This window comes from Alcaligenes sp. NLF5-7, assembly GCF_024266725.1.
In the GTDB taxonomy this organism is placed as follows: domain Bacteria; phylum Pseudomonadota; class Gammaproteobacteria; order Burkholderiales; family Burkholderiaceae_B; genus Alcaligenes; species Alcaligenes phenolicus.
Genome location: NZ_CP100755.1, coordinates 460,865 through 691,550 on the forward strand (window position 1 = coordinate 460,865; position 230,686 = coordinate 691,550).

The following is a 230,686-nucleotide window of genomic DNA, read 5'->3' on the forward strand; positions in this document are numbered from 1 at the left end:
TTAAAACTTAGGTGATGGTTAAGCGCCTCCAGCAGCGGGGGTGAGGGGCTAAAGCCCCCCAGCTGACTGGAAGGCAATGGATCAGGCACGAACTTCCTGATAACGGCCGTAGGCCAGGAGACGTTCCATACGCTGCGCCAGCAGTTGTTCGGTGCTCAGGCCCGAGACCTGACGCAAGGCATCAGCCAGGGCACGGCCCAATTGGCGCGCCATCATGGTGGGATCGCGATGTGCGCCACCAATGGGCTCGTTGATCACGCGATCGACCAGGCCCAGTTCTTTCAGACGGGGAGCGGTAATGGCCAGGGCCTCAGCCGCCACGGGCGCCTTGTCCGCACTACGCCACAGAATCGAGGCACAACCTTCGGGCGAGATCACGGCGTAGGTGGAATATTGCAGCATGGAGACCACGTCACCCACGGCAATCGCCAACGCACCACCCGAACCGCCTTCACCAATAATGGTGGAGATGATAGGTACACGCAGTTTGGCCATGGCAAACAGGTTATGACCGATTGCCTCGGACTGACCACGCTCTTCAGCGCCAATACCAGGATAAGCGCCGGGAGTATCAATGAAGGTAAAGACGGGGATACCAAATTTTTCCGCCAACCTCATCAAGCGCAGGGCTTTACGGTAGCCTTCGGGGCGCGGCATGCCGAAGTTGCGACGGGCGCGCTCTTTGGTATCACGACCTTTCTGGTGACCAATCACCATGCAAGGCGTACCGTTGAAACGGGCCAGACCACCCACAATGGCCAGGTCGTCCGCATACATGCGATCGCCATGCAGTTCGTGAAAGTCCGAGAAGATCTGGTTTACATAGTCCAGGGTGTATGGACGTTGTGGATGGCGAGCAACCAGGGCCGTTTGCCAAGGCGTGAGCTTGGCGTAAATGTTCTTGGCCAGCGTCTGGCTTTTTTGCTGCAGACGGCTGAGTTCCTCTGAAATATCCACAGCGGAATCAGATTGCACATAGCGGAGCTCTTCGATTTTGCCTTCGAGCTCGGCCAAAGGCTGCTCAAATTCCAGGAATGTATTTCGCATGTCGGTTCTTAAGGTTTAGGCCTAATTTAATATCGTACCGCAACTGTGTTCAGACTGCGCCACAGATGCCAGGTAGCCACCGTGCACCACGGTGCCCACGCTTGGGCAACTTCACGCGCCTCGAACCGGGATACCGGCTCGCCGCTGAAATAGTGCTGAGAGATTGCCTTGAGCAGGCCCGCATCATCCAAGGGGAGAACATCGGGTCTGTGCAAGTTGAAAATCAGAAACATATCTGCCGTCCAGCGACCTACGCCACGAATGGCGCACAGGTCTGCAATAACGGCTTCATCAGACAGGGACTGCCATGCCTGGGGGTCGATTTTACGAGCATCAAAGTGAGTCGCCAAATCAACAATGTATTCGGCCTTGCGTTTGGGCAAGCCCAAACCATGCAGGGCCTCGTAACCCAGTTCCAAAATAAGTTCAGGCGAGAGTGGCTGGCCGCAACCGTCCAGCAGCTTGCGCCACAGCTGGTCCGCCGTACGCGAGGCCAGTTGCTGGCCCACAATGGAACGCACCAAAGTGGTGAAAGCCGGAGCCTGATGTTGTAGCCAGTAGTCGCCATGCTGGGGGATGAGCTTGCGCAAGATACGATCGCGCTTCATCAGCTGGGCGCAGGCGTCGTCCCAGTAATCAGGTTTGCCCACCAAACGAACTTGAGGGCCGGATTGAACGCCGCTTAGGCCCTGCGCCATTGTGTTGCTCCACCTGGCCGATCTTCCAGCTCTACGCCCTGCTCTTTAAGCTGCTCACGGATGGCGTCGGCGCGCGCAAAGTCGCGATTCTGTTTAGCCTGGCCGCGTTCCGCCAGAAGCTCGTCAATCTGGGCGTCGCTCAAGGAATCGGCCCCGGCCACGCTGGCTGCCTGACCAAAGCGTGTGCTGGCGCGCCAGTAGACGGCCGGGTCCACTTGCAACAGACCAATCACGCCACCCAGAGCACGCATCAAACCAGCGGCCTGCGCATCCTTGTCGCGGTTGGCCTGGCCAGCCAGCTCAAACAGAACGGCAATAGCACCGGCCGTATTGAAATCGTCATTCATGGCTTCGGCAAAAGCCAAAGCGGGGCCTTGAGTCCAGTCAATTTGGACGTCGGCGGCAGGAACATGTTGAAGGGTCTGGTACAGACGGTCCAAAGCCTGCTGAGCATCGCGCAGATTATCTGGTGCGTAGTTTTGCAGGCTGCGGTAATGGTTGCGCACAATAAAGAAGCGCAACATTTCAGCTTCACGCGGGTTGGCGATGTAGCTGCTTTCTTCGTCGGCCAGACCTTCGGGCGCCACGGTATCGCGGATGCGACGGAAATTGCCCAGGGACTTGGACATTTTCTCCGAGTCCACCATCAGGGGGCCGCAGTGCATCCAGACATTGGCCAACTGACCGCCAAAGGCGCCTTCCGTTTGAGCAATTTCGTTTTCGTGGTGAGGAAACTTCAAGTCCGGGCCACCGCCGTGAATATCCAGTGGCAGGCCCAGCAGCGCCTTGCTCATGGCCGAACATTCGATGTGCCAGCCCGGACGGCCCAGGCCGTAGGAGGACTCCCATTTGGATTCGGCGGGTTCGTCTTCTTTAGCCGACTTCCACAGCACAAAATCCAGAGGGTCACGCTTGGCCGAGTTCAGGGCAACACGCTCACCGGCGCGCAGATCATCCAAAGAGCGACCCGACAATTTGCCGTAGCCGGGGAACTGACGCACGGCGTAGTTCACATCACCGTCTTCAGACTGATAGGCCAGGCCGTTTTCTTCCAGCTTGGCAATAATGCCCAGCATATCGGGCACGTGCTGCGTGGCGCGTGGTTCCGAGTCAGGGCTTTGCACACCCAGGGCCTTTTCGTCGGCATGCATGGCGGCAATATAGAAGTCCGTTACCTGAGACATCAGTTGCTTGCGCTCGACGGCACGGCGGATGATCTTGTCATCAATATCGGTAATATTGCGCACATAGGAGACGCGATAGCCGCTTGCTCGCAACCAGCGCTGCACGATGTCAAAGCTGACCAGCATACGAGCGTGTCCCAGGTGACAGAAGTCGTACACCGTCATGCCACAGACGTACATACGCACGTGGCCCGGTTCAACCGGAGAAAACACCTCTTTAGAGCGTGACAACGAGTTATAAATGCGCAACATGGCCTGTAATCGTCATAAAATCGGAACCTTGTGCCAGAACAATTGCCCTTGGATCAGGTTCCGTATTTCCCGCCCGGCAAGAGGCAAGGTTAGAATGATGGTCAATAAGTATAGCAAGCAGACCTCGTTAAAGGCAGCAATCTACCAACCTTCCTGGTCTTCAAGCCAGATTTTATAGGCGCCCCCTCTGTGTTCAGTACACCTAGACGGACTCGGTTTCTCGCTCCTTGCACCCTGGCCCTTTTTCTGGCCCTGGGTCAAAACGTGAGCGCCCAATCCCTGCCCGATTTGCCCCCGCCCAGTGCGCGGGTGAACGATCCCTTGCTGGATATCGCTCCCGAACCTGAACGTGGCTGGAAGGGTCTGGCCCGTGCTCTGGACGTGCTGGCCCCCAGCGTCGATACCTCTTTGCCGCTTAGCGCCGCTGAAGTCAGCCAGCGCATCAGCACCTTGATTGCCCAGGGCCGTCATGCCGACGCCTTGCAGGCGATCGAAAAACAGCTGGAGCAACGCAAGGACCGGGGCGAGCCCGGTGCCAATGTGCAGTTGCTGTTTTTGAAGGCACGCGCCCTGTCGGCCAGTGGTGACCACAATGGCGCCATCAGCCTTTACCAGAACATGACCACCTATTACCCGGAGTTGCCCGAGCCCTGGAATAATCTGGCGGCCGAGTACATCGCGCAGGACAAGCTGGACCTGGCCCTGGAAGCCCTGAAAATGGCTTTGACCGCCGATCCGTCCTACGCACTGGCCCGCGCCAATATGGGTGAAGTCCAACTGATGCTGGCCAATGACACCTACCGTCAGGCCGCCGCCAGTGGTGTGCCCAAAGCAGCCCAGCGTGCGCAACAAACTGGCCAAATTCTGCAACAATAAGATTTTTCTTTGACTGGGTTGTCCCTATCTTATGTTTGCAAGCACATTTCAATGGTGTGATCAGGCTCGCAGCTTGCGCACCCTGCTTATTGCTGCCTGTATGGCTATGCCTATGATGAGCAGTCCGGCTATGGCAGCAGATTCTTCCACTTCTTCTGAAGGCACTTCTATGAGCACCTCTCCACGCGTCCAACTGCAGACGAACCAGGGCACCATCCTGATCGAACTGAACGCAGAAAAAGCCCCCAACACCGTAGCCAACTTTGTGGACTACGTGTCCAGCGGTTTTTACGACGGCACCGTGTTTCACCGTGTGATCAACAACTTCATGATCCAGGGCGGCGGCTTTGAGGCCGACATGAAGCAAAAAGCGACCAACGCTCCTGTCAAGAACGAAGCCGACAACGGTTTGAAGAACGACAAGTACACCCTGGCCATGGCTCGCACCTCCGACCCACACTCGGCTACGGCTCAGTTCTTCATCAATGTGGCTGACAACGACTTCCTGAACTTCACCGCTCCTACCGCCAATGGCTGGGGCTACGCCGTATTTGGCCGCGTGATCGAAGGCATGGACGTGGTCGACAAGATCAAGACCGTGCGCACCGGCAACAAGGGCTTCCACCAAGACGTGCCTGTTGAGGACGTCGTTCTGGAAAAAGCCACGCTTGTCGAATAAGCTCACGCTTGCGGGCAACATCTGGATTGCCGCGGACCTGCATCTGGGTCCGGACAATCCAGACACCGTCCAGGATTTCCTGCAGTTTCTGCACTCCGCCCAGCATCAAGCTCATGCCTTGATCCTGGGCGGCGATATTTTCAATGCCTGGATTGGTGACGATCAAATCGCCCACCCTGCTCCCTGGCTTGCTCAAGTCAGTGAGGCGCTGCGCACCTTTGCGCAGCAGCACCCGCTTTATCTGATGCGCGGCAATCGCGACTTCCTGCTGGGCCAAACCTACGCCCGCCATGTGCATGCCACGTTATTGCCCGATCAAGTCGTTCTGGACACTTCTGCCGGTTTGATTCTGATGTCGCACGGCGATGAGTACTGTCTGGACGATCTGGCCTATCAACGCTTTCGCTATTGGGTACGCAAACCCTGGCTCCAGAAACTCTATCTGGCCTGCCCTTTAAGCTTGCGTCAGCGTATTGCTGATTCAGCCCGCGCCGGTAGCCAGCGCGGCAAGCAATACAAGTCCAAAGACATCATGGATGTGCAGCCTGCAGCTATTGTGGCAGCCTGCGAGGCGCATCCTGTGCAGGCCATGGTTCATGGCCATACACATCGCCCTGCAGTACATGACATTCCCGGCTTTGAGCCGGTACGCCGCTGGGTACTCCCGGATTGGGAATCTGACTCCTCGGAAGGAGGACGACGGGGCGGCTATATCAGCATTGAAGGTGTACAGCTCTGCCTGCACCAGTGGGGGCAAGAGGATCAGTGTCAGACACTGGGACCTCAGTAAGAGTGACTTCATCTACAGCCAGCTAGGTTTAAGCTCCACGTCTTTTTATACCTTCTTGCGATAAAACCTGTTTTTCTTCACACGGTGCTGGTGGCAGGAATCAAGGTGGCTGCATAAGCATTTTTGAGGGGGCAGTTGGGCTCGACTTGGCGGGTCTCCGGCCCGTGCTGCGCACGGGTTCCCTGGTCTCTTGCAGTATCCAGGCGCCCTGTGAACTCGCGGGGTGGCTCGTCCCCCGGACGAACCACAAGCGCCCCGCTCAAACAGCACAGGGCTTGCATCCTGGATACTGCAAGAGCCTGCGGCCAGAGCCCTGACTCGCCCGTCGAGCCCAACTGCCCCCTCAAAAACGCAAAAAAGACCGTGGTTTTTGCCAACAAGATACTTTCGCTCGCGGCAACCAAAGCGGACCACCGAAGGCTGGTCTCGTGCCCGACCACCGACTCTTGGCGCCATGAGCAGCAAGGCTGCTTGTCCCTTCCTCACTGTGAGCCTCTCAGTTCGTCTGCCCCGGTATCCGGGCGGTTCAGACTGCTTGCCGCAGGCGGTGTTCGGATACGGGGTGCAAGCGCCCTTCTGTTTGAGCGGGGCGCTTGTGTCTTGTCCGGTGGACAAGACACCCCGCGAGTTAAGGGCGCGCCCGTATCCGAACACCGACCAGGGTACCGGTGCGCAGCACCGGCAAGTAGTCAGCCCGGATACCGGGGCAGACGAACCGAGAGGCGTCTTGCTGAGACCAAGCTCCCTTCAATAAGCAGCAGCGTATCGAAGCCAAGCCAGACCAAATGACGGGCGACAAACCCGCTATTTGCCAACAAACCCTTGAACACAATAATCACCAAAAAAGTGCCTATCAAATTGGTACATCGCTAGATACGCGGACAGACAGACGGATAGACAGCTAGACAGATAAACAGATAGATAGATAGATAGATAGATAGATAGATAGAAATAGATAGATAGATAGATAGGTGGGTAGGTGGGTAGGTGGGTAGGTGGGTAGGTGGGTAGGTGGGTAAAGTATGTGCGTGAAAAGACGACATTTACCGAGCCTCCCTGAAAAGAAAAATCCCCGCTGGCAGGTCAAGCAAGCGGGGATTTCAAAACATCTTAGGCGGCAAAGATCTAAGTCATCAGCCACACAAACAATACTCCGCCCAACGCAATCCGATACCAGGCAAAAGGACGATAGGTGCGACTGGACACAAAGCGCAGCACGGCCTTCACCAGGAACAAGGCGCTAAAGAAGGCAGCAACAAAGCCCACAATAATCGCGGTGCTTTGATCTGCACTCAAGGACGCACCGTTGCGATACAGGTCATAAACCGTAGCAGCCAGCATGGTTGGCATGGCCAGGAAGAAAGAAAACTCCGTGGCGGTCTTGCGCTGAATACCAGCCAACATGCCACCGATAATGGTGGCACCCGAACGTGAAGTACCAGGCACCATGGCAATGCACTGGGCAAAACCAACCACCAAAGCCTGCTTCCAGGTGATCTCTTCCAAGGCAAAGGCGGTGGCCTTTTGCGAGGTGGCGGTTTCACCCTGATCCAGCTCCGACGTGTTCTTCGCGTACTGCGGTTTGCGCTCGACCCACAGCATCAACAAACCACCCAATACCAGCGTGAACACAAACACAATCTGGTGATGGAACAGCGCTTTAACGTACTGAATCGTCAAAGCACCAATAACGGCAGCGGGCAAAAAGGCAATCAGCAGATTGCGAGTGAACATCAGCTCGGTGCGATCTCCGCGCAAGACCCCGGTGATCAGCTGAATCAAACGGGCGCGAAAAATCCAGATCACGGCCAGAATCGAACCAAACTGAATGACAACCTCGAAGACCTTGGCATCGCCCGAGGAAAAATCAATCCAGGAGCCCAGGATCAGCAAGTGCGCCGTACTGGAAACCGGAATGAATTCCGTGATGCCCTCAACAATCCCCAGAAACAGGGCTTTCAACAAATAGAGAGTTTGCTCAGTCATGTTGTCCGAATCAAAGCCAATAAAAATTAAGACGCCAGAAATGGATCGATTTGTTCATCATCGTATGGCACACGTTCCAGGCTGACCTGTGAAATGCGACGCCCTTCCAGCTCTTCCACCTTGAAGCGATACACCGCATCGCTTTGCTCAAGCACACACATATCGCCCACCTTGGGCAATTGTCCGAAACGCGTCAGCAGATAACCGGCCAGGGTGGCATATTCTTCCTCTTCATCCACCAGACCATCCACACCCAGCATCTGTTCCAGATGATGCAAGTCGGTGGAGCCGTCCAGGAGCCAGTGGTCCTGGGACTCCTGGACAATATCGGGGGGTTCGTCCTCGCTGGGGAAGTCGCCTGCAATCGCCTCGAAAATATCCAAAGGCGTCACCAAACCTTCAATAGTGCCGAACTCGTCCGTCACCATGACCAACTGCCCGCGGCTTTGCTTGATGGTTTCCATCAGGTCCAAAATCCCGATGGACTCATACACAAAAACCGGCTGACGCAATTGGTCCAGACGGATATGACCATGAATCAGCAGGTCTGCCAGTAACTCTTTGCTTCGACCAATGCCAATAACCTCATCGAGCGAACCGCGACACACTGGCACCATGCTATGGGGTTCATGTGTCATCTTTTCGCGCAGGACCTCAGGATCGTCCTGCACATTCACCCAGGTAATCGCATTGCGCGGCGTCATCACCGAATGCACGGTACGCTCGGACAAAGTCAGCACACCACTGACCATATTGCGTTCTTCCTGACCGAACACCATTTGCGCCGCTGCACCGGGCAGATCCGGCCCGATGACCGTTTCACCGGAAGCGGGACGCTTGCCCAACATGCGCAGCACAGCCTCGGCCGTACGCTCACGCATGGGACGACCTGCCTGCAGCATACGCAACTTGCGACGCGCCAGCTGATTGAACATTTCGATCAGGATGGAGAAGGAAATGGCCGCATACAGGTAACCCTTGGGTACATGTACGCCAAAGCCTTCCACCAGCAAGGAGAAGCCGATCATCAACAAAAAGCCCAGGCACAGGATCACCACCGTGGGGCGACTATTGATATAAGCCGTCAAGGGTTTGGAAGCAACCAGCATGATGCCAATGGCAATGACCACCGCCGCCATCATGATGGGCAGGTGCTCGACCATACCCACCGCAGTAATGACCGCGTCGATGGAGAACACGGCATCCAGCACCACGATCTGCGCCACGATGACCCAGAAGCTGGCATACATGCGCGAGCCGGAAGCATGAGCGCTGCGGTTCTCAATACGTTCGTGCAGCTCCAGTGTGCCCTTGAACAGCAGGAAAAAACCACCCACGATCATGATCAGATCACGGCCAGAAAAATCCAGACTGAATATGGAGATCAAGGGGTCGGTCAGCTGCACCAGATGGGACATGACCGTGAGCAAGCCAAGGCGCATCAGCAAGGCCAGTGACAGGCCCAGCACACGAGCCCGATCGCGCTGCGCCGGAGGCAGCTTGTCGACCAAAATTGCAATGAACACCAGGTTATCGATGCCCAGCACAATTTCCAGAACTACCAGTGTGAGTAACCCAACCCAGGCGGTCGGGTCCATCAACCACTCCATCTCAGCTCCTTGGCGCTGTGATTAAAAGAACACCCCGGCAATGCCGGGGTCTAGGTTCTTAATCTTGCAGGTGCGACAGCATCTGAATAAAGATCTTCGGACTGGCGGCAATCACATTGCCAGTCTCTTTCCAGGTTTGTTCGCCTTCAAAGTCGCCCACCAGACCGCCGGCTTCGGTCACCAGCAAAGTGCCGGCAGCCAGATCCCAAGGTTGCAGGTTGACGGCGCAGAAGCCATCCAGACGACCTGCAGCCACATAAGCCAGATCCAAAACCGTTGCACCCACGCGACGCACGGCAGCACATTCGGCCAGCATATCGGCAAATGGAGAGGTGGGTTTCACGCCTGCACCCGAATCCGGCACGTGTGCACCGATCAAGGCATCGTGGTAACGAGTCTGGCCCGACACACGAATACGACGGTCGTTCAGGAAGGCACCACCGCCACGGCTGGCCGTGAACATTTCATTGCGGTTGGTGTCGTAAATGACGGCATGGGCAGCCTGGCCACGGTGCATCAAGGCAATCGAAATTGCGTAGCACGGAAAGCCGTGGATAAAGTTGGTGGTGCCATCCAGAGGATCAATGACCCACTGGTATTCGGGAGTACCTTCGCCTGCGGGTTCCAGCGGTGGGCGCTCGCCCGTTTCCTCGCCGATAAAACCGTGGTCGGGGTAAGCTTCGCTCAATACTTCAATGATGGCTTCCTCTGCTGCGCGATCCACTTCCGTGACATAATCTTTAGGGCCTTTACGCGCAACCGACAGGTGCTGGAGGTCCAGACTGGCGCGAGAGATAATGGTGCCGGCACGGCGAGCCGCCTTGATGGCGGTATTGAGCATCGGGTGCATGGAAATTCCGTTTTTTTAACAATAATTGAGCCTGCCTGGCGTGCCCTGTTGCAGGGCAAAATCGCGTGAGCAGACACAGGAAGCGTAGCTTCAAAGTAGCTATTTTAAATGACTCAGACGCAAGCATCGGCATTTGATGATAATTTTCACCGGGTTCGCTTCATTATGGTGCAACCCAGCCACCCTGGAAACGTCGGCGCAGCAGCGCGAGCGATCAAAACCATGGGCTTTGGCGACTTATGCCTGGTCGACCCGCTAGACCCGGACGTTGCACAAAACCCTCAGGCAATCTCGCTGGCCAGCGGTGCCGTAGACGTTTTGGAGCAAGCAACTATTGTTCCCACTCTGGCGCATGCACTGGAACCGGTCACTCTGGCTTTTGCCCTGACGGCCCGCCCCCGCTATTTAGGACCGCCAGCCGCCGATATACGTCAGACTGCCGAACTGAGCCGTGAGCATCTGCGCCAGCACGCCGGAACCGTCGCCATTGTGCTGGGGACCGAACGCGTGGGCCTGACCAACGATCACATCAGCCAGTGCCAATACGTCTGCCATATTCCGGCCAATCCTGAATACAGTTCCCTGAATGTCGCCCAGGCTTTGCAACTGGCTGCCTGGGAATTGCGCTACGCGCTGCTGGCTGAAAGCGGTGCCAGCCTGCTGCCCCATACGGATGGCAAGGCAGACCCTGGCAAGGAGCTGGCTCCCCAAGCCAAAGTGCAAGCCTTGCTACAGCACTGGGAACAGGCCATTGAAAGCGTCAAGTTCCTCGACCCCAAACACCCCAAGAAGCTGGTGCCCCGCATGCAGCACCTGTTCGGGCGCGCCCAGCTTAGTTTGGACGAAGTGGATATGTTGCGCGGCCTGTGTACCGCCATGATCAAGACCGCCAAAACAGCGGGCCACCCCATCCCCGAACAACGTAAAGACGATTCGGCAGGCCCGGAACATCGCTAAAACCTGCGTTCAAACGCGCAACCCCTCTTGCCCGCTGCACCCAGCGGGCATTGTCTTTTATGAGCGATCACACAGTGGACACTTTCTTGGCTGGCGTATATTCTTACTGAGTTACTTTTTCGGTAAGCAATAGCTGTTTTCAAGCATGAACACTCCCGAGACCGTAGAACCGCAGGATCAGGCCGGGCCGCGCACCTTGCAACGCGGCCTGCTGGTGCTCAAGACTTTGCAGAATCATCAAGGCAAAGGGCTGAGCGTCACCGACCTGTCGCGCGCCACGCAATTACAGCGCCCCACCATCTACCGGCTGCTGGCCGCCCTGATCGATCACGGTCTGGTCCAGAACAGCAGCCATAGCCGTCGCTACAGCGCCACGCGCCAGGATCAGGGCCTGTTTGGACTGGACCCGCGTGTCACCATCATGCAGCCCATCATGCAAGAGCTGGCTCAACAGACTGGCGACGCGGTCTTTCTGGTGGGCCGCGATGGCGACGACTCCGTTAGCCTGTGGCGCGAAATTGGCCCCTACCCGGTACAGATTCTGGCCACTTATGTAGGCAAGCGTCAGCCTTTGGGCGTGGGTTCGGGTGGCATGGCCTATCTGGCCACACTTGGGGACGAAGCGATCGAGCAGATTATCGAACGCAATGCCAATCAGCTGGATCAGTACGGTGGCATGACTCAGCGCGAGATGCGCCAGTTGGTCACCAACACCCGTATCCGGGGCTACTCGGTTGTAGGCAACTACGCCGTACGCGGTGCTTTGGGTGTGGGCTGCGCGTTGTGCGATCACAAAGGCCGCCCCATTCTGGCCATGAGTGTCACGGCCATTACCGAGCGCATGCCTGCGCCACGGCAAAAAGAAATTGCCGGTTTGCTGCGCGACGCGCTGGATTCAGTCGCCGACAAGTTTTAAATCTGGGCGGATTTCTCCCCCTGAATGGTGTCGGGATCGTTAACATCCTCATCCGCACACAGCCTGCCCTGTGTGCTTTTTTACGTCTCGAAGTTCATTCTGTCTGCTTTTCCAATCAACGCAGGTGGCTCCTCCAGGCTCAGCCTGTCAAAAAAAGAGAAACTACGCTGGCTATAAGCCCAGTCCCTTCCCACGCCGCACTCCCCCAGGTTGGCGTATGAAAAAAAGCAGTTCCGTTTCAAACAGCGCCCTATCCGCAACTCAAACTGATCCTCTAATCAGTTCGTTTTAGCTAAATATCCCCATCTCCCGTAAAACAAGCGGCTTTATACCCAAAGCCGCGTGTCGCAGCATTCGCACGCCCTTTTCCCCTAGGGTTAACGCGTCATCGTTTCGCCGCGCGTAAATAAAACAACATTTGCTTTATTGATCCACGCACTAGCCTGTCGCTATCTTGTGGGCACAACGATAAGCCCCCTAAGGGGCACACCATAAAAAAGGAAGGCGAGATACAGGCAACAGTCATTACCGAGGAGTACGCGCTAGCGGGACTGTGTATCCAGCATCCACATCCATCAGCCGACCCACTAGCCAGGTCGGGGAGACAAAAACAAGGATAAGTTCATCATGAACACCACTGCTACCCTCTCGGCCAAACCCAGGCCAAACTTGCTGACCCGCTTTACCAATATCTGCGTGCGTTACGTAGAAAAGTGGATGCCGGACCCGTATCTGTTCGCCGTCATCCTGAGCTTGCTGGTTGTAGGACTGATTGCCCTGTTTGTTGATGGCGCCACCCCCGGAGGAATGGTGGATGCCTGGTATCGCGGGGTATGGGGCCCCAAAAGTATTTTCACCTTTGCCCTGCAAATGGTGCTGATTCTGGTGACGGGCTACACCCTGGCCGAAGCACCACCCTTGAAACGCGCCATCATCTGGTTGGCCTCCCGTGCCCGCACACAAGTTGAAGGTGCCCTGCTGTGCTTTGCCGTGGGCGCGATCTTCTGCCTGCTGAACTGGGGCCTGGGTCTGGTGGCCGGTGCCCTGGTTGCACGCCAGGTTGCCCGCCGTCTGCCCAATGTGCACTTTGGTTATCTGATTGCCTCGGGTTATATGGGTTACCTGCTCTGGACTCAAGGTCTGTCCAGCTCGATTGCCCTGGCCAATACCGACCCCAACAGCCCCATTAACGTCATCCATCAACTGACCAGCATGACGGTGCCGTTCAGCCTGACCATTTTCCAGCCCTATAGCTGGATTCCAGTTGTGGCCCTGATCATCCTGCTGTTTCTGACGATCTGGCGCATGGAGCCTGACTACGCCTTGCCGCCTGACCCCGCCGTCTTTGCTGACATTGAAAAAGACCTGCCCAAAACCAAGCCCAGCACCCCGGCTGAAAAGCTGGAAAACCTGTGGATTCTGAATGTGCTGTTCTTTGCCGCGGGTATGTACTACTTCGTGCGCAGCGGTTTTGCGCTGAACATCTCATCCATGATCATGCTGTTTACCGTCACCGGTGCCCTGCTGCACTGGACGCCTATCCGCTTTATCAAATCCTTTGTCGAGTCCGCCAAAACGGCAGGCCCGTTGATTCTGCAGTACCCGCTGTATGGCGGCATCATGGGCTTGCTAGCCTATATCCCCATGGAAGGCGGTCGCGCCCTGGAAGAAATCCTGTCCTCCGCGCTGGTGACTGGGGCCAATGAATACACTCTGCCCTTCCTGACCTTTATCGCCTCCATCATCATCTCGCTGTTTGTTCCTTCCGGTGGCGGACACTGGGGTGTGCAAGGCCCCATCGCTGTGCAATCGGCCCTGGCCATTGGTCAGGACGGCCCTGCCTACCTGGGCCTGATGTCCATGGCCGTGGCCTTTGGCGAGGCGGTGGCCAATATGATCCAGCCCTTCTGGCTTTTGCCTGTGCTGGCCATTGCGCGACTGAATGTACGACAAGTGATGGGCTTTACCGTGGTGGCCTTTCTGATTGGCACCGTCATTTTGACGATTGCTATTCTTATCGCACCTTTCACGATCTAAGGACGCGCCATGTCTGTGAATGATTTCGCTACCCGAAACAGGACATCCAGCCAGGAGGCAGCAGAGGCAGCAATTGCCCGCTACGAGCAAACCGAGGATCTGATTCAGGCCTTTGCCCATCTGGACAAGGAGCAGGTACGGCATGTCGCCCAAGAGCAGGAGAACAACACCGGCCCCTTGAAGGGGCTGGTCATCGGCATCAAGGATTTGATCAATACGGCGGACGCTCCAGCCACCTATGGTTCGCCCATTTATCGCGACAACCGCCCCACCCAGGACGCTGCCATTGTGCAGGCCCTGCGTGCGGCCGGTGCCGTGCCTTTTGGCAAAACCGTCACCACAGAATTTGCGCTGTTTAGTCCACCCAAGACACGCAACCCCTGGAATCTGGAGCACACGCCGGGCGGTTCGTCGTCCGGCTCGGCCGCTGCCGTGGCTGCCAATGTGGTGCCGGTAGCTTTGGGCACCCAGACAGCGGGGTCCGTGGTGCGCCCCGCCACGTTCTGCGGAATTTATGGCTTCAAACCCAGCTTCGGCGCCTTGCCCAGCAGCGGCCTGAAAACCATCAGCCCGTCTCTGGACACCTTGGGAATTTTGGGCCAGCGTCTGGAGGATGTTCGCCTTGTGTTCAACGCACTACGCAGCACGCCGGAAGTATCGCAAGTCCTGCAGCAAGCCCCTTTGCGCCTGAGCTTTTTGCACACACCCTGGTGGGAGGACATTGCCGAGGATTTGCGTGATCGGCTGGAAGCGACCGTGACTCACCTGAAAATGGATGACGGCCAGTTCGAAGTTCAGCTTAGCGACAGGGACAGTCTGTTTGGTGAACTGACCCATGCGCAGCAAGCCGTCATGGGGGCTGAAGTGCTGATCCATTTAAGCCATGAACGCCAGCAACATCTGGAACTGCTCTCGCCTGCTTTGCAGACTTATCTGGATAAATGCGCACAGACTCAACCTGCCGAACTGATTCAGGCTCAAGGCCTGATCAATCAGGTCAAGCGCCAACCCGAGCTGATCTTCGGCGACGCAGACCTGATCCTGAGCGCAGCCGCCTTGGGCGAGGCTCCCACACGCGACACGACGGGCGATCCCGTGCTGTGCCGCGCCTGGACGGCACTGGGCATTCCATGCATCAACTTGCCCATCGGCTTTGGTAGCCACGGGCTTCCTTTAGGACTGCAAGTGGCTGCCCGCCCTGGGCAAGATGACCTGCTACTGGAAGCGGCCACCCGCATTGCCCACCGCCTGGGCACATTAACTATCGCGCTGCCTGAACTCCGATCCTGAAGGGTCGGGCAGCTTACTCAACGGATCACATCGACAGAGGTAGGACAGGGAAACCCAATGACGGACAGCAACTGGAATCTTAAGAATCAAGCCCGCCAGCAAAGACTGCAACGTGCCAGCCGCGCACTGGGAGACTCTTTGCAAGGCAAGATATGCAGCACGGATAAAGCCAGCAGCTTGCTGGAAGCCGTATTACAAGTAGGAGATCGAGTATGTCTGGAAGGCAATAACCAGAAGCAGGCCGACTTTCTGGCCGACGCACTGGTGGGCGTCGACCCAGCGCAGATTCATGACCTGCACATGGTGCAATCCGTGCTGGCCTTGCCCCAGCACCTGGATGTGTTTGAAAAAGGCATTGCGAACCGCCTGGACTTCAGCTTTTCCGGCCCGCAAGGTGCGCGCCTGGCCAGGCTGGCCTCGGCAGGACGACTGAACATCGGTGCCATTCATACCTATCTGGAGTTGTTTGCCCGTTACTTTGTAGATTTGACCCCGAATGTCGCGCTCATCGCGGCCCAGGCCGCCGATGAGCACGGCAATCTGTACACCGGCCCCAATACCGAAGATACCCCGGCTATTGTGGAAGCCACTGCCTTTTCCGGCGGCATTGTCATCGCCCAGGTCAACGAGCTGGTCGACAGCAAGACCACCCGCCTGCCGCGTGTGGACATTCCCGCCGACTGGGTGAACTTTGTCGTGCCCGCTCCCCGCCCGCACTTTATCGAACCGCTGTTTACCCGCGACCCAGCCCAGATCAGCGAAATCCAGGTCTTGATGGCCATGATGGCGATCAAGGGCATCTACGCGGAATACGGTGTGCAACGCCTGAACCACGGCATCGGTTTTGATACCGCCGCCATTGAATTGTTGCTGCCCACTTACGGCGAATCACTGGGCCTGAAAGGCAAGATTTGCCAGCACTGGGCCTTGAATCCGCATCCTGCCCTGATCCCGGCCATCGAAGCCGGTTGGGTGCAATCGGTGCACTCCTTCGGCTCCGAGCTGGGCATGGAAAACTATCTGCGCGCCCGCTCCGATGTGTTCTTCACCGGCCCGGATGGCAGCATGCGCAGCAACCGCGCGTTCTGTCAGGCGGCTGGCCACTACGCCTGTGACCTGTTCATCGGCTCCACCTTGCAGATCGACCTGCATGGCAATAGCTCCACCGCCACGCTGGGCCGTATTGCCGGTTTTGGTGGCGCACCCAATATGGGCGCGGATGCACGTGGTCGTCGCCACGCCAGCCCCGCCTGGTTGAAAGCCGGGCAAGAGGCACGCCAAGGACGCCAAGGTGCAGCCGGTACGCCACGTGGTCAGAAGCTGGTGGTGCAGATTGTGGAAACCTTCCGCGAACACATGACGCCCGCCTTTGTGGACACCCTGGATGCCTGGACCCTGCAGGAGCAGACCGGCATGGATCTGCCGCCCATCATGGTGTACGGCGACGATGTCACTCACATCCTGACAGAAGAAGGCATCGCCAATCTCTTGCTGTGCCGTACCGACGAAGAGCGCGAGCAAGCCATACGGGGCGTTGCCGGCTATACGCAAGTGGGCCTGGGCCGAGATGCCCGCATGGTGGAGAACCTGCGTGATCGCGGCATCATCCGTCGCCCTCAGGATCTGGGCATAGACCCACGCCAGGCCACCCGCAATTTATTGGCCGCACGCAGCATGCGGGATCTGGTTCAAGCCTCCGGCGGGCTGTATCAACCTCCGGCACGCTTCCGTAACTGGTAATGGCCCGCCACGCTATTTGCATTAGGAGATCACGATGACAAACATTCCTCACGGCCTGGAAACCCTGGCCTATAGCTTCAAAGGGCAAGAGCCTATTGGCACCTTCCAGCCTGTGCTGGTGGGCGTGGTAGGTTCGGGCAATCTGGAAGTGCTGGCCGAGCCCAAGGACAGCGCCGAATGCACCATCCATATTCATACCTCGGCACGTGGTTTCTCCACGATCTGGGATGCGGTAGTGCGGGACTTTCACCAGCGCCATCCGCTGGCCGGTATTCACTTTGACATTAACGATATGGGGGCCACCCCTGCCGTGGTCAGCTTGCGTCTGGACCAGGCCGCCAGCGAAGCCCTGGCACGCAGCCAAGCACAAGGAACACAGTCATGAGCAGTTATCTGGAGTGTTCTGCCCGCCAGCGCGTCCAGGCTCTGTTTGACGCCAACAGCTTTCACGAATGGCTGCCCCCTGCACAACGCTTGAGCAGCCCCCATCTGGCCCAGTTGGGAGTGCCTTCTTCCTTTGATGATGGCGTGGCTATCGGCCGTGCCTTGCTGGAGGGGCAGACCGTGTATGTGGCGGCGCAGGAAGGCGAATTCATGGGCGGTGGTGTGGGCGAAGTCCACGGCGCCAAGCTGGTGGGCCTGCTGCGTCGAGCCATGATCGACCGCCCTGCAGGCGTAGTGCTGCTGCTGGAGTCCGGTGGTGTGCGTCTGCACGAAGCTAACGCCGGTTTGATAGCCGTCTCGGAAGTGATGCGCGCCCTGCTGGACACGCGTAATGCCGGAGTGCCTGTGATTGCTTTGGTAGGCGGGCAAAACGGTTGCTTTGGGGGTATGGGCATTGTGGCCCGCTGCACCAACCACCTGATCATGAGCGACGTCGGCCGTCTGGCCATGTCCGGCCCGGAAGTGATTGAAGCCTCCCACGGAGTCGAAGAATACGACTCCAAGGACCGCGCTTTGGTCTGGCAAACCAGTGGCGGAAAACACCGCTGGCTGACCGCCGATTGCGACGACCTTGTACCGGACACCGTGGCCGCTTTCCGCGCCGCTGCCGTACAAGGCTTGAAGAATCCAGCTCGTGGTCCCGTCACCCTGGAAGAGCTGGAACAGGAACATCAGCTGCTGGCACACCGCGCAGCCCTGCTGCCTGTGGAGCAATGGGACCAAACTGAAAATCAGGCCCAAGCCTTGTGGCAAGCACTGGGGCTGGAACAAAGTGATCAAGTCGGGCAGATGGATGCTGCAGCCGTCAAAGCATTACGCAGCCAGGAGGCGCTGTCATGAAATGGGAAACACTGGTGCAATCGCTGTTCGATACGCAGCACAGCATTAGCGAACAGGATTTGTTCTTGCAAGGCAATGCCGAGTTTGATGGTGAAACCTTGGCCGTGATCGGCACGACGGAACACGCCCCCATCGGCGTGTCCCTGGCCTTGACCCAGGCACAGGCCGTGCTGGACACCATCAAGAACCATCCTGGCCGTAGCCTGCTGCTTTTGGTCGATACCCAAGGCCAGCAACTGCGCCGCCGCGATGAGCTGCTGGGCATCAACCGCGCCATGGCTCACTTGGGCATGTGCCTGGATCTGGCCCGACGCAAAGGCCACAAGGTCATTGGGCTGGTGTACGACCAGGCCCTGTCCGGTGGCTTCATCACCTCCGGCCTGATTGCCGATGCCTGCTATGCCGTGCCCGAAGCCGAAATTCGCGTCATGCGCATTCCTGCCATGGCCCGCGTGACCAAGCTGCCCGAAGCCATGCTGGAAGAGCTGGCGCAGTCCAATCCGGTCTTTGCGCCCGGCGTAGGCAACTACGTGGCCATGGGAGGCATTCAGTCTGTCTGGGACAGCAGCTCGCCAGAGCAACTGCGTGCTTCCTTGCGGGCAGCACTGGCTCAATCCAATGATCAGGATCGCCGCGCCAGCGATGGTGCCGAACGTGGTGGCCGCCGCCTGGCTGCCCAGATCATTGAACAGGTCTTGCAGGCATCCTGATGAACGCCCAGCTGCCCGCTCGCCGTCACCACCTGATCACGCTGGACAACACAGCCTGGGATCAGGTGCTGACTGATCTGGATCTGACCAGCCACGTCTGCCAGAGCCTGCGTCAATGGCAGGCTCGAGGCTGGCCGCTGGTCGTCAGCCGTCAGCCAGGCGAACTGCATAGCGGACAGTTGCAAGTGGGCATTCCTTTACCGACCGATTGGGGGCGGCAACGTCTGTCCCTGATCGTTTCCCAAAACCAGAGCCTGTCTTGGGGCAGTTTCCCCCCCGCCCATGAAGCCCAAACCTTATTGCCAGCCTCCTTGGCGCAAGACTGGCTGAGCTTATGCCAGCGTATGCAAGCACATGGCTGCACGGCTCAGGTCTATGGCAGTTATGGCTGGGAACTGATCACAGGACAGGGCTATGTGCGTGAAGGTTCAGACCTGGATTTGCTGCTACCCGTGCAGAGCGCCACGCAAGCAGATCGTCTGGTGGAGCTATTAGGTGCAATCAGCGAATTGTCCGGTTTGCCCCGCCTGGATGGAGAGTTGCTGTTCCCGGATGACGCGGCCATCGCCTGGCGTGAATGGCAGCAATGGCGCAGCGGTGCCAGCAGCAAAGTCATGATCAAACGCACTCATGGTGTACGTATTCAGGCGCACTCGGACTGGCCCGAGCACGCTCCTGCTCCGGAGTCCTCTCATGCTGCTTGATGCAATTGAAACCAGAACGTTGGCGCCTCGCCCCACTGCCGCCGACTTCATGGATCCATCCCGTTCCTGGAGTTGTGCGGCCATAGGCCGTGCGGCGGTTCTGGCGCTGTATGACGAGCTGATTCTGGCTCCCAAACCGGGGCTGGTTTCCTTGCTCGACAGCGGCAGCCATGACGATATGGATGCCAGCACTTTTTATCGCAGTCTGTTTGCCCTGCGCCATTATTTTTCTGACATGGCGGCTCTGGGCCAACAGCGTGTTCCATTCAGCCAGCTGCAAACTCGCGGGATTGCAGCGGAGGCTCGCATGCAGGCGGCAACCGGGGGCATCAATACCCACCGTGGCGCCATCTTCATGCTGGGTCTGTTGTGCGCAGCCGCAGGCTCTTGCCTACCTTTTCGCACCCTGACTCCCGCCACGATTCGGGACCAACTTCAAACATTATGGGGGGCGGCTTTACAGGCCCGCAGCCTGCAAGCTTCGTCCGCACTGCCGGGCGGACGGGCGGTACGCCGCTATGGCTTGCAAGGCGCGAACCAGGAAGCAGCCCAGGGCTTTCCCACCTTGTTTGAAACGGCCTGGCCCGCCTGGCAAGTCGCTGTCAAAACTTTGTCTCCGCACAGCACACCAGTGGCAGAAGAGCAGTTGCAAACCGTGGGTTTGCATACCTTCTTTTCTGTTATGGCGGTCCTTGACGATAGTAATCTGGCCCATCGTGGCGGACTGGAGGGGCTACACTACGCGCGCCACTGCGCCACACAATACTTGCAAGCAGGCAGTGCGTTCAGCCCCGATGCGGTGCAGCGCGCGCAAGCCTTGCATCAAGCCTTCATGAAACGTCGCCTGTCCCCCGGCGGCGCAGCCGACACCTTGTCGGCCTGCTGCTGGCTGGATCGCTTGCAAGCCTATGCACCCGGCAGTGCCAGCCAGCGTCGCCCTACTGGAGCCTGACTATGAAAATCGCCCTGCTGTTTTCCGGGCAAGGCATGCAATACGCAGACATGCTGCCCTGGATGAACCCGGCAAACCCCTCGCTGCTGCAAATGCAGGAACAGTTGCACGTTCCCGATTGGCGCGCTGCCATGCGCGATACCCGTTGGGCCAGCACCAATGCCCATGCCCAAGTTCTGCTGACAGCTTGCGCCTTGGCCGCTTGGCAGGAATTGCAGGAGCACGTCCCTGCTCTGCAAACCTCCAGGCGATCTTTGGTGGCCGTGGCGGGCTACAGCATTGGTGAACTGGCAGCCGCTTGTGTAGCGGGTGTGTTATATGCCAGCAATACCATCCAGCTCGCCGGACTAAGAGCCGCCTTGATGGATAAAGCCGGGGCCGGACAGGACAGCAGCATGCTGGCGATAAGTGGGGTTTCAATCCGGACGATTGAGCAATGGTGCCAAGCGCACGGCGCTGCCCTGGCGATACGCAATGGTCCTGATAGTGCTGTCTGTGCGGGACCACGTGACAAGCTTGCTGCCCTGGAAAAATTCGCTCAAGAACAAGGGGCACGTTGCACACCCCTGGCCGTGAATATTGCCTCCCATACCCATTGGATGAGCAGCGCGGCCCAGGCCTTTCAAGAGCAACTGAATCAAAGCGAACTGACTGCCCCAACCTTGCCTTGGCCCACCAATGCCGGTCTATGGGTGCATAACGCCACTACCGCTGCCCAGGCCTTATCAGCGCAGTTGATGCAAACTGTGCAATGGGACTCCTGCATGGAACAGATTGAAGAGCGACAGCCCAATGTGGTGCTGGAGATTGGTCCGGGCCGCAGTCTAGCGACCATGTGGAATCAACGCTATCCGGAGATTCCTGCGCGCAGTGTGGACGAGTTCCAAACCCTGGATGGCTTGCAGCGCTGGCTATCTCGCTGGGCTGGATAAACGCAAGACAGCGGCTTGCGCAGACCCGTATCAGCCCGACGTCGGCCCTTCTTTTTCCAACTGAGTACGCACGATCCGGCAGGCCCGTAACAAGCTCAACACATTCGGGCTGCGCTCGCGCGACTTCATGCACACCAGGCCGATACGCTGTGAATGTCGATACTTCTGCTCCAGGCTCAGCCACTGAATCTTGTCAGAAAAAACCGCTTTGGCTCGCGCAGGTAAAAGGGAGCATCCCACACCACCACTGACCAGACTCATCAAGGAAAAGATGTCTCCGGTGCGCATCACAATATCGGCATCAAACCCGGCTTTGGCCAACATGCGCTGCATGTCCCGCCCCGTTGCAAAATCATCGGTCAGCGACACAAAACGTTCCTTGGAACAACGCTCCAGATCCACCACGGACGAGTCCGATCCTTGCCAATCCATGGGAGCAGCAAACATCAGCTCATCATCAAAAATGGGCAGCACTTCCAGATCATCCGGTTGCTCCTGTGGCAACTCGATCAAGGCTGCGTCAATATGACCGCCCCGCAACTTTTGCAACAGCTTCTCGTTGGAGTCCAGCACCAGATCAATCTGCAATAAAGGCTTGTGAACCTTCAGCTCTACCAAAAGGCGCGGCACCAAACGTATCGTCAGCGAGTACATGGAACCTATGCGCAACTGATCCGACGAATACCCCCCGGCTTCCCGGGCAGCATCAATGCCGTGCTGCAAGGTGCGTATGGTTTCCTTGGCCGCTTCGGCCAGCTCGCGCGCCGACTCCTGTGGCACCAGATTGCGGCCCTCCTGCAAGAACAGCGGGCAGCGCAACCCTTCCTCCAGGCTTTTCAAGGCCCGATGCACGCTCACCGCACTGGTGCCCAATTGTTCAGCGGCACGGGCAATCGTGCCAGCTTCCAGAAAAGCCAGCAGAACTTCCAAGCGTCGTACCGTGATTTTTTCGTCGATCAGAAACATCGTGAGGGCAGGTGGAAAAACAGCGCCAGAGCAAAGAGTACAGTATGGGAGAAGCCCGCAGTAAGACCAATGCAGGCTAACCCGAAAAAAATGCCCCAAGCCGCTAAAAGCAAGGCTTGGGGCATTCCCATGTCAGGTCAGAACAGCACGGGCTTGAACCCGGCAAAATCGTATTCAGGATCTGGAAATCAGGCCCTGAGCCCAAGGCTTAAGCAGCCTTTTTCTCGCCACCCGTTTGCACGATTTCACGTACTGGAACGGGCGTCTGCAAACCAGCCTGATTCAGCACTTGGACCGCACGGCGGAACAGATCAAAACGGGCATCCCAGAAGTCAGCAGCATTGATCCACGCACGCAGATTGACGGTGATTACGCTGTCCTTGTACTCCATGACCATGACCAAAGGAGCCGGGTCTTTCAGCACCTGAGGATGTTCATTGAGCAGGTCTTGCAGCAGCTTGATGGCCAGGTCCAGATCATCGCCATAACGTACGCCCACCCCGAAGTCCAAACGACGAGTGGTGTTACGGCTGTAGTTGATGATAGGGTTGCCCCAGATCAGGCTGTTGGGCAGCGTAAATTGAATGCCATCCACTTGCTCAAAGCGGGTCAGGAACAAACCCACTTCCTGCACGGTGCCGTCACCTTTACCAACAACCGACACAAACTCGCCCGCACGCAAGGGACGCAGCATCAGCAACATGATGCCGGCGGCGATATTTTGCAGTGTGTTCTGCAAGGCCAAGCCCACCGCCAAACCGGCGGCACCCAGTACCGCGATAATGCTGGCGGTCTGCACACCAAAACGGGCCAACACGGCAATCAGCACAAAGATGCGGATTGTCCAGACCGTTACGGACTGGGCCATAGGCACAATCGTCGGATCCACTCGCGGCGAGCGGGCTGCCATGCGCTTGATGGCACGACCGGCGGCGGCAGACAGCCACCAGCCAATAATCAGAATCAACAAAGCAATCACGACGTTGAGCGCAATCGCGACAACGGCTGGAAACTCTGTCATCCAGGCTTGCAATTTTTCCACGTTTCAATCTCCTCAATTAAAAGGCAAAGCACCGAAGGGACTGGCCGCCAAGGGTAAACATTGCTAGTGCGCATCATAGCCTTGGGACGGGTCTGAACCCAAGTTGAGCAAGCCCACCATCTTATCCCCGAAAACTGTGGATAGCTCATAGGAAAAACTGGGCAAATCAGAAAAACCTTCCGTAGTATCAGCCACTTGAAAACCACGAACAGAAAACATCCAAATCCGGAAACAGACGCCAGCTTATCCCCATAAAATGTGGACAAGTCACAGGATAAACCGTGAATCACTGCACTTATCCCCGTGCAATCAAGCACTTAGAAATGGCGAGCAGAGAATCGACAATTCTTTACCATTTTTTTCCTCGGGCAAGCCTTTGCTTGTTGAAAACCGGCTTATCCACAAAAGATGTGCATAAAAATAGGGAAAACCCCTGTATTAGCAAAAAATAGGCTTATAAAACAATCACCTAAGTAGCCAGGTCAGGGATTCACCATTTTGCACCTGTTCAAGCCGGTACGCGCCACAGGGAAGCCAGCCAATGCTGCTCCTGCGGCGGCCTGTCTGTGGGGCGATAAAAGTGATCGATATACTCAAAGCCCGCTTGCTCCAGACGCTCTGACCACTGCTCCCAACTGTAGTAACAACCATAGCGCTGACCATTCCAGCCTTCTTGCCCCTGACCACGCGGATTGGAGGAGAACAGCACGCCGCCCGGTCGCAGACTGTGTCGCAAAGCAGTCAAAACCGCAGGCAGCTCCGCGCTGGGTATATGGAATAGAACCGCATTGGCAAACACGCCATCAAAAGCCGCAGCGGGCAAATTCAAATCCAGAAAGTCCTGATGCAGCACCGGCAAGCCAGTTTGCTGACGAGCCATCTCCACAAAAACCGCACAGCCATCCAGCCCCACCGGACGATGGCCCATGGCCTGAAACGCGACCAGATCCCGCCCCGGTCCACAGCCCAGATCCAGAATATCCACGGGCCCCGGCAAGCCGATGGCCGCCAGCAAAGCATCACGATTCTGGCTGACATCATGGTCCCACGTGCCGTCCCGATAAGCCTGCGCATGGTCCTGGTAATGATTGACGGTGCGACGACTGGTTTCTTTCATCTGAACATCCTTGCCTATGCTATGGGTTTACTTGACGCTGCCTAACGATGGATCGACTATATCCTGAGTCCAATTTGAATCTGATGCCATGAAGCCAAGCTATCCGCTCTCCGTCCTAGACCTGTCCCCTATTGTTCAGGGCTCCACACCGGCCCAGTCCTTTCGCTGTTCGGCGGACATTGCCCGTCATGCCGAGCAGTGGGGCTATCACCGTTACTGGCTGGCCGAACACCACGGCATGCCCGGTATTGCCAGTGCTGCCACTTCAGTTCTGATCGGGCACATTGCCGGTCAAACCAGCCGCATTCGTGTGGGCGCGGGCGGCATCATGTTGCCCAACCATTCCCCTTTGGTGATTGCCGAGCAGTTTGGAACGCTGGCCTCCCTGTACCCCGGCCGTATTGACTTGGGCCTGGGTCGTGCCCCTGGCTCCGACCCCGAAACCGCCCGCGCCTTGCGCCGCAATCTGAACAGCGACCCCGACCAGTTTCCGCGCGACGTGCTGGAACTGATGGACTATATGTCCGACGAGCCGCGCAACCGCATCATGGCCGTGCCCGGTCGCGGACTGAATGTGCCGGTCTGGATTCTGGGCTCCAGCCTGTTTGGTGCTCAACTGGCCGCCGCCTTGGGCTTGCCCTACGCCTTTGCTTCGCATTTTGCACCTGCTCAATTGATGGATGCTATTGAGGTTTACCGCCGTCAGTTCCAGCCTTCCGTGCATCTGGAAAAACCTTACGTCATGCTGGGCTACAACGTCTTTGCCGCCGACACGGAAGACGAAGCCAAACTACTGGCCTCCTCCTGGCAACAGTCTTTTGTGAACCTGCGCAGTGGTCGTCCCGGCCAGTTGCCACCGCCCGTACGCGACTACTACGAGCAATGCAGCCCATCCGCCCAGCATCTGCTGGACTCCCTGCTCAGCTGTACGGCCATTGGCAATCCGGAACAAGTGCTTGAACAGATGAAAGGCTTCATTCAACTGACCGGCGCCAACGAGCTGATGCTGAACGCCAATATCTTTGACCATAACAAGCGCTTGCGCTCCTACGAGATTGCCGCCGAGCTGCGCGGCAGTCTGGTATGAACCCACGCCATCTTCAGGAGACCGCACTGCGCTACTTCCAGGAAGTAGCGCGTTGTGGCTCTATCTCGCAGGCGGCCAGCAATCTGCATGTGGCCACATCGGCCATCAGCCGCCAGATCAGCGGACTGGAAGAAAACCTGGGTATGGCCTTGTTCGAGCGCCATGCCCGTGGCATGAACCTGACCGCTGCGGGAGAACTGCTGCTGGCCCATGCCCGTCGCAGCGCCATGGATGCCGAGCGCACCTTGCACGATATTGCCGCCTTGCAAGGGCTGCAAACCGGCCTGATACGCATCGCCTCCTCTGAAGGTTTGGCCGCCCAGCTACTGCCGCAATGCATTGCACAGTTTCGTGAAAAGCATCAGGGCATACGTTTTCAACTGGACGTACTGCCGCCACACCGCATCACCATGCTGCTGCTAAGCGGCCAGATTGATATAGGCATCAAATTCACCCAGACGGCTGAAAAAGACATCAAGACCTTGTTCCGCCGCGATGCGCCCGTCATGGCTCTGGCGGTTCCCGGCCACCCGGTAACCCGTACCGAACGCATCAGCCTGAAAAGCCTTCTGGCACACCCCCTGGCCTTGCCCGGCCCCGACACCACCGTGCGGCAAATGATGGATGTGGCCTGCAGCGCACAGAACCTGAGTCTGGACCCGGTATTCAGCAGCAATCACATGCAGTCTCTGCATCAATTTGCCTTGTCCGGCGCAGGCGTGACGGTGTCGGCCTTGCTCTCGGCTCGTCACCTGATTGAGCAAGGTTTGCTGCAAGCCAGTTTCATTCATGAACGCGGCCTGTTGAACCGCCAAATTGAAGTGCAGGCCCTGGCTGGCCGCCGCTTGCCCTCTATTGTTCGCCGCTTTCTGGACGAGTTGCTGCCACAGCTTGAGGTCGACCCTCTAGCCTTGCCAAAATAGCAACACTGACCTGCTTATTTGTTGCTGGTTCGGCATCATCGCCTTTCCTATCATCTCTTGATTGAGGAGATAGCCATGACAAGACCCAGCAACGCCGCAAGCAACGCGCAGCCCCCATCGACCCGTCGCCCCTGGCGGCGTCTTGCCCAAACCTTATTAGGTGCTGTTCTGGCCGTCAGCAGCGTGGCGGCCCATGCCAGCGATTGGCCTGATCGTCCCATTCGCCTGATCGTACCCTTCCCCACTGGCGGTGCCACCGACGTCATCAGCCGCCTGATTGCCGAAAGCGCGGCCAAAGCGATGAACGCCAACATCATTGTGGACAACCGCACGGGCGCGGGCGGCACAATTGGTTCAGGCGAAGTCGCTCGCAGCAAGCCCGATGGCTACACCCTCCTGTTCACCACCAGCAGCACCCACGCGATTGCTCCGCACCTGTACAAGTCCCTGCCCTACGATGCAGAAAAAGACTTCACCCCTATCGCTCACTTGGGCGATGCCGCCAGCGTCCTGCTGGTGAACCCGTCCGTACCCGTACAAACGCTGCCAGAGCTGATTGACTACGCTCGCGCCCATCCTGATGAGTTGAACTACGCCAGCAGTGGCAATGGCACCATCGTGCACCTGGGCACCGAAGCCTTTTTGAATCAGGCCAATATCGTCATGTCCCACGTTCCATACCGCGGAACCGGTCAGGCCATTAACGATATGCTGGGCGGCTCCATTCATGTTTTACTGGACGCCATCCCCACCGGGATGCCCTATGTGAACAGCGGCCAGTTGCGCGCCCTGGCGGTAACCGGCCAGCAGCGCTCGCCGCTGGCACCCGATTTGCCCACCTTTCAGGAGTCCGGCCTGCCGGGCTATGAGTCGGTGACCTGGTTTGGCCTGTACGCCCCCGCAGGCTTGCCCGACGAAATTCGTGACAAGGCTTATGAGGCTTTTTCACATGCCGTTCAGGACCCCAAAGTACGCTCGCGCCTGCAAACATTGGGCGTGGACCAACCCCGCAGCACCAGCCGAGAAGAGTTTATCTCTCTGGTCCGCGAGGACAGCGCACGCTGGCAAGGCCTGATCCAACTGACTGGAATACAGATTCAATGAACAAGACTGACACCTGTCTGGACTGGAACAACCCCTACCCGTCCGCCCGCTCTGCGGTACTTGGCCAGAACATGGTCAGCACCTCCCACCCCTTGGCCGCGCAAGCGGGCCTGCGCATGTTGCAGGCTGGTGGCAATGCCGTCGATGCCGCCCTGGCGGCCGCCATCACACTGACTGTGGTCGAACCCACGGGTTGCGGGATAGGCAGTGATGCCTTTGCCATCGTCTGGGACGGCAAAGAACTGCATGGCTTGAACGCCTCCGGGCGCTCTCCCCGTGGCTGGTCGCCGGATCGTTTCAAAGGTCACGATGCCATCCCCGACAAGGGTTGGGAAAGTGTCTCCGTTCCCGGTGCGGTCTCTGCCTGGGCCGAGCTATCCAGCAAGCTGGGCCGTCTGAGTCTGGAGCAAGTGGCCGCCCCCGCGATTCATTACGCCCGAGAAGGCTTCCCGGTCTCGCCCGTAATCGCGCGCTTGTGGGAGCTAGGCCGTCAGCGTCTGGGCGATCAACCCGGTTTTGCCGAAGCCTTTTTACGTGATGGCAAAGCCCCTGTCGCTGGCCAGTGGTATCAGAACCAGGACCAGGCCAATACGCTGGAACGCATTGCGGCCACCCAGGGTCAGGACTTCTACACCGGCGAGCTGGCCAAACGCATTGCCGACTTCTCCCGCCAGCATGGCGGCGCCATGGACGAGCAGGATCTGGCCGAGCACCGCGCGAACTGGTGCGGCACCATCAGCCATCCTTTTGCCCAGTCCGTGATTCACGAAATCCCGCCCAATGGACAAGGTCTGGCGGCCTTGATGGCCTTGGGCATCATGGAACAAGCTGGTGTGGGCCAGCAGCCGCTGGACCATATCGACACGGTGCATTTGAGCATTGAAGCCATGAAGCTGGCTTTTGCCGATCTGTACGAGCACCACGCAGATCTGGAGCACATGATTCATCATCCCGAGCATTTGCTGGACCCGGCCTATCTGCGCGAGCGCGCCGCCCTGATTCAGATGGACAAGGCAGGCGACCCCAAGCACGGCCTGCCTGGCCCCTCCGGCACGGTCTATGTCACCGCCGCCGACTCCAGCGGCATGATGGTGTCCCTGATCCAGTCCAACTACATGGGTTTTGGTTCCGGCGTGGTCGTTCCCGGCACCGGCATCAGCATGCAGAACCGTGGTCATGGCTTTACCCTGCGCCCCGGTCATGTGAATGAAGTGGCCGGTGGCAAGCGCCCTTCGCACACCATTATTCCGGCCTTTGCCATGAATGCCGATGGCACCCCTCAAATGTCTTTTGGTGTGATGGGTGGCCCATTCCAGTCGCAAGGCCATATGCAAATGGCACTGCGTGTTCTGCTGTACGGTCAGAACCCGCAGGCCGCTGCCGATGCCCCACGCTGGCGCGTGACGGGTGGCCGTGGGGTGGCAGTAGAACCCACTTTCGATCCGGCGCTGGTTCAGGCCTTGCGCGAGCGCGGTCATGAAGTCGTCGTTGAACCCGGCAGCGGTGTGTTCGCCTTTGGCGGTGCACAACTGATTCTGCGTCAGGGCAATCATTACGTGGGCGGCTCCGACCCACGTAAAGATGGTCAGGTGGTGGCTTACTAGTTAGTAACACCCTCCACCCCCTAGGGCTGACTATACGTCAGCCCTATCTAATTAAAGGTTATCAAGTGAACAGATAACAGCTAAAAATCTAATATTTCCCACGCCTTCTCGAATGCAAAAAAAATAATTTTAATTACAATAAGAATTAAAAACCAGTTCCTGAAATCAAATAGGAGGCAATCCATGTCAGCAAAAGAAGATTTACTTAAATCTCTCTCCGATAATGATAAATCTGGTGGTGTCGATAAAATTCATAAAGCTCTAGTCGACTCAGGGCTAAAATTTAAAGGCCCTAGAAACAGCAATACATTGCTCTACTACTATCGCCATGGGAATAGTGAAATTGGTGTTGCAGCAATGCGAGATTCTCCAACAACACTTTTATCACTCCCTAAAAATTTCTGGGAAAATAACAAAAAATTAGAAGTTGCAATTAAAAAAGCCCATACTTTCCATATAAGCCCAACTGGCCCTATATCCTCGAGCCAATACTCAAGCGCACAATTTCAAATAACAGCTACTAGCATCAACACGCTAATCTCGATTATCAATGAGATAATCATCCCTGAAGCTCTTGCTGCAGGAGCAAAACTTCAGAATACAGCGGCTAGTCTCATCCGAGGCTCGACACTCTCAAACAACCTTCGTCCGAAGTAAAAAACCTATTTATCAGTCTATTTGACGCTCCTACAACACAAAGACTGTGTTTTTATCAGGTTTTCTTCAGCCAGACAGAATGACTGCTGTACCATCAAAAATTGCCGCTTCATACCCCGGAAGCGGTTTTCTATTTGTCTAAACGGCCCTGTCATCCAGAGGGCCGTACGCTGGAGCCCATTCGGTGCTGTCATTCTTTGAACGTCGATTAGATCCCTATCCCGAACAACACGTCGCCCCTCCTCCCAAAGGATTTTTCCCCTTCATCTGGGCCTGTACGAAAAATTCACGCGGCTGGATTGGCCTGATGACCGTAACCTCGATTGGCCTGTCGGCCTACGAGGCCATGCTGTTTGCCCTGCTCAGCTATATCGTGGACTGGCTGCCCTCGATTGAACCTGCCCAGTTCTGGAGCCAGCAGGGTGGCACGCTGTTGACCATTGCCGCTGTTCTGCTGGGCAGCGTCGTGCTGATCAGCCTGCATACGCTGGTCATGCACCAGGTGCTGGCCATCAACTTCCCCATGCGCCTGCGTTGGCTGTTTCACAAGCTGATGCTGAATCAGAGCATGTCCTTTTACGCGGACGAGTTTGCTGGTCGCATCACCACCAAGATCATGCAAACCGCTCTGGCGGTGCGTGAAACGCTGTTCATGGCCGTGGAAGTGGTCGTGGGCATGAGCGCCTACCTGATCGGTATTCTGATTCTGGCGGGCAGCTTTGACCGCCTGCTGATCCTGCCCTTCCTGCTCTGGCTGGTAGGCTACGCTTTGGCCTGCGTGTACTTTGTGCCCCGTCTGGGCAAAGTCGGGGCTGAACAGGCCGACGCCCGTGCGCTGATGACGGGCCGTATTACCGACGCCTACACCAATATCAACACGGTCAAGCTGTTTGCCCACACACGCCGTGAAGCAGACCATGCCAAGAACGCGATGCGCCGCTTCCAGGAAACCGGCCATGCCCAGATGCGTCTGATCAGCATGTTTGAAGTGACCAACCATGTGCTGGCTACTGTCTTGCTGATCAGTTCGGCAGGCCTGGCCTTGTACTTGTGGTCGATTGATCAATCCACAGCCGGTGTAGTGGCGGCCGTCATTGCCATGGCACTGCGCCTGTCCGGCCATTCCCATTGGCTGATGTGGGAGCTGACCAATCTATTCGAGAACGTAGGCACGATTCAGGACGGCATCAATACCTTGACGCAAAAACCCACGGTGGTAGATGCTCCCGATGCCAAGCCCCTGCAAATCGAGCAAGGTCGCATCGAATTCCAGGACGTGAGCTTTGCCTACCGCGATAAAAGCCGTCAGGTGATCGACAAGCTCAATCTGGTGATCAAACCGGGCGAGCGCGTTGGTCTGATTGGCCGTTCTGGCGCGGGCAAATCCACGCTGGTCAACTTGCTGCTGCGTTTCCATGATGTGGATAGCGGCACCATTCGCATTGATGGCCAGGACATTGCCCACGTCACGCAAGACAGTTTGCGTGCCGCCATTGGCATGGTGACGCAGGATACCTCCTTGCTGCACCGTTCCATGCGCGACAACATTCTGTATGGCCGCCCGGATGCCAACGACGAGCTGCTGCATATGGCGGTAGAGCGTGCCGCTGCTGCCGACTTCATCCCGCAACTGCATGACCGCCAGGGCCGTGAGGGCCTGGAGGCGCATGTGGGCGAGCGCGGTGTGAAACTGTCTGGCGGCCAGCGTCAGCGTGTGGCAATTGCCCGCGTCATGCTGAAAGACGCCCCCATCCTGTTACTGGATGAAGCCACCAGCGCGCTGGACTCCGAAGTGGAAGCCGCCATCCAGGAAAGCCTCAACACCCTGATGCACGGCAAGACGGTAATTGCCATTGCCCACCGTCTGTCCACCATTGCGGCACTGGACCGCTTGATTGTGCTGGATCAGGGCCGCATCATCGAGCAAGGCAGCCACCAGGAATTGCTGGAACAAGGTGGTTTGTATGCTCGTTTGTGGGCACGTCAAAGTGGTGGCTTCCTGGGAGAGACTGGCAAACAAGATAGTTAAAACGTGTCACTTGCTTGCAAAAAAAAACTGACGTTACATCTTTGTCCCATTAGAATTTCGAAAGATCAAACTTCGCCGTGCTTGCGGCGAAGTTTTTTTTCAACTTATTCAGCCCATACATAGAACAAGATTATGTTTTTAGTCTTCCCCGATTCCGCCGCCATTGCGGCACACCTGAGCGCCCGTCTTCAGGAAATTATTCGTCAGGATCCACAAGCGACTCTGGGTCTGGCAACCGGGGGGACCATGGAACCCGTCTACGCCCGTTTCGTACAGGACGTACGTGCCAATGGGCTGGATGTCTCCAAGATCAACAGCTTCAATCTGGATGAGTATGTGGGTCTGGCGGCAGAGCACGAGCAAAGTTACGCCTACTACATGCGCCAGCACCTGTTCGGCCAACTGCCTTTTGAGGCTGCCCGTTTGCGTCTGCCCAATGGCCTGACCCAAGAGCTGGAGCAGCACTGCCAGGACTACTCCGCCGCGATTGCGGCCAGTGGGGGTGTCGCCTTGCAATTGCTGGGCGTAGGCACCAACGGCCACATCGGCTTTAACGAACCGGGCACCCCTTTTGACAGCCGCACCCATGTGGTGGCCCTGTCCGAGCGCACCCGTATCGACAACAGCCGCTTTTTTGACTCCATGGACGAAGTGCCTGCATCGGCCATCACCATGGGGATTGCCGATATTCTGAGCGCCCGTGAAATTGCCCTGGTGGTCACCGGCGAGCACAAGGCTCGCACCATGCTCAATTATCAGGAAGGCGGTGTCACGCCCGAGCTGCCTTTCACAGCCTTGAAGCAGCACGCCAACACCCACATCCTGCTGGATGAGGCGGCTGCCAGCCTGCTAGACCCCAGCCTCTGCCACCGTCCCCTGATCAGCCAGGCTGCCTGAGCCAGCTTGCCAGCCCCCGCCCAGCGCTCGGAAGAGCGCCGCGCGGGACTGCAAACGCGCCTGCATCAAACTGACGCGCACATCCTGAACGGCGTACAAGGTACGCTGCGCATCCAGTAAAGACAGCAAGGTTTCCGAGCCAGAGCGATAACGTGCTTCGGCCAGTTGAAACGCCAGCCTGGCTTGCTCCCACTCCAGCTCCATAGTCTGCGCCTGGGCATCAAGGCTATGCAGTTGTGCCAGCACGCCTTCCACATCCATATAAGCTTGCACAATGGTCTGCCGATACTGCGCCAGCCATTCCTGCAAACGGGCGTCGCTCAAATCCTTCCCCGCCTCCAGACGACCGGCATTGAAGATAGGCGCCACCAGCCCGCTGATCAGGCTGTAGACCGGATGGCGCAAGCTTTCTTCCCAATGATTGCCCGATGCCCCTGCCCGCGCCCCCAAGGTCAGGCTGGGATACATGGCAGCGCGCGCCACATGCACATCGGCATGAGCCGCTGACAACTGGGCCTCGATGCGCGCAATATCAGGGCGCTGCGACAAGATCTGTGAAGGCAGACCTGCTTCCAGCTCCGGCACCTGCAAGCTGGCAATATCCTCCTGCGGCTCGGGCATGATTTCAGTACGGCCCAACAAGGTCGCCAGCTCCACCCGCGTGCGAATGGCCTGTTCTTCAATCACAAACAATTTGCGCTGTTGCGAAGCCAGCAATTGGCGTTGCTGTGCCAGCTCCAAAGGCGAAGCTGCCCCCGCCTGCAAGCGTGCTTCCAGCAGGCTCAACAAGCGTTGCGCAACGGCCAGGTTTTGACGGGCAATGGCCACGCGCTGTTTGTCGCCCAAGGCTTGCAGGCTTAAATGCACCACCTGCGCCTGCACGCTGACACGCAGCACATCCAGCTCGTAATTTGCCGCCTGGGCCAGGAACACGGCACTGTCGGCCTGAGCACGATTGCGTCCCCACACATCCAGCTCGTAGCTCATGAACACACCGGCCACATATTGCGAGCGAGTGTCTCCATGCGAGGAAGAAAACGGCGCATCTCTTTGCGCAGACAGATTGCCCTGCAATTCCGGCAGCAAACTGGCTCCGGCCATGCGTGCCTGAGCCTGCGCCTGCAAGATCCGGGCCTGTGCCTGACGCAGCACCGCCACGTCCTTCAAGGCTTCCTGCATCAGGCTGTTCAAGGCGGGGCTGTTATAAGCACGCCACCACTCCGGCTCTACCTGGGCCAGTACAGGACTGGGTGTCGCCTTGGCTTGCTGTTGATACGCCTGGGGCAGCGTCGGCGGGGTCTTGTCCAGATCAGAGGACAAGGAGCCGCACGCTTGCAGCACAAGCGTGCTCATGGCCCCTGCTATCCATCGGTAATGAGCCATGCTTACTCCCCTGCCAAAGCCTGAACGGGGTCCAGCGCGGCCGCCGTTCGTGCTGGCATATAGCCAAAAACCATGCCCGTCACCACGGCGCAGCCAAAGGCGCCCAAGGCCGCCCGCAAGGAAAACACCACATCCACCCCACCAAAAATCAGGCCGATACCCACCACAGCACCAGCCAGCACGCCCAGGCAGCCGCCTGTAATCGTCAACAAAACCGCCTCGGTCAGAAACTGGCGCATGATGTCACTTTGCCGCGCACCGGTTGCCATGCGTATGCCAATTTCCCGTGTACGTTCACGCACCGTCATCAACATCACATTCATGACACCAATGCCGCCTACCACCAAAGACACGGCGGCAATCAGGCCCAGCATCATGCTCATGGCCTGACGCGTGGACGCTTCAGCCTGCAAGCGAGCCGCCGCATTCCCGATTGAAAAGTCTTCTCGCCCGCCATGACGCTGTGTCAGCAACTGGCGCATGTCTTGTTCCGCCTCCAGAACAGTGGAGCTGTCCTGTGCATCAATCACCACATAGTCGGGCTGCGTCTGGGCCTGATACACACGAGCACGTGCCGCGTGATAAGGCACAAACACCATATCGTCATAGTCCTGTGCGCCCGAATCGGCACCGCGCTCCTGCATCACCCCGATCACCTCAAAAGGTGAATTGCCGATCAGGAGCTGCTGCCCCAACGGCACGTCCATATCGGGGAAGAATTGCTTGGCGGCACGATGTCCCAGCACAACCAGGGGAGCCAGATCCCGGTCCTCGGCATCGGTGTAGTAGCGACCTTGTGCCAGCTGCCAGCGATGAATATCCGGCATGGTTTCATTGGCGGCAAACACATACACCTGGCGGTCCACGCTGCCACGCCGCACGGTAATCGGATCTCCAATCACCGGCATGACACGCCGTATCAATGGCAGCTCGCCAATCGCCTCCAGATCCTCTTCTGTCAGCTGTCCCTTGGCGACCCCATTGGGCGGTGATGAACTGCTCAAGTAAATGATCGTGGTCCCCATCGTGCCCATCTGATCCATGACACGTTGGCGGGCACCTTCACCCACCGCCAGCATCACGATGACCGAGGCCACCCCGATGATCACGCCTAACAAGGTCAAGGCCGTGCGATGACGGTTAATGAACATGCTGCGCAAGGCGCTGCGGGTAGCATCCTTGATCTCCGAAACCCAGGGCGAGCGGCGGTGCTCGGGCGGTGGTAAAGACTGCTCAAGCTTGGGCTCGGTGGCCGTTTCTGGGCGGCTATCCGAGAGGATGCAGCCGTCACGAATTTCAATAATCCGGTCTGCCATCGCCGCGACCTCATGATCGTGCGTAATCAGGATAATGGTGTGACCAGAGTTCGAGAGCTTGCGCAGCAAGGCCATCACTTCTGCACCACTGCGCGAGTCCAGCGCACCCGTGGGTTCGTCGGCCAGAATGACACGGCCACCGTTCATCAAGGCACGAGCAATCGACACCCGCTGCTGCTGGCCGCCGGACAACTGATTGGGCCGGTTATCCAGCTTGTCCGCCAGACCTAGGCTACTGAGTAATTCTGCGGCACGTGCCGCACGCGCGCCCTCATCCATTCCCGCGTAAATGGCAGGCATCTGGACATTTTCACTGGCGCTTTCAGTCGGAATCAGGTGATAGCCCTGAAAGACAAAACCAAAGGTCTCACGGCGCAACTGGGCCAGTTCATCAGGACTGAGCTGCGCGACATCCCGACCTTGAAAAAGATAGGTGCCGCTGCTGGGTTTATCCAGACAACCCAGCAGATTCATCAGCGTCGATTTACCGGACCCCGAGGCCCCCACAATCGCCACAAACTCACCCGGCTCAATACTCAAGCTGACATCGAACAGAACCTGCACAGGAGGCTTAGTGCTGGGCGGGCCGCCATAGATACGGTTAATGTCCCGCAGCTCAATCAAAGGAGGTGCAGCCCCTACCATTGCAGCCACCGCCAGCCACGCTCAGGAGTGAGCACCGCCAGAACAACGTGCTCCCCTTTAGCCAGCCCGTTCACGACTTGTACCTGGTGACGATTGCGCACTCCCAGGTCGACCGGCTTTTCCTGCACCTTGCCCCGCTCCAGCACCGGCACCGTAAAAGCATCAGGACCACTATCGGGGTCTGGGCGTAAAGCCACCAGGGGTATCAGTAAGGCCTGGTCGGCACGATCAATCTCAAACAGCACCTGCGCCGTCATCTGCGGCATCAATTCGCCGTCTTCATTGGCCACATCACACAGCACCGTATACATGATGGCCTGTGTGGCAGTCGGTGCCGCCGCCGTGCTTTCATCCTGAGTGCTGCCCTCTGGCGCAGGCATGATTTGGCGAACCTTGGCCTGCCATTGACGCGCCCGCGTTTCGCCCTGCTCTCCCAGAGTCGTGAAGGTGACGGTCATACCGGGCTTGATACGACGAATATCGGCCTCGGACACGCTGGTCCACACTGTCATGGTGCTCAGGTCTGCAATGCGCAGAATGTTGGGAGTTTGATACGTGGCATTCAGCGTCTGGCCTTCACGCGCCTGCACGCCAATGACCGTGCCACTCATGGGCGCGTAAATGCGCGTATAGCCCAAGCGTGCCTCATCGGCTTTCAGCGTGGCCTGAGTCTGCTCCATCTGCGCTTGCACATGCGCTACCCGAGCCTGCGCAGTCGCCAGATTGGCTTGGGCAATCTGAATATCTTCCTGACGGCTGGCCTGCTGGCGCTCCAGTTGACGCTGGCGAGCCAATTGCTGACGCGCCAATAAAAGCTGAGCCTGCTGCTCGGCCAACTGGGCCCGGAACGCGGCCAAGGAAGCGCGGCCTGCATCGACGGTGGCTTGCTGCACACTGGGATCGATTTCCACCAGCAACTGGCCCTGCTCAAGCTGATCGCCCGGCGCAACCGGCAAAGCCGTAATCTGCCCGGACACCTGCGCACCCACGTCCACATAGCGGCTGGGCTTCAAAGTTCCCACCGCAGCAACGGTAGCGCGTATATCACTTTGCTCCACGGCCACCGTTTCAAACTGCTCTGAAGAACGCCCGGCCTGTGCGGCAAGCGCCCCCAGCACCAGCACCGCCACCAGGGCCAACGCCCAGCGGCGCTTTACTGCATTGGACTTCATAACTAATCCCAAAAAACCGTAGATCTGCACCCGCCGTATCATGCGCGGCAGGTGATCAAAAAAACAAAAGTGGTCAAGAAGGCAGGTACTTGCTTAGACCAAAACCGGCTCCACGCTACTTAGCAGACAAGGAGGTTCCCACCTAAACGGTGCATTCAAGCGGACAGGGCAAGAGGTCCTTTTTCAGGCCTTCCTTATAAAGACGTTTGAGAGCCCACTTTCCGGACATTTATTTTGTAAAAGTTATAGCGATGGGCTTGAGATAAGGGCGTCAAACATTTGCTGGACGCCCTATGTGGTGGAGAACAGGCAGGACTGTGCCCCCTGCCCGGTCCTTTCCTTAAAACTCCGCCGAGACACTCAGCATGAACGTGCGTGGCTGCGACAAGACCAGATAGCCATTATTGGGATAGCCACCGACCGAAGCCCAATACGCCGTATCGGCCACATTCTCGACACTGGCCCTGAACGTCATGGGCACACCGGAAATCTTGCGCTGATAGCTGGCCCCCAGATCCCAACGCACCCAACCTGGCACACGGATCGCATTGGCCGAATCCGCGTAACGGGCACCGGTTGCCAGCAACTGCGTATCCAGCGACAAGCCTGTCACCTGCGGCACATCCCAGGTTAGGCCCAGACTGCCTTGCCAACGCGGCACGCCAATCACGCGCTGACCTTCGCTCAGCGGGTCACCCGTGTTTTTCTGCTTGGTGTCCAAGGCGGTCACCCCACCCAGAATGCGCAGGGAGTCCGTCAACTGGCCGTAGAAGCTCAGCTCCAACCCGTTATGGCGATCCTTGCCCGCTTCCACAAAGCGTAGATCGTCGTTCACCACACCACGCGGTTTGGTCGTGGTAAAGAAGGTCAGCCCGCCCCCCAAGGAACCGTTGTCGTACTTGATTCCCAGCTCTTTTTGCTGGGCCACAAAGGCCGACAAGCGCTGCCCGGCGTTTTGAACCGGCTGATTGTTAAAGCGAGTCGGTGCCAGATCGCCTTGCGCCAGGCTTTCCGTGTAGTTGCCGTACAAAGCCCATTCATCAGTCAGCTTGAACACCACACCCGCAGCAGGGCTGGTGTGCTGCTGACGATCTTTACGCTGCAAGGCCTGGGTGCCATAGTCATAGCTGCGCGTTTCCATGATTTGATGGCGCAGCCCCAACATGACTTCCAGCCTGTCGTCCCAGAGATACATCAGATCGCCCAGGGTATAACTGGTCAGTTTGGTGCGTCCCACCAAAGCGGGTGAACCCAAATCTCCCCCGGTATAAGCGAAGGGTGACAAGGCGTGATTCACAGGATCATAAAGATTACTTTCCTGCACGCTACCCATAGCCCAGGCATTTTTCTCTTTGTGGTCATACAAAGAAGCAGCAGCGACCAGCTCATGCAACACAGGCCCGGTCTCAAAACTGGCTCGCAAACCCAACTCGCCTGTTTTCACGTCATCACGTCGGGAATTGTTGAAACGCGAGAAGGTGGTTTTTCCAGAAACGGCATCCGTTACCGTCTGAGTCGCAAGCTGATTTTTTTCCTTGCCATCTTTCATACCGAAAGCAGCCCACAGGGTCATGGAATCATTCAGATCATATTCCCCGCGTACCGTCCCAAAAATGGTTTTCTCATTAGAGTAGGTCCAGGGCTGGGCGAAATTGCGCGTGTGCGAAGGCAAGCCCGGCAAAGCGGACAAGCCCGCCTTTAAAGCCACATTAGGCCGGACTTCACGCAGCTTATGTTCTTGATAGCCCAAGTCCGCCGACAAACGTACACGCTCACCACGCCAATCCACCCCTACTGTGTACAGGTCCAGACTGGTGTGCTCATTGTCGACCGCCGTATCACCACTGCGTTTGATGGCATTGATGCGAATGCCTGCCGCATCATCGGCAAAACGACGCGCAATATCCGCCTTGATCTGGCTTTGCCCGCCACTACCATAACCTGCACCGACCTTGGTCAGCGGGCTCTCGCCAGCCCGTTTGGGCAGCACATTGATCGTGCCCCCAATACCACCGCCGGAAGGCGCGGCACCGTACAGAAAGCCACCTGCGCCATGCAGCACTTCAATACGCTCGGCCAGTTCGGCAGCCGTCGCTTGCCGGGGCAGCAAACCAAACAAACCGTTGTAGGCAATATCATCGGACGCCGTCAAAAAGCCCCGAATGAAAAAACTTTCCTGAAAATTGCCAAAACCACGGGCCACGCGCACGGAAGGATCATGGCGCACCACATCGGCTACGGTCGACGCCTGCAATTGCTCGATATAGCGGCTGGTGTAGCTATTGACGCTGAAAGGCGAGTCCATGTTTTCAAGAGAACCCAATATCCCCACTCGCCCGCCGCTGGCGACCTGACCGCCCGCATACTCCGGCAACAAGCCCTGACGCGACGCATCCGCACTGGCATTAACGGTAATGGTGGACAACTCCTGCGGCTGGGCAACATCCCTCTGGTCTTGCGCCTGAGCCTGACAATGAAGAGCAAACAGAGACAGGACGAGAGAGCGTCCCAGGCAAGGCTTGAATAAGCTGGTCATCACGATTACCTATCAAGCCTTGATGTTCTTCAGGTCAATACGCACCACACTTTCGCGCTTGCTGGCTTTGTACTGCGGAGTGGAAGGAGCTTTAACGGTGACGTACAACTGGCTATCCGGGCCCAGCTCCAGGCTGTTGGGGTTATCAGGCAAGTTGTATTGCGCCTTGATCGCATAGCTGCCGCCATCCAGCACAGACACTTTGCCTTGCTCGCGGTGAGTCAAATACAGCTCGTCGCGATCAGCGTTATACAAGACATCCATGGCATCCCCCACCGGCAGTTCCTGCAGCAATTTGCCGTTGCGGGCATCCAGCACATACACGGTTTTCTGGTCTTTGGTCTCGGTCACGTACAGACGATTGCGCCTGGAATCCAGCGCAAAATTCAAGAGCAAGGCGGGTTTGGCGCCAGCCGGTTTCCAGCGCTGTTCGATCTTGTTGGTTTGGGTATTGATCACCATCACTTCGCCGTCGCCATTGGCGGCATACAGACGATGCGATCCCGAATCTATCAGCAGACCGGTCACCCATTTTCCTGCGTTTTCAATGGTGTCGATCAGTTCCAGATTACGATCATCCAGCACCCAGATCACGGCCGGCGCACCTACGGCCCCCACATACACACGGCCTTGCTGGGAGTCGTGACGAATCGTGCGCGGCCCCATTTTGGTGTCATCAAAACTGGTATTGCTAAAGCGGACTCGCTCCAGGCTCCCGTCCTCTTTCAGCTCAACTTTGGAGACGGCAGCAGCCAGACTATTGGTGACGTACAGGGTGTCGCCCGACGCGTTCATCGCCAGGCCGAAGTTACTTTCATCGGTATAAATCGTCCCCTTCACATCCAGGGTGATCGGGTCCAATTTATAGATCACACCTCCCCGAACCGAAGGCGCACGCTCTGCCGAGGCCACATACAAGGACTTATCAAACGGGCTGTAAACCGTTTGATAAACCCCGTAAGCCAGATCCTTGCGTAAAGCCCCTTCTGCCGTAATTGACGTCTTTTGCGCCAGCTCCGGCGTCAAGGGCAGCGAGACTGACTCGGACGGCTGGGCATGGGCAAAAGATCCGGCACTTAGCAAAGCGGCAGACAAGACAGACAAAGCAAGGCGACGTGTGAACATTTCAATATCCCGTGTTAGAAATAGAATTGATTATCATTTGTATTATTGCATTAAGCACTTCCATGCTCAAAATCGGGATATCCCTGCACCTTAAGGAGAAACACGCGGGACTAAATCAGCCGCTTCTCTATCCCCCACTTGACTGCCCTCGCTACAATATCGACTCAGCCGCCTTCTGGGCGGCCTTGTTGTTGAATTCCCTGACCTGTACTGCGCTATGACTTCTGCTGCCGATCTGTCCGCCCACACGCCCATGGTGGAGGAGGAGCAGTTGCTGTCGGGGACAGAAAGGCGAAATTATCTTTTATAATCAATTAGTTAATAAAACTACGCCTTACTTGTCTCTGGCTTGATATGGGCATCGATTGGCATGATTTAGCGACTGAATTGTCCCAAATTTGTCCCAAGAATTTGGTCATCAACGTGGAGCATATTCAAGGGTATGCAGGCATACTTTGCAGCGCTTCGCTGAGGTACGCTGTATTGCCCTGCCGTATGGAATGCCTGCTTCTCATATCCGTCGCATAGTGGAGAATTATTGAACGGAAAAATCCGATGCTAATTACAGCCAGCCTGGTCGATTTCCCCAATCTATCGGGAAGCCTATTTCTGCCAAATGCACCTCTGGGTATTTGGCAAACAGGGCTTTCAACTGTTCTGACCATTCCAGCGGTAGGCCTATTTGTCGCAATAGGTAATTGATAACCGTTGCCACGGCATAGAACGATTTTGAATCGGAAAACCGAATGTCTGCCTTACGATAATCTCTGGGAGCAACGCCAAGCGTCACGCGAAGCAGTTGCCCGCTATGAGCCACCATGTTCCGTACAACTGTCAGAGTATGAATCCACGATTCAAATACTTCAGTCGCATCGACATTGAAGCGCCGACTGATTGCTTTGCGATCATCGGGATTCTTCAGCAACTGATAGGTTCTGGACCAAAGCCCAAAGGTTACGCACTCGCATACTGACCAACTGGGCGGAAGATGCGGTTCGCTGTACCGCGAGAAATAATGCTTCACAAATGTCTTGTCGCGGGCTCGATCTACCTCGGCCTCGATCTTCGCCACAAGCTCAGCTGCGCCCTGCCGCCGCCCTTGCCTGAACAAGTTACCATCCAGGAACCAATGCGGAGAATGCTTCAGACTCAGATGGTTTGCCATCACGACCCGCACCGCAATTTCCAGGCGCTCGACGGCAGCCATGGTCAGGGCTCGCAGCTCTCTATCAAACTCGCAGCGGCTGACAATCTGTTCGAACCGATATCCAGCGGGAAAGTTTTTCGTGACTGGATCGACCAGATGATGCCAGTACCCTTTGAGACGATATCCGCCCACGAAACGCATGTAATTACGCGCTTGCCCACGCTTAAAATCATCCACGACCAACCCCTGCCGCTCCAGCTTCTGGAGAAGCTGCTCCGGCGAGGACGCTGGTTTGCTAAATGGAATGCGATTTATTGCCATGGGCGTAATATGGGCGCAAAAAACCCGCCTTTTGCACGTCTGCGTTAGCAGAACCCTACCCGAAGATAGGACGTGTGGCGGGTGTGTTGAGACTATTCTAACCCAACCAGCCCTCCTCACGCAAACGCCGGAAAGGCCGACAGAAACTGGGGCCAAGCCGTTCGCGGCAATGCCTCTGATGCAAACACAACACGACGTCCTCCGCCCTTCGTGAACCCCCGGTCCCCGCCATGAACGCTTCCAGCATGTGTGGAATCAGTGTCACGGCATCGACCGATTCCCCATAGGTTTGTGCGTGCAGCTCTGCGTAGCGGTCTAGATCGGCCTTCAGGCCAGTCAGACACGGGAAGGTTAACTTAACAGTTTCGGTCTTCGGCAGCGGCCCAAGCCGCTGTTTTTTTAGTCGCGCTCATTGTGAACACCCCCTTGTTGAAGAAAAGCGGTTGGTAAGGCCTCAGCACCAGATCACGGTTGACGATGATGTGCACTGGCAACCCTGAGCGGGTGGTCAACGTAGGTTGGATGTTCATGTTGCGAGCCGCTGCTATCGCTCTAGTTTCTGTGGGCGATGTCTGCCTTGCAGCGAGCTCAGTCATGGACGGGCTGACCGCATTTGGACTTAAAACGGTCACCCAAGCAGTTGCGAAGGACTACATCACTGGCACCTCCACGCATTGGAGCTTAACGTCAAGGTCGAGCTTGCTCCGTTGGCGAAGTCAGGTCTGCAATAGCAGTGCCGCTGACTTATGCTACATGTGCCCGCACACGCTCGTCACTTTTCTACCTCACTCGATCACATCCGATGCAGCAAACCGGCCTATGCCTCGGCCAAACTGACGGGGATCTTGAGGTAGCGCACGCCGTTGGATTCAGACTCCGGCAAGCGGCCCGCACGGATGTTGACCTGAATGGAAGGCAGCAGCAGCGTGGGAGCCGGAAGTGTGGCATCGCGAGACTGGCGCATCTCGGTGAATGCCTCGGCGCCCACGCCATCGCGCACATGCACATTGCTCTGGCACTGCTCGGCAACGGTCGATTCCCACGCATACTCGGTGCGCCCCGGAGCCTTGTAGTCGTGGCACATGAACAGACGCGTTTTTGGCGGCAACGCCAGAAGCCGACGAATCGACAGGTACAGCATATATGCGCTACCGCCTGGAAAGTCAGCGCGAGCCGTGCCGTAATCAGGCATGAACAAGGTGTCCCCCACGAACACAGCGTCACCGATACGGTACGACACGCAGGCGGGCGTATGGCCTGGCGTATGCATAACCTCTACGGTCAGCGCACCGATGTGGAAGGTTTCGCCATCGCGAAACAGCCGGTCGAACTCGCTGCCGTCGCAGAAAACATCGTCCAGGTTAAACACTGGACGGAAAATCCGCTGTACGTCGCGAATATGCTCACCGATAGCGACAGGCGCACCTGTACGAGTTTTGAGGTAAGGCGCTGCGCTCAGGTGATCCGCATGCGCATGGGTTTCAAGAATCCATGCAATCTGCAGTTCACGCGCATGGACGGCGGCCAGCATGCGATCAGCAGAGGTGGTGGAAGCCTTGCCGCTGCGGTGGTCGTAATCCAGCACCGGATCAATGATGGCGGCTTGGCGGGTGGATGGGTCAGAAACTAGATAGCTCACCGTATTGGTGGCTTCATCGAAGAAGGACTGAATGTCAGCGGCAGGAAACATAACTTGTCCATCCAGGGGTACGGAGTCTTGAATATATATTAGTTTATGCTAAATTAGAAAAATACGAAATAAATTGTGATTGTGACTATGAAAGACAAGCAGTTCCTACAAGACGGAGCGAAGCAGGCGGCTGCCATGTTACGAACCGTCGGCAATGAGCACCGCCTGTTGACCCTCTGTTTACTGATCGAGCATGGGGAAATGACGGTAGGTGCGCTGCATGAATACGTACCCTTGAGCCAATCCGCGCTGTCCCAGCATCTGGCCAAGATGCGCGAAGAGGGCCTAGTGACGTTCCGCCGAGAGGCACAAACGCTGCATTATCGGATCGACAACCCAAACGTGGCCACCCTCATTGCCACACTCAAGGCTATTTTCTGCCCCTGAACCCGACTGTCCGGAGTCAATTTTCATGTCTTTAAAGCCTATTTCCCCCCAAGCAGCCCGAGACCTTATGAATCACGGCGCAATCCTGATCGACATCCGTGCAGCGAACGAATATGCTCGCGAGCACATCGCCGCCGCACGCCACGTCCCCATGGAAGATCTGAAAAGCTCAGCACCGCTCGACGCCACGGCGGGCCTCATCTTTCACTGCCGTTCCGGCAATCGCACACGTATCAATGCTCAGACACTCAGCGCATGTGCGGCCTGCGAGGCTTATGTACTGGACGGGGGACTCGATGCCTGGAAGAAGGCCGGGCTGCCCGTGGTGACAGATACTTCCCAGCCGATGGAGTTGCAGCGCCAGGTGCAGATTACGGCAGGCTCGCTGGTCCTGTTGGGCGCTGTGCTGGGCGCCACAGTCTCGCCCTGGTTTCATGCGCTGTCGGCAACCATCGGCGCTGGCCTGGTGTTTGCTGGTGTATCTGGATTCTGCGGGATGGCCCGCCTGTTGATGCGTATGCCATGGAATCGTAAGGCTGTGGCCGGCTAGGCTAGATACGTCTGCCTCCAGGCATCTTATCACCACGCTCCTGGCTTTCCGACGTTTCTATGTGACTGGCGCACTGCACTCGCAAAAGGCATCAAATCAGCCATTTTTCTCCCTGCTGCTCCATTCGCCACCTCTTCTAAACCCACGATCTCCCGCTATGAACGCCTCCAGCATGTGCGGGATCAACGTCACTGTACTCACGGTTTTCCCGTAAGTCTGCGTGTGTAACGCTGCATAGCGGTCGAGATCGGCTTTCAGGCTGGCCGGACATACGAAGGTTACCTTGACAGTTTCAGTCTTGGGAAGCGGTCCCAGCCGCAGTTTTCGGGTGGTGGTCATTGTGTGACGCTCCCTTGTTGAAGAAAAGCGGCTGGTACGGTCGCAGCACCAGGTCGCGGTTGACGATGATGCGCACCGGCATTCCTGCACGGATAGTCAGTGTCGGCTGGATGTTCATGTTGCGCCGGGTCATCTCTTGGCCGACCTGATTGATGTTGTCCTGGGCGCTGTCGCGTCCGGCGATGATGACGCGGTTGCCGTCCTGCCGGTTTTCCGGCGCGGCCAACTCGGCTCCGACGCCCAAGAGCGTCGTCAGCACGGCACCGCCTATGATGCGATTCCAATGCCAGTCCACATCGTCTTCCAGGCCGGCGAACCCGGTCGGGTCGGCACCAACTAGGTTATCCAGCGTCAATGAGGCCGTATCAGGCAGGATGACCCGATGCCATACGACCTGCACCCGGCTTTGCCCATAGCTGACTTGGCTGTTGTAGCGCCCCAGGATGCGCGAACCTTGGGGAATCAACAGGTGCTTGCCGGTCGCGGAATCATAGACGGGTTCAGTCACGGTGCCGATCACATCCCCCGGAAGGTCAGACTTGATGCCCGTAACCAGCGCAGCGGCGATTACAGTCCCCGCCATAACCTGATACGGCGAGGCCGGCATTTGCAAATCCCCAGAATTACGGGTTTGCGTAGAACCGGATTGCAGGAAGGCTTCTTTCTGGTCTTGCCGGTTCTGTGCCGCAGTGGGATCGGTAGGTTGCGCCTCCGTCGAGGCTGGCCCTGCGGCCAACGGGTCGAACGCAGCTAAGGAATCATCCATTCCGGGCGCGACAGGCATCGCCTGCGCAGCCGTTACCGTGGGCTGGCCGGTGCGGAAGAATACAGGTGAAGCGGCTGCTGCTTCTGCTTCCTTACGCCGCGCTTCGCGTTCGGCAGCTTGCGCGTCAACCCCCGGCGGCGCATAGGTGGCAACCGCCGGCTGCTGACTATTCACGATGGCCGGCCCCAGATCGCCCGGCAGGGGCGGCCCGAGCTCCGGCACATCGGACGGCACGTCCGGGGCCGACAGCATGGAATAGTCAGCGGGCAAGATGTCCAACCCTTCCGACTTGGACACCCGGTCGACGTTGTACAGCTCGGTGTGCTCGCCCGCGCCGCGCCGCTGCGGTTGCAGTGACCAGATGGTGGCACCCAAGACCGCCGCCGACAGCCCTGCCACCAGGAGGGCGAGCATGCGACGGTTTAGTCGCGTGACGGGCCGTGGCCGTGCGCGCAGCGCCACGGTTTCGGGGGCCACCTTATCCGTCGCCTGTGGCGTGGCTTGTTCGGATCTGTGTTCCTCGCTCATACTCAGTTCCTCCGCGCCACGCCATCGGTACGCTCTATGCGCACCACGTCGCCTCGATCACCACCCAGGCGCAGTTCGGCTGCGCCAAAGAGTCGATCCACGATGTAGTACGGCGAACGGAAGCGATAGTTGACCAGTTGACCGTCGCCCTCAGCACCGATCACAAAGAGCGGTGGCAGCTCCCCTTGAGCAATCCCTGCAGGAAACTGGATATAGACCTTCTGTCCGTCATCAAAGGCGCGCAGCGGCTTCCAGGGCGGATTGCTGCCGCTGACTGCATACCGAAAGCGCAGGCTCTCCAGCGCCAGCCCGGTATCGACGGACGCGCCAGCCTGCGCGGCCCGGTTCTGGCGGTGCAAGGCTAGCATCCGATCCTTCGGGTACTCCCAAGACACCGACGCCATCCATGTCTTTTCGGTGGACGTCAGTTCCAGCAGATAGGTTCGGCGATTGGTGGTAATGACGAGGTTCGTTTTCAGGCCTGAGCGGATAGGCTTGACCAGCACATTCACGCGCAAGTCCGCGCCGCTGCCGCTGGACGTGTCGCCCACGATCCAGCGCACGGTGTCGCCGGCTGCCACCGTCACCAGCTCCTCGCCGGGCTGCAGCGCAATCACCGTTACGCGGCCCACGCCGGTATAGACCTGATAAAGCGCCCCATCGCTATAGGGCCAGACCTGAATGGCATTGACATAACCTTCGCGTGTGGGCGCAATCCGCGCTTCGGCATTGGCGCGGGACACCCGGACGGTTTCATCGGTGGGTTCGGGCGTGGACTTGCCCGCATCCGTGTCCGGCAAGGGTTTCAGTTGCGCCGGCAGCGCCAGCGGTTCGGGCACGGCAATCACTTCGACCGGGCTGGGTGGTTCGGGCAGCAGCTCGGCGGCTACCGGCTCATCGAGCGAAATGGCTGGTGGTGGCTTGCCGTGCGTAGCGCACCCAGCGAGGATGATCAGGGTTAAGGGGGCAACCCACATGCGGACAACATTAATCATGGCTGTGCTCCTTCCGACACGTTCAAATCTCGACTCCAGGACAATCCATGGACATACAGGCCCAAGGAATTCTTTCTCAGTTCGTCCTCTGTTTTCGGCGCCTTATGGACAAGCGTGATGACGGCAGACCAGCGCTGCGTGGACGCAAGAGCGCCGTTGGCGTAGTGCCGTTCAATCCAGCGAATGTTGAAGGTCATGTCGCTGGCTCGAACCACGCTATAGACCTCCACAGTTGTGGACTCCTTACCCACTTTTGCGAAAGGACTGTTCTGCCGTGCATATTCGTTCAGCACGGCGGCACCGCGATCCGTCGTGTAGCGGTAGGCCTCAAGCCAGCTTTCCCTCACGACCACGGGGTCAATAGAAAGCGAGCGAACAAGCTTGATGAAGCGTTCAAGATGCGTAACGATCTCAGCCTCCTTCGGGCTGTAGGGTTCTGTAGCTTTGCCGACCGCCCGCGTATTCCCCAGGCTATCGACCTCCACTACATAGGGAACGATCGTGGACTGCATCGAGCGCCACACCAGGCCACCGGCCATGAATAGCGCGAGCAGCAGGCAGCCGAAGGCCATAAGCCGCCAGTTTTTGGCCTGTACGCGAGCCGAACCGATCCGGTCATCCCAGACCTGGGCGGCGGATTGATATGGGGTTGCAGGTTGCGGTGTCTCGGCATAGCGCACCTGCGGTCGTTTGAAACGCATGGTTGTTCTCCTTATGAATCGGCATCACGAAGGCTCGGACCTTGGCCCGTGCCGCCTCCATCCCCACCGCGTAGAGCATGGGCGGCAGTCGTGGCGGCTTGCGTCAGTTGTTGTCTGCGGTGCAGGCGCTTGGCCCAGGCCGGTTGTGCGGTGCCGGCTGGTTCAGATGACGCAACACCGGACGCACCTATCCCGGCGCCAGAAGCGGAAGTCACCCCCGCCGCTCCTTTAAGGCCGCTACCCGCTGTAGGACCTGTCTGAGAGGCCGACCGGATGCTGCCCACACTTGAACCGATGGAGCGCGCTGCGCCGGATGTCATGCGGACGGCACCCGGGACCATGCGCGCGCCTGCCGCCACCGCACCACCCACCCCTGTGGCGGCCGCACCGATGGCAACCGCAGTCCCGACAGCACCCACGGCGGCACCGGCCATGGAGCCCGCGCCCAACTGCGGCCCGCCGGAGACAAGCCCCGTAGCGATGCCCGGCCCGAATATTCCTAGCGCCAGCAAAGAGAGCGAGGCCAGCATGATGACCAGCGCATAGTCGATGGACGGCTCATCGGGATGCACCTGGAACTCGGCAAACAAGCCGCTGCCAATGCCGACGATCACGGCCAGCACCAGCACCTTTACCCCTGAAGACACCACATTGCCCAGTACCTTCTCAGCAAGGAACGAGGTTTTGTTCCAGAGGGCAAACGGCACCAGCACAAAGCCGGCAAGCGTGGTCAGCTTAAACTCGATCAACGTCACAAAAAGCTGGATGGCGAGCACGAAGAAGCTCAGCACCACCACCATCCAGGCCAGGAACAGCACCACGATGGGGTCGATGTTGGCGAATACTTGGGGAAAGCCCGCCATGTCGCCGATTTGCTCCAGAATCGGCGCGGCGGCATCAATGCCGGTCTTGGCCAGCCGCCCTGGCTGCAGAAAGTTACCCATGCTCAACGACGAGCCCGAGGCCATCAGCCCCAATCCCGCGAACGAGCGGAACAGGATCCCAGCCAGCGCGTTGAAATTGCCGATAATGTAGGCAAAGGCGCCGACGTAAAGCACCTTGCGCAGCAGCTTGGCGATCACGTCATCGCCCTGGCCGCTGGCGTGACCCATTGCCCAATACAGGCCGGCCAGCGTCATGTCGATGACAACTAGGGTGGCGGTGAGAAACGCCACGTCGCCTTGCAGCAGCCCGAACCCCGAGTCGATGTACTGCGCAAAGGTAGCGAGAAAACGGTCGATCACCGCCACGTCGTTCATGGCTCAAGCGCTCCGGTCAGTTGCCGTAGAAGGTCACGGCCTGTGGCGTGTATGGCGTGCCGCTGCCCTGGAAGCGCCGCCGTACTTCACGGGCGCGCTCGGTCACGGCGGCTTGCTGGGCCAGCTCCAAGGCGGCAGCCCGATCCTGGGTAATCTGAAGCTGCTGCGCCTGAATGCTCTGTTTGGCCTGTAAAGCCAGAAGCTGGTTGGTCGCCTGCATGGCCTGCAACGCGCCTTGCGCCGACTGGCTTTGGTTCACCAGATCTGCCAGCGCGCTTTCATCGTCGCGCAGGTTCTGCGAGGCTTGCGCCTGCACCCGCATGGCCGTGTACAAGCCATTAAGCGTGTTCTGCCAGCGCGCCCGCGCATCCTGAGCCATACTGTCGCCGCTGACAGTTGCGGCGTACTGGTCGGGATACAGGCGGGCGAATTCCTGATCCATGTGCGCCACCTCGTAACTGAGCCCCTGCGCCTGGCCGATCAAACGGTCGGTGGCGGCCAGCGCGGTACGCAGACGGTTCACGACGTTGAAATCCAGGCTCGCCAGATTACGTGCCTGATTCATCAACATCTGCGCCTCGTTCTGAAGCTGGCTAATCTGGTTATTGATCTGCTCCAACGTGCGGACGGCAGTCAGCGTATTTTGCGTATAGTTGGACGGATCAAAGACCGTTTTCCAGGCCCAGGCGGGCGAAACAGCGAGTAACGACATCGAAAGCACGACGGCAAGCGATACGGATAGCGCGCGGGTTTTCATGGCAGGTTCTCCAGGGATGAAGGGGAAAGCTCGGGAACGGGCGAGAGACCGGGAAAATCGGGCAGCAGATCGGCAGCCCAGCCCAGACCGCGATGGCGCAGCCAAGCGCCCGCAAAGCCGGGGACCCCAGCGTCTAGCAGGATTCGGTCGATGTCGCGCTGGTCTTGCGGGGTGGACACCCCCGCAAAGGCCAGCGTCGCCGGTCCCAGGTCAAGGTCGAACAGACGATTGCCCAGACGCGATTGGTAGTAGTAGTCGCGCTTGGGTTGGGCGGTGGCGACAATCTCGATCTGTCGGCTATTCAGGCCAAAGCCTTCGTAGATCGTGCGAATCTGCGGTTCGGTCGCCTGTGGATTGGGCAGGAAGATGCGGCTGGAGCAGCTTTCGATGATGGCTGGCGCGATGCTCGAATCCTTGATATCAGCCAAGCTTTGCGTGGCAAAGATGACGCTGACATTCTTTTTGCGCAGGGTCTTCAACCACTGCCGGATACGAGCGGCAAAGGACGGTTCATCGAGAAACAACCATGCTTCATCTAGAATCAGGAGGGTGGGAGCACCATCGAAGCGTTCATCAAACCTGGCAAACAGATAGCGCAGCACCGCCTGCACGGCGGCCGGACTGTGCATCAATTCTTCCATCTCGAAGCCCTGCACGTCGGCCATGCCCAGCCGGTCATGGTCGGCATCCAGCAGCTTGCCGTGTGAGCCGCCCAGGACATAGGGCGCAAGCGCTTGGCGCAATGTGTTCGATTGCAGCAGCACGGAAAAACCCGTCAACGTGCGCTGCTCCACCGGCGCACCTGCGAGGCTCCCCAGCGCCGACCAGATGGCGACTTTATCGTCGGGGCTGACGGCCATGCCTTCGTGCAGCAAGCGACCTTCGATCCATTCTGCGGCCCAAGTGCGGTAGCCGTCGTGGTCAATGCGCGCCAACGGCTGAAAGGCAATCTCACCATCATTGCCAAGGTCATAGTGCTCCCCGCCCAGGCCCAAGATGGTGGCGCGCATTGAACGGCCCATGTCGAAGGCGAAAATACGTGAACCGCGATAGCGGCGAAACTGCTTGGCCAGGACGGCCAGCAGCACCGACTTGCCCATGCCGGTCGGTCCTGCGACCAGGGTGTGGCCCACGTCGCCGATATGCGTCACCAGCCGGAATGGTGTGGCGCCTTCGGTGCGCGTGATAATCAGCGGGGGGCCGTCCAGATGGTTGTTTTTCTCCGGTCCAGCCCACACTGCTGATACCGGCATCATGTGCGCCAGATTCAATGTAGACACAATCGGTTGCCGTACATTTGCGTAGGCGTTGCCGGGGATGGACGAGAGCCAGGCATCCACAGCATTCAGCGTCTCAGGAATCGTCACAAAACCCCGGCCCTGGATGACGCGTTCAATCATGCGCAGCTTTTCATCGGCCGCAGCGGGTTCGGCATCCAGCATCGTCACGGTAGTGGTGACGTAGCCAAAGGCGACTTGATCACTGCCCAACTCCTGCAAGGCAGCATCTGCATCGGCGGCCTTGTTGCTGGCATCGGTATCGACCAGAGGCGACTCCTGCTGGAAAATCGTTTCCCGCAGCAGCGCCACGACATTTTTGCGCTTGGCGAACCACTGACGACGTAGGCGGCGCAGCTCCTTTTCCGCCTCGGCTTTGTCCATACAGATGAAGCGCGTACTCCAGCGATAGGCAAAACCAAGCCGGTTAAGGTCATCCAAAATGCCCGGCCAGGTGGACGTCGGGAAGCCCCGCACCGATACCACGCGCAGATGTGCGTCGCCCAGTGTCGGTGCCAGCCCACCCACCAGTGCGCAATCGCTCAGCAGCGCATCCAGATGGAACGGCACTTCCGGCACACCGATGCCGTAACGCCGTGTCGAGATGGTGGAATGCAGGTACGCGAGCGTCTGGCTGTCATCCAGCCAGCCGATTTCTGGCATCACGCTATCAAGTAGATCAAAGACGCGATCCGTTTCCGCTACGAATGCGGCCAGCCGCTCACGCCAGTCCACGCCTTCGGCGGGACGGTTCTCATAGAGCAGCCCCGCTGCGCGGGCGCGAGACTCCTCGGGTGGGAGGAACACGAACGTCAAGTAATAGGCACTCTCGAAGTGATTCCCAGCCTCTTCGAAGGCGGCGCGGCGCTCCTGATCGACCAGCCAGGACAGGGCTTCAGGAAAGTCCGAATGGGGGTAGCCCGCCGCCGGGCGGCGCTCGGCCTCAATGAAAAGCGCCCAGCCCGACCCCAGGCGCCGTAGTGCATTGTTCAAGCGCGCCGTCGTGGCGATCAGCTCGCTTTGGGTCGCGCTATCCAGATCAGGTCCGCGAAAACGAGTCGTGCGCTGAAAGGAACCATCCTTATTCAGCACGATGCCCGGCGCAACCAATCCGGCCCAGGGCAGCCAGTCTGCCAGCAAGGCGGGACGCTGGCGATATTCGGCAAGGTTCAGCATGACGGTATCCTCTTATACGTCCAGCAACGATTTGTGCTTAATGTGGCGCGCGAACACCTGCATGAACTGCGGGTCCAGCCGCGCGCCCCAGACCGCCAGAGAGTGGCCGACGATCCACAGCACGACGCCCGGTATCCACAATTGCAGACCCAGCCCCACGGCAGCCGCCAGCGTGCCGTTGGCAATGGCCACGGTGCGCGGTGCGCCGCCCAGCAGGATGGGTTCGGTCAGCGAGCGATGCAGCGGAATTTCAAAGCCGGACGCGAAGCTCGATGCGCCTTTGGTGTCGACACTCATACGACGGCCCCGCCCGAGAACGAAAAGAACGACAGGAAGAACGAAGATGCGGCGAACGCGATGGACAGACCAAAGACAATTTGAATCAGTTTGCGAAAGCCTCCGCTGGTGTCACCAAAGGCGAGCGCCAGCCCCGTGGCGATAATGATGATGACCGCCACAATGCGCGCCACCGGCCCTTGAATGGACTCCAGAATGGATTGCAGCGGCCCTTCCCAGGGCATGGAGGAACCAGCGGCGTGTGCTGCGCCGGCCAGGAGCATCAACATCATGGCCAGCAGCAACCCTTGCGCGGCAGGCCGGACAAGCAGACGCAGGCGGTTCATAGTAGAAAGCGGAATCACGGAAATACGAAATACATCAGCAGGCGTCATGGCAGTTCTCCAACGGAATCAGGGGATGGGAAGATCGCCGCAGCGGGTGCGGCATCGGAAATAGGTGACGGTGCAGAAAGCGGCGTCTCCAGCGCATCCCCCAGGCGATAGCCCGCCGCATCGAAACCGATGACGCGGGCAATACTGTCCACGCGGCGCTTGCGGCCCCGTCCGGCGATGTGAATCACGACGTTGACCGCCTCGGCAATCAGCGCCCGAGGCGGGTTCACCGCGACTTCGAGAATCAGTTGCTCCAGGCGCAGCAGCGCGCCCAAGGCGGAGCCCGCGTGAATGGTGGCGATGCCACCGGGGTGGCCGGTGCCCCAGACCTTGATGAGATCCAGGGCTTCGCCGCCGCGCACCTCGCCGACCACCACGCGGTCGGGGCGCAGGCGCATGGTGGCGCGCACCAGCTCCTGCATCGACACGACCCCGGCACGGGTACGCAGCGGCACGTGGTCACGGGCGGCACATTGCAGTTCGATGGTGTCTTCCAGCACCAGTACGCGGTCACCTGTGGCGGCGATCTCGGCCAGCAAGGCATTGGCCAGCGTCGTCTTGCCGGTACTGGTGCCGCCGGCAATCAGGATGTTCTGGCGCTCACGTACCGCACGCCGCAGAAACTCGGCTTGTTCGGCAGTGAGGATGCCGTCGGCCACATAGCGATCCAGGCTAAGGATGCTCACTGCCCGCTTGCGTAGCGCAAAAGCCGGGCCAGGTGCGGCGGGCGGCAAGATGCCCTCGAAGCGCTCGCCTGTTTCGGGCAGTTCAGCGCTCAAGAGCGGCTGGCCGCGATGCACTTCCGCACCGACGTGGGCGGCAACCAGACGAATGATGCGTTCACCATCGGCTTCGGACAGTTCGACGCCCAAGGGGGTACGCCCCGACGAGAGCCGATCCACCCACAGGCTGCGGTCGGGGTTGAGCATGATTTCCACAACGTCCGGGTCTTCCAGTGCGGCGGCGATCACCGGCCCCATCGCCGTGCGCAGCATCTGGATACGGCGATCCAGCGAAGTGGACAAAGAAGACTGCGGGACAGCACTCATGAGACACGCTCCTGTGCTTCGAAATGCACTGGCGCGTCGTCCATCCGTATCGGCTCGGGATGCAGTTCCTCCACCACGTCGCGCACCAGGCTGCGACCGCGCAGCAGGTGGCGGCCAAGCTGTTCGATGAATTGCTCAAAGCGCGCCTTGCCCTGGGCGCGGGCGGCATCCTGATGGGCTTCAGGTACCGGCGTACTCACCGTCAGGTAATAGCGCACGAACAGCGCCAGCGTCTCGATCTGGATATTCTGGTCACGCTCCAAGCGCTCGAACTGGCGTGACAGGCGATCCAGGCGCTTGGCCATCGCCGCTTCGCGCTGGTCGCCGGCATCGGGCGAGAGCCACGAAGCCAAGGCGGCGGCGACGATGGACGATTTGGACACCCCTTTCTTGGCGGCCAGCTCGTCCAGGCGCTTGGCGTGTTCAGGGTGGATGAAGAGATTCAGGCGATATCGGCTCATAACTGGATTCCGTCATCAGGGTCGAGGACAGCCAGCCGCGCCACGCGCTGCATGGCCGGATCAAGCTGGCTGGGAAGAACAGGCGCCAGATCGTCGTCATCGAGCAGCGCCAGGTCGCTGGCGGGGTACTCTGGCTGCGGGCTGTAGGTGGCGGCTTCGTCTAGCTCGGGCCGATGGCGCGGGCCGCCGTCATCGGCCACGCCCGCCATGCCATCGCCACCCGCCGAGGCGGGCGCAACGGGAACAGCCGGAATCGACAGACCACTCCAATCATCGGAACGGGCTGGCGGCGCGTCCGCATAGCGACCGGCGGCGAGCACGGGCGGCGGCAACAGGCGGTGTTTGAAGTTGGCATCCCGGTAGTAGCGCAGCTTCTTGGCTTTGATCGGCGCCACGCTGGAGACCATCACCACGGCCTCGTCCGGCGGAAGCTGCATGACTTCGCCAGGAGTCAAGAGTGGCCGCGCTGTTTCCTGGCGCGACACCATAAGGTGTCCCAGCCAGGGCGCAAGCCGATGTCCCGCATAGTTGCGCTGGGCGCGTAGTTCGGTAGCGGTGCCCAGGGTTTCGGAAATCCGCTTGGCGGTGCGTTCGTCGTTGGTGGCAAACGTCACGCGCACATGGCAGTTATCCAGAATCGAATGGTTCTGGCCGTAGGCTTTGTCGATTTGATTCAACGACTGCGAGATCAAAAAACTGCGAATGCCGTAGCCCGCCATGAAGGCCAGCGCCGTCTCGAAGAAGTCCAGGCGGCCCAGCGCCGGAAACTCATCGAGCATCAGCAGTAGCTTGTGGCGACGTTCGATGCCGTCGGAGCCGTCGAGCGACTCCGTCAACCGGCGTCCGATCTGATTGAGAATCAGGCGGATCAACGGCTTGGTTCGTGAAATGTCCGAGGGCGGCACCACCAGATACAGTGATACCGGATGGGCAGAGGCAATCAGGTCGGCGATGCGCCAATCGCAGCGCGAGGTGACTTCGGCTACCGTCGGGTCGCGGTACAGGCCAAGGAACGACATGGCGGTGGACAGCACACCCGAACGCTCGTTATCCGATTTGTTGAGCACCTCACGGGCGGCGGAGGCCACCACAGGATGCGGTCTGCCTTCCCCCCCCTCCGGGCCCAGGTGCGGGGTCGTCATCATCCGGTGCAAGGTCAGCTCGAACGGACACGCTGGGTCACTGAGAAAATTGGCAACGCCGCGCAGCGTCTTGTCTTCACCGGCATAGAGCACATGCAGGATGGCGCCCACCAACAACGCGTGACTGGTCTTTTCCCAATGGTTGCGACGCTCCAATGCACCTTCGGGGTCAACCAGAATGTCGGCGATGTTCTGCACATCGCGCACTTCATGCGCGCCGCGCCGGACTTCCAGCAGCGGGTTGTAGCCTGCGGATTGGCTATCTGTGGGGTTGAACAGCAAGCAGTGCGAGAAGCGCGCACGCCAGCCGGCGGTGATCTGCCAGTTCTCGCCCTTGATGTCGTGAATGACGGTCGACGCCGGCCAGGACAGTAAGGTAGGCACTACCAGGCCCACGCCTTTGCCCGAACGCGTGGGTGCAAAGGCCAGCACATGCTCCGGCCCTTCGTGACGCAGATACTGCCCCTCATGCTGACCCAGGAAGACGCCGACAGGTTGGGTCAATCTGGCTTCGCGGATGTCGCGAGTCTCGGCCCAGCGTGCCGAACCGTAGGTGGTGACCAGCCGCGCCTGGCGCGAACGCCAGATCGACATGCCGATGGCGACCACCACGGCAACCAGGCCGCTGCCGCCTGCGATCACACCGCCGGTATTGAAGACCTCCGACGCGTAGGCGTCGAAGAAGAACCACCACTCGAACAGGCGCCAGGGGTGATAGATCGGCGTACCGTAGAAATCAAACCACGGCGAGCCCAGGCGTAGCTGATAACCCAGGGCGGCAGCTGTCCATTGTGTGGCGCTCCACACTCCGGCGATCACGATGCCGAATACGACGGCGATCTGCCCGAACAGTACGTTCGTCCCTTGCATGACCCAGCCTCCGACTTTCTTGCCTGACTTTCTCGCTCAACAGCGGCACACGAATGTGCCTGCCTATGAGGATCGGTGCCAGATCAGTGCTGGTCAAAGACTGTTATCGGGACAATGCTGATAAAAAAAGCATCAATTCATGGAGGGGCGAATACAAAGAAAACGCCGCAGGCGCGGGCGCGTTACGGCGTGTTGATAAAGAAAAATGGGGTTCGTAGGGAAATGCCGACGACTCAGAACTTAGGTGGCGTATCCGGTGGGGAGTAAGGTACGGTGCCGTCCCCGTAAAAGCGCTGGCGCGTTGCTTGGGCCACCCGGTCACACAGTAGATCTTCCATATTGGTACGATCCGTCTTGCACTGCCCGCGTAGCTCTTTTAACATCGTAGGATCGGCAGCCAACTCTTCTACGGTCGGGACATCCGGCTTCTGTTCAGTCGTTTCTGACTGGCCGCAACCGCTCAGTATGATTACCAGAAAAATAAAGATGACTCGTTTCATGGCTCTATTTGCTCCTTAGAGTCGACCTCAGATTACATCGGCTTGAGCTGACGGAGTATGTCAATAGCCTGCACGCGCTTGATAAAGCGGGCCAACTCATCAGAAACTTCGTCATCCCGACGCAGCAGATACGTCATTAACACCGGCGAGCGGCCCGCAAGCGGCCGTGCCACTATACCTGGCTCCCGACTTGCTGCAATATGTGGGGCGCTAGCTAGGCTGAGTGCAAAACCCGCCGACACCAATGCCATCATCAGGTCGTAAGATGCAACTCGCTCTGCGATTAGAGGCTCTACTTCGGCCTGCCGCAACACCCGGTCTATTTGACGAGAGAACCCTTCACACGCCAAAGGATCACACAGCACAAGTGGATACCGTAAGACTTCACTCAGAGGAATTCGCTTATAACTCAGCAACGGATGTCTCGCCGGCACGGCTACCATCAGCGGGTCGCTCCATACCGGCTCGGCAACTATGCCGTCCCCAACCTCATTGGATTGTGCAAGCCCCACATCGTACAAGTCTTCTTGCAGCCCTTTGAGCTGCTGCGACACAGGCACCTCGAATAGGCGGATCTCAATCTGAGGTTCCTCCTGGCGGCAGAGCGCTAACAAGGCCGGTAAGCGTGATGGAGTAATGCTATCGGACAACGCGAAGCGCAATTGACCGTAGAAGCCATTGGCCGCCGCTTTGACACTGTCTCTGGCTTGCTCTAAGGAGACGAAGACTCGTTGTGCATGCTCCAAGAACAGTAGCCCCGCTCGGGTTAGCCGAGTGCTTCGTGTAGTTCGAGCGAATAACACCACACCCAACTCATCTTCTAGCTCTTTGATAGCACGCGACAGGGGTGACTGCTCGATGTGGAGCCGCTCCGCGGCGCGGGCAAAATGGAGCTCTTCAGCAACCGCTAGAAAGCAACGCAGATGACGCAGTTCCACCGTACTCTCCATTAATTAGCTTGACCAGATCCCACGAGCACTTAGCAAGTGTCGTAGTCCGTTAAAGGCGTTTTCCCCAATATCGATGTCCCGACTCTCAAATGCCTCCATTACTTCTGTAGCAGGACTCCGGCGCGTTCGAGTGCCTCCTGTTCGACAAGCGACGGCTATAACGACATCGGGCAGCAATCGTCAGAAAGACCGCCACCAATATCAGCGCGGGGATATCGCCGAAGCGGGTATACGGAGTCAGGCCCGTCATACCTTGCACAGTGACCGGCAGCACACCAGAGCGGTGCGGGGGCAATGCGGCTAGAACACGGCCATGCGGATCAATAGCTGCCGTAATGCCGGTGTTGGTGGAAGTAACCATAGGTCGAGCAGTCTCAATGCTGCGCAACCGGCCAATTTGTAGATGCTGGCGAAGTGCCCACGTATCACCGAACCAGCCGAGATTGCTTATGTTGACGATAACGCTCGCGCCTTCGTCGCTGCCGGAGCTTGTGAGTAACGCCGGTAGAATTTCCGGCCCGAACACGTCCTCATAGCAAATGTTGAAAGCCAGTTGCTGCTCGCCTACCGTGAACGGAGTCTGTCGGATGGGACCACGGTCGAACTCGCCCATGGGCATGTCGAGCATCTGCACGAACCACTCAAAGCCCGGTGGCACATATTCGCCCCATGGCACTAAGTGGCGCTTATCATAACGCTGCGGCATCGTGCCTTCTATCAACTGCTGCACCGGCGTACTAGCGTCAAAACCGATTGCACTATTGGTATACCGAAACTCTCCGCTCGGTTGTGCGATTCGAAGAGGCGCCCCCATAGCAATCGTACTGTGCTGGCGCTCGGCAACGTCGCGCCACGCTTTCCAGACATGGGCTTCGAGCTGGTCCTGGAATACTGGTAGTACGGTCTCAGGCAGCACGATTAGATCGGGAACTGGTTCGTCAGGAAGAGGCGGTTTCGTCGCAAGCTGCAAGTGCCTGGCAATGCCCAGTTCAAGCAATGCCGGATCAAACTTCTGAGACTGCTTAATATTTCCTTGAACTAGCCGAATATTCAATGGCTTACCTTCGGCCGAAGCCCATTCGACATGAGTCAAAAGCTCGCCCACGCCGACGACGACTACCAGCGCAGACAGCGTGAAAATGGCAGGCCGGCGCAAAGAAGTAGGAGACGAACAAAGAGCGGCCAGTGCAGCCGCTACGAACGCAGCTGACAGCGCGGTACCATGCACGCCCAGGACTGTCGCCCATCCTGCCAGCGGGCTATCAACATGAGCGTAGCCGATATTCAGCCATGGGAACCCGGAAAAGGCCACAGCGCGCAGCCACTCCATACTTGCCCATGCTCCCGACCAAGCCAAAGCACCCATTAGGGGCGCTGTGCGTAAAGACGGTGGCCGCAGCCAAGAAAAAATTGCACATGCTATACCGGTAAATAAAGCCAGAAAGGCCGATAACGCAATTACACCAGCAGCAGCCAGCGTAGCGGAAAGACCTCCATAGTGATTCATGCTAATAAAGAGCCAGTACAAACCGACTCCGAAGCTCACCGCGCCGAACCACCAACCTCGTATGGCAGCTTGTTTAAGCGACTTGGCATCGCCAACGACACGCACAAGCACCGCCAAAGATGCGATCTGTACAATCGCCAACGACCAGGAAGGCAGCGGGCCTGTCGCGAACGTCATTGCGTGTACGCCACCAGACAGGGTCAACACCGTAGCGGAACGCAAATACCCGACCGGGAAAGAGGCTGACTTTATGCTTGGGAACACGCTATGCCAGATGGACAAGCTATTACGACCGAATGTATGCCCAACCGCTTTGTTGTAGGCGAACAAGCTCAAGGACTGCGGCTCTATCCAGTAAGCGAAGCGGCTGTCGATTCTCCCTATTGATTCGAGCAAGAGTATTCGGACACACCCATGTGAACTCATCCGCATCTGGATGCGCCTCATCCAAGGCTCCGGCAACCGCCTCAGCATTAATGACGATACACACATCTGCTCCAGGGTCCTCCCGTCTCAAGTTCATCGCGTTGTTACGCGCCCGCTGAAGCGCCTCGGGCGTCGGTGCGTGAAACACAACTTTCAGTTCATTATCTTGTTGCATACTGGTCATCGTAATTAGGAAGGTAAATCAAGCAAGTGGAGGCTCGAAGGCCACGCTATATATGGAATGCAAAAGCTAAAGCATCGTGTTACTCGTAATGAGAATCCAAGTTTGCTATCCAAGCTGATAGCCATAGCCACCCATGCGAGCACGTTTCTTCTATTTCTTTTGCGTGGCACTTATTGCAATCCCCGAAAAGAGAAGATCAAGCTCCTTTGACTTTTCACGAAGCTTCTCTGCGCTGTTTACGTTGTCAGCAGAATCAATATATGGAGCGTATATATGACTAGGCTGAATCCATGAAAGCGTAGCTTGGCCATGTTCGCTTTCGGTCACATAGAACCGAATTGGCGCTTCGATCATCGCCGACACGCTCAAGTTCAGAATATCAACGGCAAATTCGTTATTGAACACACCAATCACTCGGTTTCCTGGAATGTCGATACCTCGCTTTGCTGCAGCCTCTGTGGGGCCGACGTCAAATACCACTTGCAGGTCACTCTCGGAAACAGCCTCTTTTAGATGGCTTAGTAACTCCGAATAGCTTTGGCTGGTATCTATCACTTTCCATCCCTCAGTGGGAGTAGCTGCCGGGGCCTGCACCGCAACCATTAAGCTCGACAACCCAAGAACAAAGATAAGAATTGAACGGACATGGAAAGTCATAGTCGGCTCCTATAGAGAGATGACTTCAAGCACTGATTTGCTGGGACGCCGACTTCAATGCACTCTGCAACATCTCCTCGATGGAGGGATGGTAGTACGGCATGGTCAATAGATCATTGATGGTTTGCTTCGCCTGAATCGCCCATGCGAGCAGGTGCGCTATATGCTCACCTCGAGTCAGCAGCATGCTGGCGCCAAGCAAAATGCCCGTATCCGGCTCGGCATAAACTCGCAGCAGGTTATCTTGTGCACCCAGTATCTTGGAGCGACCATTGCCACTGCCTTCGGCCAACCCTATGATCGCGCCCTGCTGCATCGCGGCATCGTAGGACACCCCTACAGTGCAAACATCCGGGTCCGTAAACAAGATCGACATCGGCACTCGGCGTGAAGTACTTGGCCGCTGCTCATCGCGCAAGTAGGACAATGCGGCCTGCGCCGCCATTAGTCCTTCATCCGCTGCCTCGTGCATCAAAGCTCGGTCGGGTTGCACGTCGCCGGCAAAGAAAATCGGCACATCTGAGGCCTGCATGGTAACGGGGTCAATAGATGGCCTACCTTGATCATCCAGCGAAATTCCCGCAACCGACAGATTCAGTGCAGCAGTATTGGGAGCCCGTCCTGTGACGACCAGAAGGCGGTCCACAACGGCACTATGCTCACTCGTACGCATGAGTACCCCTTCGCCCGCCAGGTGGATTTCCACCGAGTCTCCCAGCCACATCGGCAGCTCGCTTATGAATGCTGAAATGGCCCGCTCCTGGACCATGGGATCTTGAATGCCACCGATAGTATGGCGCTGATCGGCTCCTATTACTTCTACGTCTAGACGAGCGAGCGCCAAACCCAGCTCAAGTCCAACCGCTCCCATGCCAAGAATTCCCAATCGTTTCGGCAGTGAATCCTGGTCGAAAAGCGTATCGGTTGTCAGGATTCTAGTCGCTACACCTTCAAGTGCTTTCGGCACAACGGGGCTAGAACCGGTAGCGACAATAAAGGCATCGGCTTCGAGACGCTCCGATCCTACCTGCAAAACGCCGGGTTCAATGAAGCTTGCTTCGGCCAAAATCAAGCTATCCTTTGCCGCATTGCGCGTACGCTCTGCTGCTCCGTTCGCCAACATGTCCCGTGTCTCGCGAGCATGTTTCCACAAAGCCTGTCGTCCCCGCGGGAAGAGGACAGCTCCATCTGGCAATTGCTTTACGGTCTTCCAGCGCATACCCGCATGCAACGCAGCTTTCGACGGCATACATCCGACGCGGGCACACGTCGTGCCCAGTGGCCCTCGATCAATGAGAGCCACTTGCTTGCCTGCAGCTTTTATCGCATGGAATGCTGTGATTCCCGCAGTGCCTGCGCCAATAATGGCGACATCAATTTTCCGGTTGGGCATTGAACTCCCTTTATCCATAATTAAAGAAATGGGCGCTGAAGCACGTTCGCAACAGCACACCAGTCTACGAACGGCTATCCGATATTGCGCATGAGCATCATGGCCGCCACCACAACGCAGGCGATCGCAAAAACTCGTTGCAATACCGTTGAGGAAATCTTCGGCACCAGCAAACGAGCGCTCGCCATGCCTGCGAGTGTGGCGGCCGAGAATGCCCAGGTCCCAGCAGTAAGTAAAAGACCTTGTTCCGACGCAATGAAGACGGTGACTACAGATAGCAGTGCAATCACCAGCAGAGATGTTGCGACGATACTGTGCATGCGAAGTTCGCTGAAGTACCCCAGCGCGGGGACGATGATGAATCCACCGCCGACGCCCAACATGCCGGTAAAAAGACCCGAGACCACTCCGATACCACCCAGCGTTGTGACGGTGCGTGGGTTCCAGATGAAGCGTCCGGTCTCCTTGGATACTTTGCAAACCCCAGATTGCACCATGGGCAACTCGCCATCGTTTTGAGCACCGCGTGAAGACATGAACATGCGGTAGGCGACCACAAGCATGACGGCGACAAAGATCAAGCTCAGCCACCGGGAAGGAAGCCAGTGAGCCAGCCTGATGCCGAGTGGCGCAGTAATGGCACCCGCTGTCGCCAAGACGATCGCGGCTTTGTATCGGACAAGGCCTTGGCGCAGCCCTTGCAATGCGCCAAGCATTGCTGCGGAGCCAACGGCCATGAGTGCCATAGGAGCAGCCGCACGCATATCCATACCCAGGCCAAACACCAGTGCCGGGACGGCAAAAATACCGCCTCCAGCCCCAGTGAGTCCTAAGACAGCGCCGATTACAAGCCCAAGCAGCCCGCCACTAAGCATCATGCCCTCTGCCTGACACATAATTCCGTACGTCTGTACTCAGATGATCCATCAGCGCGGACCTAACACTTCGGTCAACGCGCCCTGTTGCGGCATGCCGTTGTACTTCTGGATCAACCCCTTGTCGTCCTGAACGATGATGCCAGGTGTGCCTCGAAATCCCATCGAAAGCATGAGCATTTGATTATCTTCGAGCGTCCGCTGTACATCGTCCGGTACGCTCTTGGCGGGCGTAATGCCGCCCTGATCGAACTTGACTTCATTCTCGCGCAACGCAGCCGAAGGGTCGGCTGCGCCAAGAATCGCCGCCGCTTTGGCCGGGCTGTCCTCTTTGATGACGCCGACTAACAGGTGGCGCAACTGGACCTTTCCGGCATCAACCCACGGACGCGCGGCCTCCCAGAACAAATGGCAATAGGGACAATTTGCATCGGTGAAGGCATAGACGATACGCGGCGCGTCTGCCTTGCCATCCAGCACCCACGTGGCCGACTCCAGCTGCGCCCACGCCTGGTCGCTGATTGGCTTGGCAACCAAGCTCTGCAGTGTCGCTTGGTCAATCGGCTCGCCCTTGGCATTCAGGCGCGTGCCCGCAACGGCATTGCCATCGGCCAGAACGTAGACCGCGATGGGGCTGTCGCCCAGGACACCGGCGAAGGCGCGTACGCCTTTACCGGCCTCGAACTCCTGCTTGAAGATGACACCTTGGTCTTCCAACGCGTCGATAACCGGCGGTTTATCCGTGACCTGGGCCTGGCCTCCGCTGGGCATCAGAATGAGAGGCGCCGCAGTCATGAAAGCGAAAAGCACACGCTGTGCAAACATAGTCGTTCCTTATCCGTACTGGGTTCGATGAATGGTCAAAAATGGCGTGATATCTTGTCTTTGAGATCGCTCATCGTGATCTCGCCTAAATGCAAGTCCACCATGCGCCCTTGTGCATCGAAAAAGAAGGTAGTAGGCAAGCCTCCCGTTCGCATTTCCTGCATCGCCTTGGACGGTGGATCGAGCAGAACATCCTTCAAATTCAGACCTTCGCTATGAAGAAACGCTTTAGCCTGTTGCGCGCTTTCCCCCTGATTGATCAAGACGAAGGCAATGTCGGGAAATGCCGTCTGGGCCTGCTCGAGCACCGGCATCTCGCGCCGGCATGGTGGGCACCAAGTCGCCCAAAGATTGAGCACGACCGGCACCCCCACATACGAACTCAAGTGGGCGGGACGCTCCTCCAGCGTCATTAGCTGCAAGTCCGGCAAACGCAGCGCGGCCTGCTGCGCCAGCTTGTCGGCTTCCAATCCCCGTGCTGTTGAGGAGTTTTCTGCGTTGTCTGTCTGATTGCAGCCCGCCATCAGCACGAGGGTGACGACAATAAGAATGGGTAGGCGTAAAGCCGGTGTAAGCTTGGTTATCATTTTTCGGCCCCCGAGCCGGAAGATAGGTCGAAACGACGCAGCATCTTGTCCTTGAGACTGGGCATGGTGATCTCGCCCAAATGCATGTCCACTTGGCGCCCTTGCGCATCGAAAAACAAGGTGGTGGGCAAGCCGCGCGAGTTCATTGTGCGCATGGCTTCGGAAGCGGGGTCAAGTAAAACATCCGTCAAACTCAAACCCTCGCTTTCAAGAAAAGCCTGCGCCTGCTGCGCGCTTTCCCCTTGGTTAACCAACACGAAGGCCACATCCGGAAAATCGGTCTGAGCCTGCTCAAACACCGGCATCTCGCGTCGGCATGGCGGGCACCAACTCGCCCAAAGATTGAGTACGATGGGGCGCCCCGCATACTCGCTCAGTGAAACCGGGTGTTCGTCCAGCGTCGCCAGCTGCAGGTCCGGCAAAGGCGGCGCGGAGCGCAGCAATAAAGCGAGCACCCCGCCCGCGAGGGCCCATGCGACGACGCCGACCATGACGCCCGCCAGCACGGGGACGCGCAAGATCTGAGCGGACCGGGTTCGCTGCCAGATGTAAGCAACGACCACCAACACGCCGACCCACCAGACAAATCCACCATCGCCGATGGCGATCATGGATCTGGGTGCGGCCGAGTACTCCTCCCACCACTGCGCAATGTATGCCAAGCGTGCAGTCAAGAGCCCCCAAACCACGGCGTCAAGAATCATTGATCCGGCGGCTTTGTAAGGCGCGTCGGGCACCCGTCGACCGACGATTCGCGCTGTCAGCCAGGCCAGCAGCACAGCGGCGATAACAGTGACGACGTGTATAGGAAATGGACCAATGCCGCTCATGACACCCCCGCCGCGTCCAGTCGGTCCTGGAACTCGCGCGCACCGATCTCACCCACCACGCGCAGATCCCGCCGCTCCGTACCATCCGGTCCCACGAGTATGAGCGTGGGCGGTCCCATGACGCCCCAGTGTTTGAGCAGCTCCTTATCCGTGGCATCGTTACGCGTCACGTCGGGTCGTACGACCTGCATACGGGCCAGCTGCGCCGCGACCGCGGGATCGCCGAATACATTGCGCTCGATTACATGGCAGCTGACGCACCAGTCGGCGTAGAAATCAATCAAGGTCCACTGACCGCGCGCGGCGCCTTCCGAAAGGCGAGCATCTACATCGGCCACTGATTTCGCCTGGACATAGCTGACCTGGGCGGATGCCTCAACCGCAGCGGGCGCGCCACGCAAATGCGCCAGAGGCTGCAAGATGGCGTCGCCCCCTGAAGCGGCACCCACGAGCATCAAGACGGACCACAGGCCTGTGAATGCCGCCGCCGAACGCAAGGCCCACGCCAGCCGCTGCCTGGCCGCCACGGCTTGCGCCCAGGCGACGAGCCCTACCGCCACCAATAATATCCAGCCGCCCCAGAGTAACAGGCTCATCGTGCCGGTCAGGAAACGCGTCAGCATCATCACCGCCATTGCAACCATGATGTAGCCAAAGGCGACGCGTACCCGATCCATCCACGCACCAGGCTTAGGCAGTACACGGGCTCCAAACACCGCAATGGCCAATAGCGGCAGGCCCATGCCCAGGCCGAGCGCAAACAGAGCCAGCCCGCCTTGGACCGCACTGCCTGTCTGACCTATGTACAGCAGTGCGCCCGCCAAGGGTGCGGTCATGCACGGACCGACCAAAAGGGCCGACAGCAAGCCCAGCACAGCCGCCCCGGTGACACTACCGCCTGAGCGTGCCGGCCCTGCTGCCTGGATGCGATTCATCAGGGCGGACGGCAAGCGCAGCTCGAACAGGCCGAATAACGAGCTAGCCAGAATGAGAAACAGCGCGGCGAAGGCGCCGAGCAGCCACGGCGATTGCAGTGTGGCTTGCAAGTTGGCGCCCGCCAGTCCGGCTGCCACTCCCACGGCGGCGTATGTGCCGGCCATCGCCAGGACGTATGATGATGACAGGATGAAAGCTCGCCGCGGCTTGGCCTGGCTGCCAACCACCATGGTAGAGACGATGGGAATCATCGGTAAAGTGCAAGGCGTAAAAGCCAGCAGCAGGCCGAATCCAAAAAACAGCAGCGTACCCGCGACAGGCCCCAGCGTCGCAAGCCGCTGAGCCGCCGCCTGATCCTCGCCGACACGGGCGCTCGAAGGTATGCTGGCCGAACCAGGCCTGCTCTCCAGGGCCAGCTCAGTTGAAGCGGGCTCAGGCGGTTGTTCGATTGCCTGTCCGTCAACCGCCGCGGTTAATGCTGCCGCGCTGATCTGTATGGTTTGCGGTGGATAGCAGATACCGTCTTCTGCACAGCCTTGCCAATGCAGTGTCAGTGGGCCGGTTACAGCCGCCGGGAAGCGCAGACGGGCCGTATCGCCGGTGTAGATGACGGTATCGCCAAAAAACTCGTCATGCCGGGGCGTTCCAGAGGGAAGAGCCAGATCAACAGCATTCTCGTTGTCGTCGACCAGCTTCAACGAGTGGCGGTAGACATAATAGCCGTCGGCAATCTGCCCTTCGACTATATACTCTCCGCCTTGCTGCCTCACCTCCTCTACCTTGAATACGTCTGAGGCTTCAAGAAATTCGGGCTCCGTGGCCGACGAAAACAGACCATTGCCTGCCCAGGCACTTCCAACGGCAAAACAAAACAGTACGAGAGCCGCACGGGCAATCCGATAGACAGACAAGCTGAACTCCTGCAGGTAAACTTAGGTGAATCATGCACCTGCAGGATTAAGGGAAGCTTAAGGCTTCGCAGAAAACTCAAGAAAGCGTAGTATCGCCCGCTACTGGAAGCGTAAGTCGTGCTTCCAGCCCGCCGCCATCCCGTTCCAGAAGCTCAAATGCGCCCGCATGTCGACGTGCAATCGCGTTCACAATAGATAGGCCTAGTCCGTAGCCGGGTATTTTTGGGTCTCCACGCCAAAACCGATTAACTGCTTGAGCCCGCTCTTGCGCATTCAGGCCAGCGCCTTCGTCCAGCACACTAATGTGCATGGTGCCATTGCTTTGCGGCTCCAAGCGAATCGTAATGGGAGTGTCGGTGGGCGCGTAGCGTATTGCATTATCAATTAGGTTTTGAATTGCCCCAACTAGAAGTGGTCGGGCGGCGCGTACCGGTCGCGAGTTGTCAGCCCCTTGCACCGATATCCTACCTATAGAATCACCGTACATTGGCTTCAATGCCTCAATTGCAATGGATGCAGCCTCAATCGGATCGCTAACCTCCTTCGCGACAGAATGGCCTTCTAACCGCGCCAGATCAAGCAAACGCTGAAGGATATTCTGCAGCTGCTGTACCCCTTGGTCTGCGCTGGTGAGGGCTGCTTCCATGGTGGCTTTTTCATCTCGCCGTTGCAACGCAAGCTTCGCCACTTGAATGTGTGTTTTCACACCGGTAAGGGGAGTACGCAATTCGTGCGCCGCGCTATCGGTGAATCGGCGCTCTCGCACGATTGCGTCCTGCAGTCTCTCCAAAAGTTGCTCGATCGTATGCAGGAGCGGCTGTAACTCTACAGGGGCCTTCACCTCAGGCAATGGACTATCGTCGCCGGGCCGGCGCCGTGCCAGAAGGCTACGAATACGCTCCACGGGCGCCAGTCCACGGGTAATGCCCAACCACAGCACGATCAGGGTGCCAAACAAAGCGACAACGAACGGCACCCCTGCCGAAAGGATCAACTCTTTGACCAATGCCTCTCTGACGTCGATGCTGTCGGCGGTAGCGATCTGAACGTCGCCCTGCCGCAGTACATAGGTACGCCATCGCTTATTACCGTATATATAGGTACTGAAGCCTGGATCAGCATGCATCAGTTCCGGGCTGCCTGCCGTACGTGCCACGGTTTCAATCACGACTTCACCGCGCACGAGGCTTACTTCGCACGCCACCCCATCTCGGGCGACGACGTCCAATGGCTTATCACCCATTGCGGCAATATCTTGAGGTTCGGGAAATTGGGAAACCAGCCCGGCAACCATTCGTGCGGACGCCGCCAGACGGTTGTCCAATGCCTGGCCTAACGACTGACGGGCGTCAATGAACATCCAGGTCGCCACCAAAGTCCAAAGCGCAGTCAGCGAAATACCGATATACAGCAAAAGGCGCAAGCGCAGACTCATGTTCCCACTACCTTCTCGGCTGAACCAAGCCTATAACCGAGTCCACGCACTGTTTCGACAATATTGTTTCCAAGCTTGCGGCGCAAATGATAAATATGGACGTTGATCGCATTGCTTTCCACGTTCTGCTCGTAACCATAGACGCTATCACAAAGCTGTTCTGTGCTAAAGATGGCCTGAGGATTCTGCAACAACGCGCGCAGCAATGACAGCTCACGGCGTGCCAGCGTAACCGGCTTATCGGCTAGCCATACTCGGCCTGTTGACGAACAGAACTTCAGTTCCCCGTGATTCATGCAGTCGGTGACACGACCTGCGACCCGGCGCGTCAGTACGTGCAATCGAGCCTGCAACTCATCCAAATCGAAAGGTTTAACCAGGTAATCGTCGGCCCCTCCAAGTAACCCCTCCACACGGTGACTGAGTGCGTCACGTGCCGTCAACACGAGAACGGGAAGATCACGACCTTCTTCGCGCCAGCGGCGCAGTAACACCATTCCGTCTTCGTCCGGCAACCCAAGGTCAAGGATGCATACATCAAAGTATGACGTCGCCAATGCAGCATCCGCCAAGTTAGCCGTGCTCACATGGTCGATCGTCAGACCATGCAATCTCAATCCCGCCACGATACCGCTCGCGACGAGGAGATCGTCTTCGACGAGCAAAATATGCATTTCATTCTCCTTGCGTACCGGCGCTAAACATTCTCTGAACTCTCTATCAAGCAAAAATCTTAACAGTCTTTCGGGCTTTGCTCACCCGTTCCTCACCTCTTAATACTGCCTTAATTCTGGCAACTTATTGTGTCGTCAATTTCGCTGCTTTTAATCTGGATTGCCGCGTACCTCCTGTGGCGGCATCGGATTACGAATCTACCAAACGCAGCTGCCACTGGAAGCGGACACGTATGCTATGACACCTATACTGGGAACTTTGTTAGCGACAAGCTTTGTCGCTTCATTGGTGGCGCTGGGCATTCTCGTCTGGGCTGTTGCCAATAAGTTGATATTCGTGGGTAAAGCCGAAGCCTCCACGATTTTCATGGAAGGAGAGCTCGGCCATCCCGATGACAGCGCCTCTTTTGGTAAAAAGAACGAGGCCGAATCACATCGGTTCGACGTATTGCGAGCTGGCATCGATCACGCCGGGAAGGGCCCAGTTCTGGTTCTAATCACGGCTGGCATTCTCTGGCTACTGATAGGCTCGACGTTCGGCGTCATTGCATCTTTGAAACTGCACTGGCCAGATTGGCTCTCAGATGTTGCACAGATCACTTTTGGCCGTGCACGCACACTACATCTGAATATCGTTGCCTATGGCTGGCTTTCGGTCACAGGCATCGGCGTGGCTTTATGGCTGTTGCCACGAATCTTCCACACGCCCCTTCGACGGCCCAATATGGCCTATCTTGGGGCCTTTCTTTGGACGCTGGGTGTTCTGGGTGGGACCATCGCCGTCGCTAACGGCTGGTCCGATGGCATTGAGTGGCTGGAATTCCCATGGCAAATCGACTTGGTGCTTGCATTGGGCGGTTTCTTCCTTGCCTGGCCTGCGATTGAGACTGCTGCACGGCGGAAATCACGTCACATCTATGTGTCTGGCTGGTATTTCTTAGCCGGCATGGTGTGGTTTCCCTTCTTGTTCCTGGTGGCGAACATACCCGGCCTGCACGTGGGCGCTCAGCAGGCGACAGTGAATTGGTGGTTCGCCCATAACGTGCTGGGATTGTGGCTGACGCCCATGGGCGTTGGCATGGCCTACTACATTATTCCCAAGATCATCGGCAAACCGGTGTATTCATACAACGTCTCGCTCCTCGGTTTTTGGAGCCTGGCGTTGTTCTACAGCCAGGTCGGCATCCACCACCTGATGGGCGGACCGATCCCGACCTGGGCGGTGACGCTGTCTGTTGTCCATAGCATCATGATGTTTGTCCCGGTAATCGCCGTTGCGATCAACCAGCACGTCACTGTCGCCACCAACATGTGGGCGTTCAAGCAGTCAATGTCGCTCCGGTTCGTATGGATCGGCGCGCTGATGTACACCCTCTCTTCCTTTCAGGGCTCAATCGAGGCAATACGTTCGGTCAACTCGATCACTCACTTCACCCATTACACCGTCGGGCACGCACACCTGGGCGCCTATGGCTTCGTTTCGCTTGTGCTGTTTGGCACTCTCTATTACATGATGCCGCACATCGTTGGCCGGCGCTGGCCCTACCCGAAACTGGTGCAAACGCATTTTTGGCTGGTGGTGGTCGGATTCACGATCTACTTCGTCTCCCTGACCATCGCTGGCGTCCTGCAAGGCATGGGGTTGATGGATCCGGGATCGAGCTTTGCCGAAATCACCCGATCGATGATTCCTTATCTTGAAGGCCGATCCATCGGCGGCACGTTGATGACCTTGGGCCACTTCGTCTTTGCCGCACATTTCGCCTTGCTGCTGCTGAAAAAAGAATCGAGCACCAATTCCGTCGATACGTTCGCTCCTGTGAAAGCGTCATGAACAAACTTTTGCCACTTCTCATTGGCGCAATTGGCGTCTTGCTGCTCGCCACACTGATGCTGGTGATTCTGCCCGCCTGGCAGCTTCGCACATCGCAGCCGCCGGCGCAGCTCCAGCCCTACACCGAGCAGCAGTTGTTCGGACGCCAGCAGTACGTCGCCAACGGTTGTATCTACTGCCACAGCCAGCAGCCCCGCTCCACAGGCCAAACGCTATTCGACGGCGCCCGCGGCTGGGGCCGCGCCTCGACGCCGGGAGACTATTTCTACGACACGCCCCACCTGCTGGGCACCATGCGTACCGGCCCCGACCTGCTCAACGTCGGCGCCCGCCTGAAAAGCCGCGATTGGCATCTGACGCACCTGTACCAGCCGCGCGCCATCTTCGATTGGAGCATCATGCCTTCATATCCCTATATGTTCGACGTGAAGGATGAAGCTGCGCAGGACGACGTCGTGGTGCGCCTGCCCGCCCAGTTCCAGCCGCCGGGCGGCCGGGTGGTCGTGGCTCGCAAAGAAGCGCTGGATCTCGTCGAATACCTGCTCAGCCTGGATCGCACCTATCCGGCCAGCCACGAGGAATTGCAGAAGAGGGACCGCGGATATGACCACCGTCCGGAAACAGCGGCAGACGGGCATGCGGGTTAGGAACGCCATGAAAACTAATCACCACTCGACAACGCCCCGTGTCGACGACATCGATCCCACATTCGAACCTTGGGAGCCGCCCCGCCCGATTCCCATTTTCCTGCTGGCGGTGCTCATCGCCTTGGCGCTGGCCGGCGTCGGCATCTATCTAAGCGACCTGGCTCCATGGACGGACTCCGGCTCGCCCGATACGGTCGCCAGTGGCCCGGTCGCGCCGGTGACGCCCGCAGTGCCTACTCCCATCGCGACGCAGGATGCACCCGAGCTGGTCCATGCCGGCCGAGGTAGCGTGTGGAGCTGCGCATCCTGCCATGGCGATCAGGGCGAGGGTGCCGGCAACACCCCCCGTCTTGCCGGCCTTTCAAAGGAATACCTGGCCAAGCAGCTGCGCGACTTCGCTTCCGACGAGCGCATTAACGAATCCATGCACTACGTGGCGCGCGAACTATCGGCTCACGATATTGCGGAAGTGACGGCCTACTATGCGAACCTGCCCGTCCCCCAGTTGATGCTGCCGCACTCCGATGCCGACATGGAGAGAGGCCGCCTGCTGTTCGAAAAAGGTGACTGGAAACTGGACGTGCCTGCATGCGTCAGTTGCCACGGAGACCAGGGACAAGGCGTGGGTGTCTCCTTCCCGCCCCTGGCTGCGCAACAGCCCGAATACTTGTTCGGCCAGTTGGCCGCCTGGAAAGGTGGTCACCGGCACAACTCACCGCAATCCTTAATGGACGACATCGCGAGCCGACTGTCCTACCAGGATCTGTATGCGGTATCCAATTATGCGGCGTCCTTGCCGGGAGACCGCGACGACACTGTCAAGTAAGCATAGAGAGCCAAGATGACACAAAACCATTCCTCTAACCGGCCGGAGCCGGGCATACGCAAGCGGATGTCAGGCGCCCGGCGGTTAGCCTGGAGCGCGGGACTGGGCATCCTGTTGTTCGGCGCCGGCTACCTGATTCATGACAGCGGCCTGATGTCGTTCTCTTTCACTTCCGAGAAAGGCGGCATTACCCAGATCGGCAGCCAGGTCTACACACGTGAAGCCATGGAGTCCGACCGCAAGACACACCAAGCAGACAGGGCTGCGCCCACAGCCGGCATGCCAGTCGGTGCCGATGGCTATTACTCACCTCCATCGGAAAACAGTATTCCTGACAGTCCCTACGGCGATGCCGTCAAGCGAGGCCGCGCCATCTTCATGGAAACGTCGACCATGGTGTCCGAGCACGTCGGCAATACGCTCGCTTGCGTCAATTGCCACCTTGATGCCGGACGCCGAGAAAATTCAGCTCCCATGTGGGGCGCCTATGTGCGTTATCCAGCGTACCGAAGCAAGACAAAGTCAATCAGTACCATCGAGGACCGCATCAAGGGCTGTTTCACGTACTCAATGAATGCACAGGGCTCACCATCGGGCCAGCCTCCACCAGCCGGGAGCGATATCTACCGCGACTTGACAACCTACTTCTATTGGATGGCCGATGGTGCGTCCACGGGAGAAAAGTTACCTGGCTCAGGCTATCCCAAGCTCAAGAAACCCGAAGAAGACTACGACGTGATGCGCGGACAGACAGTCTACGCGCAGAACTGCGCCCTGTGCCATGGCGCGGATGGCCAGGGCCAGCGAGATCCCGACAGCGGTGTGGTGTTTCCCCCGCTCTGGGGCCCGAACTCCTACAACTGGGGCGCGGGCATGGCGCGTATCGATACGGCCGCCGGCTTCATCAAGGCCAACATGCCGCTGGGCAAGCCATTCTCGCTGACCGACCAGGAAGCTTGGGACGTTGCAGCTTTCGTCGACAGCCATGAACGCCCCAAGGATCCCCGTCAGACCGGCACCCTCGAAGAGGCGCGCGTCGAATTCCATGATGGGGAGGAAAGCTTCTACGGCAAGGCAGTCAACGGGAAGGTCGTCGGCGGGGGTACGGAACAAGAGGACTGATCACGCCATGCAGTCGACGACAACGGCCGCCGCAGCCAACACATTGGACCTAGAGTCGCTGCGCCCCGCCGGACGCATGATTTTTTCCGTGCGCGGCATGTTCTGCGCCAGTTGCGCCATGGCGGTGCAGCGCGTCATCGATAAAGCGCCGGGAGTGCTGGAGAGCAACGTAAATTTCACCTCCGGCTCCGCCTTAGTTCGGTGGGAACCGGCGCGCTTCGATTTTCAAAAGCTTTTTGATCGGGTGCAGGGCCTAGGCTACGAAATGTCGCCGCTGCTGGACGACAACGAGGTGAACCTATCCCTGGAAAAACAAGCATCGCGGATACGGCTGCAGTTGATCGTTGCCGCCTTCTTCGGCATGTGGAGCATGCTGGGATCCTGGATGCTTTACTTTGGCATCGAGGCCGTGGCCGGTATCGATGCCTTGCTGGTAGGCTGGACCGCAACCATTTTCAGCCTGCCGGTGGTTCTATACAGTGGCCTCGATTTTTATCGGGCGGGCTGGAAAACAGTGCGAGCCGGAGTTCCCGGCATGGATGCCCTCATATCGCTGGGCGTCTGGGGCTCCTTATTGCTGTCGCTATGGAACCTCACTCGAAATTCGCCCGCCGTATACGTCGATGCCGCCACGATGCTTATCACATTCCTGTTGGTGGGGCGGCTGATCGAGATCCAGGCACGCAAGCACAGCATGGTAGCGATCGACGCCCTGCGCCAGCTCATGCCGGAAACGGCACGCATCATCCAGCCTGACGGAAATAAAAAAATCGTTGCGCTGGAGTCGGTCCAGACGGGCTCACTAGTTTACGTGCTCGCTGGCGAACGCATACCTGTCGACGGGCTCATAGAAAAGGGCGCGTCGCAGGTAGACACGTCTTTGCTGACGGGAGAATCTCTGCCGCTGGAGCGCAGCGCCGGCGAGTACCTGCATGCCGGCATGGTGAATCTGCAGGCCCCGTTAGTGCTGCGGGTGGAAAAATCTCAAGGCGAAAGATATGCCGATAAACTGGGTCTGCGCATGCATGAGCTGTTCGGCGCGAAGTCCTCGATGTCGAAACTCGCCGAACAATTTGCCCGATGGCTACTTCCAGTGGCTGGCGCGATATCGCTGCTTGCGCTCATGCGCCACCTATGGATGGGTATGGCCGTCGACCACGCATTACTAGCCTCGCTCTCGGTACTCGTCGCGGCTTGCCCCTGCGCCGTCGGGCTTGCCCTGCCGCTGGCATTCTCGACAGGCAGTGCTCGCGCTTCGCGCGCCGGCATCCTGTTCAGGGATCCCGCCAGTGTCGAAGCCCTGGCGCGAGGCCGCACATTTGCGTTTGACAAGACGGGAACGCTCACGACGGGGCAATTGACAGTGGCGCGCATGACAAGCGAGCACCTGGCGCCCGACGATCTCCTACGAGTCGTCGCGAACGCGGAAACAGGCGTTGCCCATCCTGTGGCCAACGCCATCGTCCAGCATGCTCGTTCTCGTGGAATCGAAGATCTGCCGCTGACGCCCCTTGTGGAGCGGCATCCGGCCGGCGTACGTTATATCGCGCCCGATGGGGCGACATGGCTGATCGGAGCCGTCAAGTGGCTGGAGCGGCAGGGCGTGCGCTGCACCGAGAAGGAGGAAGCAGCCGCTGATCCCGCAACAGGCCCAGCACCAAGCGCCACAGCGCACATTTCTCGTAACGGACGATGGGAAGGCAAAATCGAACTGCAAGACAATATCCGGGCCGATTCGCTGAAGTCCTTGAACTTCCTGCGTAAAGAAGGCTGTCGAACTCTGCTGGTAACGGGCGATCACGCCATGGCGGCAAACTGGGTGGGTGAAAAACTTGGCTTTGCGCCGAAGCACGTTCACGCAGCCAGCAAGCCGGACGACAAAGTCGCAATCCTTCAGAAACATGGGCATGACACTGTTTTTGTCGGCGACGGCATCAACGACACGCTGGTCCTTGCTGCGGCCGGCTGCGGTGTGGCCGTCACTGGTGCAAATGCCATCGCCGTCACGGCCTCAGGCGTGGTGATCACGCGAGGCGGCATGAGCCAAGTGGTCCTGGCACGTCAAATGGCCCGCCACATCATGCGGCGAATCCGTCAAAACCTCTTTTTCTCGATCATCTACAACGTTGCAATCGTTGCGTTGTTCTTGCATATCGGCGTTACCCCCGGTGCGGCCGCCGTCGCCATGCTTCTAAGCAGCATGACGGTCCTCGGTAATTCTGCTCGTCCATTTCAGTCCAACGGTCTGGCTTAGCCGCTCATTGAGCAGCACCGCCAAACCTTTCATCCCTCTTGCCTGGAAACTTATCCATGATCAAAGAACTCACCTCCGAAAATTTTGATACCGCCATTGGCCTACCCGGCGTACACGTTGTGCGCTTCTGGGCTGAATGGTGTGGACCATGCCGGGCCATGTCGCCCACATTCAAGCAAACTGCCAGTGACATGGCCGACAACGCCCAATTCGGCGAGATCAACGTTGATCATGCGCCGGAATTGGCGCATCGCTTCGAGGTTCAGAGCATACCCGCAGTGCTGGTATTCAAGAATGGTTCACTCGTGAACCGAGCGGTAGGAGCGATTGGAAAGGCCCAATTGAACAAATTCGTCAAGCAACACTTGGAGTGATCGAATGAGCACGCACCGTTCTCTCATTATCCTTGGTTCAGGCCCTGCGGGATGGACCGCCGCCGTCTATGCAGCAAGAGCCAATCTTAGGCCCATGGTCATTACTGGCTTACAGCAAGGTGGTCAGTTGATGACTACTACAGAGGTCGATAATTGGCCTGGCGACGCACACGGCTTGGTGGGGCCGGAGTTGATGAGCCGCATGCAGGCACATGCCGAGCGCTTCGATACGGAAGTGGTGTTCGATCACATCCACACCAGCGACTTGTCGCGACGTCCCTTTAAACTTGTCGGCGACAGTGGCGAGTACACTTGTGACGCTCTCATCATCGCGACCGGCGCAACAGCTAAATATCTGGGGCTTGAGTCAGAAAAAAAATTTATGGGACGCGGCGTGTCGGCCTGTGCCACCTGCGACGGCTTCTTCTACAAGGAGCAGGACGTGGTAGTGGTCGGCGGCGGCAACACAGCAGTCGAGGAAGCACTATATCTGTCCAACATTGCCCGCAAGGTCTATCTGATCCATCGCCGCGATACGTTACGCGCCGAGAAGATCATTCAGGATAAGCTGTTCGAGAAAGCTGCTACGGGAAAGATTGAACCCGTCTGGCATCACACCATTGATGAAGTGCTGGGCAACGATACGGGCGTTACCGGCGTGCGTATCAAGTCGGTATCCGACGACAGCACTCGCGACATCGATGCACAGGGTTTCTTTGTAGCTATCGGTCATCATCCTAATACCGCGCTATTCGAGGGGCAGTTGGCCATGAACAACGGCTACCTAGAAATCAATTCGGGACTTAGCGGAAATGTGACACAGACGTCAGTGGAAGGCGTGTTCGCCGCTGGCGATGTGACCGATCAACATTACCGTCAAGCCATCACGTCCGCCGGATTCGGCTGCATGGCGGCGCTGGACGCAGAACGGTTTTTGGATCAGCCGCCTTTCGTGTGACTCTGCGAATAGAAGCAAACCTGACAGCCTCCGCCAGTTCAAACCGGCCCAAAGGCTGAAACCGGAGTTACATACGGCCACTGCGCCTTTAATATTGACTTAATCGGGTTGGCGTATCGTGTGTAATGATTGGCCCAATCGAACGGGTCATTACCCATACGAATGCGCTGAGCAGTGTGAGTGAATCAACACATGCAACCTGCGCTTTTACCGATTGGGAGTAATCCCATAAATTGAGGTGAAGTTGTTCAAAGCTCTCAACCTAGAATGTGTACGCGGTGATCGCAGCTTGTTCAACGGCCTGAGTTTTCATCTCAAGGCCGGAGAGTGTCTGGTGATTCATGGCGACAACGGTAGTGGAAAAACGAGTCTGCTACGCACACTTGTGGGGCTGGCAGCCCCCGCTGCTGGCGCACTGTACTGGCACGGGCGCAAGATCGACTCTCTGGATGAAGAATACCGATGTCAGCTCATTTACGCAGGCCACCTCCCAGGACTGAAGGAAGAGCTAGATGCAGAGGAAAACCTGCAGTTTGCCTTGACCCTGGCGAATGAACCGTCCAGCGTAAGTGCGATACACACGGCATTGCATCAGGTCGGATTGCAAGGCAAGGAAAATCTGCCGACGCGGCTCTTGTCTGAAGGACAGAAGCGTCGAGTGAGCTTGGCTAGATTAGTACTGCAAAAACGCCCTTTGTGGGTATTGGACGAACCTCTGGCCGCCTTGGACAGCAAAGCCGCCCAATGGGTGACGGAAACGATAGACCGGCACCTGTGCCGTGGCGGAATAGCCGCTGTCACGACGCATCATGAGATGAAACTGAAGCATGCGACGTATCACATCACATGCGGATAAGCACATGAGTGCGCCCCTGGGGCTGGCTTCTTTCCATGGAGTGATCAAACATGATTTAAAAGTCGCCATGCGTTGCAAGTCCGAAGTCCTGACTTCGCTTTCGTTCTTTGTCATCGTGGTCAGCTTGATTCCATTGGGCGTTGGCGCTGAACGAGACATACTCAGACAGATTGCACCCGGCATTCTCTGGATTGCCGCATTGCTGGCCACCTTGATCTCGTTGAATCGCCTGTTTGAACGGGATTATCTGGACGGGACCCTGGAGCAACTGCTCCTGTCCCCCGCTCCGTTGGGCGTACTGATATTGGGCAAAGTCGTCGCGTACTGGCTATTGACCGGCCTGCCGCTGACATTGCTGGCGCCATTTTTGGCACTGCAATTCGACTTGCCGCCTTCATCTCTATACGCGCTGACAGCCTCGTTATTGCTCGGCACCCCGGTGCTGAGCCTGCTTGGAGCGATTGGAGCCAGCCTGACATTGGGCTTGCGCAGCAACAGCGTGCTGCTGACACTGCTGATTTTGCCGCTTTACGTACCGGTGTTGATTTTTGGCACGGCCGCTGTTGACGTCGCCACCGGCGGGGCACGCACAGGCGCGAATATTTCGCTGCTGGGAGCGATGTTGGTGCTGGCCGCGTTTTTTGCTCCTTGGGCGACGGCTGCCGCGCTGAAGATTGCGCTGGAGTAATGAAAAACAGATGATCAACTGGTTCAAATACGCATCGCCAAGAACGTTTTATCCGCTTGCTGGGCGCCTGATCCCGTGGTTTGGCGCAGCCTCCGTCCTGTTGACTGCGGCGGGGTTATACGCAGGTTTCTTCATGGCGCCCACCGACGCCCAGCAAGGCGAGGGATACCGCATTATCTTCGTGCATGTGCCCGCCTCATGGATGTCGATGTTCATCTATTTGGTGATGGCTTTCTGGGCCGCAGTGGGGCTGGTTCTCAACAGCCGCCTGTCGGCCATGATGGCATCGGCCCTGGCCCCCACCGGCGCCATGTTCACCTTTCTCTCCCTATGGACCGGCGCCTTGTGGGGCAAGCCCATGTGGGGAGCCTGGTGGGTGTGGGATGCGCGCCTGACCTCAGAACTGATTCTGTTCTTCTTGTACATGGCCTTCATTGCGCTCCAGTCGGCCGTGGACGACCCTCGACGCGGCGACAAGGCCGCTGCCGTGCTGGCTCTTGTCGGCGTGGTGAACATTCCGATTATCTATTTCTCGGTCCAGTGGTGGAGCACCCTGCATCAGGGGGCCTCGGTCTCGCTGACACGCGCTCCGTCCATGGCAACGATCATGCTGGCCGGCATGCTGCTCATGGCCCTGGCCGCCTGGGCGTACACCATCGCCACCGCACTAAGACGTATGCGCTGCATCATTCTGGAGCGCGAGCGCCATGCCGGGTGGCTGAACGAATTGAAGGAGATGCAAGAATGACATGGTCAAGTCCAACTGAATTCCTGGCCATGGGCGGCTATGGTGCATACGTATGGGGCGCCATGGGAATGTCCATCATCGCTGTGTGCGCCGAACAGATGCTTCTTGGACGGCGCCGTAGATCAGCGCTGCTGCAAGCAGTTCGCGAGCAGCGCATGCAAAAAAAGGCAGTCCAATGAAGAAGCGCCATCAACGCAGCTTGCTCATTGGAGGCGGGCTGGCCGCCATCGCCATTGCGACGGCGCTCGTCCTCAATGCATTCCAGAATAATCTTGTGTTCTTCTTTACGCCTACGCAGGTCAATGCGGGCGAAGCTCCCCAGGAACGCCTCTTCCGCGTCGGGGGGATCGTGCAAGCGGGCAGCGTACGGCGTGACGGCCTAACCGTGCAGTTCGTCGTGACCGACAACGCCAAGACGGTACCCGTCAGCTACACGGGCATACTCCCTGACCTCTTCAGCGAAGGCAAGGGCGTAGTGGTGCAAGGCAGGCTTGAGCTTGGCGGCCGGTTCCTGGCCCAGGAGGTACTGGCAAAGCATGATGAAAACTACATGCCTCCCGAAGCTCAGCACGCCTTGAACGAAGCCGAGAAAGCCACCAATGCAGGGAGGCCATGATCGCCATGCTTCCCGAGATCGGACATTTCTCCCTAATACTCGCGCTGTTCGTGGCGCTAGCGCAGGCCAGCCTGGCCCTTGCGGGCGCCGCGCGTGGCAATGCCGCCTGGATCGCCCTCGCGCGTCCCGCCGCACGCGCTCAGTTTCTTTTGGTTTCCATCAGCTTTATCGCGCTTGGCGGGTCGTTCTTCGCCAACGACTTTTCAGTTCTCTACGTGGCGCAGAACTCCAACTCTCAACTTCCCTGGTTCTATCGAATCGCCGCGACGTGGGGTGGACACGAAGGGTCGCTGCTGTTGTGGCTGCTGATGCAAACCGGATGGGCGTTTGCCGTAAGCTTTTTTTCAAGACAACTGCCGGAGGCTATGGTGGCGCGCGTACTGGGCGTGCTGGGCTTGGTCACCGTCGGATTTCTGCTGTTTGTACTGGCAACTTCCAATCCGTTCGAGCGGCTGATGCCTCCCGTCATGGAGGGGATGGACTTGAATCCGCTACTGCAGGATATCGGCCTGATACTTCATCCACCTTTACTGTATATGGGGTATGTCGGGTTCTCGGTGGCTTTCGCATTTGCCGTGGCCGCCTTACTGGCCGGAAAATTGGATTCTGCCTGGGCGCGATGGTCCCGGCCCTGGGCTACGGCTGCCTGGTTGTTTCTGACACTGGGCATCGCCCTGGGTAGCTGGTGGGCCTATTACGAACTCGGATGGGGCGGATGGTGGTTCTGGGATCCCGTGGAAAACTCGTCCTTCATCCCCTGGCTTGTCGGCACTGCCCTGATTCACTCCTTGGCCGTGACGGAAAAACGCGGCAGCTTCAAGAACTGGACAGTGCTCCTTGCCATCTGTACGTTCTCATTTTCCCTGCTGGGGGCCTTTCTGGTGCGTTCGGGTGTGCTGACGTCCGTGCACGCCTTTGCCACCGATCCCCGAAGAGGCGTGTTCCTGCTCATTCTTTTTGCTGTTGTGGTGGGAGCATCATTAGTGCTCTTTGCTCTGCGCGCCCCCAAAGTAAGCACAGGCGGCCAATTCTCATTGGTGTCGCGCGAGACTCTCTTGCTGGTGAACAATGTGCTGCTGGCTGCAGCGGCCGGCGCCGTAACCCTCGGAACCCTGTATCCGCTGCTGCTCGACGGCTTCGACCTAGGCAAGATTTCGGTCGGTCCCCCGTACTTCAATGCCATCTTCGTGCCGCTGATGATTCCCGCCCTGCTGCTCATGGCCATAGGGCCCGCAGCCAACTGGAAATCGGCGAAAATCGCGGCCTTGACAAAGCAGCTTCTGCATCCCGCATGGATAGCGCTGATCGTCGGCATCGGTGCCCCGCTCTTGCTGGGGCGATGGTCTGTGCTGATAGCGCTGGGACTGGGCCTAGCGGCCTGGATCGCGGCGTCGGTGGCCATCGGCGTGATGCAACGTGTGCGCGCCACCCGCAGTGGCCCGCTGAAACAGCCGCGCAGCTGGCTGGGAATGCATCTGGCTCATTTTGGCATTGCCGTGTTTGTCACGGGCGTCACGCTAGTCATGGGGTATGAAACCGAACAAGACCTACGCATGGAACCCGGCGCTACGGTGCAGGCGGGAAGCTATGACTTGACGTTCCGCGGGGTCACCAAGGCAACAGGCCCCAACTACGAGGCGGAAATCGGTGACGTGCTGCTTTCAAAGAACGGCAAAACCCTGCGCACACTCCACCCCGAGAAACGCGATTACTTTTCGTCGGACATGCCGATGACAGAAGCGGCCATTGACGCCAACGGCCTGCGGCACGTGTACGTGTCCCTGGGCGAACCTCTGGGCGATGGGTCATGGAGCGTGCGGGTCTACTACAAGCCGTTTGTCGACTGGATCTGGATCGGCTGTATCTTGATGGCGCTTGGCGGGCTGCTGGCCATCAGTGATCGCCGCTACCGGCTTAAACGCCGCCGGCGCCAAACAGACACGGCGGCCCATGGAGCCGGCGCATGAATCGTTTTTTATGGCCTTTGACCGGACTACTGTTGCTGATAGGCTTATTGGCCATCGGCTTGACGTTGAAGCCCAGCGAAGTGCCTTCTCCGCTTATCGGCAAACCGGCGCCCGTCTTTAGTTTGCCCAAGTTGGCAGCCCCGGACGAAACATTCTCGCCGCAATCCATGGACGGCAAGGTGTGGCTGCTGAATGTCTGGGCATCGTGGTGCCCGCCCTGCCTTGAAGAGCACCCCGTCATTACCGATTTGTCCACCACCCACGGATTGTCGATTGTCGGCCTGAACTACAAGGATATAGCCGATGATGCAATCGCCTGGCTACAGCGCCATGGCAATGCCTATGAAGCAGTGATCACAGATTCCGAAGGCGTCGTCGGTATCGACTATGGCGTTTATGGCGTGCCGGAAACGTATGTCATCGATAAACAGGGTGTCATCCGCTACAAGCATATCGGGGCGGTCAGCTTCGGCGATGCACGCGACACCATCCTGCCCCTGGTTCGGGAGCTGCAGAAATGAGGCGTATATGGCTGTTGCTGCTTTGCGCACTGGTTTGCCAGCCCGTCTGGAGCAACGGCAGCGCGATTGAGGCGCGAATGCTGGATATCGCCACCGAGTTGCGCTGCCTAGTGTGCCAGAACGAATCAATTGCCGCCTCGCGCGCTGACTTTGCGAGGGACATACGGGAGCTGATTCGTAATCAGATCAAGGCGGGACGGTCAGAAGCTCAGATTCAGGATTTCCTGGTGGCGCGGTATGGCGACTTCATACTCTATCGGCCGCCATTGAAAGCTACCACGCTCTTTCTGTGGCTCGGACCCATGCTGCTGATGGTGGGCGGGCTCCTGGTGCTCGCCATGACACTGCGGCGCCGAAATAGAAACGCCGCGCCTGACCCGCTTGACGATGACGAACAACGCATGGCTGACGCCCTTTTACAGCGCAGCACCAGCGAAACTCATTCAAAAGGTAATTCATCATGAGCTTGCTCTTCGCTGGCATTGTGTCGTTGCTTTGCGCAACGGTGGCATTGTGGCTCGGCCGCGCCCTTTGGCGCGGCCCAGGCCAAGGTGATGAGATCGGGCATCACTCGGTCAACGCAACAGTTTTGCGCGATCAATTGGCTGAATTGGAAGGAGACGTCGCAAACCGTACACTATCCGAGCACGATTTTTCCGTGGCCAAGCAAGAGTTGCAGCGCCGCGCGCTGGATGAGGCGATACCTGGCTCGGCTCCCGCTACCGGTGCGCATAACAGCCGACGAGCAGCCGCGGTAGTGGGCATCGTCTTGCCTGTGGCCGCCCTGCTGGTGTACGCATACCTTGGCAGCCCGGCCGCAACGCGGCCCGCCCCAGCTCCCAGTGCTGCCACAATGACTCAGGCTGATGTGCAGAAGATGGTGGAATCTCTAGAGGCGCGCCTGAAAGAAAATCCGGACGATCCCGAGGGCTGGCTGATGTTGGGCCGCTCTTATCGATACTTTGGAAGATATGCAGATGCAGCCCAAGCTTTTTCCAAAGCTGCTCCCATCATCGAGGCGGACCCGCTTTCCCTGGCGGAATATGCCGAAGTGATCGCACGCAGCAGCGCAAGCGGATTTACCCAGGAAGCCACGCGACTACTTGACCGCGCCCTTACCCTCGACCCGGACGAACCATTCGCCCTCACCTTGGCGGGAAGGGCTGCATTCGAGCGCGGCGAATATCAGGCGGCTATTGGCTATTGGCAACAATTACTAGAACAGTTCCCGGCCGGTTCGGAAGCGGCCCAGGCGGTACTAAATGGCATTGATATGGCTCGACGAAGTGCTGGTGCCGCCTCTCCATAACCCATCAGCATACTTCGAACTCGCTTGGAAATCGCCTTCAAACCAGCTAATCGGTTTCTCGCATATAAGCCCGGGGACTGCACTTCATCTCGGTAGATCGATTCCAGACAGCTTGTCCGGACATCGATGTACGCTTGGACACCAACCACAAATCGGTAGACTTCGCAGCCCAGCGCATCGATATCGGTGTGCGCTACGGCATGGGGGACTGGCCAGGCCTGAAGGCCGACAAGCTCATGGATGAAGAAGCTTTTCCCGTATGCTCCCCTGAGCTGCTGCATCAGTTCAGGCAACTACGCAAGCCAAGTAATCTAATTCGCGAAACGCTGATCCATGACTTGACGATGGCCGGCCATGCGGGCTTCCCGACCTGGGAGGAATGGATGAAGAAAGCCGGCGTTAGCGACACAGCGACGATCCATCGCGGCATGCCCCTCAATAACTCTGCAGCCGTGCTGCAGACAGCTATTGAGGGGCATGGCATCGCGCTCGCACGCAGCATCATGGCCCGCGACGATCTGTCGAGCGGGCGCCTCGTGAGGCTATTCCCAGACATCAGCTTAGCGTTGAATGCCTCTTATTACATCGTTTACCGACCCGAGTGCGCCAATCTACCCACACTAGCGGCATTCAGGGAGTGGTTAATCACTGAGGCGGATGACTAATCACAAAGTAAAATTTCAAACGGAAGGGCTGCGCTGTCGCCCAATCTCCCACGACACCCCACCGCCATGCACTGTTGCGGCGATCTGCTGGCCCAGCCGCTGCTCGATCACCGGTCGCCACGGCACCAGACTGAACCCCATGCCGTCATCAAGCATCGCGTAACGCCCGCTGACGAGCATGATTGAGCGTCGGTAGATACCGGCCACGCGCTGCCCATCAGCCACGGGCCGATGCTCCAGACCGGTTTCGGCGGCAATGTCCTTGGCAGCCCGCGCCAGTTCCCGATTGCGCAGCGTGCTCAGCAGATTGCCCGCCAGGATCACGCGCTGCCCGCGCCGCTGGGCCAGTCCTTGCTCTTCGAGGAAGTCGGCGCGCTGCTGCATGGCTTGTTTGGCCTCGCCACCAAAACCCATATCCTCCAGCCCCTTGCCGCGGCCAATCAACTGGTGATCAAGCCAGGTGGCCCCAATCACGCGAGTTTGCCGCTCGATGGGAAGGGGTGATTTCAGTTCCACCGCCACACCTCCCTGCCGCTGCGCGTCATACTGGCGGCCACGTTCGGGGAGGTCACGCGGTACTTTCCATAGTCCATCAGCCACGCGCTCCACAATTCCGGCGCGGCGCAGGGCTTCCAGCCGGCGAACATGCGCCGCGACGACTTCCTGCGGGTCGCGACCAGCTTTGGCGCGACCTTGCTCAATAGCAAGGTGGTGATCGATACGATACAAACCGTCGCTTGCCAGTTCCACGATGTTGCGGTCAGCCGCTCGAATGTCGGCGGAACCCTTCACTTCCACCACCGCGCCGGTTGGATAGTTGGCCGGTTCGTCGCGAGCATTGAGTGCAACGTAATGGGCCTTGCCGTCCACGCCGTCGATCACCAGATAGCCCCGGTCGCGCAGCTCATCATCCAGCCCCTTGGCCGCCACGCGCCCAACGATGACGCGTCCACCTCCATCATCATCTTGGCCCGGCTCGAATACGGCAAGTTCGCGTTGTTTTCCGCTCATGGCCCGCTGCATGGTGCGGATAATGTCGCCCCGCTCGCTCAGGGCGCGCAAGATTTTTTCAGCGTCGGTGTGCATGGCCCAGGTGCCGGGCTGTATTTCATCGGCCAGCCCTAGGCGCTGCAAGCGTTGCAGGCGACCGATCAGCAACAGGCGCTGGCGTTGCAATGTCGGCTCATTGAAGCGTTGGATCTGCACCCGTCCATCCTCTCCGATCTCACGTTGCAGGGTGCGATCCAGGCTCGTCCACCGTTCCTGCTCCACTTCGCGCTGCATGGCCTGCTGGATTTCCAGCTCGGTGCGCGGCCCCAGCCATTCGGTCGCCAGCTCAGAAGCGCGATGACGCAAGCCCTGGGCGATATAGTCGCCCGCAATGATGAGGTCTTGACCGGTCTCGTCGCGCCCGCGCACGATCAGGTGGGTGTGCGGGTTGTCGGTATTCCAGTGATCCACCGCCACCCAATCCAGGCGCGTGCCCAGGTCGGCTTCCATGCGGTTCACCAGATGCCGGGTGTAGGTGCGCAGGTCACCCAGCTCCGCGCCATCTTCGGGCGAGACAATGAAGCGGAAATGATGCCGGTCGTCTGCGCAGCGTTCCTTGAAGGCATCCAGATCGGCGACGTCCGTCTGTGGCCCATAGGCTTGGCCTGGCTCGCCATTGCGGCCCGCGCCGTCACGCTCGATGTAGCGCAGGTGCTTGGCAAGCGACTGTGGGCTGGCACGTTGCTGATTGACCAGCAGCGTCTTAATGGTCACGCGCCGCGAGAATGGCGTGAGATTGGCGCCTGCGAAGCGCGCCGCCGTATGGCCGCGACCCAGGCGTGCGCCGGGACGCTGACCGGTGCGTGCGCCACGGCTACCGGCTGCGGAATGACGCATCGAGGACTTGCCCCCGCTGGCCTTGCCGGTCTGCTTGAGCACCTTGGAAATAAAACCTTGGCCTTGACCCTTGCCCCGGTTCTTCGGGGCGCTGGGGCGCACCCGGAAATCATCATCGCGGCGGTCGCTCATGGCTACGCTTTCTGTAAGTTCTGACTGAAGCTGCGGCGTAGCCGGTCGTGTGAAGCACGCGGCAAGCCCTCTCTTGGCGCGAGCCTTGCGCCCCCAGCGGCACGACGGCAACGCCGCGTCGTGCCGCGCCACCCCCACGTGCAGACTGGCTTTGCGGGCGGCTGTGTGCCGCCCCCTTTTGTCTTGCCTTCCGCCTTTGCCTGTCGCTTTCGCTCCGGGCGTCGGCGGTCCGGCAGCGCTGTGCTGCCGACAGCCAGCCCGCCGGCGAACGCGCCAATGGCCGCAGGCCGGGCGCGTTCGAGGCAAGACGCCTGCTCGTTGGACGGCTGCGCCGGATGTTGCGCGAGGCGCGGCGCGAATGCGCCCGTGCTGCACGCGCGACGACACGGCGGCAGCAGCCGGAACAGCATGCCCGATGGCACGATGAGATGCACGGCAACGTGCAGCGAATCGGCGGCCATCATGGATGTGTCTCCAGCCAGATCGGATGCGCGACGCCAATCACGCCGGATGCGCTGACCGGGCCGAAATAACGGCTGTCGAACGACGCCGGATGTGTGGCGCTCAGCAGGAACAGTTCGCTCTCAAGGAGTGGTCGGCAATGCGGCCAGAAGGGCAGCGGCCGGCCTAGCCGGTCGGCAGGCAGTGCGGCGGCCACCGGCACGCCGTCGATACGCACCTGACCGTCGATAATGCAGACGTGCTGCGGCGCGACGGCGCCCACACGTTTGAGCAGCGGGATATGTGCGGGCAGGTAGCCGCGCTGCGCGGCCAGTACGGCGGCGTCAGCAGGCAATCGAGTCAGAACAATACTGCCCACTTCCAGCCGACGGGGCAGCGAACCGGACTGATGTTGGAATGGTTTGACGCGATACCAGCCGGCCGGAACGCTGCTGGACGGGTTGTAGATCAGGCGCGGTAGCGGCTGCACGAACGTCGCCCAGGCGAGCGCCGCGAGGCCAACGGCGGCGAAGCCCGCCAGGACGATGCGAGCGCGCACGCGTGAGCGAGGAAACGGCGCGACTTCGGGTGTGCGGGCGGTGGTGGAATCGGGGGTCATGACAGCGCCCTCCCAGCCAGCCAGGCAGTGTGCCGCTCAATGGTGTATTCGGGCAACGCCAGGCGGGCCGCCAAACGGTTGCCCAGCGTGCGCCAGTACGCTGGCGATGTAGCGGCGGGCACGATGCCCAGCGCCTCGATGGCGTCAATGCGCTCCAGCACAGAACGAACTGGATGATTACCTTCGACGTTCAGCAGCAAACGCGCACCGGGCTGCACGCCGGGAATGCGCTGCGCCGCGTCCAACGGTGTGCAAGCCTGCATTACCATGAGCTGCCAGCGTACCGTGCCGTAATCGTTGGCCTGCCAGCGGACGCGGCAGAACATCACGCCCGGCATAAACACCGCCCAGCGCCGCCAGCGATCCAGCCGGATCATGTGTGCCGGTTCGCCAAAACGCAGATAGAGATTGAAATGCGGTTCGATCGTGGCGAGCGCCACCCGCGTCAGCGGCACGCTGTTGGCTTGGTTGGCAAGCGTGGCGGATAGCGGCAGCGATGCCGCCGTCGCCGCGCCAAAAGCAGGCGAAGCGGATGTATTCATGGCGTGTCCTCTTTGCGATGTTCTGGAAACTCGCGCTCCAGCAGACCGCGCAGCAGGTCGGCCACGGTCAGGCCTTGCGTGAAGGCCGACACCTTGATGCGCGCCCGCATGGCGGGGGTGATGTCCAGCGTCAGGCGGGCGGTGTAGCAGTCGCCCTTGTTCAGTGCGCTGGCCTCACCCTGACGAATCCAGGCCTCGGCGTGCGGATTCGCGGGCGGACGCGCGCCGATTCCGACGCGTTTGGCCGGACGTTTGCTGTTCGGTGGCGGCTTCGCTGTCATGTCGGCCACCGCAGCAGTTCATCGACCAGCGCGGTGATTTCACGCGCCGCCGCACCATCAGGCGCCGTTTCGCGTGCCAGCCGCCCAGCGGCCACGCTGTCGGCAAAGACAATTCTTTGCCGAACCTCGGCGCGCAGCGTCGGCAGCGGCTGGTCGGCGAGCGCCTGGCGCGCTTCGCGCCCGATCACCGTGGTGCTGACCCGTCGATTGATGACAAAGGCCGCTTGCAAGGCGGGCCGGAACACCTGGGCCTCGCGGATCAGCGCCACCATCTCGGCGCTGGCCCACAAGTCGTAAGGGCTGGGCTGAACGGGAATCAGCACGTAGTCGGCCGCCAGCAGCGCGGAGCGCGCCAGGGCGGCGATGCGTGGCGGCCCGTCGATCACGACATGATCGGCCCGTCTGGCCAGCTCCGGCGCTTCCTGATGCAGTGTTTCGCGAGCAAGGCCCACGGCGCTGAACAGCCTTGGCAAACCTTGCTGACTTCTGCGCTGCGTCCAGTCCAGTGAGGAACCCTGCGGGTCGGCGTCCAGCAGGATGACCTGCTGACCGCGCAGCGCGAGTTCTCCAGCGATGTGGGTGGCGAGTGTGGTCTTGCCGGCGCCCCCTTTCTGGTTGAGCAAGGCAATAATCATGGCGCAGCCCTCCCACCTGGAATGCCTGTCTGTTTTTGCCTTGCCAGACGGGCATGGTGCTTCGGCTGATTTTGCTGTTCAGACCGTCCCGATTGTTGGTTTTTGGAAGCTGCCCACCGATATGGCGCTTCTCTATTAAAAGTTAGAGTAGTTAAGTTAGGTAAGTTAAGGGGCGCGCAAAGCCAGCAATGGCGCCGGGTTGCGGCCATTTTTGTTGCCTGATAGCACGAGGATGTGTTGCCTGATAGCACGAGTGTTCCGTTGCCTGATAGCACGACACTATCCACAGGATATTCACAACTTACCCACAGATTTATCCCCGTGCCGTGGGCGGCACGGGCCGGAACGTGAGCAGTTCGGTTTTGTCCTCCGGTACGAGTTCGATGCCCAGGACGTAGCCCGGCAGCGATTGGCGCGCAACCAAGGCGCGCAAGTCGGCGGCAAAGTCGTAGAAGCGCGCTACGCTGCCCGATTTGCGGTACAGGTGCCGGAAGTCGAATTGCCAGCCGTCCGGCTGCTTGCCGCCGTGCTTGCGCACCAGGCGGTACAGCCAGCGTTCGATGCCGCCCGTCAGGCGGAAGTATGCCGGGTCGATGGTCAGCACCAGGGCCGCATCCATCACCCCGGCATAGAACCAGTCCGGCAAAATCAGTTCGATGCCCAGCGGCTTGCCATCGGCATCGGCCAGCTCCTTCCATTCGTTGATCCACGAGAAGCGGTGCAGCCGCCGCCCCGTGGTTTCGCGGATGGATGTGGCCACGCTGGTCGATTGCAGCCGGTCGAGGGCGGCTTTCAGGCGCTGGTAGTCGCGCAAGGACGTACCGCGCCCAATGAAGCGCAGGATCTCGTAGGGACGCACCTGCATCAACCGTGAGCTGCGGATGCCCGCATCGCGGGCTTGCACGATCTGACTGGCGGCCCAGATCAGAATGTCGGCATCCCAGATCGTGGCAATACCGTGTTCCTGTGTACCCTCCACGCGGATGGTGACGTTCCCGCTGTGAAAGTCGATGGGCGCAACGCGCCGCGACTTCGCCAACGAGAAGAAGGGATAGGCCATCAAATCCTGAGCATCGCGCGGCGCCATGTCCTCGCCCGGTAGTGCGCGGAACAACGCCAGTTGTTCGCGCTGCGGCGGGGGTCGCAGCCGTGATGACTGCGAAGGACTGGACATGGCGATGGCCGCCCGCACCCGAACGCTCAGCGACCGTCACGATAATCACCCTCATGGCGCTCGGCGTATTCCGGGTCGGATGTCGCCTCGTAGCTGCGCGCATCGGCCCAGGCGTCCAGATCGGCCACCGCATACATGACGCGCCGGCCGAATTTACGAAACGTCGGCCCGCCGCCGATCACGCGCTGCTTTTCCAGCGTGCGCGGCGACAGGCGCAGGTACTGGGCGGCTTCGTCGTTGGTCAAGTAGCGTTGGGGCTGCGCGGGCGTGGCAATGGGTGCGGCGGCGGGCCGTAAGGGAGCGGGTCGCATGAGATGAACCTCCATCGGTCGGTAGAGCCGGCGGCGCCAGTGCTGCCGGATGGAGACAGTCTCAACAAAGCCGGGCGACTTGCTCAGGGACGTTTTGCAGGGGATGAAGATCGTCCCTGTACAGGCTCGGGCAACTGTGCCAGGCGGCGGTAGCCGCCGCGCATCAGCGCATCGCCTCGCCGAACCAGGCGGCGCATGCGAGCGCGCATAGCGCCATCGGCATGCCAGTCGCGGGCCACCGCCTTGGAGCCAAACAGCCCTTCGGCGATGTCGCGCAAGGACGCACCCGCCAGGGTCGCGTCGAGCGCTTGCAAGGTGTGCAGTTCCTGCAAGGCCGACAAGGCGGGCCGGGGCCGCACCACGGCAATGGGAACGGCGTCGTTGACCAGAGCCAGATTGTTCATTTCCAGCGTGAGCGCTTGCGCGTGCGCAAGAAGATCGGCGCCGGCGCGCACGGCATAGACGTAGGCCATGCCGTCTGCCAGGCCAGGGGCCACCGCCAGCCGCAGGCAGCTACCCGGCCAACGCACCCGCAGCACCAGGCGTACACCGTCGTGAATCAGGGATTTGTCACCGAGGATGCGCCAGAGCGTGAATAGCGTGGCACCCGGCATGGGGTCGGCGTCCGGGTAAAGATGAACGCCATGAGAATTAGGGAACCAGATCGGATGTGCGTCACGCGCATCCAGGGCGGGGTCTTCCAGCAGGCGCAAGCCCCAGCGCTGCGCCGTGGGCTGCGCGGCTTCCGGCTGCTGGGAATGGCGCAGCCAATCTTGCCGGTAATCAGGATGGCGGCGCAGATATTCCCAGGCCAGCGCCGGGCCATCCAAGTGCAGGATGTAGAGATACGCGGCAACCGGATGCCAGTGCTTGGCGAGCGAATCGGCCATGACGCAACCCCCTTTGACTCAGCGGGGCAGCACCATCGGAAAATAAACACGAGCCAATAAACACAAGCCAGTTTCAATACGTTAAGATTTAACTACCAATCGCATAAAATGAAACTAAAAACATCAAGTCCGATTGCGTCTTAACCATTGCACCAGTGATCAGAATGCGATGATGGCACCGCTGAAGAATCAGCAAGCAGCATCCATGACCCTGCCGCATTTCGCGCAGAAGATCATGACTATTTAAGTCTGGGCCGTCGCGTATTCATGCAAGACTCATGATTCAGACCGTCACGGTCTTGAACATGACTGAAATAGTCACAATGCGCCTGGATGAGATGGGCTGCGCGGCTCGTATTGCGACTGCCTGTTAATCCGTGATCGAACCGTTTTCTTGCGCCAGGCGCACGTATTCCGAGAGCGGGCGCACCGCCTGGAAATAGCGGTCGCGCATCACGGGCTGCTTGCGTGGGCCGACGATGGAGGCCAAGGCGGAAAGCTGCACAGTGCCCAGCGCCGGCATGCCTATCCCCAGGTCGATCAGCCCATACGCCGTGTCGCCATCAGCCGGATCGAGTGCGGTCAGCAGCCAGGTCGCATGCGCGTCCGGCGTGAAAAGCCGCACGACCGGCGGCGGGTCGATACGCTGGCCCGCAGCGCGGGCCTGCCCGTGAGCGAGCAGTTGTGCGCGTTCGTCGTCGGTGATGAGTGAAAGGTTCACGTGTGCTCTGCCAAAACGTAAAACCGCTGATCTGCCTTTGTGCATTTGTGCGAAGACCCGAAAGCGGTTTGTCTCGAATCCGTAAAAGCGGGCAATCGTAATGCCGATTGTGCGCAAGCCCTGAAAAGCACGCTTGCGCATCTGCGCTTTAAAAGGAATCCACCTTGACGGGTTTGCGTCATTACACAAGAAAAAGCTGAAATCTGGATGAATGAGTTAAAGATAACGTGGTTTTAATTGTGCCGCCAAACGACGCTTGTGTCTATGCAAAAGCGTCCCATACAGCGCGGTCGGCCACCCGGCGCCACCACCTATGATGCCGAACTGGCGCAAGCCTTCGGCACAGCGGTGCGTGCGCTGCGCACCGAGCGCGGCATCGCCCAGGAAATGCTGGCGAACCTCGCCAATGTTGAACGCTCCCACCTGGGCAAGATCGAGCGCGGCGAACACGCGCCCACCCTGGCCATTATCTTCAAGATCGCCGGCGCGCTCGAATGCAGCACGGCCGTGCTCATGACCCGCACGGAAGCCCAGCTTGCCGAAGGCAAGGTCTCAGAATAAGGTCTGGGGCGGCCGCGCCGCCATAGGCCTTTGAGTGGATGCGCCCCACCAAAAAGGCGGGGCGTAGTGATTTAAGCCGCCTGCGGCTTGCTGCGCGACCACAGCAGATCATGCGTGCCGTCCTCGCCTTCGATCAGGCGGGCGTAGACAGTGGACGGGAACGTGGGGTCGTCCAGGGTGACGGACAGGTATTCCCGCCCGGCCTCGCTGGTTTTCTTCCACGCCGCGCCGATGTCATGACTCGCCGCCTGCAAGCGGAAGTCGGGGGCTTTGTCGTTTTCGCCCTTGTCGTTGGCAACCAGCTTGACCTTGACGTTGAGCGTCAGGGTGCGCAGGGTGCCGGTGTAGCCGTCTTTGTCTGCGGTGAAGGTGCCGATGTTGGCCATGATGATTCTCCTTTCAGGAAATCAAGGTCGCGCCAGTGCGTCCTTGTTGTGATCCGGTCGGCGGGGGTGGGCGGGCCGCACCGCGCCAGCGGCCGTAACAACGTGAAGGGCCGGGAAGCACAAAGAATTTGTCCCGCGAGGAAGCCGCCCGCGGCGGCGGGGAAATTGTTTGTGCTGGACGGTTGCGACCAATAAGCCCGAAGGCTTGCCGTCCCCCGCCAGGATTCACGACAAGACAAGGACGTACAGGCCGACCGTCCTGCAAAGAGAGGTGGCGAACTCGGTTTCTCCGCATACAGGCTTGACCGGCAAGCGCCCTGATGCGGGCAAGAACCAGGCTCCCAATGTGGGGTGAAAACGCACCCGCCGCAAGTGGCGGCGCTGTCGTCGAAAACGCGGTGTGGAAGCTCCATAAGCCAGACCGGGCAGCGTGTCGGTGAACCGCCCCTCCTGATGTCCAGACAAACAACCGCCAGCATCGAGGACGGCACGCTTGCGTGCAACCTGCGCCAGCAAGCCCAGGCGTAGCGTGACCCGCGCCGCCGTTTGGCGGGGCGCCATATAAAAACCGAAAGCACTTGAGGCTGCCTATCTGACAACAGCACAGGGTATAACGCGCCCTGTGCTGTTGTCGGAGCTTTACAGTTGCCCCCGCTCTGCCAGTGAGGTTGTGCTTGCCGCCGTCACGAGGACATGATCGAGAAGCCGTACGTCTACCATCGCCAGCGCGTTTTTCAGATGTTTGGTCAGGTTCAGATCCGCCATGCTTGGCTCGGTTGAACCCGACGGATGGTTATGCGCCATGATGAGCGCGGCTGCGTTCAGACGCAGCGCCGTCTTAACGATCTCGCGGGGATAGACGCTGGCCTGACTCAACGTGCCCGACCCCTGCTCGATATAGCGAATCGGCTTGAAACGTGAGTCTAGATACAGGAAGGCGGCGCATTCGTGTCCCAGCCCGGCCAGCTTGGCCTGAAAAAACTGCTTCACCTTGGTCGGCTGATCGACCGGCGACGATTGGGAAACCAGGCTTTCCGCAGCCGTGCGGCCCGCCGCCAGAATCTGCTCGTCGCTGGCCAGCTTGTAGCGGCCGCTGGGACTGCGTACATACAGAGCGTATGTCTCGTCCATGTTGTCATAGCTCAGTGCGGCGATGGTGTTGTTCATGATGCTCTCCAGTGTTCAGGGCGGGATTGCCCGGAACCCGAAGGCATGGCGCAGCGCAGGTTTCAAGGGTCAAAGACGGCCAGCGGCCGCAAGCGGCGCCCACGGCGACGCGCCGCCCTTGAAAATAAGAACGACATGACACAATGACCGGGAGTAAAACAGCCCCCACCGTGTCACTGGGTTTTGCGTTGGAATCCTCTGCGTGCAACGCAGCCAGACTTTAATCGTTGCGGGTCGCGCAACGTGCACGCGCAGTGCGCAGCGCCCCCCGACGCGAAGGCGTGAGGGATGGAAGCCGAATGGCCGTGACGGCAAAGCCGGCATGGGGCGCTGCCCGACAGCCCGGCGGCGCGTGCGCCGACACGCACGGATTTATCCACAGATTCTGTGAGCAAGCCTGTGCATAAGAGATGAAGACTTTATGACAGCCCTTGTCATTCCGTGCCTTGCGCCTGGATGGGCTGCTATTTGTCCAGCGCAGCGATGGCCGCCCGCCCCCAGGCGCGCTTGTGTCATAGGCTCCGGTCGCCGCTGGCCCGGTGGGCGGCGAACGGCTGATTTGGCTTTTCGCTTTGGCTGTTATCACCGGGCGCGGCGATGCCGCGTCCGGATTTTGCCCACCGTCCACAATGACGGGGAGACATTGTGGACGGTGCGAAATAAACCCATGAACCGCCAGCGCCCCGGCTGAAACCGGGGCGCTGGTTGCTCGTCAGGGTTATGCGGCGACGGCATTCACCGCATCATTCAGCGTATCGGCATCCTCGACGGTTTCACCATCTTCGTCTGCCGCCATGTCCTGCGAGGCTGCCACCCGGAAGATGGCGGGCATCCATCCCATACCGGCCACCAGCCGTTCGGCTTCGCTGGCAATATCGGCCTTTTTCAGCTTCGCCAGCCGCGACACCTGATCAGGCGCGAACTCGCCCACGGCATCCAGAATCACGGCCTTGGAAATGTGCTTGAAGTAGCCTTCGGCGGTCGGCTGCCACCATGCCGCCATGTCCAGCCCCACGGCCTGCGCGAGCTCCGCACCCGGTTGCTGTGCGGTAGCGCGGGGGGTGATGATGTCCACCGTTGCCGCCGCGCATACTGCCAGCAGCCGCACCAGTGCATCTTGCGGCGTTGCCAGCAAGACGGTGAACAGGTCGGCGCTGTCCTGCGGCAAGCCTTCGCTCAAGACCTTTTGCAATTCTGCCAGCGCCACGGCGGCGGGAGATTCCGGCCAGTCCGGGGCCATGCTTTCCAGCCGGTCTTGCACGGTCAAGCGTATTTCCAGTGGCAAGCCGTCGCGATGATAGCGATCACGCTGCAAAACCGTCTGCACCATGCCATGCACCACAGCGGCCAGGGCAGCTTGTGGATTCCGGGCCAGTTCGATTTGCAGCGCAGCGGTGCGGTGGGCGCTCAAGCGCTGCGCCAGCCGGTCGGTCATGGAAGCGGCCTTGGGCTGTTCGTCATCCTCGCCTTCGCCGTTAACGTCATCCTCACCGCCGAAGCCTTGGCGCAGCCGCTCCAAAGTGCGCAGCGCCTTCGCTTCGGCTTCACGCATCAGACCGCGATACACCACAATTTCCCCTTGCCGATCAAGGGTAACAATGGCCCCTGCGGCGGCTTTCACGTTCGGGGCGTAATCCAGCAAGCGATCTTCCAGCGCCTGCAATTGTTCGCCCAAGCTGTCGCCCTGCTCCTGCAAGGCATCGGCTTTTTCCTCGTCATCATCGCTCAATGCCGCATCAATCGCTGCACCAGTGGCCTGCATCTTGGTTTCCAACCGCTCCATGCGCTCGGCCTCCCGCTTGGTGGGATTGCGCCGCTCACGTGGGGCTCGCTGGAAGGCTTGCAGGTCGGCATAGGTGGCAAAGGGCGTGGCATCCACCCAAGCCCACCCCTCCGCCTTCACTGTGGCCGCGTGGTCGTCCAGCTTTTGGCGCACCAGCGTTTCCAACAGTGCCGCGTCGGTGACATACACGCCACTATCGTCCTGCGCGAACAAATCACGACGAATGCCGCCGCCTGCGGCTTCGTAGGCGTCCAGTCCGACGAAGCGCACCAGCGCATGGCCTGCGTCAATTTCTCGCTCGGTCAACCGATCACGCAAGGCATGGGGGCTGCGCTGCCATTCGGGCGCGTCATAAAACGCGGCGTCTTGTGCCGCATGATCGTCTGTGATGGCAAGGGCCATCAACTGATCAAGGTTCACGGCATCGGCGCGGTAATCGGCCAGCAGGCGCGGCGAGACGTTCGCCAGTTTCAAGCGGCGCTGCACCACCAGCGGGGTGACGCTGAAATCCGCCGCAATGTCTTCAATGGGTCGGCCTTCCTTGACCAGTGCCGCAAACGCTTCAAACTGGTCTGCCGGGTGCATGGCCTCACGCTGCACGTTTTCGGTCAGGCTCACGGTGCGGGCGCTGGCGTCCGGCACCAGCAGGCATGGAACCTCCCAATCCTTGGCGATGCGGCGCTTTTTCGCCAGCAGCTTGAGCGCCGCCAGCCTGCGGCCACCGGCCACGACCTCGTAATGCTCGCCATTGACGGCGGCGATGACGGTGAGGTTTTGCAGCAGCCCCACGCGGGCGATGCTTTCCGCCAGCGCATCAATCGACTGGCCTGCGGTCTTGGACTTGCGCACGTTGCGCTTTGAAACGCGAAGCTGCGACAGCGGTACGAGAATCAGGTTTTGCGCCGGGGCGGCGGCTTCGGGCGTAGCGGTGTCGATAGCTTGGGCTTCGGTGTGGTTGATCGCGTTCATGGTGAACACTCCTTGAGGTTTTGCATTGCAGCCATGAAAAGCGCGGCAAGGGTGGCTGCCTGCCCCTGCCGCGTAGGGGAATCAGGCTTTCAACTGGCGCATACCCTCGGCCAACAGCCACAGGGAACGGTTCAGGCGAATGTCGGAATCAATGCCCTGCACCGCTCGGGTGCTTTGGCGGCGACCGTTGGCGCTGCGGCCACGCAAACCGCCTTTGGTGAGGTTTTCTTGCAGGCGGTTGAAGGTCATCCACAGATCGGGGCGGCGGTCGTCATACCGGCGCGGCATCAGAATCTGGCTTTCGGTGATAGGTGCAGGTTTGTCGGGGTCGTCGTACTTCAGGGCCAGTGCTGCGCGTGCGAGAACCTCGGCTTCTCCCGCGTCCAGCGTGATCGCCTGCATGGCTTCGCGGGATTCCTGTACCCGCTCGAAACCGTCTAGCACTTCATAAGCACCTTCGATGACCTGCCCGGTAATGTCGCCTTTATGCGGGATGCGAACATCGGCGACGGTGTCGCCGCACACCAGCCCATTGGCGCAAACAAATCTGAACGCGCCCGCCAGCATCTGATAGCTGCTCGTGCCATCGTGCGAGTTCAAAAGAATGATTTCATTGGCAATGCTGTCATTCACCTGATTGGCATGGCGCAGGCGAATCATGTGTTTGGTGTGTTCGCGCCGGTCTTCGTTACGTACCCGGGTCTGCGTCACCATGAAGGGTTCAAAACCTTCTTTCCGTAGCTCCGTCAGCACTGCCGCCGTGGGGATGTAGCTGTAGCGTTCTGAACGGCTTTCGTGTGGAGCATCGGCATAGATGGACGGCACCACCGCCCTGATCTGATCGTCCGATAGTGGGCGGTCGCTGCGAAGCACGGGGGAATGGGGAGCGAAGCGGGATGCAAGCATGGGATTTCTCCTGACAAAGAAAGGGTTTGCTGTTCACCGCACACCGGATTCCAAGATTCGGAAGCCCAACGCTTTTGAGCTGTTGTTGTGCGGTCGGCACGAAGAACCCGGTTGGCCTCGTTGCCACCGTCTTTCCTGAGTTCGTCGCCCGCGACGGTCAGGAGCCCACGAACGGGGGCCGTCAAGGAAAGAAGCGTCAGGAGGGTGCGGCCCGCAGGCGCAGCCGAGGACACGGCCTGGCGCGCCTTGACGGCACGCGGCCACGGGCTACAGTCGCGGACAAGGTGATGAAGTCAGGAAAGATGGTTGAGCAGGCAACGGCCAGGTCTTTGGTGTCGCCCGCAGGCAAGCGAAGCGCGCAGGCCCGAAGCGGGGAAGCCGGGCCGTAGGCGTCAGGGATGTGGAAGGCTGGCGATAGGCAGTCCCGTCAGGGATGAGCGGGAGCGAACCTGGAGCAGCGTGGTGCGCGAAGCGCAGACGCTATGGTTTGATTAGGTGATGAACTTCAACAGCGACAACACCGCCCTGTTCATTTTTGATACATTCTTGAGGGGCGCCACTGCCTTTCGTGGCAAGAGACGACAAGAAGTGGCAATGCTGGTCGGGCACATATTGCCATCCAGTCATTCGTTCGGCTGTAGCCTACACCATGTTCCCCAGATAGCTGCCGTAAAAACCACCTTTCTCACACCAAAGGAATATCTAGAATGGATTTCATTACTACCGGAGTCATCGCAAGCACGATTTACGACGTATTGAAACGCGGCGCTCAATTAAGCGGCGATATTCTAAAGAGTCGTTTAGGTAGCTGGATTAAAGACGAGGTGGTTGCTGATGCTTTGGCCACCGAACTTGCGAAACTCAATATCAACGACGAGTTAAGTGAGCTAGCCATTAATCGCCGCCTAGAAAATTCCTCGCAATTACTCACCCTACTTCAAGAAATCAACGCAAAGGCTGCCATAGCTACGCCATCCACAATCAATACCGTCACTCAAACTCACAACAGCAGTGGCGACAATGTAGCAGGCAACAAAATCACCCAGTGATCAATAATCAGGAACCGCATACGTGAGCACAATTGAGCAGAGCCACACCGGTGTTGGTGATAACGTGGCTGGCGATAAGATCATGGTCCAGATCAAATCGCTGGCTCCGGCTGATCTGATTCCTCCAATGGATTTGGTGCTCGAAAGCCTTCGAAAAAAGGATAATGCTACGGCCAAAACCCAGATGGTCATGCTCAAAGCCATGGCCCAGCGAGACCCTGAAGCTGCCGCCTTGGTAGAGGTCATTTCAATCTATAGCGGACTGGTTGAAGCTCAAGATCACGATGACGCCTGGAAAACCGTTGCGAAGATCATCTCGACCGCAAGCAATCATGTGGTTAAGGACATGTGCTTAGCGGCGCTCCTGAAGTTGTCAAGTGGTACTGATCGCGAACAGGCGGCGAGAGACCTTTTTGAAGGAAAATCGCCTCCCGGACCGTACTCCCAAGAGACGTATCTACGTTTGTACGCAGACAAGGAGTACCTGGAGGCAGCGGGAAAAGGAAACCCCACAGAGGCAGAACTGACTGGGATCGTTGAGGGTGCCGCCCGACTGCAACTAACAGATCTGATGCTGCGAATGGCCAAGCACTTGGATACGTGGTTTCCCTCCTACAACTCCAAGGTGCTTCTTACCATCGCAACAGGCATGAAGTTCAACCCTGATCTTGCTAAATGTCACTTTTGGTTGAACCGGCCTGCAGTGAAGGAAGGGCTGGACGATCTGGCTGACCACACTGCTCAGCTATTCGAGCAATCGGAAGGCACCGATATACGCGTCCAGGAACTGGCCTGCTCCATTTTCAACGCTTATCAGGGCTACGCACCACTCAGCTTATTCAAAACGCTGAAAAAGCACCTTCCGAATCTTGATCCCACTCGATCTGCTTCTATTGCGATGTGCAAGGCTGCTTTAGGTGACGAGACCGCGCTGAACGAATCACAGAGGGAGCTGAAAGCGGCAACTGAAAATCCTCAAAAGCGCACTGCCTGGTGCAACCAGTTCCTTGCAGCGAATAGTCACCCAATCAGCGACATAATGCCCTTCCTTCGACTGGCAACACCACCCGAGCTCGAAGAATGGGTGGGTCGTGAGCATATACTAAATGACGCCTCTGAAATGGAGGAAGCTTACGTTCGACTGTTAGTCCACGCCCTTAAGCACGATGAAGATAACCATAGTGCACGGCAGAGACAGGAATTGGCCCAGCACGCGGATCGTTTCATTTCGCGATGGGGGAACGACATAACGACCTTGATGCCGGAAGTGGTATTTGAATTGGCAGAAAAGCTATCCGCCAGCAAACTACCTAATAAGGCAATCGAGTTCACCTCCCGTCTCATACCCGATGACACGTTATGGCCGTCTCAGTTCGTCGTAGCCTATCTGAGATGCTTACTTGAAGCGGAGCAGTACGAAACATTCGAGAAGGTGATCGACAAAATCAAAGATGCAGAAAAGTCTGTAATGATCTTAAACCTCAGTGCGATGAAAGCCGAGCGAATGGGGGATATCACATCTGCACTGAAATTTAGTGATCTCATGGTCGAGTATGCACCTGATATGGCATATGCATGGTATCAGGGCTGCCACCTTCGAGCGCGCCATCAGAGTTTAGCCGAGCAACAGCTTTTTCATCAGAGGATACCTGATGCTGTGCTGCAATCTCCGATTCCCGAGGTCATGGCCATTCTTGGGTTTCTTACCCGAGCCGGGAACTTCAAACGCGTAGAGCCGCTGTGGGTGGATTGGTTCATCCAATCCCCCAGAGACCGAGCCGTCGACTTGGTAAATTTCCACTTTGGCACAGGCCTCATGACCGACTTAGACTTAGATGTCTCGGCTACATTAGAGCAGTGCGCAGTTGCCATTGAGTATGAGCAGGAAGGAAATATTCAGACTCGGCTGATCGTTGAGGACGACCAAAACTCCGGTGAATACACATTGAGGTCCTCCAGCCACTTGGGGAGGCTGCTGCAAGATCTGCCGAAAGGCGAAAGCGCCAATTTGGGAATGGCTACTTACAGGGTGATAGACCGCCTGCCCCCTTACGTGGGGTGTTTACGTCTTGCATTAAGACTGCGACATATCCACAACGATGGCAGCGATTGCTTCGTCATGATGCAGATGCCATCTGACCCTGCTGAGTTAGTACCCTATTTAGAGAAAAAACTCGGCCAAAATTCAGATGCTGAGCGTCGCAAGCAACTGGAAGAGGTTGATGCCTTACCGTTATATATTCGTGGTCATGCGCTCTATCCAAACGATGCTTTTAAAAGCGCTTTGAATTGCTGGCCTGACGTCCGGATTCCCAAATCACCCCTATGGAATCAAGGTGAGGCTAGCCCTAATGCCATTGTGCTTGACGCTTACGGCATTGGCTACTTAGCAACTACAAACCTAGTCCGCGCAGTACTAGATGCTGGCATTTCATTTATTTTACCCGCAGCCACCAAAGAGAAGCTGACACAGTTCATCAATGAGATCTCCGATGAAAAGTTCATGCTCTTAGGTGTGACGGATAGTGGAAGACTTGTTCGAACCACGGCATCGGATATTCGCGAAAATAGCGCACACATAGTAGAGACGCTGCAATTAGTGCTGGACAATTCATCTGTAGCCTATCCGATGGCTCATGATGCAAATCTTGAGGTTTTTTCAATCAAGGAAGGGATAGACGCTACCGTCTACGATGCCATTCAGCTTTCCATGGCCAATAACATTCCTTGGTTTTGTATGGATGGGGCTTTTTCTGCTTTACACCACGCCAACAAGAGTCCTACGGCAAATGTAGCCGCTATAGTTCTTCGGGCTGTGTCAAAAGAAGAGTTCGACTTTGAGAGTCTGCGACACGGCTTTTTACTTTACTCTGTTGGCGCCCTTCCACTGGCATTCACTGCCCAAAATCTCCATTCGCTAGCACAAACACCAAATCCGTTGGCTAGTTTCATTCTGTTCCAACTGATAAAAAATCACGGTCGCCAAATTTTTTCAGATGAAGGGGAATCCGAGCTGTTGCTCCATTTGATTTTTGTTCATCTGTCCAGTCGCTATACCTTTGGCGGAGATCTCAGAACTCTATGGCCACGCTACACACCTTGGCAGATTTTCACCGATCATGTATTTAATCACGGACTCAGCCTATATCTCTCATTTGGCAAGGGCTACACGGAACTTCGACTAGCAAAGGTTATGAAGTACATGCTCTTCAGAACAGGGACGCACCACGCCCTTTGGGAGCATATTTGTCGAAAATTTTTAAGCTTTGCTGAAGGGCATTTCATGTCTTTAAAAATTATTGCTGAATATTTTCAATCATTTGAATCCGAACCATGAAAAAATCTGCACACACTGTTTGTTTTTAGCAAACGTAACGCGCAGACCCGACTCAACCAGACGGACCGAAGGTGTCATGCCGGATAACCATGACTTGAAGCACGGGCGGGCGCATCCCCGCGAACGCGACTGCTCCTGGCTCCAGGCCTATCGGTGAGACGACATACCCCGAGGCCACCCCACACACCCGCCTACGCTCAACTACGCCCACACAAGTTTCCCCAATAACAAACCCCGGCAACAATTTCCCCATGCTGGTTCGGTTGCATTGTGGCACCGACAACACAGGGAGAACGCCGTGAGCAATCCAAGCCGATGGGTACTCGTCAAGCGGTTTGCCGAAGTCACTGGCTACAGCGAGAACGCGGTGCGCCACAAGGTTAAAGGCGGAATTTGGCTGGAAGGTCGCATCTGGCGCAAAGCGCCGGATGGCCGTATCTTTTTGAACCTTGCAGAGTTCGAACGATGGGTGGAAAGCACAGCGCACGCCAGATCCTTCTGAGTGACGTTTAGAAGGCATAAGCATCCGTCACCTGTTGGGAATGGCAATTCTTGCAATACGACCAATGGTCGTATATAATTCGGGGATTAGCTGCAAACGCGCAGGTTTCCACCATTCTTGTCTATGTCTGAATCGACGAAGCAGCAAAGCCCGCCGGTCGCCACCATTCGTGATGCCCGCATCGTAGCTGGCCTTACTCAAACGGAAGCCGCGCAAATTGTGCGGGTATCGCTGCGCGCATGGCAGCGTTGGGAGGCGGGCGACCGTTCCATGCCTCCCGGTCTTTTCGAGCTTTTCATGCTCAAGACCGGCCAATGGCCCTTGAACGAGCAAACGAAGGCGGAGTAAGCATAAGCAGCAGGAGCATCGTGATGGCAGTCGAAGCAGTAGCGAAGACCGGCTTCCCCGGCATCTGGATACACGGCAAATCGATCCGCGTGGACTTCATGCACCAGGGCGTGCGCCATCGGCATACGCTTGGACTTGACCCCACCAAAGCAAACCTCAAGCACGCCGCGCGTCTGCGCAGTGCGGCTCTGTATGCGTTGCGCACCGGCACCTACAACGAAGCAGAAATGTTTCCGCACACGCGCCCAGCGGAAAGCACTGCCCAAACCAGCAAGCGCCTGGTCGACCTGTGCGACCGCTACAAGCCGCTCAAGGCGGTCGACATCACACCGGAAACACAGTCACGCTACGAGAACGCGCTAAACGTCTGCCTGGAGACGATCGGCCGCGACCGCCAAGTCGACGCGCTCAAGCCCGCCGACATCCAGCAGTTGCGAGTCGATCTGATCGCCACCCGCGCGGTCTCTACCGTCAACCACTACCTCGCAACCTTCTCCGGCTTCCTGTACTGGTGCGAAGACAACGGATACTGCAAGGATCTGGCCAAGCATTGCACCCGCTTCACCAAAAGCCACAAAGACCCCGACCCGTTGAGCTTCGAGGAGTATCAGTTGCTCATTGATAAAGGCTGCATACACCCGATTGACCGGGCGGCAGTCACGTTGGCGGTCTATACCGGACTACGCCCCGGCGAACTGCTGGCATTGGCTTTGGAGGACGTGGCCACCGACCTGAGCAAGATTACGGTACGCCGGTCAGTGACCCAATCCATGACGTTCAAGGTTCCCAAGACAAACAAGGAACGCACCGTCTTGCTGTTCCCGCCCGCCCGTGAGGCACTGCGGGTGCTTATCGAGGACGCCAAACATCGCAAGCCCGCTGATCTGCAAGTCTGGCTAAACCGCCATGAATCGCGTACCGACCGCGTGCGCGTTCTCCTGTCGCCCAAAACTCAAGCACGCAGGAAGGAAGTCAACGAATTCTTTGTGCCCAGCGCCTGGAATACCAAATGGAGCAACCTGGTCCGACGGGCGGAGATTCGCCCACGCCCACCCTATCAGACGCGGCACACCTACGCATGCTGGAATCTGACGGCTCGCGGAAACTTGGCCTTTATCGCCAATCAGATGGGCCACAATGATTACTCCATGCTCGTGCAAGTGTACGCGCGCTGGATAGATTCAGAGTCTCCCAGCGAGCTGGAACGTATCTGGGAGAGCATGCAAAACATGCGTCAAATTGTCCCAAATTTGTCCCAAGAAAACCGCGAAGAAACAGTAACTATTTGATTTGTATGAATAAAACCGATTTATCTTCGCACACGCCCATGATGCGTCAATACCTTCAGCTCAAAGCGGAGGCTGGCTCGCATCTGCTGTTCTATCGGATGGGGGACTTCTATGAGATGTTCTACGCCGATGCCGAACGCGGCGCACGCCTGCTGAACCTGACGCTGACCAAGCGCGGTTCCTCCAACGGCGAGCCTATCCCCATGGCTGGTGTGCCTTTTCATGCCATGGAAGGTTATCTGGCGCGTTTGGTGGCCTTGGGCGAATCCGTCGCCATCTGTGAGCAGGTCGGTGACCCGGCTGCCAGCAAAGGTCCGGTCGAGCGCAAGATCATGCGTGTAGTTACTCCCGGTACGCTAACTGATGACGCCTTGCTGCCTCCCAAGGCAGACCGCCTGATCGCCGCCTGCACACTGATCAAGGTGCAACGTCAGGAAATGGTGGGGCTGGCCTGGATGAACCTGGCCAGTGGCGAGTTTCTGGTCAGCCAGTGCGAACCGGACATGCTGGATACGGAACTGAATCGTATCGGCCCTGTAGAACTGGTCTATCCCGAATCGCTGCGCCCTGCCCCGGAACTGCCGCAAGCCAGTTGCCACACCCTGCCGGATTGGCACTTTGCACAGGACGGTTCACGCGAAACCTTGCTGGACCATTTTGACCTGGATTCCTTGGCCAGCTTTGGTCTGGACGATCTGCCTGCGGCGACGGCGGCAGCCGGAGCCTTGCTGCGTTATGTCGGCAGCACACAATCTCAGTCCCTGGTCCACATCACCGCTATCCGCGTTCAACACAGCTCGGACTTTCTGGTGCTGGATGCCGTCACGCGCAAGAATCTGGAAATTACCGAAACCATTAGCGGTGAAACCAGCCCAACCCTGTTCTCCACGCTGGATCATTGCCAGACTCCCATGGGCAGCCGTTTGCTGCGCCGCTGGCTACATCACCCCTTACGCTTGAACCACGCCGTTCAGCAGCGCCAGGATGTGGTATCCCTGTTTTTCCAAACCCAGCAAAGCGCCAGCTTGAATGCAGGCGATCCTTTGGGTGTGCTGCGCCATGCCCTGCGCCGCTTCCCGGACCTGGAGCGTATTGCCACGCGTATTTCGCTACGCAGCGTGCGTCCTCGGGAGCTGGCCAGCTTGCGCGATGCGCTGGTGACACTGCCTGAACTACGTCGGGAGCTGGAACAGAACTTTGCTCAGTCTGAACACTTGCATGGGCATTTGTTAAGTCTGGCTCTGGACCCGGAGCTGGCTTCCTTGCTGCAGTCTGCCATCGCCTCCGAGCCCGCCTTGCTGATACGCGATGGTGGTGTCATTGCCGATGGCTACGATGCGGATCTGGACGAGCTACGCAGCCTGGCCAGCGATAGCGGCGATGTGCTGGTGAAGATCGAAGCCCGCGAACGCGAGCGCACCGGCATTGCTACCTTGCGCGTTGAATACAACCGTGTGCATGGTTTCTTTATTGAAGTCAGTCGCGGTCAGGCCGACAAGGTCCCCGACGACTACCGCCGCCGCCAGACACTGAAAAATGCCGAGCGCTTCATCACGCCTGAATTGAAAGAGTGGGAGGACAAGGTCCTGTCCGCCAAGGACCGCAGTCTGAGCCGCGAGAAGTTCCTGTTCGATGAATTGCTGGACAAGCTGCAAAGCTATGCAGGCCCCTTGGCCTTGTGCTCCAGCGCGCTGGCCGAACTGGATACCCTGTCCTCCCTGGCCTTGCACGCACTGGACAATAATTGGGTCGCCCCCGAGCTGACCGAGCAGGCTGGTATCTGGATTGAAGCAGGCCGTCACCCTGTGGTGGAGCACAGCATCGAGCGCTTCACGCCCAACCATTGTAAAATGCACGCACAACGTCGCATGTTGCTGATTACCGGCCCGAATATGGGCGGTAAATCCACCTATATGCGTCAGGTTGCCCTGATTGCCTTGCTGGCCCGCATCGGTAGCTTTGTACCGGCAAGCACAGCCCGTATTGGTCAGATCGACCGCATCTTTACCCGTATCGGTGCAGCGGATGATCTGGCTGGTGGCCGCTCTACCTTCATGATGGAAATGACCGAAGCAGCAGCCATTCTGGCCGGTGCCACCCCCTACAGTCTGGTGCTGATGGATGAAATTGGTCGCGGCACCTCCACCTATGATGGTCTGGCCCTGGCCTGGTCCATCGCGCATCGCTTGCTCAGCCACAATCAGGCACTGACCCTGTTTGCCACGCACTATTTCGAGATCACGCGCCTGCCCAACGAGCTACCTGCCGCTGCCAACGTGCACTTGGCCGCCGCAGAATCGGCCTCCGGCATTGTGTTCCTGCACGAAGTTCAGGAAGGCCCCGCCAGCCGCAGCTACGGGATTCAAGTTGCACAACGTGCCGGCATTCCCTCTGCGGTCATCCGTCAGGCCAGTCGCGAGCTAAGCCGTCTGGAAGCACAAAACGATCCTAGCGCACAGTTGGATTTGTTCAATGCAGGCAGCGCTCCGGAAGCCACGGTCGCCGAGCCTGACCCAACCACAGAAAAAGCACTGGACCTGCTGGATCAGTTCAAGCAACTGGATGTGGATGACCTGAGCGCACGCGACGCCCTGGATTTGCTGTACCGCTGGAAAAAAGAGATGAAGGCGGCGGGTTAAACAGTCCTGAAGGGAGCCCAAGAGGCTCCTTTTTTTATGTGGTTTTCCGAGGACCGTTGGCGAGCAGATCGACAATCAATCATTCTTAGACTCCTACCGTGAGTCAATCACTCTATATCGCGAGTATTTCTCTGGATTCTTTGCGCTAGATACGCCTGATACGCAGGCTAGCCATACACCGGGACAGGCCGGATCAGTTAAGCTACGGGCTAATTTAATTCTTGTTCGGGCAGTCCATGACTATCGACCAGCCATTGACCCTTTTGGGCGGCATCAGCGCGCATGAGTTCATGCAAACCTACTGGCAACGCAAACCTTTATTGATACGCGGCGCCATCCCTAATTTCAAGCACTCGCTGAGCATAGACAATATCCGCGAGCTGGTAACGCGTGAAGAAGTCGAGTCGCGCCTGATCATCCATGATGGCGAAGACTGGGAAATGGAAACCGGGCCTTTTGACGAGCTGCCGCCCGCCTCGCAGCCCAACTGGACCGCCCTGGCACAAAGCGTGGATCTGCACGACGACAACACCGCCGCCCTGATGCGTCAGTTCCGCTTCATTGGCGATGCCCGTCTGGACGACGCCATGATCAGCATTGCTTCTGACGGCGGTGGCGTAGGCCCACACTTCGACAGCTACGATGTGTTCCTGCTGCAAGCCCACGGCAAGCGTCACTGGCGTATCAGCCAGCAAAAAGACCTGAGCCTGGTGCCCGACCTGCCCTTGAAGATTCTGCGCAATTTCCAGGTAGAAGAAGAGTTCACGCTGGAACCCGGCGACATGCTGTATCTGCCCCCGCACGTGGCACATGACGGGATTGCAATGGGCGACTGCATGACGATTTCCATCGGCTTTCGCTCGCCTACCCAGGCAACGCTGGCCCGTGGTTTGATGGATGCCGCCTCGGATCAGTTGGCCGCCGCCAGTGGCGAAGGCTTTGGCTTGTATGCCGACCCACCGATGCCCATGCCCGAGAGCCTGCAGCAGCGCTACACCGACCCGGATGCCCAGGCCAGCACCACACCTGCCGCCTTGCCGGAGAAGCTTGTTCAGAAGTCGCTGGATGCCTTGAACGCCATTCGTTTTGACGAAGCATTGGCCTCACGGTTCCTGGGCGTCTGGCTGACCGAATTGCCCAGTAATAGCTGGTTCGACATTGCCGAAGACCCGGTTGATCTGCATGACCCCGAGCGGCCTGCAGGCCGCTTGGCTTTGGATCGCTGCTCGCGCATGATGTATCGCGGCGATGAGCTGTATATCAACGGTGAGGTCGCCTCCTGCCCCGCCAGCCCGGCCCTGAAACAACTGGCTGACCAACGTGAACTCTTGATCCCCGGCGACAGTTTCGAAGCCCTGGATGAAGATGAGCGCGAAATGCTGAATGCCTGGCTGGATGACGGCTGGCTACAGTTCAAGGAAAACTGAGCACTGAGCCACTAACTCTGGCAAGTTCAGAAAAGAAGCGGGGCAGCTTGCAGGCTGCTTCGCTTTTTTATTGCTAACACCTCAGGAATCGAAAAACCGATACATTTGCTGGTTGCAGTTGCAGTTGCAGTTGCAGTTGCAGTTGCAGTTGCAGTTGCAGTTGCAGTTGCAGTTGCCACAGTATTTTATTCACGCCATCCAGCAAAAAAAAGCACTATCATGAACAACGCGATTCACAAGACGAGCAATTCGTCATAAAGCCACCATTAGTGGCTTTGCAGCCGAGCTTCAATCCAGCTCGGGCCACATTCAAAATCACGTAGCCACCCCACTCAATCTAGTCAGGCACCTACCCAACTCAAAAGTGGTCTGCCATATACCCACAAAGCGTCCTATCTGGCCAGTCCATTTAATCGCTATAAATAGTGCTCGTTTGTCATCTCTCCTTTTGGAAAGCGCAGAGCACTATGTCTACCTCCCGATCGACCTCATCCTCTCTAGTCAGCGACCTGATCCCGCCTATCGTGGCCGGTCTGATCTCGGTCATCGTCAACTACGGCGGCACCTTTATTCTGGTTTTCCAGGCCGCCAAAGTAGCCGGCCTCAGCCCTGAGCTGACCGCCTCCTGGGTCTGGTCAATTTCCATTGGTGTGGGTGTTACCGGTTTGCTCTTGAGCTGGGTTTCGCGCGAACCCATCATCACCGCCTGGTCCACGCCCGCCGCTGCATTTCTGGTTACGGCTCTGGCCACCACGCCATATGAAGAAGCCGTCGGCGCCTACCTGATCTCGGCAGCGGCCTTTGTGGTCCTGGGCCTGTCCTCCTACTTCGAGCGCCTGATCCGTCTGATCCCCAACGGCATCGCTGCCGGTCTGCTGGCTGGCATTCTGCTGCAATTTGGCATTGGCGCATTTGGCAGCATGACACTGGACCCGAAACTGGCAGGTCTGCTGATTCTGGCCTACCTGATCATCAAACGCTTTTCCGCACGCTACGCAGTGGTAGGCATTCTGATCCTGGGCCTGAGCTTCCTGCTGCTGGAGCATCGCGTAGACCTGAGTGGCCTGAAACTGGAACTGGCTGCGCCGGTATTCACCATGCCAGTATTCACCCTGAATGCCTTGCTAAGCGTCGCCTTGCCCTTATTCCTGATCACGCTGACCGGCCAATACATGCCCGGCATGCTGGTCCTGCGTAACGACGGTTTTCGTACCAGTGCCAACCCAATTGTCTGGGTGACAGGACTGGGTTCGTTGATCATGGCTCCCTTTGGCTCCCATGCCATGAACGTAGCCGCCATTACCGCCGCTATCTGCACCGGGCCAGAGGCGCACCAGGATCCTTCCAAACGCTGGGTTGCCGGGATTGCCGCCGGTGTGTTCTACATTCTGGTTGGCGTTTTCGGAGTAACCCTGGCCGCTGTGTTCATGGCCTTCCCTGCAAGCTTTATTACCACGCTGGCGGGCTTGGCTTTGTTGGGCACCATTGGCGGCAGCCTGGCGGGAGCCATGGCAGACGTCAAATCGCGTGAAGCAGCCTTGATTACCTTTTTGGCATCAGCCGCCAATATCACCCTGTTCGGGATTGGCGGGGCTTTCTGGGGCCTGGTGATCGGTCTGCTGGCGTACTTTATTTTGAATGGGAAGTTGCCGCAGCGAAAAACGGAAAAGCTGGGTACTGAGGGGCTTCCGGCGGCGTCTGATGCTCGGTAACTCATAAAAACCTATTCAGGCCAGAACAGAGTTTCTGGCCTGAATGGCAAAAACATTCCCCTTGCCCATGCAGGATTACTGCCTTGAATACCACTGATTTTATTGTAAAAACTAGTCACAAAAAACCCATCAATAAGCACTATAAACCTGCAACTTAGCCCTACTGCAGGCAAAAAACCCTGTAAGAATTAATAGACACAATCTATTGACTGCCTCTTCCACGCTCAAGTGCTAGCCTGCGCTGGCTTTGATCTTCAGGAAACGGTGTCATGTTTGGCGATTTCGATCTTGCGTCACCCTATGCGGCTTATGCCCGTCTTCGTCAGGGGCCGCCTTTGGTTTGGGATGCGGATTTCTGCGGTGGGGCGTGGTTAGTTCATAGGCACAGCGATGTACAAGCTGCCCTGCGCAATCCCGATTTAAGCGTGCGGCGTGTTGGCGGGTGGGTGGCCCAGGCTGGCGCTGATCCTTCCCCTCGTTTGCAAGCCTTCAAGGGCTTGATGGCCAGGACACTGGTCTTTCTGGACCGCCCCCGTCACACACGCGTCAGACGAGTAGTGAATGCCGCTTTTAGTGCGAAGGCTTTGGAAACCCTGCACAGCACGATTGATAAGCGCGTTGCGCACATCCACCTTGAGTTAAAAGCCAAGCTGCGGCACGGTTCAGTGGATCTGGTTGATGAGGTCTGTCGCCCACTCCCCGCCTTGGTCATGATGGACGTGCTCGGCTTGGAGCAGCTGCCTTTGTCTGTTTTTCAGGCCTGGTCAGAGCAACTGGCAGGCTTTATCGGACAAGCCACGCCGGATCTGCCTTTGCTGAGAAGCACCCAGGACGCCTTGCTGGATATGGCTGACTTTCTAGGCAACAGTGCCAATCTGCAAGAAGGCGGGTTGGCCTGGCGGCTTTTGCATGATGAGCAGCTTTCCCTTCAAGGCAGGCGCGAGCGCTTGGCACAGTCCTGTATGTTGCTCTTTGCAGGCTATGAAACCTCCCGGCATCTGCTTAGCTCCCTGTTTCAAACACTGCTGGCTGACTCCACAACGCTGCAGGACTTGCTATCGAATCCGCAGAAAATTCCTGCCGCGATCAAAGAGGTGCTGCGTCACGACAGCCCGATTCAGTACACAGCCAGACGTTTAATGCATGACCAGCACTGGCATGGTCAGCATTTGCGCAAGGGGCAGTTGCTGCTTTTGCTCTTGGGCGCTGCCAACCGCGATCCGGCGGTGTTTGCCAATCCCGACGATCTGGACTTCAGCCGCAACAATCAGGCCGAGCTATCCATGGGACACGGAATTCATCATTGCCTGGGAGCCGGTTTGGTGCAGCTGGAAGCCAAGCTCGTACTTGAGCAATTCCTGCCTTTGCTCCCTCGCCTGCAAGGGACGCAAGGTGAGCGTATTCGACTCCCCGCCTATCGGGGCTGGAACCGCTTGCCGGTTCAATACCGGGCGGCACAGTCATGAGTGCCTTTCTCGCTCATCTGGATCAACAACTGGAGACTTTGAAGACCAGGAAACTGTGGCGCCAAAGAGCAATCAGCCGCCCCTTGCCAAACGCCCATATCGAACGCAATGGCCAGGTCTTGCTGAATTTCGCCGGCAATGACTATCTGGGCCTTAGTCAGCATCCACAACTCAAACGGCTAGAAGCACAAGACGTCGCCGGAGCGACGGCATCCCCGCTGATTTGTGGGCATCATGCGCTGGCTCAAGCACTGGAGCAGGAGCTGGCAGAATGGAGTGGCTTCGAGGCCAGCCGTCTTTTTGTCAGCGGTTATCAAGCCAGCCTGGGCGTGATTCCCGCGCTGGTCGGAACGGGTGACACGATCTTTTGTGACAGGCTTAACCACGCCAGCCTGATTGATGCCAGCCGCCTATCCGGCGCTCGTTTACGTGTCTATCCCCATAGGGATATGGCACGGCTGGATGATTTGCTCGGCAGGCCAGCGCCAGGCTTCAAACTGGTGATCTCGGACAGCCTGTTCAGCATGGACGGGACAATAGCCCCGGTCGATGAGCTGATCGCCTTATGCGAACGCCACGATGCGTTGCTGTATCTGGACGATGCACATGGTCTGGGAATTTTGGGTGAGAACGGACGCGGAGCGCCTGAGCATTTCCAGCTCACGACCACGCAGCGGCGGCGTCTGATTTACCTGGGGACGTTTGGCAAGGCGGCCGGTCAGGGTGGTGCATTTATTGCCTGCTCCCACAAGCTGGCCGACTGGTTCACGCAATCCGCCCGCAGCTATGTGTACAGCACCGGCTTGGCCCCGGCGCATTGTGCGTCCTTGCTGGCCTGTCTGCAGCTGATCAAACAAGCCCAGCCCCAGCGGACCCTGTTGAAAGAGCATATCCAGACGCTGCAAACCTTGAGCCAGTATCTGCCCTGGCGTCTAGCTCCCTCCGATACGCCCGTGCAAAGCCTGTTGATTGGCGAGGTAGAACCTGCTTTGCAACTGGCCGAAACCCTCCTGCAAAAAGGTATTTGGGCACCGGCCATACGCCCACCTACCGTTCCTCGCCATCAAGCCCGATTACGCATATCCCTGTCTGCCGCCCACCGGCAACAGGACATTGAAAAACTGGTCCAGGCACTACATGAAGCCGCCCACTCTTTACGGTGATTTGCCATGAACTCAAACTCCTTTCCCCCTTTGGCCCAACGCAGCCTGCAAGCGGTCTGGCACCCTTGCACTCAAATGCAGCATCACGATCAAGGCGTGCCGCTACTGGCAATCAAACGCGCCCAAGGCGCCTGGCTTCATGATGCCGACGGCAACGCCTATCTGGACGCCATCAGTTCCTGGTGGGTGAATCTGTTTGGCCATAGCCACCCGCATCTGGTGCAAGCCATTAGCGATCAGGTTCAGCAACTGGATCACATCATGCTCTGCGGCCTGACCCATGAGCCGGTTGTGCAGCTTTCCGAACGATTGGCCGCCTTGAGCAGCCATCGTTTAGGCCATGCTTTTTATGCCAGCGACGGTGCTTCCGCGGTAGAGATTGCCCTGAAGCTGAGCGTGCACTACTGGCGCAACCAAGGCCAGGAACACAAGCACCGCTTTGTAGGCATCGCGCAGGGATACCACGGCGAAACACTGGGTGCTCTGGCCGTGACCGATGTGCCCTTGTTTCGGGAAAACTACGGCACACAGCTGGGCCAGCAATACACCGCAGCCAGCCCCGATCTGCGTCAAGCCACTAGCCCGGACGAACACACGCAGGTCACCGAAAACGCACTGCACTCGCTGGAGCAGATTCTGGATGGTCATCAGGACATTGCCGCCGTCATTCTGGAGCCGCTAGTGCAATGTGCGGCTGGCATGCACATGCACTCCCCCGACTATCTACGCGGCGTGCGCGAGCTGTGTGACCGCTATCAGGTGCATTTGATTCTGGACGAGATTGCCGTGGGTTGCGGCCGTACCGGCACGTTCTTTGCCTGCGAGCAGGCCGGTATCTGGCCTGACCTGCTGTGCTTGTCCAAGGGAATTACCGGCGGCACGCTGCCCTTGTCCGTAGTGCTATCCAGCCCCTCGATTTATCAAGGGTTTTATGACCAGGACTTGCGCAGGGGCTTTCTGCATTCCCATTCTTATACTGGCAATCCCCTGGCCTGCCGAGCCGCGCTGGCCACGCTGGACTTGTTCCAGCAATACCCCGTCTACGAGCTGCAAAAAACGCTGGGACAAGCACTTGATGAAGGTTTGCATAGACTGAACCGGCACTATCCCAAGATGCAGCATCTGCGCCGCTGCGGGGTAATCTGGGCCTTTGATCTGGACACGGGCCCAGCTCGCTACGATCACCAGGGCTTTGCCCGGCGCTTTTACCGCTCTGCCTTGCAACAGGAACTGATGCTACGCCCTATCGGCAATACGGTGTACCTGATGCCCGGCTATCTCTGGGGCACAAAAGAGGTGGAGCATTGCCTGCATGGGCTGGGTCGTCTGCTGAAGGAATACGCATGAGGGCCTGCTTTGTGACGGGCACCGATACGGAAATTGGCAAAACGCTGGTCAGCTCGGCTTTACTTCATTTACTAAGCCAAAGCGGCGCACGCACGCTCGGCATCAAACCCATTGCTTCGGGGGCCGTAGAGGTAGAAGGACGTTTACAGAACGAAGATGTGGATGCACTGGCGCGGCATTCCAGCCTGAAGCTCGCTCCCGAAACCCTGACACCGTACTTGTTCAAGCCCGCTGCGGCACCCCATATTCTGGCTGAACAAGCAGGAATCGAAATAGACCCGGCTCTGATCAAAACAACGGTTCAAACGGTGGCGGAGCAGGCCGACTATGCAATCGTTGAAGGAGCAGGAGGCTTCATGCTGCCCTTGGGGCAAGGGCGGACAGGCGTAGATTTAGCACAAGCCTTGCAACTACCTGTGGTGCTGGTTATCGGTCTACGTTTGGGTGCCTTGAATCACGCTTTGCTGACGGCTCAAGCCATACGCGCCAGCGGCTTGAACTTGCTGGGCTGGGTCGCCAACCACGTAGCGCCGGAGATGAGTTATGCCCAGGAGAACCTGCAAACGCTGCATGACTATCTGCCGAGCCCTTGCCTGGGTGCCATTCCCAGATTGGAAGCCACAACACTGGATGAGCGTATCCAGCAAGCAGCGCAATATCTACGCTCGCCATGGGGAGATAAGAACTAGGCGCTTTGCACAAGGCTTATAGAAAGTAGCTACCTACGCTACCCAAAAATGCCACTCCCAACAGCAGACACACTGCGCCACCCAAGGCAAAGCGCAAGGCCGGGTTAGTGGACCAGGCGTCCAAACAGCTATTTAGCAAACGTTGACGCCATGTCCCCGACCCTGCCGCGCCTGCGGCTTGCCGGGAGTTTGCACGCAAACGACTCAGATGCTCCTCGCTGATTCCATCCATGGCTTCCCACTCCAGCTTCCAGCGCAAGAAGGCGGCCTGATGCTCGGGATCAATGGACAACCAGGCCCGGAACGCAGACTGGCTGCGGGCATCGTTCTGATGTTTGGGGTCGTGCTGTTTGAGCAGCCAGCTCAAGGCCTGCTCATCAATGTGCAGCATGTGTTCGTCCTTAGACATACGAACCAGCCGGACGCGGCACTGCCCCGTCCACCCGATTGAGCGGTGCCGGATTATGGCGGCACGCCAACATGGCCATGCGGATATAGTGCTCAACGACTCGGGGGCTGGTGCCCATACGAGTCGCGATTTCTCTGTAGTTCAGGCCCTCGAAGCGATGCAGCACAAAGGCCTCACGACGACGGCGGGGCAAGGCCTCGATCATGGCCAGCATACGAGCACCCGGTTCTGAAGGAGCGTGAGCAGAGGCTTGTGTGCCACGCAGCATACGCAGGCAAAAACTTAAACCGTTACGGCAAAACGATTTCAGCATGGGCCACTCCCTAAAACGCATTAAATGATAATGGTTCCTATTATCTTTATAGTTTTAGAGAAAGTCCAGCCCTGCTCAAGAAAGATTAACTCTGCTCACAAAATAAAAGATGGCCCCTCTCAAGTCTCTGCCAAAGAAAGGCTTTGCACCATTTCAGGGAGCACCGCAATCCAGGCGCTACAAACAGAGCGCAGCGCAGCCTGGAAAAGAGACTGTGTCCTTTCAGGAAATGCCCCCAATGACCTCTTCTTCCGTAAAGGGAAAGCCAGCGCTAATCGCGCTGACCTCGCCAGATTCCTGGCCTCTGTTTGGCTCCTCTTCGACAAGAGAAAGAGAGCCAAAGTAACTCAGAACGGAGCTAGTGCATAAAAAAAGCCCTGGCATGAAACCAGGGCTTTTTCCAGACGGCCCGCAGGCCGACTCAAAACAATCAGTTGCCGGGGCGCAGATTGGTAGACAGCACATTGATGATGCGCTTGGCTGTCGGCGTGGTCTGCTCCTGACCTTGCTGATCCAGCACCGTTACGCGAGTGCCAGCACCTTGGGCGCTCAACTTGATGCGGAAGGGTGTGGCTTCGGCGGTGTTGCGGCTGCCGAAGATGCGGCCAATGATGTTTTGCTGCTCGATCTTCTCGCCGGTATCCGAATCCAGATAGCGGATGAAGAACTCGCCAGCGGAACGGTCACGATCCTCAACCGAGAAACCGGCGGAGTCGATGGCTACGCCAACACGACGCCATGCACGATCAAAGGACTCGTTCAGCATCAACTCAGCCTGATCGCCCTTGTCCGACGCCTGGACCTGAACGCTGGAAGGATCCTTGGAGGCGTTGGCCACTTGTTCACGTGCTGTTTCAATATCCGAGCCCAGGAAGACCATCATGCGAGCCAGCATGGCCGCATTCAGACCTGGATCTTCTTTGGCGAACACCCATTTAAAGGCGGAACCGTCTGCCGTTGGTGTTTCTTCCATGTGCTGGTGGGACACATAGATTTCGGTCTTGTTGCCGACGCGCTCAAAGCGGGTACGGAAGCGGTCACGTTCGCCGCTATCAAAGACCTGGTCAATGATGGAACCCAAGGCACTGCGTATCCAGCTTTCTGGAATCTTGGCACGGTTTTCAGCCCAGTCGGTCTGAATCAAGCCGGCACGGGGGTCCTGGGACTGAATGGTAAAACCATGCTCACCCCAGAAATCGACGATGCGGGGAAACAGGTCTTCCACGGGGCGGTCTACGACCAGCCAGCGCAGATCGCCATCGCGCATCACCTTGATGGCATCAGACTGAGGCAGGATCGTATCGGCACCGCCCTTGGCCTGCTGCGCGGTTTGACCTTGCGAGTAGACCGAGTAAGACGTGGCACCTTCTGGCGCACGGTAATGTGCGTCACGGTTGGCCTGGGTCAGATCCGGCGGAATGCTCAAGGGATCGCCTGCTACCGTACTCTTGTAATTCACCGACTCGCCCTGGCCCATAATCTGGTCCATCGTCGAGCAGCCCGACAGCACCAACAGGCTCAAAGACAGCCCGATCAGGCTTTTATTAACTGGCTTTGCAATCATGGAAGAAGATCCGCAAGTTTCAAAGATTGACGCAGCAACTCGTGATGCTGTGCATTTAACGGCGTCAATGGTAAACGATATCCCAGCTGAGTAAGGCCCATTTCTGCAACTGCCCATTTCACGGGGATGGGGTTAGCCTCAACAAACAGGTTCTTGTTCAGACCTGCCAGATAGGCATTCAAACGGCGTACCGTCGGTACGTCCATATCCAAAGCGGCCTGGCACAACTGGCTCATCAGGCGTGGGGCCACGTTGGCCGTCACGGAGATATTGCCTTTGGCGCCCAGCAAGATATACGAAGCAGCGGTAGGATCATCGCCGCTGACCACTATGAAATCTTCGGGGGCATCACGCAGCAGCAAGCCGCCACGAGCCAGATCGCCCGTTGCGTCCTTGATACCGATGATGTTGGGGATTTGAGCCAGACGCAGCACGGTGTCGTTCTGCAGATCGGCTACGGTACGACCCGGCACGTTGTACAGGAACTGCGGCAGATCCACCGCTTCTGCAATGGCGCGGAAGTGCTGGTACATGCCTTCCTGAGTAGGACGGTTGTAGTAAGGCACCACTGACAAACCGGCGTCTGCACCCACTTCCTGGGCGTGACGCGACAGTTCGATGGCCTCGCGAGTGGAGTTGCCACCCACACCGGCAATCACGGGCACACGGCCAGCCGCGTGTTCAACGGCTACCTTGATCAGTTCAGCGTGCTCATCAACCGACACCGTGGGCGATTCGCCCGAGGTTCCAACGACCACCAGCACACGCGTTCCTTCCTGAATGTGCCAGTCGATCAGCTTTCGGTAAGCGGCAAAATCCAGACCCCCATTGGGATCCATGGGTGTAACAAGGGCAACCATGCTGCCCTGAAAATTGGAAATAGCAGAGTCCGAACTTGCCATGATGAGATGAATCTCCGGGTTTAAGGCCCTATAGCCGAAAAAAAATATGACTCACAAGTTTAACGGATAAGCCGTTAAATCATAAGAACCATTTCAATATGCCTTCGCCCAGCGCAATCAAGGGACTCATCAGGGTCCACAGTACGCCGGTAAACATCAGCAGGATCAAAATGACCATGCCATAAGGCTCGATACGAGAATAATGATAGGCCAAACGATTAGGCAATAGACTAAATACAATGCGCCCGCCATCCAAAGGCGGCAAAGGCAGCAGATTCAGTGCCATCAGAACCAGGTTGACCTGCACACCGGCCACCGCCATGCCCATCCAGAAGCGGCTGTCACCCTGCCCGATCTTGACCATCAAATGGGCATACAGAACCCACAAGATAGCCATCAGCATATTGGAGGCTGGTCCGGCCAGAGCAACCCAGAGCATGTCGCGCTTGGGATTGCGCAGGCGCCCCCAATCCACAGGGACGGGTTTGGCCCAGCCAAACAGAATGCCGCCCATGCCCATCATGGCGCTGGACAGCAACAGCACCGCCGGCACCACAATCGTGCCGATAGGGTCGATATGACGCAGTGGGTTCAGGCTGATGCGACCGGCCAGCATGGCCGTCGGGTCGCCAAACATGCGGGCGACGTAGCCGTGGGCAGCTTCATGCAGCGTAATACCGAAAATGACTGGCAAAGCATAGACCGTCAAGGTCTGTATAAAAGAGTCCATGGTGATCCTTGGTCCAGGCCGGGGACTTATCCCCTACTTTTTCAAGACGATAAGTCGCCTGTCATCAGCCTGTCTGATTGGGACAGCGAGTGCTGCCCCAAGGTTCAGAATTGAAACACGGATAGGCACCTGGACGCGAGTTTTGTGCAAGCCCGCAGATCAGGACAGGCCCAAAGTGGCAGGATCACCCGAGCCACGACGCAACACCTCCGGCGTAGGGCCGGTCAGATCGATCACGGTAGTGGCCTGCAAGGGGCAAGGTCCACCATCGACAACCGCCGCCAACTGATGGGCATAACGGTCCAGAATTTCCTGGGCGTCGTTCAAGGGTTCGTCTTCGCCTTCAGGAATCAGCGTGGTGGAAATCAAGGGGCTGCCGACTTCTTCCATCAGGGCCAGGGCCACTTTCTGGTCGGGCACCCGAATACCAATGGTTTTGCGCGAAGGGTGCGACACGCGGCGCGGCACTTCCTTGGTTGCTTCCAAAATGAACGTCCACGGGCCAGGGGTGGCCATCTTCAACAAGCGATACTGCGGGTTATCCACTTTGGCAAAGTGGCTGATCTCGGCCAGATCACGACACAGCAAGGTCAGATGATGACGATCATCCAAGCCACGCAAACGACGCAGGTTGTCAGCGGCGGACTTGTCATCCAGGCGAGCGACAACGGCATAACTGGAATCGGTAGGAATGGCGAGCAGCCCTCCTTTAGCCAATAGTTCGGCTGCTTGAGCCAATGCGCGGGGTTGAGGATTTTCGGGATGAACGACGAATAATTGAGACATTTCGCGCTTCCTTGCTATTACGAGGGGAAATCATTAAACCTGAGTCACGCTCTAACCGGCAAGACCGGAGCGAGACTCAGGGTCGAAGTATTCTTGCACGAGTGTTGCATTCTTTAAAAAAAGCATGCTAGAATACATTTTTTACTTCACAGCCCACCTTGATGTAGGCCAGAAGCAAAAAAAGCAGTAAACAGTGGTGACCGTAGCTCAGTTGGTAGAGTCCCGGATTGTGATTCCGGTTGTCGTGGGTTCGAGCCCCATCGGTCACCCCAGAAATTTACCGCTTCCAAGGTTTTGAAGATCTCCTTAAATGGTGACAAGACCAGGAACTGGAAAAAACATACTTGAAAGCCCGCCACGCAGCGGGCTTTTTTGCGTTTGTTCATCGTAACAAGTTTGCCGCCTTCGCACACCCCACGCAAGTTCAGGCTGGACAATAAACTGTGTTTGATTGTGAACCCCAGACCAGTCCTGGCTTTCGCCTGCGACCCAGCCCTTCGAGTTGGCAGGCCCGCACAGCAAAAGCCCCTCCCCATCAAACACCCGACAATTCAGCCCGCCTCCTCTGTAATAGAAACTGGCACAAAACCACGCTTTCTTATACTCTAATCTGTCCCATTTTCTGGAAGTTTGCTGATGACACTCGGTTTCCCCTGCTGGGATCAGGCACCCGTCAATTGGGACTGGCTTGCACAGGATGAAGATGGCCAATGGTTCTGGTATGGCGTCCAGCCCTCGCCTGGCATAGGCGGTGGCGTATGGCGCTCTCCCTCCCGCCTGCAGCAGTTTGCCGCCCGCGGCGAACCGAACCCGTCCTGGATGCACAGCCTCTACCAACGCCCGGACCTGCCTGACAAGAAACGTAGCACCTGAACCCATGCAAGAGCATCTGATACACCTGCGCTCCCTGCTGCACGATTACTGGCCGCATCTGGCTTTGGCGCTCAGCGTGATACTGGGCGCTTCAGCGGCCATTCATGCCGCCATGACAAAAAATGATGTCCGCGCCGCCATCAGCTGGGTGGGCGTCATCATCATGTCGCCCCTATTGGGACCGTTTCTGTATTTGATCGCGGGGATCAACCGCGTACGCAGACAAAGCCTTCTGGAGCAAAGTGCAGACGTGTTCTATGAACAGGTCACCTATCTGCACCCTCCCGTCTCGGACATTGGTGCCCTGGTCGGCGCCCCATTTCGCTCTTTGCAAATTCTGGGGGACCGCGTCAGCCGCAGCCAACTACGCAATGGCAATAATGTGCGCGTTCTGGTCGGCGGCGATCAGGCTTATCCCGCCATGCTGGAAGCCATTGATCAGGCCCACAGCACCATTGCCTTGCAAAGCTACATCTTCGATAGCGACCGCCTGGGGCGCGAATTTGTCAGCGCCCTGTCGCGCGCCCATCAACGTGGCGTGCAGATTCGCGTACTGGTCGACGCTATTGGCGCTAAATATTCGCGTACGCCCATTGTGCGATTGCTGCGCCGCGAAGGCATACGCTGCGCCCTGTTCATGACCAACCCCCTGGGCTTTCTGCGCATGCCCTACGCCAATCTGCGCAGTCACCGCAAATTACTGATTGTGGATGGCACGGTAGGTTTTACCGGCGGCATGAATCTGCGTGAGTCCTTTATGGCGCAGTACAGCGACGGCAAGCCCTCTCAAGATACCCATTTCCGCCTGGAAGGCCCGGCAGTCATGCAATTGCTGGCTTCTTTTCGCCACGACTGGCAGTTCACGACTCGCGAAGACCTATCGCCCATCTATTGGCATGCCAGCTCCTCGCCCGCCCCCAGACCTCATGTTCCGGCTCGCTGCATTGCTTCGGGCCCGGATCGTTTCATGGCCAGTACCCACCATATGCTGCAAGGGGCGTTTGCCATTGCCCAGCGCCATATCCGTATTCAGTCTCCCTACTTTCTGCCCGATCAGATCCTGTTGGGTGCCTTGAACACCGCCGCCCGACGCGGCATTCAAGTGGATATCGTCATCCCCGGGCAAAACAATCTGCGCCTGGTCAATTACGCCATGACAGCCCAACTGGATCAGGTGCTGCGCGCAGGCTGCCGGGTCTGGCGCGCCAGCGGCCCCTTCAACCACTCCAAGCTCATGACGATTGACGGAGTCTGGTCTTATATTGGTTCGTCCAATCTGGACCCGCGCAGCTTGCGGTTGAACTTCGAGCTGGACGTAGAAATCTACAGCCGCGACACGGCCCGCCAAATCCAGAACCTGATTGATCTGGAAATTGAGGACGCCCAAGCCGTCAGCCTGGAGTCCTTAAGTTCAATCGGCTTTGGCAAGCGCTTGCGCAACCGCCTGATCTGGCTGGCCAGCCCCTATCTGTAATATGTGCACACCTGAAACTGCTGCAAGCTTCAAGAAAGCCCCTGGCTTGCACAATCTTTCAATCCGCTTGCGCACCCACCCTTTATAATCAAGCGCTTAAACGGTCTACACAGACAGGCGTGCCGTTCCAAAACAGACTTGAGCGCCATTAAAAAAACAATGTCCGAGCTTTCTTATTCCGACCTGGCCCAATGGGCCGCCCACCATCTGGAAAACCGCCCTCCCCGAGCCAAGTCCCTGGTCATGACCTTGTTTGGCGACGTGATTCGCCCACATGGCGGCAAACTTTGGCTAGGCAGTTTGATTCAGTTGCTGGCCCCCTTCGGGATCAGCGACCGACTGGTGCGCACCAGCGTGTACAGGCTGGCCGAGGAGGGCTGGCTGAGCGCGCAGCGCGAAGGGCGACGCAGCCAGTACACCTTGCGTCCCGAAGCCAGCCAGCGCTTCGAACACGCGTATCAACGCATCTACACCCCAACCTATCTGGCCTGGGACGGGCAATGGACGCTGATCTTCAGCATGCCCAGCTTGATGATGAACTCCAAGCAACGGGCAGACCTGCGCAAGGAACTGCTGTGGGAGGGCTTTTGCGCCTTGTCACCCACCGCTTTCCTGCACCCCAACCCGGATCACACGATTCTGGATTACATCCTGCAGGCGACACAGGCGCAGTCGCAGGTGTATGTGGGCAAGCTGGAACCTTCCCAACTGCCGCAAACCCGCCCTCTGTCCCAACTGATTCAGGACAGTTGGGATCTGGCTCAGGTGGCCAGCGGCTACGGTCAGTTCATCCAGCGCTTTGCGCCCGCTCTGGCCATGCTGGATGCAGGCCACGACTATAACGACGAGCTGGCCTTTGTGATTCGCACCCTGCTGATTCACGAGTTCCGCCGTATTCAGCTGCATGACCCGCAACTGCCCATTGAGCTACTGCCAGCAGGCTGGGCAGGGAAACAGGCTTATGAGCTGTGCCGGGATGTATACCGTCAGGTCTGCGGCAAAGCCGAGCGCTATATTCTGTCCACCTTGCGGGCCGAGGATGAACAGGCACCGGAGGCCGCCGCGTACTTCTATGAGCGTTTTGACGGCCTGCCCGTCCCGTCCGAGACTCAGGCCTGAAGCTGAATCCCTGAATAGAGAGACTGACTGCTGTGTGCTTGATATCCGCAGCACACGACCAGCAGTACTGACAGCAATAGCGGCATGAGCAAATGAAAAACCCGGTGTGATCTGAATCACACCGGGTTTTTCTGCACCCTTAACAATCTGGCTCAGGCACGGGCAAACAAGCCCGGCCTGTCAGAGCAGATTAGTGCGCAGACGCTGCCTCTGCACCCACACCTGTCTCGGAGCGTACCGACTGAGCCTCGAAACCAGCACGGTCGATCTCGGCACGTGGGCTACGGTCAGTGATCGAGAAGAACCAGATCGCCACGAAAGCCAAAGGCATGGAGAACAGCGCTGCCGACGCATAAGGGAATGGCGAAGAACCGGCTGGATTGCCCAGCGTAGCTTCCCACACCGAAGGCGAGAGCAAGGTCAGCAGCAAAGCAACGATCAAGCCCAGGAAACCACCAATCGTGGCACCACGTGTCGTGCAGCCTTTCCACAGAATGGACAGGAACAGGACCGGGAAGTTAGCCGAGGCAGCAATCGCGAAGGCCAGAGACACCATGAAGGCGATGTTCTGCTTCTCGAAAATAATACCCAGCAACACGGCAACCACACCCAGAATCAAGGTGGTAGTGCGCGAGACACGCATGACTTCCTCGTTCGTGGCTTCGCCCTTCTTGATCAGCGTGGAGTACAGGTCGTGCGACACGGCTGATGTACCGGAGAGCGTCAAACCAGCCACCACAGCCAGAATCGTGGCAAACGCCACTGCCGACATGAAGCCCAGGAACACGTCGCCACCAACAGCATCAGCCAAGTGCACAGCGGCCATATTGGAACCGCCAATCAGATCGCCGCCAACTTCCAGGAAGCGGGGATTGGTGGACACCAGCACGATAGCGCCGAAACCGATAATGAAGGTCAGGATGTAGAAGTAACCGATCCAGGTGGTTGCCCAGAACACGGATTTACGTGCTTCTTTTGCATCAGGCACGGTAAAGAAACGCATCAGGATGTGTGGCAGACCAGCAGTACCAAACATCAGAGCCATACCGAAGGAAATCGCGCTGATAGGGTCCTTGATGAAGTTGCCGGGGCCCATGATGGCTTGACCAATTGTGGAGGCCTGGACAGCATCTTTACCGGCTGCAATAGCGGCATCTGTCTTGACCTGCACTGCCGCAGCGAACAGTTTTTCTGGCGAAAAACCATACTGTGCCAGCACCATGATGGCCATGAAGGAAGCACCGAACAGCAGCAGACCAGCCTTGATGATCTGCACCCAGGTGGTGGCTGTCATGCCGCCAAACAGCACGTAGACCATCATCAACACGCCCACCAGCACCACAGCCACCCAGTACTCCAGACCAAACAGCAGCTTGATCAACTGACCGGCGCCTACCATCTGTGCGATCAGATAGAACAGAACCACAACCAGCGTGCCCGAGGCGGCGAAGGCGCGGATAGGACCTTGGCGGAAGCGGTAAGCGGCTACGTCAGCAAAGGTGAATTTGCCCAGGTTACGCAGCTTTTCTGCCAGCAGGAATGTAATGATGGGCCAGCCGACCAGAAAGCCAATGGAGTAGATCAGGCCATCGTAGCCGTTGATCATCACCGCCGCCGAAATACCCAAAAAGGAAGCCGCAGACATATAGTCACCGGCAATGGCCAGGCCGTTTTGAAAGCCCGTAATACCGCCACCTGCCGTGTAAAAGTCAGAGACCGACTTGGTGCGGGCAGCCGCCCATTTGGTAATCCACAAGGTCGCCACCACAAAGACCGCAAACATGCCGATGGCGGTCCAGTTGGTCGGCTGCTTTTGCAGCTCGCCCAGGTCGCCGCCAGCCGCCAGCAAGGCGGGGCTGGCCAGCATCAGGCCCAGAGCCAGGCCGGAACGAAGATAGGAATGCTTCATTTACGCACCTCCTCAAGGACTTCCTTGGCCATCTGGTCAAACTTGGTATTGGCGCGCCAGACATAAATGCCCGTAATGACAACAGCTAACACAATGACTCCAAAACCAATAGGAATACCCAGGGTCATGACGCCATCACCCAAGCGCTCTGCAAACAATTCCTTGTCGAAAGCAATAATGCCGATGTAACTGTAGTAAGCCACCAGCATGACGATGGTGAGTATCCAGCCCAGCCGCAACCGGGTCTTGACCAGATTCTGATAGCGAGGATTGGCCGTAATCCGACCTACAAGGGGGTCTTGCATAGTTTGTCTCCGCATTGTTCTGAACGCCTTATTTTGCTGGCGTATCTTATTGAACCGGCCCAGCCCGAAAAGGCTGAAAACGGCGCTATGAAGACGCCTGCCGACGTCTATGCGGTGAACATTAGAGCCCGACACTTACACCATACTTACTAAATGCATCGGCTCAGGGTAATGCCTAGGAGCAGAAAAGCACGCAAGAAAAAGGGGAGTAAGGTTGGCGCGGGTGGAGGGGTTCGAACCCCCGGCCCCAGGCTTAGAAGGCCTGTGCTCTATCCAACTGAGCTACACCCGCCAGGTGATGGTGGCATCGTCAAAACTGTCAGGCGATGCAAGGTCCGAGATAACGGTCCGTAAGGAATAAGGACCGAATTCAAGGCCCATTTTTTGTAAAAAAACAGACCTGAAAAGGACAATCGAATATTCTAGCCTGAAAATCTGTTTTAGATAAGCAGCACTCTGGTCAGAGTGTCAATACTGTAAGAAAAATAATTATAGGTAGTATTTTTAGTCGCAAATGGTACAGTCGTGTACGGATTAACCCGTTTTCCTGGACTTTTCTCCATGCCGACCAAAAAGAAACTAAGCAAGCACTCTTTAATACTATCGGCCCCCTTTCTTATCTTGAGCGCAGTCCTGAATACCGCACAGGCAGGTATCAGCTATCAATTGCGCCAAGTACAGGCCAGTTCTGGTGAAACCGTCGATATTGACGCTATCGTCTACAACGACACAGGCAGCTTGATGAGCTGGACCGCCCCGCAAAACCTGGTTTTGCAGTGGCGCGACAATAACGGCAACGTCATCCGTAGCCTGGCCGAGCTAGTCAGCCCGCGGCCCCGAGCATCCATCCCCATCAACAACTTCACCGCCTACAGTTGGCGAGCTGTGGTCCCCAATGGTTTGACCGGCTTGCAAGCCGTCAATATTGAAGGCGAGCGTGTGATGTTGGCGCTGGACACCAATCCGGAAGGTCAAAGCCCGATTACCTCGCAACCGGCAAACGCCGCCGTGGTGAACGCAGGTGCTGGCCATGACCCACGTGTCATTGACCCTGCCCTGCCCTATGCCCAGGCCGTCGCGGCCGGCGCACAACGCGAAGGGCCAGCCATCAATAACGGACAAGGCCTGAAACCCGCGAACTCCAGTTTCGAGAACTTCAGCAACGCGATTTCGGCTCACGACCCGACCTACTTTATTGTCGGCAATAAAGGCGGCACCAATGCCCGCTTCCAGCTGAGCTTCAAGTACCGCCTGCATTCGCCGGATGATCCTAGCAATCCGAAGCTCTACGATCACTTCTACATTGGCTATACGCAAACAGCCCTGTGGGATCTGCATGCCGAATCCAAGCCTTTTGTAGACACCACCTACCGCCCCAGCTTCTTCTGGCGTAAGGACTCCATCTGGGAATCCGAGCAGAAACGTCTGTTCATGGGCCTGGCAACCGGCTACGAACACGCTTCCAACGGCAAAGCAGGAGATGACTCCCGCTCCATGAACGAGGTCTTCATCCAGCCCGAGTTCAATTACCGCTTTGATCACGGCGCCACACTGACGTTCGCCCCACGCATAAAACACTATGTATTTATGGGCGAAAACGACGATTGGGCACATTACCGTGGTCGAGTGGACTGGAAGCTGCGCTACGCCCAGGACAACGGGCTGGTACTGTCCGGCATGTACAACAAGGGCGCCGGCAGCCGCAATACACATGAACTGTCTATTGCCTGGCCGCTGAACCGCACGCCTTTGAACATGAATGGCTATCTCTACGCCCAGTACTTCTCGGGTTACGCGGAAACCATGTTGAGCTACCGCGAGCGCAGCTCTTCGCAGTTCCGTATCGGTCTGGCGCTGGTGCCGTAAGCGCTGCTACAACAGTCCCCCACCGCGTCGGCTTCCCATGCCGGCGCGGGCCATATCATGGTCACAGGCCTGAATCAGAAAGCGCTGAAACAAGGCCACCAATCCTTCCGGCTCACGTCCTTTAGGCCACAACAAGCCCACCTCTACCGACTCCACCGGGTCATGAATCCCGATGGCATGGATACGCTTGCCTTCCAGAGACCAGGGCCGGTAAACCATATCTGACAAGATCGTCACCCCAAAGCCATAAGCTACCAAACCGCGCACCGCCTCCAGGGAGCGGGTCCGCATAGCGACACGCTCCGGAAAGCCGGGGCTGCCCCAATGTCGCATGGCCGCCGTATCGGCATCGTCCACCGTCAGAAAGATGTAAGGATAGTTGTTGACCTGCTCCAGGGACACACTGGACTCATTGGCCAGAGCATGTTGATCCGACACCCATAAGCGCCGGCGGGAACTGCTCAGGCGATGGTGCCCGAACATGGCCAAATCGGTGATATTCGACAAAATAGCAACACCCAGATCGATACGCTCGCCCTCCAGGGCGGCCTCCATTTCGGGGCGCTCCATATCCACCAGCTCGATGTCGATATTCGGATAGCTGTGCTTGAAACGACTGATCAGATCAGGCAAGAAGTAGCCTAGAACCGTATAGCCCGCGGCTACCCGAATCTGCCCTTCGATATTTTGTCGCCGCAAATCTGCATGGTTCAGCGCATCGCTGACGGCATCAATCACGTGATGGGCGTGGTGAAAGAACGCCTGTCCCTGTGGCGTTAACTCCACACCATGGGGCAAACGCTCAAACAAGGCCACATTCAGCTGGCGCTCCAGACTTTGCACCGCATTACTGATGGCCGACTGGGAGACGTTCTCCGCCTGGGCCGCCGCCGAGAACTGCCCGCTGACCGCCGCAGCAATGAAATATCGAAACTGCCTCAGAGTCACTTCGTGCTTCATAGCCATCCGTTTTTCAGATATCAGGTACACGTAAATTTGATTTTACGATAACAAAAAGCTGCCCTAGACTAAAGAACAAACGACAACAACTTGCACGAAAACCATCCTTCTTGCAGGAGACAAACTCATGAATGCCCCACTCAACAAACCTTACAAGGCCATGTTGGAGTCCGTGTCCCTGGATGACAAATACACTGTCACCAAGGGCCGCGCCTATATGAGCGGCACCCAGGCCCTGGTGCGCTTGCCCATGCTGCAGAAAGAACGGGACCGGCGCGCCGGTCTGAATACAGCAGGCTTCATCTCTGGCTACCGGGGCTCCCCATTAGGGAGCGTAGACCAGGCTCTGTGGCAAGCCAGCAAACATCTGAAAGAACACGACATCGTGTTCAAACCCGGTCTGAACGAAGATCTGGCCGCTACCGCCGTCTGGGGTAGCCAGCAAACCAATCTGTACCCCAGTGCACGTTTCGACGGCACCTTTGCCATGTGGTACGGCAAGGGCCCTGGCGTGGACCGTTCCATGGACGTGTTCAAGCATGCCAACTCGGCTGGTAGCGCCCGACACGGCGGTGTGCTGGTACTGGCAGGCGATGACCACGGTGCCAAATCCTCCACTGTTGCCCACCAGTCCGATCACGTTTTCGCCGCCGCCGGTATTCCCGTGCTCTACCCGGCCAACGTGCAGGAATACCTGGACTTTGGCCAGCACGGCTGGGCCATGAGCCGTTTCTCCGGCCTGTGGGTAGCCTTGAAATGCGTCACCGAAGTAGTGGAGTCAAACGCCTCAGTTGATCTGGACCCGGACAGCCTGAACATTGTCCTGCCCGAGATCGAGGACATGCCCGCCGATGGTCTGAACATCCGCTGGCCAGACCCGCCACTGGCGCAAGAAACCCGCATGATGAACCACAAGTGGTACGCCGCTCTGGCTTATGTGCGCGCCAACAAATTGAACCGCGTCGAGATTGATTCGCCCGAAGCCCGCTTTGGCATCATGACGGCGGGTAAAGCCTATCTGGATACCCGTCAGGCACTGGCCGATCTGGGCCTGTCCGACGAGCTATGCGCCGAGCTAGGTATCCGACTATTTAAAGTGGGCTGTATTTGGCCCCTGGACGGGCAAGACGCCCGCCAGTTCGCAACCGGCCTGTCCGAAATTCTGGTGGTGGAAGAAAAACGCCAGATTCTGGAATATGCACTTAAAGAAGAGCTGTACAACTGGCGCGATGACGTACGTCCCAAGGTCTACGGCAAGTTTGACGAGACCGAACACGGTGGCGGCGAATGGTCCAGCTTGCGCTCGCCCTGGCTACTCCCTCCTCAAGGTGAACTGTCTCCTGCGATTATTGCGCGCGCCATTGCCCGCCGTCTGTGCACCATGGACATTTCCGAGGAGCTGCAAGCCCGCATCCAGGCCCGTCTGGCCATTCTGGATGCCAAGGACCGCGAAGCCCGTATGCCGCGCGTCAGCGTAGAGCGCAAGCCCTGGTTCTGTTCGGGCTGTCCGCACAATACCTCCACTCGCGTGCCCGAAGGCTCGCGCGCCATGGCCGGGATTGGCTGCCACTACATGACGGTCTGGATGGATCGCAGCACCTCCACTTTCAGTCATATGGGCGGCGAAGGCGTCGCCTGGATTGGCCAACAACCCTTTACCGATGAAAAACACGTCTTCGCCAACCTGGGCGATGGCACGTATTTCCATTCGGGAATTTTGGCAATCCGAGCCTCGATCGCAGCCAACTCCAATATCACCTACAAGATTCTGTATAACGATGCCGTTGCCATGACAGGCGGCCAGCCCGTAGACGGGATCTTGAAAGTCACCGACGTCATTGCCCAAGTCCATGCCGAGGGCGCTCGCAAGATTGTGGTGGTCACCGACGAGCCCGAGAAATTCAAGGGCGTGACCCTGGCTGGCAACCCGCCTGTGTATCACCGTGATGAGCTGGACCGCGTACAGCGCGAGCTGCGCGAAGTGCCCGGCACCACCATCCTGGTCTACGACCAGACCTGCGCCACGGAAAAACGCCGTCGCCGCAAGAAAGGGACTTACCCGGACCCTGCCCTGCGCGCCTTCATCAACGACACGGTCTGTGAAGGCTGCGGTGACTGCTCGGTCAAATCCAACTGCTTATCCGTTGAGCCTCTGGACACCCCTATGGGCTCCAAGCGCCGCATCAACCAGTCCTCCTGTAATAAGGACTTCTCCTGCGTTAACGGTTTCTGCCCCAGCTTTGTCACGCTGAAAGGGGCGCAGGTACGCAAGCCGGAAGCTCAGGGCCGTTCGCTGAAGTCCTTCAATCTGGCCGATCTGCCTTTGCCCAAACTGCCGGATCTGGACAAGACCTACGGTATTTTGATCGCCGGTATTGGCGGCACAGGTGTCGTGACGGTAGGCGGCCTGCTGGGTATGGCTGCTCATATCGAGCAAAAAGGGGTCAGCGTCCTGGATATGGCCGGTCTGGCCCAGAAAGGGGGTGCGGTGCTAAGCCACGTGCAAATCGCACGCCAGCCCGATCTGCTCCATGCCACCCGCGTTCCAACGGGCGAGGCCTCCTTGCTCATTGGCAGTGATGCTCTGGTCAGCGCCTCCACGGATGTCCTGAGCCGTGTCAGCCGCGATCGCACACACACCATTATCAACACCGCAGCCAGCCCGACTTCGGATCTGATCGGCAATGCGCACTGGAAATTCCCGCTGCAAACTGCCTGCACGGATATTGAAAATGCCGTGGGTAAGGAAATCCGCTATCTGGACGCCAATGCCCTGGCCGTACACGTTATGGGCGATGCGCTCTATGCCAACCCCATCTTGCTGGGCTATGCCTTCCAGCGCGGCTGGATTCCGCTGCATATGGACAGCTTGCTGCGCGCTATCGAACTGAACGGCGTCGCTGTCAAAGCCAACCGTGAAGCCTTCCAGTGGGGGCGTCTGGCGGCTGAAAAGGGTATCGAAGCCTTGATGGAAGGTGCGACACCCAAAGCCCGCGAAGTCACTTTTCCTGAAAGCGTGCAATCCCTGATCAAGCGCATGGAAGAACACCTGACTGCGTATCAGAATCCGGCCTGGGCCAAGCGCTACCGCGACGCCATCAACAAGGTCATGGAACGCGAATCGCGCCTGAATCAGGACAAGGCTCTACCCCTGACTCGTATCGCCGCCACGCAACTGGCCAAGCTGATGAGCTACAAGGACGAGTACGAAGTGGCCCGCCTTTACACCGACCCGGCCTTCCTGGACAAGCTGCGTGCCCAGTTTGCGGGTGAGCCTGGCAAGGACTACCAGATTGAATACCATCTGGCCCCGCCCTTGCTCGGTCGCAAGAACAGCCAGGGTCAGCCAGTCAAGAGCAAGTTTGGCCCTTCGACCCGCAGCTTGTTCAAGATTCTGGCCCGTCTGCGTGGTTTGCGCGGTGGTGCGCTGGATATCTTTGGCTACACCCAGGAACGCCGTCAGGAACGTCAGAACATTGAAGACTATCTGGCCGACCTGAATGAAGTCAGTGCCCACCTGGATGCGGACAATATGGAAGTGGCCCAGCGCTGGTTGAACTACCCGGATCTGATCCGTGGCTATGGCCATGTCAAAGATGCGGGCCACGTCAAAGCCTACGCCCAGCGTGAACAACAACGCAGCCAGTTCCGTTCTCGTACCGAGCCCAGCCAACGCGTTGCCTGAACCTATCGCCAGCCCTGGGAACACAGGGCTGGCTCCCCTTAACTCCTCCTTAGCGGCAGGCTGTCTTTCAAAGCGGCCTGCTTTTTTTCGTCTTTAAACCCCGAACCGGCATGCGGCCACACTTCCCCGACAAGCCCAAGCGTTCAGCAAGATAGTTTGCTCATTAAACTGACATACAATCGTGCAATTCGATGCCAGTGCCACCGTCCGTGGCAATTAGGTCGACCAGGACCACATTTTATGCGCCATCTTGTTTACGTTTTTGTTCCTTCAGCCCTGATTTTGCTGACCGCTTTCAGGCTGGCTTTTGCCTTGTGGCAATGGCCGCGTGTACGTCAGGCCGGAGGTCTGCTGCCCATCCTGATTGGCGGCTTGCGTATCGACGCCCTGATGATCGCCGCGCTCAGCGCCCCCGTGGTCTTGCTGGCCCCCTGGCTAGGACACTATCCCGTCATGACGACGATAGCCGCCATCTGGTTTACCTTCGCCTGGTTCCTGCTGACCTTGCTGGAAGTTTCCACGCCCCAATTCATCATTGAATACGACACTCGCCCCAATCGGCTGTATGTGGACTATCTCAAGCACCCTCAAGAAGTAGTGGGCATGCTCTGGAAAGGCTACAAGCTGATGATAGGCATCGCCCTGATTGGTCTGGGGCTGATTGTGTATTCGGGCTGGTCTATTTTTGGTCATGTGTCTGCCGACCCCGTGATGAGCTGGTGGCTGCGTCCTATCTGGATGCTGATTGCTGCGGCCCTGTGCGTCCTGGCAATTCGGGGCACCTTGGCCCACCGCCCCATCAATCCTTCTTCGGTCGCCTGGAGCAGCGACAGCATGCTCAACACGCTGCCCTTGAACTCGCTGTATAACGTGGCCTACGCCATCTACAGCATGAAAAACGAGCGCTCGGCCGAGGATATTTACGGTGGCCTGGACGTCGCAGAAATGAACCAGATCGTGCGCGATGCGGCTGCCTTGCCGGCTGGCCCTGACACACTCCCCACCCTGCATCGTCAGACGCCCGTGCAAAAACGTGAGCGCAAACCCAATCTGGTCCTGATCGTGGAAGAGAGCCTGGGGGCGCAATATGTCAGCAATCTGGGCGGGGCCAATCTAACCCCCGAACTGGACAAACTGGCCCAAACGGGCTGGAACTTTCGCCGCGCCTACGCTACCGGCACGCGTTCGGTACGGGGTCTGGAAGCGGTTTCTGCCGGTTTCCCCCCAACCGTGGCAGACGCTGTACTGCGCCTGCCCGGCTCGCAAACCCGCTTTTTCACCCTGGCCCAATTGCTCAAGGAACAAGGCTACCGCTCACGCTTTATCTATGGCGGCGAAGCCCACTTTGACAATATGAAGAGCTTTTTCCTGGGCAATGGCTTTGATGAGCTGCATGAGCAATCCAGCTTTGAGTCCCCCGAGTTCGTCGGCACCTGGGGCGCCAGCGACGAGGACATGTTCAACAAGCTGCACCAGTTGCTAAGCCAGGACAAGGAACAACCCACCCTGACGCTGGCCTTCTCCGTCAGCAACCACTCGCCTTGGGAATACCCGGCTGGCCGTATCCAGGTGGAAGGCGATCCCGCCACGGTAGAGAACACGGTACGTTACGCCGACTGGGCCATTGGGGACTTCTTCAAGAAAGCGCGTGAATCCGACTATTGGGACAACACAGTATTCTTGATCGTGGCCGACCATGACTCGCGCGTGGGCGGTGCCAATCTGGTGCCTGTGCGTCACTTCCATATTCCTGCCCTGATTCTGGGCGCAGGCGTTCCCAACCGTCAGGACGAACGCATCATGAGCCAGATTGACCTGGCTCCCACCCTGCTATCTCTGATGGGCATTGAAAGCGAGCACCCCATGATCGGGCGCGACCTGACCCAGCAGGACAGCGACCGGGCAATGATGCAGTACTTCGAGAACTATGGCTATTTGAAAGGCGACATCCTGACCGTGCTGATGCCACACCTGCCGCCTTGTCAGTATCGCTATACCGCGCCGGACAAGTACGAGCCGCTGGACCAGATGGACGAAGGGCTGGCCAAGGAAGCCCTTGCCCACGTGCTCTGGCCTAGCTGGGCGTATCACGAACAGGCTTACACCCTGCCCCACCTGCAAAAACGCTAAAACCGAGGGCTCAGAGCTTGACGAAGTCCTGAATTTGTTCTACTATACTTGTCTTTAGTCGGGGCGTAGCGCAGCCTGGTAGCGCATCTGGTTTGGGACCAGAGGGTCGCGAGTTCGAATCCCGCCGCCCCGACCATTAAAGAATTAAAGGCTTAGTTCATTGCACAGTGAACTAAGCCTTTTTCTTTGCCTGCTCCCAGGGCATCGCCTTATTTGCGTTATGCTCTGACGACCGCCTTCAGCCCTGCTTGTTCCTGACCCGTTCAAACTACACGGATGTGTCCTTCAAAAAGCTGAGTTTGCCATTAGGCTCGATATAAGCCGCCGCTACCTCTTCCAGCGACTGGATTCCGGCCAAACGCATTTCACTCAGAATTTCATCGCGAGTCACAAACTCCCGACGCATATTGCGCCACTGCAATTGCCCGTCCCTGACCACACACACTTTGCGCGGAGTGGCCAGTGCATTGAGCGCCGGGAATCGGTACATCAGCCAATCGACTATGTACCCCCAAGCCACAATGGTTGCGGCCACCAGCAGACCATCCGTCAAGGAATTACTACCGCCTGACATCGCATTACCACTGGCATCGGCAATCAGCAAAAGAATCAACAGGTCCGCAACGCCCAGCGATCCCAGTTCACGTCGTCCTGCCAGCCGCAGCAGGACGAACAGAACAAAGTACACCACTGTGCCTCGCAGCACGGACTCCAACACAGGTATTTCCAGTGCGAAGACCGTGCTCCAATCAGGTGTCAGCATGACGACAAGCAGCCTTTGATCAGTTCAGATCAAAGTACTGGTGGTCTTTGGGACGCTGACCTGCCACGTCCTTGGCCGTAATCTTGTCACTGAACTCATTGCCCAAGTGGGAACGCACATAGTTGACGACTTCGGCTATTTGCTCGTCATTTAGAACGCCACCAAAACCGGGCATGCCCTTATTGCCCTGGTTCACCATGAACACCACATAAGCAGGCGCCCCCAGTTTCGGATTCTTGGACAGGGACGGATACATGCCCGCCCCTTGAGCGCCCTTGCCATCGATCATGTGGCAAGACGCACAGACCTGCTCATAAATTTCCTGGCCGGTTTTCTGGGTAAAGACCACCGTATCACCCCCTACCACCGCCGTATCCGCATGGCTGATGGTCAACAGTCCCGAGGCCAGAAAAACCGCTAGAGATCGCATCATCATGACTAGGCTCCTTTGGAATCGGCTTGTTGATTACCCACAATATGGCTATGCAAGCGGGAAATCGCGTTCAGGGACGACAGGATCGCACCTTCCTGCCAGGCGTTGACGTAAGAAGCGTGCTCACCCGCCAAAACCAGTCGACCATCAATCTGGCACAGGTTCTCGTAGTGCGCGGCCCGTGTCTGGTCCGTCCACATGCCATAGCAGCCCAATGTCCAGGGAACGCGGTGCCAGGCGACCGCCACCCCACTCTCGAACTCATCCTTATATTGAGGGTGGATTTGCGCACCATATTCCAGGGCCTTCTTGACCCGGTCCTCAGGACTGAGCGACGACCATTCCACGGCGCTGGGACCGAACATATACCCCCCCAGCAATACGCCTTTGCCACCGGCCATCATGCCGCCACTGGGGTAAGAGATTTGTGTGATGGGCAGGTCGGTATAACTGATGCCGCCATAGATCGCGTCATCATCTTCCCAGAAGCGCCGTTTGAACTGCAGCCCGATCTTGACCGAGGGAGCGTAGGGCACAGCGTCAATGGCAGCGTGCATTTCCTTGCTGGCATCCAGATCTATCTGGCTCAGAATCGACAAGGGAATGGTGCATACGCACCAGTCTGCTGTTTCAGTGTGCTCGCTACCCTTGCTTTGATCCTTGTAGCTAACCGTCACCTTGCCATCACTCTGCTTGATTGCAGTGACCTTGGCATTAAAGGTAAACAGGCCCTCCAGCTCCTTGCCAAAAGCAGCGCCGATCTGGTCCATCCCGCCAACCGGCTGAAACATGGTCTGCTGGAACTCGTACAGATCATGAATGCCCATATTGTGCCAAACACTGGAGCGCACAATATCGGCCAGTTTCAAAGGCTCGGAAAACTCAGGTTGAGCATTCAGACCGCCTCCCGGATCACGCTCAAAACCGCGCACCTCGGAACTGGCATGGCCTTTCACATAAGCCATGTTCTTGTCCAAGGCCCCCCAACTGCGCAAGGCTTCCAGCAGCTTTTCCTGATCTTCCTTGGACAAGGGTGCATCCAGCGACTGAGTATTAATGGCTTTGGACAAGAGCTCGGAGACCTGCCCCTGAAAATCCGCGTGGATATGGCGAAACCGCTGAGGCTTGCCACCAAAATGCTCTTTGCTATGCAAATAGGCGTTGTAGTTGTACTGGATAAACGGTTCCAGCCTGACTTTCAGCCGCTTGCAATAATCCAGCAAGGCCCGGTGATGGAAAGGAATCCGCCACGGGCCGGGGTTGATGTATTGATCCTTGTCGAACTTGACATCCTGCTTGGCACCCCCCAGCTCGGTATAGCTGTCCCCGCCGTGCAAGGACCAGTTGCGCCCCCCCACTTTTTCCCGAAACTCCAGGATTTTGACTTTGTACCCTGCATTGCGCAGCTCCAAAGCGGCCACCATGCCAGCCAGACCCGCCCCCAGGATCACCACAGAGGTCCCTGGCTTGGGCTTGCCTTCCAGACGAATCGGGCCATCGTAACTGCCCTCCGCCGCATGGCCCAGACGCATCATGGCCTGATACATGGCCGCGCCACCTGCGGCATACCCGACCATCGTCAGGAAATGTCGCCGTGTCAGTATTCCACCCTGTGAAACTTGGCTCATCGTCCTTTCTCCTTTTGGAAAAATGATGAGCAGCATTCGCCCCCAACTTCTTTGCCTGCCCCCGGTGCATGAATGCTACTCGTGTGGAAAAAAACAAAGAACACAATGCCTTATGATCAGCTTGTCACTTAACTATAAGCACCTAAAATGTTTAAGCCCAACATAAGAAACACATCTTTACAGGGCTGAAAATTAGCTGACTCCCGATAAATGCGTGCAAACCCCTTTTTGATGTGGGCCTATGCTTGCCAAGTTCACCACGACGGGATATAATTTTTTTCTTAGTCGGGGCGTAGCGCAGCCTGGTAGCGCATCTGGTTTGGGACCAGAGGGTCGCGAGTTCGAATCCCGCCGCCCCGACCAAAAAATTCAAAGGCCTTGCAGAGCAATCTGCAAGGCCTTTTAGTTTTGCCGGTTCGGTTCACTGCGTCATTTAACTTTGGCTGGCGCTCACACCCACCGAGTCGGGCAAACCAAAAATAGAATCAAATGCCCAGTTGTAGATAAAGGCGAAGATGGGAAAGAAAGCCAGCAACACCGCTTCCATCAAAAAAGCTTTCCACAAGCTGACATTTAGCCACCACGCAATCAGCGGGATTAGCAAAGACACCAGCACAATCTGAAAACCGGCCACGTGCAGCACCCGGTGCCAGAACGTACGCGCCTGAATCTGACGACGACGCTCCCAGGCTTCAAACAGCATGTTGTAGAACAGGTTTACCGATACCGCGCAGGTGCTGATCATGAAAGACAGCATCCCGCTTTCCATGGCCCCTGCCCCACTCAAGTGCCCCAATACGGTTGCCGCTACCATCATGCCCAGCAACTCGAACATCCCTATGTAGACAACTCTTCTTTTCCATCCCTGCACGATAAATATCCTTGATCAAAAGCTCAGAAAGCATGATTATCCGCAGTACAGCTTCTAGAAAAAGTCAGATTCCATCAGTTTTACTTATGGTTTAGCCATGCTTACCAGTGATCATCTTGAGCTCTTGCTTGCCGTGGTTGAACACGGCTCCTTCTCCGCCGCCGCGCGGGCGTTGCGCCGCACACAATCGGCCGTCAGCATGGCCGTGGCCAATCTGGAGGCCGAGCTGGATCTGTCGCTTTTTGACCGCAGCCGACGTGAACCCGTACCCACGGCCGAACTACTGGCCATGCTGCCCGACGCCAAGCTGATCGCCAGCCGCTTGCAGAGTTTGCGGCTGCATTTGCAGGAGTTATCGGGGGGATTGGAAAGCCATTTACGGCTGGGTATCGTGTGCGACGTCGATCCCGAACCGGCGTTGATTGCCTTGCAGGCTCTGGAGCAACGCTATCCCGGTCTGGACATAGAACTGCGAACCGCGCCCCAAGACGCACTGGTCGAAGCGTTGCAAAAGCGCGAGCTGGATCTGTGCATTGCCTATGGCGGGCGGGAACTGGAAAGCGTGGGGATTGTGCAATCGCTGTGGACCGAAACCATTAGCGCTGTCGCTGCACCCGGCCATCCCTTGCTACAGGAAAGCCCCAGGCCCCTGGAAGATTTGAAAGCCTACCGGCAGATTGTGATTACCAGCCCCGACAAGGATATACGCAAGGACCGTTCCATGCTCAGCCTGCGTCAATGGAAAACGGACAGTCTGCCCATGACACTGGAACTGGTGGAACGCGGATTGGGCTGGGCGAATCTGCCCCTGTCTTGCCTGCGGCCCTCACTGGAGTCTGGCCGTTTGCACCGTATCCAGTTCTCTACCGGCAGCAATGGTCTGGACTTGCCCATTTATCTTCTGCAATCCAAGGGACAGGATGTGGGCAAGGCGCGGGCCCTGTTCAGACAGGCCCTGCAAGACGAATTGAATACGCGCCTTGCGCCTATTCCGGTACGGTGACATTCGCCTGGCCGCTATCAGCCAGGAACTGCGCCACCATCCCTTCCTTTTTCTGCCGAGCAATAAAAGCCTCAACCCAGGCATGGGCCAGCGTACGCTCCGACGGCACCGCCATGGCCTGACGAATTACAGTGAAACTGTCGGGCAGCACACGCAAGCCGCTGCGGGAGCGGGCATAGCGCTCCAAAGGCTGTCGTACGCCCGCAGCGGCATCCAGCTCTTCTTCCACAAACAGATCAATCGCATCGGCAGAGGTCGTTGCTCGTACCAGATCGGCATGTTTTAAATGACGGCTCAGGAACAAATCGTAGGCCGCCCCTTTGCCAACGGCAATGCACACGCCTTGCTGATCCAGCTGATCCACGTTCTGAAAGGCGGACTTGTCACGCACCAGATAGGTGCCTTCGATATGCACATAGGCTTCACTGAAGCGAATCTTCTCCGCACGCTTGGGATCAATCGCCAAAAAAGCCAGATCCCACTCGTCCCTGTAGACCGCCTCTACGACAGCCTGGGCCGCATCGTAGCCATGAAATTGCACGCTCAGGCCCAGCTCTTGCGCCACGCTGCGCGCCAGGTCCGCCGAGACCCCTTTGGGCGACTGCTCATTGGCACCGCGTTGGGCCAGGACGGGATTGCCATAATTCATGGCAACACGCAAAACCCCGCTGGGGGCCAGTTCTGCTGCGACAGCCTGCTTTTGTGTCATGTAAATGCTCCGTCATACTTTTAAGAACCCGGTCTTCTACAATAACGCACCTTCCTGTCCCACTACATAATGGAGCGCCTGTATGTCTCGTGATGATCTTGGAAAACTCTTGCTGCGTGTCACGGTCGGTGTGTTGATCCTGCTGCACGGCATCGCCAAGATACGTTATGGCATCGGAGGAATCGAAAGAATGCTGATCGCCAATAATATGCCCGGCTTTCTGGCCTGGGGCGTGTACATAGGCGAAGTGATTGCTCCCGTCCTGATGATTCTGGGTTTTTACGCCCGTGCCGGCGGTTTGATTGTAGCCATGAACATGGTCATTGCCTTGCTGCTGGCCCATAGCAACCAGATCGGCAGTTTCAATGCCCAAGGTATTTGGGCATTGGAGTTGCAAGGCATGTTCCTGATTGGTGCGCTCACAGTCGGCTTGATTGGCGCCGGACGCTACAGCCTGGGTGGCGATGGCGGCCCCTGGAACTAAGGCTGGCCCGATTCATGTGCTGAAAAACGCCCGCTTCGCCGGGCGTTTTTCATGGATGATCAAGCTTAACCCCCACCTGCCCCCCCTTGTTCGCCCTAGCCACTCAGTCCGCTGGCCTCAGGTAGCTCTACACTCGACAATACTGCACTTGCACGGGAGTTAAAGTTGGCGTTGGCGTTGGCGTTGGCGTTGGCGTTGGCGTTGGCGTTGGCGTTGGCGTTGGCACCCAGCTTCCGGCCTTAACTTGCCAAGGTCAAATCCAGTCGCAAACCACCTTTTTCCGACGCACTGGCTTGCACCTTCCCCTGATAGCTGCGCGCGAGCTCACGCACAATATCCAATCCCAATCCAAAGCCTGGATGTCGCTCATCCGCACGCTGACCACGACCAAACACACGCTCCAACTGCTCCGGCTCCAGGCCAGGACCATCATCTTCCACCACCAGATGCAGCACATTGTCCTGCTGCCACACCTGACACCACACATTCTGCGTCGCCCATTTGCAGGCGTTATCCAACAGGTTTCCAGCCATCTCCTGCAAGTCCTGCTCTTCGCCTTTAAAGATCAACTCCTGATCGGGTAAATCCAGATGAATCTGTTTGTCGCTATGCAAACGCCCCATCACCCGACACAAGGATTGCAGACAACTAGACACATCCGTACGCACACCTATGGCGCGTACCGCCATGGCCCGTGCACGAGACAAGTGGTGGTCAACCTGACGCTGGGCCAAGGCCACCTGCTCGCTAACCAAAGCCGCCAAATGCGGATCTTCGGATTGCGCAGCATTGCCCATAATCGTTAGCGGGGTTTTGACCGCATGGGCCAGATTTCCTGCCTGCGCCCGTGCGCGATCCACCATACCCGCATTAGCACTGAGTACAGCATTGAAATCATCCACCAAGGGTTGAATTTCACTGGGGAAATTGCCACTGACTTGTGGCTCCCGCCCCTCCTGCACATCCAGCAAACGACGTCGCAAAAGATGCAGAGGGTACAAGGCCAGCACCACTTGCAAGATTGCCGCCAGGATCAAACCCACGGCCAAACCACCCAGCGACAGGAACAGAATCCGCTCAAAACGGGCTAATGGTTCGGCCAGCAGCTCCCGATTGCCGGCCACCATGATCTGCAAGCTTTGTCCCTTGTCATTCACCTCGTCCAGCTCCTGACGCAACACAACCAGGCGCTGCTTTTCCGGCCCCGTCAGTGACAAGACGCCATTGGGCGAATCGGGAGCATTCACATCCAGAGCCTCGTCCCACAAGGACGTCGAGCGCAAAACCACCGTCCACTGCTCACTGCCCGCTTCCTGGCGTGCAATCTGCCAGTACATACCCGAATAAGGCTGCTCAAATAAAGGATCGCTCAGGCGCGATTGCAAAGTCACCCCATCCGCATTGTCCAGATTCACGTCCGCCATAATCTGGTCCAGATGAGTTTGCAAACGCTGCTCGAACTGACGGTAAACGTGGTCTTGAAACAAGCGGTTCAGGCCCAAACCGGCCAGAACAATACTGATCAGAATCCAGGCCAAAGTCCCCAGCAGCAGGCGGCCACGCAGAGAGCCCAGAATGGTATGACCCCGCAAGGCGATCATGCTTCAGGGTCCACCAGACGGTAGCCCATACCTCGCACCGTTTCGATATAACCGGCGGGCAATTTCTTGCGCAGACGGCCGATAAAAACCTCGATGGTATTGGAGTCGCGCTCGAAGTCCTGAGAGTAAATATGCTCGGTCAATTGAGTACGCGACAGCACTTGGCCAGGGTGATGCATCATGAACGCCAGCAAACGGTATTCATGGCTGGTCAGCGACAAGACCATGCCCGCACAACTGATCGAGGACGAGCGCGCGTCCAGCTCCAATTTGCCCAGCTGCAAACGTGGGTTCGCCTGACCGGCCGCACGGCGCAGCAAAGCGCGCATACGAGCCAGCAGCTCTTCCATGTGAAAGGGTTTGGCCACGTAATCGTCTGCACCCGCATCCATACCTTCGACCTTATCGTGCCAATCATTGCGTGCGGTCAGAATCAGCACCGGCATATTGATGTCCGAAGCACGCCAGCGACGCAAGACCGATACCCCGTCCATGCCCGGCAAACCCAGATCCAGAACTACCGCATCAAAGGCCTCTACCTCGCCCTGATAATGGCCTTGCTCACCATCATGAGCCACCTGAACGGCATAGCCGGCCCGTTCCAGCGCCTGCTGCAATTGCGCTGCCAGGGTAGGTTCGTCTTCAACAACCAGTATCCGCATCTTAATGTCCTCGGGAATGCGAGCGTTTCACGCCGCGCACAAGCAGCACTTTGGCGGTCAAGGCATCCACTTTCAGACGCAACAGGCGGTTGTCATCAACCAGCATGCGCAAGTCATACACCCAAAGCTCAAAGCGCTCGTCATATTCAAACTGCACACGCAGCACTCGTCCGGGATAGGTCTCGCGCACCCGCTTCAAGACTTCCCGCAACGGCAAGGCTTCCCCACGGCGCACGGCTTCGCGGGCCTGATCGTGGCCCCGATAGGCCGGGCCCGGAGGCCAGTACGGGCTGGGGCCGAAACGCTCGTTAGGAGGGGGAGGCGGGGGTGGAGGCGGGGGAGGGGGCAAACGACGAAAACAGTCGTCGTCCCCGAGGTAATCATGTCCTGACCAATCCGAACGCTGATTCCTGTCCCACGACGAATCCCCCTTCTGCTTTTTGCTGCCGCAGTCAGGGTAATCGTGAGAATGGGCCAATGCCAATGGCATCACCGCCGTCAAAACGGCGGCCAAACTCATCAGCAAGGCGGATTGTTTAATGGACGTCATAAGAATCGGTACGTGCAGAAAAATAGAGGGATCAAACGATCACTCCCCCTTATATAGCAAGCTGCGGATGAACATAACATGAACAGCAGCTTCAGTTTAGATTCAGAGCCACCTGTCCATAATGGGCACCAGGCTGACAGGACAAACAAACCTTCCCACCTCAAAAGGAAGCTACCCAGGAATCTGACAGCACCACTTTTTGATTACATGAAGGAGCTATACATGAAACGCACTTCCCTCTTTTCTGCCCTGGTATTGAGCGCAAGTCTGTTGGGTGGCACCGCTGCCATTGCACAGGAAGCCACAAGCGCAGCCCAAACACAGAGCACGCAGCAACAAGCCCGTCAGGCCCGCGACCACAAACCGCTGACCGCTGATCAAGTCACCGATATCGGTCCCGCCTACCAGCGCCTGAAAGATGCCGGCTACACCAAAGTGGGCAGCCTGCATCAGCGAGGCGACAACATCATGGCCATGGTGGTCGATAAGGACGGCAAGGTTGTACGTGTCCGTTCCGAAGGTGCCAATGGCGAGTTCACGGTTGTAGAGCGCAAGAACGACGGTCAGCATCGTCGCGGCCACCGCTCCGGTCACGATCAACAACGTGACAGCGCCACGAAAGAGGCCACCAAGTCCTGATCATCACATCACTTTCCCCTAAGCAGTTGATGTTCGCAAGCAGTAGAAGTGACAACACGCAGTTGTTTTAGCAGTAGAAGTCGGTAGCAGGACGAAAAACGGCGCCCCCCCCAGCGCCGTTTTTCTTTTCTACTGATTAGCCCGGATAGGGTCATCCCGCTCAAGGCGTTAGGATGGGAGTCTGTTTCAACTTTGGGAAAAGTGTCTCTCATGCTGTCTGCTGATTCGGTTTACTCACAAAGCTACTCGGAATTTCACTGGTCCATCCCCGAGCACTACAACATCGCTCACGACACCTGCGACAAATGGGCTGACGGGTCCGGGCGTCTGGCCCTGATCCAGCAATTGCCCGATGGTCAGATCAAACGCTACACCTTCGATCAGCTCAAAGCCTGGTCCGATTCTTTAGCGGCTGCCTGGCAAGCCCAGGGTATTCAGGCTGGCGACCGTATCGCCATCTTTCTGGCTCAAGGACTGGAAACGGCGCTGGCGCATTTGGCGACCTACAAGATTGGCGCCATTGCCATGCCCTTGTTCACCCTGTTTGGCACGGACGCGCTGCGCTACAGGCTGAATGATTCCGGCGCCAGCACCTTGATTACCGATCAACAAGGCCTGGAGACGGTGTTGCCCTTGCGCGAGCACCTGCCACAGCTCAAACATCTTTACCAAAGTGACAGCCAGCAGGATCAGGGCGATGCACTTTCCTTATGGCAAGCCATTGCCGCCCACCCCGAACCGGCACCGCGCACATTGAATACCCGCGCAGACGACCCTGCCGTGCTGATCTATACCTCCGGCACCACAGGTTCGGCCAAAGGTGCTCTACATGCCCACCGCGTGCTGCTGGGGCATCTGCCGGGCGTAGAGATGTCGCACAACTTCCTGCCCACAGGCGAAGGCCTGATGTGGACACCCGCCGACTGGGCCTGGATTGGCGGCCTGCTGGATGTGCTGCTACCGGCCTGGCATCACGGCATACCCGTGCTGGCCTACCGCTTCCCCAAATTCGATGCCGAGGCTACCTGGAAACTGATGTCCGAGCACGGTGTCACGCATACTTTCCTGCCCCCTACTGCCCTGAAAATGCTGCGTCGCAGCCAATGGTCACGCGAGCAATGGCCTTTGAAGCTGCAATCCATTGCCAGTGGCGGGGAGTCACTAGGCGTACAGTTGCTGGATTGGGCGAAGCAGGAACTGGGCATCACCATCAACGAGTTCTACGGACAAACCGAGTGCAATATGATCGTGTCCTCTTGCTCGGCCTGGTTTCCAGGACAGGCGGGCAAGATCGGCAAGGCCGTGCCTGGTCACAAGGTCGCGATTGTGGATGATCAGGGGCAAATTCAGAAACCCGGCATCGAAGGCCATATTGCCGTGCAGTCCCCCGATCCGGTTATGTTCCTGGGTTACTGGCAACGGCCTGAAGCCACTCGCGAGAAATTTGTGGGTGACTGGCTGCTGACCGGCGACAAAGGCATGCAGGACGAGGATGGCTATATCCAGTTCGTAGGCCGCGATGATGATGTCATCACCAGCTCCGGCTACCGCATTGGGCCCGGCCCGATTGAGGATGGCCTGATGGGGCATCCCGCTGTCGCCATGGCGGCAGTGATCGGTGTCCCCGACCCCGAACGCACCGAAGTCGTGAAAGCTTTTGTGGTGCTGAAGGAGGATATCGAACCGTCCCAGGAACTGGTCAAGGAGATTCAGGAGCACATCAAACGCCGGGTGGCTGCACATGAGTACCCACGGCTGATTGAGTTTGTCGATGCCCTGCCCATGACAACCACCGGCAAAGTCATACGTCATGCTTTACGCAAATTGAGCCAGTAAAGGCACAAGCTGCAGGCGGCACCCGCACAACACAAGGCCGTCGCTACTCCCTTTACTGGAGCCAACGCCGCCCCAATGGATAAAAAAACACCCCAATCCTTGGACGTAAATCCAGCGATTGGGGTGGTTGCCACACAGGAACAACTGTCCCGATGTGGGGGTATGGCTTTATTCAAACTCCAGGCAAAGCGCCGCAAGGCCGCTCTGCCCGCATCCGTCTGATTAACCGAAACGACCCGTGATGTAGTCTTCGGTTTCCTTGCGAGCGGGCTTCACGAAGATCTGGTCAGTTTCACCAAATTCCATCAACTCGCCCAGATACATATAGGCAGTGTAATCCGAGCAACGAGCCGCTTGCTGCATGTTGTGGGTCACGATAACCACGGTGTAATCCGCTTTCAGTTCAGCAATCAGCTCTTCAATCTTGGCCGTGGAAATCGGGTCCAGTGCCGAGCAAGGCTCGTCCAGCAGCAGAACTTCGGGTTTGATCGCCACACCACGGGCAATACACAGACGCTGCTGCTGACCACCGGACAGGCCGTTACCGCTTTGGTGCAGCTTATCTTTCACTTCGTTCCACAGCGCAGCTTTGGACAAGGCCCATTCCACACGCTCGTCCATTTCGCCTTTGCTCAGGCGCTCGAACAAACGCACGCCAAAGGCCACGTTGTCGTAAATGCTCATGGGAAATGGTGTCGGCTTCTGGAACACCATGCCCACTTTGGCGCGGATCAGGGAGATGTCCTGCTTGGACGTCAGCAGGTTTTCATTGTCCAGCAGGATTTCACCTTCAGCGCGCTGGCCGGGGTACAGCTCGTACATGCGGTTCAGCGTGCGCAGCAAGGTGGATTTACCGCAACCGGATGGTCCGATAAAGGCCGTGACCTTCTTTTCCTTGATAGACATGTTCACATTGCGCAGGGCATGGAATTTGCCATAGAAGAAATTCAGGTTGCGGATTTCAATCTTGGTCGATTCGTCGGAGGTAATAATTTGACTCATAGCGTTGGCCGACTAGGGCGCTCCGTGAAAACGTTATTTTTGGCGGAAAAGGCTGCGAGCCAGGATATTGATACCCAAGACCAGCAAGGTAATCAGCACCGCACCTGCCCAGGCCAGACGGTTCCAGTCCTCAAAGGGGCTGGCAGCATATTGGAAAATCACCACCGGCAAGTTGGCCAGCGGTGCGTTCATGTTCAGGGACATGAACTGGTTGTTCAAGGCGGTGAACAACAAGGGAGCCGTTTCACCCGCAATACGAGCCACAGCCAGCAGAACGCCCGTCACGATACCGGGCAAGGCAGCACGGTAGGAGATGGACATCACAATCTTCCACTTGGGGCAGCCCAGAGCCGCCGCGGCTTCGCGCAGACCGTTGGGAACCAGCATCAACATATTGTCTGTGGAACGTACCACCACGGGGATCACCAGAATGGCCAAAGCCAAGGAACCGGCCCAACCCGAATAGTGCCCCACCTGTGCCACGTATACGGCATAGATGAACAGACCAATAATGATGGACGGTGCCGACAACAGCACGTCGTTCAAAAAGCGGGTGGCCGGAGCCAGCCAGCCGCGCTGACCGTATTCGGCCAGATAGGTGCCGGCCAGAATGCCGATAGGTGTGCCGATCAGAGTACCGACGCCAGCCATCATGACACTGCCGACAATGGCGTTCAGCAAACCACCCTCACCACCAGGAGGCGGGGTGCTTTCAAACAACAGGGACCAGGCCATGGCACTGCTGCCCTTTTCAATCAGGGTCCAGATGATCCAGAACAGCCAGAACAGGCCGAAGATCAAGGCAGTAAAAGACACACCCAGCATCAGGCGGTTAAACACCTGCCTGCGTTTGTAAATCGGGTTGCTCAGACTAATTGCGGATTTTTTATCAAACATGGTAGGTGATCCTTAGCGCGACGTGCCTTCGTTCTTGGCCAGACGCAACAAGAGCAACTTGGAGATCGCCAATACAACCGTGGTGATCAGGAACAGGATCAGACCCAGCTCCAGCAAGGCGGATTTCTGCATGCCACCGGCTTCGTTAAACTCGTTGGCCAGTGCAGACGCAATCGAGTTCGAGGGCGAAAACAGCGAGCTTGGCAAGTTAAAGGAGTTACCAATCACAAAGGTGACAGCCATGGTTTCACCCAGCGCACGTCCCAGACCCAACATGATCCCGCCAATCACCCCGTTCTTGGTGAAAGGCAGCACCACACGCCACATCACTTCCCAGGTCGTGCTGCCCAGACCGTATGCGGACTCCTTGAGCATGGGAGGCACCAGCTCGAACACGTCGCGCATCACGGCGGTAATGAAGGGGATCACCATAATGGACAGAATCAGACCGGCGGTAAAGACACCAATCCCGAAGGGGGGGCCCGCAAAGATCTGACCCAGCACTGGCACCCCGTCAAAAAAGGAGATCAGGCCAGGCTGTACATAGCGCTGGAACAGGGGCACAAAGACAAACAGGCCCCACATACCGTAAATAATGGAGGGAATCGCAGCCAGCATTTCAATGGCCGTACCCAGAGGGCGACGCAACCAGGCTGGCGAGAGCTCTGTCAGGAACATCGCAATGCCAAACGAGACCGGCACGGCAATACAGAGTGCGATGAAAGAAGTCAGCAAGGTACCGGCAATGGGCACCAATGCACCATATTCGTTATTGACCGGATCCCAGTTATTCGTCCAGAGAAAAGAGAAACCGTATTCGGCAATGGATTCCCGGCTTCCATAGATCAGGGAAATAGAGATGGCAGCCAGCAATATGAACACGAGAAACGCAAACGAGCGTGTCATGTTCTTGAAAATGCCGTCCATAAAGGCGTTCTGATTTGATTTCATGTAGACAGATGAAGGGACAGGCCGGAATAGGACGAACGCACTGCAACCGATTCACAGATTCTGTAACAGCCAAGGCTGCTCCAGCCCAACAAACCGGATAACGCTACGCGCTGTGCGTTCAAGACAAAACCGTAATTTTTACATAATAAAGACGGCACCACCTAGAGGTGGGCCGTCTCGCAGGATCAATTTACAACTGACCTGTATTTGAACACGAATCTTACTTCCAGACCGCAGCGCCGTCTTTGGTCTTGATCTCCGATGCCCAGGCCGCCTTGATCTGGTCGGTTACGTCCTTAGGCAACGCAACGTAATCCAGCTCTTCAGCAGATTTGGCACCGTTCTCGAAGGCCCAGTTAAAGAAGTTCAGCACCTCTTTACCGTTCTCGGGCTTGTCCTGCACCTTGTGCATCAGGATGAAGGTAGCCGAAGTGATAGGCCAGGATTTTGCGCCAGGCTCTTCGGTCAGAATCACACCCATGCCAGGCGTACCGGCCCAGTCTGCATTGGCAGCGGCGGCTGCAAAGCTTTCCTGACCAGGCTGGACAAATTGGCCGTCCTTGTTCTGCAACTGGGTCCAGGACAGTTTGTTTTGCTTGGCGTAAGCGTATTCAACGTAGCCGATCGAGTTCTGCAGCTGGCGTACGTAAGCAGCCACGCCTTCGTTACCCTTACCACCTTGACCGGTAGGCCACTTCACAGCCTTGCCTTCACCAACCTGGGACTTCCAGTCCGGGGACACTTTGGACAGGTAGTTGGTCCAACCGAAAGTGGTGCCCGAACCGTCGGAGCGGTGAACCACCACGATGTCCTTGTTAGGCAAGGTCAAATCGGGATTCAGTTCCTTGATGGCTGCATCGTCCCACTTGGTGATCTTGGCCAGGTAGATGTCGCCCAGTACTTTACCGGACAGTTTCAGCTTGCCAGGCTCAATGCCTTCGACGTTGATCACAGGCACCACACCACCGATCACGGCGGGGAACTGCAACAGGTTTTCTTTTTCCAGTGTTTCGACCTTCATTGGGTCGTCCGAAGCACCGAAATCCACGGTCTTGGCAATAATCTGCTGCTGACCACCACCCGAACCAATCGACTGGTAGTTGACGCGGTTATTCGTTTGTTTGGCGTATTCAGCCGCCCATTTGGCATAGATTGGGTAAGGGAACGACGCACCAGCACCGGTTACGTCTGCAGCTGTGGCAGTAGCCGCAAAAGCGCTGAACGCCAGAGCAATACTTACCTTGTTGAATACACGTTTTAACATCGAGAAATCCTCTTGATGATAGTCAGATCACAGGCCCACCCTGTATGTGTCGTCATAGTAAACAGACTATATGACACGTTCATGACAGTCTGTATTTCACACACCGCCCAAGCGCTGCATCATGCTCAGATGCAGATTGAACGGGGCACCGCGACTGCGGATGCGGTTATAAGTGCCATCCGGATTGGCCTTCCAGGACAACTGGTTGTCACGCAAGGCATAAGTGAAGGCTTCGGCAATAACCCGCTTTTTCAGGCTGCGGTCCAGCACCGGCACACCCAGCTCCACACGACGGAAGAAGTTGCGGTCCATCCAGTCGGCCGAGGAAATAAAGACCTCTTCCTGGCCGCCATTGTAGAAATAGAAAACACGCGAGTGCTCCAGAAAGCGTCCGATGATTGAACGCACCTGGATGTTCTCCGACAAACCCTTGACCCCCGGACGCAAGGCGCAAGCACCACGCACGATCAGGTCTACCCTGACTCCGGCCTGGCTGGCATCGTAAAGCGCCTGAATGATCTTGGGCTCCAGCAGGGAGTTCATCTTGGCCATGATGCGGGCTTTCTTGCCTGCCAGTGCGCGCTCGGTTTCCGCCTGGATGCGATCCATCATGCTGTCATGCAAGGTGAACGGCGACTGCAGCAAGCGCTTCAGGGGCCGCCAGGCACCCAGCCCGGTCAGCATGGAAAACACCTTGTCCATGTCCTCGCAAATTTCCTGATTAGCGGTAATCAGGCCAAAGTCCGTGTACAGGCGAGCAGTGCGCGGGTGATAGTTACCCGTACCCAAATGGCCATAACGCCGGATCGCCCCCCCTTCACGACGCAGCACCAGGGCCATCTTGGCGTGGGTCTTGTGCCCCACCACCCCGTAACTGACGTGTGCTCCCACCTCTTCCAGCTTGGCGGCCCAATTGATATTGGTCTGCTCATCAAAACGAGCCATCAGCTCCACCACCACCGTTACCTCTTTGCCAGCACGCGCCGCCGACAGGAGGATATTCATCAACTCCGAATCTTCACCAGTACGGTAAATCGTCTGCTTGATACCGACGACGGCCGGGTCCGCCGCTGCGGCACGCAAGAAGCTCAAGACGGGCTGGAAGGACTGATACGGATGGTGCAGCAGTTGGTCTTTGCGGGAAATCGCCTCAAAAAACTGTGCGGGGGATTCAAATGAAGAATCAAACGGCGCCGGAATAGGCGCACGGTAATCCGGGAACAGAAGATCCGGACGGTCTGGCACATTACACAGCTGCATCAGGCGCGTCAGATTGACCGGGCCGCTGACGCGATAAGTATCTGGCACATCCAGCGAAAACTCGCTTTGCAAAAAGCGCTCCAGGCGCTCGGGCATGGAACGGTCAATTTCCAGACGTACGGCCGCACCAAAGTTACGTTGCGACAGCTCACCCTGCAAGGCGGCGCGCAAGTTGGTAACTTCTTCCTCGTCCACAAACAGATCGCTGTTACGGGTAACGCGCCACTGATAGCAGCCCTTTACGTCCATGCCGGGAAAAAGCTCGCCCACAAAAACGCTGATCAGGGAAGTCAGCAGCATATAGCCCTGGGGAATGCCGGCGATATCGTCTGGCACACGAATCACACGTGGCAAGGCACGGGGTGCCTGCACAATGGCAATCGTGCCGGTGCGGGCAAAGGCGTCTTCACCGCTCAGCTCAACAATGTAGTTCAGGCTTTTGTTGTAGACGCGCGGAAAGGGATGCGCCGGGTCCAGACCAATAGGCGTGAGCAAAGGCATAACGTCACGCAAAAAGGTTTGATACGCCCACTCACGCTGAGCAGGTGTCCATAGCGCGGTCAGCAGCAGCCCTATGCCTTCATCCATCAAGGTCGGCAAGACCTCGTCCATCAGCAAGTCGTTTTGCTTCTCGACCAATTGGTGAGCCGCAGCCTGCACCTTGTCAAACGCTTGTTGAGGCAAAAACCCGTCATCCCCCACTTGATGAGGATTTTGCAAGATCTGTTCTTTCAGACTGGAAATACGAATTTCAAAGAATTCATCCAGGTTAGAACTCACGATACAGATGTAGCGCAAGCGCTCCAGCAAAGGCGTGGTCGAATTTTCGGCCATGGCCAGCACTCGCTCATTGAACTTGAGCAAGGACAACTCACGGTTTAGCAAGGTTGAATCTGGAGAAGGCAGCATGGTGAGGTCGTTAAAAAGCCAAAGAAAATGGGATCGTGAGACTTTTACTACATGAATGTTACAGCTCTATGACCCGTAGCAATTCAAGTCTAAAACAGCTCTGCCTGGCAGGAGCGCAAATATCCCGTAGCCGTTCCCAAGATGCTTTCGTCTAACTTTTCTTAATTTTCCGGTTTATGTAACAAAACCCATGATTAATGTCCTTATAATCGCACAGTAATCATCCCGAGCGATGCCTCATGGAACAACTTCTTGCCGCTGTGGACCTGGGCTCCAACAGCTTTCGTTTATCCATTGGACGAGTGGTTCAGCACAACGGTCATGCCCAGATCTACACCATTGACCGCCTGAATGAATCCGTCCGACTCGCCGCTGGCATGGGTCCCGACAAATACATCAGTCCCGATGCCATTGAACGCGCCGTAGTCATTCTGAAACGCTTCAACGAACGTCTGGCCGGTTTTCACCCCAATCGCGTTCGCGCTGTAGCCACCAATACCTTTCGGGTGGCACGCAATTTAAGCGAGGTTCTGCCGGCTGCCGAGGCAGCCTTTGGCTTTCCTATCGAGGTCATCTCCGGCCACGAGGAAGCCCGCCTGATTTTCTCCGGAATCAGCAACGAGCTGCCCCCCTCCCCCAATCGCCGTCTGATGATCGACATCGGCGGCGGTTCGACCGAAGTCATTATTGGCAAGGGCCTCAAACCTCTGCTGCTGTCCTCGCTCTACATGGGCTGTGTCAGCTATACCGACAAATTCTTCTCCGATGGCGTGATCACCGAAGAGCGCATGAGCAATGCGATCCTGACGGCTCGTCGCGAACTGGAAGGAATTACGCGCCAATACCGCAAAACGGGCTGGCAGGAAGCGTATGGCTCCTCCGGAACCGCCAAGGGCCTGATCGCCATCCTGCAAGAGAACGGCATGTCCAAAAAGGGGATTACCCTGGAAGGCATGGAGTTGCTGCGCAAACGCCTGGTACACGATGGCAAGGTGGACACACGCAATCTGAGCGGCATCAAGCCTCACCGCGCGCCCGTGCTGGCGGCAGGTCTGGCCATTATGATGGCCGCCTTCCAGGAGCTGAAGATTCGCCAGATGCTGCCTGGTGAAGGCGCACTGCGTGTGGGTGTGCTCTACGACATGCTGGGGCGCGAATCGGAACACGATCAGCGTGACCAGACCGTTCAGCAAATGATGAAGCGCTATCAGGTCGACACACGCCAGGCCCATCGTGTGCACGAGGCGGCGATGAAGTTCTTCGCACAACTGAAGCTGCCCGACACCCCTGAAGTGCAGGAACTGCAGCGTCAATTGGGCTGGGCCGCCGATCTTCATGAAGTGGGCCTGAGCATTGCACACGCGGATTACCACAAGCACACGGCCTACGTGCTGGAGCATGCCGATATGCCCGGCTTTTCCAACGACGACCAAGCCTTGTTGAGCTTCCTGAGCCTGGGCCACCAGGGCAAGCTGGGTAAACTCAAGCGCTTTGAGTCCAATAACGCCTGGTGGCTGACATTGCTGAGCCTGCGTCTGGCCGTCATGCTGATGCGCCGTCGCGAGGACAGGGAAACCCTGCCGCTGAGCCTGCAAGCGCGTGGCAAGACCGTCATGATTCATCTGGATCACGAATGGATGGCCAGCCATCCCCTGTCCCAGGCCTCCTTGCTGGCTGAAGTACAGGCTTGGCAAAGCGATATCAATGATCTGAGCCTGGAGCTGGTCTGACAAGGCCTGCTGGACCTGTAGCGGCTAGGTGGGCCAAGCCAAGCAGATAATCAGAACCTAAAAAACCCCCGAAAGTTGGATTGCCATCCAACTTTCGGGGGTTCTTTTTATTCGCAGGCCCTATTCAGGCCCGACTTGTTCAGGCCTGAGCAGTACGGAATCAGACCAGGCCAAAGTGACGTTTATAGCGCTCGTCCATGGCTTCCAGATCCAGCAGGACAGGAAAGTCTGCCGTATTGAAGTCCGGATCCCAGGCAGGCTCCCCACAAATCGTGGCCCCCAGCTTCAGGTAGCCTTTGATCAGCGGTGGAATGCGCGCTGGCAAATCGCTGTTCAGTCGTTCAACCGGATAGCGATTCAAGGGCTGCACATGCGGAATGTGCTTGTTGTCCTGCATGGATTTTTGGGCCACACGCCAGACTTCGGCGGCGGTGACGCCATCATCACGCAAACTGACACTGGCACAACCCAGAAGGTAACGGTAACCACCTACACGCGTCAGGGCAGCAATACCACCCCACAGCATCATGATGGCCGAGCCATTACGGTAGTCGGGATGGATGCAGGAGCGCCCAACCTCAACCAGGCTGGGGCGCAGCGCATCCAGGGCACTGATATCGAATTCGGACTCTGAATAATAGCCGCCCGCTTTATTGGCATTTTCAGGGGTCAGCAAGCGGTAGGTTCCTACAACCCGGTTTTCTTCGGGTTCGGTAACCATGAAATGCTCGCACCAGGGGTCGAAGCGGTCTATATCCAGACCATTGTGCTGGTCTGGAAAGACGGCGTTCATTTCCTGGGTGAAAACCTGAAAACGCAAGCGCTGAAGACATTCAAGCTCAGCCTGGGTACGAGCCAGGCGCAAGGCCAGGCCTCCAACGGTATGACCTGCCCAAGTATTCGCCCAATCCACTTCAGTACGTTCGCGCTCAAGATTTAGCATCGTGATGACTCCAAACACTTTCGTGCATCATGCACAAACAATGTTTCAGGTATTTGATAGCCACATTACTATTTCATTAAATCCACTGCAAGCAAGGTATCGATGCCTGCTTGAGCCAGATCGGCTTGTTCTGCTTCCACCATCAAGCGCAGCTTGGGTTCTGTGCCTGATGCGCGAATAAGCACTCGCCCACGGTCACCCAACATTTGCTCCACTTCACGGGTTGCCTGTTGCAAACCTGCATGGTTTTTCCAGTCCTGGCCCGCTTGCAATGGCACGTTAACCATAATTTGCGGGTACATCTTCAGACCTTCCATCAGTTCTGACAGGCTCTTGCCGCTATGGCACAGGGCGGTCAGCACTTGCAGGGCGGCAATAATACCATCGCCTGTGGTGTGCCAGTCCAGGCACAGCAGGTGACCGGAGCTTTCGCCACCGAACACCCAGCCGTTTTGCTGCATCAATTCCAGCACGTAACGGTCGCCCACTTTGGCTCGAGCAAACTCCACGCCCAATTCCTGCATTTTCTTCTCGAAACCCAGGTTGGTCATCAGCGTGCCGACCACACCTTTTACAGGCTGGGTCTGCAGATGATCAGCAACAATTAGATACAATAGTTCGTCGCCATTGTAAATGCGTCCCTGGGAATCGACCATTTGCAGACGGTCTGCGTCACCATCCAACGCAATCCCCAAATCTGCGCCGTGCTTGCGTACTTCTTCGGCCAGCTTCTCGGGATAAGTCGCGCCCACTTCCTGATTGATGTTGAACCCATCAGGTTGAACACCCACGGCAACCACTTCGGCACCCAATTCGCGGAACACGTGCGGAGCGATGTTGTAAGCCGCGCCATGAGCGGCATCCACAACAATCTTGAGCCCGTTCAGGTTCAAGTCGTTCGGGAAGGCACTCTTGCAAAATTCAATATAACGGCCAGCCGAGTCAGCCAGACGACGGGCGCGGCCCAGGGACTCGGACTTCACCCAGTGCATGGGCTGATCAATGGCTTGTTCGATTTTCAGCTCGATCTCGTCAGGCAGCTTGGTGCCCTGTGCGGAAAAGAACTTGATACCGTTGTCGTAATACGGGTTGTGCGAGGCAGAGATCACGATACCGGCCGTCAGGCGCAGCGTACGCGTCAAATAGGCCACAGCGGGCGTAGGCACAGGGCCAGCCAGCAATACATCGATCCCGGCGGCCGACAAACCGGCTTCCAGCGCCGATTCCAGCATGTAGCCAGAAATTCGGGTGTCCTTGCCAATCACCACGGTGGGGCGGCCTGTACCTTCATACTGGGCAGCCAGAACCTGCCCGGCAGCGTAACCCAGGCGCAAAGCGAACTCGGGGTTAATCGTTGGGCCACCTACTTCACCGCGGACACCATCGGTGCCGAAATACTTACGATCGCTCATTCAGAGACTCCACATTCAACCGCGTTCCACACATCCAGCGCTTCGCGCGTGGCGGCTACATCATGGACACGGACAATTTTTGCGCCCCGTGCCACGCAGGCAAGGGCTGCCGATAGACTACCAATCAAACGCTCACTGGCGGGTTTCCCCGTGACATGGCCAATCATGGATTTGCGCGACAAGCCGATCAACCAGGGGTAACCGGGCACTGCCGCCTGCTGCAAATCCCGTAGCAACTGATAATTATGTGCCGCTGTTTTACCGAAGCCAAAGCCGGGATCCAGCATGATACGCTCGGATTGAATGCCTGCGCTCACTATGGCGTCACATCGTTGTTGCAAAAAATGACGTACATCAACGACCACATCATCGTAGTGAACCTGCTCTTGCATGGTCCTGGGCTCACCTTGCATGTGCATGATGCACAGTCCGCAATTGGAGTCCTTGACGGCCTCGAGGGCACCGGGCATGCGCAAGGCATAGATGTCATTGATCATGTCTGCACCGGCCGCCAGGCTGGCGCGCATGACCTCAGGCTTGAACGTATCCACCGACAAGGCCACACCGCTGTCGCGCAAGCCCTCGATCAGGGGAATGACACGCTCAAGCTCTTGTTCCAGGGAAACGGGTTCGGCACCGGGACGAGTCGACTCGCCACCAATATCCAGAATGTCTGCGCCTTCGGCGATTAATTGACGGGCGTGGTCCAGCGCCCGAGGCAAATCATTGTGTGCATTGCCGTCATAAAAGGAGTCTGGGGTGACATTCACAATCCCCATAACCAAAGGGCGCTCCAGCCCAAACTGGAAGCGCCCACAAGACCACTCAGGGTAATTCATGAAATAGGCATGGCCTATGTTGTAAGTTAAGCAACCGGCGTTGTCGCCGCGGCACCCTTGTCATCAGCTGGGCGAGGACCAGCGGCTGGTGGCGTGGAGCCATCGGAGGGTGTGTTGTCATTGCTGTTGGGCACGTGTGGAGCCCGTGGTGGCAAACCTTTCATGATGTCGTCGATCTGGTCGGCATCAATGGTTTCCCACTCCAGCAAGGCCTTGGCCATGGCATGCATCTTGTCCATATTGTCTTCGATCAGCTTGCGGGCAACCGCGTACTGTTCGTCGATAATCTTGCGGATTTCGAAGTCCACTTTCTGCATGGTGGCTTCGGACACATGGGTGGTTTTGGTGACGCTGCGACCCAGGAACACTTCGCCTTCGTTCTCGGCGTACACAACAGGCCCCAGAGAGTCTGTCATGCCGTAGCGAGTCACGATGTCACGCGCAATTTGCGTGGCACGTTCAAAGTCGTTCGATGCGCCCGTGGTCATTTGATTCATGAACACTTCTTCAGCGATACGACCACCGAACAGCACGGCGATCATGTTCAACAGGCGCTCTTTGTCCATGCTGTAGCGATCGCCTTCCGGCAACTGCATGGTGACACCCAACGCACGACCACGAGGAATGATGGTGACTTTGTGAACCGGGTCCGTCTTGGGCAGCATGCAAGCTACCAAGGCGTGACCGGCTTCGTGGTAAGCGGTGTTGCGACGCTCTTCCTCGGGCATGATCATGGTGCGACGTTCTGCACCCATGATGATCTTGTCCTTGGCGCGCTCGAAGTCCTGCATATCCACGGTGCGACCATTACGGCGCGCAGCGAACAAAGCGGCTTCGTTGACCAGGTTGGCCAGATCAGCACCGGAGAAACCGGGAGTACCACGAGCCAGCACCACAGCGTCCACGTTGGGAGCCAAAGGCACTTTGCGCATGTGCACTTTCAGAATCTGCTCACGACCACGGATGTCAGGCAGGCCAACAACCACTTGACGGTCAAAACGGCCAGGACGCAGCAAAGCGGGGTCCAGTACGTCAGGACGGTTGGTTGCAGCAATGACCAGTACGCCTTGGCCGGTTTCAAAACCGTCCATCTCGACCAGCAACTGGTTCAGTGTCTGTTCACGTTCGTCGTTACCACCGCCAAGGCCTGCGCCACGCTGGCGGCCCACGGCGTCGATTTCGTCGATAAAGATGATGCAAGGCGATTGCTTCTTGGCGGTCTCGAACATGTCGCGAACGCGGGAAGCACCCACACCCACAAACATTTCGACGAAGTCGGAACCGGAAATGCTGAAGAAAGGCACTTTGGCTTCGCCAGCAATGGCACGAGCCAACAGGGTCTTACCTGTACCCGGCGAGCCAACCATCAGGATACCGCGTGGAATGCGGCCACCCAGACGCTGGAAGCGGCTTGGGTCGCGCAGAAAGTCCACCAGTTCCTGTACGTCTTCCTTGGCTTCGTCGCAACCGGCCACGTCCGCAAAGGTAACAGGGTTGGAGTTCTCGTCCAGCAAACGTGCACGGGATTTACCGAAGCTGAATGCCCCGCCCTTGCCGCCACCTTGCATCTGACGCATGAAGAACACCCACACGCCAATCAGGAGCAACATGGGGAACCAGGAGATGAACAGGCTGGTCAGGAAGGAAGGCTCTTCACGGGCTTTACCCGATACCTGCACACCGGATTTCACCAGTTCAGGCACCATCCACAGGTCACCGGGGGACGTCAGCGAGTAGCTGCGGCCAGAATCCGGCGTGACATGCAGGGTATCGCCCTGAATATCCACCTTGCTGATGCGGCCGGAGCGGGCATCATTCATGAATTGTGTGTAAGTGACGCCATCAGTGGCTGGTGGCCGGCCGTCAAACTGCTTGAAAACAGTAAACAGCACCAGCGCAATAACCATCCAGATCGCGACTTTGGAAAACGAATTGTTCAAAGCCAATCTCCTGCGATTGCGATAACTTGCTCCATATGCTTACACATACCTGAACAAGCGCCATACATAGTTCATTCTACCCGATTCAAAGCCCGGCAAGTCATAAATTACCTGCGCTTCAAGCCACGGGCAACGAGAAAGGTTTCGGAGGATTTATCACGCGAAGCCTTGGGTTTACGCTCGACGACTCTGACAAAATTCTGCTTGAAAGACTCCACGATCTGGGAAAACCCGCTGCCGTGGAAGGCTTTGACGATCAGTACCCCTTCATCGGTCAGATGCTGCAGGGCAAATTCCTGTGCCAGCTCGCATAAATGCTGGATGCGGGCGGAATCGGCCGATGCCACACCAGACAAGTTGGGGGCCATATCCGAAATCACAAGGTCTACCGCCGCACCTCTTAAGGAATCTTGCAATTGCTCCAGTACAGAGTCCTCGCGAAAGTCGCCTTGCATGAACTCTACCCCGGCAATTGGTTCCATTTCCAATATATCCAGTGCGATAATGCGACCATTGAGCACACCGCCAGGGCCGACCATGCGTTCCCGTATCAATTGCGACCAGCTGCCCGGCGTAGACCCCAGGTCCACCACCACCTTGCCCTGAACCTGAATCTTCTCCAGATCCAATATTTCACTGAGCTTGAAGGCCGCACGCGCGCGATACCCTTTTTGTTGCGCCAATTTGACGTAGGGGTCATTTATATGCTGCTGAACCCACTCTTTAGAGAATTTTTTCTTGGCCATTCCCGTACAATCTCTTTATGCCAAAACTCAACCTTACACCTCATGAGCGCAGCGAACTTCGTGCTGCTGCTCACGCTCTGCGCCCAGTTGTCCTGATTGGAGACAATGGCCTGACCGACGCCGTGATCAAGGAAATCACCGTCCACCTGCAGGCTCACCAGCTCATCAAGATCCGTGTGGCCGGTGATGACCGTCAGGCTCGTCTGACCATGTTAGAACAAATCTGCGATGCGCTCGATGCTGCCCCTATTCATCATCTGGGCAAAATCCTGACTATCTACAGACCCAATATCGAACGCCCCCCTGTTTTGGGAGCGCCTGTTGAAAAACCTACCCGTGCGGTGCGCAAGCCTTCGGAGCCTTACACGCCCAAAAAGCTGGCCGCTTCCGGTGTTCAGCGTACGCGCAAGACGGAACGTGCTCGCCGTGCTGAAATGCAAGCTGAACGCAGCAGCACCCAGGAGAAGAAAGCCTCGGCCGCACCACGCAGTGTTCAAAAGTTCTCGGCAGTCAAACCTGCTGCCGCGCCCCGTAGCAATACCAACCGTCCTGGCAGTGCCATGTCCTTGCGGGCAGGTGCTCGTCGCGGACTGGGCGGTTCGGGCAAACGCTAAACTGCCGTAAATTATAAGGCCCCCGCACAATGTGCAGGGGCCTTTCTTTTGCGTGCTCGAATCAACAGCAGGGCAAGCCTGCTGTCAGAAGCAAGGTCAAACGTAACTGATCGACAGGATTTCGTATTCACGAATACCGGCGGGCGCCTTGACCTCGACCACATCACCTTCGCTCTTGCCGATCAGGGCACGAGCCACAGGGCTGGAGATGGAGATCTTGTTGGCACGGATATCGGCCTCGACGTCACCCACAATCTGGTAAGTCACGGTGTTGCCGGACTCCAGGTCCTCGATTTCAACCGTAGCACCAAATACGATGCGGCCATCCGCCTGCAGCGCGGCCGGTTCGATAATCTGGGCATTGGACAAAGTGCCTTCCAATTCGGCAATCCGACCCTCGATAAAGCCTTGGCGCTCGCGCGCGGCATCATACTCGGCGTTCTCGGACAAATCGCCTTGTGCTCGCGCTTCGGCGATGGCGTTAATTACATCCGGGCGTTCCACCGTCTTGAGGCGGTGTAATTCGACTTGCAAACGTTGTGCGCCCTGCGCAGTCAATGGGATCGCAGACATAGTATTCCTGCTCAACAAGTAAAAGACGCTCCGTAGCAGGAGCGCCTGGAAGATAGGGGGATAACGATGATGGGGCAAACAATCAAACAGGTTGAATCGGCCGACTTGAAAGTCCTGCTGACCCTACAGCGTACATTCAAACACACTGCTCAAGCCAAACCTGCCGGCTGCCCCAATATGGCTTTTCCGACACAGAGAAATTCTGCGGCAGAAAAAAACCCCGCGAAGAACCGGGGTGTGAGATCTATTGTCGGCAAACTGCCTGAAAATAGCAAGCCCCTGAAACCCCTGTGTAAAAAAACAGAAGCTCAAGGGCCACGGGTTTAGAGCAGGCTATGTCAAGACAGGCGACAGGCTGAGGGCCAAACTAGTCAGAGCCAGGCCAGTCTTGATTCGCCTTGGGCCGACTACACCATATTCTGGCGACGGCCTCGCAACAAAGCGTGCAGCAAAATAGCACCAAAGGTGGCGCAGCCAATGCCGTCCAGACGAATCACGCCAAACTGCAAGGAGAAGTTACCAGCCCCCAGAATCAGGGTGACGGCTGCCACCAGCAAATTGCGGTTATCGCTGAAATCCACCTGGTTCACCACCCAGATACGGGCGCCCGCAATAGCGATCAAACCAAACACCACGATAGACATGCCACCGAGTACAGGACCAGGAATCGACTGAATCACGGCACCAAACTTGGGCGAAAAGCCCAGGAAAATCGCGATCACGGCAGCAAAGGCAAACACCAGCGTCGAGTAGATACGGGTAGCGGCCATCACGCCGATATTCTCAGCGTAAGTCGTCACACCAGTGCCGCCTACGGAGCCGGACAGCATGGTCGCCACGCCATCACCCACGAAAGCACGCCCCAGATAACCGTCCAGATCCTGGCCGGTCATGGCGCTAACCGCCTTGATGTGACCCAGATTCTCGGCCACCAGAATAATGGCCACCGGCACAATCACGGTCATGGCATGAGCCTGGAACACAGGCGCAGAAAAGCTGGGCAGACCCAGCCAGGCGGCTTCAGCAACCGGCGCAAAGTTGATTGGGGTGCCGTAGCCCATCACATTGGTGAAAACCCAGTACAACACGCAAGCCAGAGCCAAACCCACCAGAATCAGCAAGCGTTGAGCCACCCCACGGGTGTAGACCGCAATACCACCCACGCACAACACGGTCATCAAGGCCATCATGGAATCGAAGGTGCCGCTACCCATCGCGCCCTTGGCCGCAATAGGAGCCAGGTTCAGGCCAATCACCGCCACAATCGAGCCGGTAACAACCGGAGGCATCCAATGGTTGATCAAACGCGCTGCCCCACCCTGGGTACGGGCATTGAACACCCAGACCAGAACACCGATCAGCGTATAGACCAGACCACAGATAATAATGGCCCCCAAGGCCACGCCAATATTGGGATTCGGGCCGCTGCCGGCATAGCCGGTAACCGCAATCACACCGCCAATAAATGCAAAACTGGAACCCAGGTAGCTGGGAACCCGGCCACCGACAAACACAAAGAAAATCAGCGTACCAATACCGGACATCAAGATGGCCAGATTGGGATCAAAGCCCATCAACAAGGGAGCCAGAATGGTGGAGCCGAACATGGCCACCACGTGCTGCGCACCCATGGCAATGTTTTGCGGCGTGGCCAGACATTCGTCGGGCTGCACAACCGCACCGGGTTCGCTGCCGGACACTCGGCGCCAACGCGGGAAGTAAGACTGAGACATAAAGGGTTCCAGAAAAGGAATAAAGAAATACAGCGCAATTGGTCAGACGGTCGCGCAGTGCTCCCTGAGGCACTGGCTGATTCGTTGAGGCATGATTTTAAACGTGAAAGACTCAACAAGGCACCTGAAAATAAGGCAGTACGCGGTAAACCCCAACATGGATCCAGCCAATACAGGTTTCAAACTGCCTTTTGACGTCGATGCTCGCGCTATATGCGGTATATACCCCCTCTATCTACCTGTGCTTGACTGGCCCATTACAATAGACAATCAGCCTGCCTTTGGCAGTCCGATTCCCTAGCAGAGTGATTACGCCAGCATGAGTACGTCTATTTGTCTGATCCGCCATGGTGAAACCGCCTGGAACGCCGTACGCCGTTTACAGGGCTGGCAGGATATAGAGCTGAACGAGACCGGCCGCGAACAGGCCCGTGCCCTGCAAAGTTACCTGAGCTCCCCGGCGTTTCACATGCCTGTGGATGCCGTCATCAGCAGCGATCTGCAACGCGCCTCGGAAACAGCGGCAATTGCCTGTCAGCATTGGGATATTGAAATCCAGCAAATCCAGGGACTGCGCGAGCGTGGCTTTGGCAAGCTGGAAGGCCAGGCCTGGGATGCGGCAGGTCGCCATGGGCCGGATCAGCCCGACGACACCGTCGATATCGATTACGCCGTAGAGGGCGGCGAATCACTGCGTCAGTTTCAAACACGGGTTCTGAGCTGCTTTGAGGCGCTGGCGCAGGACAATACGGGCAAGAACTTGCTGGTCTTTGCCCATGGCGGTGTCATTGATATGGTTTGGCGCAAGCTGAACCAGCAGGCGCTGAATGCCAAGCGCACTCATGCCATTTTGAATACCAGTTTGAATTTCTTCAGTATCGATGAAGACTTGAACTGGACCTGTACACAGTGGGGGCAGTTGCCACATCTGAATACGGCACTGGACGAGCAAGTCTAAGCCATACATAGCCATGATCAGGCAGGTACCCGCAGATCGGATTAGCTGCAGCGTTCGATAAACCAGCCTGAGACTTGTGCGGAGTCCTGTCCGCCTGACTCACCTCATCAGATCCTGACAGTGTCTCCAGCGCCACACCCGCAACCTTCATCCTTACGATAGCGACGGCCCTATACCAGGAAGAGCCACAGGCACTATTGCGGTTGCGGTTGCGGTTGCGGCCATAAGCATAGCCCCCCTTCCAACCACGATGAGGCCAACAAGGGCCTCAAAAATCAGCGACAGGGGCAATGATCAGCTTTTTTTGTTCAGTCGTGGCTTGCGCGGCGCCTGACGAGCCAGACGGTCATACAGCCAATTAGGGAAAAGACGCATCAGGCGCGAGACAACTCCCATCTGCCACGGAATGACTCGATAGGACACGCCCTGCTCGATAGTCTTGCGAGCTTTGCGGGCAAAGTCCTCAGCAGGCATCAGAAACGGCATGGAGTAAGGATTCTGCGCCGTCATGGCTGTGCGAATATAGCCGGGCGTAATGGTGACAACAGAAACACCGTATAGCGACAGCTCCAGCCGCAAGCTTTCGCAGTAGGCAATGACAGCCGCCTTGGAGCTGCTATAAGCTCCTGCACCAGGCAGACCACGAATACCCGCCACGCTGGCAATACCCACCAAGGTTCCCTTCCCCGCCGCTTTCATGGTGCCGATAAAAGGCTCGAAGGTCGCCACCATGGCCAGAAGGTTTGTATCCACAATGGCTTTGAAGACGGCAAAATCCTCGGTTTCTTCCGTCAAGGTGCCAGCGCTGATCCCCGCACTGGCAATGACCACATCAATTTTTTGCCCTGTGAACTGCAAAAAGTCCTGGGCCGCTTGATGCAAGGCGTCTCTGTCACGTACATCCGCCACATAGATACGGTGCACACCGGGCAAGCTCTCAGCCAGCGCCTGGAGTTCTTCCTGACGCCGGCCCAGCAAACCCAGGCAAGCACCTTGAGCGGCGTACTCCTGGGCCAGCGCTTTGCCCAGACCGCTGCTGGCACCCGTGATAAAGACGGTTTGCATCTTTGCCTGCTTTTTACAGGAAGATCAGGGCAGCAATGCCCAGCACCAGCAACCACTTGAGGATGTAGTACAGGGTTTCGTTCTTTTTCTTGATCGCCTTGCCGAAACGACGCACTGCATAAACCGTACCGAAAATACGGTTGATACCACCGGTGCGGTCGCCTTCCTGGTTAGGAGCGGCAGCGGCGCGCAGCAAGAAACCACCCACTGCGTGATTGATCGCCTGTGCCCAACGGTAACGCATGGGGCGCTCTACGTCCGCAAACAAGATAATGCGGTTCTGATCCGTTTTGTTCTCGGCGTAGTGAATATAGGTTTCATCAAACACCACGGCCTCGCCATCACGCCAGTGATAACGCTGGCCGTCCACTTCGATATAGCAATCCGGACTATTAGGCGTCATCAGCCCCATGTGAAAGCGCAGCGAACCCGCATAAGGGTCGCGGTGACGCGGTAAACGGGCACCGGGTGGCAAAGAGGTGAACATGGCCGCCTTGATCGAAGGAATGTCCTTGAGCAGATTGGTCGTCACCGGGCACAGTTCGCGTGCTGACGGATGATCCGCGTCATACCACTTCAGGTAAAAACGCGTCCAGCCGGTTTTAAAGAAGGAGTTGAAACCCGCATCGTTGTACTTGTCCGAGGCCTTGATATGGCCTTCGCCAAATAGCTGCTCGGCCTCGGCACGGATTTCATCGCAGTGCTCCAGCAGCTTGTTCAGCTCGGGAAAGTGTTTCAAATCCAGATACGGCTCGTTCGGTACTGCCGAAAAGCCGTACATGAAGACGTTCAAAGGAGCCGTGAAGGTGGAATGATCCAGCAACTGGCGAGAAAACCGGTGCCTGACTCTACCCCTGAAGTGCACAACAATCGTGCACACGATGAACAAGGCAAGAATGAACCATTTCACGACATGATCTCCAAAGAAGAAAACTTCTGCACTGTGCAGGCAGTGGCCTGCGTGCTGCCCCAATACGACGGCTTGGTCTTGTCTGATGCAAGAACAAAAAAAGGCGCACCACTAAGGTGCGCCTTTCCAGCCGGGTAAGACTTAGTGTTTCGCGAGCAGAGCGTGCAGCTCTTGAAGCGCGTAAACTTTCAAGCCCTCACCTTGGCTCAGATACTGCAAGCCTTGAACCGCCGCCACAGCACCGGCAATGGTGGTGTAGTAGGCCAGGTTGGCAGCCAGCGCATGTGTACGGATTGTACGCGAATCAACGATGGCGTTGCGACGCTCTTCAACCGTATTGATGACCAAGGAAACTTCACCATTCTTGATCATGTCCACAATGTGCGGACGGCCTTCGGTAACCTTGTTCACCACTTGAACAGCCAGACCAGCCTGTTCGATGGCGCTGGCGGTACCGCGAGTAGCCACAACCTTGAAGCCCAGCGAAATCAGGCCACGAGCCACTTCAACCGCTTGTGATTTATCCTGAGCACGCACGCTGATGAAGGCCTGGCCGCCCTTGGGCAGGTTCACACTGGCAGCCATCTGCGACTTCACGAAGGCTTCGGCAAACGAGGTGCCCACACCCATGACTTCGCCGGTGGACTTCATTTCAGGTCCCAGAATGGTATCCACACCAGGGAACTTCACGAAGGGGAACACGGCTTCTTTCACGCTGTAGTAAGACGGCGTGACTTCTTCAGTAATGCCTTGCTGGGACAGAGTCTGACCAGCCATGGCGCGAGCGGCGATCTTGGCCAGCTGCAAACCGGTAGCCTTGGACACGAACGGCACGGTACGCGAAGCACGTGGGTTCACTTCCAGCACGTACACATCGCCATCCTGAATGGCGAACTGCACGTTCATCAAGCCCTTCACGTTCAAGGCCTTGGCCATAAGTGCGGTCTGGCGCTTGATTTCAGCCACGGTTTCGTCGCTGAGCGAGTAAGGAGGCAAGCTGCAAGCGGAGTCACCGGAGTGAACACCAGCTTGTTCAATGTGTTGCATCACACCGCCCACAAACACGCGCTCGCCATCGGCCAGGCAGTCCACGTCCACTTCGGTGGCGTTATTCAGGAAGTGATCCAGCAGCACGGGCGAGTCATTGCTGACCTTGACCGCTTCGCGCATATAGCGCTCCAGGTCTTGCTGCTCGTGCACAATTTCCATGGCGCGGCCACCCAGCACATAGCTTGGGCGCACCACCAGGGGGTATCCAATTTCAGCAGCCAGAGCAATGGCTTCGCCTTCGGTACGAGCTGTACGGTTTGGCGGCTGACGCAGACCCAGCTTGGTCAGCAGCTTCTGGAAGCGCTCACGGTCTTCAGCCACGTCAATGGATTCAGGGCTGGTACCGATGATAGGTACACCGTTGGCTTCCAGAGCACGTGCCAATTTCAGCGGAGTCTGGCCACCGTACTGAACGATGGTGCCCACGGGTTTTTCGATATGAACGATTTCCAGCACGTCTTCCAGAGTCAGAGGCTCGAAGTACAGACGGTCGGAGGTGTCGTAGTCGGTAGAAACGGTTTCGGGGTTGCAGTTGACCATGATGGTTTCGTAACCATCTTCGCGCAATGCCAAAGCAGCGTGCACGCAGCAGTAGTCAAACTCGATACCCTGACCAATACGGTTAGGACCACCACCCAGAACAATGATCTTCTTCTTGTCCGTAGGATGGGATTCGCACTCTTCCTCGTAGGTCGAGTACATATAGGCCGTATCGGTGGAGAATTCGGCCGCGCAGGTGTCCACACGCTTGTAGACAGGACGCACGTTCAACTGGTGACGCAGTTTGCGCACTTCCGATTCCACGGTGTCCAGCAGGAAGGCCAGACGGCGGTCGGAGAAACCACGACGTTTCAGACCGAACAAGGTGTCGCGGTCCAGATCGGCCAGCGTCTTTTGCTCCAGAGCCAGTTCAATGTCCACGATCTCTTTGATCTGGGCCAGGAACCAGGGGTCGATCTTGGTCAGGTTGTGAACTTCGTCCAGGGTCAGGCCTTGAGCGAAAGCATCGCCCACGTACCAGATACGCTCTGGGCCGGGTTCGCCCAGCTCGACCTGCAGTTTTTCGCGGTCGGTGGTTTTCTGGTTCAGACCATCCACACCCACTTCCAGGCCACGCAGGGCTTTCTGGAAGGATTCCTGGAAAGTGCGGCCAATAGCCATCACTTCACCTACGGACTTCATCTGGGTGGTCAGGCGCGAATCGGCCTGAGGGAATTTTTCGAAAGCGAAACGTGGCACCTTGGTAACCACGTAGTCGATGGTGGGCTCGAACGAAGCGGGAGTCGCACCGCCGGTAATTTCGTTCAGCAGCTCGTCCAGGGTGTAACCCACGGCCAGGCGCGCAGCGATCTTGGCAATAGGGAAGCCCGTGGCTTTGGAAGCCAGAGCCGAGGAACGGGACACGCGCGGGTTCATTTCGATAACGATCATGCGGCCGTTATCGGGGTTCACCGCGAACTGTACGTTCGAACCACCGGTATCCACACCGATTTCGCGCAATACGGCGATCGATGCATTACGCATGATCTGGTATTCGCGGTCGGTCAGGGTTTGGGCAGGAGCCACGGTGATGGAGTCACCGGTGTGCACACCCATGGGGTCCAGGTTTTCAATGGAGCACACAATAATGCAGTTGTCGGCGCGGTCACGCACGACTTCCATTTCAAACTCTTTCCAGCCCAGCAGGGATTCTTCAATCAGCAGTTCGTTGGTTGGCGATGCTTCCAGACCACGACGGCAGATGGTTTCGAATTCTTCAGGGTTGTAGGCAATACCGCCGCCCGTACCGCCCAGCGTGAAGCTGGGGCGAATCACGACGGGGAAACCGGCAGTACCGATTTCTTCAGCGATACGCTTTTGAACCGCCCAGGCTTCGTCCATGCTGTGAGCCACGCCGGACTTGGCGGACTCCAGACCGATGGAGGTCATGGCGTCCTTGAATTTCAGGCGGTCTTCGGCTTTTTCGATAGCGGCGGCGTTGGCACCGATCAGCTCGACACCGAATTTTTCCAGCACGCCATGCTTGGCCAGATCCAGGGCGCAGTTCAGCGCGGTTTGGCCGCCCATGGTGGGCAAGAGCGCATCGGGACGCTCTTTTTCAATAATTTTCTCGACAGCTTGCCAGGTGATGGGCTCGATGTAGGTGACGTCGGCCGTATCCGGGTCCGTCATGATGGTGGCCGGGTTGCTGTTGACCAGCACAGTCCGGTAACCCTCGGCCTTCAGGGCCTTACATGCCTGGGCTCCCGAGTAGTCGAATTCACAAGCCTGACCAATGATGATCGGGCCTGCGCCAATGATAAGAATGCTTTTTAAGTCTGAACGCTTTGGCATAGTGCGATTTATTTATTGGCCTGGTGGGCAGCCATCAGGCTGATGAATTTGTCGAACAGCGAGGCAATATCGCGCGGGCCGGGGGTGGCTTCGGGGTGACCCTGGAAGCAAAACGCGGGGCGATCTGTCAACTCGAAGCCTTGCAGGCTCTGGTCGAACAAAGAAATGTGCGTGACCTTGGCATTGGCTGGCAAGGTTGTGGCATCCACCGCAAAGCCGTGATTCTGGCTGGTGATGAACACGCGGCCGCTGGCCAGTTCCTGCACAGGGTGGTTGGCACCGTGGTGGCCATTTTTCATCTTCAAGGTCCGAGCACCTACGGCCAGACCCAGGATCTGATGACCCAGGCAAATACCAAACACAGGCAACTTGCGCTCCAGCAAGCCCTTGCAAGCTTCGATTGCGTAATCGCAAGGCTCCGGATCGCCAGGGCCGTTGGACAGGAACACGCCATCGGGTTCGTAAGCCAGCACATCGGCCAATGGAGTTTGCGCAGGCACGACGGTGACCTTACAGCCACGGTCCGCCAACAGGCGCAGGATGTTGGCCTTGACGCCAAAGTCGTAAGCCACCACGTGGAAGCGGTCGCCTTCGGGCTTGGAGAAACCTTGGCCCAGTTCCCACGAACCTTCGGTCCAGTTGTAGGACTTGTCGGTGGTAACCACCTTGGCCAGGTCCTGACCTTTCAGGCCAGGGAAAGAGCGAGCCAGTTCCAGTGCACGTTCGGCGTCATCACCCACCAGGATGCAGGCACCCATGGAGCCTTTCTCGCGCAAAATGCGAGTCAGCTTGCGGGTGTCGATACCGGAGATGGCCACAACACCCTGAGCTTTCAGGTAGTCGGGCAAAGACTGGGTGGAGCGGAAGTTGGACAGGCGGGCGGGACAATCGCGAATGACAAGCCCGGCAGCGTGGGCTTTGGTGGATTCGGAGTCCTCTGGATTGACACCGGTATTACCGATGTGCGGATAGGTAAGCGTAACAATTTGACCGCTGTAGCTTGGGTCTGTCAGGATTTCCTGATAGCCCGTCATGGCTGTATTGAAAACGATCTCAGCAACACAGTGCCCCTCGGCACCGATTGATACCCCTTTGAATAGGGTTCCATCCGCCAGGGCTAGGACGGCACTAGTGATAGTGCGGGACTCCTCAGGAAATAAAGACGGCAGCACGTTAAAAACCCCGGATTCTGAAATTAATATTAAACCTTCTAATTATATGCTCAAACGGGGTTTCTCCGGTAGTTTATCGGTAATAACACCGAAACCAGGCACGAAAACCTGGAAAATCGACTACAGTAATTGATTGGTTTGATGGCTTTGCGATGGACTAGTAACAGACATGACTACTCAGCTTGACTCCCTGCGCCAGTGCACAACCGTAGTGGCCGACACAGGCGATTTTGAAGCGATGCGTGCGTATCGCCCTACCGATGCAACAACCAATCCTTCCCTGATCTTGAAGGCTGTCCAGCAGGCGGCCTATCGCCCCTTGCTGGACCGTGTCATCGCCGACCACCCTCACGCCAGCCTGGCAGAAACCAGCGACCTGTTGCTGGTTGCCTTTGGCCAACAAATTCTGGACATTGTTCCCGGCCGCGTCTCCACCGAAGTGGATGCTCGCCTGTCCTTTGATACCCTGGCCAGTGTCGAGCGCGCCCGCCATATCATTCAGCATTACGAAAAGGCCGGTGTGCCGCGCGAACGGGTACTGATCAAGCTGGCCAGCACCTGGGAAGGCATTCAGGCCGCCCGTACGCTGCAAGCCGAAGGCATCAACTGCAACCTGACCCTTTTGTTCTGCCTGCCGCAAGCCATCGCCTGCGCCCAGGCCAAAGTCACCCTGATCTCGCCCTTTGTGGGTCGCATCTACGACTGGTTCAAGAAAACCGCTGGCCAGGACTGGGACGAAAGCGCCAACCAGGGCGAGAACGATCCCGGCGTGCGCTCGGTCCGCAGCATTTACGAATACTACAAAACCTATGACATCCCCACGGAGATCATGGGTGCCAGCTTCCGCAATGTCGGCCAGATCAAGGCGCTGGCCGGTTGCGATCTGCTGACCATCAGCCCGGATCTGCTGGGCCAGCTGGATGCAGCCCAGGGTGAAGTCCCTGCCATGCTGGATGTGGCGCGCGCCAAGGCCGTCGCCCCCGAATGGCGTGCCAGCAATGAAATCACTTTCCGCACGGATTTGAACCAGGACGCGATGGCTACTGAAAAGCTGGCCGAAGGCATCCGTCAGTTCACCGCGGATGGCATCAAGCTGGACTCCTTGATTCAGCAAGCGCGTCAGCAGGCTTGATCACTGGCACAACACTTTAGAAGGCTTTGCACCCAGCAAAGCCCGAAAAGAAGCTCCCATGTTTGATCAACAATTTGATCAGCAAAAAGGATCAGCCCGGCATTGCGCCGGGCTGATTTGCTTTGAGCCCTATCTGGACTGCAGCCAGATCTTGCTCAGGTCAATACGCACCACACTTTTCTAATCCAGCACACTTTCTTTCAACGTTCGCAAAGCAAGCTGATTTGTGGACAATTCTTCTTGTAGTCTTCCCAAAAGCCTGGCGGATAGGCATCCAAAGCCTGCTGAGTCAATAACGGCATCTGCCAGCGAAAGGACCGAAAACCCGCCTTTGCCAGGGCTGCTTCGTAATGCTCTTTACTCCAGCGGTGATAGGTAAAACGAATCGGCGGCCCCACATTAAAGTGTGCAGTATGCCGAAAGCCCTCTTGGTACGGCTCCTCCGTCAGCACTTTCAAACCGTACTTGGCCACATCCTCCTTTCCCAACTGAAAGTCCGGGTTCACGGTATAGGCCACCAAGCGACCATCCGGTTTCAGATTATCTGCCACGGCCTGGAACATCTGCTCCAACTCCTGCACTGACCGGGAGTAATTGAACAGAAAGGCCGCAATTGCCCGGTCGAACTGCCCGATTACCCCCATCTGCAGCACGTCTCCCACCCGGAACTCAATATCCTCCTTCTGCTGCCTGGAAATGTCTTTAGCCTGATTAACCATGCTCTCCGAAATATCCACCCCCACGACCTTGGCTGCCCCCTGCTCGTAGGCCCGGCGCCCGAAAAAACCATAACCACAGGCCAGATCCAGCACAGACTTGCCCTTCACGTCTCCCAGCAACTGCTCCACAGTAGCGACCTCTGCCAGCCGAGCGGGCGAGGTCCGGTTGAACTCTTCGTAAATCGTGCCGATTGCGTTGTAGTCATGCTGTTTTTCCATGTACGTCTCCATCTGCTTGGTTTGACAACAAACACGTCAAGGTACTAAGACTGCTGGCACACACCGATCACGCGGTGCGGCCTTGATCTATAACACTTTGGGGCCTGGGCGATAGGAGTGAAAACCACATATCGATCCTGTCATGTTTGTTCTTTTATGTATTTAAGCGCCTAACTGTCTCCTCCCTGTCCCCACTCTCGAAAACAAGCAGGCATAAAAAAACCGACTCCTGAAACGGGAGCCGGTTCTCTCGACATTTGGGCCAGACAGCGGTCAGAGCTTTTCTGTGCCGCCACCTTGCGGCCGCCAGGCCAGCAAGCGATCCTCAAAGACACTGACCAGCCCATCCAGGATCAGCGCAAACACCGTCAGGACAACAATACCGGCGAACACTGTATTCACGTCCAATGTGCCCTCTGCCTGCAAGATCAGATAACCGACCCCACTGGCTGAACCCAGGTATTCACCCACCACAGCACCCACAAAGGCCAGACCGACCGAGGTGTGCAGGCTGGAGAACACCCAGCTGGTTGCCGAAGGAATATAGACGTGGCGCAGCAACTGGCGACGGCTGGCACCCAGCATGCGGGCGTTGTCCAGCAAGGTGGAGCTGACTTCACGCACACCCTGGTACACGTTGAAAAACACGATGAAGAACACCAGTGTCACGGCCAGAGCCACTTTGGACCAGATGCCAAGACCAAACCACATGCCGAAAATAGGCGCCAGAATCACGCGTGGCATGGAGTTGGCCGCCGTCAGATACGGGTCCAGCAAGGCCGCCGCACGGGGCGAGAGCCCCAGCCACAGACCGCAAGCCAGACCGGCAATCGTACCGATGGCAAAGGCCAGCAGGGTTTCGCTCAAGGTCACGCCCAAGTGCAGGTAAATATCACCATTGGTGACGAACCAGGCCCAGATCACCTTGACCACTTCCAGTGGCTGGCCAAAGAAGAAGGCTACTTTGGGGTCCAGCGTAAAAAAGTGCCAGGCAGCCAGAATGACGATGAGCAGCGAAATTTGCCAGCCGCGCAGGGCCAGCTTGGATTGAGTAATAGATTTAGACATATCAGGCACGCTTTTGCTGGGCATAACCCTTCAGAACTTCATCACGCAAGACGGCCCAGATTGCCGCATGCAATTCGACAAAGCGAGGATCATTGCGTACTTCGGCCACGTCACGAGGGCGTGGAAGATCGACATGAAATTCGCCGATGGGATGAGTGCCCGGCCCGGCCGACAGGACCACCACCCGGTCGCTCATGGCAATGGCTTCATCCAGGTCGTGAGTGATGAACAGCACGGCTTTACGCTGCGCCATCCAGATCTCCAGCACTTCGTTTTCCATCAATTGACGGGTCTGAATGTCCAGCGCCGAGAACGGCTCATCCATCAGAATGATGTCGGGATCACGAATCAGGGTCTGGGCCAGCATGACGCGTTTGCGCATACCGCCAGACATCTGATGCGGATAACGATCTCCAAAGCCACCCAGGCCGACTCGCTTGAGCCACTCCTGGGCACGGGCGCGGGCCTCGTCCTGCGGGACACCGGCAAACTCCAGACCGGCCATCACGTTGGATTCGGCACTGCGCCAGGGCATCAGCGCTTCGCCCTGGAACATGTAGCCAGCGCGCTCGTTCACCCCTTCCAGGGGTTTACCGAACACACGCACTTCGCCCGACGAAGGGCTCAGCAAACCCGCCCCTACGTTCAGGAGCGTGGATTTGCCGCAGCCCGTTGGGCCTACAACCGACACAAATTCGCCTGGAGCAATGCTCAGGCTGGCGTCACGGACCGCTGTGTACGTACCTTTGCCATCGCGGGATGCAAAAACACAGCTGATGTTATCTAAAGAAAGTGCTGCCTCAGACATTGGGATACTTCTTGTTGGCTTTTTCAGCAAACTCGTTGGTGAAGATCTTGCTGGTATCAATCTTGGATGCGTCCAGATTCGGCACAAAAGCGGCCAGCGCATTCAAGGCGGTAGCGGGGCCATCAGCATCGACCAGACCATCTGGCGAGAGTGCTTCTTTATTGGCGTCCAGACATTGCTTGTACAGCTCTACATCACCCAGCAGGTAGGTGGCAGGCACGGTTTTGGCAATGGTTTCAGCGTCGTTGGCCTGAATCCATTTATCGGCGCGTACGATGGCGTTGGCCAGGGCCTGAGCGGTGTTCGGATTCTTGATGATGAAGTCTTCAGAAGCGTACAAGCAGGCCGAAGGCATATTGCCGCCAAAAATGGTCTTGGTGTCGGCAACGGTACGGGTGTCAGCAATGACACGTACTTCGTTCTCCTTGAGCAAGGTGCCGATAACCGGGTCCAGGTTAGCCATGGCATCGATCTGACCCGTACGCATGGCAGTAACCGCACCCGCGCCAGCGCCTACACCGATAAAGGCCACGTCCGAGGGTTTCAGACCATTCTGCTCCAGATAGAAGTTGACCATCATATTGGTCGAGGAACCCGGTGCGGTCACACCGATTTTCTTGCCCTTCAAATCCGCAGGCGACTTATAGTCAGCCATCGTCTTGTTGGACACGGCCAAAACGATGGCCGGTGCGCGTCCTTGCTGCACAAAGGCACGGTACATCTGCCCTTTGGCCTGCAAGTTGATGGTGTGCTCAAAAGCGCCCGAGACGACATCGGCACTGCCACCGACAACCGCTTGCAGGGCCTTGGAGCCACCGGCAAAGTCGGCCACTTTGACCTTGAGGCCTTCATCATCAAAATAGCCGTTAATCTCGGCAATGGACAAAGGCAGGTAATAGATCAGCGCTTTGCCACCGACGGCAATCGTGATGCTTTTTTTCTCGATTTCCTGTGCACGGGCCAATGTTGGCAGCGACAGTGCCAATCCCGATGCTCCAACCAGCTTGAGTGCATGACGACGAGTCAGTTTCATGGCAATCCCCTTCTTGTTGTTGGTCATTAATTATTTAGGTCTGATACTTATACTAAAAAACAAAGGGGGGTGTCCCCCCCTTGTCCGCCAAGCGGTCAAACCCGATTAGGTGGCGCGACGCTCCATCAAGGCCCAGGCAATGGTGCTGGGGTCTACGTACTCCAGCTCGCTCCCGGCTGGCACACCGCGTGCCAGTCGAGTTACTTTCAAACCTTGGCTAGTGAGCATTTCCGCCAGATGATGGGCGGTGGTTTCGCCCTCTGCGGTGAAATTGGTCGCTAGAATCACTTCCTGCACTTGGCCATCACCGGCTCGCTCTAGCAAGCGGTCAAATTGCAAGGCATCCGGGCCTATGCCTTCCAGCGGCGTCAAACGCCCCATCAGCACATAGTAAAGGCCTCGATAGCCATGCGTAGCCTCGATCATGTTTTGATCGGCAGGCGTCTCCACCACACACAACAACGCCGGATCACGGCGGGGATTGGCACAGGTCTCACAGATAGGTTGAACAGTGAAACCATTGCAGCGCTGACAGTGCTGCAGTGCCGTCGTGGCATGTTCAAGAGCGCGGCTCAATTGGTCGGCACCTACCAGGTCGTGTTGCAACAAGTGGTAGGCCATGCGGCGAGCGCTACGCTCGCCCACACCGGGTAGCCGACGCAGAGCCTGGATCAGAGCCCGAAGCGGTTCGGGCTCTGCGATCTGCGGTTCGTTCATTAGAACGGGAACTTCATACCGGGTGGCAGTGGCAGGCCAGCGGTAACACCCGCCATTTTTTCCTGCGACGTTGCCTCGGCTTTGCGCTGTGCATCGTTAAAGGCAGCAGCAATCAAATCTTCCAGCATCTCTTTTTCGTCTTCCAGCAGGCTGGGGTCGATAGAGACACGGCGCACATCGTGGCGGCAGTTCATGATGACCTTGACCAGACCACCACCGGAAACGCCCTCGACCTCGATATCGGCCAAGGCTTCCTGGGCCTTTTTCATGTTTTCCTGCATTTGCTGCGCCTGGCGCATCAAGCCGGCAATCTGACCTTTCATCATGGTTTGGTTTTCCTGATTGATATAAATTGACAAGGGGCCATTCAGGCGGCCCGAACCAAAGGAGTGGCCTTGATCGACCCGGCTTTGACGCTGCCGTCAAAGTCCTGGATCAGGCTCAAGACAAAGGGATCCTGGGCAACCTGCTCTTCGGCCTGCCGCTGGCGCTCGGCCAGCTTGGCCTGCTCCACGGCATGCGCGGTGGCATCGCCCGTATCCCCGTATTCGATCACCAACTGAATGGACTGGGCAAAGTATTCCGACAAAACGGTGCGCAAGCGCGCTTTGCCCTGGCTGCCTTCAGTAGCCTTGATTTTGGCACGCAGGTGGATTTCCTGGCCTTTCACGCCCAGCCATTCGCTCTGGCGGGCCAATTCAGCGGCCCAGCCACTTAAGGGCAGGCTGGTTGCCACTTCAGGCCAGGTTTCCGGTTTCATGCCGCCCAGACGGACGGTACGCGGGCTGTCCGAACCGCTTTGCGGTACAGGCAGGCCCAGTTCAGTGTCGGGCATGAAGCGATCAGACAGGGACACAGACGGTACATCGCCGTCTTCTTCGGCACGAGCCGCGTCCATATCCAGAGGTTGGTAATTCTCGAACTCTTCGTCCATGCCCTCGGACAGCCAGGCGGGCTCTTCCGGGCCGTCCTGGGCGGAGACGGCTGGCGGCGCTTCTTCTGCCACCGGGCCTACTCGGGCAGCGGCCTGGGCCTGAGACGACATCAGGGGCTGAGCACTGTTCTTGCCCTGGGCTTTGGAGGATTCCGCTACAGGGTCGGCAGAGGAATCAGCCTGGGATGCGGAGGTGGGCTCTGCGGCTGGCTGGGCTGACGGGGCGGATGGAGTCGATGCCGCTTGGACGGCTTCAACAGCGCTGCTGCCAGCAACTGCAGTCGCAGCTTCTTGAGGCTGACTGGTCGCGGAACGGGCGTCAAAGTTTGCATCCGCTGGGGCAGACTCTGAAGAGTCATAGCTGGCCCCTGCACCGGCAGGCTCGGGAGCATCTTCCCAGGCCGGGACAAAATCGTCGTCAGCAGGGATGGATTCTGCGACTGGCGCTGCTTGGGCTGCATGTGCACGGGCAACATCAGCGACCGGGGCGGCTGCAGGGACAGAAGCCTGTGCCTGCTGAGACGCGGCCTGTGGGCTAACCGCAGGCTGAGTGGTTTGCGCGGCTTGTACTGCTTGTGCGGTTTGCGTGCTCGGCTCTGTTTGCGCACCCTGCGCAGCTTGCTGTAGAGGCGCGGCAGAGGCGGCGGCATCAACAGAGGCAGCGGGGGCTGCCGCAGGAGCGGGAGCAGCCTGAGCCGCGCCAGCACCAGCACCAGCACCAGCACCAGCACCAGCAGTATCAGACCCCGAAGGCCCTGCTGGCGGTGGCACATACGCCGAGACGGGCTCGGGCAGCAAGGCCAGCATGCGCAAGCACGCCATCACAAAACCGGCGTACTCATCCGGAGCCAAAGACAGCTCCTGACGGCTATGCACCGCTACCGAATAAAACAACTGCACATGATCGGGCGAGAGCATGGGCGCTAGTTGCCGCACCGCCTCTGCCAGAGGATCATCATCAGAAATCGTGCCGGGAATGCGCTGCTCGATGGCGATACGGGACAACAAGGTTGCCAGATCAGCCAGAGCGCCCGAATAAGACAGGCCGCGCAAGGCCAGATCATCGGCCACACCCATAATGGCCTGTGCATCGTAAGCGACCAGCGCTTGCAGCAATTGCGCCAGGTGGCGTTGATCAATGGTGCCCAGCATGGCTTGCACAGCCTGGGCGCTAAGATCGCCCGCGCTATAGGCAATAGCCTGGTCGCTCAGCGACAAGGCATCGCGCATGGAGCCATCAGCTGCCTGTGCCAGCAAACGCAAGGCAGGCAGCTCGAACTGCATTTCTTCCTGAGTCAGAATGTCTTGCAGATGGCCCACAATCGCGGGCACTGTCATCTGCTTCAAATTGAATTGCAGACAGCGCGACAAGACCGTGACCGGAATCTTTTGCGGATCGGTCGTGGCCAGAATGAATTTGACGTGCGCTGGCGGCTCTTCCAGCGTCTTGAGCATGGCGTTGAAGGCGTGCCCGGTCAGCATGTGAACTTCGTCAATCATGTAGACCTTGTAACGGCCCGAGCTGGGTGCGTAGACCGCCTGCTCCAGCAGCTGGGTCATCTCTTCCACACCACGGTTGGAAGCGGCGTCCAGCTCTACATAATCAATAAAGCGGCCAGCATCAATCTCGGTACAAGCGCGGCAAACGCCACAGGGCTTGGAAGTGATGCCAGTTTCGCAGTTCAGCGACTTGGCCAGAATACGCGACAAGGTGGTCTTGCCCACGCCGCGTGTGCCCGTAAACAGCCAGGCATGGTGCAGGCGCTGGGTATCCAGGGCGTGCGTCAGAGCGCGCACCACGTGGTCCTGACCAACCAAGGTGTCAAAGGAACGGGGGCGCCACTTGCGGGCCAGAACGAGATAGGTCATGCGAATTCCGGACGGCGTGAACCATCAATACAAATAAGCGAAAGGAAAAGTGTACCGGATTCGGTGCTGAAGGGAAGCAGATAGACCGGGCGCGCATAACCCGATAAGCAAATGAAGTGGCGAGCCTGACTCCGGCACTGATTCTGCACGGCTGTGGCTGCTTCGTTCCCGACCTGACCAGATTCACCGCCGAACCATGCGGAGGGGCCCGCCGACCAATAGTGTAGCATCAATACGGCAGCCAAAGATCGGCTCTCGGGAAATAAAGCGCAGCCTGCGCGGGCCGGCCATCCAGAGCCTGCACCTGCTCACAATACCGCTGCAATTGCGGCGCATAACGCTCCAGCATCCGGGCCTTGAAATCGTCCAGACTTTCATGCTCGGCAGGTCGTCCGGTCTTGTAATCCACCACCAGCCAGTGATCTTCCTGGGAAATGGCCAGGTCAATAATCGACACCCGGCCACTGACGTCCAGCAAGGACCATTCCCGGTAAGCTCGGCTGACGCCCAGCAGCCAGCGGCCCCGTTCCGTCTGTACGGTCGCAGTAATCGCTTCAAACAGGGATTGGGCGGCTTCATCCAGATAGGTCGCTGGCACACCAGCACGCAACAGTTGACGACGCATCACGGCGCGGCCTTGCTGCAAGCGTTCTACCGGCCATTGCTCCAGCCCTTCACGGCCCAGCTTTTCCAGCCAGTCGTGGGCAACCGTACCAATGGCTTTTTCATGAGTCGTGTCCAGGGACCACTGCCAGCTTTGATACTGCGGGCTGTCGGCCTGCAACTGCTCGGGCGGCGCGGCCGGCAAGCTCACCACACGCTGCAACAATGCTGCGGAACCTTGCCCTGCTTCCTCTTGCTGTCCGCCCTGCTCGGCTTGCCAAACAGGAGCCTGTGGCTGCTCCAGGACCGGCCAGACACGGCTCAGCAAGGAGCGGCCATCCGGCTCGCGCAGGCCCTTATCCTGGGTGATGCTCAATTCCGCAAACAGATGCAGCTCCTGACGGGCACGCGTCAGGGCCACATATAACAAGCGGTGGCTTTCCTGCTCGGCCCGGATACGCTCCCGCGCCGCCAGAAACTGCGACACCGGATCGCGCTGCTCGCTGCCCTTGTGACTGATCGGCCCCAGAATCAAGCGCTCGGCGCTGTGCTCCAGACGAATCAACGGCTCGGAGTCGGCTGCTGACTGCTTGTGCAAACCAAACAAAATGACAGTTTCAAACTCCAGGCCCTTGGACTTGTGAATCGTCATCACCTCCACGGCCTTGCCCGTACCTTGCGGGGTGGCATACAGCGACTCCACACGGGCCTGCAATTGTTGCTGGTCGGGCGGTCCGTAAGGGCATAACTCCTCCAGCAGACGCAAGACTTGTTCTGCATCCGCCTGATCAGCCAGGCTTGGATAGACTTGCGGCCCGCCCAAGCGCGTCCAGCATTCCTGCACCCAGGCAGCAAAAGGCATCAAGCCACTACGATTGCCTTTGTCCAGCAAGATCTGGCAAGCAAAGAGCAGACGAGAACGCTCGTTGGCATCCCAGTCTTCAAAATCCTGATTGTGTGTAAGCTCGGCCAAGGTCTGTGTAGGATGCAAGGCGCACAGGCGGTGCAGACTCTCCAAACGCAGGCCGATCAATGGCGAGCGCAACACAGACAGCCAAGCCAGTCGATCAGCCGGGTGCGCCAAGGCACGGACCAACTGCACCAGATCAGCCACCACAGGACGCTGTTGCAAGGGTTCCAGTTCTACGGCTCGACACGGTATGCCCTGCTCGCCCAGCTTGCGCACCAGACCATGCAAGTGCGAACGTGCTCGCACCAGAATCGCCACCGGATGTTCGCTGTCCTGATAACGTTCCAGAGCTTGGGCCGCACACTGAACCGCCTCCTGCACTGCACGCTCTTGAGCCGCTTGTTGCGACGGCACAGCGTCCTCTCCCCTAGCCACTCGAAAATGCCAGGACGGGTGAAAATGCACCGCCCAATCGGGGATATCGGGCTTGAAGGCGGTCGAGTGTTCGTAGGTGACCATGCCCAGATCCGGATCGGGTCGAGCCGGAAACAGTTGCGCCCCCACCTTGTTCACCCATTCCACCAAGCGCGGATGCGAACGGAAGTTATTGCTGAGATTCAGCGGCTCCAACTCTACTTCGCCCAAGCGTCGAGCTTGCCAGACTTGCAGAAACAAACCCACTTCCGCCTTGCGGAAACGGTAAATGGACTGCATGGGGTCGCCCACCAAAAACAGACTGCGCCCGTCGCCCGGCTCCCAGCCGCTGGTCAGGCGTTCCAGCAACTGCACCTGGGATTGGCTGGTGTCCTGGAACTCGTCTACCAGCAAATGGCGTATGGACCTGTCCATGCGCAAGAGCAGCTCGCCCGGCTCGTCGGCATCACCCAAGGCTTGCAAGGCACGTTGGGCAATCTCGGTGAAATCGACCTCGGCTTTCTCGGCAAAGCGCAGTTTCAATTGCGCCGCAGCCAGCCACAAGACCTGAATCAGATTGGACAGGACTTCTTGCTGCTGGGGGGAGTATTGCTCGGGCAAAAGGCGTGCACTGGCCAGGCGAGCAATCCAGGGCTCTGCACCCAGACAATTGCTCAACCACTCGGTCAGCATTTCTTTTTGTGCCGTTTTAGGGGGAAATCCATTACGCACCGTCAGGCTTTTGCGCAGATCGCCTTTATCCGTCAGCAACAAGGCTGCCAGACCACGCCAGCGCGGCAAATCGTCCATGACCGGGGCCAGGTTATCGCCTTGCCAATCCGCCAAGGCCAGCACATCGCCGCTTTCCAGATTCGAGGCCGCAAAGCAGGCCAGGGGGGCCAAGGTTCGCGCCCAACCGGGTGGCAGTGAATCGCTTAGCTGCTGCAGTTGCTGCTCCACCACCTCACGCAAACTGTCTTGTAAAAAGGCTACATCACCGCCCTGCCCCACCGCTGGCAACCACTGATCGCGGCTGGCCAACATACCGGCCAACAGAGCTTGCGCCTGCAGCAAGTTCACATCCATGTGCTCCAGAAAACGCGCCACGCTGGGCACGCTTTCCGCCATCTCCAGCGTGGCCCAAGCCGCCGCTTCGTAATGCTCCTGGGCCTTATCGGTAATGGCCGGAACCCCGCCCAGCCCCGTAATCCAGGGCATGGCGCGTACCAGGTGGGCACACAAGGAGTCGATGGTCCGGATGCTTAAACGGGCCGGGTAAGCCAGCAAATCCCACTGCTGCTCCTGATTGCGCTGCATGGCGGCACGCGCCAGTTCCCAGCTGCGTACCCGGTAGGGCTCGGCAGGCCGTTCCTGATTGGCAGCGGCCAACTTCTCCAGTACACGCGCATGCATTTCAGCCGCAGCTTTACGGGTGAAGGTAATGGCCACTATTTCTTCTGGCCGCTGCACGCGAGCCAGCAAGGCCAGAATCCGATCGGTCAGCAGCTCTGTCTTGCCGGAACCGGCTGGGGCCTGGACCAGAAAGGAGGACTCGGGGTCCAGTGCCCGTGCACGGGCGGGGCTATCGCTAGGGACTGTCACCATTACACCTCTCCTCCATTGTCTTGGAGGTCTTCCTGGAACAAACGTAAAAAGGGCAAAACATCGCAATACAGCAAATCGTTGCGGTTCCAGATCTGGTTGGCGGCCTGCCCTTGCAGGAACTCATCTGCCAAGCTTTCCACCGCCTGTTTCCACTGCGCGATTTGGGCGGTCCACTGCTGGGCGCTCTCCAATTCGGTCAGACCCTCAATATCCATGCCGGGCGCGGCCAAACCGCTTAAACCGACCTGTCGGGCATGCAAGCGTACAAAGGCCAAACCACTGACGGTGCGGCCCTCATCCTGCAAGGCGGCGGCATAAAACGGCAATTGCAGATTCACGGGTCTGGGCCGCAGCCAGTCTTTATCGGGCCGCAGCTCGCCTATGCCGGTTTTGTAATCCAACAGTAATTGCTCGCCATCAGCCAGATCATCCAAGCGGTCCAGACGCAGGTTCAGACGTAACAAGCCACGGCTCCAACTCAACTCATGCTCCGTCGCCCCCAGGGCGAACGGTGGGCGCTGGGCTTCCTGATGAGCGTACTCGTTCAAGACGGCCAGACCCCGCTCCATTTCCAGGCTGCGCAGCACTGGACCGTAATCGGCCAGCTCTTCTTGCGCCGCTTGATCGATGCACGTTTGCACCACATCCAGCAGTGAGCCCTCACCAATCAGCTCATGCAGGCTGTCCTGATCCTTCACACGCAGCCAGAACAATTCGACGGCGCGGTGCAGGAACATCCCGCGTGTATTCATATCGCCCACACGGGCGTAGTCGGGCAAGGCCTGACCATGTAGCCGAAACTTCACAAAAGCCCACAAGGGATTGCGAGCCTGGGTATCCAGCACACTGATCCCGCCACGTATGCGCTCTTCCAGCTTCAGACTGGGGCCTTGCTCGTCCAGCAAGGCTTCCTGTGCAACGGCCTGCTCTGCCTGCACCGCCCAAGGCATTTCCAGCACGGGCCAGTGGGCAATCAAGGGGCTGGGCCTCAGCTCCTGTTCGCCCTGATGCAAAGGCGCACTTAGCAAAACCTGATTCCCACAGCGTAGCAAGGCACTCAGCATCCAGCGCGCCCATTCCAGCTCCCGCTCTGGCGTACTGCGAGGTGCCGAGACTCGACGCAACACCTGGGCAGGAATCAAAGGATTGGGTTTGACCGCAGCAGGCAAAATATCATCGGTCAGGCCCAGCACCCATACGGCATCCCAGCGCCCGCCTTCCGCTTCCAGAAAACCCAGCACGTCCAGCCGGGAACGTGGGTCTCGTTGTGGCTGGAACAAATTTTCACGGGCCATGCGGGCCAAAGCGCTTTGTGCCTTCAAGGCACTGATGCGACCCAAGACCGGCGCTTGCTGCGCCAATTGCAGCAGCAAGGCTTCCAAAGCCTCCAGAGTTTGAAACTGGGCACTATCCAGACGGTTAGTGCCCGGAAAGCCCAAAGCCTCCAGGCATTGGCGCATGACCGACGCCCAGGTATCCACTCCTTGAGCGCCTGCCGATACGGACTCGAAGCGTTCCACCGCCTTGCCCCAGGCCAGAGCCAGTTCGGGTGTGTGGAAGCTGAGCATGTCGGCAAATTCTTTACGGCTAACTTGTGTAATGCGGTTGTCGCGCCAGGCCTTGTCAATGCGGGCACGGCCACCTGCTTCAGACTGTTCTGCCTGACACGCTCCCAAACGCAAGGCTTCGCCCAGCATGGCGGGCTCGGCCTGCCCCTTGGTCGCCAGCGTAAACAAGGCCTTCAACCAGGCCATGGCCGCTTCAACCACTGGCCACTCAGCCAAGGATCGGGCTGCCGCCACGTTATAGGGCAAAGCACCTTGATCCGTGTGCATGGCCTGTCGCAAAAGACGATGCACCAACGGCAATTGCGTTTCCAGCTGCGCGGCCACAATGGCTACTGTGCGATCCGGGTACTCGTCCAATTGACGACGCGCCCACTGCACCGCCAGGCGCCATTCCGTATCCGCATCCTGCGCCTGCACCCGATACACCTCTGTCGCCGGAGCCTCTTCGTGCTGCAGCTGGAGAATCTCTACCCCCATGTCCTGCAAACCACTCAACAAACTTTGCAGGCGCGGCGAATATTCATGAAAACCATGCAGCACCATATGGCGATGACGCATGTGCAAGGCGCCTGCCTGCACCGCTTTAAGCACACGCTCCGCAGCCAGGTTTGCATCATCCAGATCTGCCTGCTCCAGGCTTTGCCGGTAGTGAGAGCGCCATTGCATGAAGCGTTCAAAATCCACGCTGGCCTCGCCGGGTTTCAGCTCGATATTCCACTCATCCAGCAAGGTATCGGCTTCACAAGCCAGACGCGCCGCCTGACCGACATCCAGAAAATAGCCCTCTTCCTCGCATTGCTCGATGCTGTGTTCCCAACGCTGCAAGGCGGCAAAGCGATCCATCTGGTGCGCGGCTGGTTGCCACTGTTCGGAAAAGCAGAGCTGATCACTGGCCTGCGCCAGCCACGCGCCCAAAGGCACAATTTCCGGTACGGCAACTGTCCCGCCAGCACCCGCCAGACGGGCCGACAAATGTCCCAGCAGGCGGCGCGCATAGCGCTTGTTCACGGTCAAGACAACCGTCTCGGCACTATTGAGCTCCTGCAATTGAGCCATGGAAACAGCAGGGGTGTCGTACATAGAAAAAACCAGTTAAGGTTGCAAGAAAACAGAACGGCCAGCAGCGCTGATCCGGCCATTGTACCGGCGCTCTATCCCTAGTTTGTTCCCGCCCTTACACTTATCACCATGTCTAGTTCAAACACCCCCAATACCGAATTAACCGGCAGCCTGTCGCTGCGCACTGGCGACCATACCTGGGGTAGCGCCCGCCGTATGGCCTTGCTGGCCGCCATTGCCGAGCAGGGCTCAATCTCTGCCGCTGCCCGTCATATTGGCATCAGCTACAAGGCGGCCTGGGACGCCATCGACATCATGAACAATATGGCGGGCGAACCTCTGGTGCTGCGCAGTACGGGCGGTCATCGTGGTGGCGGTGCCACCCTGACGCCCAAAGCCGTCGAACTGCTGGAGCTGTATCAAACCTACGACCGGCTGCATCAACGCTTCATGAGCCGTATTGGTCGTTTAATGCCTTCCGTGGCGACTCAAATGGAGTTACTCCAAACCATGATCATGCAAACTTCGGCTCGCAACCAACTGCCCGGTATCGTTACCACGATTAAAACGGGAGCCGTCAACGACGAAATTCATGTGGATATTGGCCAGGGCCAAATCGTGGTCGCGTCCATCACACGAGAAAGCACGGAAAACCTGGGCCTGCGTGAGGGGCAGAAAGTTCTGGCCTTTCTGAAAGCGTCCTCGATCATGATTGGCACGGGCGACACCCGTAACTCCCTGTCCGCACGCAATCAACTGCCCGGCACGATTACCGATGTCATTACCGGTGCCGTCAATGCAGAAGTACGTCTGGAACTGCCACAGGGCCTGACAGTCACCGCCAGCATCACCCTGGACAGCACACAGCGCTTGCACCTGGAAGCAGGCCAGTCCGCCTATGCACTGTTCAAGGCATCCAGCGTGATGATCGCTACGCTGTAAGAGCTTCCAGATCCGCGCTGGTACAGCATTCGATAATGCGTCCATCGCGAATACGATAGACCTCTTGGGCCAGGGCCCTGGCATCCTCAGGATCGTGGGTGATCAGGATAGTGGGAATATCGATCTGGCTTTGCAACTGAGCCAGTTCAGCCCGCAAACGCGCACGCAAGTCCTGATCCAGGGCCGCCAAAGGCTCATCCAGCAAAAGCAGCTGAGGTTCAATAGCCAAGGCTCGCGCCAAGGCACAACGCTGCTTTTGCCCGCCAGACAACTGGGCGGGATAGCTGCTTAATACCGACTCCAGCTGAAACGCTTCTACCCAACGCTGGGCAGCCGCAGGCATGTCTCGCACGGAGCGGTTGAACAAGCCCGTGTTCAGACCAAAGCAAATATTCTGTGCTGCGGTCAGATGCGGGAACAGGCCGTAGTCCTGAAACAGGTACGCCACCCGACGCTCGCGTGGTTTCAGGTTGATGCCTTTTTCAGAATCAAAATAGACCTGATCGCCAATTTGAATGCGGCCATGGTCGGGCCGCAACAAGCCCGCCACGCTTTGCACCGTCAAGGACTTGCCCGAACCCGAAGGCCCGTACAAGGCAATATGACGGGCTTCGGTTTGAATCTGAATGTTCAAGTCAAAATGACGGGCCTCGCTGACCACGGTGCGTTGAATCTGTACAGTCAGGCTCATTGCATCCCTCTTTTACGGCGTACGTGACGGGGTGACAAGGCACTGGTACTCCACAGGACCAGCACACAAGTAATCGAAATAATAGCGACCAGCACCAATGCCTGCTGATCCTCCCCTGCCTGGACTGCCTCGTAAATGGCGATGGACATGGTTTGGGTGCGCCCCGGTATGCTGCCCGCGATCATCAACGTAGCGCCGAACTCGCCCAAAGCGCGGGCAAAGGCCAGCAAAACGCCTGCCATGATGCCACGCGCTGCCAAAGGCAGGCTGACACGAAAGAAGATGGCCAAGGGCTTCAGACCCAGCACGCTGGCCGCATTTTCCAGGCGGGGGTCCACATCCTCAAAAGCCGCACGCGCGGCCTTCAAAATCATGGGAAAAGCTACGACAGTCGCGGCAATCACCGCGCCCTGCCAGGTAAAGACCAGTTCAATCCCCATACTGGAGAGCCATTGCCCAAAGGCACTGCGCCGACCCAGCAAGACCAGCAGGTAATAGCCGATGACGGTAGGCGGCAAAACCATGGGCAAGGTCAAGATGGAATCAAGCAGATCACACCAGCGCGACTGCCAGCGCGACAAGGCATAGGCCACTCCTATACCCAGCACACAGGCAAACAAGGTCGCCCAACCGGCGACCTTGAGCGATAAGCACAGAGGAATCCAAAGTGAAGTCATCCGACGATCAAAATCCTGTCAAGGCTTGGCAAAACCGTATTTTGCCAGCACTTGCTGTCCGGATTCAGACATGACGAAATCCTGGAAAGCCTGAGCCTTGTCATTACGGCCTTCGCGCTGCACCAAGGCAATCGGGTAAGTGACAGGTTCCGTGGTCTTGAGCACTTCCAGCACTTCCACCTTGTCTTTCATGATGGCCGCGTCGGTCGCGAACACGAAACCGGCTTCCACTTCACCACGAGCGACATAATCCAGCACCTGACGCACGTTCTGGCCCAGAATTTCACGCTGTTTCACCGCATCCCACTGACCGGCCTTCTCCAGAGCGGCCTGAGTATAACGACCCACAGGGACGACAGTCGGATTACCCAAAGCAACGCGTTTAACTTCCGCCTTGCCTAGATCGCCAGCGTTCGTAACCCTGGCAGGGTTGTCGCTAGGCACAATCAGCACAACCTGATTCTGCACAAAATTCTTGCGGGTGGCAGGATCCACAGCCTTGGCCTCTTCGGCCTTGTTCATGGCTTTCTGATCTGCCGAAGCAAACACATCCACAGGAGCGCCATTGACGATCTGCTGCAACAGCACGTCCGATGCTGCAAAACTGGTCAGCACTTTGGTGCCCGGATGCTCTGCCTCAAACTGGCCAGCCAGTTCCTTGAAGGCGTTGGTCAGACTGGCGGCGGCGGCCACAACCAATTCATCGGCTTGCGCGGCGCCTTGCAAGAACAGGGATAAGGCAGCGACCGATACGACACGTTTGAACATTGTTTTCTCCTCCAAGGGCAGGTGTAACGAATTAGTATAATCAGGAAATATATATAGGTATATAGCGTAAATCTACCCGTCTGCTGAATGAAGCTCATCATCCCGGAGTGATAGCATGATGGCTTTCCAGCTTCATTCCGGCTGCCAAAAGCACGCTTTACGACTCTTCCATCCTCATGACGCAAGCCAGTCTGATTTCCGATTTCATCACCATGCTCTGGTTGCAGGACGGCCTGTCTGCCAACACCCAACAAGCGTATCGGCAGGATCTGGAACGCCTGGAGGAATGGGCTCAACAAGAGCGCGAAGGCAAAGCGCTGGAGCAGTTGGAAGCCAAGGATTTGCGGGAATGGATGGCCAGCCAGGCAGATCAGAGCAAGGCCAGCACAGCCAATCGCAGGCTGGCCACCTTACGTCGCTTTTACAACTGGACAGTGCAGGAAGGCATGCGGCAGGACGATCCCTGCCTGGAATTGAGCAGCGCCCGACAGGCCCCACGCGTCCCGCACACCTTGTCCGAAGAACAGGTAGAACGCCTGCTGGCTGCCCCGGACATACATAATCCCTTGGGGCTGCGCGATCGCTGCATGCTGGAAACCTTGTATGCCAGCGGTTTGCGCGTCACGGAACTGACTGAACTGCCCTTGCAGAACCTGAGCCTGAGCGATGGCGTGCTGCGCATCGACCAGGGCAAGGGGGGCAAGGACAGGCTGGTGCCCTTGGGGCAGGAGGCCCTGCACTGGATCGAACGCTATATGCAGGAATCCCGCCCTGCCTTGCTGGGCCAGCGCCGCAGCGATTTTGTTTTTATTACCGGGCGCGGCACCTGCATGAGCCGCCAATCCTTTTGGTTGATCGTCAAGAAATATGCGGTTCAGGCCGGTATTCTGGCCCCCTTGTCGCCGCACGTTTTACGTCATGCTTTCGCGACCCATTTGCTCAACCACGGCGCCGACCTGCGCGTGGTGCAAATGCTCTTGGGACACGCCGACATTTCCACGACCCAGATTTATACTCATGTGGCACGTGAGCGCTTGAAAGCCTTGCACGCAGCCCATCATCCACGCGCCTGAGCGCACTACCAAGATATGGCTAAAGAAAAACACGTTAGCGAAACACCGGCCACGCAGTGGCTACGTAAAAATGGCATTTCCTTTACCGAGCATAGCTACAACTATGTCGATCATGGCGGAGCCATGGAAGCGGCAGCCCAGCTGGGTCTGGATCTGCACCGGGTGGCCAAGACCCTGATAATGGAAGATGAAAGCGCCAAGCCCCTGATCATCGTGATGCACGGCGACCGTGAAGTCTCCACCAAGAATCTGGCCCGTCAGACCGGCGCGAAAAAGATCGCCCCCTGTAAACCGGATGTGGCTCAACGCCATTCGGGCTATATGGTTGGCGGCACCTCGCCCTTTGCCACCCGCAAGGCCATGCCGGTGTGGCTGGAAGAAGAACTGCTGGAATTCGACACCATTTACATCAATGGTGGCCGACGAGGCTATTTGCTGGGCATCAATCCCCAGGTTCTGATCGACAAGCTGGGGGCACGCCCAGTACAGGCTGGCCTGGAAAAAGGCTGATTTTACTTGGCAGCAGGTATAAAAAGACGGCGCAGTCAGCCCGTCTTTTTTTGTCCCGCACTTGCTTGAGCCATCAAACGCCGCAATAGACAGCCTGGTTCTGCTCCCTGCACTTCCTGCTACGCGCAGCCACCACCTCCTCCTCCTCCCTCTCCCGCAACTGGACCTGGATAGCAGCGGACTACAACACTGTCCGCTCCATCGCTCTTCACAAACGCAGGTGATTGCACCTCTTTGGCATTTCGCCAGATAATTCAAACCTGAATAATAAGAGGGGACCCCATGTTTCAATCCTTGCGCCAGCCCGCCATCATGACGGTGACTTTGGCGGCTGCTGGCATCCTGATGGTTACCATGGGGATACGCCAATCCTTTGGCCTGTTCGTCGGCCCCGTTGATAAGGCAACCGGCATGGGCATCATGTCCATCAGCTTTGCCATGGCCGTGGGCCAGCTTGCCTGGGGGGCCATCCAGCCTATTGCCGGTGCCTGCTCCGACCGCTGGGGCCCGGACCGGGTTCTGATCGCGGGCCTTCTGATTCTGGCACTGGGCTGTGCCGTAACACCATTTATTGGTACCGGGCTAGGGCTGACCCTGACGCTGGGCCTGCTGGCCAGTATTGGCTCGGGCGCGGCCAGTTTCTCCACCTTGATTGGCGCTGCCGCCCAACGTATTCCGGATCACGCCCGCGGTCAGGCCTCGGGCCTGATCAATGCCGGCGGCTCCTTCGGGCAGTTCGTCTTTGCCCCCGTGGTGCAAAAGCTGATCGGCTGGGTCGGCTGGATGTCGACCTTTTGGGTTCTGGCCCTGATCGCCCTGCTGACCCTGCCTCTGATTCGCAAGCTAAGTCCGGGCAGCAAGCCCGAAAAAGCCGCAGTCACCCCAGCCCCTGTTGTCAGCGGTCCCGGTCTGGCCGAGACACTGAAAAGCGCCATGAAGGATCGCAGTTACTTGCTGCTGAGTCTGGGCTTTTTCACCTGCGGTTTTCACATTGCTTTTCTGGTCACCCACTTACCGGGGGAAATTGACTTGTGCGGGCTGCCACCTTCGGTAGCAAGCTGGTCGCTGGCCTTGATCGGCCTGGCCAATATCTTTGGCAGTATTGCCGCCGGTTCCTGCATTGCCCGCTGGCGCAGCAAATACGTGCTGGCCCTGATGTATGCCTCGCGCGCCGTGCTGATCCTGTGGTACTTGATGATGCCTAAAACCGATCTGGTGTTTTACATCTTTGCCATCGGCCTGGGGCTGACCTGGCTGGCTACCGTGCCCCCTACCGCCAATATCGTCGCCAAGCTGTTTGGCACGCGCTATCTGGCAACCCTGTTTGGTCTGGCCTTGTTCTCGCACCAGATCGGCGGCTTTCTGGGCGCATGGCTGGGGGGTATCGCCTTGACCCGCTTTGGTGACTACAGCTGGATGTGGTGGGCTGATATTGTCTTGGCCGTACTGGCGGCCATCGTCAACCTGCCGATTCGCGAAGCCAGGATCAAGATGCAAACAGCTTAGACAACTCGCAATCGAAACTTCGCCAAGCAACAGCACAAACGGTTGCCCAAAGAAGAACTCCGTTTACCCCTCATCAAAAAGACCCGCCATGGCTGGCGGGTCTTTTATTTGGCGTAAGCATAAGTCCTCGTTATAACGGGGCAAAGTCTCGCCCCCCTTTCGGCGCCGCGCAAGGCTGCTGCCGTATCGGTGGTAAAGAACGGGTTGCCCGAATAGTGAGCTTAGAACATGGTATTGCTATTGGCCGCCTGCTCCGGCACGGCCTGAATCACATCCCAGTGCTCCACAATCTTGCCGTCTTGCACCCGGAAAACATCCATCACAGCCTGCCCGCGATCGGCCTTGCCATTGGTCGAATGCACATGCAGATAAACCAGATCGCCGTCTGCGGCACTGCGCACAATCCGTGCGCGAGACTGCGGGTTCTCTTTGAAATAGCCATCAAAATACCCCACGAAAGGCGCTTTTCCGTCCGGCACCTCCGGGTTGTGCTGGATATAGTCCTCAGCTACGACCGACGCCGCTTCCTGCACCTGATGCTTGTTAAAGAAGCTGTCGTAAAAATCGACCACCAGCTTGCGATTGCTCTCTTCCTGAGCCACATCACGAGTCGGCGAATTGGCAGCCAACGCTGCATTTGTGCTCAACAAGAAAGAGCCCACTAATAAAACTGGAGATACCCATCGGATTAAACCTTTCATCAGTCCCACTCCCTGTTCAATAACCTACGGTGAAGCGCTGGCGTGAATGGGCAGGACGTTCAATCTCGTCCACCAAAGCGATGGCGTAATCCTCATAAGAAATCTTGCTGCCTTGGTCGGAGACCAAAAGGCTGTCTTTGTCGATACGGAATTTGCCTGTGCGCTGGCCGGGGCCAAACTCTGCCGAGGGCGACAGGAAAGTCCAATCCAGCTCTTTTTCCTGACGCAACTGATCCAGAAAGGCAATGCCACCCAAGGCCTCGGTCCGGTAAGCGTCCGGGAAAGCAGGCTGATCAATCAATCGCAGACCGGGGGCCACTTCAAGGCTGGCGGCACCGCCTACCACTAGATAACGCGGCACACCGGCCGCACGAACCGCCGTAATCAGCTTGGAAGGATCTGACGACGCAAAGCGAACCGCGCTAATTGCAATATCGTGCCCTTTCAATAGCGCAATCAAACCATCCAGATCATTCACATCGCCCTGAACTGCGGTGACATTGGGCAGGCTGGCAATTTTTTCAGTATGGCGAGCAATCGCTGTCACCGTATGACCGCGATCCGAGAGTTCTTTCAAAAGGCGCGAACCGACTTCGCCAGAAGCACCTATCAATGCAATACGAGACATAACAGCTCCTTGTGTGCTCAAATAAAGACTTGGTCTAAAAAATAGACCATTAAGCGTGATGCTAGACAGTTTTTTGACAGTCCACAAGAAGTCACGCAGGCCATACCAGGTCACACGGAAGTGACTATTGAACACAGGAAAGCAAGCCGCCATGTCCTCATCAAGCGCAGCCACACTGGCTTCCAGCCCCATACAGGAAGAATTTGAGCAACCCTGTCCCATCCGGGATGTACTGGATCGGATTGGCGACCAATGGAGCCTGCTGATCCTGGAATCGCTGGCACCGGGCACCCTGCGCTTTAATGAGCTGGGCCGGGAAATCGGCGATATTTCCCGTCAAATGCTCTCACGCACACTCAAGCGGCTGGAAACTGATGGATTTGTACAACGAACCTTGTACGCCGAAGTACCGCCACGCGTGGAATACACACTGACCGAATTGGGGCAATCTTTTCTGGTGCCCATGCGGGAACTGGTGAAATGGGCAGATGTGCACCATGCCCGTATCTGTCAGGCCCGTCGGGAAGCTCAGGTGGGGTGATAGAGCCAATCCAGCAGAAACAAAAAAAGCCGCATTACGCGGCTTTTTTTATTGAACGCTGGGGTTCAGGCTGCGCTGGCAGGCAAACCAAACACCCGGTCAAAGGTCCAGCTGAAGATAAAGGAATAAATCAGGAAGAACACCAGAATGGCCACTTCCATACGCAAGGCTTCCAGCAAGCCGACCTGATACCACCACATATACAAAGGCACGATAGCAATTACCAGGCCAGCCTCAAAACTGATGGCATGCACACTGCGGCGCAACAGACTGCGGCCTTTGACAGCTTGGCGGGATTCCCAATGCTCGAACGCCGTGTTGAACACGTAGTTCCAGACAATCGCAATCACCGAGATCGCCACAGCAATGGGCGCAGACTCTGAAGCCTCCCCACCGGCAAAGTACGCCAGCAAGAAAGAAGAAAAAACAATGGCAAAAAACTCGAACAAACCCACGTAAAAAACGCGGCGTTTCCAACCCTGGAGTGTCATGACTACCCTGCTGCGGTGCATCAGCCTGGCACTGAAAGAGATTCAGCCGGACGAGACGATGCGTTCAAAAATGGAGTGGCAAATCCGATGCACAGGCCCTCAGCCCGCATCGAAGCTGCGATAAAGCGCACAATCCTACCACAGGCAAGCAGACGGTTTGCAGGGCAGCTCCAATAACCCTTTTCAAACCCGATCGGGCAATATTGTTACCCAAGCCTTACGCCATTCACAGCCCGTATCACTCCTCATCAAATCGCATAATCTGTACGCCCCGCAGCATTTATGGTGTCAGTTCCAACCCTCAACCTCTGGACTGGAGCGAACAATGACATTACATAAAGCCAACACCGAACAGCTGCATGAACTCTTGTATCAAGCCCTGGAAACTGAATTGGGTGGGGAGCAAGTCTATAAAGCAGCCATTTCCTGTGCCAATAACGCGGACCTGAAAAAAGAATGGGAAGGCTACCTGGAAGAAACACTGACACACCAACAGGTGCTGAAAAGTATCTTTGAGGAGCTGGCACTGGACCCCGCCAAACAAACACCCGGCCGACAAGTACTGAAACAGATCGCCTCTGCACTGGTCAAGGCCATGGAGTTGGCCAAACAGGCAGGGGATCCGAATGCGGCAGAGCTGGTCGCATCCGAATGTGTCATTCTGGCCGAAACCAAAGACCATCTGAATTGGCAGTTGATTGGCCTGGTTGGCGAGCAGAGCAAAGACAAGAAACTGGCGACTTTACTCAAACAGGCTCATTACGCCGTCGCTGCCGATGAGGGCCATCACCTCTACCATACCCAGGGTTGGTCTCGCGAGCTGTGGATTCAATCCTTGGGATTTCCTGCCGTACTGCCCCCGCCAGAAGAGCAAAAGCAAGTCGAAACGCCGATCGGGGCCTCGCGGGCCGAGCAGCAACGCAACAAGATGCTGTAAAAAAAGGGCCGCAAGGCCCTTTTATCTTTATGTATCGCCGTCCAGACGTCGGCGCGCTTTCAACGCGATGGAGGAATAATAGGCCTCCAATTTCTTGAGCTGCTTTTCATCCAGTTCCTCAACATCAATCAAGCGCTCATTGGCATCGGTCAGTGAAATAATCAGCTCATCAAGTTTTATATGCAGTGCCTTGCTATCTTTATTCTGATTTTGCTGAATTAAAAACACCATCAAGAAAGTAATAATCGTGGTTCCGGTATTGATAATTAACTGCCAGGTCTCCGAATAATTAAAATAAGGCCCGGACAAGGCCCAGACCAGCACGGCTAAAACAGCAACAGAAAACATGATGGGCGAGCCGGCAAAGCGGGTCACGGTCTTGGCAAAGCAGTCAAACAAACTGTCTACAGAATCTGGCTTGCAAGGTTTGACCACGGGTGGCTCCTCCTGTCTGCACGCAGAGGAGGAAAACGGGTCTTTTTCCAAGGAACGCTTGTCGTTTTTCATGGCAAATTCCTTATAAATAAAAGCAGTTTAGTCGGGAGCCCGCCTCATATATTTCAAATAAAAACGAAACTGGGCAAAATTCAAACACAGCTCGATCAAGGACACACCAGATTTTCCTGCCATCGACTTGAGTCACACCGACGACAAGCCAGCCAAACGATTTGCCCAAGCCTTATCCCCTTGCCTGATGCAAGGATAGACAAGAACTCCTCTGTTTTTTTTACGGGTATTTGCGAACGAAATATCCTTTTACAGCTGACACTACCCAAGCCCCGACAAGATTTGTAAGATGCGGGCTGACTATCTTGCTTTCAGTTTGATAGTTTTTGTAGAAAGTACATTGCTGTCTTTTTTAAACACGCTATTTCCCATAGCTTTTATTTAAAAAGGAGCAAGAAGTGGGCAAGATCGACCATAAAACCATGTGTATTTTGTGCCAGACTCTGCCGCTTTCCAAAGCGCACACACCTAAGCATGCTTATATGGAACGCGTCACCAAAACAGAGGACTATGGAGACCAGGGAGCACAGAGCCTGTTTCGCTGCTCCGTTTGCCAAACTCACTGGCTTTATCAACAAGACAAATGGAAAAGTTGTCTGGGATTCAAGCTCTGGACCGGGAGTGTGGATGACTATCTGTCCTCAACAAGAAATCCCGTCAAAGCCTGGGGCCACCAACAGACCTCCAGAAGCTCATCTCCGGGTTTTGACAATCGACCGTTCCATTAGCGCCTCCTGCATTCCATAGCACGCATGACTCTTGAATTGTCATCACGAGCGATTAGTCAGGTGCTCAAGCCAGCCTTGTTGCTCAAGACAGGGCTGGCTCGAAAAAAGAAAACGAGCAGGCACGAACAGGCCTGCGCAAAAAGCACAGGATGCTAATCATCAAGTGGGATATCAAAGCTCGGCCTATCAGAACGAGCCTTCAGGACCATGAAGCCGGGCAGGCGTCATGCATAAGAATGGCGGGCCCAGCAGGAATCGAACCTGCAATCTTCCCTTAGGAGGGGAAAGTTATATCCATTTAACTATGGGCCCGGTGGCTTGTCTGCGCAGTGGGCCCAGGCGGGCCAGACACTACATGCACCGCAGGAATCCAGGCTTTACAACACGCAAGAGTAGATTCGACGCCCTCTCTTGTTCGTAAAAAACCAGCTATTTTCCTGCCTGCTGCTACCGAAAGTGCTACAGCAAAAGAACGGTCCAAAGACCCTGTCCTGCCGCCGTGCGCTTCTAAAAAAGCAGTCGCAAAGTGTACCAGCTAGACCGCGGGGACGAAAGGATTGAAACAGCTCAACAAGGCTGCCCCGCAGTGCTTCAAACAAGCATGAAAAAATCCGCATCACGAATGATTTCACCGCTGAAAATCCGCGCCAAAACCAGGTCTGGAACGCCCTTATCCTGTCCTTCCACCATCCAAAAAGAACACCGAAACCCAATCAGCAAGCCACCTCCGGCGCTTTCTAGGACAAACCCCAATCTAAATATGTTGTTAATATATTTAGAAAATATTAAGATCCATCCCATGCTTTGACGCTGGCCGCCAGCCTGCGACGGAGCTGGACTATAAAAAAACCACCGGAGACAAACATGAAATCCAAACTTGTTGCATCCACCCTGGCCGGCCTGTTTCTGCTGGGCAGCATGGCCTCAGCGCAAGCGGCCGAAATCAGTTGGCGCGTACCAACTTCCGTACCCGAAGGCTCCCCGTTTTATCAGAATTTTCTGGAGCGTTTTGCAAAGAACGTGAAGCTCATGACGGGGGATCGTGTCGAGATTCAGCCCTTTGGAGCAGGTGTTATTGTTCCCGCCCTTAAAGTTTTTGAAGCGGTAGAGACCGGCGTAGTAGAGGCGGGGCACTCCACCTCCAGCTACCTGGTCAACCAAGACCCGGCCAATGCCATTTTTGCTGGCTACCCCGGTGGCATGGGACCTGATGCTTATCGCGTCTGGCTGTATGAAGGCGGCGGCAAGGAAAAACTGCAGGAGCTGCGTTCCAAAAACGGTCTCAAAACCATGATTGTCGGTTTGGGTTCGACGGAAGTGCTGGCCCACTCCAACACCCCCATCCGAACTGCAGAGGACTTGAAAGGCCTGAAATATCGCACTTCCGGTGCCTGGGCGGACGTAATGAAAGACTATTTCGGTGCCGTTCCCACCGTGGTGCCACCCGGCGACACGTACACCCTGTTGCAGCGCAAAGGGGTCGATGCGGTGGAATGGGCTACCCCCTCCTCCAATACCCCCGAAGGTTTTCATCAGGCCGCCAAATACATTGTGGTCCCTGGCGTGCATCAGCCCACCTTTATGTGGGAAGTCGTCCTGAAGCAGGAAACCTGGGATAAAGTGCCGGCCGATTTGCAGCAACTGATTGAGGCCGCTGCCGAACTGACCACCCACCAATCCCTGGACTACTTCTACAACGCCGACATCAAAGCCATGGAGAAGTACCGCCAGGGTCGCAATGAAGTCATCACTCTGGACCCGGCCTTCATCAAGCAATTGGCGGATGCCGGCAATGATTGGGTACACAAGAAAGCCGAAGCGCAAGCGCAATCGGGCAACGACTACATGAAGAATTTGCTGACTGATTACGACGGATTCCTGAACCGTTGGCGCAGTGAAAGCAATTACCTGATCCGAGACTAAGTCCCACTTTCTGAAGGAGAGCTGCCATGCTGCAGCCTATTTCAAAACTGATCGACTTTATCGCTCTTGCAAGCGCTCGGCTGGCGGAAATGGCGGCGGCAATCCTGGTCACCGCCATGGTATGGGAAGTCTTTGCCCGTTATGTTCTGCATGCCCCCACCGTCTGGGCCTTTGATGTGGCGTACATGATGAATGGGGCTATTTTTCTGCTGGGCATGGCCTGGGTGATGCGTCAGAACGAACACATCAGCATTGATGTGGTTCGCAAGCACTTGCCCAAGTCCCTGGCCCGTATGTCTGACGTGCTCCTGTACCTGCTGGTGCTGTTTCCGCTGTTTGCCATCTTGAGCAAAGTCGGGATACAGAAAGCCTGGATGGCCTGGAAGCTGAACGAGGTCGAAATGGTCAGCCCCTGGGCCCCGGTGATGTGGCCCTTCTACGCCTGCATTGCCATTGGCCTGATCGCCTTTACCTTGCAACTGCTGGCCCATGGCTTGCGCTGTGCGGTCAAAGAACAGAACACTGCTGACGTCGAGGTGAGCCCATGAATTTATGGATCGCCGGACTCATGTTCCCTGCTCTGTTCCTGCTGATTTTTCAGGGCATGCCCGTGGCTTTTGCGCTGATCCTGCCCGCTTTTCTGGCCGGTTGGTACGCCTTTGGCCCCATGGTCTTTGACCAGATGTATGGTGCTTTGTATGGAGCGGCCACCAACCATATCCTGTCAGCGATTCCCATGTTTGTGCTGATGGGAGCCCTGCTGGAGCGCTCGGGCATTGCGGCACGCCTGTTTCGCACCATGCAGTTATGGCTGGGCGGCCTGCCAGGCGGGCTGGCCATTGCCACCATCGCCATGGCGGCGACCTTTGCCGCTGCAGCAGGCGTGGTTGGCGCGGTAGAAATCATGGTGGGGCTGATGGCCATCCCGGCCATGAAGCGCTTTCGCTACAACAACTCACTGATCGCGGGCACGATCTGCGCCGGGGGCTCCCTGGGCACCATGATTCCTCCCTCGGTGGTCGCGGTCGTCTATGCCTCCCTGGCACAGGTTCCGGTTGGCGAGCTGTTTGCTGCCATGCTCTTTCCGGGCCTGTTGATGACCACGCTCTTTGTGGCCTACATCCTGATCGCCACCACGCTCAAGCCGGAGCTGGGCCCACGGGCAGATGACGAGGATATGCGCCGACCTTTGGGGGAAAAAATCAGTATCACAATGCGTGGTCTGGTTCCCATGATGCTGCTGATCATCGCTGTTCTGGGCTCCCTGATGAAAGGGATCGCATCACCCACCGAGGCCGCCGCCTTGGGCGCTGCCGCCGCCGCTGTTCTTTGTATCTTCTACCGTCAGTTCAACTGGGAAGTTTTCAGTGGAGCCTTGCGAATCACGGTACGCATTACGGCAATGATCATGCTGATCGTGGCGGGAGGCACCATGTTTACCGGCGCCTTCGCGGCCAATGGAGGTGCCAAGCTGGTACAGATGCTGACCAGCGACTTGGGACTGGGCAGTACAGGTACGATCATTCTGTTCCTGGGCATCGTCTTTGTGCTGGGCTTTGTACTGGACTGGACAGCGAACGTGCTGATTTGCGTTCCGCTTTTCCTGCCCTTTATTGTGGCAAGCGGGCTGGACCCCTTATGGTTTGGCGTGATGGTGATCGTTGTCATTCAGACCAGCTATCTGACACCGCCTCTGGCCTCTTCCATTTTCTACCTGCTGTCCATTGCCCCGAAAGACATGACCTACGGACAAGTTTGTCGAGGTGTAGTGCCGTTTATTCTTGCTCAATTGCTGACCTTGCTGATCGTCGCCCTGTTTCCGGCGATTGCAACCTGGCTACCCCAGCAAGTGTCCGGCTTTTAACGCAATTTTTATATTGGAGTCTCCGTGAGTAGCGCCCCCACCCCCTCTTCTCGTGCCGCTGAAATCGCCTATCAAGCGATTGAGCAGTTAATTGCCACTCTCAAACTGGAGCCTGGTCAGGCCATTGTAGAAAGTGATCTGGTGGAAATGACAGGTTTGGGACGCACCCCCTTGCGTGAAGCCCTGATGCGCATGGTGGCTTTGGGATTGATCGAGCAACAGCCCCGCCGCGGCCTGCGTGTCAGTGAAATCCGTGTGGCTGAACATCTGACTCTGATTGAAACGCGCCGGGTTCTGGAACGCCTGATTGTGCAGGGAGCCGCCCGCTGGGCGACCCCAGCCCAGCGCAGCGCCTTGCTCGGTCACGCCCAGGCCATGGTGGATGCTGCTGACGCCAAGGATATCGACGCCTACATGCTGGCCGACCAGCATCTGGACGAAGTCATCCACCAGGCCTGTCGCAACACCTTTGCTGTGCAAGCGGTCACTCCCATGATCGTTCAGTGCCGACGGTTCTGGTACGCCTATCAATATGAAGGGGACCTGGAGGCCGGAGCCCAGGCTCATCTGACCCTGGCCGAAGGCATCCAGGATGGAAACCCCGAACAGGCCTTGCAGGGCTCCGAGACGCTGATGGCCTACCTCAGCGCCTTCACCCGCAAAGTCATTGAATAAACCGATAGATCAACTATTAATAATCTGGAGACATCATGAATCTGAACGGAATCCTCGTTCCCATCGTTACCCCGTTTGACGCCAACAACCAGTTAAACGAAGCTGCGCTGGAGCGTCTGGTTGAGTGCTTTATTGAAGCCGGAGTAGGCGGTATCGTGGCTTGTGGAACCACGGGCGAATACTACGCGCTCAGTGCACAGGAGCGTCGCCGCGTGCTGGAGATTGTTGCCAGAACTGGCCGTGGCCGTACAACACTGATTGCCGGCGTGAACTCCATGTCGCCTGCCGAAGCCATCAGCCGAATCCGTGAAGCGGAAGAGCTAGGGTATGAGGCACTGATGCTCTCTCCCACCCCTTACAGCCTGCCCGGCCAGAATGAAGTGGTGGCGTATTTCAAGGAGGTCGCCGCGGCCACTGAACTGCCCATCGTCATGTACAACTTCCCGGCACGCATTGGCATCCAGATCGAGCTTGAATCCGTTTACGAACTGGCCAAGGTCAAGAACATTGTGGGCATCAAGGAGAGCAGCGGCAACTTCAGCCGGGTGGTTGCCATGGTCAATGCCAATCTGCCCGATTTTCAGGTTGTTTGTGGTTGCGATGACCAGGCAGCCGATTTCCTGTTCTGGGGAGTTCGTAGCTGGATCAGTGGCGGGGCCAATGTGTTTCCTGCCGAGCAGGTCCAAATGCTGAAAGCCGCCGAGCAAGAAGACTGGGACACGGTACGTCGCATGATGGCTGCCATGTTGCCCGCCATTGCCGCCATGGAGTCGGGCAACTACAACCAGAAAGCCAAACTGGGCTGCGTGCGTCACGGCATTGATGTCGGTTCGGTACGCTTGCCTCTGCTGCCAGTCGACGCGCAGGAACGAGATGACTTCCTGGCCCAGATCAACGCTTATCAAGTAGAACAGGAGGCTTGAATGCCCACGCAACAAGAGACTGTCTTTGAGTTGGCCCGCGCCGGAAAGCTGCACGCTTCCCATTTGATTCCTGGCTATCAAACCACGGCTTCGGCCCTGCTCGATAACGTCAGCCCTATCGACCTGACCGTAATTGGCAAAATCGCTGCCGGCCAAGCCTCGGATGTACAAGCAGCGGTCGCTGCCGCGCGCACAAGCTTTGAGTCCGGCGAGTGGTCTGAACTGTCTCCGGCAGAACGCAAAAAGATCATGCTCAAATGGGTAGCCTTGCTGGAGCAACACGCCGAGGAACTGGCCGCACTCGATTGCGTGGATGCAGGCAAGCCCATCACCGAATGTCTGAATACCGACATGCCCGCCACCATCGATACCTTCAGCTGGTATGCGGAAACGGCTGATAAATGCTTTGGTCGAATTTCCCCAACCGGCTCCGACGCACTGGGTTTGATCACCAAGGAGCCCATTGGTGTGGTGGCGGCCGTCCTGCCCTGGAATTTCCCGGCTCAAATGTACGCCTGGAAAGTTGCCCCTGCGCTGGTGTGCGGCAATTCAGTCATTGTGAAACCGTCCGAGCTAACCAGTCTCAGTGCCTACCGCATGACCCAGCTGGCGCATCAGGCCGGTATCCCCGAAGGAGCACTGATCCTTGTTACCGGCACCGGCGAGGCCGTGGGAGAGCCCTTGGGACGACACCAGGACGTGGATATCGTATCTTTCACCGGGTCCACCGAAGTTGGACGGCTATTTCTGAAATACTCCGCAGAAAGCAACTTGAAGGAAGTTGTTCTGGAGTGTGGTGGCAAAAGCCCTCAGGTCGTTTTTGAAGACGCCTTGCTGGACGAAGCAGTTCCGTCCATCCTGGCGGCCGCATTCTGGAACATGAGCGAAAACTGCAGCTGCGGCTCCCGCCTGATCGTACACAGCAGCCTGAAAGATACGCTACTGCAAAAACTCAAACAGGGGCTAAGCTCCTGGAAAGTAGGTCTGCCTACGGACCCGGATGTGTCTATCGGGCCGATGGTAGAACAAGCACACTTTGAAAAAGTGGCCAGCTTTCTGCAGAACCCCGGCAAAAACGCCAAGTTGGTTCATGGGGGGCGCATTCACAGTGACCTGGGCAGTGGTTGGTATATCGAGCCCACCATCTTCGATCACATCACCCCGGAAGACCGCCTGTTCCAGGAGGAAGTGTTCGGCCCCGTTCTGGCCATCACGACCTTCGAGACAGAAGAGCAAGCCATCGCCTTGGCAAACGATACCCAATATGGCCTGGCCGCCTCCCTCTACACGCTTGATGTACGGCGGGCGCAGCGTGTCTCGCGCAAAATCAAGGCAGGCACCGTTTCGATAAATGGCTTTTCCGAAGGCGACATCACCGCGCCCTTTGGCGGCTTCAAACTGTCCGGTTTTGGCGGCAAGGACAAGGGAATGGAGGCCCTGGATCAGTACCAGCAAACCAAGGCCATCTGGTATGTGAACCAGTAAGCCACTGCTTGCATAGCCCCGGCATCAATAAACCGGGCGCTGCACACCACCCCCCTTCCAGACTCCTGGGCATACAAGCGGGGGGTGGTTCTTACCACTGAGCTGCTCCGGTTTTTTGAGCAGGTATGACATCCTGCTTCCAGCTCTTGCCCGGCCCGCTCAGCATAGTGCGCTCACGGTGTAACACTAGCAATCAGCCCGCAGCAGACAGAACGACATTAGTAGAAAAAAGCCCCCCGCTCCAAAGGTACCGTCTTATCAGTACACACCCGTTTCAGCTCCTGCGCGAACAGCTTGTCTACCGGACGCTGCTGACCGGCCACCCGAGTAAAAAGCGCGATAGGCGACAAGCCCCACTCAAAGGAGTACGGCACAATCGCCACGCCGGACACGCGTACCAATTCTTCAGCAATTTCGGTCGGGACCACAGACACAGCACGGGAGTGATTCACGATCAGTTCACCGATCAGCTTGGGTGAAGAGGTTTCCACACTGGGCACCGGCTCCAACAAGCCTGCCCGTAAAAACAGGTTCGCCACCTGCCGCCGCATCGGGGTATTGCGCGGTCCCAGAATCCAGTCCAGATCCTGCAATTGCGCCCAGTCCAGCTTGCGTCGGCCCAATCGCCCCGCCAGTTCCCGGCTGGCAATCAGGCGTGGTTGCTGCGCGTACAAGGCGTCATGGCGCAGCCCTTTCATATTCAGGTCCGGAGAGCTGCGCGCCACCACTGCATCCAAGGCGTGATCACGCAGTTGTTCCAGCAGCGTTTCCGTTAGCCCCTCGGTGATGCTGACGGACACTACCTGCCCTTGAGGGCGAGTTGCCCGCAAGGCCGTGGAAACCAGCTTGCCGGACACCAGGGGAATCACCCCCAGCCGCAAATGTGCTTGCCGCCCCATGCTGTGCGCCTGCAAGTCCAGACTCAACAACTCCATGTCCTGCACCATGGCCCGAGCACGTGAAATCACGATCTGCCCTTGCGCTGTTGCCTCCATACCACGCGATGAACGCAGGAATAGCGGTGTGCCAAAGACTTGCTCCACCTCGGCCAAGGCTTGAGTGACCGCAGGCTGAGTCATCGCCATTAAATCCGCCACTTTGGTCAGCGAGCCCAAGCGGTCGATCTCGATCAGCAGAGCCAGGTGACGCAACCTGAGTCGTTGTACCAGGCGATGGGCGATATCGTTTGTTTCCAAGCCTTTACCCTTATCTATAAGTATTTACTAATAGGGCAATAATAAGCCCTAATAGTGCGGACTGTTTAATTATCTACACTTGTTGAAAGCCGGCGCTGGCGCACTATTCGCCACGCCTTCCCTGGATTTCACCAAACACCTGTTTGGCGCCTGAGCAAGAGGACACGATGAGTTCACCTGTAGATCGACAAGCCGCCCTGGATTACCACGAGTTCCCCATTCCCGGCAAAGTCACCATTGCCGCGACCAAACCCCTGGTCAGCCAACGTGACCTGGGCCTGGCCTATTCCCCTGGTGTTGCTGCCGCCTGCGAAGAGATCGTGGTCGACCCGAAAAACGCCTTCCGCTACACCGGCCGGGGCAATCTGGTGGGCGTGATCTCCAACGGTACCGCTGTGCTGGGTCTGGGCAATATTGGTGCCCTGGCCTCCAAGCCCGTGATGGAAGGCAAGGCCGTTCTGTTCAAGAAATTTGCTGGCCTGGACGTGTTTGACATCGAGATCAACGAAACCGATCCCGACAAGCTGGTGGATATCATCGCCGGTCTGGAGCCCACCTTCGGTGGCATCAACCTGGAAGACATCAAGGCACCCGAGTGTTTTGAAGTGGAGCGCAAGCTGCGCGAACGCATGAACATCCCCGTCTTTCACGACGACCAGCACGGTACCGCCATTTGCGTGACGGCGGCTTTCCTGAACGGCCTGAAAGTGGTCGGCAAAGATATCAAGAAGATCAAGGTTGTGACCTCCGGTGCCGGTGCGGCCGCGCTAGCTTGCCTGGACTTGATGGTGGACATGGGCCTGCCCGAAGAAAATGTCTGGGTCACCGACATTGACGGCGTGGTCTACAAAGGCCGCCCTGGTCACCAGGTTCCTGAACTGGCCCGTTTCGCCAAAGAAACCGAAGCACGCAAGCTGGCTGATGTGATCGACAACGCTGACGTGTTCGTGGGCCTGTCCGCCGGTGGCGTACTGAAAGCTGAAATGCTGCAAAAAATGGCAGACCGTCCCTTCGTGATGGCGCTGGCCAACCCTACCCCCGAAATTTTGCCTGAAGTCGCCAAAGCCGCTCGCGATGACGTCATCATGGCAACCGGCCGTTCGGACTTCCCGAATCAGGTCAACAACGTGCTGTGCTTCCCCTACATCTTCCGCGGTGCGCTGGATGTGGGCGCCACCACGATTACCCGTGGCATGGAAAAAGCTGCTGCCCGCGCGATTGCGGCTCTGGCTGAAGAAGAGCAGGACGAAGCGGTGGCCGCAGCCTACGGTGGTTACGGCCTGAGCTTTGGCCCCGACTACCTGATTCCCAAGCCATTCGACCCACGTCTGATCGTGCGCATCGCCCCCGCCGTGGCTCAAGCCGCCATGGAAGAAGGCGTGGCAACCCGCCCTATCGCTGACCTGGAAGGCTACATCGCCAAGCTGCAACAGTTTGTCTACCACTCTGGCGCGTTCATGAAGCCCGTGTTTGCCGTAGCCAAGCAATTGGTGCGCGAAGGCGGCAAGGCTCGCATCGTCTTTACCGAAGGTGAAGAAGAACGCGTGCTGCGCGCCGTGCAAGTGATTGTGGACGAGAAGCTGGCCCACCCGATTCTGGTTGGCCGTCCTGCCGTGCTGCTGTCTCGCATCAAGAAATTTGGTCTGCGCCTGCGCTTGGGCGTGGATGTGGAAGTGACCAACCCCGAGTCTGACGACCGTTTCCACCAGTACTGGACCACGTACTGGGAAAAAATGTGCCGTCGCGGTATCAGCAAGGAAATGGCTCGCGTGGAAATGCGTCGCCGCCTGACCCTGATTGGCTCGACCATGGTGCACCTGGGTGATGCCGACGGCATGATCTGCGGCACGATCGGTTCCTACCACAACCACCTGCGCTATATCGACGAGATGATCGGCCGCAAGCCCGGCTCCAGCGTCTACGCTGCCATGAACATTCTGCTCCTGGGCGAGCGTACGGTTGCCTTGACCGACACACACGTCAACGACGATCCGAACGCACAGGAAATTGCGGAATACACGATTGAAGCCGCCCGCATGTTGAGTACGCTGAGCCTGGAACCCAAGGTGGCCCTGCTGTCGCGCTCCAACTTTGGTACCGACTCGGCCACTTCCGGACCCAAAATGCGTGAAGCCCTGCGTTTGATTCAGGAGCAAGCCCCTGACCTGGAAGTAGACGGTGAAATGCATGCCGACTGCGCTCTGGACGAAAGCTTGCGCAATCGTACCTTGCCCAACTCCTCGCTGAAAGACTCGGCCAACCTGCTGGTCTGCCCGAACGTGGACGCTGGCAATATCAGCTACAACCTGCTGAAAACCGCTGCTGGCAGCAACGTGGCCATCGGTCCTTTCCTGATGGGCGCCAATGCTCCTGTACACATCCTGACTTACAGCTCCACCGTACGCCGCATCATTAATATGACGGCCTTGACCGTGCTGCAAGCCAATCGTGGCTAGGCCTTGGGGCTGAAATAAAAAACCGGCCTGCACAGGCCGGTTTTTTTATGGCTGACATTTAAAGTCCAAGGCTTATTCCAGCTTGATGTTGCCTTTCTTGACCACGTCGTGGGCCCAGTCGTACTGCTCCTTGATTTCCTTGGCGAACTCTTCAGGCGAGTTACCCGACGGAGTCGCACCCTGCTTTTCCAGAGCCGAAATAATTTCGGGTTTCTTCAAGGCTTCCGCAGCAGCGGCATGCAGCTTGGCAACGATTTCAGGCGGCGTACCCTTGGGAGCCAGCAGACCATACCAGGCCGGGCTGTTCAGCTGCGGGTAACCTTCTTCGGCCAAGGTCGGCACATCTTTCAGAGCAGGCAGGCGCTCGGGCCAGGCAATAGCCAATGCGCGCAAGTTGCCAGCCTGGATCTGGGCCATGGACGAAGGCAGGTTATCAAACATGGCATTGATCTGGCCACCGACCGCATCCGTTACAGCCGGGCCGGCACCACGGTAAGGAACGTGCACGATGTCGGTGCCAGTTTCCAGCTTGAAGGCTTCGCCAAACAAGTGCAGCACCGAGCAAGTACCCGAGCTGCCGTAAGAATACTTACCGGGATTGTCTTTCAGTTGCTGCACGAACTCCTTGAAGTTCTGTGCCGGGAATTTGGGGTTGACCTCGATCACGTTGGGCAGGTTGGCAAAGTTGCTGACCGGCACAAAGTCTTTCAAGGGGTCGTAAGGCAAATCATTGGGGCGGCAAGCGGGATTCACTGCCAGAGTCGAGATGGTGGCAATTGACAAGGTATAGCCGTCAGGTTTGGCGCGAGCAGCTTCTGCCGCTCCAATAGCGCCCCCGGCACCACCCTTGTTTTCTACCACCATGGACTGGCCCAGCACTTCGCTCATGCCCTTGGTCACAATGCGCGCCACAATATCGGTGGAACCGCCTGGCGCAAAAGGAACAATGACGCGAATCGCTTGATTAGGATAATCCGCTTGAGCATGAGCGACATTAACCGTGCCGATCATGGACAAACTTGCACAAAGGGATAGCAGCGCAAATTTCTTGGGAAACTTCTCTATCATGGGAACATCTCCTCTTTAGTCTTTTTGTAGATCCATCCCCTGTGTAAGGGGAACTAACCAATAATAGCGCAGCTAATCCCCATCAATTGTTAATTCTGAAAGCAGATACCCACAGGGGATATACCTATATCTGCTTCTATTTACCCTCATCATGGCCACAATATTCCCGCTGATTCTGCCCGATTTCCTGTTAATTGCACTGGGGGCTTTACTGCTGCATCGCTTTCATTTCAGCCGGGATTTTTTCCAGGGTGCGGAGAAGCTAGTCTATTACGTCCTGTTTCCAGCCCTGCTGTTTGATTCCATTACTCGTATTCCGCTCAATCTGGGCGATACCTGGCCTTTATTGGTCGCTGCGGCTGTTTTAATTGCCGTAGGCACGGTTCTGGCCTGGCTGGCCCTGCCCATTCTGAAACCCGAACATTTGCAGCACGCGGCCCTGACTCAATGCGCCTTTCGCTTCAATACCTATTTGGGGATGTCTCTGGCCAGTGCGATTGCCGGGCCATCGGGTGTCGCCGTTATGGCTTTGCTGGTGGGCTTTTCTGTTCCCATGGCCAATATGGTGGCAGTGACCGTGCTAGCGCGGGGGCAGCAAGGCCGTATCGCCATCGAGCTGCTTAAAAATCCCCTGATTCTGTCTACTGTTGCTGCACTGGCCTGGAATCTGGCTGGTTTGTCCGTACCAGGCCCGGTTCAATTGGCCTTTAGCCGCTTGGGGGCTTGTGCCCTGGGGATTGGTTTGTTGTGTGTAGGCGCCACCTTGTCCCTGCAAGGCTCGCGGCGTGCGGGGGCCTTGATCGGCTGGATTACGGCCATCAAGCTGCTGGCTTTGCCCTTGGCGGCCCTGGCAATTGCCTGGGTGTTGGATATGAGCACATTGGAGCGCCAGATGTTACTGGTATTTGCTGCCCTGCCTACGGCCTCTTCTGCCCACGTACTGGCTGCCCGCATGGGAGCCGATAGCCGTCTGGTCGCGCTGACCATGTCGATCGGCACTATACTAGCGGGCTTGACCATTCCATTGTGGTTATCCCTCGCTACCTGATCCAAGCCTATGAATCCGCAAGCTTTAACCCTGTCCTTGCCTGACGAGGACGCCACCACCGCCTTGGCCGAGCGCCTTGCCCCGCTGCTAAGCGGTCAGGTTCCCGGTGTGCCTGTGGGTGGCCGAATTCATCTTCATGGTGACCTGGGTGCCGGTAAAACCCACTTTGTTCGGGCCCTGTTACGGGCTTGTGGCGTTACCGGTCGTATCAAAAGTCCTAGCTACGCTTTGCTTGAAAGTTATAAAGTTTCTAGCTTATACTTCTATCATCTTGATTTTTATAGATTTAGCGATCCACGAGAATGGGTCGACGCAGGTTTTCGCGATATTTTGCAAGACAATGCTGTTGTGCTGATCGAATGGCCCGAAAAAGCAGGGGATTTATTGCCCGAGCCCGATCTGGATTTACACCTGGATTATTGCGGTGACGGTCGTTTGGCCACCCTGGATGCACGCAGCGCCAAAGGAACGCTATGGATTACGACACTCGCCCCCAGCCTGCAGAAGTAGCCCCAGCCGGCAAGGCCCGTCGCCGATTCGTCGCCACGGCCACCACCCTGTTCCTGCTTCCCGTCATACCGCGGCTGGCGAACGCCAGCACCATCGTGGCCGTCCGTACCTGGCCGGCAGACGAATACACCCGCGTCACCCTGGAAATGGATAGCGAGCTCAAGGCCGAGCACTTCACACTGGAAAACCCCCATCGCATGGTGGTGGACATTCAGGGCCTGACCATGAACCGCACCATCGAGGAGCTGGTTTCCAAGGTCCGCCCCAATGACCCCTACATTCGCTCCGTGCGCGTGGGCCAGAACCGCCCCGACGTCGTGCGTCTGGTGCTGGATCTGAAACAGGCCGTCGCTCCCCAGATTTTTACGCTCAAGCCCGTTGGCGAATACAAGTACCGTCTGGTGCTGGACTTGTACCCGCGTGTGGCGCAAGACCCGCTGCTGGCCTTGCAAATTCAGGACGATAACGACCCCCTGGCTTCCGTCCTGGAAAGCCTGGCTCAAAACTCGCCTGACGCGCCTGTCCCTACGGTACAAGGGCAAACCTTGCCGCCCGTCGCTCGTACGCCGCCTCCTGTCACGACTCCACCGCGCTCCCCTTCGCCTGCAGCCACGCCGGGTACTCCCAATCGTCCTTTGCTGATTGCGCTGGACCCCGGCCACGGTGGAGAGGACCCCGGTGCCATCGGCCCCGGTGGGACCCGTGAAAAAGATGTGGTGCTGAACATAGCCCGACGCTTGAAACGTCTGATTGATGCGCAGCCCAATATGCGTACTTATTTGACGCGTGACTCGGACTTCTTCGTGCCGCTGCAAGTGCGTGTACAGAAAGCGCGTCGGGTGAAAGCGGACCTGTTCATCAGTATTCATGCTGATGCCTGGATCAAGCCCAGTGCGCGTGGCTCGTCCATCTACGCCCTGTCCCAGAACGGTGCAACCAGCTCGGCGGCCCGTTGGCTGGCCAAGAAAGAGAACGATGCTGACTTGATCGGTGGTCTGAACCTGGGTTCCCACAACCGTCAGGTCGCACAGATTCTGCTGGACCTGTCCACAGCCGCACAGATTAACGACTCGGTGAAAGTGGGCTCGCGCCTGCTGGGCGAGATCGGCAAGATCAACCGCCTGCACAAGCGCAATGTTGAACGCGCTGGTTTTGCTGTGTTGAAAGCACCCGATATTCCATCGATTCTGATCGAAACGGCATTTATCAGTAATCCGGAAGAAGAGCGTCTGCTACGTAGTTCTTCGCATCAGGACAAAATTGCCCAAGCCATTCTGACCGGCATCCGGGGATATTTTGCCGAGTTTCCGGCACTGGCCAGCCGTAGCTAACTATCTGCTTGGTTCGATGAAAAAAGCGCAGCAAAAATGCTGCGCTTTTTTTGTTTCCGTAGGGTCTGAGGCCGTTCGAAAAAGAGAGCGTCTTTGAGCAAGGACCTGTTTGAACCTGAATCGGTGTGGCCTTTTCTTGAGGGGGAGCAGCTAGCCTGCAGGCGAGTCAGGGTTCTGGCCGCAGGCTCTTGAGCTATCCAGGATACAAGCCCCGTGCTGTTTGAGCGCGACGCTTATAGCTCGTCCGGGGGACGAGCTATCGCGCGAGTTCACGGGGCGCCTGGATAGCTCAAGAGACAAGGGTACCCGTGCGCAGCACGGGCCAGGGCCCCGCCTGCCGACTAGCGGCTCCCCCTCAAGAAAACTGAGGCATTCTTTACTAAAGGCTGAAACAGAGGCGGTTTTTTAAAAATACGGAGAGTGCCAATAGTTACCTTGAACACTTGAGCCCAGATGTTGCGACAGCTTTTACCCCCTCGCCCACAACAGCGATATCTGACAGGTTCCCGAAATAAAAAAGGACGCCTACTGGCGTCCTTTCCTTAACCTTTAACAAGCAAACAATCCAATCTCAAATCCTACAAAGTCGCATTACCCTTGCTCTTGCGCTTGAAAATCTTCCACAAGGCCCCAGCCACGACAGGCACCGCGGCAGCCGCAATACCAATCAGCACGATGGTATTCAAATGCGCCTTGATGAAAGGCACATTGCCAAAGAAGTAGCCCAAGGTAATCAAGCTGCAAATCCACAGCACCGCGCCGGTAATGTTGTACATCTGAAAGCGCATGGCATTCATATGGCCCACACCCGCTACAAAAGGCGCAAAAGTACGGAACAATGGCAGGAAGCGGGAAATGACGATGGTCTTGCCACCATGCTTTTCATAAAAAGCATGGGTTTTGACCAGAGCACGACGATCCAGGAATCGGGATTCCTGGGTAAAGACTTTCGGGCCTATATACCGCCCCACGTGATAGTTCACGGTATTACCCAGCACGGCTGCCACGATCAGCAGGCCACCCAGCATGACCGGGTCCAACATGCCCGAAGCGCCAAAGGCCCCGGCAATAAACAGCAGAGAATCGCCCGGCAGGAAGGGCAAAACCACAAGCCCGGTCTCGCCAAATATAATCAAGAACAGAACAAGATAAATCCAGGCTCCATACTGCTCGACCCACACACCCAGGTACTGGTCAATATGAAGGATCATGCTGAGTAAATCGGGCATAGTTCCACACCAAAATAACAATCCAGCCAGTCCGATACTGGCCAGACCGACACCATAGAGCAAGCGGTTAAAATAAGCCGCTACCGTTTGAAACCCGTTGAACGTGTAATGTTCAACCCTGAATACACACAAGGCCAGCCGCCCTATGTCATCAAGACGCCGTATTATCCCACTCCCGGACCTGCTTGTAAGCCAAATTGCGGCCGGTGAAGTTATCGAGCGCCCGGCATCTGTCCTGAAGGAATTGCTGGAAAACGCGATTGACGCCGGAGCCAGTGCCATCGAGATTCGCCTGGACGGCGGCGGCATACGCCGCATCTCTGTCAGCGACGATGGCCACGGCATCACCCAGGAAGAATTGCCCCTGGCGCTGCTGCAACATGCCACCAGCAAGATTCGCTCGCTGGAAGAGCTGGAGTCCGTGGCCTCCATGGGCTTTCGGGGGGAAGCCCTGCCCTCAATTGCCTCGGTAGCCCGCCTGACGATCAACTCGCGCACTCAGGACGACCCGCACGCCTGGGAGTACTCACTGGGTCAAAGCGAACCCCAGCCCGCCTCCGGGCAGATTGGCACGCATGTGGATGTACGCCAGCTGTTTGACGAGATCCCCGCCCGTCGCAAGTTTTTGCGCACGGAAGGCACGGAGTACGGCCACTGCGTGACCGCGCTGGAGCGCATCGCCCTGGCACAGCCGCAAATCGCTTTCCGCCTGTTTCACAATGACAAGCCCCAACGCCACTGGCGCAGCGGCACACTGGAGCAACGCCTGCTGGATATCTTGGGCAAAGAGTTTATTGAGCAAAGCCTACCTGTCGCCCAGGAGCAAGGTCTGATCAGCTTGCGTGGTCTGGTAATTCACCCCGCCCATGCTCGCCCCAGTGCAGACAAACAGTTCCTGTTCGTGAATGGCCGTTTTGTGCGTGATCGTACTGTGTCACATGCTATACGCAGTGCTTATGCCGATGTACTGCATGGAGATCGCCAGCCTGCCTATGCCTTGTTTCTGGACATTGCCCCATCCACGCTGGATGTGAACGTACACCCCGCCAAGCACGAGGTTCGCTTCCGTGACAGCGGTGCCGTCTACCGCTTTGTGCTGCAGTCTGTTGGACAAACCCTGGCGCAAGGTAGCATGGCCGGGGAAACGCCAGTTGCCGCCATGCCTTTGCCTGAAGGCGCTACCCAGCCTCCCATAAGTGGCACACCCTATCCATCTTCGGCTCCAGGCGCACCGAGCGGTTCCTATACCAGCAGCGAGCCCGCCATGCCGTATAGCCATCCGGCCCGTCAAGGTTGGCAATCCAGTTTCAGCCTGCGCGAGCCATCTGGAGGCGGCAATGTCGACTGGAAAAGCATGTATCGCCCGATTGAACCTGCTCCCAGCAACACGCCTATCACCAGCTATCAAAGCGAGGCAGACAGCACAACGGACGAGTTTCCCTTGGGCATGGCCCTGGGCCAGTTGCACGGCATCTATATTCTGTCCGAAACCCGTCAGGGCATGATTCTGGTGGACATGCACGCCGCACATGAACGCGTGGTCTACGAACAATTGAAGCAGGCTCTGGATGGCCGCGAACTGCCTCGTCAGGATCTGCTGGTGCCGGTCGTATTCAGTTGCTCGGAAAGTGATATCGCCTTGCTGGATGAGCATCAGGAAACCCTGGCCGATCTGGGCCTGAGCATGAACCCGGCAGGCCCCACCACCATGGCCGTGCGTGCCGTCCCCGCCCTCCTGGCCCAAGGCGATATCGAATCGCTGGCCCGTGCCGTACTGCGCGATCTGGCTCAGGTAGGCTCGTCACGCCACCTGGATGAGCAACGCAACGAACTGCTCTCCACCATGGCCTGCCACGGCGCCGTACGCGCCAATCGTCGCCTGAGCATCCCCGAGATGAACGCTCTGCTTCGCAAGATGGAACAAACTGACCGGGCCGACCTGTGTAATCACGGCCGCCCCACCTGGTTCCAATGGAAGCTCAGCGAGCTGGACAAACTTTTTATGCGTGGACAATGAACGATTTACCCATTCTGTGCCTGGCTGGCCCGACGGCCAGTGGCAAAAGCGCAAGCACGCATATCCTGGCGCAACACTGGCCGATTGAAGTGATTGTGATGGATTCGGCCACGATTTACCGTGACATGGACATTGGCACCGCCAAACCCAGCGCCGAAGAACAAGCCGCTATCCCCCACCACTTGCTGGATATACGCGACCCGGTAGAGAGTTACTCAGCCGCAGAGTTCGCCACCGACGCGACCCGTCTTATTCAAGAAATCCGGACGCGCGGGCATTACCCTGTGCTGTGTGGCGGCACCATGCTGTATTACAAAGCCTTGCGCGAAGGCTTGAACGATTTACCGCAGGCAGACCCTGCCATTCGCCAGCAACTGGATGAGCGTGCCCAGGAGATTGGCTGGCCCGGCATGCACGAGGAACTGACCCTCATCGACCCGGTGACAGCTGCCCGACTGGCTCCCCGCGACAGCCAGCGCATTCAACGTGCGCTGGAGATTTTCCATATCAGTGGCAAGACCATGAGTGACTGGCTCAAGGACAAAGCCCAGCCGCAAGAAGAGAGCCACCAGTACGTCACCATGAGCCTGGAGCCAGAAGATAGATCCTGGCTGCATAAGCGCATTGCGGCTCGCTATCACGACATGATCGAGCAAGGACTGCTGCAGGAAGTGGAGAAGCTGTACCAGCGCCCTGATTTACATCCCGGTCTGCCCTCCATTCGCTGTGTGGGCTATCGGCAACTGTGGTCGTATCTGGACGGCGAAGTCAGCCTGGACGTGGCGATCGAACAGGCGATTGCCGCGACTCGCCAGCTAGCCAAACGTCAATTGACCTGGCTACGCTCCGAACCCGAGCGTCTGCAATTCAACTGCCAGAGCCCGCAAGCCGCCGAGCAGATTGTGCAAGCGGCACGCCAGATCTGGCCAGCCTGATACACCAGGCTCGCTCGTAGGAACGGCCCCTTGACGGCCGGATAGTATCCGACTGCCAAGGGGCCGTTCAAAGAGACCGTTTTTTTACCCGAAACGCCTCTTACACCGAAGCGCTGCTCAGCTTGGGCAAAACTTTGGTGCGCATGGCCAGGTATTGGAACGCACCACCCAACAAAGCGCCGATCAGCCAGCCGTAACCCGCCATATTCGCCAGCGCAGGCACCCACACGGTCGCTACCGAGAACACGGCCGCCAGGAAGAAAGCGGCCATTGCACGCTTGTTCCAGCCGTTCTGGAAGTAGTAGGTACCGCTTTCTGCCAGGCTGAACAGATCCGACACCACGACATGCTGTTTGCGGATCAAGTAGAAGTCCACAATCATGATGCCGTACAAGGGAGCCAGCAAGGCGCCCAAGGTATCCACAAAACCCGTAATCCCGATAGCGCTGATCAAGGGCAGCCACAAGGCACCGATAAAGAAAGCAATTACGGCTGTCAGAATGCCGCCCATCTTGGCAGAGATCAGCTCGGGCTTGAGGTTGGCCAAATCAAAGGCCGGTGGAATAAAGTTCGCCACCAGGTTGATACCCACGGTTGCGGCAAAGAAGGTCAAAGCCGCGATCACGGTCAAAGCCAAACTATCGACGCGATCCACAATATCGGTAGGGTTGGTCAAGGTTTCGCCAAACAACACAGCTGTACCGGCGGTAATGAACAAGGCCAGGAAGGAGAATACGGCCAGGCTGACAGGCAAGCCCATGAAGTTACCGATACGCATGCTGCGCTCGTCTTTCACAAAGCGCGAGAAGTCGCCGTAGTTGATCACAACGGCAGCAAAGTACGCCACCATAGTGCCCACCACCGCACCAAAGGCCATCAAGGGTCCGCCTTCGTAAGAGCCTTTACCGGCAAAGATCTCACCCACTTTATCGAGCAAACCACCGCCAGCCTTGTACCAGATCACGGCCAGCAAGGCGAACATCACCAGATACACCAACGGGCCCGCCCAGTTCAGGAAGCGCGTAATCCACTTCATGCCCATCAGGAAAATACCCAGCTGCAGGATGCAAACCACCACGTAAGACACCCAGCCCACCCAATCCAGCCCCAGGAACAAGGCTCCGCCGGGATGATCCAGCAAGGCATTGAACAACAGCGCCAAGGCCGTGGAGGCAAAGTAGGTCTGCACGCCATACCAGAAAATGGCCACAATCCCGCGCACCAGAGCAGGAAACTTGGCGCCCTTCACCCCCATGCTGATACGGGCAATCACAGGATAGGGAACGCCATACAGCACGCTGGGTTTACCGCTCAGGTTCACCAGTCCCATCACAATAAAACCGGCCAGCAAGATGCCAGCAAATACGGCCCAACCATTCAGACCATAAGAAATGAACAAGGTGGCGGCCAAGGTGTAGCCAAACAGACTTTGAATATCGTTAGACCAGACGTTGAAAATCTCGAACCAGCCCCACAAGCGTTTTTGTCGTGGCAAAGGCGCCAAGTCTTCGTTGTGCAAAGCAGGATGCGGGTCTTTCAAGGATAAATCACTGTGCTCCATTTTCTTCCCCCTAAGAAATTGCTTCTAACATTTCAGCTGAAATTTCTATGTGCTTGCCGCTACTGTAGGAGCCTTGCTGATCGGGGAACATTATGGAATGTACGAGTAATACCTAAATTCGGATTAGCTCGAAAAACGACATAATCAAATCCATATAATATTTATTTGAAAATCAAATACATCAGATTCGATGCGGTAATACAGGGCAATTCAAAGCAGGATGCAGGAATAAAAAAAGCCAGCTTGATGAGCTGGCTTTTTTACTGACGGAAAGATCAGAGGTTTTTAGACCACTTCGGTCTGTGCCTGACCTTCCTGACGCTCCAGGATTTCGCCCAATTGGTAGACGGTTTCGCCTTGCTCGGACAAAGTGGCGCTGATGGTGTCTGCCTTGTCTGCAGGAACAATGATGATCATGCCGATACCGCAGTTAAACACACGGTACATTTCTTCGTCGGCCACGTTACCGTTGCTTTGCAACCACTGGAACAAGGCAGGCATGGTCCAGGAATCGCGCTTCAGACGGGCAGTCAGGTGCTTTTGCAGAATGCGTGGCACGTTTTCCAGCAAGCCGCCGCCCGTGATGTGAGCCAGGCCCTTGATGTCCGCACCGTGGGCAGCCAAGGCAGCCAGCACGGATTTCACGTAGATGCGGGTGGGTTCCATGACCACGTCAGCCAAAGGACGGCCATCAAGCTCGTCGGTAGGCTTGGCGTTGGCGTGCTTGAGAATCTTGCGAATCAGGGAGTAACCGTTGGAGTGGGCACCGCTGGAAGCCAGACCCAGAACCACGTCACCAGGAACAATGGACTTGCCATCGATAATGCGCGATTTTTCTACCGCTCCCACTGCAAAACCGGCCAGGTCGTACTCGCCTTCGGGGTACATGCCGGGCATCTCTGCCGTTTCACCACCGATCAGGGCACAAGCGGACAGTTCACAACCCTTGGCAATGCCGCCAACTACTTGAGCAGCCGTGTCGACCGACAGCTTGCCGCAGGCAAAGTAATCCAGAAAGTACAAGGGTTCTGCGCCCTGGACTAGAATGTCGTTGACACTCATGGCCACCAGGTCTATACCCACAGTGTCGTGGCGCTGCCAGTCAAATGCCAGGCGTAGTTTGGTACCAACACCGTCGGTGCCGGACACCAGAACGGGCTCTTTAAGGTGGGTAGGCACTTCAAACAAAGCGCCAAAGCCTCCGATTCCAGCCATGACGCCTGCACGCATGGTTTTGGCAGCCAGTGGTTTAATACGATCGACCAGGGCATCGCCCGCGTCGATATCCACGCCTGCATCGCGGTAGGTCAAGGAAACAGAAGTAGTGTTTTTCATGGGAAAAGCCGTGGGATATGTGAAAATTGCGAGTTGGACGAAATTGTACGACACATGACCGAGCAACTGATTCTGGATATATCTCCAGCACCGCCTGCCTCTTTGGACAACTTTGTTGCCGGAGCGAATCAGGCTGCGTTGCAGGCTCTGCGTCAATGCAGTCCAGGACGCGCGGTTTACCTGTGGGGACCGCCCGGCGCAGGTCGAACACATCTGCTGCGGGCGATGGCCAGTCAAGACGACAGCCGCTATTTTAGTTCAGATACACCCTCCCAGCCCATCTTTGACATCGCCACGGATGACAAAGCTCCTCCAAGCCTGCTGGCCATCGACGATATCGAATGTTTTGACGAGCACGGACAGGCTGCCGTATTTGCACTGTACAATCGCTGGCGCGAGTCGGCCACCCGGCCTGACGCCTTCACGCTGCTAGTCTCCGGCGACCGGGCCCCCAAAACCATGTCCGTGCGCGAGGACTTGCGCACTCGCCTGGGCTGGGACCTGGTATTCAGGCTGGAATACCTGTCGGACGCCCACCGGGCCGAAGCCATGCAACAGCGAGCCGCTGCCCGCGGTCTGCAGCTGCAAGCGGAAGTGCTCAGCTGGATACTGACTCACTACGATCGCGATATGAACCGCTTGAGCGCACTGATCGATGCGCTGGACAATTATTCACTGGTAAAGAAACGCCCCATCACTTTACCCCTGCTCAAAGAACTTCTGGCCAACAGCCAGACCCAATCTTCTAGTTGAGTCATGACTGCTTCTTCTTTTATTGCCCTGTTTGATCTGGACCACACTCTGCTTCCTTTAGATAGCGATTACCAGTGGGCTGACTTCCTGGCCCGTACCGGCCGCGTCGGTGACCCCGCTGAAGCCATTCGTCTGAATGAAGACCTGATGGAACGCTATAACCAGGGATTGCTGACGGCCGAGGAATCGGCCGAATTCATGTTGGGCCTGCTCACCAATGCCAGCCAGGAAGAGTTGCTGGCCTGGCAGGACGAGTTCATGCAGGCCATAATCCTGCCCTCGATCAGCCCCGCTGCACGCGAACTGTTGGCCCAGCATCAGGACCAGGGCCATCTGGTGGCAATCGTGACCGCTACCAACGAATTCGTGACGCGTCCCATAGCGGCTGCATTGGGCGTAGACCACCTGATCGCCACCACCCCCGAAATGAAAGACGGCCGCTACACCGGCAAGATCAGCGGCGTGCCCAGCTTTCAGGCTGGCAAGATCACCCGTGTAGAACAGTGGCTGCAAACCATGGGCAAAACTTTGGCCGACTTCGAGCGCAGCTGGTTTTACAGCGATTCGCCCAACGATCTGCCCCTGATGGAAGTGGTGACCGACCCCGTGGCAACCAACCCCAGCGACAAGCTGCGTGCAGTGGCCACCGAACGCAATTGGGTCGTCATCGATTTGTTCGCTGACATGATGGACAGCAAATCGTAAAATCAGACGCATGCTCAAGCGAACAATAAAAACATTTGTCGACCGGCTGCTCAAACCAGCCAAAAGCGCGCGTCCCAAAGGGCCGCGCCGCTACACACGAGAAGAACATGGCATAGACCGGCGTCTGGTCTCGCGTCATGCCATCAAAGTGTGCGAGGTCCTGAACCACGAAGGCTATCAAGCCTATGTCGTGGGCGGCGCAGTGCGCGATTTGCTGGTGGGCCTGGAGCCCAAGGACTTTGACGTGGCGACCAACGCCACGCCCGAGCAAATCCGCCCCCTGTTCCGTCGTGCCCGCATCATTGGCCGCCGCTTCCGCCTGGTACACGTGGTGTTTGGCCAGGAAATCATCGAAACCTCGACCTTCCGGGCCGACGATAGCGGCAAGCAAACGGACGAACATGGCCGCATCCTGCGCGATAACGAGTACGGCACCATCGAAGACGATGCCGCACGCCGCGATTTCACACTGAACGCGCTGTACTACGATCCCCTGACTGAAACCGTCATCGACTACCACAACGGGGTAGCCGATCTGAAAGAGCGTCAGGTACGCATTATTGGTGATGCGGAAACCCGCTATCGCGAAGACCCGGTGCGCATGCTGCGTGCCGTGCGCTTTGCCTCCAAGCTGGATGCCACCATTGAACCGGCAACGGATGCGCCCATTCGTTCCTTGTCGCGTCTGATCGAGAACGTACCCGAGTCCCGTCTGGCTGACGAAACACTCAAGCTGCTGAACTGCGGCCACGCCATGGACTGCATCCAGCGCCTGCAGGCGCTGGGTCTGCACAGCAAGCTCTTGCCTATGGTGGAGCCGGTTCAACGCCTGCCCGGTGGCTCTGAATTCCTGGATATGGCCCTGGCCCGCACCGACACCCGCGTTCGTGCTGGCAAATCGGTCAGCCCCAGCTTTATCTATGCCTGCCTGCTCTGGAAGCTGGTCAAGCAAGAGTGGGAACGACGCAGTGCCCAGGACATGCATCCCCAGCAGGCCTTGCTGGAAGCCGCCGACCTGATCCTGGAAAAACAAAGCCGCATCATGCCGATTCAAAAGCGCTTCCAGTCGGATATGCGCGAAATCTGGTTCATGCAGCCCCGTTTTGAGCGCATCGCCAATCGCGCCATCTGGCGCATGACGGAACAACCTCGTTTCCGTGCCGCTGTGGATTTTTTACAACTACGCGCCGAAGCCAAAGAGGTGGATAGCGTGCAGGCGCAGTGGTGGATGGATCTGGCCGATGCTGGTGACGAAGAACGCAGCAATATGATTGCCGTGCGCAAACCTGCTGGCACCGCCGCTACCGGCTCGCGCAGCGGTCAGCGCCGTACCCGCCGCCGTCGCTCCAACGCCAAGCGCAGCAACGCAACGGGTGGAAGCGAATCGTGATTCCAGGCAGCACCACCGTTTTCGTCGCCATGGGCGCGAATCTGGGCGAAGCACGACAAACCCTGGAAACAGCAGCGGCTGAACTGGCCGCTACTGCTGGCATCCAGGATCTGACGCTGGCCCATTTCTACAGCACGGCTCCCGTCGATTCCAGTGGCCCGGATTACGTCAATACAGTCGTTCGCTTCACCTGCACCCTGGCTCCCGAGACCTTGCTGGACCGTCTGCAACACATCGAGCAAGAGCACGGCCGCACGCGCCTGTACCGTAATGCCCCCCGTACCCTGGATCTGGACTTGCTGCTTTACGGGCAAGAGCAGATCAACACGGAGCGGCTAATCGTACCCCACCCCCGCATGCATGAACGTGCTTTTGTGCTGGTACCGCTGGCTGATCTGGCTCCTGAACTTGAACTGGCCCAAGGCCACATCAGGGAGTTACTGATCAACGTGCAAGATCAGGAAATCAAGCAGCTCAGTTGATACCTGCGGCCAGGCCTGCGTCCGTAGCGGAGCCTGTTGCCAGCCGCCATCCCATTTGCAAGACCTGGGTAATACTGCTGACAATTTCCTCGCGGCGGGCCGCAGAGTCCACACGCAGCGCATACGAAGGATGCCAAGCTGCAATTACCCACGTCTGCCCTAAAAGAAACGGCTTGGCCAAATACTGAGCAAGCGGCACTTGGGTTCCCAGCAAAGCAGATAAGGCCGTCGCTCCCAAGGTGACGATGACAGCAGGTTCAAGACGCGCCAGCTCTTCTTGTAACCAGTGCCCACATGCCTGCACTTCGGCTTGAGAGGGGCTGACATGCAAACGCTGCTTGCCTCGCCCTTTCCATTTGAAATGCTTGACGGCATTGCTCAGATACAGCGCATTGCGTTCAATACCGGCACGCTGCAAAGCCTGATCCAGAACCCGCCCTGCAGGACCGACAAAGACACGCCCTGCCAAATCCTCGTAATCACCGGGTTGCTCGCCCAGCAACATCATGCGCGCTGTTGCCGGGCCTTCTCCCGGCACTGCTTGCGTAGCATGCTCCCAAAGGCCGCAGCGACGACAGGCTTCCAGTACAGACGGTTCACTGCGGTAAGGCTGTGCGCTGTGGGCCTCCACCGCGACTGACTTGCCCGGCATCCGGGCTACCGCACTAAACTGCCCCACTCGCCGGGCGCCATTACGGGCCTCGCTAATCATGGCGGGAATCAAGCTGGCTTCGGGCAGGCCTTTCCAGAATCGCACTGGCATGCTCTGCTGCAGAGCGGTTTCATTCAGCCGAGCGGGATTGAAAATGCTTTGGTAATAGCGCAGCCACAAGGCCTCCACCTGATCATCGGCCGGGCCAGCCCGTAACGCCTCTATATTGTCGGGGGCATCCTGCAGCTGCAGATTCTGACCATCCCACAGTGCAAGCCCTTGCGGCGTCGCGATACACCACGACGTGCCCCCCATGCGTTTGGAGAAATAGTCTGCAATCCACTCCAGCACATCATGCTCGGGTTCAAACCAGGCCCAGTACTCGGGCTGCATGCCCTTGCCACAATGGCGGAACCGTACATAAGCCATCATGTCGTGTTTTTCCTTGCGTACCGCTTTGGCCATCTCGTACAGACGGGCACCATCTTCGTCTGCTACAGACTCCACACTGCGATCACCCTGATGCCAGCGCCACAGGACACGGTAAAGCAAAGCCCAACGCACCGGCGCACGACACAGGGCCGCATCCTGCAGCAAGGCAGCCAGCCCTTTGGAAATACGCACAGACACACTGGAAACGGGCTGCTGCGCATGGGGCTCTTGCAAGGAAACAGGCGGGGAAAGCGGGGTATGGGATGCTTCATACTCCAACCCGATTTGCTGCCCTTGCCGCCCCGAAGCCGGGCTTGCTTCTGCCCAACAAAGCTCCTCCGGCGACCAGCCCTCGGCCAACGCGCGTAATGCCTGCTCGCGCCAGGCCAGATAACCGCCGTTCACCGTTAGAGTCATCATGACTGTTGGCTCCTGCTGCCAGAAAGAAGCAAGGTCGTCACACAAGGGGGATTCATAGCAAGCTCAGTTGCTGCGGATTGCTCGAGAGCATGCGTCGCAGCTTGTCTGACGCAGCCTCAGCAAGGCCGGGACGGTAATCCTGGACCACTACAAACGGCTGCAATGTTTTGATGGAACAACGCAAACGGATCAAGTCCTGATATCGGATCGCCCGCATCTGACGAAGCTCGACCAGGCGCTTGGCATTGCGTATGCCTATACCCGGAACACGCGCAATCAGACGCTCGGGCGCCCTATTCAGATCTACCGGAAAAACCGCTCGATTGGACAAGGCCCACGACAGCTTGGGATCAATATCCAAGGGTAAATCGCCCTTATCCTGAAACAGCTCCTCGGCCCGGAAACCGTAGCTACGCAGCAGGAAATCGGCCTGATAAAGACGATGCTCCCGCAAGAGCGGCGGCGGCTGGGCTGGCAGCGCTGACGAACTGTCCGGGATGGGGCTGAATGCCGAGTAATACACCCGCTTGAGCTTGTAGGCTCCGTACAAGGTCTGCGCCGTTTGCAAGATATTGCGGTCATCCGCTGCATCCGCACCGACAATCATTTGTGTACTTTGCCCGGCAGGCACTTTAGGCCGCTTCTCCTCCTGAGCCTGTTCCTGGGACAGACGAATGACGCCCATGGCGCGCTTGATCGTATGCCCACTTTTCTCGGGCGCAAGACGGCTCAGGCCAGCGTCTGTGGGAAGCTCGATGTTGACGCTGAGGCGGTCTGCATAAAGACCAGCCAACGTAATCAGCTGGGGATCTGCATCAGGAATGGTTTTAAGGTGGATATAGCCGCGAAAATGGTGATCTTCGCGCAAGGAGCGCGCCACCTCGACCAGGCTCTCCATGGTGTAGTCCGAACTTCGTATGATGCCCGAGCTCAGAAACAGACCATCTATATAGTTACGCCGATAAAAATCCAGCGTCAGATCAACCACTTCGGCAGGCCGAAAACGCGCGCGTGGCACGTTGCTGGAGCGCCGGTTCACGCAATACAGGCAGTCATACTGACAAAAATTGGTCAGCAGTATTTTGAGCAGCGATACGCAGCGCCCGTCAGGCGTAAAGCTATGACAGATGCCGGCCCCCGTACTGGCCCCAAGACCCGTACGCCCACGGGAATCCCGTTTGGGCGCGGCACTGCTGGCGCAAGAGGCATCGTACTTTGCCGCGTCGGCCAGAATTTCGAGTTTGCGCGATAGCTCCATGATCGAAATACTGTATATAAAAACAGCATTATACAGTTTTCGCTCAAGGCGTCACTTATCCAGAAAACGTTCAAAGAGGGCAAGCGGCCTGGCCTGTCCGGCAAAGGACAAGCCAGGCAAACCAGCTCAAGCTAAAGGATCACGCGTCCAAAAGCTTGATCAAGGCCTCTTGATGATTGGATCGAGCTTCCAGCAATTGCCGCCCTTCTTCGGTCAACATGGCTATCAGGGGAGCGGGGAAAGGGGAAGGAGTCTGCGTCGTTTGCGGGATGGCTTGGACTAATCCCAGCGACTGTAATTGTTCAAAAACTGCTTGTTTCTTGTGCCAGGGGGTTTGGCGTAAGCGCACGAGCTCAAGAGTGTTCCAGATTGTGGGGTTGAGCTGCGGAATAGTGATGGAGCGCTGAAGTTGCGTCATACAAGGCCCTTAATTAAGACCACCCATACCGACGTTGTGTGCCCATAAGGGAGGTCAGCCAGAAAGCATCCCTATACCGTACAACATAACGATGTACAGAATATTTCAAGGAGTTCTGACAGACATCGTCGCAGCGCTCCTCCAAGACTCCAATAAGCAATAACCCGCGCTTGCGCCCTGGCAAACCCGGAAAAATCAGTCCGGGCCCGTTTTTTCTGCTCATTTTTTTTGATGCAAAATTGTTCCGAAAAGCAGCAAAAACACAACAAACGATCCGGCTCCAGCCAACCCCAGATTCGCGCTTAAACCGTAGGCATCCACAGTCTGCCCGCCCAGCCAGGAGCCAAGCGCTATGCCGATATTGAACACAGCCACGTACAACGACGTAGCCACCTCAACAGCATTGGCAGCGGCCTTCATCATCCAGCTCATCAGCCCTACCGACACCCCGCCATACGCCAGGCCCCAAAGTAGCAAAATCGCACCTCCACTCAGCGGTGATCTACCCACTGTCAAGAAAAGCAAAGCAGTGATGCTTAGACCCAACGCTATCGCCATCAAGCTGGCTTCAGTGCGTTTGGCTGCCGACATCCCGATCAGGAAATTGCCCACAATCCCGGCCACTCCATAAGCAAACAACAAGGCTCCTATCCATTGAGCACCTATGCCGGAAACAGACAGCAAAAGAGGACGTACAAAGGTAAATGCGCTGAAATGCCCCGCGACCAGAATCAGGGTCAAGAGCAAACCAAACCATAACTGCCGATTGCCAAACTGCTCGGCGAACTGACGCCATGTGGTCGAGCGCGACACGGACAGGGGCGGAATCACGGCCAGATGGAAGATCAACACCAAAGCGCTCAGCAGCGCCATGCCGCCAAACGCCCAGCGCCATCCAGCCAGCTCGCCCATCAAGGCGCCCAGTGGCACGCCCAACACAGAAGCGGCGGCAACCCCACCGAAGATGATCGAGGTTGCCAAACCTACAGACTGAGCCGGAACCAGACGGGATGCCAAGCCACCTGCAATGGCCCAGATGCCTCCCATACAAAAACCAACCAGAACACGGGCGGCCAGCATCCAGGCGATGCTGGGAGCCAGGGCGGAGGCTATATTGGCCATCACCAGCAAGGCCAGCAAACCGCACAGAATGCGGCGTCTGTCCACGCCACCAGAGGCCAGCACCACCAGAGGCGCAAACAGGGCTGCCAACAAGGCAGGCAGGGAAATCAGCAAAGCAGCCGTCCCCGTGGAAGTCTGCAAACTGTCTGCAATGGGAGTCAGTAAACCTACGGGCAGCATTTCCGTCGTGACCACGGAAAAAGTGGCTAGGCCAACGGCGATAACGGCCAGCCAGGACTGCCGCTTGCTGGGCTGCCCGGTCATGGATAGAGAAGAGGTATTCATCGCTACATGCTCAAAGAAAGAAGTCTAGACAGCGCAGGAGCGGGCTACTACGGGTGCGCGCAAACTTTGATAGCTGCACAAGGCAAGCAAGACGATCAGGGCAGCGGCATAGAGCGCAACCATAAAGCCGGAACTGGCTCCGCCCTGATCCACCATCCGCCCCGAAACGGCAGCCCCCATAGCCACACCAATATTCAGACCAGCCAGCAGCCAGGTCATGCCCTCGGTTAATTGCTGCTCCGGCACCACACGCTCGACCAGCGACATGGCCACAATCATAGTGGGGGCGAAAAACAGACCAGCCAGCAAAACCGCCCCTGCCAGCTGTGCCACGCTGGCCACCAGCAATAAAGGCAAGGTCGTGGCGGCGGTAGCCAAACCGCCCAACAGAAGCAGGCGATGCAAAGGGATGTTCAGCTTCAAACCACCAAACACCAGACCTGCTGCGCAAGAACCCAAGGCGTAAGCCGACAGCACCAGGCTGGCCGCCCCCGGCTGCCTCATCTGCTGGGCAAAGGCCACGCTGACAATATCCACGGTGCCCACAATCACGCCCATGGCGACCATCAGCAATGCCAGCAAACGCACACTATTCAGACGCAGGACCGAAGGGCGGCTGCCCTGCTCCTGCGCTTGGATCGGCGGCTCAGTCCCCCTTTGCAACAACAGAGCCGATACACCGGCAATCAGCAGTAGCGCGGCAGCCAGCACACCGGCTTGTGGAAACACCAGGACCGCCAAACCCACCGACAAAGGCGGCCCGGCAATAAAGGTGACTTCATCCAGCACGGTTTCCAGCGAATACGCTGTTTGCAAGCGATCCTGCCCACGATAAATTGCCGTCCAGCGAGCACGCACCATGGCCGACATGCTAGGTATGAAACCGGCCAGCACCGCGCCTGCAAACAAGGTCCAGTCAGGCGCTTGCCACCATGTCGCCCCCAACAAGAGCAATAAGCCCAGAACACTAATGGCTGTTGCTAGCGGCAGAACACGGCTTTGCCCACGCCGGTCCACCCAACGGGACACTTGTGGCGATAGCAGCGCATAGCTCAATACAAAGGAGGCGGAAACCGCCCCCGCCAAGGCATAGCTGCCCCGCAGTTGCGACAGCATGGTGATGATTCCTATCCCTATCATGGGCAGTGGAATCCGGGCCAGCAGCCCGGCCAGGGCGAATCCCCGGGTGCCAGACGCAGCAAAAAGTTCTCGATAAGGCTGAGCCATTACATTCTCCGTGAGCGCCCGCTTGCCACGACACGGTGATGCGTCGACAATACATACAAGGCGTATGTTTAAAATGATATATACATACGCCACGCATGTAAATATACATTCAGCTCGTATGTAAGGAGAAACTATGGCACGCCGTACCCGCGCCGAGATGGAAGAAACCCGCGCCACGCTGCTGGCCACCGCTCGCACGTTCTTTACGGAACGTGGCTATGCCGACACATCCATGGACGAGTTGACGGCGCAAGCGGGCCTGACACGTGGTGCGCTCTACCATCATTTCGGTGACAAAAAGGGTTTGCTGGCGGCGGTGGTCGACCAGATCGATGCAGAAATGGACGAGCGCCTGCAGGCTATTTCAAACAATGCCGAGGACGCCTGGGACGGGTTTGTACGCCGCTGCCATACCTATCTGGAAATGGCGCTGGAACCGGAAATGCAGCGCATTGTCTTGTGTGATGCCAAGGCCGTACTGGGGGGCGCATCACCCGAATCGCATCAGTATTGCGTGGGTTCCATGGAAGGCTTGATTCAGGCACTGATGGATCAAGGTCGGATTGAACAGGCAGATCCCCACGCCCTGGCTTCCCTGATTTACGGCAGTCTGGCCGAAGCCGCCTTCTGGATTGCGCAGGGAGAGGATGGGGATGCCCGCTTGGTAAAAGGGCTGGCTGCACTGGATTTATTACTGCGCGGCTTGCTGATCAAGTCCTGAACGGGCGATGCTGAAAAAGCCAGTACCCAGGCAAAGAGCGGGTCTGGGATCATCTGCTTCTAACGGCAGGCAGATCAACAGATCGAATTCTTTTTTACGCGACCTCTTGAGCCACCAGAAATATACGGCCCTGGCATCTATAGCGGTAATGAACCTCTCCTAAAACCAGAACATTCAGGCAGCCAAGCAAAGCTCATACAAACGACAGACATAAAAAAACCCGCATTGAATGTTGTGCTGACGCTGTTATTACAAGCAGACCAGAAACACTCAGGCGGGTTTTGTATCGATAGCGCCGGGAAGCCCAAGCTTCCCGTTTCACGTCTTACACAGCGACCAAAGAGATCTCTGCGATACGCTTGCGCCACTCGGCAGGGCCAGTGTTGTGCACGGACACGCCTTGCGAGTCCACAGCCACGGTCACGGGCATGTCCTGAACTTCGAACTCGTAAATGGCTTCCATACCCAGGTCCTCGAAAGCCACCACTTTCGCATTGCGAATGGCCTTGGAAACCAGGTACGCGGAACCGCCCACAGCCATCAGGTAAGCCGATTTGTGAGCACGAATCGCTTCAATCGCGGTTGGGCCTCGCTCGGCCTTGCCGATCATGGAGATCAGGCCAGTTTTGGCCAGCATCATCTCGGTGAACTTGTCCATGCGAGTGGCGGTGGTCGGGCCTGCTGGACCAACGGCTTCGTCACGCACAGGATCAACCGGGCCCACGTAGTAAATCACGCGGTTGGTGAAGTCCACAGGCAAGGATTCGCCTTTTTCCAGCATGTCCTGAATACGCTTGTGGGCGGCGTCACGGCCAGTCAACATCTTGCCCGACAGCAGCAAGGTCTGACCTGGCGTCCAGGAAGCCACTTCTTCAGGAGTCAGCTCGTCCAGGTTCACCTGGCGGGACTTGTTGTAGTCCGGTGCCCAGTGAATGTCAGGCCAGGCCGACAGCGGCGGAGGTGCCAGCTCGGCGGGGCCGTTGCCGTCCAGCGAGAAATGTACGTGACGGGTTGCCGCACAGTTGGGGATCATGGCCACAGGCTTGGACGCCGCGTGGGTCGGGAAGGTGTTGATCTTCACGTCCAGCACAGTCGTCAAACCGCCCAGGCCTTGAGCGCCAATACCCAGAGCATTGACCTTCTCGTACAGCTCGATACGCAGCTCTTCCAGCTTGCTTTGCGGGCCGCGTTGCAGCAGCTCGTACATATCGATGTCTTCCATCAGGGCTTCCTTGGCCATCAGCATGGCTTTTTCAGCCGTACCGCCCACGCCAATACCCAGCATGCCCGGAGGACACCAGCCAGCGCCCATCGTAGGAACCGTCTTGAGCACCCAGTCCACCAGAGAGTCGCTGGGGTTGAGCATCACGAACTTGCTCTTGTTTTCCGAACCACCGCCCTTGGCGGCCACTTGAATGTGAACCTGATCCCCAGCGACCAGTTCCACATTCACAATACAGGGTGTGTTATCGCGCGTGTTTTTACGGGTGAACAAGGGGTCGTTCAGGATGGAGGCACGCAGTGGATTATCCGGATTCAGATAACCGCGACGCACCCCCTCGTCACAGAGCTCCTGCAAGGAGCGCTTGGTATCAAAGCGCACACCCATGCCCACTTTCAGGAATACGTTCACCACCCCGGTGTCCTGACAGATGGGGCGATGGCCCTCGGCACACATGCGCGAGTTGGTCAGGATCTGGGCGATGGCATCTTTGGCCGCCGGGTTCTGTTCGCGCTCATAAGCGCGGGCCAGATGTTCCAGATAGTCGGTGGGATGGTAGTAACTGATGAACTGCACCGCATCAGCGATGGACTGAATCAGATCGTCTTCTTTGATCGTGGTCATGGTGGCGTCTATATAAAAAACGGGATGAACAAGGGGAAACTATTTGCCCTGCCAGACAGGTTCGCGCTTCTCGGCAAAAGCCGTCGCGCCTTCCTTGGCATCTGCAGAGGTAAAAATGCCGGCGATACGGGGGCGCTGCAGATCGAACAGATCCGACTGACGCCAGTCGCGCGACTGGGAAATAATGCTCTTGGCGGTTTGCACGGCCAAAGGACCGTTGGCGGCGATCTGCTCGGCCAGTGCCAGCGCCTGCTCGGTAGTTTTGCCGGGTTCGGCCAGACGGCTGACCAGACCCAGCTCGGCCATGCGGGCAGCAGGGTACATACCCCCGGTCAGCACCATTTCCATGGCCATGTGGTAAGGAATACGGCTAGGCAAGCGCACCATGCCGCCCGATCCGGGGACAATGCCGCGTTTCACTTCAGGCAGGCCGAAGTTGGCGCTGTCGGCCGCAACAATCAGGTCGCAGGACAAGGCAATTTCAAAACCACCGGCCAGGCAGTAGCCTTCCACGGCGGCAATCAATGGCTTGGCAGGCGGGCGCTCGCAAATACCAGCGAAACCGCGGTCGCCTACATAGGGGCGCTGGCCAGTCTTGGCAAAGGCTTTCAAATCCATACCGGCGCAGAAGGTATTGTTGGCCCCTGTCAGCACGCCTACGGCAATGCTGGGGTCGGCATCGAACTCATCCAGAGCCTGGGCCAGCGCCTGCGCGGTTTCCAGGTTGATGGCATTGCGTGCCTCGGGACGGTTCAAAGTAATCAACAACACCTTGCCGATACGTTCAAGCGTGACAAGTTCACTCATGGACCTAGCCTCCTTTAGACTGCCGCCCGAGATTCTGTTTCAAGATCAGGTCAGCAAATAAGCAGTATTTGAACAAACGCATATGATACGTCTAAAAACAACCTGACCGCCCGGTACACAGCGGCCTTGCCCATGGCCCGGACGGCCAAAATAGCCCATTGCGGGCGCTTTTCTGCTGCAAGGGCGCAGTTCACGCTAAAATAGAAAAATTTTGCAGATTCTCGCTTTACTGGCCATTGCTCATGCTCACCTTTCAGCAAATCATACTTACGCTCCAGCAATACTGGGACAAGCACGGATGCGCTCTGCTTCAGCCCTACGATATGGAAGTCGGTGCCGGAACCTCTCATACGGCAACCTTTTTGCGGGCCATCGGCCCTGAACCGTGGCGCGCTGCCTATGTGCAGCCTTCGCGCCGCCCCAAAGACGGGCGTTACGGGGACAACCCCAACCGTCTGCAACACTACTACCAGTTTCAGGTCGTGCTCAAGCCCGCACCTGAAAACATTCTGGACTTGTATATCGGCTCGCTGGAAGCCTTGGGCATCAACCCCAAAGCGCACGACATCCGTTTTGTTGAAGACGACTGGGAAAACCCGACACTGGGCGCCTGGGGTCTGGGCTGGGAAGTCTGGCTCAATGGTATGGAAGTCACCCAGTTCACCTACTTCCAGCAAGTAGGCGGTCTGGACTGCACGCCAACCACGGGCGAGATCACCTACGGTCTGGAGCGTCTGGCCATGTACTTGCAAGGCGTGGAAAGCGTCTACGATCTGGTCTGGACCGAAGGTCACAACGGCCAGCGTATTTACTACCGCGACGTGTTCCACCAGAACGAAGTGGAGCAATCCACCTACAACTTCGAGCACGCCAGCACCGATGTACTGTTTGCGCATTTCAACGACTACGAAGCCGAAGCCAAACGCATCATTGACGTGCCGCTGGCCCTGCCCGCTTACGAGCAAACGCTGAAAGCTGCCCACACCTTCAATATGCTGGATGCCCGCGGCGCCATCAGTGTGACCGAGCGCGCTGCCTATATTGGCCGTATCCGCAATCTGTCCCGCGCTGTCGCACAGGCTTACTACGACTCCCGCGAACGCCTAGGTTTCCCCAT

208 protein-coding genes, 5 tRNA genes, 1 other RNA gene and 4 pseudogenes (2 of these 218 cut by a window edge) are annotated in these 230,686 nt (G+C 57.4%); 96 read left to right on the plus strand and 122 right to left on the minus strand.

All coding sequences use genetic code 11. The features are described 5' to 3' along the window. The 4 genes in view from tilS to cysS are tightly spaced (at most 26 nt apart) and all read right to left on the minus strand, a layout consistent with a single transcriptional unit that may run on beyond the window. Positions 1–89, minus strand: partial view of a tRNA lysidine(34) synthetase TilS gene (gene tilS, locus MID00_RS02215; RefSeq protein WP_254499613.1) — the 5' portion only. It extends 997 nt beyond the left edge of the window; the window shows 89 of its 1,086 coding nt (coding positions 1–89); its start codon is at positions 87–89; its stop codon lies off the left edge, out of view. After that, positions 82–1,047 (minus strand): acetyl-CoA carboxylase carboxyltransferase subunit alpha, encoded by a 966-nt coding sequence (locus tag MID00_RS02220; protein WP_022983527.1) that lies wholly within the window; start codon positions 1,045–1,047, stop codon positions 82–84. The genes tilS and MID00_RS02220 overlap by 8 nt, the downstream gene beginning before the upstream one ends. Before the next feature lie 26 nt (positions 1,048–1,073). Then, positions 1,074–1,745 carry a DNA-3-methyladenine glycosylase gene (locus tag MID00_RS02225; RefSeq protein WP_250756833.1) on the minus strand — a complete coding sequence of 224 codons (672 nt, stop codon included), beginning with the start codon at positions 1,743–1,745 and terminating at the stop codon, positions 1,074–1,076. After that, positions 1,730–3,181: a cysteine--tRNA ligase gene (cysS, locus tag MID00_RS02230; protein ID WP_035270889.1), complete on the minus strand. Its 1,452-nt coding sequence runs from the start codon at positions 3,179–3,181 to the stop codon at positions 1,730–1,732. The genes MID00_RS02225 and cysS overlap by 16 nt, the downstream gene beginning before the upstream one ends. A 264-nt stretch (positions 3,182–3,445) precedes the next feature. On the opposite strand from cysS, the gene MID00_RS02235 reads away from it, so the two are divergent. The 3 genes from MID00_RS02235 (at position 3,446) to MID00_RS02245 (ending at position 5,526) form a co-directional block, all read left to right on the plus strand. After that, the gene (locus MID00_RS02235) at positions 3,446–4,057 is read left to right on the plus strand and encodes a tetratricopeptide repeat protein (RefSeq protein ID WP_226348582.1); all 612 of its coding nucleotides are present in this window, start codon (positions 3,446–3,448) and stop codon (positions 4,055–4,057) included. Positions 4,058–4,226: 169 nt separating this feature from the next. Continuing rightward, the gene (locus MID00_RS02240) at positions 4,227–4,736 is read left to right on the plus strand and encodes a peptidylprolyl isomerase (RefSeq protein WP_045931048.1); all 510 of its coding nucleotides are present in this window, start codon (positions 4,227–4,229) and stop codon (positions 4,734–4,736) included. Beyond that, positions 4,726–5,526: a UDP-2,3-diacylglucosamine diphosphatase gene (locus MID00_RS02245; protein ID WP_035270891.1), complete on the plus strand. Its 801-nt coding sequence runs from the start codon at positions 4,726–4,728 to the stop codon at positions 5,524–5,526. The genes MID00_RS02240 and MID00_RS02245 overlap by 11 nt, the downstream gene beginning before the upstream one ends. A gap of 1,125 nt (positions 5,527–6,651) precedes the next feature. On the opposite strand, the gene MID00_RS02250 is transcribed toward MID00_RS02245, so the two are convergent. The 3 genes from MID00_RS02250 to MID00_RS02260 are packed head-to-tail and all read right to left on the minus strand — an operon-like array spanning position 6,652 to position 9,972. Beyond that, positions 6,652–7,512: an undecaprenyl-diphosphate phosphatase gene (locus tag MID00_RS02250; RefSeq protein WP_022983525.1), complete on the minus strand. Its 861-nt coding sequence runs from the start codon at positions 7,510–7,512 to the stop codon at positions 6,652–6,654. Positions 7,513–7,538: 26 nt separating this feature from the next. Further along, positions 7,539–9,122, minus strand: a complete 1,584-nt coding sequence (locus MID00_RS02255; protein ID WP_254499614.1) for a TerC family protein — start codon at positions 9,120–9,122, stop codon at positions 7,539–7,541. 58 nt (positions 9,123–9,180) lie between these two features. Beyond that, a complete protein-coding gene (locus tag MID00_RS02260) occupies positions 9,181–9,972 on the minus strand; it encodes an inositol monophosphatase family protein (protein ID WP_009457824.1) in 792 nt (263 codons plus the stop codon). A 108-nt stretch (positions 9,973–10,080) separates the two neighbouring features. On the opposite strand from MID00_RS02260, the gene MID00_RS02265 reads away from it, so the two are divergent. The 11 genes from MID00_RS02265 to MID00_RS02315 all read left to right on the plus strand — a co-directional run bounded on the left by MID00_RS02265 (position 10,081) and on the right by MID00_RS02315 (position 21,494). Next, the gene (locus tag MID00_RS02265) at positions 10,081–10,929 is read left to right on the plus strand and encodes an RNA methyltransferase (RefSeq protein WP_250756830.1); all 849 of its coding nucleotides are present in this window, start codon (positions 10,081–10,083) and stop codon (positions 10,927–10,929) included. 145 nt (positions 10,930–11,074) lie between these two features. Further along, a complete protein-coding gene (locus tag MID00_RS02270; RefSeq protein ID WP_022983524.1) occupies positions 11,075–11,845 on the plus strand; it encodes an IclR family transcriptional regulator in 771 nt (256 codons plus the stop codon). Positions 11,846–12,472: 627 nt separating this feature from the next. Next, a complete protein-coding gene (locus MID00_RS02275) occupies positions 12,473–13,882 on the plus strand; it encodes a short-chain fatty acid transporter (protein WP_035270901.1) in 1,410 nt (469 codons plus the stop codon). A 9-nt stretch (positions 13,883–13,891) separates the two neighbouring features. After that, positions 13,892–15,172 carry an amidase gene (locus tag MID00_RS02280; RefSeq protein WP_250756829.1) on the plus strand — a complete coding sequence of 427 codons (1,281 nt, stop codon included), beginning with the start codon at positions 13,892–13,894 and terminating at the stop codon, positions 15,170–15,172. A 57-nt stretch (positions 15,173–15,229) separates the two neighbouring features. Next, entirely contained in the window at positions 15,230–16,912 is a 1,683-nt protein-coding gene (gene mdcA / locus MID00_RS02285; protein ID WP_009457830.1) for a malonate decarboxylase subunit alpha, read from the plus strand. Positions 16,913–16,946: 34 nt separating this feature from the next. Further along, positions 16,947–17,297 carry a malonate decarboxylase acyl carrier protein gene (gene mdcC, locus MID00_RS02290; RefSeq protein ID WP_009457832.1) on the plus strand — a complete coding sequence of 117 codons (351 nt, stop codon included), beginning with the start codon at positions 16,947–16,949 and terminating at the stop codon, positions 17,295–17,297. Further along, a complete protein-coding gene (locus tag MID00_RS02295; protein WP_060185684.1) occupies positions 17,294–18,196 on the plus strand; it encodes a biotin-independent malonate decarboxylase subunit beta in 903 nt (300 codons plus the stop codon). Before mdcC ends, MID00_RS02295 begins: the two co-directional genes overlap by 4 nt. After that, positions 18,193–18,906 carry a biotin-independent malonate decarboxylase subunit gamma gene (gene mdcE, locus MID00_RS02300; RefSeq protein WP_226348580.1) on the plus strand — a complete coding sequence of 238 codons (714 nt, stop codon included), beginning with the start codon at positions 18,193–18,195 and terminating at the stop codon, positions 18,904–18,906. Before MID00_RS02295 ends, mdcE begins: the two co-directional genes overlap by 4 nt. Beyond that, on the plus strand, positions 18,906–19,610 hold the full coding sequence (gene mdcG, locus MID00_RS02305) for a malonate decarboxylase holo-[acyl-carrier-protein] synthase (protein WP_254499615.1): 705 nt from the start codon (positions 18,906–18,908) through the stop codon (positions 19,608–19,610). Before mdcE ends, mdcG begins: the two co-directional genes overlap by 1 nt. Continuing rightward, entirely contained in the window at positions 19,600–20,562 is a 963-nt protein-coding gene (locus MID00_RS02310; RefSeq protein ID WP_254499616.1) for a triphosphoribosyl-dephospho-CoA synthase, read from the plus strand. Before mdcG ends, MID00_RS02310 begins: the two co-directional genes overlap by 11 nt. A gap of 2 nt (positions 20,563–20,564) precedes the next feature. After that, a complete protein-coding gene (locus tag MID00_RS02315) occupies positions 20,565–21,494 on the plus strand; it encodes an acyltransferase domain-containing protein (protein ID WP_009457837.1) in 930 nt (309 codons plus the stop codon). Between the two features lie 30 nt (positions 21,495–21,524). Here MID00_RS02315 and MID00_RS02320 read toward each other — a convergent pair whose 3' ends face one another. From MID00_RS02320 to MID00_RS02330, 3 genes are all read right to left on the minus strand, one after another. Beyond that, a complete protein-coding gene (locus MID00_RS02320) occupies positions 21,525–22,460 on the minus strand; it encodes a LysR substrate-binding domain-containing protein (RefSeq protein ID WP_250756825.1) in 936 nt (311 codons plus the stop codon). A gap of 208 nt (positions 22,461–22,668) precedes the next feature. After that, positions 22,669–23,481, minus strand: coding sequence for a mechanosensitive ion channel family protein (locus MID00_RS02325; RefSeq protein ID WP_254500286.1), 813 nt, complete (start codon positions 23,479–23,481; stop codon positions 22,669–22,671). Positions 23,482–24,010: 529 nt separating this feature from the next. Beyond that, complete coding sequence (locus MID00_RS02330) at positions 24,011–24,619, minus strand: class I SAM-dependent methyltransferase (RefSeq protein WP_250756824.1); 609 nt, start codon at positions 24,617–24,619, stop codon at positions 24,011–24,013. Positions 24,620–24,707: 88 nt separating this feature from the next. On the opposite strand from MID00_RS02330, the gene MID00_RS02335 reads away from it, so the two are divergent. From MID00_RS02335 to MID00_RS02365, 7 genes are all read left to right on the plus strand, one after another. Then, positions 24,708–25,706: an LLM class flavin-dependent oxidoreductase gene (locus MID00_RS02335; RefSeq protein WP_022983518.1), complete on the plus strand. Its 999-nt coding sequence runs from the start codon at positions 24,708–24,710 to the stop codon at positions 25,704–25,706. Further along, on the plus strand, positions 25,703–26,629 hold the full coding sequence (locus MID00_RS02340) for a LysR substrate-binding domain-containing protein (protein WP_009457852.1): 927 nt from the start codon (positions 25,703–25,705) through the stop codon (positions 26,627–26,629). Before MID00_RS02335 ends, MID00_RS02340 begins: the two co-directional genes overlap by 4 nt. Before the next feature lie 75 nt (positions 26,630–26,704). Continuing rightward, positions 26,705–27,733: a tripartite tricarboxylate transporter substrate binding protein gene (locus tag MID00_RS02345; RefSeq protein ID WP_250756822.1), complete on the plus strand. Its 1,029-nt coding sequence runs from the start codon at positions 26,705–26,707 to the stop codon at positions 27,731–27,733. Next, the gene (locus MID00_RS02350) at positions 27,730–29,337 is read left to right on the plus strand and encodes a gamma-glutamyltransferase family protein (protein WP_009457854.1); all 1,608 of its coding nucleotides are present in this window, start codon (positions 27,730–27,732) and stop codon (positions 29,335–29,337) included. Before MID00_RS02345 ends, MID00_RS02350 begins: the two co-directional genes overlap by 4 nt. Positions 29,338–29,520: 183 nt before the next feature. Next, positions 29,521–29,994 (plus strand): hypothetical protein, encoded by a 474-nt coding sequence (locus MID00_RS02355; RefSeq protein WP_250756821.1) that lies wholly within the window; start codon positions 29,521–29,523, stop codon positions 29,992–29,994. A gap of 184 nt (positions 29,995–30,178) precedes the next feature. Beyond that, on the plus strand, positions 30,179–32,023 hold the full coding sequence (locus MID00_RS02360) for an ABC transporter ATP-binding protein (protein ID WP_254499617.1): 1,845 nt from the start codon (positions 30,179–30,181) through the stop codon (positions 32,021–32,023). Between the two features lie 132 nt (positions 32,024–32,155). Further along, positions 32,156–32,920, plus strand: coding sequence for a glucosamine-6-phosphate deaminase (locus MID00_RS02365; RefSeq protein ID WP_254499618.1), 765 nt, complete (start codon positions 32,156–32,158; stop codon positions 32,918–32,920). On the opposite strand, the gene MID00_RS02370 is transcribed toward MID00_RS02365, so the two are convergent. The 9 genes and pseudogenes from MID00_RS02370 to MID00_RS02405 form a co-directional block, all read right to left on the minus strand. Further along, positions 32,873–34,273: an efflux transporter outer membrane subunit gene (locus MID00_RS02370; protein ID WP_254499619.1), complete on the minus strand. Its 1,401-nt coding sequence runs from the start codon at positions 34,271–34,273 to the stop codon at positions 32,873–32,875. The genes MID00_RS02365 and MID00_RS02370 overlap by 48 nt on opposite strands. A gap of 32 nt (positions 34,274–34,305) precedes the next feature. Beyond that, positions 34,306–36,264 (minus strand): ABC transporter permease, encoded by a 1,959-nt coding sequence (locus tag MID00_RS02375; protein ID WP_254499620.1) that lies wholly within the window; start codon positions 36,262–36,264, stop codon positions 34,306–34,308. Next, complete coding sequence (locus MID00_RS02380) at positions 36,258–37,436, minus strand: efflux RND transporter periplasmic adaptor subunit (RefSeq protein ID WP_254499621.1); 1,179 nt, start codon at positions 37,434–37,436, stop codon at positions 36,258–36,260. Before MID00_RS02380 ends, MID00_RS02375 begins: the two co-directional genes overlap by 7 nt. A 340-nt stretch (positions 37,437–37,776) precedes the next feature. Next, complete coding sequence (locus MID00_RS02385; protein ID WP_250756816.1) at positions 37,777–39,972, minus strand: TonB-dependent siderophore receptor; 2,196 nt, start codon at positions 39,970–39,972, stop codon at positions 37,777–37,779. Between the two features lie 12 nt (positions 39,973–39,984). After that, positions 39,985–41,097: a YncE family protein gene (locus MID00_RS02390; protein ID WP_115634125.1), complete on the minus strand. Its 1,113-nt coding sequence runs from the start codon at positions 41,095–41,097 to the stop codon at positions 39,985–39,987. A gap of 562 nt (positions 41,098–41,659) precedes the next feature. Continuing rightward, positions 41,660–42,481 carry an Abi family protein gene (locus MID00_RS02395; RefSeq protein ID WP_164878368.1) on the minus strand — a complete coding sequence of 274 codons (822 nt, stop codon included), beginning with the start codon at positions 42,479–42,481 and terminating at the stop codon, positions 41,660–41,662. Positions 42,482–42,788: 307 nt separating this feature from the next. Beyond that, positions 42,789–42,944 (minus strand): annotated as a pseudogene (locus MID00_RS02400) (DUF2274 domain-containing protein); the annotation flags it as partial. After that, positions 42,922–43,101 (minus strand): annotated as a pseudogene (locus tag MID00_RS20645) (hypothetical protein); the annotation flags it as partial. The pseudogenes MID00_RS02400 and MID00_RS20645, both read right to left, overlap by 23 nt. 281 nt (positions 43,102–43,382) lie before the next feature. Further along, positions 43,383–44,255, minus strand: a complete 873-nt coding sequence (locus tag MID00_RS02405; protein ID WP_118994249.1) for an MBL fold metallo-hydrolase — start codon at positions 44,253–44,255, stop codon at positions 43,383–43,385. Between the two features lie 75 nt (positions 44,256–44,330). On the opposite strand from MID00_RS02405, the gene MID00_RS02410 reads away from it, so the two are divergent. Next, complete coding sequence (locus tag MID00_RS02410; protein WP_118994248.1) at positions 44,331–44,642, plus strand: helix-turn-helix transcriptional regulator; 312 nt, start codon at positions 44,331–44,333, stop codon at positions 44,640–44,642. A gap of 25 nt (positions 44,643–44,667) precedes the next feature. Further along, on the plus strand, positions 44,668–45,192 hold the full coding sequence (locus MID00_RS02415) for a rhodanese family protein (RefSeq protein WP_118994247.1): 525 nt from the start codon (positions 44,668–44,670) through the stop codon (positions 45,190–45,192). Between the two features lie 96 nt (positions 45,193–45,288). Here the strand turns inward: MID00_RS02415 and MID00_RS02420 are convergent, their stop codons facing one another. The 24 genes and pseudogenes from MID00_RS02420 to MID00_RS02540 form a co-directional block, all read right to left on the minus strand. Further along, complete coding sequence (locus MID00_RS02420) at positions 45,289–45,531, minus strand: DUF2274 domain-containing protein (protein WP_118994246.1); 243 nt, start codon at positions 45,529–45,531, stop codon at positions 45,289–45,291. Next, a complete protein-coding gene (locus MID00_RS02425) occupies positions 45,485–46,825 on the minus strand; it encodes a TrbI/VirB10 family protein (RefSeq protein WP_254499622.1) in 1,341 nt (446 codons plus the stop codon). The genes MID00_RS02420 and MID00_RS02425 overlap by 47 nt, the downstream gene beginning before the upstream one ends. A gap of 2 nt (positions 46,826–46,827) precedes the next feature. Continuing rightward, positions 46,828–47,820 carry a P-type conjugative transfer protein TrbG gene (trbG, locus tag MID00_RS02430; RefSeq protein ID WP_118994244.1) on the minus strand — a complete coding sequence of 331 codons (993 nt, stop codon included), beginning with the start codon at positions 47,818–47,820 and terminating at the stop codon, positions 46,828–46,830. Continuing rightward, entirely contained in the window at positions 47,817–48,521 is a 705-nt protein-coding gene (gene trbF, locus MID00_RS02435; RefSeq protein ID WP_118994243.1) for a conjugal transfer protein TrbF, read from the minus strand. Before trbF ends, trbG begins: the two co-directional genes overlap by 4 nt. 11 nt (positions 48,522–48,532) lie before the next feature. Continuing rightward, positions 48,533–49,780 carry a P-type conjugative transfer protein TrbL gene (gene trbL, locus MID00_RS02440; protein WP_118994242.1) on the minus strand — a complete coding sequence of 416 codons (1,248 nt, stop codon included), beginning with the start codon at positions 49,778–49,780 and terminating at the stop codon, positions 48,533–48,535. Between the two features lie 16 nt (positions 49,781–49,796). Beyond that, entirely contained in the window at positions 49,797–50,537 is a 741-nt protein-coding gene (gene trbJ, locus MID00_RS02445) for a P-type conjugative transfer protein TrbJ (protein WP_118994241.1), read from the minus strand. Then, positions 50,534–52,990, minus strand: coding sequence for a conjugal transfer protein TrbE (trbE, locus tag MID00_RS02450; protein WP_118994240.1), 2,457 nt, complete (start codon positions 52,988–52,990; stop codon positions 50,534–50,536). Before trbE ends, trbJ begins: the two co-directional genes overlap by 4 nt. Before the next feature lie 12 nt (positions 52,991–53,002). Then, entirely contained in the window at positions 53,003–53,287 is a 285-nt protein-coding gene (locus tag MID00_RS02455; protein ID WP_118994239.1) for a VirB3 family type IV secretion system protein, read from the minus strand. Continuing rightward, complete coding sequence (locus tag MID00_RS02460) at positions 53,284–53,661, minus strand: TrbC/VirB2 family protein (RefSeq protein ID WP_118994238.1); 378 nt, start codon at positions 53,659–53,661, stop codon at positions 53,284–53,286. Before MID00_RS02460 ends, MID00_RS02455 begins: the two co-directional genes overlap by 4 nt. Next, positions 53,658–54,710: a P-type conjugative transfer ATPase TrbB gene (trbB, locus tag MID00_RS02465; protein ID WP_254499623.1), complete on the minus strand. Its 1,053-nt coding sequence runs from the start codon at positions 54,708–54,710 to the stop codon at positions 53,658–53,660. The genes MID00_RS02460 and trbB overlap by 4 nt, the downstream gene beginning before the upstream one ends. After that, the gene (locus tag MID00_RS02470) at positions 54,707–55,171 is read right to left on the minus strand and encodes a CopG family transcriptional regulator (RefSeq protein ID WP_254499624.1); all 465 of its coding nucleotides are present in this window, start codon (positions 55,169–55,171) and stop codon (positions 54,707–54,709) included. The genes trbB and MID00_RS02470 overlap by 4 nt, the downstream gene beginning before the upstream one ends. Then, positions 55,168–57,183 (minus strand): conjugal transfer protein TraG, encoded by a 2,016-nt coding sequence (locus MID00_RS02475; RefSeq protein ID WP_254499625.1) that lies wholly within the window; start codon positions 57,181–57,183, stop codon positions 55,168–55,170. The genes MID00_RS02470 and MID00_RS02475 overlap by 4 nt, the downstream gene beginning before the upstream one ends. A gap of 233 nt (positions 57,184–57,416) precedes the next feature. Beyond that, positions 57,417–57,683, minus strand: a complete 267-nt coding sequence (locus MID00_RS02480) for an EexN family lipoprotein (protein WP_254499626.1) — start codon at positions 57,681–57,683, stop codon at positions 57,417–57,419. Between the two features lie 32 nt (positions 57,684–57,715). After that, positions 57,716–58,621 (minus strand): LysR family transcriptional regulator, encoded by a 906-nt coding sequence (locus tag MID00_RS02485; protein WP_254499627.1) that lies wholly within the window; start codon positions 58,619–58,621, stop codon positions 57,716–57,718. 97 nt (positions 58,622–58,718) lie between these two features. After that, entirely contained in the window at positions 58,719–60,317 is a 1,599-nt protein-coding gene (gene lnt, locus MID00_RS02490; protein ID WP_254499628.1) for an apolipoprotein N-acyltransferase, read from the minus strand. 583 nt (positions 60,318–60,900) lie between these two features. After that, a complete protein-coding gene (locus MID00_RS02500) occupies positions 60,901–61,407 on the minus strand; it encodes a DUF302 domain-containing protein (RefSeq protein ID WP_254499630.1) in 507 nt (168 codons plus the stop codon). 25 nt (positions 61,408–61,432) lie between these two features. After that, entirely contained in the window at positions 61,433–62,800 is a 1,368-nt protein-coding gene (locus MID00_RS02505) for a dihydrolipoyl dehydrogenase (RefSeq protein WP_254499631.1), read from the minus strand. 74 nt (positions 62,801–62,874) lie between these two features. After that, entirely contained in the window at positions 62,875–63,678 is an 804-nt protein-coding gene (locus MID00_RS02510; RefSeq protein WP_254499632.1) for a sulfite exporter TauE/SafE family protein, read from the minus strand. 48 nt (positions 63,679–63,726) lie between these two features. Then, positions 63,727–64,500 (minus strand): thiol:disulfide interchange protein DsbG, encoded by a 774-nt coding sequence (gene dsbG, locus MID00_RS02515; RefSeq protein WP_254499633.1) that lies wholly within the window; start codon positions 64,498–64,500, stop codon positions 63,727–63,729. Positions 64,501–64,535: 35 nt separating this feature from the next. Next, a pseudogene (locus MID00_RS02520) lies at positions 64,536–64,955 on the minus strand (TlpA family protein disulfide reductase); the annotation flags it as partial. A gap of 128 nt (positions 64,956–65,083) precedes the next feature. Then, a complete protein-coding gene (locus MID00_RS02525; RefSeq protein WP_254499634.1) occupies positions 65,084–65,917 on the minus strand; it encodes a TlpA disulfide reductase family protein in 834 nt (277 codons plus the stop codon). Further along, positions 65,914–67,764: a protein-disulfide reductase DsbD gene (dsbD, locus tag MID00_RS02530; protein ID WP_254499635.1), complete on the minus strand. Its 1,851-nt coding sequence runs from the start codon at positions 67,762–67,764 to the stop codon at positions 65,914–65,916. The genes MID00_RS02525 and dsbD overlap by 4 nt, the downstream gene beginning before the upstream one ends. A gap of 76 nt (positions 67,765–67,840) precedes the next feature. After that, complete coding sequence (locus MID00_RS02535; RefSeq protein WP_118994225.1) at positions 67,841–69,199, minus strand: sensor histidine kinase; 1,359 nt, start codon at positions 69,197–69,199, stop codon at positions 67,841–67,843. After that, entirely contained in the window at positions 69,196–69,873 is a 678-nt protein-coding gene (locus tag MID00_RS02540) for a response regulator (RefSeq protein ID WP_254499636.1), read from the minus strand. The genes MID00_RS02535 and MID00_RS02540 overlap by 4 nt, the downstream gene beginning before the upstream one ends. Before the next feature lie 238 nt (positions 69,874–70,111). On the opposite strand from MID00_RS02540, the gene MID00_RS02545 reads away from it, so the two are divergent. From MID00_RS02545 to MID00_RS02625, 17 genes and pseudogenes are all read left to right on the plus strand, one after another. Beyond that, the gene (locus tag MID00_RS02545) at positions 70,112–71,707 is read left to right on the plus strand and encodes a cbb3-type cytochrome c oxidase subunit I (RefSeq protein WP_254499637.1); all 1,596 of its coding nucleotides are present in this window, start codon (positions 70,112–70,114) and stop codon (positions 71,705–71,707) included. Next, positions 71,704–72,354: a cbb3-type cytochrome c oxidase subunit II gene (locus MID00_RS02550; RefSeq protein ID WP_118994223.1), complete on the plus strand. Its 651-nt coding sequence runs from the start codon at positions 71,704–71,706 to the stop codon at positions 72,352–72,354. The genes MID00_RS02545 and MID00_RS02550 overlap by 4 nt, the downstream gene beginning before the upstream one ends. Positions 72,355–72,361: 7 nt before the next feature. Next, entirely contained in the window at positions 72,362–73,180 is an 819-nt protein-coding gene (locus MID00_RS02555; RefSeq protein ID WP_118994222.1) for a cytochrome c, read from the plus strand. A gap of 15 nt (positions 73,181–73,195) precedes the next feature. Next, positions 73,196–74,302: a c-type cytochrome gene (locus MID00_RS02560; RefSeq protein WP_228255686.1), complete on the plus strand. Its 1,107-nt coding sequence runs from the start codon at positions 73,196–73,198 to the stop codon at positions 74,300–74,302. A gap of 7 nt (positions 74,303–74,309) precedes the next feature. Next, complete coding sequence (locus MID00_RS02565; RefSeq protein ID WP_254499638.1) at positions 74,310–76,556, plus strand: cation-translocating P-type ATPase; 2,247 nt, start codon at positions 74,310–74,312, stop codon at positions 76,554–76,556. Positions 76,557–76,612: 56 nt separating this feature from the next. Then, the gene (gene trxA / locus MID00_RS02570; RefSeq protein WP_254499639.1) at positions 76,613–76,930 is read left to right on the plus strand and encodes a thioredoxin; all 318 of its coding nucleotides are present in this window, start codon (positions 76,613–76,615) and stop codon (positions 76,928–76,930) included. A gap of 4 nt (positions 76,931–76,934) precedes the next feature. Beyond that, positions 76,935–77,888 carry a thioredoxin-disulfide reductase gene (gene trxB, locus MID00_RS02575; protein WP_254499640.1) on the plus strand — a complete coding sequence of 318 codons (954 nt, stop codon included), beginning with the start codon at positions 76,935–76,937 and terminating at the stop codon, positions 77,886–77,888. Positions 77,889–78,177: 289 nt separating this feature from the next. Next, entirely contained in the window at positions 78,178–78,744 is a 567-nt protein-coding gene (ccmA, locus tag MID00_RS02580) for a cytochrome c biogenesis heme-transporting ATPase CcmA (RefSeq protein ID WP_237183383.1), read from the plus strand. Between the two features lie 4 nt (positions 78,745–78,748). Then, positions 78,749–79,432 carry a heme exporter protein CcmB gene (gene ccmB / locus MID00_RS02585; RefSeq protein ID WP_118994218.1) on the plus strand — a complete coding sequence of 228 codons (684 nt, stop codon included), beginning with the start codon at positions 78,749–78,751 and terminating at the stop codon, positions 79,430–79,432. Between the two features lie 10 nt (positions 79,433–79,442). Continuing rightward, a complete protein-coding gene (gene ccmC, locus MID00_RS02590; RefSeq protein WP_118994217.1) occupies positions 79,443–80,180 on the plus strand; it encodes a heme ABC transporter permease CcmC in 738 nt (245 codons plus the stop codon). Continuing rightward, positions 80,177–80,359, plus strand: coding sequence for a heme exporter protein CcmD (locus tag MID00_RS02595; RefSeq protein ID WP_118994216.1), 183 nt, complete (start codon positions 80,177–80,179; stop codon positions 80,357–80,359). Before ccmC ends, MID00_RS02595 begins: the two co-directional genes overlap by 4 nt. Then, complete coding sequence (gene ccmE, locus MID00_RS02600) at positions 80,356–80,796, plus strand: cytochrome c maturation protein CcmE (protein ID WP_118994215.1); 441 nt, start codon at positions 80,356–80,358, stop codon at positions 80,794–80,796. Before MID00_RS02595 ends, ccmE begins: the two co-directional genes overlap by 4 nt. 5 nt (positions 80,797–80,801) lie before the next feature. After that, positions 80,802–82,763 (plus strand): heme lyase CcmF/NrfE family subunit, encoded by a 1,962-nt coding sequence (locus tag MID00_RS02605; protein ID WP_254500287.1) that lies wholly within the window; start codon positions 80,802–80,804, stop codon positions 82,761–82,763. Next, positions 82,760–83,284: a DsbE family thiol:disulfide interchange protein gene (locus MID00_RS02610; RefSeq protein ID WP_254499641.1), complete on the plus strand. Its 525-nt coding sequence runs from the start codon at positions 82,760–82,762 to the stop codon at positions 83,282–83,284. The genes MID00_RS02605 and MID00_RS02610 overlap by 4 nt, the downstream gene beginning before the upstream one ends. 77 nt (positions 83,285–83,361) lie before the next feature. After that, the gene (locus tag MID00_RS02615; protein WP_254499642.1) at positions 83,362–83,748 is read left to right on the plus strand and encodes a cytochrome c-type biogenesis protein; all 387 of its coding nucleotides are present in this window, start codon (positions 83,362–83,364) and stop codon (positions 83,746–83,748) included. After that, entirely contained in the window at positions 83,745–84,593 is an 849-nt protein-coding gene (gene ccmI, locus MID00_RS02620; RefSeq protein ID WP_118994212.1) for a c-type cytochrome biogenesis protein CcmI, read from the plus strand. The genes MID00_RS02615 and ccmI overlap by 4 nt, the downstream gene beginning before the upstream one ends. A gap of 92 nt (positions 84,594–84,685) precedes the next feature. After that, positions 84,686–85,258: pseudogene (locus MID00_RS02625) on the plus strand (LysR substrate-binding domain-containing protein); the annotation flags it as partial. Positions 85,259–85,273: 15 nt separating this feature from the next. Here the strand turns inward: MID00_RS02625 and MID00_RS02630 are convergent. The 5 genes from MID00_RS02630 to parA form a co-directional block, all read right to left on the minus strand. Continuing rightward, positions 85,274–87,277: a relaxase/mobilization nuclease and DUF3363 domain-containing protein gene (locus MID00_RS02630; RefSeq protein WP_254499643.1), complete on the minus strand. Its 2,004-nt coding sequence runs from the start codon at positions 87,275–87,277 to the stop codon at positions 85,274–85,276. A gap of 460 nt (positions 87,278–87,737) precedes the next feature. Continuing rightward, positions 87,738–88,337: a S26 family signal peptidase gene (locus tag MID00_RS02635; RefSeq protein WP_118994208.1), complete on the minus strand. Its 600-nt coding sequence runs from the start codon at positions 88,335–88,337 to the stop codon at positions 87,738–87,740. Next, positions 88,334–88,879 carry a DUF2840 domain-containing protein gene (locus MID00_RS02640; RefSeq protein WP_118994207.1) on the minus strand — a complete coding sequence of 182 codons (546 nt, stop codon included), beginning with the start codon at positions 88,877–88,879 and terminating at the stop codon, positions 88,334–88,336. Before MID00_RS02640 ends, MID00_RS02635 begins: the two co-directional genes overlap by 4 nt. Next, the gene (locus MID00_RS02645; RefSeq protein WP_254499644.1) at positions 88,876–89,160 is read right to left on the minus strand and encodes a chromosome partitioning protein ParB; all 285 of its coding nucleotides are present in this window, start codon (positions 89,158–89,160) and stop codon (positions 88,876–88,878) included. The genes MID00_RS02640 and MID00_RS02645 overlap by 4 nt, the downstream gene beginning before the upstream one ends. Further along, a complete protein-coding gene (parA, locus tag MID00_RS02650) occupies positions 89,157–89,795 on the minus strand; it encodes a ParA family partition ATPase (RefSeq protein ID WP_254499645.1) in 639 nt (212 codons plus the stop codon). Before parA ends, MID00_RS02645 begins: the two co-directional genes overlap by 4 nt. Between parA and MID00_RS02655 the strand changes: the two genes are divergently transcribed. Then, on the plus strand, positions 89,794–89,934 hold the full coding sequence (locus MID00_RS02655) for a hypothetical protein (RefSeq protein WP_164878370.1): 141 nt from the start codon (positions 89,794–89,796) through the stop codon (positions 89,932–89,934). The genes parA and MID00_RS02655 overlap by 2 nt on opposite strands. A gap of 174 nt (positions 89,935–90,108) precedes the next feature. Here MID00_RS02655 and MID00_RS02660 read toward each other — a convergent pair whose 3' ends face one another. The 4 genes from MID00_RS02660 to MID00_RS02675 form a co-directional block, all read right to left on the minus strand. Continuing rightward, complete coding sequence (locus tag MID00_RS02660; RefSeq protein WP_118994356.1) at positions 90,109–90,969, minus strand: replication initiator protein A; 861 nt, start codon at positions 90,967–90,969, stop codon at positions 90,109–90,111. 26 nt (positions 90,970–90,995) lie between these two features. Next, positions 90,996–91,280 (minus strand): AlpA family transcriptional regulator, encoded by a 285-nt coding sequence (locus MID00_RS02665; protein WP_118994205.1) that lies wholly within the window; start codon positions 91,278–91,280, stop codon positions 90,996–90,998. Between the two features lie 83 nt (positions 91,281–91,363). Beyond that, positions 91,364–92,170, minus strand: a complete 807-nt coding sequence (locus MID00_RS02670) for a DUF2285 domain-containing protein (protein WP_254499646.1) — start codon at positions 92,168–92,170, stop codon at positions 91,364–91,366. Positions 92,171–92,540: 370 nt separating this feature from the next. Then, positions 92,541–92,891, minus strand: coding sequence for a DUF2958 domain-containing protein (locus MID00_RS02675; RefSeq protein ID WP_118994203.1), 351 nt, complete (start codon positions 92,889–92,891; stop codon positions 92,541–92,543). A 264-nt stretch (positions 92,892–93,155) separates the two neighbouring features. On the opposite strand from MID00_RS02675, the gene MID00_RS02680 reads away from it, so the two are divergent. Beyond that, a complete protein-coding gene (locus MID00_RS02680; RefSeq protein ID WP_254499647.1) occupies positions 93,156–93,452 on the plus strand; it encodes a helix-turn-helix domain-containing protein in 297 nt (98 codons plus the stop codon). Positions 93,453–93,523: 71 nt separating this feature from the next. Here the strand turns inward: MID00_RS02680 and MID00_RS02685 are convergent, their stop codons facing one another. From MID00_RS02685 to MID00_RS02705, 5 genes are all read right to left on the minus strand, one after another. Next, a complete protein-coding gene (locus MID00_RS02685) occupies positions 93,524–93,838 on the minus strand; it encodes a DUF736 domain-containing protein (protein WP_254499648.1) in 315 nt (104 codons plus the stop codon). A gap of 225 nt (positions 93,839–94,063) precedes the next feature. Then, positions 94,064–94,399: a hypothetical protein gene (locus MID00_RS02690; protein ID WP_128354956.1), complete on the minus strand. Its 336-nt coding sequence runs from the start codon at positions 94,397–94,399 to the stop codon at positions 94,064–94,066. Between the two features lie 78 nt (positions 94,400–94,477). Next, positions 94,478–94,993: a RadC family protein gene (locus MID00_RS02695; protein WP_368044562.1), complete on the minus strand. Its 516-nt coding sequence runs from the start codon at positions 94,991–94,993 to the stop codon at positions 94,478–94,480. A 730-nt stretch (positions 94,994–95,723) separates the two neighbouring features. Continuing rightward, positions 95,724–97,757 carry a ParB/RepB/Spo0J family partition protein gene (locus MID00_RS02700; protein WP_118994199.1) on the minus strand — a complete coding sequence of 678 codons (2,034 nt, stop codon included), beginning with the start codon at positions 97,755–97,757 and terminating at the stop codon, positions 95,724–95,726. An 81-nt stretch (positions 97,758–97,838) separates the two neighbouring features. Next, positions 97,839–98,663: a DUF932 domain-containing protein gene (locus MID00_RS02705; RefSeq protein WP_118994198.1), complete on the minus strand. Its 825-nt coding sequence runs from the start codon at positions 98,661–98,663 to the stop codon at positions 97,839–97,841. Positions 98,664–99,370: 707 nt separating this feature from the next. Here MID00_RS02705 and MID00_RS02710 point away from each other — a divergent pair. From MID00_RS02710 to bioD, 12 genes are all read left to right on the plus strand, one after another. Next, positions 99,371–99,712, plus strand: a complete 342-nt coding sequence (locus tag MID00_RS02710) for a hypothetical protein (RefSeq protein ID WP_254499649.1) — start codon at positions 99,371–99,373, stop codon at positions 99,710–99,712. Between the two features lie 22 nt (positions 99,713–99,734). Further along, on the plus strand, positions 99,735–103,049 hold the full coding sequence (locus tag MID00_RS02715; protein WP_118994196.1) for a hypothetical protein: 3,315 nt from the start codon (positions 99,735–99,737) through the stop codon (positions 103,047–103,049). Between the two features lie 298 nt (positions 103,050–103,347). Beyond that, entirely contained in the window at positions 103,348–103,551 is a 204-nt protein-coding gene (locus MID00_RS02720; RefSeq protein ID WP_118994195.1) for an excisionase, read from the plus strand. Between the two features lie 123 nt (positions 103,552–103,674). Further along, positions 103,675–103,899 carry a helix-turn-helix domain-containing protein gene (locus MID00_RS02725; protein WP_118994194.1) on the plus strand — a complete coding sequence of 75 codons (225 nt, stop codon included), beginning with the start codon at positions 103,675–103,677 and terminating at the stop codon, positions 103,897–103,899. 23 nt (positions 103,900–103,922) lie between these two features. Further along, entirely contained in the window at positions 103,923–105,188 is a 1,266-nt protein-coding gene (locus MID00_RS02730; protein WP_118994193.1) for a tyrosine-type recombinase/integrase, read from the plus strand. A gap of 5 nt (positions 105,189–105,193) precedes the next feature. Next, complete coding sequence (gene mutS / locus MID00_RS02735) at positions 105,194–107,827, plus strand: DNA mismatch repair protein MutS (protein WP_254499650.1); 2,634 nt, start codon at positions 105,194–105,196, stop codon at positions 107,825–107,827. A 236-nt stretch (positions 107,828–108,063) separates the two neighbouring features. Then, positions 108,064–109,254 (plus strand): cupin domain-containing protein, encoded by a 1,191-nt coding sequence (locus MID00_RS02740; protein WP_254499651.1) that lies wholly within the window; start codon positions 108,064–108,066, stop codon positions 109,252–109,254. Positions 109,255–109,721: 467 nt separating this feature from the next. Continuing rightward, on the plus strand, positions 109,722–110,966 hold the full coding sequence (locus MID00_RS02745) for a benzoate/H(+) symporter BenE family transporter (protein WP_115634127.1): 1,245 nt from the start codon (positions 109,722–109,724) through the stop codon (positions 110,964–110,966). 269 nt (positions 110,967–111,235) lie between these two features. After that, positions 111,236–112,432, plus strand: coding sequence for a cytochrome P450 (locus MID00_RS02750; RefSeq protein WP_254499652.1), 1,197 nt, complete (start codon positions 111,236–111,238; stop codon positions 112,430–112,432). Next, positions 112,429–113,595 carry an 8-amino-7-oxononanoate synthase gene (locus MID00_RS02755; RefSeq protein ID WP_254499653.1) on the plus strand — a complete coding sequence of 389 codons (1,167 nt, stop codon included), beginning with the start codon at positions 112,429–112,431 and terminating at the stop codon, positions 113,593–113,595. Before MID00_RS02750 ends, MID00_RS02755 begins: the two co-directional genes overlap by 4 nt. Before the next feature lie 6 nt (positions 113,596–113,601). Next, entirely contained in the window at positions 113,602–114,942 is a 1,341-nt protein-coding gene (gene bioA, locus MID00_RS02760; RefSeq protein WP_250756810.1) for an adenosylmethionine--8-amino-7-oxononanoate transaminase, read from the plus strand. Next, on the plus strand, positions 114,939–115,631 hold the full coding sequence (bioD, locus tag MID00_RS02765; protein ID WP_254499654.1) for a dethiobiotin synthase: 693 nt from the start codon (positions 114,939–114,941) through the stop codon (positions 115,629–115,631). Before bioA ends, bioD begins: the two co-directional genes overlap by 4 nt. Positions 115,632–115,647: 16 nt before the next feature. Here the strand turns inward: bioD and MID00_RS02770 are convergent, their stop codons facing one another. The 6 genes from MID00_RS02770 to MID00_RS02795 all read right to left on the minus strand — a co-directional run bounded on the left by MID00_RS02770 (position 115,648) and on the right by MID00_RS02795 (position 120,335). Then, positions 115,648–116,022: a DUF4880 domain-containing protein gene (locus tag MID00_RS02770; RefSeq protein WP_254499655.1), complete on the minus strand. Its 375-nt coding sequence runs from the start codon at positions 116,020–116,022 to the stop codon at positions 115,648–115,650. Between the two features lie 10 nt (positions 116,023–116,032). After that, a complete protein-coding gene (locus MID00_RS02775) occupies positions 116,033–116,353 on the minus strand; it encodes a sigma-70 region 4 domain-containing protein (RefSeq protein ID WP_250756808.1) in 321 nt (106 codons plus the stop codon). A 430-nt stretch (positions 116,354–116,783) separates the two neighbouring features. After that, on the minus strand, positions 116,784–117,917 hold the full coding sequence (gene bamC / locus MID00_RS02780; RefSeq protein ID WP_009457893.1) for an outer membrane protein assembly factor BamC: 1,134 nt from the start codon (positions 117,915–117,917) through the stop codon (positions 116,784–116,786). Next, positions 117,914–118,819: a 4-hydroxy-tetrahydrodipicolinate synthase gene (gene dapA / locus MID00_RS02785; protein WP_009457899.1), complete on the minus strand. Its 906-nt coding sequence runs from the start codon at positions 118,817–118,819 to the stop codon at positions 117,914–117,916. The genes bamC and dapA (MID00_RS02785) overlap by 4 nt, the downstream gene beginning before the upstream one ends. 79 nt (positions 118,820–118,898) lie before the next feature. Next, complete coding sequence (locus MID00_RS02790; RefSeq protein ID WP_022983510.1) at positions 118,899–119,549, minus strand: site-2 protease family protein; 651 nt, start codon at positions 119,547–119,549, stop codon at positions 118,899–118,901. A gap of 159 nt (positions 119,550–119,708) precedes the next feature. Then, positions 119,709–120,335, minus strand: coding sequence for an L-threonylcarbamoyladenylate synthase (locus MID00_RS02795; RefSeq protein WP_009457902.1), 627 nt, complete (start codon positions 120,333–120,335; stop codon positions 119,709–119,711). A 196-nt stretch (positions 120,336–120,531) separates the two neighbouring features. Between MID00_RS02795 and MID00_RS02800 the strand changes: the two genes are divergently transcribed. The 4 genes from MID00_RS02800 to paaX all read left to right on the plus strand — a co-directional run bounded on the left by MID00_RS02800 (position 120,532) and on the right by paaX (position 123,801). Continuing rightward, positions 120,532–120,607, plus strand: a tRNA-His gene (locus MID00_RS02800). A gap of 364 nt (positions 120,608–120,971) precedes the next feature. Continuing rightward, entirely contained in the window at positions 120,972–121,208 is a 237-nt protein-coding gene (locus tag MID00_RS02805; RefSeq protein ID WP_254499656.1) for a hypothetical protein, read from the plus strand. Between the two features lie 4 nt (positions 121,209–121,212). Then, the gene (locus MID00_RS02810) at positions 121,213–122,682 is read left to right on the plus strand and encodes a phospholipase D-like domain-containing protein (protein WP_254499657.1); all 1,470 of its coding nucleotides are present in this window, start codon (positions 121,213–121,215) and stop codon (positions 122,680–122,682) included. Between the two features lie 159 nt (positions 122,683–122,841). After that, entirely contained in the window at positions 122,842–123,801 is a 960-nt protein-coding gene (paaX, locus tag MID00_RS02815) for a phenylacetic acid degradation operon negative regulatory protein PaaX (protein WP_137431306.1), read from the plus strand. A gap of 190 nt (positions 123,802–123,991) precedes the next feature. Here the strand turns inward: paaX and MID00_RS02820 are convergent, their stop codons facing one another. The 3 genes from MID00_RS02820 to MID00_RS02830 form a co-directional block, all read right to left on the minus strand. Then, positions 123,992–125,710, minus strand: coding sequence for a cation acetate symporter (locus MID00_RS02820; RefSeq protein ID WP_254499658.1), 1,719 nt, complete (start codon positions 125,708–125,710; stop codon positions 123,992–123,994). Further along, positions 125,707–126,015, minus strand: coding sequence for a DUF485 domain-containing protein (locus MID00_RS02825; protein WP_026485267.1), 309 nt, complete (start codon positions 126,013–126,015; stop codon positions 125,707–125,709). The genes MID00_RS02820 and MID00_RS02825 overlap by 4 nt, the downstream gene beginning before the upstream one ends. Positions 126,016–126,230: 215 nt before the next feature. Beyond that, positions 126,231–126,307, minus strand: a tRNA-Arg gene (locus tag MID00_RS02830). A 269-nt stretch (positions 126,308–126,576) separates the two neighbouring features. On the opposite strand from MID00_RS02830, the gene MID00_RS02835 reads away from it, so the two are divergent. After that, positions 126,577–127,881 (plus strand): phospholipase A, encoded by a 1,305-nt coding sequence (locus tag MID00_RS02835; protein ID WP_254499659.1) that lies wholly within the window; start codon positions 126,577–126,579, stop codon positions 127,879–127,881. Positions 127,882–127,887: 6 nt separating this feature from the next. Here MID00_RS02835 and MID00_RS02840 read toward each other — a convergent pair whose 3' ends face one another. Next, positions 127,888–128,847, minus strand: a complete 960-nt coding sequence (locus MID00_RS02840; RefSeq protein WP_031233005.1) for a LysR family transcriptional regulator — start codon at positions 128,845–128,847, stop codon at positions 127,888–127,890. 121 nt (positions 128,848–128,968) lie between these two features. Here MID00_RS02840 and MID00_RS02845 point away from each other — a divergent pair, with 121 nt between their 5' ends. The 3 genes from MID00_RS02845 (at position 128,969) to MID00_RS02855 (ending at position 134,792) form a co-directional block, all read left to right on the plus strand. Further along, entirely contained in the window at positions 128,969–132,526 is a 3,558-nt protein-coding gene (locus MID00_RS02845) for an indolepyruvate ferredoxin oxidoreductase family protein (protein WP_254499660.1), read from the plus strand. A gap of 240 nt (positions 132,527–132,766) precedes the next feature. Further along, positions 132,767–134,656: an LTA synthase family protein gene (locus tag MID00_RS02850; RefSeq protein ID WP_254499661.1), complete on the plus strand. Its 1,890-nt coding sequence runs from the start codon at positions 132,767–132,769 to the stop codon at positions 134,654–134,656. Between the two features lie 59 nt (positions 134,657–134,715). Next, positions 134,716–134,792 (plus strand) — tRNA-Pro (locus MID00_RS02855). Between the two features lie 132 nt (positions 134,793–134,924). Here MID00_RS02855 and MID00_RS02860 read toward each other — a convergent pair. Genes MID00_RS02860 through MID00_RS02870 form a run of 3 tightly spaced genes read right to left on the minus strand, consistent with a single transcriptional unit; the run spans position 134,925 to position 137,480 of the window. Beyond that, the gene (locus MID00_RS02860) at positions 134,925–135,419 is read right to left on the minus strand and encodes a DUF421 domain-containing protein (RefSeq protein ID WP_009457931.1); all 495 of its coding nucleotides are present in this window, start codon (positions 135,417–135,419) and stop codon (positions 134,925–134,927) included. A gap of 19 nt (positions 135,420–135,438) precedes the next feature. After that, positions 135,439–135,855, minus strand: a complete 417-nt coding sequence (locus MID00_RS02865) for a cytochrome c (RefSeq protein ID WP_026485261.1) — start codon at positions 135,853–135,855, stop codon at positions 135,439–135,441. Positions 135,856–135,857: 2 nt separating this feature from the next. Beyond that, a complete protein-coding gene (locus MID00_RS02870) occupies positions 135,858–137,480 on the minus strand; it encodes a flavin monoamine oxidase family protein (protein ID WP_009457935.1) in 1,623 nt (540 codons plus the stop codon). Between the two features lie 286 nt (positions 137,481–137,766). On the opposite strand from MID00_RS02870, the gene MID00_RS02875 reads away from it, so the two are divergent. Next, positions 137,767–137,843: transfer RNA gene (locus MID00_RS02875), tRNA-Pro, on the plus strand. 70 nt (positions 137,844–137,913) lie between these two features. On the opposite strand, the gene MID00_RS02880 is transcribed toward MID00_RS02875, so the two are convergent. Next, positions 137,914–138,351 (minus strand): PACE efflux transporter, encoded by a 438-nt coding sequence (locus MID00_RS02880; protein ID WP_009457937.1) that lies wholly within the window; start codon positions 138,349–138,351, stop codon positions 137,914–137,916. 97 nt (positions 138,352–138,448) lie between these two features. On the opposite strand from MID00_RS02880, the gene MID00_RS02885 reads away from it, so the two are divergent. Next, on the plus strand, positions 138,449–139,354 hold the full coding sequence (locus tag MID00_RS02885; protein WP_009457940.1) for a LysR family transcriptional regulator: 906 nt from the start codon (positions 138,449–138,451) through the stop codon (positions 139,352–139,354). Here MID00_RS02885 and MID00_RS02890 read toward each other — a convergent pair. Beyond that, the gene (locus MID00_RS02890) at positions 139,338–140,063 is read right to left on the minus strand and encodes a transporter substrate-binding domain-containing protein (RefSeq protein WP_009457942.1); all 726 of its coding nucleotides are present in this window, start codon (positions 140,061–140,063) and stop codon (positions 139,338–139,340) included. The genes MID00_RS02885 and MID00_RS02890 overlap by 17 nt on opposite strands. 82 nt (positions 140,064–140,145) lie before the next feature. Between MID00_RS02890 and MID00_RS02895 the strand changes: the two genes are divergently transcribed. Continuing rightward, on the plus strand, positions 140,146–140,547 hold the full coding sequence (locus MID00_RS02895) for a DoxX family protein (protein ID WP_009457944.1): 402 nt from the start codon (positions 140,146–140,148) through the stop codon (positions 140,545–140,547). A 239-nt stretch (positions 140,548–140,786) separates the two neighbouring features. Here the strand turns inward: MID00_RS02895 and MID00_RS02900 are convergent, their stop codons facing one another. The 3 genes from MID00_RS02900 to MID00_RS02910 are packed head-to-tail and all read right to left on the minus strand — an operon-like array spanning position 140,787 to position 143,360. After that, the gene (locus MID00_RS02900; RefSeq protein WP_254499662.1) at positions 140,787–142,148 is read right to left on the minus strand and encodes a sensor histidine kinase; all 1,362 of its coding nucleotides are present in this window, start codon (positions 142,146–142,148) and stop codon (positions 140,787–140,789) included. After that, the gene (locus MID00_RS02905; protein ID WP_009457946.1) at positions 142,145–142,810 is read right to left on the minus strand and encodes a response regulator transcription factor; all 666 of its coding nucleotides are present in this window, start codon (positions 142,808–142,810) and stop codon (positions 142,145–142,147) included. Before MID00_RS02905 ends, MID00_RS02900 begins: the two co-directional genes overlap by 4 nt. Position 142,811: 1 nt before the next feature. Beyond that, positions 142,812–143,360 carry a PepSY domain-containing protein gene (locus MID00_RS02910; protein WP_250756800.1) on the minus strand — a complete coding sequence of 183 codons (549 nt, stop codon included), beginning with the start codon at positions 143,358–143,360 and terminating at the stop codon, positions 142,812–142,814. A 222-nt stretch (positions 143,361–143,582) separates the two neighbouring features. On the opposite strand from MID00_RS02910, the gene MID00_RS02915 reads away from it, so the two are divergent. Both MID00_RS02915 and MID00_RS02920 read left to right on the plus strand, forming a co-directional pair. Next, positions 143,583–143,999 carry a hypothetical protein gene (locus MID00_RS02915; protein ID WP_009463842.1) on the plus strand — a complete coding sequence of 139 codons (417 nt, stop codon included), beginning with the start codon at positions 143,583–143,585 and terminating at the stop codon, positions 143,997–143,999. A gap of 210 nt (positions 144,000–144,209) precedes the next feature. Then, positions 144,210–145,835, plus strand: coding sequence for an acyl-CoA synthetase (locus tag MID00_RS02920; RefSeq protein WP_035270964.1), 1,626 nt, complete (start codon positions 144,210–144,212; stop codon positions 145,833–145,835). Positions 145,836–146,057: 222 nt separating this feature from the next. Here MID00_RS02920 and pstB read toward each other — a convergent pair whose 3' ends face one another. The 5 genes from pstB to ppk1 form a co-directional block, all read right to left on the minus strand. Then, positions 146,058–146,837 carry a phosphate ABC transporter ATP-binding protein PstB gene (gene pstB / locus MID00_RS02925; protein ID WP_009463840.1) on the minus strand — a complete coding sequence of 260 codons (780 nt, stop codon included), beginning with the start codon at positions 146,835–146,837 and terminating at the stop codon, positions 146,058–146,060. 33 nt (positions 146,838–146,870) lie between these two features. Then, positions 146,871–147,734, minus strand: coding sequence for a phosphate ABC transporter permease PstA (pstA, locus tag MID00_RS02930; protein WP_022983498.1), 864 nt, complete (start codon positions 147,732–147,734; stop codon positions 146,871–146,873). 12 nt (positions 147,735–147,746) lie between these two features. Further along, the gene (pstC, locus tag MID00_RS02935) at positions 147,747–148,685 is read right to left on the minus strand and encodes a phosphate ABC transporter permease subunit PstC (protein ID WP_026485253.1); all 939 of its coding nucleotides are present in this window, start codon (positions 148,683–148,685) and stop codon (positions 147,747–147,749) included. Positions 148,686–148,905: 220 nt separating this feature from the next. Continuing rightward, positions 148,906–149,949, minus strand: a complete 1,044-nt coding sequence (gene pstS, locus MID00_RS02940; protein WP_022983497.1) for a phosphate ABC transporter substrate-binding protein PstS — start codon at positions 149,947–149,949, stop codon at positions 148,906–148,908. Positions 149,950–150,045: 96 nt separating this feature from the next. After that, complete coding sequence (gene ppk1, locus MID00_RS02945; protein WP_254499663.1) at positions 150,046–152,118, minus strand: polyphosphate kinase 1; 2,073 nt, start codon at positions 152,116–152,118, stop codon at positions 150,046–150,048. 239 nt (positions 152,119–152,357) lie between these two features. Between ppk1 and MID00_RS02950 the strand changes: the two genes are divergently transcribed. Further along, entirely contained in the window at positions 152,358–153,848 is a 1,491-nt protein-coding gene (locus MID00_RS02950; RefSeq protein ID WP_009463099.1) for a Ppx/GppA phosphatase family protein, read from the plus strand. A 160-nt stretch (positions 153,849–154,008) separates the two neighbouring features. On the opposite strand, the gene MID00_RS02955 is transcribed toward MID00_RS02950, so the two are convergent. From MID00_RS02955 to MID00_RS02975, 5 genes are all read right to left on the minus strand, one after another. After that, positions 154,009–154,791 (minus strand): GNAT family N-acetyltransferase, encoded by a 783-nt coding sequence (locus tag MID00_RS02955; RefSeq protein WP_009463097.1) that lies wholly within the window; start codon positions 154,789–154,791, stop codon positions 154,009–154,011. A gap of 68 nt (positions 154,792–154,859) precedes the next feature. Further along, the gene (gene glmM, locus MID00_RS02960) at positions 154,860–156,203 is read right to left on the minus strand and encodes a phosphoglucosamine mutase (RefSeq protein ID WP_254499664.1); all 1,344 of its coding nucleotides are present in this window, start codon (positions 156,201–156,203) and stop codon (positions 154,860–154,862) included. After that, entirely contained in the window at positions 156,200–157,042 is an 843-nt protein-coding gene (gene folP, locus MID00_RS02965; RefSeq protein WP_060185653.1) for a dihydropteroate synthase, read from the minus strand. The genes glmM and folP overlap by 4 nt, the downstream gene beginning before the upstream one ends. 26 nt (positions 157,043–157,068) lie before the next feature. Continuing rightward, positions 157,069–158,982 carry an ATP-dependent zinc metalloprotease FtsH gene (ftsH, locus tag MID00_RS02970; protein WP_009463092.1) on the minus strand — a complete coding sequence of 638 codons (1,914 nt, stop codon included), beginning with the start codon at positions 158,980–158,982 and terminating at the stop codon, positions 157,069–157,071. A 107-nt stretch (positions 158,983–159,089) separates the two neighbouring features. Continuing rightward, a complete protein-coding gene (locus MID00_RS02975; protein ID WP_254499665.1) occupies positions 159,090–159,728 on the minus strand; it encodes an RlmE family RNA methyltransferase in 639 nt (212 codons plus the stop codon). A 17-nt stretch (positions 159,729–159,745) separates the two neighbouring features. On the opposite strand from MID00_RS02975, the gene MID00_RS02980 reads away from it, so the two are divergent. Next, the gene (locus tag MID00_RS02980) at positions 159,746–160,342 is read left to right on the plus strand and encodes a YhbY family RNA-binding protein (RefSeq protein WP_026485246.1); all 597 of its coding nucleotides are present in this window, start codon (positions 159,746–159,748) and stop codon (positions 160,340–160,342) included. 96 nt (positions 160,343–160,438) lie between these two features. Here MID00_RS02980 and greA read toward each other — a convergent pair whose 3' ends face one another. Together greA and MID00_RS02990 are read right to left on the minus strand one after the other, a co-directional pair. Further along, the gene (greA, locus tag MID00_RS02985) at positions 160,439–160,915 is read right to left on the minus strand and encodes a transcription elongation factor GreA (protein ID WP_022983494.1); all 477 of its coding nucleotides are present in this window, start codon (positions 160,913–160,915) and stop codon (positions 160,439–160,441) included. A 407-nt stretch (positions 160,916–161,322) separates the two neighbouring features. Further along, positions 161,323–162,648 carry a solute carrier family 23 protein gene (locus tag MID00_RS02990; protein WP_035270974.1) on the minus strand — a complete coding sequence of 442 codons (1,326 nt, stop codon included), beginning with the start codon at positions 162,646–162,648 and terminating at the stop codon, positions 161,323–161,325. 319 nt (positions 162,649–162,967) lie between these two features. Here MID00_RS02990 and MID00_RS02995 point away from each other — a divergent pair, with 319 nt between their 5' ends. Beyond that, entirely contained in the window at positions 162,968–163,606 is a 639-nt protein-coding gene (locus tag MID00_RS02995; RefSeq protein ID WP_254499666.1) for a histidine phosphatase family protein, read from the plus strand. A 294-nt stretch (positions 163,607–163,900) separates the two neighbouring features. Here the strand turns inward: MID00_RS02995 and MID00_RS03000 are convergent, their stop codons facing one another. The 4 genes from MID00_RS03000 to carA form a co-directional block, all read right to left on the minus strand. Then, complete coding sequence (locus MID00_RS03000) at positions 163,901–164,671, minus strand: SDR family oxidoreductase (RefSeq protein WP_250756794.1); 771 nt, start codon at positions 164,669–164,671, stop codon at positions 163,901–163,903. A gap of 13 nt (positions 164,672–164,684) precedes the next feature. Then, positions 164,685–165,581 (minus strand): lipid A hydroxylase LpxO, encoded by an 897-nt coding sequence (gene lpxO, locus MID00_RS03005; RefSeq protein WP_254499667.1) that lies wholly within the window; start codon positions 165,579–165,581, stop codon positions 164,685–164,687. 141 nt (positions 165,582–165,722) lie between these two features. Continuing rightward, the gene (gene carB / locus MID00_RS03010; protein WP_254499668.1) at positions 165,723–168,965 is read right to left on the minus strand and encodes a carbamoyl-phosphate synthase large subunit; all 3,243 of its coding nucleotides are present in this window, start codon (positions 168,963–168,965) and stop codon (positions 165,723–165,725) included. Positions 168,966–168,973: 8 nt separating this feature from the next. Continuing rightward, positions 168,974–170,101, minus strand: coding sequence for a glutamine-hydrolyzing carbamoyl-phosphate synthase small subunit (gene carA, locus MID00_RS03015; RefSeq protein WP_368044563.1), 1,128 nt, complete (start codon positions 170,099–170,101; stop codon positions 168,974–168,976). Between the two features lie 205 nt (positions 170,102–170,306). On the opposite strand from carA, the gene tal reads away from it, so the two are divergent. Further along, positions 170,307–171,269 (plus strand): transaldolase, encoded by a 963-nt coding sequence (gene tal, locus MID00_RS03020; protein ID WP_009463071.1) that lies wholly within the window; start codon positions 170,307–170,309, stop codon positions 171,267–171,269. Between the two features lie 200 nt (positions 171,270–171,469). On the opposite strand, the gene MID00_RS03025 is transcribed toward tal, so the two are convergent. From MID00_RS03025 to MID00_RS03070, 10 genes are all read right to left on the minus strand, one after another. Further along, a complete protein-coding gene (locus MID00_RS03025; RefSeq protein WP_254499669.1) occupies positions 171,470–172,207 on the minus strand; it encodes a class I SAM-dependent methyltransferase in 738 nt (245 codons plus the stop codon). A gap of 273 nt (positions 172,208–172,480) precedes the next feature. Beyond that, a complete protein-coding gene (locus tag MID00_RS03030) occupies positions 172,481–173,275 on the minus strand; it encodes an ABC transporter permease (RefSeq protein WP_009463067.1) in 795 nt (264 codons plus the stop codon). Position 173,276: 1 nt separating this feature from the next. Beyond that, positions 173,277–174,083 (minus strand): ABC transporter ATP-binding protein, encoded by an 807-nt coding sequence (locus MID00_RS03035; protein ID WP_009463065.1) that lies wholly within the window; start codon positions 174,081–174,083, stop codon positions 173,277–173,279. After that, positions 174,076–175,116 (minus strand): ABC transporter substrate-binding protein, encoded by a 1,041-nt coding sequence (locus MID00_RS03040; RefSeq protein ID WP_254499670.1) that lies wholly within the window; start codon positions 175,114–175,116, stop codon positions 174,076–174,078. Before MID00_RS03040 ends, MID00_RS03035 begins: the two co-directional genes overlap by 8 nt. 105 nt (positions 175,117–175,221) lie before the next feature. Further along, on the minus strand, positions 175,222–175,833 hold the full coding sequence (recR, locus tag MID00_RS03045; RefSeq protein ID WP_003803396.1) for a recombination mediator RecR: 612 nt from the start codon (positions 175,831–175,833) through the stop codon (positions 175,222–175,224). Continuing rightward, on the minus strand, positions 175,833–176,159 hold the full coding sequence (locus MID00_RS03050) for a YbaB/EbfC family nucleoid-associated protein (RefSeq protein ID WP_009463063.1): 327 nt from the start codon (positions 176,157–176,159) through the stop codon (positions 175,833–175,835). Before MID00_RS03050 ends, recR begins: the two co-directional genes overlap by 1 nt. A 41-nt stretch (positions 176,160–176,200) precedes the next feature. Continuing rightward, positions 176,201–178,636 (minus strand): DNA polymerase III subunit gamma/tau, encoded by a 2,436-nt coding sequence (dnaX, locus tag MID00_RS03055; protein ID WP_254499671.1) that lies wholly within the window; start codon positions 178,634–178,636, stop codon positions 176,201–176,203. Positions 178,637–178,751: 115 nt separating this feature from the next. Then, an RNA gene (gene ffs / locus MID00_RS03060) (signal recognition particle sRNA small type) lies at positions 178,752–178,849 on the minus strand. A gap of 16 nt (positions 178,850–178,865) precedes the next feature. Further along, positions 178,866–182,168 carry an exodeoxyribonuclease V subunit beta gene (locus tag MID00_RS03065; RefSeq protein WP_009463059.1) on the minus strand — a complete coding sequence of 1,101 codons (3,303 nt, stop codon included), beginning with the start codon at positions 182,166–182,168 and terminating at the stop codon, positions 178,866–178,868. Next, positions 182,168–184,816, minus strand: coding sequence for a hypothetical protein (locus MID00_RS03070; protein ID WP_254499672.1), 2,649 nt, complete (start codon positions 184,814–184,816; stop codon positions 182,168–182,170). The genes MID00_RS03065 and MID00_RS03070 overlap by 1 nt, the downstream gene beginning before the upstream one ends. A gap of 108 nt (positions 184,817–184,924) precedes the next feature. On the opposite strand from MID00_RS03070, the gene MID00_RS03075 reads away from it, so the two are divergent. Next, positions 184,925–185,737, plus strand: coding sequence for a TOBE domain-containing protein (locus tag MID00_RS03075; protein ID WP_009461326.1), 813 nt, complete (start codon positions 184,925–184,927; stop codon positions 185,735–185,737). Here MID00_RS03075 and MID00_RS03080 read toward each other — a convergent pair. From MID00_RS03080 to modA, 3 genes are read right to left on the minus strand one after another with little or no spacing between them, the layout of a single operon-like run. Beyond that, positions 185,727–186,428, minus strand: a complete 702-nt coding sequence (locus MID00_RS03080) for a sulfate/molybdate ABC transporter ATP-binding protein (RefSeq protein WP_254499673.1) — start codon at positions 186,426–186,428, stop codon at positions 185,727–185,729. The two genes, MID00_RS03075 and MID00_RS03080, sit on opposite strands and share 11 nt — an antisense overlap. Beyond that, positions 186,425–187,105, minus strand: coding sequence for a molybdate ABC transporter permease subunit (modB, locus tag MID00_RS03085; protein ID WP_009461324.1), 681 nt, complete (start codon positions 187,103–187,105; stop codon positions 186,425–186,427). The genes MID00_RS03080 and modB overlap by 4 nt, the downstream gene beginning before the upstream one ends. Positions 187,106–187,123: 18 nt before the next feature. Further along, positions 187,124–187,873 (minus strand): molybdate ABC transporter substrate-binding protein, encoded by a 750-nt coding sequence (gene modA / locus MID00_RS03090; RefSeq protein ID WP_009461323.1) that lies wholly within the window; start codon positions 187,871–187,873, stop codon positions 187,124–187,126. 176 nt (positions 187,874–188,049) lie between these two features. Between modA and xerD the strand changes: the two genes are divergently transcribed. The 3 genes from xerD (at position 188,050) to MID00_RS03105 (ending at position 190,962) form a co-directional block, all read left to right on the plus strand. Next, positions 188,050–188,946 (plus strand): site-specific tyrosine recombinase XerD, encoded by an 897-nt coding sequence (gene xerD, locus MID00_RS03095; protein ID WP_026485227.1) that lies wholly within the window; start codon positions 188,050–188,052, stop codon positions 188,944–188,946. 15 nt (positions 188,947–188,961) lie between these two features. Next, positions 188,962–189,456 (plus strand): Cys-tRNA(Pro) deacylase, encoded by a 495-nt coding sequence (gene ybaK, locus MID00_RS03100; protein ID WP_035270993.1) that lies wholly within the window; start codon positions 188,962–188,964, stop codon positions 189,454–189,456. 282 nt (positions 189,457–189,738) lie between these two features. Beyond that, positions 189,739–190,962 (plus strand): MFS transporter, encoded by a 1,224-nt coding sequence (locus MID00_RS03105; protein WP_254499674.1) that lies wholly within the window; start codon positions 189,739–189,741, stop codon positions 190,960–190,962. 221 nt (positions 190,963–191,183) lie between these two features. On the opposite strand, the gene MID00_RS03110 is transcribed toward MID00_RS03105, so the two are convergent. Together MID00_RS03110 and MID00_RS03115 are read right to left on the minus strand one after the other, a co-directional pair. Beyond that, the gene (locus MID00_RS03110) at positions 191,184–191,663 is read right to left on the minus strand and encodes a nuclear transport factor 2 family protein (protein ID WP_254499675.1); all 480 of its coding nucleotides are present in this window, start codon (positions 191,661–191,663) and stop codon (positions 191,184–191,186) included. 16 nt (positions 191,664–191,679) lie between these two features. Further along, a complete protein-coding gene (locus tag MID00_RS03115; RefSeq protein ID WP_254499676.1) occupies positions 191,680–192,291 on the minus strand; it encodes an NAD(P)-dependent oxidoreductase in 612 nt (203 codons plus the stop codon). Positions 192,292–192,442: 151 nt separating this feature from the next. Here MID00_RS03115 and MID00_RS03120 point away from each other — a divergent pair, with 151 nt between their 5' ends. Beyond that, the gene (locus MID00_RS03120) at positions 192,443–192,832 is read left to right on the plus strand and encodes a helix-turn-helix domain-containing protein (RefSeq protein WP_251196041.1); all 390 of its coding nucleotides are present in this window, start codon (positions 192,443–192,445) and stop codon (positions 192,830–192,832) included. A gap of 65 nt (positions 192,833–192,897) precedes the next feature. Here the strand turns inward: MID00_RS03120 and MID00_RS03125 are convergent, their stop codons facing one another. Further along, on the minus strand, positions 192,898–193,323 hold the full coding sequence (locus MID00_RS03125) for a PACE efflux transporter (protein WP_009461311.1): 426 nt from the start codon (positions 193,321–193,323) through the stop codon (positions 192,898–192,900). 325 nt (positions 193,324–193,648) lie between these two features. On the opposite strand from MID00_RS03125, the gene MID00_RS03130 reads away from it, so the two are divergent. After that, complete coding sequence (locus MID00_RS03130; RefSeq protein ID WP_254499677.1) at positions 193,649–194,260, plus strand: hypothetical protein; 612 nt, start codon at positions 193,649–193,651, stop codon at positions 194,258–194,260. A 27-nt stretch (positions 194,261–194,287) separates the two neighbouring features. Here MID00_RS03130 and MID00_RS03135 read toward each other — a convergent pair whose 3' ends face one another. Both MID00_RS03135 and MID00_RS03140 read right to left on the minus strand, forming a co-directional pair. After that, complete coding sequence (locus MID00_RS03135; protein ID WP_026485221.1) at positions 194,288–194,767, minus strand: low affinity iron permease family protein; 480 nt, start codon at positions 194,765–194,767, stop codon at positions 194,288–194,290. Positions 194,768–195,732: 965 nt separating this feature from the next. Further along, positions 195,733–195,807: transfer RNA gene (locus MID00_RS03140), tRNA-Arg, on the minus strand. Between the two features lie 552 nt (positions 195,808–196,359). Between MID00_RS03140 and dctP the strand changes: the two genes are divergently transcribed. Genes dctP through MID00_RS03170 form a run of 6 tightly spaced genes read left to right on the plus strand, consistent with a single transcriptional unit; the run spans position 196,360 to position 202,365 of the window. Beyond that, positions 196,360–197,418 carry a TRAP transporter substrate-binding protein DctP gene (gene dctP / locus MID00_RS03145; RefSeq protein WP_022983481.1) on the plus strand — a complete coding sequence of 353 codons (1,059 nt, stop codon included), beginning with the start codon at positions 196,360–196,362 and terminating at the stop codon, positions 197,416–197,418. 26 nt (positions 197,419–197,444) lie between these two features. Next, entirely contained in the window at positions 197,445–197,966 is a 522-nt protein-coding gene (locus tag MID00_RS03150; RefSeq protein WP_009461299.1) for a TRAP transporter small permease subunit, read from the plus strand. Then, positions 197,963–199,282, plus strand: coding sequence for a TRAP transporter large permease subunit (locus MID00_RS03155; protein ID WP_035271005.1), 1,320 nt, complete (start codon positions 197,963–197,965; stop codon positions 199,280–199,282). The genes MID00_RS03150 and MID00_RS03155 overlap by 4 nt, the downstream gene beginning before the upstream one ends. Positions 199,283–199,306: 24 nt before the next feature. Continuing rightward, complete coding sequence (locus tag MID00_RS03160; RefSeq protein WP_035271006.1) at positions 199,307–199,957, plus strand: GntR family transcriptional regulator; 651 nt, start codon at positions 199,307–199,309, stop codon at positions 199,955–199,957. A 35-nt stretch (positions 199,958–199,992) separates the two neighbouring features. Next, the gene (dapA, locus tag MID00_RS03165) at positions 199,993–200,880 is read left to right on the plus strand and encodes a 4-hydroxy-tetrahydrodipicolinate synthase (protein ID WP_035271009.1); all 888 of its coding nucleotides are present in this window, start codon (positions 199,993–199,995) and stop codon (positions 200,878–200,880) included. Beyond that, positions 200,881–202,365 (plus strand): aldehyde dehydrogenase, encoded by a 1,485-nt coding sequence (locus MID00_RS03170; protein WP_254499678.1) that lies wholly within the window; start codon positions 200,881–200,883, stop codon positions 202,363–202,365. Between the two features lie 218 nt (positions 202,366–202,583). Here the strand turns inward: MID00_RS03170 and MID00_RS03175 are convergent, their stop codons facing one another. Next, on the minus strand, positions 202,584–203,561 hold the full coding sequence (locus tag MID00_RS03175) for a LysR substrate-binding domain-containing protein (RefSeq protein WP_022983480.1): 978 nt from the start codon (positions 203,559–203,561) through the stop codon (positions 202,584–202,586). 167 nt (positions 203,562–203,728) lie between these two features. Between MID00_RS03175 and MID00_RS03180 the strand changes: the two genes are divergently transcribed. Beyond that, on the plus strand, positions 203,729–206,017 hold the full coding sequence (locus tag MID00_RS03180; protein WP_254499679.1) for an NADP-dependent malic enzyme: 2,289 nt from the start codon (positions 203,729–203,731) through the stop codon (positions 206,015–206,017). Between the two features lie 72 nt (positions 206,018–206,089). Here MID00_RS03180 and MID00_RS03185 read toward each other — a convergent pair whose 3' ends face one another. Continuing rightward, entirely contained in the window at positions 206,090–207,028 is a 939-nt protein-coding gene (locus tag MID00_RS03185; RefSeq protein WP_254500289.1) for a tripartite tricarboxylate transporter substrate binding protein BugE, read from the minus strand. Positions 207,029–207,236: 208 nt separating this feature from the next. Between MID00_RS03185 and MID00_RS03190 the strand changes: the two genes are divergently transcribed. From MID00_RS03190 to MID00_RS03200, 3 genes are read left to right on the plus strand one after another with little or no spacing between them, the layout of a single operon-like run. After that, positions 207,237–208,133, plus strand: a complete 897-nt coding sequence (locus MID00_RS03190; protein WP_009461286.1) for an AEC family transporter — start codon at positions 207,237–207,239, stop codon at positions 208,131–208,133. A 9-nt stretch (positions 208,134–208,142) separates the two neighbouring features. Next, on the plus strand, positions 208,143–208,643 hold the full coding sequence (locus MID00_RS03195; RefSeq protein ID WP_009461285.1) for a bifunctional alanine racemase/tRNA (adenosine(37)-N6)-threonylcarbamoyltransferase complex ATPase subunit type 1 TsaE: 501 nt from the start codon (positions 208,143–208,145) through the stop codon (positions 208,641–208,643). Beyond that, positions 208,607–209,974 carry an N-acetylmuramoyl-L-alanine amidase gene (locus MID00_RS03200; protein ID WP_009461284.1) on the plus strand — a complete coding sequence of 456 codons (1,368 nt, stop codon included), beginning with the start codon at positions 208,607–208,609 and terminating at the stop codon, positions 209,972–209,974. The genes MID00_RS03195 and MID00_RS03200 overlap by 37 nt, the downstream gene beginning before the upstream one ends. Before the next feature lie 578 nt (positions 209,975–210,552). Here the strand turns inward: MID00_RS03200 and MID00_RS03205 are convergent. Then, a complete protein-coding gene (locus tag MID00_RS03205; protein WP_009461283.1) occupies positions 210,553–211,203 on the minus strand; it encodes a VTT domain-containing protein in 651 nt (216 codons plus the stop codon). Between the two features lie 145 nt (positions 211,204–211,348). On the opposite strand from MID00_RS03205, the gene mutL reads away from it, so the two are divergent. Together mutL and miaA are read left to right on the plus strand one after the other, a co-directional pair. Beyond that, on the plus strand, positions 211,349–213,220 hold the full coding sequence (gene mutL / locus MID00_RS03210) for a DNA mismatch repair endonuclease MutL (RefSeq protein ID WP_254499680.1): 1,872 nt from the start codon (positions 211,349–211,351) through the stop codon (positions 213,218–213,220). Further along, positions 213,217–214,155: a tRNA (adenosine(37)-N6)-dimethylallyltransferase MiaA gene (gene miaA, locus MID00_RS03215; RefSeq protein WP_254499681.1), complete on the plus strand. Its 939-nt coding sequence runs from the start codon at positions 213,217–213,219 to the stop codon at positions 214,153–214,155. The genes mutL and miaA overlap by 4 nt, the downstream gene beginning before the upstream one ends. A 100-nt stretch (positions 214,156–214,255) precedes the next feature. Here the strand turns inward: miaA and MID00_RS03220 are convergent, their stop codons facing one another. Continuing rightward, entirely contained in the window at positions 214,256–215,716 is a 1,461-nt protein-coding gene (locus MID00_RS03220) for an NCS1 family nucleobase:cation symporter-1 (protein ID WP_203145049.1), read from the minus strand. 165 nt (positions 215,717–215,881) lie between these two features. Here MID00_RS03220 and MID00_RS20650 point away from each other — a divergent pair, with 165 nt between their 5' ends. Next, on the plus strand, positions 215,882–215,983 hold the full coding sequence (locus MID00_RS20650) for a hypothetical protein (RefSeq protein WP_170978596.1): 102 nt from the start codon (positions 215,882–215,884) through the stop codon (positions 215,981–215,983). A gap of 18 nt (positions 215,984–216,001) precedes the next feature. Here MID00_RS20650 and purM read toward each other — a convergent pair whose 3' ends face one another. Then, a complete protein-coding gene (gene purM / locus MID00_RS03225; RefSeq protein WP_254499682.1) occupies positions 216,002–217,051 on the minus strand; it encodes a phosphoribosylformylglycinamidine cyclo-ligase in 1,050 nt (349 codons plus the stop codon). A gap of 54 nt (positions 217,052–217,105) precedes the next feature. Between purM and hda the strand changes: the two genes are divergently transcribed. From hda to folK, 4 genes are read left to right on the plus strand one after another with little or no spacing between them, the layout of a single operon-like run. After that, positions 217,106–217,804 carry a DnaA regulatory inactivator Hda gene (gene hda / locus MID00_RS03230; protein WP_254499683.1) on the plus strand — a complete coding sequence of 233 codons (699 nt, stop codon included), beginning with the start codon at positions 217,106–217,108 and terminating at the stop codon, positions 217,802–217,804. Positions 217,805–217,807: 3 nt separating this feature from the next. Then, positions 217,808–218,509 (plus strand): HAD family phosphatase, encoded by a 702-nt coding sequence (locus tag MID00_RS03235; RefSeq protein ID WP_254499684.1) that lies wholly within the window; start codon positions 217,808–217,810, stop codon positions 218,507–218,509. A gap of 10 nt (positions 218,510–218,519) precedes the next feature. Then, on the plus strand, positions 218,520–219,899 hold the full coding sequence (gene pcnB / locus MID00_RS03240; protein WP_254499685.1) for a polynucleotide adenylyltransferase PcnB: 1,380 nt from the start codon (positions 218,520–218,522) through the stop codon (positions 219,897–219,899). Between the two features lie 29 nt (positions 219,900–219,928). Continuing rightward, positions 219,929–220,381, plus strand: a complete 453-nt coding sequence (gene folK / locus MID00_RS03245) for a 2-amino-4-hydroxy-6-hydroxymethyldihydropteridine diphosphokinase (protein WP_039942399.1) — start codon at positions 219,929–219,931, stop codon at positions 220,379–220,381. On the opposite strand, the gene MID00_RS03250 is transcribed toward folK, so the two are convergent. From MID00_RS03250 to MID00_RS03270, 5 genes are all read right to left on the minus strand, one after another. Beyond that, complete coding sequence (locus tag MID00_RS03250) at positions 220,374–221,885, minus strand: UdgX family uracil-DNA binding protein (RefSeq protein ID WP_254499686.1); 1,512 nt, start codon at positions 221,883–221,885, stop codon at positions 220,374–220,376. The two genes, folK and MID00_RS03250, sit on opposite strands and share 8 nt — an antisense overlap. A gap of 52 nt (positions 221,886–221,937) precedes the next feature. Then, the gene (locus tag MID00_RS03255) at positions 221,938–223,143 is read right to left on the minus strand and encodes a putative DNA modification/repair radical SAM protein (protein WP_009461276.1); all 1,206 of its coding nucleotides are present in this window, start codon (positions 223,141–223,143) and stop codon (positions 221,938–221,940) included. 139 nt (positions 223,144–223,282) lie between these two features. Further along, on the minus strand, positions 223,283–223,561 hold the full coding sequence (locus MID00_RS03260) for a hypothetical protein (RefSeq protein ID WP_022983473.1): 279 nt from the start codon (positions 223,559–223,561) through the stop codon (positions 223,283–223,285). Positions 223,562–223,780: 219 nt separating this feature from the next. Beyond that, positions 223,781–224,968: an MFS transporter gene (locus tag MID00_RS03265; RefSeq protein WP_254499687.1), complete on the minus strand. Its 1,188-nt coding sequence runs from the start codon at positions 224,966–224,968 to the stop codon at positions 223,781–223,783. A gap of 24 nt (positions 224,969–224,992) precedes the next feature. Next, a complete protein-coding gene (locus MID00_RS03270) occupies positions 224,993–226,195 on the minus strand; it encodes an MFS transporter (protein ID WP_254499688.1) in 1,203 nt (400 codons plus the stop codon). A 133-nt stretch (positions 226,196–226,328) separates the two neighbouring features. Here MID00_RS03270 and MID00_RS03275 point away from each other — a divergent pair, with 133 nt between their 5' ends. Then, on the plus strand, positions 226,329–226,916 hold the full coding sequence (locus tag MID00_RS03275) for a TetR/AcrR family transcriptional regulator (protein WP_254499689.1): 588 nt from the start codon (positions 226,329–226,331) through the stop codon (positions 226,914–226,916). 325 nt (positions 226,917–227,241) lie between these two features. Here the strand turns inward: MID00_RS03275 and MID00_RS03280 are convergent, their stop codons facing one another. Genes MID00_RS03280 through MID00_RS03290 form a run of 3 tightly spaced genes read right to left on the minus strand, consistent with a single transcriptional unit; the run spans position 227,242 to position 229,865 of the window. Beyond that, positions 227,242–228,762 (minus strand): fumarate hydratase, encoded by a 1,521-nt coding sequence (locus MID00_RS03280; protein WP_022983469.1) that lies wholly within the window; start codon positions 228,760–228,762, stop codon positions 227,242–227,244. Positions 228,763–228,801: 39 nt separating this feature from the next. Further along, positions 228,802–229,569 (minus strand): crotonase/enoyl-CoA hydratase family protein, encoded by a 768-nt coding sequence (locus MID00_RS03285; RefSeq protein ID WP_060185623.1) that lies wholly within the window; start codon positions 229,567–229,569, stop codon positions 228,802–228,804. Between the two features lie 50 nt (positions 229,570–229,619). Further along, the gene (locus tag MID00_RS03290) at positions 229,620–229,865 is read right to left on the minus strand and encodes a hypothetical protein (protein WP_162089543.1); all 246 of its coding nucleotides are present in this window, start codon (positions 229,863–229,865) and stop codon (positions 229,620–229,622) included. On the opposite strand from MID00_RS03290, the gene glyQ reads away from it, so the two are divergent. Beyond that, positions 229,812–230,686 carry the 5' portion of a glycine--tRNA ligase subunit alpha gene (glyQ, locus tag MID00_RS03295; protein WP_026485201.1) on the plus strand. The gene runs 31 nt beyond the window's last position, so the window shows 875 of its 906 coding nt (coding positions 1–875); it begins with the start codon at positions 229,812–229,814; the stop codon falls past the right edge of the window. The two genes, MID00_RS03290 and glyQ, sit on opposite strands and share 54 nt — an antisense overlap.

Excerpts from the sequence above, each read along its gene's own strand:
- MID00_RS02220 (WP_022983527.1), bottom strand. The coding sequence starts at position 1,047 with ATGCGAAATACATTCCTGGAATTTGAGCAGCCTTTGGCCGAGCTCGAA.
- MID00_RS02225 (WP_250756833.1), bottom strand. The coding sequence starts at position 1,745 with ATGGCGCAGGGCCTAAGCGGCGTTCAATCCGGCCCTCAAGTTCGTTTG.
- cysS (WP_035270889.1), bottom strand. The coding sequence starts at position 3,181 with ATGTTGCGCATTTATAACTCGTTGTCACGCTCTAAAGAGGTGTTTTCT.
- MID00_RS02240 (WP_045931048.1), top strand. The coding sequence starts at position 4,227 with ATGAGCACCTCTCCACGCGTCCAACTGCAGACGAACCAGGGCACCATC.
- MID00_RS02250 (WP_022983525.1), bottom strand. The coding sequence starts at position 7,512 with ATGACTGAGCAAACTCTCTATTTGTTGAAAGCCCTGTTTCTGGGGATT.
- MID00_RS02255 (WP_254499614.1), bottom strand. The coding sequence starts at position 9,122 with ATGGAGTGGTTGATGGACCCGACCGCCTGGGTTGGGTTACTCACACTG.
- MID00_RS02260 (WP_009457824.1), bottom strand. The coding sequence starts at position 9,972 with ATGCACCCGATGCTCAATACCGCCATCAAGGCGGCTCGCCGTGCCGGC.
- MID00_RS02265 (WP_250756830.1), top strand. The coding sequence starts at position 10,081 with ATGACTCAGACGCAAGCATCGGCATTTGATGATAATTTTCACCGGGTT.
- MID00_RS02270 (WP_022983524.1), top strand. The coding sequence starts at position 11,075 with ATGAACACTCCCGAGACCGTAGAACCGCAGGATCAGGCCGGGCCGCGC.
- MID00_RS02275 (WP_035270901.1), top strand. The coding sequence starts at position 12,473 with ATGAACACCACTGCTACCCTCTCGGCCAAACCCAGGCCAAACTTGCTG.
- MID00_RS02280 (WP_250756829.1), top strand. The coding sequence starts at position 13,892 with ATGTCTGTGAATGATTTCGCTACCCGAAACAGGACATCCAGCCAGGAG.
- mdcA (WP_009457830.1), top strand. The coding sequence starts at position 15,230 with ATGACGGACAGCAACTGGAATCTTAAGAATCAAGCCCGCCAGCAAAGA.
- mdcC (WP_009457832.1), top strand. The coding sequence starts at position 16,947 with ATGACAAACATTCCTCACGGCCTGGAAACCCTGGCCTATAGCTTCAAA.
- MID00_RS02295 (WP_060185684.1), top strand. The coding sequence starts at position 17,294 with ATGAGCAGTTATCTGGAGTGTTCTGCCCGCCAGCGCGTCCAGGCTCTG.
- mdcE (WP_226348580.1), top strand. The coding sequence starts at position 18,193 with ATGAAATGGGAAACACTGGTGCAATCGCTGTTCGATACGCAGCACAGC.
- mdcG (WP_254499615.1), top strand. The coding sequence starts at position 18,906 with ATGAACGCCCAGCTGCCCGCTCGCCGTCACCACCTGATCACGCTGGAC.
- MID00_RS02310 (WP_254499616.1), top strand. The coding sequence starts at position 19,600 with ATGCTGCTTGATGCAATTGAAACCAGAACGTTGGCGCCTCGCCCCACT.
- MID00_RS02315 (WP_009457837.1), top strand. The coding sequence starts at position 20,565 with ATGAAAATCGCCCTGCTGTTTTCCGGGCAAGGCATGCAATACGCAGAC.
- MID00_RS02320 (WP_250756825.1), bottom strand. The coding sequence starts at position 22,460 with ATGTTTCTGATCGACGAAAAAATCACGGTACGACGCTTGGAAGTTCTG.
- MID00_RS02325 (WP_254500286.1), bottom strand. The coding sequence starts at position 23,481 with ATGACAGAGTTTCCAGCCGTTGTCGCGATTGCGCTCAACGTCGTGATT.
- MID00_RS02330 (WP_250756824.1), bottom strand. The coding sequence starts at position 24,619 with ATGAAAGAAACCAGTCGTCGCACCGTCAATCATTACCAGGACCATGCG.
- MID00_RS02335 (WP_022983518.1), top strand. The coding sequence starts at position 24,708 with ATGAAGCCAAGCTATCCGCTCTCCGTCCTAGACCTGTCCCCTATTGTT.
- MID00_RS02340 (WP_009457852.1), top strand. The coding sequence starts at position 25,703 with ATGAACCCACGCCATCTTCAGGAGACCGCACTGCGCTACTTCCAGGAA.
- MID00_RS02345 (WP_250756822.1), top strand. The coding sequence starts at position 26,705 with ATGACAAGACCCAGCAACGCCGCAAGCAACGCGCAGCCCCCATCGACC.
- MID00_RS02350 (WP_009457854.1), top strand. The coding sequence starts at position 27,730 with ATGAACAAGACTGACACCTGTCTGGACTGGAACAACCCCTACCCGTCC.
- MID00_RS02355 (WP_250756821.1), top strand. The coding sequence starts at position 29,521 with ATGTCAGCAAAAGAAGATTTACTTAAATCTCTCTCCGATAATGATAAA.
- MID00_RS02365 (WP_254499618.1), top strand. The coding sequence starts at position 32,156 with ATGTTTTTAGTCTTCCCCGATTCCGCCGCCATTGCGGCACACCTGAGC.
- MID00_RS02370 (WP_254499619.1), bottom strand. The coding sequence starts at position 34,273 with ATGAGCACGCTTGTGCTGCAAGCGTGCGGCTCCTTGTCCTCTGATCTG.
- MID00_RS02375 (WP_254499620.1), bottom strand. The coding sequence starts at position 36,264 with ATGGTAGGGGCTGCACCTCCTTTGATTGAGCTGCGGGACATTAACCGT.
- MID00_RS02380 (WP_254499621.1), bottom strand. The coding sequence starts at position 37,436 with ATGAAGTCCAATGCAGTAAAGCGCCGCTGGGCGTTGGCCCTGGTGGCG.
- MID00_RS02385 (WP_250756816.1), bottom strand. The coding sequence starts at position 39,972 with ATGACCAGCTTATTCAAGCCTTGCCTGGGACGCTCTCTCGTCCTGTCT.
- MID00_RS02390 (WP_115634125.1), bottom strand. The coding sequence starts at position 41,097 with ATGTTCACACGTCGCCTTGCTTTGTCTGTCTTGTCTGCCGCTTTGCTA.
- MID00_RS02405 (WP_118994249.1), bottom strand. The coding sequence starts at position 44,255 with ATGTTTCCTGCCGCTGACATTCAGTCCTTCTTCGATGAAGCCACCAAT.
- MID00_RS02415 (WP_118994247.1), top strand. The coding sequence starts at position 44,668 with ATGTCTTTAAAGCCTATTTCCCCCCAAGCAGCCCGAGACCTTATGAAT.
- MID00_RS02420 (WP_118994246.1), bottom strand. The coding sequence starts at position 45,531 with ATGACCACCACCCGAAAACTGCGGCTGGGACCGCTTCCCAAGACTGAA.
- MID00_RS02425 (WP_254499622.1), bottom strand. The coding sequence starts at position 46,825 with ATGAGCGAGGAACACAGATCCGAACAAGCCACGCCACAGGCGACGGAT.
- trbG (WP_118994244.1), bottom strand. The coding sequence starts at position 47,820 with ATGATTAATGTTGTCCGCATGTGGGTTGCCCCCTTAACCCTGATCATC.
- trbF (WP_118994243.1), bottom strand. The coding sequence starts at position 48,521 with ATGCGTTTCAAACGACCGCAGGTGCGCTATGCCGAGACACCGCAACCT.
- trbL (WP_118994242.1), bottom strand. The coding sequence starts at position 49,780 with ATGAACGACGTGGCGGTGATCGACCGTTTTCTCGCTACCTTTGCGCAG.
- trbJ (WP_118994241.1), bottom strand. The coding sequence starts at position 50,537 with ATGAAAACCCGCGCGCTATCCGTATCGCTTGCCGTCGTGCTTTCGATG.
- trbE (WP_118994240.1), bottom strand. The coding sequence starts at position 52,990 with ATGCTGAACCTTGCCGAATATCGCCAGCGTCCCGCCTTGCTGGCAGAC.
- MID00_RS02455 (WP_118994239.1), bottom strand. The coding sequence starts at position 53,287 with ATGAGTGTCGACACCAAAGGCGCATCGAGCTTCGCGTCCGGCTTTGAA.
- MID00_RS02460 (WP_118994238.1), bottom strand. The coding sequence starts at position 53,661 with ATGACGCCTGCTGATGTATTTCGTATTTCCGTGATTCCGCTTTCTACT.
- trbB (WP_254499623.1), bottom strand. The coding sequence starts at position 54,710 with ATGAGTGCTGTCCCGCAGTCTTCTTTGTCCACTTCGCTGGATCGCCGT.
- MID00_RS02470 (WP_254499624.1), bottom strand. The coding sequence starts at position 55,171 with ATGAGCCGATATCGCCTGAATCTCTTCATCCACCCTGAACACGCCAAG.
- MID00_RS02475 (WP_254499625.1), bottom strand. The coding sequence starts at position 57,183 with ATGCAAGGGACGAACGTACTGTTCGGGCAGATCGCCGTCGTATTCGGC.
- MID00_RS02480 (WP_254499626.1), bottom strand. The coding sequence starts at position 57,683 with ATGAAACGAGTCATCTTTATTTTTCTGGTAATCATACTGAGCGGTTGC.
- lnt (WP_254499628.1), bottom strand. The coding sequence starts at position 60,317 with ATGACGTTCGCGACAGGCCCGCTGCCTTCCTGGTCGTTGGCGATTGTA.
- MID00_RS02500 (WP_254499630.1), bottom strand. The coding sequence starts at position 61,407 with ATGACTTTCCATGTCCGTTCAATTCTTATCTTTGTTCTTGGGTTGTCG.
- MID00_RS02505 (WP_254499631.1), bottom strand. The coding sequence starts at position 62,800 with ATGCCCAACCGGAAAATTGATGTCGCCATTATTGGCGCAGGCACTGCG.
- MID00_RS02510 (WP_254499632.1), bottom strand. The coding sequence starts at position 63,678 with ATGATGCTTAGTGGCGGGCTGCTTGGGCTTGTAATCGGCGCTGTCTTA.
- dsbG (WP_254499633.1), bottom strand. The coding sequence starts at position 64,500 with ATGTTTGCACAGCGTGTGCTTTTCGCTTTCATGACTGCGGCGCCTCTC.
- MID00_RS02525 (WP_254499634.1), bottom strand. The coding sequence starts at position 65,917 with ATGAGCGGCATTGGTCCATTTCCTATACACGTCGTCACTGTTATCGCC.
- MID00_RS02535 (WP_118994225.1), bottom strand. The coding sequence starts at position 69,199 with ATGAGTCTGCGCTTGCGCCTTTTGCTGTATATCGGTATTTCGCTGACT.
- MID00_RS02540 (WP_254499636.1), bottom strand. The coding sequence starts at position 69,873 with ATGCATATTTTGCTCGTCGAAGACGATCTCCTCGTCGCGAGCGGTATC.
- MID00_RS02545 (WP_254499637.1), top strand. The coding sequence starts at position 70,112 with ATGACACCTATACTGGGAACTTTGTTAGCGACAAGCTTTGTCGCTTCA.
- MID00_RS02550 (WP_118994223.1), top strand. The coding sequence starts at position 71,704 with ATGAACAAACTTTTGCCACTTCTCATTGGCGCAATTGGCGTCTTGCTG.
- MID00_RS02555 (WP_118994222.1), top strand. The coding sequence starts at position 72,362 with ATGAAAACTAATCACCACTCGACAACGCCCCGTGTCGACGACATCGAT.
- MID00_RS02560 (WP_228255686.1), top strand. The coding sequence starts at position 73,196 with ATGACACAAAACCATTCCTCTAACCGGCCGGAGCCGGGCATACGCAAG.
- MID00_RS02565 (WP_254499638.1), top strand. The coding sequence starts at position 74,310 with ATGCAGTCGACGACAACGGCCGCCGCAGCCAACACATTGGACCTAGAG.
- trxA (WP_254499639.1), top strand. The coding sequence starts at position 76,613 with ATGATCAAAGAACTCACCTCCGAAAATTTTGATACCGCCATTGGCCTA.
- trxB (WP_254499640.1), top strand. The coding sequence starts at position 76,935 with ATGAGCACGCACCGTTCTCTCATTATCCTTGGTTCAGGCCCTGCGGGA.
- ccmB (WP_118994218.1), top strand. The coding sequence starts at position 78,749 with ATGAGTGCGCCCCTGGGGCTGGCTTCTTTCCATGGAGTGATCAAACAT.
- ccmC (WP_118994217.1), top strand. The coding sequence starts at position 79,443 with ATGATCAACTGGTTCAAATACGCATCGCCAAGAACGTTTTATCCGCTT.
- MID00_RS02595 (WP_118994216.1), top strand. The coding sequence starts at position 80,177 with ATGACATGGTCAAGTCCAACTGAATTCCTGGCCATGGGCGGCTATGGT.
- ccmE (WP_118994215.1), top strand. The coding sequence starts at position 80,356 with ATGAAGAAGCGCCATCAACGCAGCTTGCTCATTGGAGGCGGGCTGGCC.
- MID00_RS02605 (WP_254500287.1), top strand. The coding sequence starts at position 80,802 with ATGCTTCCCGAGATCGGACATTTCTCCCTAATACTCGCGCTGTTCGTG.
- MID00_RS02610 (WP_254499641.1), top strand. The coding sequence starts at position 82,760 with ATGAATCGTTTTTTATGGCCTTTGACCGGACTACTGTTGCTGATAGGC.
- MID00_RS02615 (WP_254499642.1), top strand. The coding sequence starts at position 83,362 with ATGCTGGATATCGCCACCGAGTTGCGCTGCCTAGTGTGCCAGAACGAA.
- ccmI (WP_118994212.1), top strand. The coding sequence starts at position 83,745 with ATGAGCTTGCTCTTCGCTGGCATTGTGTCGTTGCTTTGCGCAACGGTG.
- MID00_RS02630 (WP_254499643.1), bottom strand. The coding sequence starts at position 87,277 with ATGAGCGACCGCCGCGATGATGATTTCCGGGTGCGCCCCAGCGCCCCG.
- MID00_RS02635 (WP_118994208.1), bottom strand. The coding sequence starts at position 88,337 with ATGACCCCCGATTCCACCACCGCCCGCACACCCGAAGTCGCGCCGTTT.
- MID00_RS02640 (WP_118994207.1), bottom strand. The coding sequence starts at position 88,879 with ATGAATACATCCGCTTCGCCTGCTTTTGGCGCGGCGACGGCGGCATCG.
- MID00_RS02645 (WP_254499644.1), bottom strand. The coding sequence starts at position 89,160 with ATGACAGCGAAGCCGCCACCGAACAGCAAACGTCCGGCCAAACGCGTC.
- MID00_RS02655 (WP_164878370.1), top strand. The coding sequence starts at position 89,794 with ATGGCGCAGCCCTCCCACCTGGAATGCCTGTCTGTTTTTGCCTTGCCA.
- parA (WP_254499645.1), bottom strand. The coding sequence starts at position 89,795 with ATGATTATTGCCTTGCTCAACCAGAAAGGGGGCGCCGGCAAGACCACA.
- MID00_RS02660 (WP_118994356.1), bottom strand. The coding sequence starts at position 90,969 with ATGTCCAGTCCTTCGCAGTCATCACGGCTGCGACCCCCGCCGCAGCGC.
- MID00_RS02665 (WP_118994205.1), bottom strand. The coding sequence starts at position 91,280 with ATGCGACCCGCTCCCTTACGGCCCGCCGCCGCACCCATTGCCACGCCC.
- MID00_RS02670 (WP_254499646.1), bottom strand. The coding sequence starts at position 92,170 with ATGGCCGATTCGCTCGCCAAGCACTGGCATCCGGTTGCCGCGTATCTC.
- MID00_RS02680 (WP_254499647.1), top strand. The coding sequence starts at position 93,156 with ATGCAAAAGCGTCCCATACAGCGCGGTCGGCCACCCGGCGCCACCACC.
- MID00_RS02685 (WP_254499648.1), bottom strand. The coding sequence starts at position 93,838 with ATGGCCAACATCGGCACCTTCACCGCAGACAAAGACGGCTACACCGGC.
- MID00_RS02690 (WP_128354956.1), bottom strand. The coding sequence starts at position 94,399 with ATGGCGCCCCGCCAAACGGCGGCGCGGGTCACGCTACGCCTGGGCTTG.
- MID00_RS02700 (WP_118994199.1), bottom strand. The coding sequence starts at position 97,757 with ATGAACGCGATCAACCACACCGAAGCCCAAGCTATCGACACCGCTACG.
- MID00_RS02705 (WP_118994198.1), bottom strand. The coding sequence starts at position 98,663 with ATGCTTGCATCCCGCTTCGCTCCCCATTCCCCCGTGCTTCGCAGCGAC.
- MID00_RS02710 (WP_254499649.1), top strand. The coding sequence starts at position 99,371 with ATGGATTTCATTACTACCGGAGTCATCGCAAGCACGATTTACGACGTA.
- MID00_RS02725 (WP_118994194.1), top strand. The coding sequence starts at position 103,675 with ATGTCTGAATCGACGAAGCAGCAAAGCCCGCCGGTCGCCACCATTCGT.
- MID00_RS02730 (WP_118994193.1), top strand. The coding sequence starts at position 103,923 with ATGGCAGTCGAAGCAGTAGCGAAGACCGGCTTCCCCGGCATCTGGATA.
- mutS (WP_254499650.1), top strand. The coding sequence starts at position 105,194 with ATGAATAAAACCGATTTATCTTCGCACACGCCCATGATGCGTCAATAC.
- MID00_RS02740 (WP_254499651.1), top strand. The coding sequence starts at position 108,064 with ATGACTATCGACCAGCCATTGACCCTTTTGGGCGGCATCAGCGCGCAT.
- MID00_RS02745 (WP_115634127.1), top strand. The coding sequence starts at position 109,722 with ATGTCTACCTCCCGATCGACCTCATCCTCTCTAGTCAGCGACCTGATC.
- MID00_RS02750 (WP_254499652.1), top strand. The coding sequence starts at position 111,236 with ATGTTTGGCGATTTCGATCTTGCGTCACCCTATGCGGCTTATGCCCGT.
- MID00_RS02755 (WP_254499653.1), top strand. The coding sequence starts at position 112,429 with ATGAGTGCCTTTCTCGCTCATCTGGATCAACAACTGGAGACTTTGAAG.
- bioA (WP_250756810.1), top strand. The coding sequence starts at position 113,602 with ATGAACTCAAACTCCTTTCCCCCTTTGGCCCAACGCAGCCTGCAAGCG.
- bioD (WP_254499654.1), top strand. The coding sequence starts at position 114,939 with ATGAGGGCCTGCTTTGTGACGGGCACCGATACGGAAATTGGCAAAACG.
- MID00_RS02770 (WP_254499655.1), bottom strand. The coding sequence starts at position 116,022 with ATGCTGCACATTGATGAGCAGGCCTTGAGCTGGCTGCTCAAACAGCAC.
- MID00_RS02775 (WP_250756808.1), bottom strand. The coding sequence starts at position 116,353 with ATGCTGAAATCGTTTTGCCGTAACGGTTTAAGTTTTTGCCTGCGTATG.
- bamC (WP_009457893.1), bottom strand. The coding sequence starts at position 117,917 with ATGATTGCAAAGCCAGTTAATAAAAGCCTGATCGGGCTGTCTTTGAGC.
- dapA (WP_009457899.1), bottom strand. The coding sequence starts at position 118,819 with ATGGCAAGTTCGGACTCTGCTATTTCCAATTTTCAGGGCAGCATGGTT.
- MID00_RS02790 (WP_022983510.1), bottom strand. The coding sequence starts at position 119,549 with ATGGACTCTTTTATACAGACCTTGACGGTCTATGCTTTGCCAGTCATT.
- MID00_RS02795 (WP_009457902.1), bottom strand. The coding sequence starts at position 120,335 with ATGTCTCAATTATTCGTCGTTCATCCCGAAAATCCTCAACCCCGCGCA.
- MID00_RS02805 (WP_254499656.1), top strand. The coding sequence starts at position 120,972 with ATGACACTCGGTTTCCCCTGCTGGGATCAGGCACCCGTCAATTGGGAC.
- MID00_RS02810 (WP_254499657.1), top strand. The coding sequence starts at position 121,213 with ATGCAAGAGCATCTGATACACCTGCGCTCCCTGCTGCACGATTACTGG.
- paaX (WP_137431306.1), top strand. The coding sequence starts at position 122,842 with ATGTCCGAGCTTTCTTATTCCGACCTGGCCCAATGGGCCGCCCACCAT.
- MID00_RS02820 (WP_254499658.1), bottom strand. The coding sequence starts at position 125,710 with ATGAAGCATTCCTATCTTCGTTCCGGCCTGGCTCTGGGCCTGATGCTG.
- MID00_RS02825 (WP_026485267.1), bottom strand. The coding sequence starts at position 126,015 with ATGCAAGACCCCCTTGTAGGTCGGATTACGGCCAATCCTCGCTATCAG.
- MID00_RS02835 (WP_254499659.1), top strand. The coding sequence starts at position 126,577 with ATGCCGACCAAAAAGAAACTAAGCAAGCACTCTTTAATACTATCGGCC.
- MID00_RS02840 (WP_031233005.1), bottom strand. The coding sequence starts at position 128,847 with ATGGCTATGAAGCACGAAGTGACTCTGAGGCAGTTTCGATATTTCATT.
- MID00_RS02845 (WP_254499660.1), top strand. The coding sequence starts at position 128,969 with ATGAATGCCCCACTCAACAAACCTTACAAGGCCATGTTGGAGTCCGTG.
- MID00_RS02850 (WP_254499661.1), top strand. The coding sequence starts at position 132,767 with ATGCGCCATCTTGTTTACGTTTTTGTTCCTTCAGCCCTGATTTTGCTG.
- MID00_RS02860 (WP_009457931.1), bottom strand. The coding sequence starts at position 135,419 with ATGCTGACACCTGATTGGAGCACGGTCTTCGCACTGGAAATACCTGTG.
- MID00_RS02865 (WP_026485261.1), bottom strand. The coding sequence starts at position 135,855 with ATGATGATGCGATCTCTAGCGGTTTTTCTGGCCTCGGGACTGTTGACC.
- MID00_RS02870 (WP_009457935.1), bottom strand. The coding sequence starts at position 137,480 with ATGAGCCAAGTTTCACAGGGTGGAATACTGACACGGCGACATTTCCTG.
- MID00_RS02885 (WP_009457940.1), top strand. The coding sequence starts at position 138,449 with ATGCTTACCAGTGATCATCTTGAGCTCTTGCTTGCCGTGGTTGAACAC.
- MID00_RS02890 (WP_009457942.1), bottom strand. The coding sequence starts at position 140,063 with ATGACACAAAAGCAGGCTGTCGCAGCAGAACTGGCCCCCAGCGGGGTT.
- MID00_RS02895 (WP_009457944.1), top strand. The coding sequence starts at position 140,146 with ATGTCTCGTGATGATCTTGGAAAACTCTTGCTGCGTGTCACGGTCGGT.
- MID00_RS02900 (WP_254499662.1), bottom strand. The coding sequence starts at position 142,148 with ATGATCGCCTTGCGGGGTCATACCATTCTGGGCTCTCTGCGTGGCCGC.
- MID00_RS02905 (WP_009457946.1), bottom strand. The coding sequence starts at position 142,810 with ATGCGGATACTGGTTGTTGAAGACGAACCTACCCTGGCAGCGCAATTG.
- MID00_RS02910 (WP_250756800.1), bottom strand. The coding sequence starts at position 143,360 with ATGACGTCCATTAAACAATCCGCCTTGCTGATGAGTTTGGCCGCCGTT.
- MID00_RS02915 (WP_009463842.1), top strand. The coding sequence starts at position 143,583 with ATGAAACGCACTTCCCTCTTTTCTGCCCTGGTATTGAGCGCAAGTCTG.
- MID00_RS02920 (WP_035270964.1), top strand. The coding sequence starts at position 144,210 with ATGCTGTCTGCTGATTCGGTTTACTCACAAAGCTACTCGGAATTTCAC.
- pstB (WP_009463840.1), bottom strand. The coding sequence starts at position 146,837 with ATGAGTCAAATTATTACCTCCGACGAATCGACCAAGATTGAAATCCGC.
- pstA (WP_022983498.1), bottom strand. The coding sequence starts at position 147,734 with ATGTTTGATAAAAAATCCGCAATTAGTCTGAGCAACCCGATTTACAAA.
- pstC (WP_026485253.1), bottom strand. The coding sequence starts at position 148,685 with ATGAAATCAAATCAGAACGCCTTTATGGACGGCATTTTCAAGAACATG.
- pstS (WP_022983497.1), bottom strand. The coding sequence starts at position 149,949 with ATGTTAAAACGTGTATTCAACAAGGTAAGTATTGCTCTGGCGTTCAGC.
- ppk1 (WP_254499663.1), bottom strand. The coding sequence starts at position 152,118 with ATGCTGCCTTCTCCAGATTCAACCTTGCTAAACCGTGAGTTGTCCTTG.
- MID00_RS02950 (WP_009463099.1), top strand. The coding sequence starts at position 152,358 with ATGGAACAACTTCTTGCCGCTGTGGACCTGGGCTCCAACAGCTTTCGT.
- MID00_RS02955 (WP_009463097.1), bottom strand. The coding sequence starts at position 154,791 with ATGCTAAATCTTGAGCGCGAACGTACTGAAGTGGATTGGGCGAATACT.
- glmM (WP_254499664.1), bottom strand. The coding sequence starts at position 156,203 with ATGAGCGATCGTAAGTATTTCGGCACCGATGGTGTCCGCGGTGAAGTA.
- folP (WP_060185653.1), bottom strand. The coding sequence starts at position 157,042 with ATGAATTACCCTGAGTGGTCTTGTGGGCGCTTCCAGTTTGGGCTGGAG.
- MID00_RS02975 (WP_254499665.1), bottom strand. The coding sequence starts at position 159,728 with ATGGCCAAGAAAAAATTCTCTAAAGAGTGGGTTCAGCAGCATATAAAT.
- MID00_RS02980 (WP_026485246.1), top strand. The coding sequence starts at position 159,746 with ATGCCAAAACTCAACCTTACACCTCATGAGCGCAGCGAACTTCGTGCT.
- greA (WP_022983494.1), bottom strand. The coding sequence starts at position 160,915 with ATGTCTGCGATCCCATTGACTGCGCAGGGCGCACAACGTTTGCAAGTC.
- MID00_RS02990 (WP_035270974.1), bottom strand. The coding sequence starts at position 162,648 with ATGTCTCAGTCTTACTTCCCGCGTTGGCGCCGAGTGTCCGGCAGCGAA.
- MID00_RS02995 (WP_254499666.1), top strand. The coding sequence starts at position 162,968 with ATGAGTACGTCTATTTGTCTGATCCGCCATGGTGAAACCGCCTGGAAC.
- MID00_RS03000 (WP_250756794.1), bottom strand. The coding sequence starts at position 164,671 with ATGCAAACCGTCTTTATCACGGGTGCCAGCAGCGGTCTGGGCAAAGCG.
- carB (WP_254499668.1), bottom strand. The coding sequence starts at position 168,965 with ATGCCAAAGCGTTCAGACTTAAAAAGCATTCTTATCATTGGCGCAGGC.
- tal (WP_009463071.1), top strand. The coding sequence starts at position 170,307 with ATGACTACTCAGCTTGACTCCCTGCGCCAGTGCACAACCGTAGTGGCC.
- MID00_RS03025 (WP_254499669.1), bottom strand. The coding sequence starts at position 172,207 with ATGGAAAAACAGCATGACTACAACGCAATCGGCACGATTTACGAAGAG.
- MID00_RS03030 (WP_009463067.1), bottom strand. The coding sequence starts at position 173,275 with ATGTCTAAATCTATTACTCAATCCAAGCTGGCCCTGCGCGGCTGGCAA.
- MID00_RS03035 (WP_009463065.1), bottom strand. The coding sequence starts at position 174,083 with ATGTCTGAGGCAGCACTTTCTTTAGATAACATCAGCTGTGTTTTTGCA.
- MID00_RS03040 (WP_254499670.1), bottom strand. The coding sequence starts at position 175,116 with ATGAAACTGACTCGTCGTCATGCACTCAAGCTGGTTGGAGCATCGGGA.
- recR (WP_003803396.1), bottom strand. The coding sequence starts at position 175,833 with ATGAACGAACCGCAGATCGCAGAGCCCGAACCGCTTCGGGCTCTGATC.
- MID00_RS03050 (WP_009463063.1), bottom strand. The coding sequence starts at position 176,159 with ATGATGAAAGGTCAGATTGCCGGCTTGATGCGCCAGGCGCAGCAAATG.
- dnaX (WP_254499671.1), bottom strand. The coding sequence starts at position 178,636 with ATGACCTATCTCGTTCTGGCCCGCAAGTGGCGCCCCCGTTCCTTTGAC.
- MID00_RS03065 (WP_009463059.1), bottom strand. The coding sequence starts at position 182,168 with ATGGTGACAGTCCCTAGCGATAGCCCCGCCCGTGCACGGGCACTGGAC.
- MID00_RS03070 (WP_254499672.1), bottom strand. The coding sequence starts at position 184,816 with ATGTACGACACCCCTGCTGTTTCCATGGCTCAATTGCAGGAGCTCAAT.
- MID00_RS03075 (WP_009461326.1), top strand. The coding sequence starts at position 184,925 with ATGTCTAGTTCAAACACCCCCAATACCGAATTAACCGGCAGCCTGTCG.
- MID00_RS03080 (WP_254499673.1), bottom strand. The coding sequence starts at position 186,428 with ATGAGCCTGACTGTACAGATTCAACGCACCGTGGTCAGCGAGGCCCGT.
- modB (WP_009461324.1), bottom strand. The coding sequence starts at position 187,105 with ATGACTTCACTTTGGATTCCTCTGTGCTTATCGCTCAAGGTCGCCGGT.
- modA (WP_009461323.1), bottom strand. The coding sequence starts at position 187,873 with ATGTTCAAACGTGTCGTATCGGTCGCTGCCTTATCCCTGTTCTTGCAA.
- xerD (WP_026485227.1), top strand. The coding sequence starts at position 188,050 with ATGACGCAAGCCAGTCTGATTTCCGATTTCATCACCATGCTCTGGTTG.
- ybaK (WP_035270993.1), top strand. The coding sequence starts at position 188,962 with ATGGCTAAAGAAAAACACGTTAGCGAAACACCGGCCACGCAGTGGCTA.
- MID00_RS03105 (WP_254499674.1), top strand. The coding sequence starts at position 189,739 with ATGTTTCAATCCTTGCGCCAGCCCGCCATCATGACGGTGACTTTGGCG.
- MID00_RS03110 (WP_254499675.1), bottom strand. The coding sequence starts at position 191,663 with ATGAAAGGTTTAATCCGATGGGTATCTCCAGTTTTATTAGTGGGCTCT.
- MID00_RS03115 (WP_254499676.1), bottom strand. The coding sequence starts at position 192,291 with ATGTCTCGTATTGCATTGATAGGTGCTTCTGGCGAAGTCGGTTCGCGC.
- MID00_RS03120 (WP_251196041.1), top strand. The coding sequence starts at position 192,443 with ATGTCCTCATCAAGCGCAGCCACACTGGCTTCCAGCCCCATACAGGAA.
- MID00_RS03125 (WP_009461311.1), bottom strand. The coding sequence starts at position 193,323 with ATGACACTCCAGGGTTGGAAACGCCGCGTTTTTTACGTGGGTTTGTTC.
- MID00_RS03130 (WP_254499677.1), top strand. The coding sequence starts at position 193,649 with ATGACATTACATAAAGCCAACACCGAACAGCTGCATGAACTCTTGTAT.
- MID00_RS03135 (WP_026485221.1), bottom strand. The coding sequence starts at position 194,767 with ATGAAAAACGACAAGCGTTCCTTGGAAAAAGACCCGTTTTCCTCCTCT.
- dctP (WP_022983481.1), top strand. The coding sequence starts at position 196,360 with ATGAAATCCAAACTTGTTGCATCCACCCTGGCCGGCCTGTTTCTGCTG.
- MID00_RS03150 (WP_009461299.1), top strand. The coding sequence starts at position 197,445 with ATGCTGCAGCCTATTTCAAAACTGATCGACTTTATCGCTCTTGCAAGC.
- MID00_RS03155 (WP_035271005.1), top strand. The coding sequence starts at position 197,963 with ATGAATTTATGGATCGCCGGACTCATGTTCCCTGCTCTGTTCCTGCTG.
- dapA (WP_035271009.1), top strand. The coding sequence starts at position 199,993 with ATGAATCTGAACGGAATCCTCGTTCCCATCGTTACCCCGTTTGACGCC.
- MID00_RS03170 (WP_254499678.1), top strand. The coding sequence starts at position 200,881 with ATGCCCACGCAACAAGAGACTGTCTTTGAGTTGGCCCGCGCCGGAAAG.
- MID00_RS03180 (WP_254499679.1), top strand. The coding sequence starts at position 203,729 with ATGAGTTCACCTGTAGATCGACAAGCCGCCCTGGATTACCACGAGTTC.
- MID00_RS03185 (WP_254500289.1), bottom strand. The coding sequence starts at position 207,028 with ATGATCGGCACGGTTAATGTCGCTCATGCTCAAGCGGATTATCCTAAT.
- MID00_RS03190 (WP_009461286.1), top strand. The coding sequence starts at position 207,237 with ATGGCCACAATATTCCCGCTGATTCTGCCCGATTTCCTGTTAATTGCA.
- MID00_RS03195 (WP_009461285.1), top strand. The coding sequence starts at position 208,143 with ATGAATCCGCAAGCTTTAACCCTGTCCTTGCCTGACGAGGACGCCACC.
- MID00_RS03200 (WP_009461284.1), top strand. The coding sequence starts at position 208,607 with ATGGATTACGACACTCGCCCCCAGCCTGCAGAAGTAGCCCCAGCCGGC.
- MID00_RS03205 (WP_009461283.1), bottom strand. The coding sequence starts at position 211,203 with ATGCCCGATTTACTCAGCATGATCCTTCATATTGACCAGTACCTGGGT.
- mutL (WP_254499680.1), top strand. The coding sequence starts at position 211,349 with ATGTCATCAAGACGCCGTATTATCCCACTCCCGGACCTGCTTGTAAGC.
- miaA (WP_254499681.1), top strand. The coding sequence starts at position 213,217 with ATGAACGATTTACCCATTCTGTGCCTGGCTGGCCCGACGGCCAGTGGC.
- MID00_RS03220 (WP_203145049.1), bottom strand. The coding sequence starts at position 215,716 with ATGGAGCACAGTGATTTATCCTTGAAAGACCCGCATCCTGCTTTGCAC.
- purM (WP_254499682.1), bottom strand. The coding sequence starts at position 217,051 with ATGAAAAACACTACTTCTGTTTCCTTGACCTACCGCGATGCAGGCGTG.
- hda (WP_254499683.1), top strand. The coding sequence starts at position 217,106 with ATGACCGAGCAACTGATTCTGGATATATCTCCAGCACCGCCTGCCTCT.
- MID00_RS03235 (WP_254499684.1), top strand. The coding sequence starts at position 217,808 with ATGACTGCTTCTTCTTTTATTGCCCTGTTTGATCTGGACCACACTCTG.
- pcnB (WP_254499685.1), top strand. The coding sequence starts at position 218,520 with ATGCTCAAGCGAACAATAAAAACATTTGTCGACCGGCTGCTCAAACCA.
- folK (WP_039942399.1), top strand. The coding sequence starts at position 219,929 with ATGGGCGCGAATCTGGGCGAAGCACGACAAACCCTGGAAACAGCAGCG.
- MID00_RS03250 (WP_254499686.1), bottom strand. The coding sequence starts at position 221,885 with ATGATGACTCTAACGGTGAACGGCGGTTATCTGGCCTGGCGCGAGCAG.
- MID00_RS03255 (WP_009461276.1), bottom strand. The coding sequence starts at position 223,143 with ATGGAGCTATCGCGCAAACTCGAAATTCTGGCCGACGCGGCAAAGTAC.
- MID00_RS03260 (WP_022983473.1), bottom strand. The coding sequence starts at position 223,561 with ATGACGCAACTTCAGCGCTCCATCACTATTCCGCAGCTCAACCCCACA.
- MID00_RS03265 (WP_254499687.1), bottom strand. The coding sequence starts at position 224,968 with ATGAATACCTCTTCTCTATCCATGACCGGGCAGCCCAGCAAGCGGCAG.
- MID00_RS03270 (WP_254499688.1), bottom strand. The coding sequence starts at position 226,195 with ATGGCTCAGCCTTATCGAGAACTTTTTGCTGCGTCTGGCACCCGGGGA.
- MID00_RS03275 (WP_254499689.1), top strand. The coding sequence starts at position 226,329 with ATGGCACGCCGTACCCGCGCCGAGATGGAAGAAACCCGCGCCACGCTG.
- MID00_RS03280 (WP_022983469.1), bottom strand. The coding sequence starts at position 228,762 with ATGACCACGATCAAAGAAGACGATCTGATTCAGTCCATCGCTGATGCG.
- MID00_RS03285 (WP_060185623.1), bottom strand. The coding sequence starts at position 229,569 with ATGAGTGAACTTGTCACGCTTGAACGTATCGGCAAGGTGTTGTTGATT.